The organism is Flavobacterium sp. JLP, assembly GCF_015350755.1.
In the GTDB taxonomy this organism is placed as follows: Bacteria; Bacteroidota; Bacteroidia; order Flavobacteriales; family Flavobacteriaceae; genus Flavobacterium.
Genome location: NZ_JADKPS010000004.1, coordinates 115,343 through 346,028 on the forward strand (window position 1 = coordinate 115,343; position 230,686 = coordinate 346,028).

The window sequence follows — 230,686 nt, forward strand, 5'->3', positions numbered from 1 at the left end:
TATGTTCTTTTGGGTATTCCGGAAGATATTGGCGTGCGCGCTAATTACGGAAGGCCAGGAACAGCATCGGCATGGGAAAGTGCGATAAAAAGTATTGCAAATATTCAGCACAACCGTTTTTGTAAAGGAAGCCAAATTATCGTTTTAGGACAAATTAATGTTTCTGAAGAAATGCGCGATGTCGAAAATCTCGATTTCAACGACGTCGACGACAGATCAAAATTGAGCCAACTGGTTGAAAAAATAGACAAAGAAGTTTCTCACATTATTTTCAATATTATAAAAGCCGGAAAAACGCCTATTATTATTGGCGGTGGTCATAATAATGCTTACGGCAACATAAAAGGTTCAGCTTTAGCGAAAGGAAAACCAATAAACGCTATTAATTTTGATGCCCATTCCGATTTTAGAATTCTTGAAGGCCGTCATAGCGGAAATGGCTTTTCATACGCTTATGAAGAAGGTTTTCTTAAAAAATATTTCATTTTTGGACTTCACGAAAATTATACTTCAAAAAGTGTTCTGGACATTATCAAAAAATTAGAAGACCGAGTGCGTTATAACACCTACGACAGCGTAAATATTCGTAAAGAAAAAGATTTTAATAAAGAAATGTTTGCAGCTTTAGAATTTATAAAAACGGAATCTTTTGGAATCGAAATCGATTTGGATGCAATACCGAATATAGCAAGCAGTGCCATGACTATCAGCGGTTTTTCTGTAGAGGAACTGCGTCAGTTTATATCGTTTTTCGGTCAGCACAGAAATGCTGCTTACTTACATATCTGCGAAGGTGCACCAGATTTAGCTGAATCTCCAAACAATAATTTAATTGGAAAATTAATAGGTTATTTAGTGACTGATTTTATCAAAGCCAATAACGAAAAAATTTAATCAAAATAAAAAGATTAACTCTTGAAAATTAGCCTGTTTGCCAAATAAACGAAGATTCAAATAAAGGATTGGCCGAATAAACCTATCTTTGCACAGAATTTTAGTAATTAAAACTAAATTCTTAATACCTAAGATATGTTATTCGAAGATTTATCACTTTCAAAAAGTATACAAAAAGCCGTATTTGAAGAAGGCTACCTTAATCCCACTCCAATTCAAGAACAATCTATCCCGATCGTTTTGGCCGGAAGAGATTTAATTGGCTGCGCACAAACTGGAACAGGAAAAACAGCAGCATTTGCTATCCCAATCATACATCAATTACACCGAATTGTAGGCTCATCAAAAAAAGCCAAAGTAATTCGTGCCCTTATTGTTACTCCAACACGTGAATTAGCAGTACAAATTGGGCAAAGTTTTGACACTTATGCTAAATACACCAACTTAACGCAACTAACCATTTTTGGAGGCGTTTCGCAAAATCCACAAGTTGATGCCTTAAAAAGCGGTGTCGACATTTTGGTTGCAACTCCAGGAAGATTATTAGATTTACAAAAACAAGGTTTTCTTGATTTAGATCACTTGCACACTTTGGTTTTAGACGAAGCTGATCAGATGCTGGATATGGGTTTTATAAACGATGTAAAAAAGATCGTAAAACTTACTCCTAAAAATCGTCAGACTTTATTATTCTCAGCTACAATGCCAATTGCGATACGTGAATTGGCAGAAATGTTCCTGCAAGATCCAGCAAAAGTAGAAGTTTCTCCTGTTTCATCAACGGCAGAAAATGTAGAACAGCGCGTTTATTTTGTAGAGAAAACAGAAAAAAGAAATTTATTATATCATTTAATAAAAAATGAAGATTTATCTAACGTTTTGGTTTTTTCAAGAACTAAGCATGGCGCAGATAATGTTGTAAAAGCATTGCGTAAAAAAGATATTCCGGCAGAAGCGATTCACGGAGATAAGTCGCAAAATGCGAGACAACGTGTTCTTGATGCTTTCAAAAACAAAGAAGTTGGTGTTCTTGTCGCGACAGATATCGCAGCGAGAGGAATTGATATTGACCAATTGCCATTTGTAATCAATTTTGATTTGCCAAATATTCCTGAAACATATGTTCACCGAATTGGCAGAACGGGCCGTGCAGGAAATGGTGGCATTGCAATTTCATTTTGCAGCAAAGACGAACATCCATATTGGAAAGATATTCAAAAATTGATAAAAGTTGACGTAAAAACGATTACAGATCATCCGTATCAATGGCACGCGGGAAGTCCAGAAGCAACGGCTGAAAAACCTAAAAATTCAAACCGAAGCGGTGGCGCTCACAAATCGAGAAAATCTAATGCTTCTAAGCAAAACAAAAAACGCTGGTATTAACCAGCGTTTTTTGCTTCAAGTATTAAGTAGTTCATAATTTTAAAAAGCTTTATCGGCTCGAACGGCTTAACAATAATATCATTTATTCCTGAAGAAATCGCTTCATCAGTAATTTCATCCTTATCAAATGCAGTTAAAGCTACAATAGGTGTTTTTATCTCCTTTAAGCGAATTCTTTTACTGGTTTCAAACCCATTCATCATAGGCATATTAATATCCATTAAAATTAAGTCAAACTCTTCTTTTTCAAGTATTTCTAGAGCAGTTAAACCATCATCAACTACTTTGCATATGTAATTATTTTTCTCGATAATCTTTTTAGTCACCAATTGATTGATGCGATTGTCTTCTACAATTAAAATTTTATACACATCATTTGATGTTAAGTCTACTTCAATTTCATCAATAATTCTTTTTGTTTTCTGAGGATCGTGCTCAAAAGAAATCATAAACGAAAAAGCAGTTCCTTCGCCTATATCACTTTCTAAACTAATTGTACTTCCAAAAAGTCCTAATAATCGTTTTACAATACTTAATCCTAAACCAGTTCCTTGATAATCTTCATCTTTTCTTCCTACCTGAACGAATTTTTCAAAAATTTTGCCTTGATCAACAGTTGCAATTCCAACTCCATTATCTTTTATGAGAAAATCCAAGAAATATAATTTTCCCTCGATTTTCTGTAGATTAACTTTAATTTCAACTTCACCATTTTTCGTGAATTTTAAAGCATTGCTGACTAAATTCATTAAGATTTGAGCAAGTCTAAGTTTATCTCCTATCAAATACTCCGGAATATCCGGATCAATATAAACCGAGATTACATTGTTATTCTTTTGAGATAAAAAAGAAAGAGAGTTTTTGATCATTGTAATTTCATCTGAAATATTAAATGTCAAATTTTCAAGAACTACTTTGTTTTCCTCAATTTTATTAATCTGTAAAATATCATTAACAAGTGAAAGTAAATATCTTGCAGAAAATTTCAAAGAACTTAAATGCTGGCTTCGAGATAATTCTTTATGCTCTTCCAGAAGCATATTCGTGATTCCGACCACTCCATACAATGGCGTACGCAATTCATGGCTTATAGTCGAAATAAATTGTGTTTTAAGCAACGAGGCTTCTTCTGCAATTTCTTTTGCTTGTAAGAGCTCTAAATTGTGTTTTTTCTTAAATCTGATATTCTTGATCAATGTAATAATCAAGAAAATTAGAATAAAAGAAATAAGAACAAAAAGAATAACAATAATTCTAGACTTTTTAAGACTTTGGTATTGAGATATCTTTTCATTCTCAATTTTATCAATTTGTCTTTTGTATTCGTCTAATTCCAGATTAAATCCAGCTATAGAAGCTTTTTTTAATTTTTCCTGATTGTAAATATCTTCAGTCATCTTATTGAAGATGATAAGATTTTCGTAAGCTTCTTTGTATTTTTTAATCTTGGTTAAAAATTTTGAATATTCTAAATGCGCATAAGACAAGTCTGATTTTTCCTCACTGGTTTTACCTACTTCAATGGCTTTTATAAAAAAAGCATTTGCTTCGTCATTTTTATTTGTGTAGCTGGAATACATTCCGTTAAGCATGTTTACTACAATCTCAGTAGATTCATCGCCGTATTTTTTGATATTATCACCAACAAACCTTAAATAAGGATAACCCTCTTTAAATTTCCCAACATCAAAATAAGCCCATGCAATATTTACGTTAGTAAAATACACTTGGCTGATATCGTTGATTTTTAAACCGTAAGCAATAGATTTTTTATAATATGAAATTCCCTTATCAAACTGTTTTTTTTCAAAACAATATATATTTCCCAGATTATTATGGAGGCTGTATTTTATAGAATCATTGTTTGTTTTATTAGCATAATACAAACTTTTATTGTAGAAGAAAATCGCCTTATCAAACTCTGACAATTCATTATAATTGCCAGCGATAATTTTATAAGATTTTGAAATTAAATAATTGTTTTTTGAAGCCGTTGCGTAGTTCAAAGCCACGCGTGAAGCAATTAAAGATTTTTCGAAATTAGAATCTTTAAAATCCTCCCAAGCCTGCTTAACAAGTTTGTTTATTTTAGCATCTGAAATGGTTTCAGATTGCGCGCTTGCTGAATTGGCAAAACAATTCAGAAACAGTATGAAAAGAAAAAAAATCCGCATTCGGGGCATAAATCGGCTAATTTTCTCAAATATACACTTAAAAATAAAAAAAAGCTGTATTTCACTATAAAATACAACTTTTCATTAATTATTGTTTATCTTTTTTATCATTATTTAAGTAATAAAAACGACTGGAAATTTTCTAATTTTATTCTTCCAAATTTGGCTCTAAGCCTTTATTATCTTCCCATTGTCCAACAACTGAAGTTGCTAATGCATTTCCTAAAACGTTGGTTGCACTTCTAAACATATCACAAAAATGATCGATTGGCAAAATAAGGGCAATTCCTTCAACCGGAATATCAAACATACCGCAGGTCGCTGCTACAACTACCAAACTCGCTCTTGGCACTCCTGCAATACCTTTGCTGGTAAGCATTAAAACCAAAAGCATTGCCATTTGCGTTCCCAAAGACAAGTGAACACCATAGAATTGAGCAATAAAAATACTTGCAAATGTCATATACATCATACTTCCGTCCAGATTAAACGAATATCCCAGCGGCAGCATAAAGGATACAATTTTATCTTTTACACCAAATTGTTCTAGTTCTTCTGTTAATTTAGGAAAAACGGCTTCACTGCTTGTTGTTCCAAAAGCAATTGCTAACGGTCCGATAATACGACGCAATAATTCGGTCATTCTGCCTTTTAAGAAAATATAGCCAATTGCAATTAAAATGACCCACAAAGTGCTTATTCCGATTAAAAAAGATCCGAAAAATTTAAAATATGTAATCACTAATTCTTCGGCATCTCTAATCGCAAATACACCTGCAATCGCACCAAAAACTCCAACTGGAGCAAAGTTCATTACATAATTCACCATTTTTAAAACGATATGCGAAGCTTTATCCAGAGCATTTACAACTGGTTTAACGGTACTTCCTAATGAAGCTGCTGCTAATCCAAAAAAGATAGAAAAAATTACAATCTGCAAAATTTCATTAGTTGCCATTGCTTCAAAAATACTTTTAGGAACAATATGCTCAACAAAATTTTCAAAAGACAATGATGTTGTTTTTGCAGTAACTTCTGAAGCTGCTGCCATATCAACATGTCCTAATTTCAAACCCACTCCAGGTTGTAAAATATTTACATAAAACAGTCCAATTAATAAGGAAATAAATGAAGCTGTAAAAAACCATCCAAGCGCTTTTCCTCCAATTCTTCCCACTGTTTTAATATCTCCAAGTTTGGCAATTCCTACAACTAAGGTGGTAAATACTAAAGGTGAAATAATCATTTGCACTAAACGGATAAAAATGGTGGCAAGCATTTTTATTTTATTGCTGAATGATTGTGCTGCTTCAGGCGAAATCGAATTGTGCAATATAATTCCTAAAGTTGCTCCAAGAACCATCGCTATAATGATTTGCCCTGTTAAGCCTGAAAGAAATGATTTTTTTTTGGTTTCTGTAACTTGTTGCATTAATTTGTTTTTTTATTTATAATTAAAATATTAAGACCCTCACTGCCTTAACTTTTATTAATATGTTTTATTGATCAAATAAAAATCAGCTAAAACAATCGCAGCCATTGCTTCAACAATTGGTACTGCGCGAGGTACTACACACGGATCATGACGTCCTTTTCCTGTCATTGGTGTAATATTTCCTTTATTATCTAGAGAATCCTGAGTTTGCATGATAGTAGCAACGGGCTTAAAAGCCACTCTAAAATAAATATCCATTCCGTTGCTTATTCCACCCTGAATTCCTCCAGAAAGATTTGTTTTTGTAGTTCCGTCAGGATTGTATAAATCGTTGTGTTCGCTTCCTTTCATTTCAGATCCTGAAAAACCGCTTCCGTATTCAAAACCTTTTACTGCGTTTATAGATAGCATTGCTTTTCCTAATTCAGCGTGTAGTTTATCAAAAACTGGCTCGCCTAAACCAACCGGAACATTTTGAATTACACAGGACACAATACCACCAACAGTATCACCTTGCTTGCGGATATCACGAATGTATTCTTCCATAATTGCCGCTGATTTTTCATCAGGACAACGAACTGGATTACTTTCGATTTTAGAAAAATCTAAATCTTGATAAGGCGTATCTAAGTGAATTGGGCCAACAGATGAAACATATGCATTGATTTTAATTTCAGGCAACATTTGTTTTGCAATAGCACCGGCTACTACTCTGCTTGCAGTTTCACGAGCAGAACTTCTTCCTCCACCGCGATAATCACGAAAACCGTATTTTTGATCGTAAACGTAATCTGCGTGGCTAGGTCTGTAATTATCTTTTATATGAGAGTAATCGTCTGATTTTTGATTGGTATTTGGAATAATAAAGCCAATTGGAGTTCCAGTAGTTTTTCCTTCAAAAATACCAGATAAAAACTGAACTGCATCTGGTTCTTTTCTTTGTGTAACGATAGCCGATTGTCCTGGTTTTCTTCGAGACATCTCAACCTCAATCGCCTCTAAATCAAGTTCTATTCCTGATGGACAACCGTCGATAATCCCGCCTAAAGCTTCGCCATGAGATTCTCCAAATGTAGTAACTTTATATAGTGTGCCGTAGCTATTTCCTGCCATTGTAATTTGTTTTGAGCAAATGTAAGTTTTATGAATTAAATTAAAAAATTTAAAATTGGTATTATTAACTAAAGGTTAAGCATATTAAAAATCATAATTTATTAAAATTGGAGCCAAATTGGTAACCTTTTCATAAAGCAAAACTTGTCTAAGTTTCTTTTATTTGCTAAACTTCAAAAATTGAAAAATTGAAAAAAAGAAATGTTGAATTGGTTATTCTTTCTGATGTCCACTTGGGAACTTATGGAAGCCACGCTAAAGAACTAAACAACTATTTATCAAGTATTAAACCAAAAACTTTAGTTTTAAATGGTGATATAATTGATGCTTGGCAATTTCGAAAATCTTACTTCCCAAAGGCGCATTTAAGAGTCATTCAAAAAATAATCGGAATGGCTTCTAAAGGTACTAAAGTGTATTATATTACTGGAAATCACGATGAAATTCTTCGAAAATTCAGCGATATGAATATGGGCAATTTTTCTTTAGTAGATAAATTAGTCTTAGAACTAGACAATAAAAAAGCTTGGATTTTTCATGGAGATGTTTTTGATGCTTCTGTACAGCATTCAAAATGGATTGCTAAACTTGGCGGTTTAGGTTACGATTACTTAATTCTATCTAATCGATTTGCAAATTGGTGCTTGGCAAAACTTGGCCGTGAACCCTACTCCTTTTCTAAGAAAATAAAAGCAAGTGTAAAAAAAGCCGTTAAATTTATCTCGGATTTTGAAACTACTGCTACAGATCTTGCTATCGAAAAAAATTATGATTATGTAATTTGCGGACATATTCATGAACCTAAAATAATTACCAAAGAAAATAAACACGGATCTACATTATACTTAAATTCAGGAGATTGGGTAGAAAATCTAACTGCTCTTGAATACCACAAAAAGCGTTGGAAATTATTCTCTTACGCTGAAAGCAATTTTACTGAAGAAGAAAATTTTTTTGAAATGGAAGACAATTTAACTTCTGAATTGCTGGCTTCGATGATTATTAAAAAGTAAACTCTTCATTTTAAGAAACTTACCGCCGTTATTGACTTTCTTCAATTCAAGTTATATCTTGACCACTATTAAAATGTGAATTATATAACAATTTCTAATAATTTTATACGTTCTGTATTTGACTGTAATTATACATTTGAAAAAAATTAATAACCATTTTTATGAAAAAAATCATTCTATCTGCCATTATGCTAATCGGACTTGCATTTACGGCACAAGCACAAGACATTGCTAAAAATGCATTAGGATTACGTTTAGGCGACAATAACGGTTTTGGAGGAGAAGTATCTTACCAAAGAGGATTAAATCAAAAAAACAGACTTGAATTCGATTTAGGATGGAGAAACAGCAGTGATGTAGATGCAATCAAAGGTGTTGCTCTTTACCAATGGGTTTGGAACATCGATGGAGGATTCAACTGGTACGCTGGTGTAGGTGGCGGTATCGCTGCTTGGGATCATGATTACTATAACAATAATGTAAAATATAACGACAGCGGAACGTATGTTTTTGCTGCTGGAGATATAGGTATTGAATACGGATTTAAGGAAGTGCCTATTTTATTGTCATTAGATGCTAGACCAGAAATTGGTTCTGGATATTATGATGATGATAACTTTGGATTTGACGTTGGTTTAGGAATCAAATTCAAATTCTAAAATAAAAAGTAAAAAATAATTGTAAAGAAAATCCTGTCGCCTCAAAACGACAGGATTTTTTTTTATTCAGAAAAAAGAAATTACTTTAAAAAACATCATTTTCACACTGAGCGAAGTCGAAGTGTTTCTTAATAATTATTTGATAATAATCTCTTTTTTAGAGTGCACCTTTACAACTGTGTAAGGGTAAGTAATCACCTGCATTACCATCGCATCTGTAGCTGGAGCATTTTCCTTAACTGTAATAATAATATTTTTTTCTGTTTCTTCTACCTTCTCAACTCCAATAGAATAACCTCCGGTGTTCTTCTCACCCATGTTCAGAATAACATAGTTAGAATTATTAATATCGGCCTGTTTCATTTTATCAGCTAAAAGCGGATCATTTTGCAGCATTTTGATCTCATTTGGTTCTGTCAAAATTTCAAAAAACTTAATATTCCCTCCTCCATCAGATTGTTCCGTTAAAACCTCATACAATGCTTTTGAATCTGTTGTTTTTTTTGCTCCACAAGAAATTAAAACAAAAACTGTCAAAACCGAAATTACTTTTTTCATTTACGTTTATTTAAAATTAATGTTTCTCATATTTATAATCATCTATTGCTCTTTGATACAAAGCTTCATATTTAGGCAATATATTTATAATGTCAAATTTCTTTGCAACCTCTAAGGCATTTGCTTTAAATTGATTCAAAACAGCATCGTCCTCTAAAATCTTTACTGCATTTGCAGCCATTTCTTCAACATTTCCAACATTGCTTAAATAGCCTGAATAACCATCGAAATTTACTTCAGGCAAACCACCGGAATTACTTGAAATTACAGGAACTCCGCACGCCATTGCTTCTAAAGCTGCCAAACCAAAACTTTCTGTTTCTGAAGGAAGCAGAAACAAATCTGTCAAAAGTAAAATTTTGTCAATTTCATTACTATTTCCAAAGAAAATTACTTTATCGTAAATTCCCAATTCCTGACATAAAATCTCTGCTTTTTCTTTCTCAGGGCCATCACCTACCATCATCAATTTAGCAGGCATAACTTTCTGAATATTGTAAAAAATCTTAATAATATCCGGAATACGTTTTACTTTTCTAAAATTGCTGATATGCGTAATGATGCGCTCGTCTTCCTTCGCCATTACATAACGGTGACAGGGTGCCAAAGGATCTTTTTTTACTTTATCCAATTCAATAAAATTCGGAATTACCCTTATTTTGTTTTTAATTTTGAATAATTTCAAAGTATCATCTTTCAAACTCTGTGAAACCGAAGTTACATAATCTGATTTATTGATGCTAAATGTTACTGCGGGTTTATAAAAAGGATGATTTCCTACCAGCGTAATATCAGTTCCGTGAAGTGTTGTAATCATCGGAAGATTAATACCTTCATTTTTAAGCATTTGCTTTGCCATATAACCCGCATAAGCGTGCGGAATTGCATAATGCACATGAAGAACTTCAATTTGATATAATTTCACCATATCGACCAATTTACTTGACAAAGCCAACTCATAAGGCTGATAATGGAAAAGAGGATATTCAGGAACGTTTACTTCGTGATAATGAACATTTGGATTTAAAAGTGCCAGCCTAACGGGCTGACTGTAGGTAATAAAATGGATTTCGTGTCCGCGTCTGGCTAATTCAAGGCCTAATTCTGTGGCTACAACCCCACTACCACCAAAAGTCGGATAACAAACTATTGCTATTTTCATGTATTAAATTTAATACTACGAAAGTACTCAAAAATCACATTTATTCGGACATTTAAAATGTTAGATTTTTGTAAATCTTAGATCAATCAGATTAGGAGATTATTAGAATTCTAGATTTACGAACTTAAATTCCGTTTATTATCCTAAGCGCATCAAAGTTCTTAAAAGTTTTTTTTACATAACTCATAACTAATAGCTTATTCACGAGCAGAAGATTAGTTTTCAAAAGAACAATTTGTCCCGCTGTACGCTATATCTTTTCCTTGCTAAAGAAGCAAGAAAAAGGATGCCGCTACCATCGGGGCTACATTAGAAGTCCTGGTTTTCAAAAGAAAGTATAGCCTGATAATCATTGTCGAGCTACACGTGCGATCCTTCGAATGCTTTAGAATGACAAACTTAAAACTTGAAACCTTAAACCTGAAACAATTTCAAACCAATAAAATAAAAAAAGGCACAAAATCTAAATTTTATGCCTTTCAAATATTATAAATATCTTTTAGAAAAATCTACTGTGCCAGCTGTCTGCCGCAGGAACTTCCCAAGATTCGTTAAATTCTTCAATATTGTTTACCAAATTATTAAAAACAATCGTATTCTCAGATACCGATTTGTCTTTCACCATTTTCTTGAAATCAAGTAATGGCTTGTGTGCAATATGCTCTCCTAGCTTAAAAGTAACATTCATTTTATCAAGTAAATCGACATTGTATTTTTTCTCTAAACTCTGAATAAATTCCACTGAACTATCGATAGAACAACCTGTCGCTGCCTGCACATCTTGATTTACAGCCAAAATAATGAATCGGTTATATTTCAATAAATAAGAAGCTTCTAAACTAGTTCCATGAGCTGCCCAGCTTTCTACAAAAGACTTTAAATCAGTCTCAATTTCAGAAAATTCTTCCTCAGAAAATTTTCTGTTCGATTGATAAATCCAGATTCTGGATTCACCAGGTAAATTTTCAAAAGGTATATACATTTTTAATTTTAGATTTAATTGTCCTGTAAGTAGTTCTTTGTATTTATTACCGTCGCATAAAAATAGTTTAATGCTGATAAAAATGCAATTTGAACATCATTAGATTTTATTTTTCTGTTATTTATTTCGAGATCTTTCGTTGCACAAGCGTCTTCGATTAATGTACAATTAAATCCGAAATCTTTTGCTGCGCGAGTAGTAGCATCTATACACATATGTGTCATCATACCAAGAATAACCAGCTCTGTAATATTCTCTTCTTGTAAATATTTTAAAAGATCTGTTTCTCTAAAGCTATTTGGAAATCCTTTCTCTATGATTTTCTCTCCAATCTCAGGCTTAACATTTTCATGGATTTCAACACCTTTTGTCCCCTTTATAAAAAAAAGTTGCATCTGGCCTAGTAGCAATATGTTGTACATGAATTACCGGTAATTTATCCGATCTAAACTTTTCAAGTATCATTTTAGCATTTTCACTTGCTTCTTCTGAATTAACAAGTTGCATATTTCCATTTTCAAAATAATCATTTTGAATATCAATAACTAAAAGCGCCTTCTTCATTTAATCAATCGTAGTGTTTTAAACTATAAATCTTGTGCGTTAGCAATTAACTCCGCAATATCCATTACTTTAACCTGACCTTCTTTTTCTTTATTTTTAATACCGTCAGTTAACATTGTATTACAGAACGGACAGCCTGCTGCAATAATATCCGGCTGAACTTCCAAAGCATCTTCTGTACGCAAAACATTTACTTCTTTGTTTCCTGGTTCAGCATCTTTAAACATTTGTGCTCCACCTGCTCCACAACATAAGCCGTTTGCTTTAGAACGTTTCATTTCGACTAATTCAACATCAAGTTTTTGAATCAAATCTCTTGGAGCTTCGTATACCTTATTGGCTCTTCCTAAATAACAAGGATCGTGAAAAGTGATTTTTTTACCTTTAAATTGTCCTCCTTCAACAGTTAGTCTTCCTTCATCAATTAAAGATTTTAAAAACTCTGTATGATGAATTACATCGTATTGACCTCCTAACTCAGGATATTCATTTTTTAAAGTATTAAAACAATGCGGACAAGCCGTAACGATTTTTTTTGCTTCGTATGCATTTAAAACCTCGATATTCATCATGGCCTGCATCTGAAACAAAAATTCATTTCCAGCTCGTTTTGCAGGATCTCCGGTACAACTCTCTTCTGTACCTAGTACTGCAAATGATACATTCGTGCGGTTTAAAATACGTACAAATGCTTTTGTAATTTTTTTTGCTCTATCATCAAAACTTCCCGCGCAACCAACCCAAAATAAAACTTCTGGCTGTGTTCCTTGGGCTAGCATTTCTGCCATTGTAGGCACTACTAAACTTTCTGACATCTTTTTTTGTTGTTAATCGGCTAAATTCTATTTGGTTAATCTCTCTAAATAACCTTTACTAAAAACCGAAATTTTATTTTATTAATGGATTAAAGGGCTAAAAAATAACCAATTAACTATTTTAATTCTCGTTCTTCCAATTCAATCTGTCCTGCTGATTGTATTGCCAAGGCGCTCCATTGTTTTCAATATTAGTCATCATGGCATTCAATGACATAGGAGCAGCACTTTGTTCCATTACTAGATAGCGGCGCATATCCATAATAATAGACAACGGACTGATATTTACCGGACATTCTTCTACACAAGCGTTACAAGAAGTACATGCCCACAATTCTTCTGGTGTAATATAATCGTTTAATAGTGTTTTATTGTCTGGAACAAAAACACCTTTATTAGCATCTATATTTTTTCCAACTTCTTGCAGACGGTCTCTCGTATCCATCATAATTTTACGAGGAGACAATTTTTTACCCGTTTGATTTGCTGGACATGATGATGTACAGCGTCCACATTCCGTACAAGTATAAGCATTTAATAACTGAACCCAGTTTAAATCCTGAACATCACTTGCTCCAAATTTACTTGGGACAGCATTTTCATCAGCTGGAGCCGCTGCAAACGGATCAGCATTTGGATCCATCATCAACTTAACTTCTTTTGTAACCGACTCTAAATTGTCAAATTTTCCTTTAGGCTCTAAATCTGCAAAATAGGTATTTGGGAAAGCTAAAAGAATGTGCAAATGTTTTGAAAAGTACAAATAGTTCATAAAAACTAGAATACCTGCAATATGCAACCACCAGAATACTTCAGTAAGCAACATCACCAATTCATTCGACATTCCGTTAAAAATTGGTGCAATAAATTGACTTACAGGAAAGCTTCCTGCTTTATGAAAATGAGAAAATCCTCCCGGAACATTTTGCAAATGCAGGTCAGAAGCATTCATCAATAAAAATAATGTCATTAAAACCATCTCAAAATACAAGATGTAATTTGCATCACTTTTAGGAAATCCATTTAAATCTGGATTAATAAAACGTTTCAATCTCACAATGTTTCTTCTGATCCAGAAAACGGAAACAGCTACAAGAACCAAAAGTGCTAATATTTCAAAAGATCCAATCAGTACATCATAAGCTGTTCCTAAAAAAGCAAAAACTCTATGTGTACCAAATAACCCATCGATGATGATTTCTAATAATTCGATATTAATGATAATAAAACCAAGGTAAACCACGATATGCAACACTCCAGCTACAGGACGTTTTACCATTTTAGATTGCCCAAGAGCAATCATTGCCATGTTTTTCCAACGTGCTTTAGAATTATCTTTTCGATTTATGTCTACACCTAAGTTAATGTTTCGGATGATCTTTTTTACGCTCGTTGCAAAAAAACCGAAACCAACTATAAGAAGTATAGCGAACAAAATATTATCTAAATAACTCATTCTAATTAATTTTTAGTAGTTGAATTTGCATCTTCTTTCGGTGCTACATAAGGTTTGTTTTTCTTTCCAAAAAGAGAAACATTTACATAACGAGTTGGGTAAAGACGAACATCCTGCAACAGCAATTCAAGCTCTTTCGAAGTTTTAGCCAAATTTTTATATAAAGCATCGTCCGTCAATAATTTTCCTGCAGTACCTTTTCCTGAGTTTAAGTTGCTCATAAGACCGTCAACTTTCGCTAAAGTCTGGTTTAAATTACGAACTGTTTTTCCTAAGTCAGCTTTGTTTAGGGAATCAGATATTTTGTTAAAGTTACTTGACATTTTATTCAAGTTCGAAACAGCGCTGTTAATTTGGCCTTTATTAGTATCCAAAATATTATTAAGGCTTCCAGAAGCTTTATGAAACTGCTGCATAGTCTGGCTCAGTTCAGCAATTGTTTTCTTTAGGTTTTCTTGTGTAGTCTTATCTAAAGTATTGTTTAGCCCACTAACCAAAACATCAATATTAACCAGCATTTTATCTAGTTTTTGCTGGATAGGTTCTAATTTTCCTCCTAAGGAATCAGTTAACCCTAATTCAACATTTCCAACTAACGCCTGTCCTTCAACTGCAGGATCTTTATCTGCAAGATTAGGTACAATTTTAATTTGTTTTCCTCCAATTAAACTTGGCGAATATAACGATGCTGTACTAGTTTTAGAAATTGGAAAATCAGTTTTTAACTGAAGTTCAACTAATAATTTACCAGTTAATTCATTAATTGTAATCTTATTTACTTTACCAACTATAAGTCCGTTTATGGTTACAGGTGCTGATGCTGCCAAATCCTCCACATTATCATATTCAACATATAATGTTTTGTAATTTGTAAAAAGGTCTCTGCCTTTTAAAAAACTATAGCCCCAAATAAATAATAAAATTGACGCGATGACTAAAATAGCCGTTTTAATTTCTCTTGTTAGTTTCAAAATTCTAAGTGTTTGTACAAAATTAATATAAATATTCGAACTTGTGGCTATTATTTAGTCGCGTCTTGAATACTGATTTTTTCTCCATCTTTAGTTGCTGTCAAAAATGACGCTCCATATCCTTTACTTTTAGCTTCTTGCAAATATTTTTTTGCTGCTTCATAATCTGAAGTTTCCTGATAGAAATATTTATAAATATTGTTTTCATACAGCATTGTAACGTTTTTCAATCCTTTAAAGTTTTTAGGATCTAGCGGTGTTTTCTTTATACTTGCGATAAGCTGTACTTTATAAAAAGTTCCTTTTGGAGCATTTTTAGCAGGTACAACAGGATCTGCCTTAGGTTTTTTTGGAGTCGAAGTATCTCTTGCTGGGCGGGCATCTGCTATTTCTGGAACTCCAGAACCAAAATACTCGCTTTTATAACTTAAGATCGCTTCGGCAATAGCTTTGGCAATATCGTTTTGTCCGTCTTCTGAATTTAAAATATTTCCTTCTGTAGGATTTGAAACAAAACCTGTTTCAACTAAAACTCTAGGCATGTAAGCTTTATGAAGCACCATAAATGGAGCTTGTTTTACACCGCCTTGACGAAGTTTTTTTCCTAATCTGTCAAAGTTAGCTTCAATTTTATCAGCTAGTGAAATACTATTATCTAAATATTCTTCCTGCATAAGAGTCATTCCAATCATCGATTCTGGCGAATTCGGGTCATAACCTTCATATTTACGCTTGTAATCTTTCTCCAAGGTAATAACCGAGTTCTCTTTTTTCGCAGCCTCAAGATTCGATGCGACTTTACTCAAACCCATTACATAAGTTTCTGTTCCGTCTGCAGCAGTATTTTTATTTGCATTACAGTGAATAGAGACAAAAATATTAGAATTTGCTCTGTTTGCAATATTGGCTCTTTCGACCAAATCAATAAAAACATCCGTTTTTCGGGTATAAATAACATCAACATTTGGGCTGGCTTCCAAAATTTTTCCAACTTTCAGCACAATGGCCAAAGCAATATTTTTTTCTATCCGACCACTGTAAACAGCTCCAAAGTCATGATCACCATGTCCAGCATCAAGTGTTACCTTAAAAACATTTGCCTGACTGTAAGCACAAAATGAAATTATCGTTAGAAAAAAACTAAAGATTAGCCTAGTTTTGTTAAATATGTTCATAAATCTAAAAGTTAATTTTAATAAAATGCAACTGCTATAATTTTTACAATTGATTATTTTTGACAAAAAATTATATGTAAGTTTGACATGTCAAAAAACAAGCCATACTTTTACAAAAATAGCATTTAAACCTTTGCATACAAACTTATTTAATATCGTTTTATTATCATTTTTCCTAACACTAGGATGTGGTAAATTATATTCGCAAGATATAAAAACTAAAAAAAAGCCGTTACCAACTGTAAAACAAACAGATAAAACAAAAAACACCACAGTTGACACTGTGAAAGTGGACAGCATTAAGCCTACAAAGACTTTTCTTGACGGAAAGGTAAAATATAAAGCTAAAGATTATGCTAAGATTGATCAGAAGAAAAAGCTGATCACACTTTATAACGAAGCTGAATTATATTATAAAGATGTTGAGTTAAAATCGGGCATAATTGTACTTGATTATGAAAAAGATGAAGTCTATGCCGGAAGAATAAAAGATTCAGCAGGAGTTTTAACTCAATATCCAAACTTCAAACAAGGATCGAGTGAAGTACAGCCTGACTCAATCCGATTTAATTTTAAAACAAAAAAAGCTTTAATTTATAATTCAAGAACCGAGCAAGGAGAATTTAAAATAAAAGCTGCAGTTACTAAAAAAGAAAATGATTCTGTTTACTTTTTAAAAGGAGCGCGTTTTACTACTTCAACAGATGTAGACAATCCTGAATATTATTTTCAAACCAACAAGGTAAAATTTATTCCCGGAAAAAAAGTAGTTACAGGTTTAACCAATATGGTTATTGCTGATGTTCCTACTCCTATTGCATTGCCCTTCGCTTATTTTCCAATGAGTGAAGAAAAAAGTATATCTGGAATTATTATCCCTAGCTACAACGACTCAAACACAAGAGGTTTCTCTTTACAAAATGGAGGATATTATTTTGCCTTGAGTGACAATTATGACCTTACCGTTTTAGGTGATTATTACACAAATGGAAGTTACGCCATGCGATTTGAGTCTGCATACGCTACAAGATATAAATACAGAGGAAATATCAATGTACGTTTTGAAAACTTGATCAGCAGCGAGAGAGGTTATCCAGATTATTCAAAACAAAGCATTTACAACATTCAGTGGTCGCACTCAAAAGATACTAAATCGAACCCAAATTCGACATTTTCTGCCTCTGTAAACATGGGTAGCAGTAAATACTTCAAACAATCTATTAATCAGGCCAATGTAGGATCTAATTTGAATAATACTTTAAGTTCATCTATCTCTTACAATAAAACCTTTAATACAATTCCGCAGGCTCGTATATCATTAACAGCAACGCATTCACAAAATACACAAACAGAAGTAATAAACATGACTCTGCCATCACTTCAGGCAAGTATAGACCGTGTGTATCCTTTTGTTGGAAAAGACGGCGTAAAAAAAGGATTTATTAAAAACATCAATTTACAATATAACTTAAGCGGAAAAAATAGCTTTGTAACAACCGATTCTTTATTCTTTAAGCCACAAATGTTTAAAGACGCGCAAATTGGTATGCAACATACTATTCCGATAAGTACCAACTTTAAAATATTCAAATATTTCAGTGCCGGAGCTTCAACTAATTACCAGGAAACTTGGGTAACCAAAACCATTAATAAAAATTACGACGCAAATCAAAGCCAAGTTGTTACTACAACTGTAAATGGTTTTGATGCCTTTAGAACATACAATTTCAGCACAAATTTAGGAACTACAATTTACGGTACTTTTAATTTTGGTGAAGACAAAAAAATTCAATCGATTCGTCATGTCATGCGTCCTTCAATTACATATGCTTACACACCGAGCTTTGAAAAATACTATAACACTTATGCTGTAGATGCTTCTGGCCGAATTACAACGGAGTATACTCGCTTTGAGGGCGGTGTTTTTGGCGCTCCTGGCAAAGCAAATTCTAATATAGTAGGTTTTGCTCTGAGTAATACTTTTGAAGCTAAAGTAAGAGACAGCGACAGCACAAAGACAGAACCCAAAAAAATAATGCTGTTAAACAACCTGAACTTCAGTACGAGTTATAACTTTGATGCTGACGGAAAGCAAACTCTAGCTTGGCAGCCTTTGCTGGTAAGTGGTGGGACACAATTTTTTGACAACAAAATGAATGTCAATTTTGGAGCAGTATTAGATCCTTACGCTATTGACAATTCTGGGGCAAAAATAGATAAATTCAACATCGACAACGGTGGAAGTCTATTTAGAATGACAAGCGCAAACCTTACTCTAAATTATAGCTTTTCGAATAAAGGACAAAAGGAAGAAAACAAGCAAAGCGAACGGAATGGAGGTCGTAAAGATGATTTATTCGGAACTAATACTGATTTAAATGACAGTCGAAATAGTCAGTTTGCAAATGACAAGGAAGACAAAGGAGAAGATGTTATAACCGAATTTTTCAACTCTAAATTGCCTTGGGACATGACATTGGCTTATTCACTAACATACAGCAATGTAAACAGAGAAAATAAAATTAGTAATAACTCTATCATGATTTCAGCCAATATGGACATTACACCGAAATGGAAAGGCGGTGTTTCTACTGGTTATGACTTTGTGCAAAAGGGAGTTACTTTTACACAATTCCGTTTTGAGAGGGATTTATTAAGCTGGAGAATGGCTTTTAACTGGACGCCTCTTGGACCAAATTCAAACTGGAATTTCTTTATCGGAATTAAATCTGGTGTCTTAAGCGACATTAAATGGAATAAACGAAGTACCTCTAATCGATAAATTACTTTCGAATAAAAATAATTCATATGAAAAAAATCATTTTTACTGAAAAAGCTCCTGCTCCAATCGGTCCTTACAATCAAGCCGTATTATCAGGAAATACACTTTATGCTTCTGGACAAATTGCTATAAACCCAGCTTCAGGAGAACTTGTTACTGAAAATATTCTTGACGAAACAAAACAAGTTATGGAAAATATAGCAGCAATTCTAGAAGCTGCAGATATGACGTTTGAAAACGTTGTGAAAGCAACTATTTTTATCATGGATATGAATAATTTTGCTGCAATAAACACGGTTTACGGATCTTATTTTAACGAAAAAACCGCTCCAGCTCGTGAAACGGTTCAAGTGGCATGTTTGCCAAAAAATGTAAATGTTGAAATTTCTATAATTTCAGTGCAATAGCATCTAATAATAATTGTGCCGTTGCTTCATTCGTGGCCAGCGGCACATTGTGCACATCACAAACACGAATCAGCATATTGATATCAGCTTCGTGTGGATGACTCGATAAAGGATCTTTAAAAAAGAAAACCATTTGAGTTATTCCTTCTGCAACTCTTCCTGCAATTTGTGCATCACCTCCTAAAGGTCCAGAAAGCATTCTTTGCGTTTTAAAACCTGCAGCTTCGGCTTTTCCTCCAGTAGTTCCTGTACCAATCAGCTTTATTTTTTCGTGATGCAAAACAGCCTCGTTTTTAATTAAGAAATCAATTAAATCAGCTTTTTTACCATCATGAGCAATAATAGCAATTTCCATAAAACCAGAACTATTGATTAGCAACATGGTATGCAATTAGTCCATCAATCGGTCTTCTTAAAACATTACCTAATTGTAGTTCATATTTATTAAATGTTTCTTGTAATTCATCTTTTAAATAGAAAGCAATAGAACCAACAAAATGAACTGGAACTTCTTTACAATTATCAAATTGGTGAATGTAATTTTTAACGAACGATTTCATTCCTTTGAAGATAATTTTTCTACAAAATTCAGAATCTTTATGTTTGATCAAGAACTTCGCAAAAGTCGCTAAATATGCGTTTGGATTTGGTTCTTTGTATAATTTGTTTTTGATAAAATCAGCATCTAAATTATATTCTTTTTCAAATTCAACTGCTAATTCTTTAGGCATTTTATTGAAATAATATTTTCTGATTAATTCTTTTCCGAAAACATTTCCACTGCAGTCATCCATAACAATATAGCCCAGCGACTGAACTTTTTGATGTAATAGTTTGCCATCAAAATAGCTGCAGTTAGAACCTGTTCCTAAAATACTTACGATTGCTTCTTCTCCTTTTGGAGTTGTTGCATAAACCGCAGCATAAGTATCTTCATGAACTTCAACTATTGCATTATTAAAATATTCTTGAAATATTTGAGAAAGAGAAGTCTGCATTCTCTCCGTGCCGCAACCTGCTCCGTAAAAGAACAAATGGGTAGCATTTTTTTTATTTTGAAGGATATCAAAACGATCGTTTAATCTTGAAACAATTTCAGGACCGTCAAGAATTTCAGGATTTAATCCTAAAGTTTGTGTGGTGAATAATACTTTTCCATTATCATCAATTGCAATCCAATCGGCTTTAGTAGATCCACTATCAACTATTAATTTCATTTTCTTTAGTTTTTGGATTAGTTTTTCTTTAACTAAATTAAAAAGTGTACTTTTTACATTAATTAAAGACGTAACAAAATAAGAAAATCCCGTTATTTTGAAATAACGGGATTTTGTAAAATTATATAATATTATTTTAAACCTGCAATGTGTACAGATAAATCAATCAATTTACTAGAGTATCCGTACTCATTGTCGTACCAAGATACAAATTTGAAGAAAGTTGAATTTAAACCAATTCCTGCAGTAGCATCAACTATTGAAGTTCTTTTGTCAGAAATAAAATCTTGCGATACAACAGCATCTTCAGTATATCCTAAAATACCTTTCATTGTAGTTTCAGATGCAGTTTTTAAAACAGCCAAGATTTCTTCGTATGAAGTTTCTTTAGAAACTTTTACAGTTAAATCAACTACAGAAACGTCAGCAGTAGGAACACGGAAAGACATTCCAGTTAATTTTCCATTCAAAGAAGGAATTACTTTTCCAACCGCTTTTGCAGCTCCAGTTGAAGAAGGAATAATGTTAATTGAAGCAGCACGTCCACCTCTCCAGTCTTTTCTAGAAGGTCCGTCAGCTGTCATTTGAGTTGAAGTTGTAGCATGAACAGTTGTCATTAAAGCTTCTTCAATTCCGAAGTTATCGTGAATAACTTTAGCTAAAGGAGCTAAACAGTTTGTAGTACAAGAAGCGTTAGAAACAACTAAATCAGAAGCTTTTGCAGTTTCGTGGTTAACTCCCATTACAAACATTGGAGCATCTGCAGATGGAGCAGAAATAATTACTTTTTTAGCACCACCTTTAATGTGCTCATTTGCAGTTTCGATAGTTGTGAAGATACCAGTACATTCTGCAACTACATCAACATCAACTTCGTTCCATTTTAAGTCAGCAGGATTTCTTTCTGCAGTAATACGGATATTTCTTCCGTTTACGTAAAGTTTTCCTTCTTTTACTTCTACAGTTCCGTTGAAACGACCGTGAACTGAATCATATTTTAATAAGTAAGCTAAGTGATCTACATCTAATAAATCGTTGATTGCTACTACTTCTACATTATCTCTATTGAAAGATTCTCTAAAAACGATTCTTCCGATACGTCCAAATCCGTTTATTCCTAATTTTACTTTTGACATTTTACTTAATTTTTGCTTTTGTTTTTATTACACTAATTTAAAGTCTAATTTCCTCACAATAAACTTCTTTCCTTTTTTAAACTTTTAACTTTATATCTTTATGTCGACATGATATCAGACACTCTCAATAATTCTCTATCAATTTCAGATTTACCTTTAATTGCCTGCTCAAGTGGTGTTAAAGCCACTTTATCAGCTTGTAAACCAACCATGTAATTAGATTTTCCTTCTATTAAAGATTCTACTGCCTTTACACCTAAACGGCTTGCTAAAACACGGTCAAAACAAGATGGAGAACCTCCACGCTGCATGTGTCCTAAAACAGAAACTCTTACGTCGTACTCAGGCAAATTAGCTTCAACATAATCTTTTAATTCGAAAACGTTTTTACCAATTTTATCGCCTTCAGCAATAACCACTATACTTGATGATTTTCCTGAAGCTTTACTTTTTTGAAGAGAGTCTAGCAATCTGTCTAAACCTAAATCTTCTTCAGGAATAAGGATTTCTTCTGCACCAGCTCCAATACCTGCATTAAGAGCAATATGCCCTGCATCTCTACCCATAACCTCTACAAAAAACAGACGGTTATGTGAACTTGCAGTATCTCTAATTTTATCTATACAATCTACAACAGTATTTAAGGCTGTATCATATCCTAAAGTATGACTTGTACCAAAAATATCATTATCAATTGTACCTGGAATTCCCATTACTGGAAAATCATATTCTGAATTAAAAATCAATCCTCCGGTAAAACTTCCGTCACCTCCAATTACTACTAGAGCATCAACTCCAGCTTTCAAAAGATTTTCGTGCGCTTTTTTTCTACCTTCTGGGGTTCTAAACTCAACAGAACGAGCCGATTTTAAGATCGTTCCACCTTTGTTTACAATATTATTTACGCTTCGAGGGCCCATTTCTTTGAAATCTCCTTCGATCATTCCTTGATACCCTCTATAAATTCCTATGCATTCTATGTTATGATAAGCGCATGTTCGAACAACTGATCGTATTGCAGCATTCATTCCTGGCGAGTCTCCTCCTGAGGTTAGAACACCTACTTTTTTTATTGTTTTTGGCATTATTTAAGTATTAAAGTGTAAAATTAGCAAACATTCACCACTTTCTAGGTTATGTTTATAATAAATTAATAAAATATGTTAAATTCAAACGTTTTCGTTAATAAGTTTTTCGATACTAAAAAATTCATTTAAAATAATAAAAGGTGCTTATTTTAATTAAATCCTTAAAATTAACAATACATAAATGAAGTGTTATAAAAATGTGAGGTTGACTTCATTACGCAAAAATATTTTGGAAATCTAAAATTAGTATAAAAAAACCATTCGTTGTGGCGAATGGTTTTTTTATTACGCTTTTTTAACAAAAGCTTAAAAATCGTCATTATCTGGAATCAATCCTTGATTATTGCTATTTTGGGGTTGAGGCTTTTTTTCGTCATCTTTTTTATCTGACTTTTTATTATTTTTTTCAGCTTCTTTTTTATTATTAAAGTTGATAAAATCAGGATTCAGATAAGAGTCCGGATCATCAGAAGAATTTTTTATTGCTCTTTCAAGTTTATGACTTTTGAATAATTTATTCACCAGTTCGCTGAACGTATCAAAATCTACTTCATACGAAATACCGACTCCTTGTGTATAACCAATTCCTTGTCCTATATAATTGATATCGTTTTCTTTATTAAACAAACGAAGGTTCATTGATCCATCTTCATTCACTCTGTACAATATTTCTATATCTCCAACAATTGCTGATTCATTAACACCTCCTACCGGAACTCCGACTTTTCCATTAATCGATATTTTTTCATTAATCTGAGAGGAAATATTTGCTACGAACTGACCATCTGCTTCTTGTCCAATTCTTTTGTCTGCCGAAATAAAATTTAAATCAATATTAAATTTATCATTATCTGATTTTATGATACCGCCCAGCAAACTTGCTGCTGTTTCTGCAAAAGTTCCAGACAAATCACTTTGATTGAAACCATCCGGACTCATAAACGAACCAGTTGAAAGCAAATACAAAGCTTGGGTCTGACGGACATCTTTATCGTCTAATTTATATTGAATCTCTGATTTTAAAACATTACTCACAGAAGGAAATTGAATATCAAAATTAGGCTCCGGACTTGTTAAATCTCCTCTTAAACCAATAACTACTTCAACTGGCACTTTTTTATTGAAAGAAGAGTTCTCTAGTAATACAGCAGGATTGGCAGAAGTTCGATAAACTGCTTCTAAATTCAACTGTGCTTTCATCGGGTTTCCTTCCCAAATAATAGATCCACCTTTTTTGACTGCGAATTTTTTATCAATTAAACCGCCGTATTTAAAATTATAAGTTCCTTCATATGCCTGGAAATCTCCCCACATATTAAATTTACCGAGTGTATTAATTTTAAACAAAAGCGATCCATATCCTTTTCCTTTCATACCATGTCCAGAGTTTCGGTCTAAAATTACTTCTACTTCGGCATCTGGTGTTATATCAAAATCAAACTCTAGTTCAAGACCGTTATAGTTTCTGGTTTTCTCGACAATACCATTCGCTAGATTGTATTTTTCTTTTGGCGTTACAAAATGAATCCAACTGCTTTCTCCAACACTTTGAACATTATTAATAGGTATCTTAACTTCTGTGCCTTTTTCAGATTTGGCATCCACTTTTATAAATAAACTTTCTGTTGGCCCTTTTATACTGGCTGTTCCATTTATAAATGCTGTACCAAAATAAGCCGCATCATCACTGTCTTTAGTATCCAGCGCCAGCAACCTTTTAGATGTTATGGTTAAATCAAGTTTCCAATCACTAAAATTATGATGCTCTATACTTCCATTCAATAATCCTTTGGTATTGTATTTTGTATCAGTCAATTGATTGTTTCTGAATAAAAACTTTTCATCTGTCAAATCAATTACGGTTCGATCGCTTAATTCATAATCTGTATTTAGGTACGGAATTGTCATTCCTGCCTTTTCTACATACAATCGTCCGTTGATTTCAGGTTTTTTTAGATTTCCAACAACAGCCGCATTTCCAGACACAGATCCTCTGACGTTTGACAAAACATCTCCTCCAACAGTTCCTAAAGTCGCCAGATTAAATCCTTCGAGTTTTAAATTCAGATCTAAAAAAGTCTCTTTATTTTCGACAGCAAAAGTTCCGTTTGCTCTAAACGATTCTGTAAAACCATTCTGTATTGATGAATTTATGGTAAACTTTTTAAAAGTTTCATCACCAGAAATATCAAAATTCAGCGTTCCTAATTCTATTTTATTCAAATTAAGATGATCAATGACAATCGAGGCCGTGGGCTGATAAACATTTTTATTTTGCTTGTAATTGATATTTCCGTTCATATTACCATTAAACACAAACTTCGATGTTAAAGGCGTGATTTTATTAATATCAACATCTTCAAAATTCAGCACAATATCTTTATAATCACTTCCTTTTATAATTCCGTTTAAATCAATTTTCTGATTTTCATGTGATAAAACTATATTATCAATAGTAAAATTTTTAAAGTTTTTATCAAAAACAATCTGATTGTCTTTTTCTGCATTTTCGTTTAAATACCATAAATAGTCTTTAAATTTCATTTCAGATTTTTTAATCCCGACAATATTATTTTTGTTTTTATCGATGGTATGATACAAATCTAGATTAAAATAATCCTGACCTTTTTCTCCGCCTTTAAACTCTGAACGAACAAACAAAGTATCTTTTGATGTTACATTGATCAAACTAAAATCACGCACTTTATAATAAGGTGTTTTGATACTGTCTAACTCGACAAAAGCGTTATAAAGCGGGTTTTTATTATCGATATTGATTCGGACATTATCAAATGTATTTTTTGATGCCGTTATTTTTTGAGAATTAAATCTGAATTTAAATTCTTGCAAATCAGAATCAATTTTACCGCGCACTACAGTCGACGAATCGATATTGATTTCTGGATAAAGCATTTCTACAACTTTATCATAAACATGAAAATTGAAACGCAGGAACTGTCCTTTTTTAACTTTATAAGGTTTATAATTGGTATAAAGACTTCCAACCGAATTCATTACCAATTTATCTAGCTGATCAAAACGGAATTTCCCAACAATTTTACCATTAACAACATCGGTAGAATTAATCGTTATTGTTCGTAGTCTATCGGCATCGAAATTTGAAGTAACCTGCAGTTCATCAAAAGCATAAGTTGACTTTGGGTTCTGATATTCAGCATCTTTTATATAAATATTTCCTTGAAGATTTTCGATAGAATTACCCGTTACCTGAACAACGGCATCTCCTTTAAAATGAGAAATCGAATCGTTTATAAACTTAAGTTTTCGTAAATCTGCATTTTCAACATTAATATGAAAATCGTACCTGCTTTCGCGTTTGCTCAAATCAACTAAACCATCAAAAGTTAAGCTTAGATTGGGATCGTTTACAGAAATCTCTCCTTTATAATAAGGCAATTTAAAATTACCATTTACTGTTATATTATTATAAGTGTACTTATTGTAATCTAATTTTGCAATATCACCTTTAATAATTGTATTCAAATACTTTTCAGTAAACCCGACTCCGTCAACATCTAAATTTAAAGTGGTTTTGCCAATATCTTTTCTCGCTAACAAAGCTCCCACATCAAAATTTTCTAAGATTATATTACCCGAATATGATGCTTTATCAATAAAATCCATATTATTCATATGAATATCTGCCTGACCGTTTCCTAAATCAGTAACCATTTTAAAATCGGCATCAAGATCAGTCGTAGAGACTTTTGCTTTTCCGACAATATTAAATTTCCCGACTCTTTTAAGTTCTTTAGGTAATTTTTTACCTAAAACATTTGGCAACAAAACAACCAAATTATCATAACTTGAAATCAACCTGTCGAATTTTCCTTCCATAGAAAACTTTTGGGTTTTATCTCCTAAAAGATTCTTGAAATTAATGTTTCCAACTATTCGAGAACCGTTTGTATCGCTTAGCCTAAGTCCTCTTAAATTAAGATTATTGAGTGTTCCTCTTAGTTTAGTTTTGATTTTAAAATGCTGGTTTTTTCCTAATCCGTCATAAAAATATCGAATGTCATTTGAGGCAATTGAAGCAGAATCTAATGCAACATTAAATTTTACTTTATCTGTAAAATGAAGAAAATCTTCTACTTTATAATTTAAAACAGCCTCTCCATATATTGAAGATCTTTTTGTTTTAATTGCAAGATTTTCAACTTTTATCTGTTTTTTGGTATACGTTAATTTTCCAGCGAAATTAGAAACATACAAACCACGGTGGTCTAAAAAAGAAAAACGGTGAATTGTTGTTGTAACATTCGGTCCTTCTAGTTTAAAATCACTGATGTAAGCATTTAATTTTTTGAAATCCAGAAATCTAGGAGTCATTTTATTTTCATCAACAACTGAAAAATTACCCTGAGAAATATAAGCGTTTCTAGCTGTAAGCAAAAAGTGCTTGTTTGTTTTAGAAGGCTTATCCGACTCAAATAATCGGATAAATTTATTGATATTGTTTTCATTTTCGTTTTTATAGGTTTTCAGATTAAAAATTAAACCTGTTAAACGAAGATCACCAAATATTAAATCACCATCAAGCAATCTTTTAATACTTAAAATATCGGTAGAAATAATATCAGAATAAATTAAAACCTTTTTGTGATGATCGTAAATCAAAACTTTTTTAAGTTTTACGCCTCCAAAAATATTTACAGCAACTTTATCAACATGAATATCTGTTTTAAAATCTGAATTTAGAGATTCAGTAACATATTGGGCTATTTTTGTCTGAACGTAAGGCAAAGACAATGTGATAGCGACTGCTAGCAAAAGTAAGATTAACCCAATTAGGGTTCTGGATACTATTTTCTTTACTTTTTTGATAGCTGCTTTTATTTTAGTTTTCTTTTAATTTATTTTGAACAGACAAAGATCGACTGTTTTGATAAAAATTCTTTAATTTTGGCTTCTCCTTTACAATCAAAGAAAATTAAAAATTTGATTTGTCAAATATAATTCAAAATTTGTGCCTTTATATGCAAAATTCAGAGGTTTTTATTCTTGCCATCGAAAGTTCCTGCGATGATACTGCTGCCGCGGTTTTACATAACGACAAAGTACTCTCAAATGTTGTAGCCAATCAATTAATTCACAACCAATATGGTGGTGTAGTTCCTGAATTAGCTTCGAGAGCACATCAGCAAAACATTGTTCCGGTAATCGATGCTGCACTTCGCAAAGCAAATGTACAAAAAGAACAGCTATCCGCCATTGCTTTTACTCAAGGGCCAGGTTTAATGGGGTCTTTATTGGTAGGAAGTTCTTTCAGCAAATCATTATCACTAGCATTAAAAATTCCGTTAATTGCTGTAAATCACATGCATGCGCATATTTTAGCACACTTTATTGATGAGGAAGGGTTTGACAAACCTGAGTTTCCTTTTTTAGCACTAACCATAAGTGGCGGGCATACACAGATTGTAAAAGTTAATGGTTTTTTTGATATGGAAATTATTGGTGAAACTACGGATGACGCTGTTGGAGAAGCATTTGACAAGAGCGCAAAAATTTTAGGACTTCCCTATCCTGGCGGTCCATTGATCGACAAATATGCGAAATTGGGAAATCCAAAAGCTTTTGCTTTTACAAAACCAAAAGTTCCCGGATTGGATTTTAGTTTCTCTGGATTAAAAACAGCTATTTTATATTTTATTCAAAAGAACAAACTTCAAAATCCAAATTTCATAGAAGAAAATCTAAATGATATTTGTGCTTCTATTCAATACATAATCATAGAAATTTTGATGGATAAATTAAAACTTGCCGTCAAAGAAACCGGAATTAAGCAAATTGCAATTGGCGGAGGCGTTTCTGCAAATTCAGGAATTAGAACCCGATTGAAAGAAAGCGAAGGCAAATACGGTTGGAAAACTTTTGTCCCTAAATTCGAATACACAACTGATAATGCTGCAATGATTGGAATTGTAGGCTATCAAAAATATTTATCAAGTCGTTTTGAAACTTCTTCAGTTGTTTCTAAAGCGCGAATTCAATTTTAATTATGCAATTATTTTACAATCCAGATATTGACGAAACGACTGAAACTTTTTCTTTTGATAAAGAAGAAAGCCGTCATATTATAAAGGTTTTACGCAAAAAAGATTCAGATATTCTGCACGTTACAAATGGTTTGGGATTGTTGTTTGAAACCGAAATCACGCTAGCATCTGACAATAAATGTATTGTTGAAGTGCTTTCGATAACAAAATCTCCTGAACCAAAATTTCGTTTGCATTTAGCCGTAGCACCAACTAAAATGAACGATCGTTTTGAGTGGTTTTTAGAAAAAGCAACTGAAATTGGAATTCAAGAAATTACGCCAATTTTCTGTGATCGTTCTGAGCGTAAAGTAATTAACTTAGAACGTTTTGAGAAAATTATTTTAGCCGCGATGAAACAGTCCAACGAAACATTTCTTCCTAAATTGAATGAAGCAATTTCGTTTAAAGAATTCGTCAAACAAAAAAATGAAGGACTGCAATTGATCGCGCACTGCGAAGAAACAGATAAAAAATCGCTAAAAGAAGTTTTAAAACCAAACGAAAATGTTACTTTGCTTATTGGTCCTGAGGGAGATTTTTCTGAAAAGGAAATTGCATTGGCTTTAGAAAATAATTTTAAGCCTGTGACTTTAGGAAATACGCGATTACGAACTGAAACTGCGGCAGTTGTAGCTTGTCATAGTGTTGTGTTTTTTAATGAAATACCTAATTAAAATCACAGCTCTATACAATTGCGGCAAGTTTGTCATCTCGAGGAACGAGAGATCACACTAGCAGCTCTACAAAGATTGGCGATATAGCATGAGGAATTTCAATTGTGATTTCTCCTTCGTCGAAATGACAAAACATATAATTATGAAAAAAATATTCTTGTTATTTTTATTGATTTCAATCCCTTCTTTCTCACAAGAAATTGCTTTGCTGAAATACAGTGGCGGTGGTGACTGGTATGCAAATCCTACTTCATTGCCCAATTTAATCCGTTTTTGCAATTCGAATATTAATACGCGCATAAAAGCAAAACCTTCAACGGTTGAACCAAGTAATCCGGACTTGCTTTCCTACCCGTTTGTACATATGACCGGACACGGAAATGTTGTTTTTAGCGATTCTGACATTGCCAATCTAAGAAATTATCTTACTGCGGGAGGTTTTCTTCATATTGATGACAATTACGGAATGGATCAATACATTCGAAAAGAAATTAAAAAGATATTCCCAAATAATGATTTAGTTGAAATTCCTGCTAATCATCCTATTTTTCAAAAACCATTTCCTTTTCCGAATGGATTGCCAAAAATTCACGAACACGATGGAACTCGCCCTCAGGCTTTTGGAATTTTCGTAGAAAACAAATTGGTTCTCTTATATACGTACGAATGCGATTTAGGAGATGGCTGGGAAGATCCGGAAGTACATAATGATCCTGCAGATGTTCGAGACAAAGCCTTGAAAATGGGTGCGAATATCATTAATTATATTTTTACCAACTAATTTTAAAAAAGTGCAGCTTACTCACGAAGAAAATCAATTTGAAAGAAAAACATTTCCGATTACATTAGTTTGTGATCATATTTATTTTCAGCAGAATATCGGGTCTCTTTTTAGAATTAGTGAAGCTTTTGGTGTTGAAAATATTATTTTTTTAGGAAAAGATATTCCGCTGACACCAAGGAAAATAAACAAAACCTCACGCAGTACGCATCTTCATGTACCGCATACTATAATTGAAGAAACTTCAGATCTGATACATTATCTGCTAGAAAATAGATTTGAAATTATCTCTTTAGAAATTGCAAGCAACAGCAAACCGCTAAAACAAGTCTTAATTCCTGATCATCAAAAAATTGCTCTTATCATAGGAAGTGAGATTGATGGAATTTCTGATGAACTTTTGAAAATTTCAAACCAAATTGTACACATAAATATGTTTGGAAAGAACAGTTCGATGAATGTTGTACAAGCTGCAAGTATAGCTTTGTACGAATTTACATCTTAATAAAATTGTGTTAATTTTTGTAGGAATCAAGCTGTACGGGCTGTTGTAAAATTCTCACAAATAATTTGATATAAAAATTTGGCTACAAAGTGTTTTTGTTATAAAATTGCGATCTGGTTAACCAAATCAAATTTTTTATAACAAAAAACCCAAATTATTATGAAAAAAGTTCTTATTTCCGCAGTTGCTGCTTTAGTACTGTTTGCATGTCAAAATGATCAATCTGAAACTAGCGGTTCAGAAGCAAGTGCAATAACTCGTCGTGGATGCGCCTCACAACAAGTTTTAGAAGCACAATTAAAAGCTGATCCTATGTTAGCAATTCGAATGAATGAAATTGAAGCCTTTACAACAAACAAAATTTTAACCAATCGTTTGGTAAATGGCAAAATTGAAATTCCGGTAGTAGTTAATGTTTTGTACAAAACAACTGCTCAAAACATTTCGAATGCACAAATCCAGTCTCAAATTGACGTTTTAAACAAAGATTTTAATGCATTAAACTCTGATTTCAATAGTGTTCCTGCACTTTTTGCTGGTGTAAAAGCCAACGTAGGAATTACATTTGTTTTAGATCAAGTTATCAGAAAATCTACAACAAAAACTTCTTGGGGAACAAATGACGCCATGAAAAAAACGGCTCAAGGTGGTATTGCACCAACTTCTCCTACAACAAAACTTAACTTATGGTCTTGCGCTATTGGCGGCGGTATCTTAGGGTATGCACAATTTCCTGGAGGAGCATCTGCAACTGACGGTGTTGTAATCGATTCTAGATATTTTGGATTATCTGGTGCTGCTAATGCTCCATTTAATTTAGGAAGAACTGCAACTCACGAAGTTGGTCACTGGATGAATTTACGTCATATCTGGGGAGATGCAACTTGCGGAAGCGATCTAGTTGCAGATACACCAACTCATAACGAGGAAAACTATGGTGTACCGGCTTATCCACATTATAGTACTTGTTCTGGAACTCCTGTAGAAATGACAATGAACTACATGGATTATGTTGACGATAATGCTATGTACATGTTCTCAAACGGACAAAAAAGCAGAATGGCAGCAATATTTGTTTCTGGTGGTCCAAGAGCTGGATTCGGAATCTAAAAACAAAAATAAAATCAATTATAAAGCGAGATCTAAATGGTCTCGCTTTTTTTTGTTTATCCCGCTATTTTAAAAGCTTTTTCCTATATTTATAGTCTAAAACCAAAATATGATCACATCAAAAATTATTTCTAACGGAATTTTAAGAGCTTTATCTACCATCTTAGTTGTGGGAGCTATTTTATATTTTTTATACGAAATACAAACTGTAATTGTGTATTTATGTATTTCATTAATACTATGCCTTATTGCCAATCCGTTAGTGCAATTTTTAAAAAATAAATTAAAATTCCGAAATTCTTTGGCTGCCGCCACGACGTTGATCGTTTTTATATTATTGCTAGTTGGATTTATATTTTTGTTTGTTCCGTTAATTATTTCGCAGGCCAATAATTTGTCACTATTAGATACCAATAACCTGCAAAACCAGTTTATGCAAACAGAGCGAAGTATTGAAGCTTATTTTAATATTCAGCATGTCGATTTGAATAAAATGCTAAAAGATTCAAAAATTACATCAGCATTTGGGATTGGTTATTTTACAGGTTTTATCAATTCTTTAATAAACTTTTTAGCCAATATGGGAATGGGTTTAGTTTCTGTATTCTTCATAACTTTTTTCTTTATTAAAGACCAAGATGCTTTTAAAGCAAGTGCCAGAAGAATTCTTCCGGATTCTAATGAGGATAAAATTATAAATTCGATTACTAAAATAAATCATTTGCTGACGCGCTATTTTATTGGATTACTGCTTCAATTAACTGTGGTTTTTATTTTGTATCTGATTGTACTGCTTATTTTTGGGAATCAAAATGCATTTGTAATTGCTTTTTTATGTGCCATTTTGAATATCATTCCATACATCGGACCAATTATCGGAACAATATTAGCCGGAATCTTGACGATGATCAGTATGATTGGAAGTGATTTTCAGTCAGAGATTTTACCTAAAACCATTTATGTACTTATTGGATTTTTACTTGTTCAGGCAATTGATAATAATATCAGCCAGCCTATAATTTCATCAAAAAGTGTAAATTCGCACCCGTTAGAAATATTCTTGATTACATTAATCAGCGGTATTACTTTTGGAATTGTCGGAATGATTATCGCTATTCCAGTTTATACCATGCTCAAAGTAATTTTAAAAGAATTTTTTCCTAACAATAAAATTGTATCTGTATTAACTGAAAGAATTTAGCTTTGAACACTTCTATTCTGCACCAAAATATTCAAGATTTTATATCTCAAAATGTTGGTGCTCCGATTGCAAAATTAGCGTTTCAGAAAAATCCTTTTCCTGAGGTCGACTGGATTTTGATTTTAAATCAGATTGAAGCCAAATCAAAAGCAAAAGAAAAATTACCTACTTGGTTCTCAACGGAAAATATACTTTATCCGAGCAAGATTTCTGTTGAACAAACCTCATCTGAAAAAACAGCTTCTTATAAAGCTTCATTAATTTCTGGTAAAACTTTAATTGATCTGACTGGCGGTTTTGGAGTTGATGATTATTACTTTTCTAAAAAGTTTAAAGTCGTTGCGCATTGCGAAATCAACGAGGATTTATCAGCAATTGTAAAACATAATTTTGAACAGTTAGATGTTAAAAATTGTTTTTGTTATGCCGATGATTCTGCTAATGTCTTAAACGAAGCCGAATCAGGTTTTAAATGGGATTGGATTTACATTGATCCTTCTCGCAGAAATGACGCGAAAGGCAAGGTTTTTATGCTGAAAGATTGTCTGCCGAATGTTCCTGATTCTTTAGATTTTTACTTCGAAAAAGCCGATTCAATTTTAATTAAAACGGCGCCTTTATTGGATATTTCAGCTGGTTTATCTGAATTAAAATTCGTTAAAAACATTCATATTATTGCCCTTCAAAATGAAGTAAAAGAATTGCTTTTTGAGATTCACAATCATTATTTTGGTGAAATAACAATTAAAACAGCTCATATTTTAAAAGACAAAACAGAAACTTTTGAATTTGTTTTAGGAAATGAAACTGTATTTCCCTCTTTTAATCTGCCTCAAAAATATGTTTACGAACCCAATTCAGCAATAATGAAATCTGGTGGTTTTGATGAAGTAAGTACTGTTTTTAAAATAGATAAACTTCACAAACACTCGCACTTATACACCTCAGCAGAATTGATTGATTTTCCGGGGCGACGTTTTGAGATTGAAAAAGTAATTTCGTACAGTAAAAATGAAATGAAAAATGAGCTCGTTAATACGCAAGCCAATATCACAACAAGAAATTTTCCGGACACGGTAGAAAATATTCGAAAAAAGTGGAAAATAAAAAATGGAGGAAATGTTTATTGTTTTTTTACAACAGATAAAAATGATAACAAAATAGTTTTAATTTGCAGAAAAATTACTTAAAAATGAAACAACTAATTACACTAACTTTTTTTCTATTAACCTTTACCGCATTTGCCCAAAAACCATGTGAATACAGTGCCAATGTAACTGACTCAATTGGTACTTATAAAATTACAAATGAATACCTTGTGAGCGAGAAAAACTTTGGAGGAACATCTAATTATGTTTTCTTCGCTCTCGCGCAGACTGATGGTCTTCCAACTTTAAATTTACAGCTTATTCAAAAAAGCAAAGACTTTATAAAAGCAAACTGTTTCGACAAAAACTCAAGAGTATTTTTGCAATTGCAAAACGGAAAAGTAGTGACTTTAATACATATCGATCAAGAAAACTGTGGTACGCTAATTCATGATAAAGATGTTAACAATCGCATCAATACAGGGATTTTTATGTTTATGAAAGATAATTTTGAAGAGTTAAAAAATTCGCCCGTTACCATGATGCGAATTAAATATTTGACTGCTACTGAAGATTATATTATAAAAAGCGAATTAACATCTGAAATGAACAATAAGGTTTATAAACCAGATACTTATTTCATGGATAATATTCGCTGTGTTGAATAATTAATCGCATTTCCATTTTTGATTGGCCACTTTATCTTTTAAACCTGCTTTTAAATTATAATGCCACCATTCAGAATCAAAAGAATTGAAGCCATTTTTTATCATGATTTTCTTCAGAAACTTTCTATTTGATTTTACTTCATTTGAAAGTTTTGTATAATTATGACTCGCTTGAATTCCGAAGAAATCAAAAGGAGTTCCCATATCCACTTCTTTTCCATTTACATCAACTAAAGAAATATCAACGGCTCCTCCTCTATTGTGGATGGAGCCTTTTTTTGGATCTGCCACATATTCTGGATTCGACACGATCTCCCACATTTTCTTCTGGATTGATAACGGTCGGTAACAATCGTATAATTTTATCTTAAAACCTTTTTTCTTAAACTCTTTATTTGCTGCAACTAAAGCTTGAACTGTTTTAAAACGCAAAAAACATTCGGCACAATCATATACTTTGGCTTTTAGAAAATTATCATCTGTAGCATATTTCATATCATAAATAAAATCACTGCTAAAGTCTTTTAAATTAACAAAAGTTGTATCTGCAATTTCTTGTTTTACTGGTCTTGAATACACTTCATTTTGAGCGTTCGAAGCAGTAATAAAAAACATAGAAAGTATAAAAATTAAAGATTTAGTGCAATTCGTCATAAAGCGTTTATTTGAAAAATGAAATTAAGCAAAAAAAAGGCAAACTCCTATTTTAAATTACTTCGTTCCCAATTTCAATCTTTAATAAAGCTGTTTTCCCTTTAAAAAAACAAAAATTAAATTATAAAAACTAGTATTAATTTACTTTCAATTACCCTAATAATCCAATATATTTTAGTTAAATTAGCTCATTAAGACTTTATAAATCAATTATTTAATTCAAAAAATAAACATTATGGAGAAAAAAGCAAAGAATTTATTTATAGTTGCCTTGAGTTGCTTCGCAATGGTTTCATGCAAAAAAGAAACTATTAAAAGTATCCCAACGACAGATTCAACCTCAATAAAAACCGATGCTTTAAAAACAGATTCAGCTGTAATTAATCCGTCAGACACATTAAAAAGCTTGGTTGATAAAAGTGTTATCGGCACGCATTTATTAACCAATAGCAGTATAACACCACGATTAAAAACACTTTTAGGCACAGAGTATGATCAAATGGTAAAATATTGGAACACAGAAACTCCATTTACCAAAGAAGGCGATATTTTGCATGCCGGCGGCTGTAAACAGCACGACTGCACAACGTATTCATACGATCTTTATATCGACGCAAAAAACAATAAAATCAACGTCTATAAATTCAGTCAATCAAAATTAACCGTTTTTGCAGAAGATAATTTCAGAATTATTTTAAAAGATTCGTTATTACAAGATTTAAACACTAAAAAAATTAACGCCAATATTGAGAAGAAGTTTTGAATTATGAGTTATTAGTTTCGACTTGTTAGTAAGCATAATTCATAATTAAATTTCTCCTATCATCATAATATTCTCATGTATACCTTTATTTTTGAGCATTCTGAAATGCGAACGAACGGCATGATAGAAAGGATATGAAGTGTATGGAAGATTATATTCTGCGGCATAACGCCTTATAATCGGTGTTATATAAGGATAGTAAGTATGCCCAACTCCCGGAAAAAGATGATGTGCAACATGATGTGTAAATCCGCCATATAAAAAGTTAGCTAATTTGCTGTTTGTACTGAAATCTTTTGTAACAATCATTTGATGCATTGCCCAAGTAGCAGAAAGATTTCCGTCTTCGTCTGTTACTGGAAAATGTGCATCTTCATCAACATGTGTAGATACAAGTGCCACAACACCAATCATACTGCCAAACAAATGCATGGCAAACCAAGCCACTAAAACAATATACCATGGCTGACTCAATAATAACATTGGCAGCAACAGCAAATAAAAAAGATTGATTGCTTTTGCGATAAATAAAGTATACACTTCACGAGTTGGAATAGTCTCTACTACTTTTTTGACGTAATTATCCTTCTTTCCAAAAAAATCTTTAAAATCTCTGATGTAAATCCAATTCAGGCTATAAAAAGGATAAATAAGCCACATATAAATATGCTGATACTTATGATAATTAAACAAGGGACTATTTGGAAAAATCCTGATTATATCACTTTGCTTAATGTCAACATCCCAATCTGGAACGTTAGGATAAGCATGATGAAGATTGATATGCCGTCGTGTCCAAAGCCAATGATTACCGCCAAAAAGTTCTAAAACATACATAAACCATTCGTTGTGTTTTGATTTTTTAAACAATGCTCCGTGTGCTGCATCATGAAATGCATTTATAAACAACACAATCATGTTGATACCGCACAAAATATAAAATAGAAATAGCAAGGGAGTACTATTTCCGAAAATTAAAATACAGCTATAAAATAGAAAGAAGAGAACTAAAAGTCCCAAAGATTTAATAATATTAAAAAGGTACAAGGATGAGTTTTGTAAAATAGTTTCGTTCACTTCTGTGCGCATCTTTTTAAAAAAATCATCAGTACCAGCTTTGAGATAAACCGGGCGTTTTAATTTTTCCATAACAGGCATTGCTAGAAATTATCACACCAAATTTAATAAAAAAAGTTAAAACTCAATATATCAAAATATTGCATTGTAAAAATCACAAAAAGGTTACGTTTGATTTCCTTTTTCAACTATAGAAAAAGCCCGAACATCTGTTCGGGCTTTTTCCTATCATTATATGGGTTAATTCAATTAGAATTTAAACGTTACGCTTCCCATAATGGTACGTGGAGCCTGAACGTTGATTGTAGTATAACCGTTAAAGTATAATTCGTCTGTAAGGTTATTTACTTTTAATGCTACTCTGTATTTAGGCTGATCGTAGTACAATGCAGCATTTATAACAGAATACGATGGAAGTGCAAAAGTTTCGCCTGGTCCGTTATCGTAAATATTTGTAGCATCTCCGTAGTTTCCTCCAAATCCTAAACCTAATCCTTTAAGTTTAGTTTCTTGCAGGTTATAGCTAAACCAGTAATTAATCAAAGTCTCTGGTCCCGCAGTTACAGGTCTTTTTCCGTTTAAGTCTGAGTCATTTTTAGAGAAACCAACCAGAAGATTTAATCCAGGAATAGGGTTAGCAGTAACTTCTACTTCAAAACCTTTACTGAATTGTGTACCGTTCTGAATACTTGCATTTGGTAAATTTGGGTCAGCTGTTACGATATCTTTTACTTTGATGTCATAGTAACTGATTGTAGCGCTTAATTTGTTTTGGAAAGCATTTAATTTCACTCCTCCTTCAAACTGATTCGCTCTTTCCGGATCAAATTGTACTAATTGAAGTGCACCTCCAACGTTAGCGTTTAAGAATCCTTTGTTGGTAAAACTATTTTGGTAGTTACCAAATACAGATAATTGATCTTTTAAGATTTGAAAAACTGCACCAAATTTTGGTGAGAATGCATTTTGAGAAAAGTTATCAGCTTTAGTATTTGCAGCAGCATCAAATGATCCTTGATTTTCAAAATGATCGAAACGTACCGCAGCTGAAACTAATAATCTTTCTGTAATATTAATTGCATCTGCAACGTACGCACTATATGTAGATATATCGCTGTTTGTAGTATAAGGAGCATTACCATTTCCAGCCATTGCATCTTTTACATTGGTTGGGTTAAAATCATAATAATTTGCTGCCGTTCCATTATAATTTACTACATCGTATGCAGCAAAATTTGGTAAACTTTGGTATCCTAATTTATTTGTACCGTTGTATAAATCAATACCTGCTAAAAAGCGGTTTCTCATTGATCCGATATTGAAATCACCATTGAAGTTTTGTTGAAATTCTATAGCATTATCTCTACCGTTTGCATCCCAAGCATTTCTTGATAATTGTTCGTTTGGCAAAAGGTAAAACCATGTTTGCGGACCTACTGCTTTATTAGAACTGCTGCTGAATACAGATTGAGAAGTCCATTCGTCAGAGATTTTATAATTAGCCTGTGCAAAAACATTGAATGTTTTAGTATTCGTAATAAATTCATTTCCTAAGAATGATCTTTTGAAATTGATGTTAAGATCTTTAGCATTACTTACTCCTAAATCAGCAATCGATACTCCAAAAGGAAGATAGATTAATGACATACCTGAATTATCCTGACTTCCTATTTCAGCATCTATAGATACTGTTAGTTTATCGTTTATTTTATAAGAGAAAGAAGGTGCGAAAAAGTAACTTTTTGATGAACCGTAATCCTGAAAAGTATTAGCACTGCTGTAAGATCCATTTAATCTGAACAATGCAGTATGATCTTCGTTTATAGGAGTATTGATATCAGCTGTTAAACGGCTAAATCCGTAGCTTCCATTTTGATATGAGATTTCTCCACCAAAATTTTCGTAAGGCTTTTTAGTCACACGGTTGATTAGTCCTCCGTAAGATGAAAGTACATTTCCGAATAATGTAGCAGATGGTCCTTTGATAACTTCAATTCGCTCAAGATTTGCAGCATCTGAATTGCTGTTTACTTTTCCTGCAAGACCATTTCTTACTAAACTCTGAGTAGTGAATCCACGTAGTGAATACCAAGAACCTCCATCACCTGCACGATTCGTAGCTCCCCATAATTGGTATAAACCTGGAACGTTTTTCAACGCTTCGTCTTGGTTTGTAACCAATTGGTCTTTCATCAATTCTTTAGTCACAACATTATATACTTGCGAGTTTTCAATGTTTTTAACTGACATTCTAGAAACGTATTCGCTTTCTGATTTAGTGTACTTGTTTGCATTACCTTTTACAAATACTTCTGTAAGTGTTTCAGATGTTGTGATTAATGCAAAGTTTTCTACAATTTCAGCTCCAGATGTAATTGTAATGCTTTTTTCTTTAGCAGAAAATCCTACTACAGAAGCTTTTAATGTGTAATTACCTGGTTTTACATTTTTTATCTCATAGTTTCCCTGAGCATCAGTAACAGTTCCGATGTGGGTTCCTTTAAGAGTTATTGAAACATTATCTGCAATTTCATCATTAGACAACGATACTGTACCTTTTATGGTACCAGTTTGCGCAAACGAACTTACAGCAGTCAGCAACATTAAACAGCTGCTCAAAAGCGGAAGTAATATTTTTACTTTCATGTTATTTAGAATTATTTTGAATAGCGCAAATTTATATGTTGTGTTAAAACAAACCAAATTATTTTTATTTATTCCAGATAATAATGCGAATGCTCTGTTTTACTATTTATTTGTTATTATTTTTAATGTAAAAAAAGAAGATTGCTTTTTTTTATCCGAAATACTTATTTAAGTATAAAAGAAAGAAGCTTTTTAAGACAAGCGAATAGTGCTAATTAGGATTACATAATGAACCTATAAAAACAAAAAAGCCTTCAAAATCATTAATCTTGAAAGGCTTTTTTTATTTAAATATAAGTCCAAAAGGATTCTTTATTTTTAATCTTGTTTTATAAAATAAAGTGATTCCTGATAATTTGCAATTTGTACCAAAGCATTGTAAATATACTTTACGACCAATGCGCCTCCATCAATATTAATTAAATCGATATCATCTTCTGGAGTATGATATTGCGGATGTCCGCCCGTATGAAAACCAACTGCTGATATAGAAGATTTGTAAAAGGAAACATGGTCAGATCCTCCCACATCTCCCGCATGTATAACAGGGTTTAAGCCGCTGTTTTCTTGTAATTTCTTCATCAATTCAATACCGTTTGGAAAGGTTCCGGCTCCTCCCATATAAAGTTGTTTTTCAGTATTCAATCTTCCTACCATATCCATATTAAGCATAACTTTTACAGCGCTTTTTTCGACAGGCAAATGACTCACAAAATATTTAGAGCCTACCAAACCTTCTTCTTCACCGCTGAATGAAATAAAAATAATACTCCTTTTTGGTTTTACTGAGGATTTAGATACTTCTTCTAAAATAGAAAGCAAAGCTGCAACACCAGAAGCGTTGTCATCTGCTCCGTTATGAATTTCTACGGCTTCCTTTTTTTTACTGCTAGAGCCTGCACCTCCCCATCCCCAATGATCGTAATGCGCGCCTATTACGATAAATTCATTTTTAAGTTTATCATCTGATCCTTCTATATAGCCTACAACATTTTGAGTTGTAACGCTGTCTGACTTCACTTTGTTTATTCCTTCTTTTACAAATACTTTAAAAGGCTGATAATAACTTTGGTTGAATTCTTTCAAACCATATTTTTTAAAATATTTTTTGATATAAGATGCTGCATCATTATTTCCTTTTGTGCCAGGAAAACGGCCTTCTAATTTATCCGAAGAAAGGTACTTATCGTGCTTATAGAATGTCTCTGCATTACTATTATTTTGAGCGTTAATGCTGCTATTAAAAAATAATACACTTATGAAAAAGGGTTTAATTTTTGAAATTTGAAAAGATTTCATGACTTATGCTTTGTTTTAAATAACTTGTTTTGTAAAATAAAAAGTATTCAATTTATTTCTTCAATTCGAATACTACATGCTTAATATACTTTCTGTTATATGTATAAAGCACATGAATTTTATCGTCTGAAGTTTGAATAATAGCCGGATAACTGAATTCGCCTTCTTTTTGATTTTCGAGATCAAATAACTTTTTCCAATTTACTCCATCTTTAGAATATTCTACATCTAAAACATTTCGGCCGTTGAACCAATCTTTTCCTTGTTTTAGTGGATTATTGACTAAGAGAAATGATTTTTTAGAAAGCGTCAGCGCATCAATTCCGGAATTCGAATTTACAACATTAATCCTATCTGTATCTTTCCAGTTTTGTCCGTTATCTTTAGACCAGCTTGTAATCAGTGTATTGTGTTTACTGCGAAACAACATCTGAATTATTTTATCAGAATGAACTAAAAATGTTGGCTGAATAATATCAAATTCTTTTTTATCTTGAATAGTAATCTTTTTCCAAATATCAGTGGCTTCCGTATACGTTTCTACATGAGATCTCCATTGATTATTCTGAACACTTTCTGTACTGCTTCCGCATAAAATAATGCCGGGAGTTGCTTCAACAGGTTTGTTTTTAATAGGCCCAAGTATATCTTTCGGAAGATATTTTGGAATGCTCCAAGTGTTTCCGTTATCTTTTGAAATGATCATGGCGCCAAACCACTCTCTCGGATTTTTTCCTACTTTATAAAATAAATACAAATTTTGACTTTTACTTTTAAATAAAACAGGATTCCAGCAAGGCAATGTATCTCCTTCTTTCACCAGAGGCAGAACAAGATTTTTAGGTGCAGACCATTTTTGGTTTTCATAATTCGAATAATAAATCCCTACATCTTTAGCACCTTCATATTTACCTCCAAACCAAGCTGCCATAATTTTATTTGGAGCTAATTCAACTAATGTTGCGGCATGGCTGTTTGTTGTTACTGGCTGATCTGTAATAAAGTTTTGGGTAATATTAGACACTGTTAATTCCTTTTTTACAGAGCTGCAAGAAAGACATACAAAAACTAAAAAAAGTACTGAACAATTTATTTTTAAACTCATCTTTTATCCTTAACGTTATTAAAATTATTTTTTATTTAAACCTAATTTATGGCCATAAAGGGCATAGTATAAAATAAAAATATAACAAGGCAATAATATCCAATATCCTTTTGTTGCAGCATTTGCCGTTGCAGCAACTTCGCTCATTCCATTAGTCAGCATATCTATTTTATTTATGTCTACTAATTTCCCGTAAAGAGGCGGAATAACTGCACCTCCAGAAATAGCCATAATTAACAATGCTGAAGCTGTTTTGGTGAATTTGCCCAAACCATTTAAAGTCAGCGGCCATATTGCCGGCCAAACCAATGCATTTGCAACACCTAAAGCGGCAACAAATAAAATAGAAGTAAATCCGGTAGAAAATACAATGCAAAATGAAAGTACAATTCCTAAAACTGCACTTGCTTTTAATGCCAAAGCCTGACTAATGTATTTTGGAATTAAAAATGCACCTAAAGCATAGGTTACTACCATTGCCAATAACGTAAAAGTCGTAAAAAATTTGGCATCTGCAGCCGGAAAACCTAAAGCAATTCCGTACGCTATAATTGTATCTCCTGCGATAACCTCAACACCTACGTACATAAAAAGTGTAAGTACGCCCAGCCATAAATGCGGAAATTGAAAAATGCTTGTTTTTGTAGTTTCGCCTTCTTTTGCTGTTTCAATTGGTGCTGCTTCAACATCTGGCAAAGGTGCTTTTCTAATTAATATTCCCAAAACAAATAAAACAACAGCCATTGTGATATAAGGCGCAACCACGCTGTCTGCCATTGTATCTAACAATTTAGCCTTTTCGACTGCACTGACTGCACTTAGTTTCTCTTGAATTTCATCTATTCCAGACAATAAAAGAGAACCAAAAATTAGCGACCCTAAAGCACCTGCAATCTTATTGCAAATTCCCATAATCGAAATTCGTTTTGCAGCACTTTCAATTGGACCCAAAATCGTTATATAAGGGTTTGATGCCGTTTGCAATAACGTCATTCCTGCACCTTGAACAAATATACCGGTTAAAAACATCCAGTACGTTCTGGCTTCTGCTGCAGGTATAAAAATTAAAGCTCCAAATCCCATTATAAACAATCCTAACGACATTCCTTTTTTATATCCAATTTTTCCTAAAATGTACGACGCCGGCAGTGCCATAACTACAAATGAAATATACGATGCTGATGCAACTAAAAGCGATTGGGCAGATGTTAATTCGTTGATTGTTTTCATAAACGGAATCAAAGCGCCGTTTATCCAGGTTACAAATCCGAAAACAAAAAATAGGCTGGCTATAATTAGTATTGGAATTAATGTATTGTTATTTTGAGATGTATTTTTGTTAGGCATAGTTATTCTTTTTATTTCGGTTATCAATAGCTTTATTTCAAATCAGATAACCATTTTTTTACAAATAGGCGTATAAAACAAAAGGAGAGTCACCTCTCCTTTTATCTTTAAAGTAACGAATCTCGTCTTCTTTACCTTAATTATTTAGTATCCCACCAAAGTTTAGTTCCTCCAGTGTCAGGACCTTTTAATTTTGTGATTGCGTCAGTAACAGCATCTTTGTTTGAAGAATATTCATTTGTTGTATAAATAATTCTCTTCATTAAACTTTTACCTACTCCAGCATCATTATTATCTGTATTAAGCGGTGCATAAATAACTTTTGCATCACTTCTGCGTAAGTCTGCCCAAGATTCCCAAGATTCAGGAAAAATAGCCAAGTACTTTTGAACAGCAATTTGTGTACGCTGACTAGCTTCAGTTGCAGACCATGCTACAGGCAATTTAACTGGAATATCTTTCAAGTCTAGATTTGGATAAACTGTTAAAACGTTTGGCAAAGTTGGCAAAGTTGATCCTGCGATGTAGCTGTTAATTGCTGTGTTATCAACAATTCCCCATTGCTGCATAGACAATCTGATACCTGTTTCATATAAAGTTTGAGCAGTTCCGCCCATGTTCCATCCATTTAAAGCTCCTTCTGCTCTGCTTAAATAATTTTCAGATGCCATAAAAACTTCAATGTTTTTAGACTCACTAATATTTCCTGCAGCACCATTACCCATAATGTCATTATTGAAGGCAGAGAATTTAGTAGTTCCAAATTGATCTTCTAATCCTCCAACAGGCTGACCTCTATAAACTCCAGTATCAATTGGAGCAAACCATTTTGCTAATCTTGGATCATTATATCCTACAAGAATACTTTCCATAGAAGCTGTCATAGTATAACCCCAGCTGTTTACAATCATATTTAAATTGTTTGGAGTAATATTACTAGCTTTAAAGAATGCACTTTGAGCGTTTGTTTCCATAACTCCTGCTGCTACAGCAGCTTCAGCTTGTGTTTTTGCTTTAGCAGGTTCAACATCAGAAATTCTCAATGCTAAACGCAATCTTAAACTGTTTCCGAATACTCTCCAGTTTGACACGTTACCAGCATACAATCGGTCGTTTGGCTGAAGTGAAGCAACTGTTGTTAGAGAAGAAGAACTTAATGTAGTATTAGCTTCATCTAGCAATTTAAAGAAATCTTCGTAAATACTTTCTACGCTATCGTAAGGCACTTTTTCTTTACCATTTCCTGCTTCAGTATACGGAATTGGTCCGTAAGCATCTACCATTTGATTGTACATGAAAACTTTCCAGATTTTAAGAACTGCCAAAGCTTCAGCATTTCCTTCAGATGCTTTAATAGCATTGTTTAAGGCCGGAACAGCAACTGTGTAAAATCTTGTCCATCCACGTCCTTCATATCCATTTACGAATGCATTTCTCTCAGTACCATATCCACAATTTAGATAGTGAATAAAAGTAGAAGATAAAATACCCGTTGCGATACCCCATGTACCTTGATCATCTACACCTGGCGATGAGTAAGATCCGTTATGAATACCTGCATAAAGCGCTGATGCAAAAGAAGGTCCTGCTAAAGTAGCATCTAACTGATCTTCAGTCAACGAATTAGGATCTTTGTTTATCTCATCAAAGTCGCCTGAACAGCTTGACAAAATAGAAACTGCCATTAAAGCAACTCCCAATGTTTTTATTTTAAAACTATATTTCATGATGTCTCTTTATTTAATTAAAATCCGAATTTAACATTAACTCCATAATCTCTCGTTGAAGGAATGTTGAAAGATTCTATACCTTGCAGGTTTCCTGTTCCTGCTCCTGCTTCTGGATCAAAATATTTAGCTTTGTTCATGAAAAAGAATAAATTTCTTCCTACTAATGAAAAATCAATACTTGTGAAACCTGATTCGCCCAAAATATGTTTTGGTAATGAATAACCCAATACAAGTTCTCTTAATCTGATGTTTGTTGCATCATAAACAAAAGGTTCTGCGATTGGTGTTCTTTGTCCAATTGCTGTCCAGTATTGTTCTGCAGTAATACTTGTTGTGTTTGGTGTATACGTTGTTACACCGCCAGAAGTACTTCCAACAACTCCATTAACTACAATTCCTCCTTCTCTTCCTGCAAGAGTAACATCACTTACTCCTAAACCGGCTTGTCTTGCCTGAGTGTATGAAATAACTTCACCACCAATTCTGAAATCAACTAAGAAACTTAAAGAGAAATCTTTGTATTTAAAGTTGTTTTTAAAACCTGCTGTCCAGTCTGGGTTAAAGTTACCAGCACGCACATCAAAACCATTTGTTGCTAATGGAATACCTGCACTGTTTACAATAATGTTGCCGCTTGGATCTCTTTGGAAACCTTTAATGTATAAATCGCCATATTCACCGCCAACAACAACTTTACTTCTTACTAAACGTCCTTCTCCAAGAACTAATTCTTCTCTTCCATCTGCAATAGATTTAATTTTTGACTTATAAGATGCGTAGTTTGCTGTAATATCCCATGTAAAGTTTTCTGTTTGAATAGGAGTTGCAGTCAGAGTAAGCTCAATACCTTTATTTTCGATATCACCACCATTTACGATAGCTCTAGAATATCCAGAAGCCTCAGGCGTATTGATGTAGAAAATTTGATTATTTGTTAATGTATTAAAGTATGTAAAATCTAAACCTAAACGATTATTAAAAAATCGAACATCTGCACCAAACTCTGTAGAAGAAGAAATCTCAGGTTTTAAGTTTGGATTAGCTTTTGTACTTTGTCCGTATAACATACCGCCGTTTCCACCAATATAAGAGAATCTTTGTTGTGTTTGATAAGGATCTGTATCATTTCCTACTTGTGCATACGAAGCTCTTAATTTTGCAAAACTAATAGTTTCTGGCAATGTAAACATATCAGAAAGAACAGCAGAAAGACCCGCAGAAGGGTAAAAATAATCTGTTGGCAATGTAGAAGACCAGTCATTTCTAGCTGTTAAGTCTAAAAACAAATAGTTTCTGAAACCAATTTGACCGAATCCGTAAACTGAGTTAATTCTTTTTTCTGAAGCTGTTGATGTAGATTGAATTGTTGAAACATTACTTAGGGCAAAATAATTTCTTTTACTTAAAACACCACCAGAATTTAAAGCTGAATTATTCTGTTGTAATGAACTTGCTCCAGCATTAAGTCCAACAGAAAAATCTCCAAATTTTTCGTTGTAAGAAAGCAAAGCATCGACATTCAATTCACTTACTGTTTCATACGATTCGCTGTATGAACCTAAGTTATTGTTAAATGCAACTGTAGCATATCTGTTTCTTACGTTTTTGTTTGTCATTTGGTCTAAACCAGCTCTACCTTGTAAACTTAAAGTTTTTGTAAACTCATATTTAAGAGAGGCTAAACCAATAAATCTGTTTCTTTTATCTGTACGAGCATCATCTCTCAAAGCAGACCAGAATGGGTTTCCTCCTGGAGATCCAGTTTCATCAATGAAATAATTCATTTGTCTTTGCCCTGCTGCATCAATATATTCGAAATTTTTGTAGTCATTATATGCAATACTACGAGGCAATAAATAAGCTGATGTTCCGATAGATTCTTCTCCAGTTCTTAACAAGTTGTCAATATCCTGAATGATGTAGTTGGTTTTTACATCCAACGATAATTTATCAGATATTTTACTAGTCAATCTCAAGTTAAGATTGTGTCTGTCTAATTGGTTTCCGCCAACAATACCTTCAGCTTTTGTATTTGTATAAGAGAAATAACCTTGTGCTTTTTCGTTACCTGCCGTAACAGTTAATGTATTAGCTAAATTATAACCTGTTTTGTAGAAATCAATAACGTTATTTGGCTGTGGAGAATAACTTTGTGTAGCTGGCCCTGCATAATTTGGGTTACGAACTAACTGCCAGTTTGAAACTTGGCTTCCGTCTAATTTTCCTCCCCAGCTTGAAGAAGAGTTTGCAACATAAGCGCCGTTTGTTCCTTGTCCGTACTCATTTTGCAAATTCATCAAATTATAAGCAGAAGAAGCCATGAAATTAGATGATAACGAAACCGAAGTTTTTCCTGCTTTACCAGATTTTGTTGTAATAACGATAACACCATTTGATGCTCTAGAACCATAAAGGGCTGCTGCAGATGGTCCTTTAAGGACTGTCATCGAAGCAATATCTTCTGGGTTAATGTTAGAAATACCATCTGGCTGTGTAGTTCCTCCTGTATCAATATCAGGATTAGTTGATGTTGTACCGTTACTGATTGGCACACCATCCACTACATATAAAGGTTGGTTATTACCGTTAAGTGATCTGTTTCCTCTTAAAGTAATTCTAGATGAACTGCCTACACCATTAGAAGTCGTAGAATAATTAAGACCTGCAACTTTACCTGAAAGTGAGTTGGCAACGTTTAATGATCTTGCTTCTGAAATCTCATCTACTGAAATGTTTTGAGCAGAATAAGTAATTGCCTTTTTCTCTCTTTTAATACCAAGAGCAGTTACCACAACTTCACCTAATTGTTGTGTGGCTGCACCTAAACCTACATTAATAGTAGTTTGTCCCGCAACAGCAACTTCTTTTGTAGCAGATCCTACATAAGAAAAAATTAAAACTGCTGTTTGATTTGGAACAGTAATACTGTATTTACCATCAAAATCTGATGATGCGCTCGTTTTTGTTCCTTTAACGATAACATTTGCTCCCGGAATCGGAATTCCGCTTACAGCATCTGTAATCGTTCCTTTTACTGTTGTTTGTGCCTGCAGATTTTGAAATCCGAAAAGGCACACAACAAACAGTAATTTTAGTACGTTCTTAGCCATGTTTAGTTGTTTTTTTTTAGAGTTAATAACATGTTAAACTTAAGAATACATTCTGTTAACAAAATATTATTTCGACAAATGACAATTTTGAAAAGGTGTTGGGTAAAATTTAACACTTTCCGCGCCAATACTGGCTTCCTTTGTAATCTTAATCCTCTTTATTTTAACAACTAAAACCTAACTAATCTAACTGATTTTGGTTATTATCAGCATTATTCCTTCCTTATTAACCAAAAAGATGAACATTTTTCTTCGTTTTGCGAGATTTACTCTAAAACTTTGAAATTCGTTTTTAACAAATCAGTAGAATTCCCTCCTACCATAACTTTAAAATCACCCGGTTCTACCACTCTTTTCATTTCTCTATTCCAGATAGATAACTCTGCTGGAGTAAGTATAAATTCTACAGTTGCAGTTTCTCCTTTTTTAATATGTAACCTTTTAAATCCTTTTAAGGTTTTTTCGGGAGTTGTAACAGAACTATAAACATCATTAATATATAATTGTACTACTTCATCTCCATCTAAATTTCCAGTATTTTTAACATCTACAGTAACTTTTAATTCTCCATCCGCTTTAATTTCGGCAGAACTGATTTTAAGATTTGAATATTCAAATTTTGTATAACTCAATCCAAAACCGAATGTATATAAAGGATGTTCGCTCTCTGCCACATATCTGTGAATGGCAGATGGTTTTTGGTTATAATATATAGGCAGCTGTCCAACTGATTTTGGAACGGTTATTGGCAATCTTCCACCTGGATTATAATCTCCAAATAAAACATCGGCTACAGCCTTTCCTCCTAATTCTCCAGGAAACCATCCTTCAACAACTGCAGGAATATTTTCATTGATCCAGTTTGTAGAAAGCGGACGGCCGTTTAATAGAACACAAACTACAGGAGTTCCTGTTTTTTGAATCGCTTCGATTAATTCTTGCTGCATGCCGTGCAAATCTAATGAAGCAACATCTCTGTTTTCTTCAACCAATTCATTTGATTCTCCTAAAACTACAATTGCTACATCTGCTTTTTTAGCAATGTCGATTGCCGGCTGAAAGTTTACTTTTTCTAAATTCCAACGCAAGTGAGCTCTGGCTCCCCAGCCTCCTTCCCACATTTCTATGCGGACTTTGTATTTTTTTCCTGCTTCGATATTTTTGGGAGTAGTAACCATGCTCGTTGCCCCTTTTGTCCAGTTGTCGATAACCAATTGATCGTCAATCCACATTCTGATTCCATCATCAGAACTTAAACCTAACCAGCCGTCAAATGCTTTATCTGACTGAATATAACCTGTCCAGCGAATAGAAAAATCGTCATCTGTAACACCATCACCAGGAGACCAAGGCCAGTCAAACTCTAATTGATTGTCAATACGCGTTAATGCCGGAGTTCCTTCTACTTTTCTGTTATTGAAATATTCTCCTTTTAATCCGTTTTGAGATCCATCCGGAGTAAATAAATATTTCGATGGAATAATTTGTCCTTTTACAATTAAAGAAACACCTTCTTCATAAAGTACGTTTGTGTTTTTGCCCGCCACTTGCTGAATACCTTCTAAAACCGTAGTTCCTACTTTATTTTTAACTGCATATCCTCCAAGTCTTGAAGCATTTGCATTTGGTCCGATAACAGCAACTGTTTTAATGTCTTTCTTTAAAGGCAAGATATTGTTTTCATTTTTTAATAAAACAATAGATTTATGTGCTGCTTCTAAAGCTATATCCTGATTTTCTTTTGTGTGAAAACGTTCTTTAATTAAATTTTTATCTGTGTATGGATTTTCAAATAATCCCAATAAAAATTTTAATCTTAAAACTCCTCCTGCAGCACGGTCGATCTGCTCCATTGTCAGTTTCTTTTCATTAACCAATTCTATAATACTTGTCTGCCAAAATTCATTTGTAAAATCATAAAACTGCATGTCAACTCCTGCAGAAACTGCTTCTCTAATACTTTCTTTTGGCGAACTCGCTACATTATGCGTCGTCTGCAAATATTTAATTGCTCCTAAATCAGATACTACAATTCCTTTAAAACCCCATTCGTTTCTCAAAACATCTGTCAGTAACCAATGGTTAGCTGCACAAGGAATTCCGTCTAACTCAGAATACGCACACATTGTTCCCAATGCGCCTCCTTTTATAAATGCTTTTTCAAATGACGGCAAAAAATCCTGACGTACTGAACGTTCACCAACTAATACAGGCGAAGAATTTGCACCGCCTTCTGGGATACCATGAACTGCAAAATGTTTAGGTTCTGCAATAATAGAACGATCTGATTTTAAATCGTTGCCCTGCATTCCTTTAATCATTGCTGTTCCTATTTCACTAATTAAATAAACATCTTCACCAAAAGTCTCGGCAACTCTTCCCCAGCGCGGTTCACGGCCAACGTCAAGATTTGGACCTAAACCAAAATGAACACCATGTGCTCTGGCTTCAGTACCAATTACGCCTCCAACTTTGCCCATTAAATTAGTATCCCAAGTTGCTCCTAAACCAATGTTCATTGGGAAAGCCGTACTTCCGTCATCTAAATAACCGTGAAGCATCTCGCACATAATAAGTGCAGGAATTCCCCATTTATTTTTTTTAATAACCTCGCTTTGAAGGTCATTGATCATTTTCGCTGAACGCGGATAAATATCGTGAATCGCACCAATCCCCAAATTTCCAATCTTTATATCTGATTTTGTTTTAGAGAAATCTTCTTTTTCTTTAAAAAATTCGCCTTTATACATATCCATTTGGCGCACTTTTTCCTCTAAACTCATTCGGCTTAATAAGTCCTTTACCCTATCTTCAACCGGTAATTTTGCATCTTGATACGGATATTTTTTCTGCGAATAACCTTGGTTAAAAATACCTACAGCCATTACAAAAATAATGGCTGTTTTTTTCATTCTTAATTGTAACATAGTTGTGTTGTTTTTAATTTTGAATCACTTTGAGCTTTGTTCCATTCACAAAATCTTCGTGCGAAATAAAAAAGCTGTTAAGTGGTTTTCCGTTTATCTCAATCGAATTGATTTTTCCATCATTATTAATTTGTCTTTCAATTACAATGCTTTCTTTTTTATAATATCTTGGATCTAATTTGATCGTCACTCTATGAAACATTGGCGCTGTAATCGTGTAAATTGGATCTCCGGGAGAAATTGGATAAATTCCCATCATAGAATATACCAGCCATGCCGACATTGTTCCTGTATCATCATTTCCTGGTAATCCTTTTGGTTCATTCTTAAAATATTCTTTCACCAATTTCTTTACCATTTGCTGACTTTTCCACTCTTCTCCTTTTATGTAATTGAATAAATACGGATAGGCAATATCCGGCTCGTTTGCCATATCAAATTGTTTGATATCAAAAACTTTTTGCAATTGATCGGAGAAAGGTTTTTCACCGCCCATTAATTTTATCAATCCTTTGATATCATGTGGTACCATAAAAGCATATTGCCAAGCATTGCCTTCGATAAAACCAACATTTGTTTGAAAATTAGCTCCCGCCACAGGATCAAAAGGTTCATACCATTTTCCGTCAGCTGTCCTTGGGCGAAGTAATTTTAAATCTTTGTCATATAATTTTCTGTAGGATAATGAACGTTTCGTAAAACGCTTATAATCATCTTTTTCACCAAGAGCTTTTGCTAAAAGTGAAATCGCATAATCTGAAGTATTATATTCTAGTGTTGTAGAAACTGGGCCAGGATAATTGGTTGAAACATAACCTTTATCGATATATTCTTTAAGTCCCGGGCGCAACGGATTATTTTCAGCATTATCTGCGCCTTTTAACATCGCATAATAGGCTTTGTTAAAGTCAAAATCCTGAATTCCCTTTAAACAGGCATCGACTATCACAATACTTGCCGGATCTCCTACCATGGTAAATGTTTCTGTTGAATTTAATTCCCATTTTGGCAGCCAGCTGTTTTCATCATACATATCCAACATACTTTTTATCATATCAGATTGTTGCTTAGGATAAACTAAAGAGGTTAGCGGATGCATATTTCTATAGGTGTCCCATAATGAAAATACGGTATAACGGGTGCCATCAGTTTTACCAATCTTTCTTCTTTTGATCTCTGGGTACTCGCCGTTGAAATCATTTAAAATATTTGGATGAATTAAAGTGTGGTACAAAGCTGTGTAAAAAATCGTATTTTCGTCTTTTGAACCGCCTTCAACTAGAATCTTCGAAAGTTCCTCATTCCACTCATTATAGGTTTCTTTATAAACGTTATCAAAAGACTTGCTACCGGTTTCTTTTTCTAAGTTTTCACGGGCATTTTCGATGCTTACATACGAAATTCCAATTTTAACTTCAACCGTTTCTTGTTTTTCGAATTTATAGGTAAAATAACTTCCAATACTGTCACCGACAACAGTTTTAATGGTATTTTCCATCATTCTGGCTTTGCCGTTATAGTCCATCCATTGTGCCTCGGTTCCTTTATATTTTGAAGTTTTTTTCCAAATGCCGAATTTAGCTGCAGGTTTTGAAAATTTCGCCACAAAATAAACCGGATAAGCATCTTCTGGACTGTTGTAACAAAATGAACCAACAGAGCGCATTCCTTCAATTTCTGTAGATGAAACGACTTTTATCATTGCACCTTCTTCATTGGTTAATCCTAAACCAAGATTTATTAAAATATTGGATTGCCCTTTCGGGAAAGTAAATCTGCTAACGCCCACTCGTTTTGAAGCTGTAAATTCACCTTTAACTTTATACTTGTCAATATCAACGCTGTAATACGCTGCTTTTGCTACTTCGTTAGAATACGTTGAACCGTATTTTAAATGATCAATTTCAACATTTCCGGTTGTTGGCATTACTAAAATAACGCCTAATTCCGGACAGCCGACACCGCTTAAATTGACCTGACTAAATCCGGTTAAAAAAGTATTTTCATTAACATAAGGATTCGATAGCCACTGACTGTCTTTTTCCATTGGAGTATTTTTTACTCCGGCAACATTAAACGGACTTATGCTAGCCATACCTCGTGGCGCAATTGAACCCGGAAAAGTCGCTCCATAATTAGAAGTTCCAATAAACGGATTTACAAAATCAGCAGGTTCTTGTGCAAAAATGCTGATGCTAAAAAACAGCATGTAAAAAATAGATGCTGTTTTTGATATTATTTTTTGTATTGAAAACATATTTTTATCTATTAATAGCTTCAATTTTTAAAGTCCAAGCTTCTTTACATGGTAAGTTGTTTCGTAAACTTTCTGGAATTACAACTTTAAATCCGTTTCCTTCTTTTGTCCATTTTAAAGAAGTTTTAGAACCTAACATTATAATTTTTGTTCCTTTTTTAGGGCTGATCGATTTTACTGTAACAGTTGCAGGAATTTTATCTTCTCCATCTTTTGCTAAATAAAATGCAAATACATTTCCAGTTTTATTTTGTGTAAAACAAATATTCTCTTCCTTAAAAGGTTCGATTGGTTTTGTCTCATAAATCGCTGTACTGTTTACTTTCATCCAGTCTCCGTAAGCTGCTAACAAATCATAAGCACCTTTTTGCCATTCTCCTTCTGGACTTGGCGCAATATTCAACAATAAGTTTCCGCCCTTTGCTACAATATCAACCAACATATGAATTCCTTGTCTTCCAGTTAAATAAGTTGCATCTGGAGTATAAGACCAGCCACCGCCAGAAGTAATACAAGATTCCCATGGGTAAGGCAAAGTTTTTGCAGGAACGCGTCCTTCAGGCGTTAAATAGTTTTGGTTTTTACCGTGAACGGCTCTGTCAACCACGATTAATCCTGGTTGTTTCTGACGCGCTTTTATAACCAGTTCATCCATTTTAGGATCTTGATCTACAACTCTGTGTTTGATAAAACCATTTTTCGATTCGTTTTCTGCAAACTTCTCATCGTAGTTTTCTTTTATGTTTTGCTGATCTCTTTTTTTAACCCATCCTCCATCAAGCCATAAAATATCTACTTTGCCATAATTACTAAGGATTTCTAAAATTTGGTTATGCGTAAAATCAACATACTTTTGCCATTTTTCTGGATATAAAGATGGATCATAATTTACGTTTCTGTCGAAAGGAGGAAAATACGGATCCCAGTAATTTTCGTTATGCCAGTCTGGTTTAGAGAAATAGGCTCCAGTTGAAATATTCTCAGCTCTAAAAGCATTGAAAACTTCTTTTAAAATATCTGCTTTCGGATTTTTGCTGAAAGGACAATCTTTGTCAGTTACTTTATAATTAGAATATTTGGTGTCGTACATATTAAATCCGTCATGGTGTTTTGTAGTGAAAACCATGTATTTCATTCCCGCTGCTTTTGCTGCTTTTGCCCATTTTACAGGATCAAACTTCGTTGGATTAAAAGTCTTTTTCAAACCTTCATAATCGGCTACATATTGATTGTAATTTGCTGGATTACTTCCTTTTTTACGTTCACACCATCCATAATCTTCAGGACATATTGACCAAGATTCTACAATTCCCCATTGGCTGTAAGTTCCCCAGTGCATTAACAATCCGAATTTTTTACCCTGCCATTCTTCTAAATTTTTCAACACTGCTGGATCCGTTTCTGGTACATAGCGCTCATCTTCATAAATAGCCTGCGAAAACATTTGAACTGAAAATAATATCGCGATTATGAATATTCCTCTTTTCATCTTTACTCTATTTTATTGTTTTTTGTTTTTGTTTAATTGTAAAATTCCACATTTAAGATATTAAGACAAAATGTCCCTGCTACCTAATTTTGTCAAAGTTTCTCCACATTTTTGTCATTTCGACGAAGGAGAAATCTTCGCAAGAAACTCCTCATAGTAAATCGTCAATCTTTGTCGAGCTACTCGTGAGATTTCTCCTTCGTCGAAATGACAAGATTGGGTGTAATACTATGAACATATGGCTTTGACAAAAATGTGGTTATTAATTCACTAAAATTTCATCAACGAATAACCATGAACTTTCTCCTTTTGGACTTTTCTTCAAGTTAGTTGCGATTACTTTTATAAATCTTGCATTTTGTTTTCCAAAATTGATTTTGAAATCTTTTAGTTCTGAATTTACATTCACAGCATACGGACGCGATATTTTGCCGACTTCTTTATAAGTAATATCATCATTTGAGATCAAAACTTTTATTTGCGTTGGAAAATTAACCCCAGAACCCTGGCTTTCTAAAGTTCCAATAATCACTTGTTCTACACTTTCTTGTTTTTCTAGATCAACAACAAGTTCCATATCATTTACCAGCCACGCCTGCCATTGACCATCGTGAAAGTTTTTAGATCCTCGAATACTATTATTCATTGTATACGGTCCGTCTCCTTTATAATTGTTATTATAAGGCGTTAAATATTTTACTTTGTGCGCAACACCTTTGTGAAAAATAATAGTGTCCGTAAAAATTTTACCTACTAATTTTTCATTTTGAAACAAAGAAGCTTTTACAATTGTAGTTTCTTTTACCTGAATTGGAGTTGTATATTTTACAGCATTTCCTGCCAACGTTTTATCGCCCAATACATAACGAATATCTGGATTTGGGAATTCATTTTTTAAAGTAATATTAATTTGCTTTTGAGCCATATCAGCAGTTGAAGCAGCCGTTACCAAATAAGCACTTTTTGCATAATTGATGCCTAAATAATCGTAACGCACTAATAACGAAGGTAATCTAGAAGTAAAATCATTCCAGTTTCGTTTTTCTTTTGAACTCCATAAAACCTCAGATAAGGCAGCTAATCTTGGGAAAATCATATATTCTGATTCTTTTGTATTTGGAAGATATTCTGCCCATAAATTTGCCTGTCCGCCTAAAACGTGTTTTGCCTGTTCTGGTGTCATTGTTTCAACAACCGGGTCGAATTCGTATACTTTGCTTAAAGGCGTATAACCATCAAAAGCTATAGGTTCTTCGTTTTGAGGTCCTTGATAAAAATTAAAATAACAGTGTGATTCTGGTGTCATAATAACATCATGGCCTTGTTCTGCTGCATCAGTTCCGCCTTTTGTACCTCTCCAGCTCATTACAGTTGCTGCTGGAGCCAAACCGCCTTCTAAAATTTCATCCCAGCCAATTATCTTTTTGCCTTTAGAATTAATGTATTTCTCCATTCTTTTTACAAAATAACTTTGCAGTTCATGTGCATTTTTAAGACCATTGTCCTTCATTCTTTTTTGACAAAGCGGACATTTGTCCCAATTGGTTTTTGTTGCTTCGTCACCTCCAATATGAATGTATTTTGATGGAAAAATAGCAATAACTTCATCAATTACATTTTGCAGAAACTCAAATGTAGTTTCTTTTCCAGCGCAATAAATATCTGTAATTGGCCATAATCCGCCTGACGGAACACCAATTCTCTGATTAAAACAGGCCAATTCCGGATAAGAAGCAATTGCAGAACTAACGTGCGCCGGCATTTCGATTTCTGGAATGATTTCGATATTTTTTGTTGCTGCATATTTTACAATTTCTTTTAATTCTTCCTGAGTTAAAAAACCACCATAAGTTCCTTTTTCATCTGGGTTTGTAGTTAGTCTTGCATTCCAGGCTGCATTTTCCTGATCGACTCTCCAGGCTCCAACTTCAGTTAATTTTGGATATTTTTTAATTTCGATTCTCCAGCCTTGATCATCAACTAAATGCAAATGCAAAACATTCATTTTTAACATTGCCAATCGATCAATCGTTTCGATTACATAGTTTTTATCAAAAAAATGACGCGATAAATCTAACATTAATCCTCTCCATTGAAAACGCGGCTCATCTGTTATAACCACATTTGGGATTTCCCATTTTGCTGCTGTTATGATGTTTTTACTTTCAATAACATTCGGCAATAATTGGCGAACACTTTCTAATCCATAAATAAAACCTGCATTTCCTTTAGCGGTAATCGTAATGCTCTGTGCACTTACCTCTAATTTGTAAGCTTCCTTATTCAGTGTTTGATCTACTTTAAATTGAATAAAATTGCTTTGCGGACTTGTAGCTGAAATTTCAGGACGCCATCCCGCGGCTTTTTCAAACTTATTGATCAACGCCGTCGAAATTTCCTTTTGAAAATCAGTAGTGGCAACAAATTTGGTGCTTTTAGAAAATTCAAATGCTCCCGGCTGGATCAACAATTGATTCGGTTTTGGAATAATCTGAATGTCCTTTTCTGTATATATTTTTTGGCTGTATCCAAAATTTAAAACAGTCAAGAAGAATACGACAAGGAATGGTTTTAAAATCCTCATAATGAATTATTTTATTGATGGTGTTATTTTAAATTGATATTCATAAGTTTTGCCTCTCAACAAATATTTTTCCATTGGCCAAGCCTGCCAGCTGTCGATACCGCCAACGCCCATTTGCTTGTAATCAATTTTTAAGCTTGTTAAATCTCTTTCTTTCAATTCGGCAGCATGTCTTTGGTCTTTTTGCAAACCGTCGTCTAAATCTTCATTTAAGAAATGTAAAGCAGTTACGGCTAATAAATTATCTGATGTTACGGTTAGCTTCAATTTATCACTTGATAATTCTAAGAACCGAACATCTGTTTTATTTCCGGTTTCCTGCGGACGGATATACGGATAATATTGCTCTGAAACAGTTTGTGTGTAAAGACCAACTTTCGAACTGTAATTTCTGTCGATATAGTTTTCGTGCGGACCTCTTCCGTAATAATTCATATTACTGAAATCTTTTGGTACAATTACTTCCATTCCAAATCTTGGCAAAACAGGCTGTTGTTTGGTCTCATCCATATTCAATTGCTGTTTCACGATCAATTCACCATTGCTGTTAATCTCGTAATTTAATTCTAAAATCGAAGAAACTTGAGTTAAATTATATGTCGCTTTAACCAAAATTATATTGTCTTTTGTAACCGAATAATTCCAATTTACCAAAGTTGGATTTTCTGTTGCATCTTTCCAAGCTTTCAAATTGATCTGAAGATTTGCTCCAAAATCATTATCATTTGGTGCTCTCCAAAAGTTTGGACGCAATTGATAACCTTCTTTTATAATTGGCAAATTATTGTATGAATACCCATTTATAAATCCTGTTTTTTTATCGAAAGCAATTTCGGCTTTTTCGCTTTTAAAAATAGTGTTGTTTTCTTTTTTCTCTACAGCAATTTTTCCTGCACCTTCAATTTTAATATCATTTTTCCAAATTCCTTTGTACGCCAGCTGTTCTTTGGCGATTTCGAAACCTTTTGGTAAAAATGGCTCGTCTTGTTTTAACTGATAACTTATATTTATAAAAGCTTCTTGAAACTTTTTCCCTTGTAAATTAACCGGAAGCTGATACGTTTTATATTGATTTGCGTTAATATCTAAATTTTCAATAACACCGCTTTCATCTTCTTTTCCGTCTAATATTAACTTCCAATGCAAAGTCACATTACTTAAATCTCTAAATGAGAATTCATTGTACACTTTTATTGTTGTGGTTTCCTGATTTTCCCAAGAAGTCAAGATATTTTGCAATACATTTCGCATTTCTAAAGCATGCGGATTTGGTTTTCTGTCAACCGTAAATACGCCGTTGTTTACAAAGTTATTATCGCTTTTTACATCTTTTGGGCCGAAATCTCCTCCGTAAGCTAAAATCGTAGTTCCGTCAGCTAATTTTTTATATACCGATTGATCAATCATATCCCAGATAAATCCTCCCTGAAAATTTGGGTATTTACGAATGACATCCCAGTAATCTTTAAAATTTCCCATCGAATTCCCCATCGCATGAGCATATTCACACTGAATATAAGGTCTTGACGGATTTGGGTTTGCTAAAATATATTCCTCCATTTTGTTTGGAGAACTGTACATTGGGTCGATAATATCAGAATCCCATTCAAATTTTAAATCTTTTCCGTCCCAAGCTCCCGCAGTTGCTCTTTCGTATTGAATTGGACGCGATTTATCTCTGTTTTTAATCCACAAATAGCCTCTGTAAAAGTTATAACCATTTCCAGCTTCATTACCCATACTCCAGATAATTACAGAAGTATGATTTTTATCTCTTTCAATCATTCTCTGCATACGCTGAATGTGCGACAATTCCCAGTCTGGTTTATTACCCAAAGTTTTAGTAATATCATAACCCATTCCGTGCGATTCTATGTTGGCTTCATCAACCACATAAATTCCGTATTTATCACATAATTCGTAGAAATATTCATCATTGGGATAATGCGACATTCTCACTGCATTAAGATTAAATTGTTTCATCAATTTAATGTCTTGCTCCATGCGTTCTCTAGAAATCGTTTGTCCGGTTACCGGATCAATTTCATGGCGGTTTACTCCTTTTATGTAAATCGCTTTTCCGTTTACCAAAAGCTGTCCGCCTTTGATTTCTACTTTTCTAAAGCCAACATTCTGATTTATAACTTCAACAATGCTGCCTTTTTTATCTTTTAAAATAAAACTGATTTGATATAAATTCGGAATTTCTGCACTCCATTTCTTTGGATTATTTACAGCAAAATCAAACGTTTGTTTTTCGCTTAAAGCGGTACTATTTTTTGAAGTAATGATCTTGTCGCCATCTTTTAACTGAACGTCTAAAGTATAGTTTTCTTTTTTATCTAAATCTGAAAATTGAGTTGAAATTTTCAGGCTTCCATTTACATAATTAGCATCTAAATCCGGAATGATTTCATAGTCTTTTAAATGTGCTTTATTTCTGGCAACTAAATAAGAATCACGTGTAATACCGCTCATTCTCCACATGTCCTGACATTCTAAATACGAACCGTCATTCCATTTCATAACCTGAAGAACAATAGTGTTTTTTCCAGCTTTTACATATTTATTTAAGTTGAATTCTGACGGAAGTTTTCCATCTTCGCCATAACCTACATAAACGCCGTTTACCCAAACGGTTAAGTTTGATTTTGCTGTACCGATATGAAGAAAAATATCTTTTCCTTGCCAAGATTTATCGATCGTGATTTCTCTTCTGTAAACTCCTGTCGGATTATATTTCGTAGGCACAAAAGGTGGATTTGGCGCCATTAAATAATCAAAATCGTAAGTTGTATTGACATAAACAGGATATCCATAACCGTTTACATCCCAGCTTGCCGGAATTCTAAAATTATCCCAAGCCTTATCATCAAAATTAGTTTTCTCAAAATCTTTTGGAAGTGAAGCTGGATTGTCAACATATTTAAATTTCCAGGCTCCGTTAATGTCCAGATAATTTTTAGATTGTCTCCATTCGTTTTTGGCCGCTAATGCTTCATTTTCAAAAACATAATAAGCAGCGTGCATGGGCTCTCTATTATCTTCATTAATTTTTTCGTTCTGCCAAAACGGTACTTTTTCCTGAGCATTAACAGAAACTATTGAAGTAATTAATAAGGATAATATGGATATTGTTTTTTTCATTTTTTGTTTTTTTATTCTGTAGCTTTTTAGTTCTGTTTGTCATTTCTCCTTACGTCAAAATAACACTAGAAATTCTGCAAAGTATCTCACAATTTGTATCGATTAACTAGTGTGATTTCTCTCCCGAAGCTCCGGATCGAAATGACAAAATTGCGCAATTACTTATCCCAAGACATTTTAAATTTTGCATCTTCCATTCTGTGCCCTTTTTCATCGTCAGAAACAGCAAAGTTAAAACCAGATCTTAAACTGTAGCCTGCATGTTCGCCATTTTTATTTAACGCAATAAAACCAACTTGCAGATATTCCATGTCTTTGTGGTTTTTGTGTTTGTTGTAAATACGTTCTGTAATTTCTTTACAGGCATCGTATGGTGATTTTCCCTGACGCATTAATTCAACCACCATGGCACTTCCTGCAGTTCTAATAACTGCTTCTCCCAATCCTGTGGCTGCAGCGGCGCCAACTTCATTATCCAGAAAAAGACCCGCGCCGATTATTGGGGAGTCACCGACGCGTCCGTGCATTTTCCAAGCGGCGCCACTCGTTGTACAGCCACCAGCAAGATTTCCATCTTGATCTAACATTAGCATGCTTATGGTATCGTGATTTTCTATATTAATAACTGGTTTGTACTTAGAATCTTCCAGCCATTTTTTCCAGTCTTTTTCAGATTCTGGAGTTAATAGATTTTCTTCTTTAAATCCTTCAGATAATGCAAATTGCAATGCGCCTTGTCCGGCTAACATAACGTGCGGTGTATTTTGCAATACTCTTTTTGCCACAGAAATGGGATGCATAATGCCTTGTAAAAAACAAACCGAACCACAATTGCTGTTGTGATCCATAATACAGGCATCTAAAGTTACTTTTCCCTCGCGATCCGGATATCCTCCATATCCAACACTGCGGACATTCGGATCTGCTTCAGGGATTTTCATACCGGCTTCAATGGCGTCTAAGGCAGGTTTCCCGGCTTTTAATTGTTTCCAGCTTTCCTCATTAGCTGGAAGACCATGATTCCACGTCGAAATTATAATCGGCTTTTTTGTTTTTTTTGAAGCAAATTCTAATTCATTTTCAATCTCATTTTCCTGATTTTTCGCAAATCCGCTTAAGCCCAAAACAGAAGTTACGGCAAATGTGCCTAAAGTTGTTTTTTTTATAAAGTCTCTTCTATTTGACATGCTCTTACTTTTATCTTTAAAATATTACTCAAAAGAAACTCCGCAATCTAGCTCGCTAATTTTTGTCGAGTTACGTTTGTAATCCTTCGTTCCTCAGGATGATAAATTGTTCTGTATACTTATTTTAAACTTGCTTTTGTTTCTTTGATGGTCTTTAAATTGCTTTCAGATAATGCATTTCCGTCAAAAAATGAAACACCAACAGCTCCATTTTCTTTTGCCAATAAAATTGCTTCTTTCAATTCTGCATCATTTTTCAATCCTGGAATATAAATTCCTGTATTTATTTTTGTTTTCTTATCTTCTAAATCAGCAACACCTTGTTTGGTTGCATAACCAACCCAGTCAATTTCTTCATCGTAAAAACTGTGGTAAATCATTGGGTAAACCTCATCGATATTCCATTTGTCCCAACGCTGGCGCACCATATGATCTGCCATTTCTGGATAAGGAAAAACTGCTGCAGTCAATTGTTTGTTGTGTTTGTGTGCAATTTTATACGCATCATCAACAACCGCTTTTATGGCATTTAATCTGAAATTTTTCCACTCCATATCAATAGAAGTATTGTGGCTGTTTTTTGGATTTTTATGATGAATTTTTTCAAATGCTTTTACACATTCATCACAATAACAAAAGTCAAATTGAGGCAATTCTACATCTTGAACCAAATTGTATTTTGGCAATAAACTAATTGGCAAAAAGATATCCGGGAAACGAATGTAATCTAAATGAACACTTTCGATTCCGTCTACTTTTGCCAATTCTTCAACTAAATGTAAAACGTGATTTCTAGATTCTTTTCTGGTTGGACACAACCATTGGTAATAATCTACATAAGGGCGATTATCAAAACAAGATTTTCCTTCTTTGCTAACCTGATACCATTCTGGGTGCTTTAATGCGACTGAATCTCCAGGTCTGTTCATAGCCATAATCCAGGCGTGAACTTTTAGGCCTTCTTTTGCTGCTAGAGGCGCTATTCTTTTTAAAAGTTTTGGATCAGTGCCAGTATTGATCAATACTTCATCGATTCCTCCGTCTTTGTATTTTTTAAATTCTTTTGTGTAATCTGCATCTGATTTTTTAGCATCTGCGGTTGTCCAGACACCAAATTTAAAAGTGGTTTGTTCTTCTTTTTTGGCACACGAAAAAATGCTGAATGCCAATAAAAAAAGTAATAGTTTTGGTAGTTTCATAGTGGTTTATTTTGATATTATTTTGCCGTCTTGCTTAATAATAAAGGTTTGATCAGAAAAAGGACTTTTCACAGAAATATTAAATCCGGCTGTATGATTTTCTATAAGTGGTTTCAGAATTTTACCATCAACAATAATGGTTTCCTTAGTAAGATTGACTAAAGATTTTGCCCATGTTTTGTTTTTCTGATAGTATTCTTTTTGAGCTCGGTACAAATTATAAAGTTCCCATTTTACTTTTTCATCCTGCGGAATTGTAAAACTTTGTTTTCCTTCTTTTGAAGAGAAATAAACATAACCCCACTTTTCAGGTTCATGCATATTGATTACGCCCATTGGCGACCAAACCCAATTGTATTCTGGCAAAAATTTTCCGCTGGCATCTTTCTTTCTTTCATAAGTGCCGTCTTTTAAGGTGTGTTGCCAATTTACCCTTGAAAAATTGACTCTCCAAAACTTGTCGACAGGAACATTTTGATCGAAATAAGATGTTTTATAAGACGCCCATGGAATTGCCATTTCTAGCATCCAGCCTTCATCTGTATCGTTTGGGTTATTAAGAGTTCCGTGAATTTTAACCGCCGATTTTAGACCTGGAATATTCCAGTCGTTTAAAACAACATTGTCATTTTCTCGATACGGTTTTGATAAAAATAGATCCCAGGCTGTATTTAATGCATTTAGTTCTAATTCATAATAGTTAAAAGTATCGCCGTCGGGATCTATAAAAACTTCAAAATCATTGTTATAAAAAATAATTGTATCGCGTTGTTTTAAATTTGCCCAAACATGAGGTTCGTCAATTTTTGCTAAAATATAAAAATTGGTTTCATCCCAGAGCATTTTAACTTTTGTTGCATATTTTGGTTTTACATTGTTTTCGATATCTTCAAAAATATCTGTCCACTCTGCCTTGTTCCATGACGCATCGCCTTCTTCTCCATCAATCAAAATGGGGTTTGTCGCTTTTGCTGCAACATAAGTTTTAGGAATAATGGTGCTTTTTTTCAGTTGAGAAAACCCTGCAACCGAAATAAAAAGTAAAACAACTGTTAACCATTTCAATTTTAAACGCATCCTTTTTTTATAAACTGTTATCTTTTGTAAACTGAACTACCTCACTTAATTTACCAAATGCTATTGCCACAACTGTATCTGCTGCACCGTAATATACAGCTAATTTATCTTCTTCTGTATCGTGTAAAGCAGCACATGGGAAAACTACATTTGGCACGTCTCCTACCATTTCATAAATTTCTGCAGGTCCTAATAAATACGGCTGCGTTCTGTATTTTACTTTATCCGGAGAATCAACCTCTAAAAGCGCTGATCCCATTGCATAACGAAAACCGTTGCAGGTATTGATAACGCCGTGGTAAATCATCAGCCAGCCTTCGTTTGTCAAAATCGGAATTGGTCCTGCACCTACCTTTGTACATTGCCATGCGCTTTGTTCAAAAGGACTTGGTTTCATTACTAAACGGTGTTCTCCCCAATATTTCATATCTGGGCTGTAGCTAATCCAGATATCGCCAAAAGGGGTATGTCCGTTATCACTTGGGCGGCTTAACATCGCGTATTTTCCGTTTATTTTTTGCGGAAACAAAACACCATTTCTGTTGAAAGGCAAAAAGGCATTTTCACACTGAAAAAATTCTTTAAAATCAAAAGTATATCCAATACCAATTGTGGGTCCGTTATAACCATTACACCAAGTAATCCAGTAACGATCTTCAATAAAAACAACACGCGGGTCGTATTTATAAGCTGATTCGATCATATCCGTATTTCCTGACTGCATTACGATTGGTTCGTGATTAATGTCCCAATCGATTCCGTTTTTACTGAAACCGGCAAAAATATTCATTTGAACCGCTTTATTATCACATCTGAAAACACCGGCGAAACCATCTCCAAAAGGAACTACAGCACTATTGAAAATACTGTTTGATGATGGTATTGCGTATCTGTCGATAATTGGATTTTCAGAATATCTCCACATTACATCGTTACTGTTTTCGGGTCTGTCTTGCCAAGGAATACTGCTCATTTTTATTTGTTTTTTTGTTTATTTTATTTTTTTTATGCTTTTGTCATTATTTAAACACATAGAAACATAGTTTTTGTAACCGCATAAAAGGCGTTTCACTTGTTTAAATAAACATAGATCTATGTGTCAGAAACTAGTTTATTTTTATTCTCTTTTTTCAACACATTTGAAACCTATATTTCTATGTGTTAAGTATTCTAATTGACTAATTTTCTAATTTGACTAATCTTCTATTCTGCGAACTTTATCCAGCCATGTAAATTTCAAAATGGTTGTCGTTACTAAAAAGACAATTAAGGCCGTAATTGCTTTTGGATAATCTCTGATAATGAAAAATATCGGAAGCAGAATCATACTTGACTGCCACACAATTCCGATAGCACAGTTCAACATATCTTTCCAGAAATCATTATTTTTTTCGAAAGTCTGATCTTCTAATTTTAATGTTTTGTAAACCGGATTCCACCAGCCCCAAGGTCTGACATTAGTGTAGAAAGATTTCAGCACCTCAATATCTGTTGGCTTGCTTAAGAAAGTTCCTAAAAGACAGCCTAAAATAGAGAAACCAAATATTAATGGAAACAGATAAATAGCTTGCACTTGCGCTAAATCGTATAAAAATGATCCTTCGGATAAACTTCCTTTGGCTTGACCTAAAGCAAATTGTAAAGATGCTACAATTAAACCGGCGAACATTCCCCAGAAATAACCCCAGCCATTAAATCTCCACCAAATCCATTTTAAGAAATTGGCAGCTACGTAACCTCCATACAAAGCACTTGTAATCCAAAGCGTTAATGAATTAATTGAGTCAGCGAAGAATCCCATGAAAACGCCTAAACCAACAACTAAGAAAGAAGAAATCTGACTTACTTTTATATAATGTGCATTTGTTGCAACCGGTTTGAAATATTTTTTATAAATATCATTTACAATATAAGCTGGTCCAGCGTTTACGAATGCTGAAAATCCAGACATAAAAGCAGCTAATAAACCTGCAAGAAGAATTCCTTTTATTCCAACCGGAATATATAAATTTACCACTTTCGGCATCAATAATTCTAAGTCCGCTCCGGTTAAAGCTGTGTTGGCATTTAATTCTGGGGCTAAGTTTACCAAAGCAATAACTACAATTCCGGTAATTAATAAATATCGTGGAATGAATAAAATCAAGTTGGTAAAACCGCTCATATACGCTGCTTCTTTTACTGATTTAGTAGACAGCACTCGTTGTAAATCATAACTTGGTGTTGGACCTGCGATACTGGCAAAAAACCCTTTGAATAAAGTCATTCCGATAAAAGCACCAAACATTTTGTAACCTTCAGAATCAATTAAGTTATTGAAGGTTTGAAATTTATCACTCCATTGGGTTTCAAACTGCCATCCAAAAAAAACATTTTTCCACTCCTCGGTAATAACCGAATTTATTTGAAGATCTGTATAATTAATAAAAGCGTAACCGGCAATCAAAACTCCTGCGATAATCATAATTAGATATTGCACAACTTCTGTAGCAACAACCGAAAACATGCCGCCTTTAACCGTGTAAATTGTAGTTAAAAGTATAATGATCAACGCATACGAGCGCTCTGAAGTCAGCAAAATTAAATCACCGTAATGAAGCGTTAAATCCCAAGGAAGAATGATGGTTACAAATTTTCCAATTCCTTCAAAAAAGTAAGCAATAAAACCAATTGTAGAAATGATGGCAAAAATAGCCACAATAATATGAGAAGCTTTTCCGGCTCTGTCGCTTCCAAAACGGGTTAAAATCCACTCAGAACCTGTCATTACTTTTGATCTTCTAATCCAAACGGCCAGAAACATCATTACAAAAATCTGATTCCATATTGGCCAAAGCCACATAAACATGAAACTTTTTACTCCGTATAAAAACAAAACTCCAATCATCCAGGAAGTTCCTGAAACATCAAACATACCTGAACCATTGCTCAGTCCTAAAAAATACCATTTAATTGTTTTTCCGCCTAGGAAATAATCATCTAATCCTTTTGATGCTTTTCTTGAAATCCAAATTCCTATTCCTACTGAGAGCAGTATATAAGCTACGATGATTGATACGTCAATGATATCCATTAATTTATGTTTGTTTATTGGTTAGTTACGTGGTTAAATTATTTTTTTATTCCCCAGTTTTTATTGGGTGTGGCTCCCATTACAAAATGCAAAATTCCTCCTTCTGTTATTTGCTTGTGTGTTATTACTGTTTTATCGAATACAGCTCCGTTTAGCGTCGCCGATTGGATATAAAAGTTTTTATCAGAAACATTTTCTGCTTCAATAACAAATGTTTTACCGCCTTCCAGATTTATTGTTGCTTTTTCAAAAATCGGACTTCCTATTTCATATTCTCCTGAAGCAGGATTCATGGGATATAATCCCATTGAACTGAAGACATACCAAGCCGACATTTGGCCACAGTCTTCATTGCCGCTTAATCCGTTTGGCGTTGTGTTGTATTGTGTATCTAAAATATGACGAACCCAATATTGCGTTCTCCAAGGCTGATTGGCATGATTAAACATATAGGCAATGTGGTGACTTGGCTCGTTTCCGTGCGCATATTGACCTATTAATCCTGAAATATCTGCTGAAACATTGCTTCCTGTAATTTCTGAGCTTTCGGTAAACAATTGTTCTAGACGTTTCGCAAAAAGTTCATTACTTCCGTGAAGCGAAATAAAATCATCAACATTTTGCGGTACAAACCAACTGTGCTGCCAAGCATTTCCCTCAGTATAATCAGTGTGTTCTCTGTGGTTAGAATGCTTTGGATCGAAAGGTTCGTTCCATGATTTCCCGTCTTCAGATTTTCCTCTCATAAATCCTGTTTTCGAATCAAATAAATGCTGATACGCTTTTGAACGATTTAAAAAGAATTGATAATCTTCAGTTTTACCTAAAGCTTTTGCCATTTGCGCAACACACCAATCGTCATAAGCATATTCTAAAGTGATAGTAACTGATTCATCTAATAAGTTATACGGAATATAACCGTATTTTTTGTAGAAGTTCAAACCGCGTTCGTCTTGCATCATTGTTGCTTTCATTGCTGAAAATGCTTTTTCGGCATTAAAACCTTTGATTCCTTTTAAGTATGAGTCAACAATTACCGGAATGGAATGATATCCTGTCATTGTATTCGTTTCATTGGCGTAGAGTGTCCAAACCGGTAATATTTTTTTTGTATCGTAATAAACTAACATCGAGTTCACAATATCCGAAGTTTTGTCTGGAGCTAATAAAGTTAAAAGAGGATTTTCGGCTCTAAAAGTATCCCATAGTGATAAGGTCGAGTAAGCGGTATAACCTTTTGCCAAAGCAATTTGATCATCCTCTTTTCTAAACTGACCGTTTTTATCACTATAGGTTACAGGGGCAACTTGAGTGTGGAACATCGCGGTATAGAAAATTGTTTTTAACGAATCTACTGGTGTTTCTACTTCAATTTTACTTAAAGCAGTATTCCATATTGTAGATGCCTGAGATTTTGCAGTATTGAAATTCGATTTTTCAGCGTCTAAATTATCTTTGGCATTTGCCACACTAACAGATGACAAAGCCACTTTTACGAATAATTCATTAGAATTTTTCGCATCAAAAAATAATTGTGCAGATGAATTTTCTCCTGCTGCAGTATTTCCTGAAATTATTTGTTTATTAGCAAACAAAACCGATTCTGAAATAGGTTTTGAAAATTTTGCCACAAAAAATACTTTTTGATTTTTTGCCCAGCCCGAACTAAAACGGTAACCGCTTATCGTGTATTCGTCTTCAATAGTAAGACCTGTTTTTAACGTTTTATCCCAATTTATGGCAAATCCTAAATCGATAATAACAGATTGTTTGTCGTTTTTTGCGAAGGTATATTTGTGATACGCTGTTCTTTGCGAAGAAGTTAATTCTACATTGATTTTAGGATCTTCAAGAAAAACTTGGTAAGAGCCCGGTGTTGCTTTTTCGTTAGCATGACTGTACTTTGATTTATAAGGTAATTGATCTCTTGAAGTTGTTTTTAATGTTAAATCGACTTTTTTGTTTGTCGGCATAAATAAGATGTCTGCCAAATCTCCAATTCCTGTTCCGCTTAAATGTAAATGACTGAAGCCAGACACTATAGAATCAGAATAATGATATCCTGAACACCAGTCCCAGCTCGAAATTCCGTTGTCTGGACTCAGCTGAACCATTCCAAAAGGAACAGTAGCGCCCGGATAAGTATGCCCGTGCCCGCCAGTTCCGATAAAAGGATCGACATGCTCTGCAAAAAAGGTTTTTTGATGCTTATTTTTGTTTACATTAATTTTGCAACTTGCAGCCAAAATGACAAACAAAACAAGCAGTGTAAAATTCTTCATATAAAACAATCTTAATTTAACTTTAAATTTATGTAAATTGAACTTTTATTAAAATTAATTTAGACGGACGACACATTAACTTAGATAAACATCAAAAAAAGTCACAAAACATACTATTATTATGAATTTCAATTCTGGCAAATTATATCGCATACCATTGCATTATCACATCATCTTTTGGCTTACTTATTTTCTATTCAATACTTTTCGCTGGGGAAGTTATTTTAATGATTATTTGTATTCTTTAAAGACAAATTTGCTGGGTTTTCCAATTCACATGACACTATGTTATCTAAACCTTTTAATCTTTATGCCGTATCTGGTTTATCGAAAAAAATACGTGCTTTATGTGCTTTCTGTTTTGTCGGCAATATTTTTAATGGTCATCCTAAAATTCAACCTTACTTATTTGCTGATCACCCATGATGTCTGGCCTGAAGGACCACAGACAATCGACAAACTAACTCTTAATTATACCATCGACATGATGATGGGTGAGCTTTATGTCATAACATTTGTTACTGCAATTAAAATAACATTAGACTTTTTGAAAGAACAAAAAAGGGTAACCGATCTTGAAAAATCCCAGCTCGAAACCGAATTGCTTTTCTTAAAATCTCAAATTTCTCCTCATTTTTTCTTTAATACGCTTAATAATATTTATTCTTTATCTGTAGAAAAATCAAACAAAACACCTAAAATTGTTCTCAAGCTTTCTGAATTAATGCGCTATATGCTTTACGATACAAAAAGCAAAAGACAATCTTTAGAGAATGAAATCCTTTGTATTCAAAATTATTTGGACTTAGAAAGAATCAGAAATGATGAGCGGCTAGAAGTAAATATGTCTGTTTCTGGAGATATTCATGACAAAGAAATTGCTCCTATTATATTATTGACTTTTATTGAAAATGCATTTAAACATGGTGTAAACAAAAACACCGGAAAAGTGATTATTGATATTAATTTTAAAGTTAAGGGCGATTTTCTTCACTTTACTATTTCGAACCCAACGCCAGAAATTACGCACCACAAAGACAATTTTAACAAGTCAAGTGGTATAGGCATTGAGAACGTTAAGAAAAGATTAGAATTAGGTTATAATAAAAGTGACTATAAGCTTTCTTTTAAAGATAAAAAGAATATTTTTGTCGTAAAGCTTGTGATAAAAGTAACCTAAACAACCTAAAGCTACTTTTACTCGTATATATATTATCTGCTAAATTGTGTCGCTCAAATTACTAAGACTATAGAAATGAAAATAAATTGTTTGATTATTGACGATGAGCCTTTGGCGATCAATGTTATTAAAAATTATTTAGAGCCGATTGAAAATTTTGAGGTAATAAATACTTTCAGTAACCCAATCGAAGGCTTAAATTTTTTGAAAAACAACAAAGTTGATGTAATTTTTCTTGATATTAACATGCCAGTCCTTGACGGTATTAATTTTATAAAAAGTCTAGAAAATCCGCCAATACTTATTATTACGAGCGCTTATAGTCAATTTGCGATAGAAACTTACGAATTAGATGTTTTAGATTATTTAGTAAAACCTATTGAATTTCCGAGGTTAATGAAAACGCTGAACAAAATCAGCAAAAGATTAAACACCAACAGCACCCTTCCGCAGGAAAACAATCCTGAAAGCCCTTTTATTTTTGTGAAGATTGACAAAAAGAGAATGAAAAAGATTTTCTTCAATGAAATTTTAGTGATCGAAAGCTTAAAGGATTATTTAAAAATAAACACCTTAACCGGAAAATACATTATTCACAGCACTTTATCTGATTTTACTGATTTACTGCCTGAAAGAAATTTTTTAAGAATACACAGATCTTACACGATTGCTATTGATAAAATCGACGCAGTTGAAGGAAACAGCATCGAAATTGAAGGTCTAAGATATGTAATTGGAAGATCATATATTGATCATGTGAAGCAAAGAATTTTGAATTCTTCTATATAGTATTTAACCACAAAGTGCGCTACGATTCACGCAAGGTTCGCTAAGTTTATTTATAAAGCTTTGCGAACTTTTTTTATACTCCTTTTCTAAGACTAAGCAAAAAACCTTAGCCCTCTTTGCGGTAAAACCACGCCGCGTATAAAAACAAAAAATCATCCTGAGCGAAGTAGAAGGATATCACCAGAAGCTCTACATAGATTGCCGATTTACGTTGCGGTCCTTCGACTTCGCTCAGGATGACATAAAGACGTAAAAATTCTCTGCGTTTCTTTGCGAAACCTTAGCGCTCTTTGCGGTTAAATTTCTTTACATTACATCTCAATACAAAACAAAAAAAAATGCAGCCACCACAGCTGCATTTTCAAGTTGGTAACTAACCAAATAAACCACATGAAATAGCCTATTTTATCGTAAAGATTACATTAGAAAAAATATCTCTTAAATGCTTCGATAGCCGAATAATCTGCTAAACCTAAAGCGTGATATTTTTCTGCAGTCAATCTGTTTCTGTCTTCTACTCTAACCCAGAATTCTCTACTGTCATCGCCTTGAAACATCACTCCATCTTTTTGAGACTGGTGATAGAAAATAGCATGACGTTTTTTAAGAACTTGATCTGGGCTCATGGGTACCGCCATTTCAATTTGGTACGATTCCCATTCATGCCAAGCACCTCTGTAAAGCCAAACCCAGCAGTCATCCATATAACTGTTGTGTTTTAATCTTTTTAGTGCTTCGAATAAACTGTCCAGACATACTTTATGTGTTCCGTGCGGATCTGCTAAATCTCCGGCAGCATAAATCTGGTGCGGTTTTATTCTTTCGATAATATCACACATGATTTGTATATCAGCTTCTCCCAGATTATTTTTCTTAACCGTACCTGTTTCATAAAAAGGCAGATCTAAAAAATTAACATTAGAATCTGGCAAACCTAAATATCGTGTTGCTGCAAGCGATTCGCTTCTTCTTATCAATCCTTTTAATTTTCTAACTTCTAGTGAATCGATATCATTTCCTTTCTTACTTTTCAAAAAATTTATGATATTTTCTGATTCAGCAGAATTTGCATTTAATGCCTTAGATATTTCAGCAAATTTTAAAGCTTCTTCGTTTGAAACCGCAATATTTCCTGAGGTTTGATATGCAATATGAACATCATGACCTTGCTCTACAAGTCGGTCAAAAGTTCCTCCCATCGAAATCACATCATCATCCGGATGCGGACTAAAAATGATAATTCTTTTTCTTTCTGGATTCGCGCGTTCCGGTCTGTAGGTATCGTCTGCATTAGGTTTTCCTCCTGGCCAGCCTGTAATGGTTTGCTGCATTTTGTTGAACATTTTAATATTCAAATCGTATGCAGTTCCTTCTTCAGTTAAAACGCTCGACATTCCGTTGTCGTTATAATCTTTGTCTGTCAGTTTAAGGAAAGGTTTTTTTGTCAATTCACTTAACCAAGCTACGGCTTTCAGTTTTAGCTCGTCTGTCCAAACTACTGATTTTACCAACCAAGGCGTTTTTACTCGAGTTAATTCTGATGACGCTTCGGTATCTAAAACAAAAGTTGTGTTGTTGTGCTGTTGTAAATACGTAGCCGGAACTCGAGATGAAATTTCGCCTTCGATTGTTTTCTTTATAATTTCTGCTTTGCTGATTCCCCATCCAAGAAGTACAATTCTTTTGGCATTTTTTACAGTACCAATTCCCATTGTAATAGCTTTTCGAGGTACATTATCAATACCTAAAAATGATGATGCTGCATCAGTTCGCGTTAAATGATCAAGTGTAATGCTTCTTGTTCCTGAATTAACGTGAGATCCAGGCTCATTAAACCCAATGTGTCCTGTTCTTCCAATTCCTAAAAGCTGAAAATCCAATCCGCCATAGGCTTTAATTTTCATTTCATAATCAATGCAATATTGCTGTAAATCTTCATTACTTATATTTCCGTCTGGAATATTAATATTTTCCGGATGAATGTTAACATGATTAAAAAGATGCTCATGCATAAAATGATAATAACTCTGAATATTTTCCTTATCCATTGGGTAATATTCATCTAAATTGAAGGTTACAACATTTGCAAAACTCAATCCTTCTTCTTTATGCAATCTAACCAGTTCTTCGTAAACTTTTATTGGTGACGACCCTGTTGCTAATCCTAAAACGCAAGGTTCGCTTAACTCTTCTTTTCTTTGAATAATATTGGCTATTTCTTGAGCTACTAATATCGAAGCTTCCTGAGACGAATCGAAAATTACATTATGAATCTTCTCAAAACGGGTTTCTTCGAATTTTCCAGCTTCTTTGAAATTTATACTTTCTTTAATCATTTGCCTGTTGTTGTAATTATTTAGTATAAAATTAAATATTACATAGAGTAAATAATCAAAAATTCGACTAATAACATATAAACTTCGTTAGAAGACATAATTAGAAACTTTAAGCAAAAATATTTTAATCCAACTGTCGTTTATTGTGTTTCAATTACATTTATTTCTGCTATAGAAACTGTTGATCCCTTTCCTACTGCCGACTTGGCGACGAAACGAATATACCTTGCTTTATCTTTTTTAAACGTCTTTATCTGTTCGATTGGATTGTGTTTAATATTCGAAAATTCACCTTCTGACTGCAATTTCCAAGTCACACTATCAATACTGGTGTAGAATTCGTAATTTGAAATTAAATTAAGATTATTACCCACTTGCTGCGGTATATACGTAAAACCATTTATGTTCAATGTATTTCCCAAATCGATTATAATTTCCTGTGGCAGTTTATTAGACTCACCGCCAAAACTCCATTCGGAATTTGGATTTCCATCAATAATTCGGTTTGCCGACTTCAAATCACCGCTTGACGCCGAAACTATTTTCCAGTTTTCTTTTGAAACACCGTATTTTGCCATTTTTACAGCACTGCTAGTATTTTCTACCGTGTTTATTGCAATCGCTTTTATTGTAACTGCTTTATTGTATCGAAACACTCCTTTATATAAAATACTTTTTTTCGTTGGATTTTTTCCGTCAAGCGAATAATAAACAGGATTTCCATCTTCCGATTTAATCGTAACATCGCCATTTTTATCACGCTGAATTTCCGGCATTCGTACAAAGGTCGGCGCATTGTAAGCCTGAATATTCGAAATCACAATATTGGCTTTAGAATCTGTAATATTTATCTTCAATGCCGATGCTGTAACTCTTTCGATTCTTAAAATTCTTTTGTAGCCAATCGTGGTTTCGTTTGCAACGGTTTTCCAGTTTCCATCTACTTTAACCTCAACATTAAAAGCTTTTACACGCTGTCCGAGTGCGATATATTCTTGAAGCAAAATTCGATTAATTGCCGTTGGTTTATCAAATTCAAAAACAATCGAAGCTGTTTTTACATTGTCATCTGTCGCCCAATACGTATTTTTGTTCCCATCAGACGTATTTTTTGCTGCAAATGCTGTGCTGTTTCCTCTAACGTTATCAGCAGAAATTTTGGTTTTTGAAAGCAATTCGGTTTTAAAATCGGCTTTAATTGTTGAAACTAATTCCTTTAATCTTGCCTCATCATTTTCATGAACCAAACCTCTTTTATCAACCGGAAGATTTAATAATAAAGTAGCATTTCGACCAATTGATTCATAGTAAATATCGACCATTTCATCTAGCGGACGGACTTTGTCATCTTCAACAGCATGATAAAACCAGCCCGGTCTGATCGAAACATCGGCTTCGCCCGGAACCCATTTTTCTCCATCTTCATGACCCGACATGAATTCAGTATAATGCACTTTTCCAGCCAATTCATCTTTTTGGCGTAAAAGAGCCCAATTTGTTTTTCCGGCACGGCCTTCCTCATTTCCAATCCATCGAGCTTCTGAAGGACCGACTCCCCAAACCAAAGTTTTAGGAGCAGTTTTATAAATCAATTCATAGGTTTCATCCCAATTGTAATATTCCAGTGTATTGATTTTTCGAGTTTCATTTGCACCGCCATAGTAACCGTCTCCGCCGTTTGCACCATCAAACCACATTTCAAAAACATCTCCGTAATTTGTAAGCAGCTCTTTTAGCTGATTTCTGAAATACGTAACATATTCGGGTTTTCCATAATCAGCGCGATTTCTATCCCATGGCGAAAGATATAATCCCAATTTTAAGTTGTATTCTTTACAAGCGGCGGCTAATTCTTTCACTAAATCACCTTTTCCATTTTTCCAAGGAGAATTTTTTACCGAACGTTCTGTATAAGCAGACGGCCACAAACAAAATCCATCGTGGTGCTTTGCAACCAAAATAATTCCTTTCATACCTGCTTCTTTCACAACGCGGGCCCATTGACGAACATCTAAATTTGTGGGATTAAAAAGCGCTGGAGATTCATCTCCATAACCCCACTCTTTATTCGTAAATGTATTTAATGAAAAATGCACAAAAGCATAAAATTCCATTTCCTGCCAGTCAATTTGTTTTTGTGTTGGCAACGGACCAAAAGGCTTTGGAACATTTGCCAATTCCTGAGAATATATTGGTGCTGTTATACAAAGAAAACTTAGTAATAGAAAAATATTTTTCATTAAGGGTCAATTAATATTTTGTTAGCAAGTGAATTAAAATATAAATTTAAAGTAAATCAACATTGTATTTCATACTATTTCGACCAATAACATTTTTGAGCGCATATTGGGAAAATTATAAAAGCATTTTTTTTTTCGAAAAGCTATAAAAACAAAAAACCACTTCATTAGAGTGGTTTTGGTAAAATATATTTTTATGATTTAGAAATTTAAAAAATACCCATATTTTCAGGTTTTATTGTAAATCCTAAACGCAGCATACTTTTATGTTCTTGGTAATCTATTAAACTTTCTGTATACCCAACAAACCATTGAAGTGTTAGATAGTAATTCTCATTTTTGTACGGCCTCCAATTTACCTGTGTCTGCAAGGATCCGTAATTAATAAGACCGCTTCCTTTTCTAAAAAGAATATCTGCGCTCCATCGTCCCGGCTGTATCTTATATGTTGCACTTGCTTCGCCATAACCTACATATTTGGTAAGCTCCGGATTGTCTTCTTTATCAACAATCGGAATCCATCCTCTGATTCCCACAATCCATCTTGGAGAAATTTGTGATTTTAATGAAAAGGCCAGCATATTCCAAGTTCTGGAATAAATTGAATCTCTCCCATTTGACTCATGTTCTAGTGAAATTGTTCCATAAGTCAGTCTTCCGCCTTTTAAATAAAATGGGCGAACGATGGCAACACCCGGATTAAAATTAAGTTCTGAAAATGGTTTTGAGCTGGCATAAATATCCCAAAAGGCTTTTTGTGTATACATCAAATACGGAAAGAAACCGCCCCACAAAGGTTTTGACTTCAATCTTAATTTAAAACTTACTTGATATTTTACATCAGCATTATCGCGAGTAATGTCGGTATTTATGGGTACGCCTGTTAAAAAATAATTGTCCTTGTGGACAGAAAAACTTGGTTCCTTTAACAGCGAATCTGCAGCACGGAAGTTTTTTTTAGGCTCTAAAATTTGTGCATTTATATTGATTGAAAACAAAATCAAACAAAGCAATAGGTATTTAAAATACATTCTTATAGTTTAAGTTGAGGCTTATATTTAAGCTTTTAAAATAAAAGTAATGTATTTTAATCTCTGGCATTAACTCAAAAAAAAAGAGAGTTAACCCAATAAATATAAGCCCTTTAATCAATAAAAACTAATCGAATATTACTAGTTTATAAAGACTTCATAATCATGAATTTAGAAGTAAATTACATTAGATAGATTTACCAAAATTAAATATTTCTTCAAGCTGAATTATAGAGGTTCCTTTAGGCAATATTTTTGGCGCCTTTGCTAATTTTTCTGCCAAAATCGATGTTGGCAACGGTTTAAATTTTCTAAATAAACCTATTGCGTTGATCATATTTAATAGCTTCGCAATTATCTTTTCACCAAGACGGTCTGTATCTTTTCTTAAAAGCAGTCCCGGTTTAAAAATAATATACTGCTCAAAATCAAGTGCAGCAATTTTATCTTCAAGTTCTCCTTTTATTTGAGAATAAAAAACCTTGCTTTGCGAAGAAGCACCATAAGCAGACAATAAAACGAACGAAGATAGACCGTTTTCTTTGGCTAATTTGGCAAAAGCTGCGGGAATTTCATAATCTATTTTCCTTTGATTCTCTTTTGAACCGGCGGCTTTTAGAGTTGTTCCCAAACACGAAAAAATGACATTGCCAACAATCAAATCTTTATATGCCTCTATATTAGAAAAGTCAATAATATGTTCTACAAGCTTCGGATTTTGTTTTCCTGTTGACCTTCGAACAAAAATTGTAATAGTTGTATAATCTTTGTCTGCCAAGAGTTCATCAACTAGAAATTCTCCTGTCGAACCTGTTGCGCCAATAATTAATGCTTTCATAGTATTAAATTTCTAAATAATAATTTCTAATATATATAGGTAATTTAAACCCAATATACCGCCAGCACTCATCGCTCTAAAAATAAGATTATGCTTTTTATAAAAAGACGACTTCGGCAATTTCGTATAGCTGACTATTAATGCGTTTTGAAATCCTTTTGTTGTTTTACTGATAATAAAAATCTATATAAAAATAAACAAAATTTGAATATAAACTGAAACAGCAATACTTGACTGCTTTTGTATTCAAAGTATTTCCCTGAATTTATTTTAAAGAATTCAGGGAAATATTAACTTTTTAAGATTAAATAGTTGGTGCAACTTTTAGATCAGAATCCTTATTACTTTTTAATTAACCAACTTTCAACAGCTTTTGAAAAATCTGCCACATCAATCGGATGTCTGCTGGTTATGATATTTCCGTCAGTTACTACTGTTTCTTCTAATACCGTACCTCCGGCATTTTTTAAATCCACTTGAATGTTCCAATATCCTGTTAGTTTTCTTCCTTTCAAAATATCGGCAGATGCTAAAACTACTGGAGCATGACAGATAGCAGCAATCAATTTTCCGGATTTATTGAAATCCTGAATGAATTTAATCACATCTTTATCGTTTCGAAGATTATCAGGATTCCAAGCGCCACCCGGAATAAATACGGCATCATAATCGCTTACTTTTATCTGATCAGCAGTTCGATCAAATTTAATCCAGCCAACGGGCTGTAAGTATTGAATTGCCATTACATGTGTTTTTGACATCTCTGGATATACAAGTCCGTATCTTTCTGGAGCGGGATTATATTTCGGAGCCACTATTTCTACTTCTGCTCCTAATTCTTTAAAATACCATACAGGACCGGTTAATTCAATTTCCTCGAAACCATCAGCCACGATAACGGCAATTTTTTTTCCTTTTAGAGCTGATTTGTTTTTTACAGGCGTAAAAAAGAAAGACTTTAAAGCCTCATTTCCTGGAGCATCCAATAATTTTGATACGGGCATATTAACGACTGCCGACTGAGTTGATAATTTATTTACAATTTCTAACTCATTACTATAATTTGTTTTCATTTCTTTTGTTTTTACTGTTACTTGAGCTTCTACATTTGATACCGCAAGTATACTTATGATACCTGCAACGATGATTTGATTCATTTTTTTCATTTTTCTTAGATTTAATTGTTGATCATAATTTATATAAAGTTTTATTTCTTCTTATTCACGTGTAAGCGGTGCAAATTCGATTAGAGTATGAATTCCATCCTGAAAGGGCTGCTTTTTTATATTTGTATTTAAGTAATTAATAACAGGTTGAATGGGTGGAAAATTAAGGTGATACTGGAACGCATCTTTACTTCTGAATTTTTCAAAAGTTACAAACTGAGTATTATCTTCCTTCAATTCTGATAGTTGATAGGTTACTACGCCAGACTCGTTTCGAAATTGAGGCATAGCTGTGTGGTATACATCTTTAAAATTTTCTTCTGTACCTTTCTTAGCGTCTACAAAAAGTATGATTGTAAGCTGGTCATCTTCTGTTTTGCTTGCTCTGCGCCATTGCTGTTTAGAAATGGGTTCTAAATCTTTTACATAAATTATTTTTTCAGGCTTAACTAGTGCCGCTTTTTCTAATGTTATTAATGCTTTTGAGATTGAATTGTTTTTGAATTTATCCAACTTGCTTTGATTGGTCCAACGCTCAAATAACCAAACTACAGACTTATCATCTTGTTCAAAGTAAGCTTCTGACATAATATTATCATCATTTGACAAAGATTGCAATACATAATCACCTAAGGTTTTTTGAAATTCCTGCTGATATTCCTTTTTTACTTCATAGCGCGTAATTTTTGCAACCATTTCTTCCTCACTTTTATTTGAATTTTGTGCTATTGCAAATTTGCCAATCGAGAGAAAAAGAGTCGTAAAAATCATTACTGTTTTTGTCTTCATAATTTTGCTTTTTATTTATTTCTTTTGAAAACAAAAACGCCTAGATAATGAAAAACCAATCCAATTGCCCACGCTGCTGTTTGCCAAATGGGCCATAAATAAGTTCTGTCTGTAATAAACCATATTAACCAAATCGCCGGAATCGTCAATACAAATACTAATAAGTGAATTCTAAACCCTTTGTTTGGATTGATTTGAGCAATTGTATGCTCGTTTGCTAAATTTTTCATGATATTTGATTTTTATAATTATATTTATTTAAGTTTTTTTCCTAATTGTTCTACCTTTTTCAACCATTTACTTCGTTGATTTTCTGTTGATTTTCTCATAAAACCAAAAGTTGAAAATTTAATAGGATCAAATCCTACATAGCCGAAAACAATATTTTTGAGGATTTGATATTGAGATGCACGATAGATCAAATAGAACCACCATTTTGGTGTATCCATCGTAACTAAAAGTCTTAGGCTTTTTCCTTTTAAGAGTTTTTCTGGAAATATTTTCCCTGAATGATGTTTAAATGCAAAGTCAGGCAAAAGAATTCTGTCTATAAACCCTTTGGTAATGGCAGGCATAAAACCCCACCAGTTTGGATAAGACAAAACAACATGGTCTGCCCACTTGATAAGTTCCTGAGCATTTATCAGATCTTTTTCTAGTGGTAAAGTTTCATTCGCTTTATAACCTTCAGAAAGATTTACATTGAAATCTAATTTAGATATATAAAGGGTTTTACAGTTTGCTCCTGTACTTTCTACTCCTTTTCTGTAAGCATCTAGCAATGCATTACAAAAAGAATTTTCAGAAGGATGGCCAAGTATTAGTAAGATATTCGTTTTCATTGCAGTTCATTTAATTTGACACTGCAAAGATTTTAAATAAAGAAGAGGGGCTGCTGACACAAAAGTGTCAAAAAACTATTTATGCGCTAATTTTTGTCGAATTCTAGTAAGAGATTGTCTTTCGATACCAAGAAAGCTGCAAAGATGAGAAACAGATATTCTGTTAAATAGACCGGAATGATGTTTAATAAAATCAAGATAACGCTCTTCCGCAGTTTGAAATATGAAGCTTTCAATACGAGCCTGTTGGCGCTTTAAAATTTCTTCAGCAACTAACCGCCCATATTTTTCAAAAACCGGTAAGTTTTCATAGATCCATTGCAGGTTTTCATATGAAAGGCAAACCATGGTCGTTGGTTCTAAGCATTGAATTGAATATTGGCTTGGCTGCTGTGTTATAAAAGCAGGATAATGTGTAGCATAATCGCCTTCACTATAAAAACCTACGGTAATTTCATTTCCGTCATTGTCTACAAAAGAGGAACGCACTAATCCGCTTGCAATAAAACCAATTTCTTTTTGCACTTTGCCAAATTGAAGAAAAAAATCCTTTTTATTTAATTCTTCTAATGTAAATTTTGAAGCAAACAGAGAAAGCTCATCATCCGTTACAGCAGGGCAAATTTTCCTGACCGATTTTAAAAGTATCTCGACTCCTGGTTCCATCATACTCAATTTTAAAAAATGCCGCTAACAAAATTAAAGAATTAGATTCTAAAATTAATCTGATTTTACAACCCAAATAAAAAAGATTGATTCTAAATTCAAAATACTGTTAACAAGATACTTATCAATAAAGAATTAAAGACACTTTTTTTCATAAATTTGGTTTAGACAAGCTATTTTTCTTTGACTACAAATAGTTTTAATGAGGTACTATTTAAATTTTTAATTGTTCTTTCAAATTTAGGTTATGGAGCAGCATTCAAAAAAGCAAATTTAATAACGCATGTACTAATTGAAGAAGGAAAATTGTAAAAACAACCTCTCAGTTAAACTCTGCAACTAAAAAGTTTTGAAAGATTAGCACGATCCAAATGCTCAAAAATCTTTAAAAAATCATGAATGAATTTAATTAATATAAACCCAAATATGGAGCCTGAAAATCATTACATTAATAGAAGCGGTTGGCTGAGAGCAGCCGTGCTGGGAGCAAATGACGGAATTTTATCGACTACAAGCCTAGCAATTGGAGTAGCAGCGGCAAGTATTACAAGAGAGCCTATTTTACTTGCAGCAGTTGCAGGTTTAGTCGCAGGCGCACTGTCAATGGCTGCGGGCGAATATGTTTCGGTTAGTTCTCAGGCTGACGTAGAAACAGCCGATCTAAAGCGAGAGAAAGAAGAACTTGAAAACATGCCTGAATCGGAACTTGAAGAGTTAACACATATTTATGTGCAGCGAGGACTAAATAAAGAATTGGCAAAACAAGTTGCGATCGAATTAACAGCTCATAATGCACTCGAAGCACATGCGAGAGATGAACTTGGAATCAATGAAATTACACAGGCTAATCCTTTAATGGCGGCTTTCGCATCAGCTGTTTCATTTATTATCGGAGGATTACTGCCACTTTTGGTCGCTATTTTTGCTCCAATAAAACAAATGGTGTTTTATCAATATGGATTTTCGATACTCTTTTTAGCATTATCCGGAATACTAGCAGCCCAAGCTGGCGGATCACATACACTAAAAGCTGTATTGCGTATTTGTATTTGGGGCACATTTGCTATGGCAATGTCGGCACTAGTTGGCTATGTTTTTGGCGTTCAGACCACTTAAAAATAGTTTCTTTATTTTAGATTTAAAAAATTAATACAATCTTAAGGGATTAAAAAAAATAAGATACACAACAATTCGTTATTTCGTTATATCTAAAAACAAACTGCAAAATGAAGCTAATTACATTATTCCTATTAGTAACGGTGCTTCCTATAAATTGGGAACCTGACTTTAATAATGCAAAAAAAACGGCAAAGGAAAAGCACGAATTAATTCTTTTAAACTTCTCTGGTTCAGACTGGTGCGGACCCTGTATTGTAACGCGCAAAGAATATCTTGAAAGTCAGGTATTCACAGATATGGCAAATGAAAATTTAGTATTGGTTAATGCTGATTTTCCAAGGAAAAAGAAAAACATCGGAACGCCTGAGCAAGTTAAGCGAAATGAAGGATTAGCGGAAATATACAACAAAGAAGGAAGTTTCCCTTTAACACTTCTTCTAGATGCTGATGGCAAAGTAATCAAAACTTGGCACGGAAAACCTGAAACCTCACCTGAACAATGGACTGCCGAAATAAAAGCGATCTGTGACAGCCGAAAATAACATATCAAAAAATCAAAAATATTCACAATCCCTAAAACTCATGGGAAACAACTTCACAATTACAGTTGTAGATGAAAATGAGAAAAAAGGGAATGAGAATATTAATCTCGCTATTGAAGAAATAAGGCGAATTGAAAAACTTTTGACTACTTATAAAGAAGACAGTCAGACGAACCTGATTAATGAAAATGCAGGGGTTAAACCTGTAAAAGTAGATCTGGAAGTTTTTAATCTTATTGAAAGATCTGTCGGGATTTCGAAAATTACACAAGGTGCATTTGATATCTCTTACGGAAGTATCGACAAAAGTCTTTGGAATTTTGACAAAACAATGACCAAGCTTCCAGATGCTGCAACGGCTTTAAGAATGGTGCATCTTATTGATTACAGAAATATCAATTTAGACAAAGAAAAAACTACAGTATTTCTAAAAGAAAAAGGCATGCGAATTGGGTTTGGAGGTATCGGAAAAGGATATGCCGCAGAAATGGCTAAACAAATCCTAGTTAAAAATAATGTTCAAAGCGGCATTATTAATGCAAGCGGAGATCTTTGTGCGTGGGGACTACAGCCAAATGGTAAAAAATGGACTATTGGCGTGGCAAATCCAGATGCTCCAACTGGTGCATTTTCGTATATGGAAATATCCAATAAAGCAGTAGCAACCTCTGGCAATTATGAAAAGTTCGTAACCATTAATGGCAAAAAATATTCGCATACCATTGACCCAAAAACAGGGTTGCCAATAACCGGAATTAAAAGTGTTACCATTATCGCTTCTAATGCAGAATTTGCAGATGCAATGGCAACTCCAATAGCGGTTATGGGAATTAAGGCAGGCTTATTTTTAATAGATCAGATCCCTGATTTATATTGTATTATTATCGATGACAGCAATAAAATTTACACATCAAAAAACATTAACCTGAAATGAAAAAGCCAAAGCAAAAAAATCTAGTACTGTTCTGCAGTATTGCTTTTACAGCCATTCTCTTCACCTCTTGTACTTCGGTAAAAGAATACCAGAAAGGAAAAATCAACGATTCTGAAATGGTCCTTTCTAATCGAAAAATCGAAAAGACAGAACTCAGTTTTCAATCCTACCGTGAAGGAGCTTCCGGAGCAAATTCAGGAAAAAGCGGTGGTGGCTGCGGGTGCAACTAATTTTCATACGGTAAAAAAATGAAAAGAATATTCATAACAGGGTTTGCTTTATTGGCACTATTTCAGGTAAGAGCACAAAATGTTCCTACTGATTCTACCAGTTACAAAAGCAAAAAATTAAAATTGGAAGAAGTTAATCTAGTTTCGAGTTATTATAAACAGGACGGAAACAATTCTGCCGTTACTGGCGGCATTGGTTCTGAACATCTTACTGATATTGCAAATACTATTGATGTTAAATTAGTAAAATACGGAGAAACCGGAATTAAGCATACTTTTGACATCGAAGCTGGTATAGATCATTATACCTCAGCATCATCAGATATGATTGATTTGAGCGCAAATTCATCTGCGTCTTCTTCAGACAATCGATTCTATCCTTCTTTGACTTATTTGAGAGAGAATGAAGAAAAAGGAAGAACATTAGGGATTGGAGTTTCATCATCAACGGAGTTTGACTACCAGTCTTTTGGAGGAAATATTAGTTTCTCACAAAAAACAAAAGACAGAAACGGAGAATTTACAGCTAAATTTCAGACCTTTCTTGATCAGCTAAAACTAATAGAACCCGTTGAGCTTCGCGCGCCAGGAAGTGAAGGTTACGGCAGTGCCAACAGAAATACTTTTGCAGGAACTTTAAGTTACTCACAGGTTGTAAACAAAAACCTTCAGGTAATGGTTGTAGGAGATGTAATCAGCCAAAACGGGTATCTAAGCCTTCCATTTCATAGAGTGTATTTCGCAGATGGCTCGGTGCATCAAGAAAAAATGCCGGATACCAGATTAAAAATTCCATTGGGAATCAGGGCAAGTTATTTTTTAGGTGACAATGTAATTATTCGTGCTTATTACAGATATTATACTGACGATTGGAGCTTAAAAGCGCATACTGCCGATCTTGAAATTCCTGTGAAATTAACCCAGGCATTTTCAGTAAGTCCGTTTTATAGATATTATACGCAGACGGGAACTAAGTATTTTAAACCTTACGGAGAACATACTGCAGCTGATGAATATTACACCAGTAATTATGATTTATCTAAGTTTGACAGCAGTTTTTTTGGAATGGGCATGAAATTCACGCCTCTAAACGGAATCTTTGGACTTAAACATTGGAATACATTAGAACTCCGTTATGGGCATTATACCAGAACTACTAATATGACTTCGGATATTATTAGCATTAACATAAAATACAAATAACAGATAATCAATTACTTATAATCTATAATAATTTTAGGCACGTTTCTTGTTTATTCTAAATATAATAATGATTTAAAAAATTAAAATTATGAAAACTTTAAAATATTTATTGATTGGAGTATTATTCCTTTCTTTTAGCTACTCTCAAGCACAGGTATCTGTTAATGTCAATATAGGCACACCACCAGCATGGGGACCTGCAGGCTACACAGATGTTCGCTATTATTATCTGCCAGATCTTGAAACTTATTATGATGTAAGCACATCAAATTATGTTTATTTAAATAACGGAAAATGGGTCAGAACCAGATCACTTCCTTCTGCTTACAGAAATTATGATCTATATAATGAATATAAAGTTGTATTGACAGATTATAGAGGAGATCGTCCTTATGATAATTTCAAAACTCATAAAGTAAAATACGGAAAAGGCTATAAAGGGCAACCTCAAAAAACAATCGGTCAAAAGCCTGGCAAAGGAAATGATAAACAAGGAAAAGATAATGGTCATCACGATAATGGCAACCACAATGGAAATGGAAAAGGAAAAGGAAACGGGAAACATTAAATTAAAAGAGGCTCAATAGAGCCTCTTTTTTTATGTTAAACTAAATATCCATTAATATATCATATCTTAATTACAATTTGCAATTCTCGGATTATTTAATGCACCACATTGAAAAGAATATTTACTCTGTGGATATAAGGGAGAAGGATTATCGGTTACTTCTAGTGGCGATAGTGCCTGCCCATTATAACTTGGCATTGTTACCTGCTCTTTAGATCCATTTCCGAGTGCTACATTTTTGGCTGCTGCATTTCCATTAAAACTATAATCAATCATTGCGTCCAGTAATCTGTATATTCCATAATAATCATATGCGTCATACGAACTTTGCGTATTAGGAAGATTATGTTCTGCTGTGTAGGTAAATGTAGGTAAAACTGATTTTTTTATTAAGATAAAATCTTTTTCAGCGTTTGGAATATTTATATTTTTAAAAATATCAATTGCCAATCTATGATCATTCGTTACATCATCATTATATACTTGGGTGATCAGTTTTGTATTTTCTGGGAAACCTTGTAATTCTGCCTGTGTAATTTCATACGAATACCATTGTGCCATTGCGAAAATAAAACGTCCGTTTTGTCCCCAGCCTTCATCAATGAAGCCTCTGTGTGCTAAAGCAAAAGAAGCTCCTCCGCCAAATGAATGTCCCATGAAACCTACTTTTTTTGTATCAATTATAGCAGGATAATCGGTCACAGCTTTTTTAAAACTTTGCCATAGAGTATCGTATCTTTCTTCTACTGTCACACCTGTAGTTGGATAGGGAGCAAATACTACAACATATCCTTTCTTTGCAATAAACTCATACAATCCTATATTATATGCACTTTCTTCACCTCCGTAAGGATGCGAATAAAAAATAACAGGTTTGGGTGAAGTTATTCCTTTTGGATAAAAAATTTCAACATTTTTCCCACTATATAATGGGCTTGGAAAACTAATTTTTGCTACTTCGTAACTGCCATCAGAACCATATCCGGTTTTTGGCCTCGAAATAGGTCCTGCCAAATCATCATCTACATAAGCAGAATCTTGATTTGACTCATCTGCATCATTTTTTGAGCAGGATAGTAATAGAAACAAAGAAATAATGAGTAAAATTGGGGCTTTCATTTTCACATATTTTAAGATTATTTTAATAAGACACTTTTTCTTTAAAATGGTTTAATTTATTTTTCCAATGTAGTATAAAATAATCTATTTAGAAAATATAAAATATTGGTCTTAAAAAATGAAATTCCATTTACAAAATTTAAACTTTCAAGAATTATAATAAAACAAAAAGCCACTTCAATTGAATGGCTTTAGTGAATGCATGCGTATTCTCAAAAATCTAAATATTATCAGTTAAAAGATTGCCTAAACTCTAAGGGAGAGGTTTTTGTTTTAGTCTTAAAAAATTTACTAAACGATTGCGGATGTTCAAAACCAAGCTGAAAAGCTACTTGCGCCACAGATAAACTAGTCGTAGACAACAGCTCTTTAGCTTTTTCAACCACTTTAATGTATGTGCTGTTGTGCATTATGTCCTATCAAAGAACGCAGCATATCACTTAAATAACTTGGTGAAATATTTAAACGATCTGAAAGGAATTGAACTGTTGGCAGCCCCTGATTTAAGGTCATTTGATTATTAAAATAATCTTCTAAGAGTTCTTCAAGATTTTGCAGCAGATTATTGTTCACTGCTTTTCGGGTAATGAATTGGCGTTTGTAAAAACGATTTGCATAATTAAGCAATAATTCAATTTGAGAAATAATAACATCCTGACTAAAATCATCTATTCTACTAACCAATTCTTCTTTAATTATTTTAAAAATTGAAAAAATAGTTTCTTTCTCATGCTCTGATAAATGTAATGTTTCATTAGCCGAATAAGAGAAAAAACCATATTGCTTGATTTTTTTTGCCAAAGGATAATTCCATAAAAAATCAGGATGTATCAGCAAAGTATATTCAGAACACATTTCTCCTTCATTATTACCATGATTGCCAATAATTTGATTTGATGCAGCAAATAACAATCCTCCTTCATCAAAATCATAATGTCCCTGGCCATATTTCAATTTACCGCTTAGACGTGGCTTATAAGAGATTTTATAGAAATTAAGTACATGAGAAGTAGGCAAATTATTTACGATTAGCTTATTTGTTGCTGCATCTATCAAACTGATCAACGGATGATCCGGCGCAGGCAAATCAAAAGCGCGATGCACATCTGATAACGACTCCATTTTTTGATGGATTTTCTCTTCCTTTTTCATTTTTTAAAATTATGAAATTATAACCGGCAATACTTCATCACCGGTTATATTTATTATTGATAATTACTTTGCAATTCCCTGTGCTGCTGAGGAAACCGCATCCCACTCTTCCCAGCTTGCCAGTCTTTCAGCATAAGCATTACGAACCCATGGCAGATTTTGGCTGCCCAAATGAATTCGAAGAGGTGGGTTTTCGGCATCAACAACTTTGAAAAGTGCATCAGGTGTTGCTTTAGGATCTCCTTTTTCTAGTTCTCCCAAACTATTAAAAAACTGTGTTTTAAAATCTTGGTAAACATCAAGTCCTGCGGCAAATTTTAAAGAATCCTGACTGCCAAATTCGGTTGCATATGCACCTGGTTCTATAATTGTTACTTTAATTCCAAAAGCTTTAACTTCTGCTGCTAAACTTTCATGAATTGCCTCAAATGCCCATTTAGATGAGCAATAATAACCAATTACTGGTAATACTACATGGCCAAGATTACTGGATGTTCCCAAAATATGGCCAAATCCTTGCTTGCGTAAAAAAGGCAAAGCGGCCTGAATTACAGTAAGCGGTCCAAAGATATTTGTTTCATACATCGCCTTTACATCATCTGTACTGGCTTCTTCAATTGTGCCCACTAGCGAATATCCGGCATTATTAAATACAATATCTAATCTCCCAAAATGGGCATGTGCTTTTTCTACCGCAGTCTTTACTTGATCAGGCTTAGTTACATCAAGCGCTAAGATTAATACATTTTTACCATATTTTTCTTTTAGATCAGCAATACTGTCCAAATTACGCGCAGTAGCCGCAACAAGATCGCCACGCTTAAGTGCTGCATCGGCCCAAACTCTCCCAAAACCTCTTGAAGTTCCTGTAATAAACCATACTTTTTTGTTGCTTGAAATATCATTTTGATGTGCCATAACTTTGTGATTAAATTTATAATACGACAAAGGTCTGCAGATACTATTGTTCACTTGTAGCTTAACTCAGGAACTTTGTAGCCAAAATGAGAATCGTTGAATTTATAAGGTTAATCAACTTTTTCACTTTAAATCCAAATTGATTTTTCAGAAGTATAAACAATATAATATTGAATTAAGGAACCGCTTATAAAATTTAGAAGTAATTATCAATTTTAAATTTGATGCAAACAAAAAAGCCACTCGATTGAGTGGCTTTTCGTGAACGCAGAAGGATTCGAACCTTCGACCGCCTGCTTAGAAGGCAGGTGCTCTATCCAGCTGAGCTATGCGTCCATTTATTTTAAAACTTATGGCAAAGTTTTTGTCGGGGTGGCAGGATTCGAACCTGCGGCCTCCTGCTCCCAAAGCAGGCGCGATAACCGGGCTACGCTACACCCCGAAGGCAAATTTTTAAGCGGAGAGACAGGGACTCGAACCCTGGCGACGGTTACCCGTCGACAGATTAGCAATCTGCTCCATTACCGCTCTGGCACCTCTCCAAGCTCAAGGAAACATGTCCTATTTTGCGGTTGCAAATGTAACACAACATTATATTACTCACAACTATTTCTCCGCTTTTTTTTATCTTTTTTCAATCTTTTTTTTAAAACAGTTCACAATCAAACGAATAGAATTAACAAAAAATTCATACTAAATTAAAAATTCAATCGAATAGATGCAAAATTTGAATTTATTCAAATAAAGAGTAAATTTGCTTGATTAACTAATATTAACAGAAAATGAACAAAAGAGTTGTTATCGTTTCTGCCGTTAGAACACCTATCGGAAGTTTCATGGGAGGGTTATCTACCGTACCCGCACCAAAATTAGGTGCTGCCGCTATAAAAGGCGCACTTCAAAAAATTAACCTAGACCCAAAATTAGTTGATGAAGTTTTTATGGGCAATGTAGTTCAGGCCGGAGTTGGTCAGGCACCTGCACGTCAAGCGGCACTTTTTGCTGGTTTGTCTGAAGAAGTTGCTGCTACAACCGTAAACAAAGTTTGTGCTTCTGGAATGAAAGCTGTTATGTTTGGCGCTCAGGCAATCGCTTGTGGCGATGCCGAAATTGTAGTAGCCGGAGGAATGGAAAACATGAGCTTGATTCCACATTACGTACAAATGCGTAACGGAACTAAATTTGGTCCAGCAACTATGCTTGACGGAATGCAAAAAGATGGTTTGACAGATGCTTACGATAACAACGCAATGGGAGTTTGCGCTGATTTATGTGCAACTGAATACAACATCAGCCGTGAAGAACAAGATAATTTTGCAATTCAATCTTACGAAAGAAGTGCAAAAGCTTGGGATGCCGGGAAATTCGACAACGAAATTGTTCCTGTTGAAGTACCGCAAAGACGCGGTGAACCAGTCATCGTTTCTAAAGATGAAGAATACACTAACGTAAAACTAGATAAAATTCCTTCTCTAAGTGCCGTTTTCACTAAAGACGGAACAGTTACTGCTGCAAATGCTTCTACCATTAATGATGGAGCTGCAGCTATAGTTTTAATGTCTGAAGAAAAAGCAATTGCATTGGGATTAAAGCCCCTAGCCTACATAAAAGGTTATGCTGATGCTGCTCAAGAGCCAAAATGGTTTACAACAAGTCCTGCAAAAGCATTGCCAAAAGCACTAAATAAGGCTGGAATTGCAATTGATGATGTGGATTATTTCGAATTTAATGAAGCTTTTGCTGTTGTTGGATTAGCCAATTCAAAAATCCTTGGTCTTAATAATGATAAAGTAAATGTAAACGGCGGAGCAGTTTCATTAGGACATCCTCTTGGATGTTCTGGAGCTAGAATTATCGTAACTTTACTAAATGTTCTAGAACAAAATAATGCTAAAACTGGTGCTGCTGCAATTTGTAATGGCGGTGGCGGTGCTTCGGCAATTGTTATTGAAAGAGCCTAAATAATAATACATTAGATTAGGAGTTATGATAAAGTAACTCCTAATTTTAAACCTATAAATTACCCTAAATGTTCGGAATTTGCAATCTAGCCATAGTACCCGTTCGATCTGAACCAAGCGACAGAAGTGAAATCGTTACACAGCTTTTGTTTGGCGAGCACATCCAAATCTTAGAACGCCAAAATCAATGGGCAAAAATAAAAATTCAGTTTGATGATTATGAAGGCTGGGTAGATTCTAAGCAATATCAGGTAATTTCTGAAGCAAATTACAATCAGTTAAGCAATGAAGCAATTATTTTAAACGCTGATTTGATTGATTATATCACCGCGCCAGAAAACTTATTACTTCCAATTCCGCTTGGAGCTTCTTTATCATTCTTAAACAATACTGAAATCAACACTTCAAACTTTGATTTTGAAGGAACAAAAACCAGTGGCGTAAAACCAAAAAGCGCACTTATAAATACTGCTTTTATGTATTTGAACGCACCTTATCTTTGGGGCGGAAAAACACCATTCGGAATCGATTGTTCTGGTTTTACACAAATGGTTTACAAATTAAACGGCTATAAAATTCACCGTGACGCCTCACAGCAAGCGCTTGACGGCGAACCTTTAAGTTTTATTGAAGAAAGTGAAGCCGGAGATTTAGCCTTTTTTGATAATGACGAAGGAAACATCATTCACGTCGGTATTATTATGGAGAATAATTACATCATTCACGCAAGTGGAAAAGTCCGCATTGACCGTCTTGACCATTTAGGAATTTATAATCCGGAACTAAACAAACACACCCATAAATTACGCGTAATTAAAAAGATCATTTAATTTTTCAGCCCAGATTTCAAGATTCAAATAATTAAAATTTATCCAACATCGGCAAAAAAATAAAATCCGTGTAAACCAGTCTAAATCCGTGTCATCCGTGTGCCAATATATCACGCACTAATTCGAATCGTCTTTCTAAATTCCGAAGGACTATTCCCTCTTTGCTTCTTAAAGAACTTATTAAAATGGCTTTCATCCGTAAAACCAAATTCATAAGCGATTTCATTAATACGCTTATCACTGAATTGCAAACGATGTTCAATCAGTTTCGTTTTATAATTACTAATATATTGTTGCATCGTTTCATCGGCATGTTTCTTAAAATAACGCCCTAAATACGTATTTGAAATTCCGAAATACTCACTTATAGATTCGGCCTTGATTCTTTCAGGATAATAAATATTAGTCTGAATATATTGCAGGATATCCATCGCTTTTGCTTCTGTGCCAACATTTACCTGTTCCGGTAAATACTTCGCAATATTTCTCGCCACAATAATAATTAAAGTATTCACCAATTGCTGAATCAATTCTTTATTGTACACATCTTTATCCTGATGTTCACGACAAATTGCTTCAATCATCACTTTTACCAAACATTTATCGGCATCATTTTTCAAAATACAGCCTGGCTGATGATTGGCATTTTGTAGAATATACTCTAAACGCTGAATATTCTCATTCTGCAGACTCGAATTCTTCAAATAAATATCATTAAACCTCAAAAAGAAAAACTTCGTTTCCGTTTCAATTGTAAAATTATGACAATCCTCAGGCGTCAATAAAAACATATGTCCGGCATCATATTCAAAAATATTTTTATTGATACACTGCCTTCCTGTTCCGCTTAAAATGTAAACCAATTCAAAAAAATTATGACGATCACCCACATCCGGATATTCGTCTAAAGTCTCGAAAGAAACTGTAAAAGGCTCATATAAGTTCTCTTTTTTCATATCAATAATAATTTTGAAGTTGCAAATTTACATAAAAAACACAAATATATACCATTTAACACTCTTAAAAATGGTATAATTTTGCCAAGTGAAATTTAAGATTTAAAATACAACATTATGGAATATAGAAAATTAGGCAACTCAGAACTTGAATTATCAACCATAACTTACGGTGCATTTGCTATTGGCGGCAACATGTGGGGCGGAAACGAAAAAAAAGATTCAATCGATTCCATCCACGCCTCAATCGATCACGGCGTAACCACAATCGACACCGCCCCTTTTTACGGATTCGGATTAAGTGAAGAAATGATTGGCGAAGCGATCAAAAGCCAGGACCGTTCTAAAATTCAGTTACTTACAAAATTCGGTTTGGTTTGGGACGGAAGTAATAACGGAAAAGGAGATTTCTTTTTTGATGCCGACGACAACGGAAAAAAAATTCCCGTTTACAAATATTCTTCAAAAAGCAATGTTATAAAAGAAATCGAAGACAGCTTAAAACGACTTCAAACCGATTATATCGACCTGTTACAAATTCACTGGCCAGATTCTACAACACCAATTTCTGAAACAATGGAAGCCGCGGAAACCTTGATAAAGCAAGGAAAAATCAGAGCGTTTGGAGTAAGCAATTATAATATTTCTCAAATTCAGGAAGCACAAAAAACAGTTCAAATAGCGTCAAATCAAGTAGCTTACAGTATGCTGAACCGTAAAATCGAAACCGATTTAATTCCGTTTACAGTCGCAGAAAATATCGGAATCATTGCCTACAGCCCAATGGAAAGAGGTTTACTAACAGGGAAATATTTCACCGACAGTAAATTAAAAGAAAACGATCACAGAAACGGTTATTTCGGTCAGTTCGATCTTCAAAAAGTAAAAACGTTGGTCGAAGAATTAAGTTCACTGGCAAACTCAAAACACATTTCAATTTCGCAATTGGTTTTACGCTGGACAACTTTACAAAAAGGAATCGCAATTGTTTTAGCCGGAGCAAGAAACGCAGAACAAGCCATTTCAAACGCAAAAGCAATGGATTTCGATTTATCCCTTTCAGAACTGGATTTCATCAATCAGGCCATTTCGAAATTACAATAAATAATTAAAAACAATCTCAAAATTTAAATAATTAAAATTTGGGTGTGCCCCTCTGGGTCGGGCTTTCGGCTATATCTTTTGTTCCGTTCCACTTCACAAAAGGATACCGCCTCTATCCCTCACACTCAAGATTTCATAAGAAAACAACAAAATGAAGAAAATATTTATCATCAACGGCAGTCAAAATTTCGCACATTCAGGCGGAAAATTCAATGAAACCGTTACCGATTGGACAATCGAATACCTAAAAAGTAAAAACTACGAAATAAAAACAACCGACATTAAGCAAGAAATCAACCTTGACGAAGAAGTCGAAAAATTCGTTTGGGCAGAAGTTATCGTATATCATACACCAGTTTGGTGGTTTCAATTACCAAACCTTTTCAAAAAATACATCGACGACGTTTTCACTGCCGGACACAACAAAGGAATCTACAAAAGCGACGGAAGGACCAGAACCAATCCCGACATTAATTACGGAACCGGCGGACTTTTACACGGACGCAAATACATGTTAACCACCAGCTGGAACGCACCTGCAACTGCTTTTACACTTCCGGGCGAATTCTTCGAAGAAACATCTGTTGATGATGGAGCAATGTTTGGTTTCCATAAAATGAATAAATTTACAGGTATGGAAAAACTAAACGGTTTCCATTTCCACGACGTTGAAAAAGGTGCAACCGCAGAAAACATCAGCATCTTTAAAGAAAATTATACCAAACATTTAGAACAAATTTTTAAAAATTTATAATCATGATTTCAATTACAGCAATTTTTAAAAGCAAAACCGAAAGTACAGAACAACTACAAAGCATGTTAAATCATTTGGTTACCGAAACCAGAAAAGAAGCTGCCTGCGTACGTTACGATCTTCACGCATCTGAAAATGTGTTTATTATTTGGGAAGAATGGAAAGATCAGCCAGGACTTGACATTCACAATAACCAACCTTATTTACAAGATTTTATCTCAAAATGCGAAAGTTTGGTTTCGTCACCTATTCAGGTTTATAAAACGCTGCAAATTTTATAAAACACAATAAGTCTCCTGCAAGGTTTCCAAATCCTTGCAGGTGTCTTATATGCATAAAAGAAGACCCACAAGGTTCTGAAAACCTTGCAGGACAAAAATGCACAAGAATTACTTAATACCGCCAAAAGCACCAAAACACATATTCTTATGTAAAATTTCAACGCTTTTAAAACCAACTTTCTTCATTAAATCCAATTGGTAATTCATTGATCTTGGCGTATCTTCTTTTTCAACGTAATCCAATACTTTCTGACGATATTCAGCACCTCCAATACCTTCTAAATAATCACCATAGCGTTGCCAGGTATATTCATTTAATAACGCTGTGTCTTGCGTAATCAAGTCTGAAATCATAAAACAACCGCCGGGTTTCAATAACTTAAATATTTTAGTAAAAGTCGTTTCCCAATCTTGATCATCTCTTAAATGATGCAAAACCGCTCCGGCTAAAATAATATCAAACTGATTTTCCGGTAAATGTACTTCACGAATATCGCCCTGCTTTACTTCTACTTTACCTTTCGTTGCTGCCGAAACTCTTTCAAACGCACGATCCAGCATTGGCAAACTCAAATCGACCAAAGTGCAATTCAAATTTGGTACCTTAGATAACATTTTCAAAGTGTAATTTCCGGCACCACAGCCAATATCTAATACATTTTTAGCATTCGGAACAATTCTTTTTGAAGCTTCTGTAATTAATTCTAAAGAAATTGTCGCGTCGATTGTGGCTACTTGCCCCGTTTCTAAATTTGAAAATCGTTCGACATCATTGTCAAACCTTTCTCTAATCTCTTCAATAGTTGATTTTTTCATGTTTTTTGTTTTAGATTTCTCTCGCAGATTTTGCAGATACAGCAGATTATTATTTTATAAATAATTTAATCATAAGATCTCTATTCCTAAAAGAAAAAAAGATCTGCAGAATCTGCGAGAGAAATATTTTATTTTCCAAAACTATCACTTTGATATATACTTCAAAAATACTTATTTTGTCAATTATCAATACTTAATAGGTATTTATGGAATTACGTCATCTTAAATATTTTTTGGCTGTAGCCGAAGAACTGAACTTCACCAAAGCTTCAGAAAAGCTATTTATTTCTCAGCCACCGTTAAGCCGGCAAATTATGGAGCTGGAAGACGAACTTCAGTCAAAACTATTTATCCGAAATAATAAAAAGGTTGAATTGACCGAAGCTGGAAAATATTTTGAAAAAGAAGTAAAAGCTCTTTTTAAGAATTTGGAAGGCATTTCCATTCAAACAAAAAAGATCGCCGAGAATGTTTCAGGCGAATTTAGAATTGCATATATCAGTTCAATTTATTCAGCCGTCATTTCTGAATTGATCCAACATTTAAAAATACAATTTCCATACGTGAATTTCAAGCTTTTTGAAGTTTCTACAACCAAACAAATTGATGCTTTAGAACAAGGAAAAATTGAGCTGGGAATTATTCGCTCACCCATAAAATCTCCAAAAATAAAAGCACATTTATGGTTTAAGGATGGATTTTCCCTGGTTTATCATAAAAACAGTATCCAAATAAAATCAGATACAGAAATTTTAAATCTAAAAGATGAAACCTTTGTGTTTTTCAACAAAGGTTATGCACCGCATTATCACGAAGTTTTATTAGAACTTTGCGCTTTTTATGGCTTTACGCCGAAGATTATTCACGAAGCCAATAATATCAATTCGATTGTGCAATTGGTAAAAAACGGATTAGGAATTTCGATTGTTCCATCCAATATTGCCAAAAACAATCAGGATTCTGAAATAGGTTTTATCGAATTGAAAAAAGTAAATCTTTTTACTGATGTTTCTCTGATTACTTCAAAAGAAGATGATTCTGAAATTACTCAAGCTGCGGTTGATTTTTTGTTGAAGAAAAGTGGATCAAATTAAGTGTGTTTTGAAATTAATCGCGCAGAGTCACAAGGCGCAGATTTTTTTCATAGCTATTTGTCATCCTGACGAAGGAAGGATCACACAAGAAATGCCGTAAACAGAATCTTCAATCTTTATCGAGTTTCGTGCGTGATCCTTCCTTCGTCAGGATGACATAAAATGAGCAAAAATTATTTTTAAATTAAGGAAATCCGTAAAAAGTAAACTTTAAAAGCATTTAAATTGCACACTGTAAAAAAGAATCAGTGCAAATTAGTGCCATTCGTGGAAAACAAAAATCGTTACAATTTATCACACAAATCGCAATAAGAAAAAGAGAACTTTTAAATACCTTAGCAAATTATAATTCTACTCAAAAAATCAATAAAATGGCAGAGCAATCTTCAATTCAGTGCCCAAATTGCGGAACAACTATCGATGTAAATGATATTTTAAAACATCAGTTAGAAGATAGCATACGCAAAGAATTTCAGCAAAAAGCAACTATTCAAAATAAAGAATTAGAACTTAAGAACGAGCAATTCGAGAAAGCCAAAGCCGAATTTGAAGCTAAAAAGAAACAAGAAAACGAACTTTTTGCCGAGCGACTGGAAAGAGAAAGAAAAATAGCCGAAAAAGAAATTTCTGAAAGGCTTAAAATTAAACTCGACGAAGAAAATAAAGACCGTTTACTTTTAATGGAAAAAGAACTTTCTGAAAAATCAGATAAAATCAGGGAGTTAAATAAAATGCAGGGTGAAATTGCCAAGTTACAGCGTGAAAAACTGGAAATGAAAGATGCAATCGAAGCCGAAGCACAAAAACAGCTAAATGCTACTTTGGTTTTGGAACGTGATAAAATCCGTAAACAGGAAGAAGAAAAAAACGAACTAAAAATTAAAGAATACCAAAAACAGTCTGACGATCAGAAAAAGCTAATTGAAGAAATGAAACGCAAGCAGGAACAAGGTTCTATGCAATTGCAAGGCGAAGTAATGGAATTGGCGATTGAAGAATGGCTGGCGAATAATTTTCCGCTAGATAGTATCGACGAAGTAAAAAAAGGCGCAAATGGTGCGGATTGTCTTCAAATTGTGAACACTCGCGAACTGCAAAATTGCGGTTCTATTTATTACGAAAGCAAAAGAACAAAAGCTTTTCAGCCCACATGGATTGAAAAATTCAAAAATGATATCAGAACGAAAAGAGCTAATATTGGAGTTTTAGTTACCGAAGTTATGCCTTCAGGAATGGACCGAATGGGAATGCGCGACGGAATCTGGATTTGTACTTATGAAGAATTTAAAGGTTTGAGCGCTGTTTTGCGTCAATCCTTGATTCAGGTGAGTCAGGCAGTTCAGGCGCAGGAAAATAAAGGCGATAAAATGTCGATGTTGTATGATTTCTTAACCAGCAATGAATTCCGCTTGCAAATTGAGGGAATTGTTGAAGGTTTTACGCAAATGCAGAATGATTTAGATTCTGAAAAAAGAGCGATGCAGAGAATCTGGAAACAGCGAGAGAAACAAATCGAAAAAGTAGTTCACAATACCTTAGGGATGTACGGTTCGATTCGTGGAATTGCCGGAAATGCTGTGCAGACTGTTCGAGCTTTAGAATTGGATTTTATTGAAGATGATAATGAAGATCCTAAGGAATTATTGGAATAACAATATATGGGACACGGATTAAACGGATTCGCTAACGCGAAAACACGGATGGGCACGGATTTTTTTTAAAGTTACCAAAGAACAATTTATTTTGTGGCAACGAATTTCAATTCGTTAAAAGTTGAAAATCAAACACAATATTGTCATTTCGAGGAACGAGAAATCGCACTAGTAATTCCGCAAAGAAATTCGCCAATATTTGTCGAATTTCGAGTGCGATTTCTCTCCCGAGGCGTCGGGAGAGAAATGACAAAAGAAAAAAGGCTTCGATTAATTTCGAAGCCTTTTTTCTTTTTCAGTTTTCTTTTTGAATTAACCTTTTTTGAAAGACATTGTCAAACCAAACTGATTAGATAAGTAAAGCTTGTTATTTTCAACAGAATAACCTGAATTGGTTCTTAACAACTGTACAAATTCACCTTCTTTCTTCGCATCACATTTTTTGGTTTCTAAGGAAAGACTCGTAAACTGAACTTGTCCCTCACCTTTCGAAAGTAAATTCCCTTTTATCGCATTACATCCTGTAAATCCCGAAAAAGTTGAAGCATTCATCGTAATTTTTGGAAGCGTTGAAAAATCTTTTTCAGTAACAATTTTACCGTTTAGATTCTCTAAAACCCAAGTTTGCTGTAATTTCTTTTCAATTGACTTTTCAGTAGTTGAAGCTGTTGAATTCACTTCTTTAGAAGATTTACAGCTGTAAGTCAACGATACAGCTATAAATAGCATTAAAATCCTTTTCATGTAAAATAAATATAAGTTTTATTTTACAAAAGTATTATACCACTACACTAACCTATAGCTGCTATAAGTTATTTTTAGACTATTCTAAGACATTTATAATCATAAGATTAATCTACTTTTCTAAAAACCAAAAGCTTACCTGAAGGATTTGAAAGTGTTAATCTGTTATCTCCAATAGTATAGGTTGTCGTACTTTGAAGCGCTTTCGTAAATTGACTTTCCTTATTTCCCTGCGGGCAGGCCATCAAAGTCGAAATTCCATTTGTAAATCTCAACAGATCTTTTTCATAAAATATAGTTCCCGTGATAGCATTACATCCGCCGTAACCCATAAATTTATTTTCAGTTGAATTAATTTCAATTCTTGGCAGTTCTCTTTGAAAATCAGTCACAAAAACTTTAAATCCATTTAATTCTTCCAAAACCCAGATATCATGAAGTCGATAATCGGTATTGTATTTCCCGCATCCTTCAAGCTTTTTTGATTCCATCTCTATATTATTTTTAATATCGACTGTAACTTTGTACGGAGAAATAGCACCAGACATCGAATTTTGACATTCTAACTGTTGTATTGAAATAGTTGCCGTGGCTGTTTCATTGCTTAATTTATACATCTTTACATTGGCATCCATTGATTTTATAGCTTCAACAGCAGGAAAAATAAGCTTTTCCTTTCCTGTAATCAGCGAAGTAAAAATTATATTATCATTTCCCATTTTTAGTCCCCAAAAAGGTTCATTTCCAGTAGCTGTAAAAAAATATTTCATTTCATCTTCTTGAGTTCCGTATTCAGAAGAAGTAGTTTGTTTTATACCCGAAGTTTTGCCGGCTGTAGATTTACAGCTTATTAGTAAAGAAAGTAAAAGCACTAGCGAAAGTATATTTTTCATAACTTTTTTATTTAAAATGTCTTTTTGTTTTTAATAAAACACGAGTAAAATTCTTATGAATTTACGACATTTTTTTGAATTTATTATTTAGAATGCTTTCAAATTTAGAATAATTTTCAAGATAGCAAATCTCTCTCAAATCCGGATTACGTAGAACTTTACGCTAAAATACGTAATTATGAAAAATGCTAAATAATTAAAAATTGAAAATAATACGTATTTAAATAAGTATAAATACGTATATTTGCATAATAATACTTAATTAAAGAAATCATGATTAAAGTAATAGTAGTTGGAAACGGGATGGTTGGTTATAAATTTTGCGAAAAATTCATTTCAAAATCAGGACAAGAAAAGTATCAGATTACGGTTTTTGGTGAAGAACCAAGACGTGCTTACGATCGTGTTCACTTAAGTGAATACTTTGGAGGTAAGACCGCTGACGATTTATGTTTATCAACTAGCGAATGGTACGAAGAAAACAATATTACTTTAAACACTTCTGAATTAATTACAGACATTAACCGAAAAGAAAAAACGATACATACACATCTTGAAAAAACGCATACGTACGATTACTTAGTTTTAGCAACAGGTTCATCTGCATTTGTTCCTCCAATTGACGGAGTAGAAAAAGAAGGTGTTTTTGTTTACAGAACAATCGAAGATCTGGATGCAATTATGGCTTACGCCAAAAAAATAAAACAAAAAGGCGCAACAGAAGCTGCCGTTTTAGGAGGCGGTTTATTAGGTCTTGAAGCAGCAAAAGCCGTTAGGGATTTAGGACTGAATCCGCATGTGGTGGAATTTGCTCCAAGATTAATGCCGAGACAATTAGACAAAGGAGCAAGCGATATGCTGCAATCTAAAATTGAGGAATTAAATATAGGAATTCATCTTAACAAAGCCACACAATATATTGACGGAGCAACATGCATAACAGGAATGATGTTTGCCGAGGACGAATTGTTAAAAGTTGATATGCTGGTTATATCTGCCGGAATCAAGCCTCGCGACGAACTTGCAAGAGTTTCAGGACTTGAAGTGGGTTTACGAGGCGGCGTTGTAGTAAACAATCAGATGCAGACATCAGATCCTTCCATTTATGCTATTGGCGAAGTAGCGCTTTACAATCAAAATATTTACGGACTTGTTGCTCCGGGTTACGAAATGGCCGATGTTGCTGCCGAGCAAATCTTAAAGGGTTCTAAAACCATGCGAGAAACCATTGATATGTCGACTCAATTAAAATTAATTGGTGTTGAAGTAGCGAGTTTTGGTGATCCTTTTGTCGAAAACGAAAATGTAACGGCAATTATTTATGAAAACAAATTAAGCGGCATTTACAAAAGAATCAACGTTACTAAAGATTCTAAAACCTTACTAGGCGGAATTTTAGTGGGAGATGCCAGTGATTATAATTCGCTTTTTCAGATTTACAGCAATGCTATGGCCCTACCTAAAAATCCTGAAGATTTGATTTTAGGTTCTCGCGATAGTGCTGAAGGTTCAAGTTTAGGAAGTGTAATGGACTTACCAGATACAGCTGTAATTTGTTCTTGCGAAAATGTTACTAAAGGCACTATTTGCTGTAAAATTTTAGACGAAAGCTGTTCTAGTTTCTCTGATGTTGTAAAACATACAAAAGCAACTTCTGGCTGTGGAGGCTGTAAGCCAATGGTTTCAGATTTGGTAAAAGCAACACAAAAATCTTTAGGAAAAGAAGTAAAAGAAGTAATCTGTGAGCATTTCAATTATAATCGCCAAGAACTATTCGATTTGGTGAAAATCAACAAATATGAAAATTTTTATGAGGTTTTGGATCATCACGGAAAAGGCGATGGCTGTGAAGTCTGCAAACCTGTTCTTGCTTCTATTTTCTCCAGTATATATAACGATACGGCAAACAAACACGTTACCACTCAGGATACAAACGACAGATTTTTAGCGAATATTCAACGAAACGGAACTTACTCAGTTGTTCCAAGAGTTGCAGGAGGAGAAATTACGGCCGAGAAATTAATCGTAATTGGCCAAGTGGCTAAACAGTTTGATTTATACACCAAAATTACAGGAGCACAAAGAGTTGATTTATTCGGAGCACATTTGAGTGATCTTCCAAAAATATGGAAAATCTTAATTGATAATGGTTTCGAAAGCGGTCATGCCTACGGAAAATCGCTTCGTGCCGTAAAAAGCTGTGTCGGGAATGCATGGTGTCGCTACGGAATGGACGACAGCGCCGGATTTGCCATCGAACTGGAAAACAGATACAAAGGAATTCGTTCTCCGCACAAATTAAAAGGCGGTGTTTCGGCCTGCATACGCGAATGTGCCGAAGCCCGCGGAAAAGATTTCGGATTAATTGCCGTTGAAGGCGGTTGGAATTTGTACATCGCCGGTAATGGCGGAGCCAACCCAAAACATGCTGTTTTATTAGCAGAAAAAATTGATAAAGAAACTGTTATCAAATATATGGACAGATTTTTAATGTATTATATAAGAACTGCCGGTCCACTGATTCGAACATCAACCTGGCTAGAAAAACTAGACGGTGGCTTAGAATATCTTAAAGAAGTTATTATCGAAGACCGTTTAGGAATCTGTGAAACCTTAGAAGCCGAAATGCAGACTTTGGTAAACACTTTTGAATGCGAATGGAAACAAGTTCTGGAAAAACCAAGATTACTGAAACGTTTCAATCATTTCATAAACTCAGACGAAAAAGACGATAATGCTGTTTTTGTTCCGTTAAGAGATCAAAAAGCACCAAAAGCTTGGTCATAAAAAGCTAATTGGAATTGATCCCAAAGACGCTAAGTCGCAAAGTTTTATTGTAAGAAATTTTAAAAAAAAACTTTGCGTCTTAGCGAATTTTCGAAATTAAAAAGACAAAGAAGAGAAAGAAAAACTTTGCACCTTAGCGCCTTAGTGGCAAATAAAAAATTATTAAAAATGGAAGAAATCTTAAATCAATACGAAACAGTACATCCCAATGATGCCACAATTTGGTTCAAAGCAGGTAAAGTTGAAGATTTTCCAACCAATCGCGGTGGCTGTATCAAATACAAAAACAAACAAATTGCTATTTTTAACTTCACACGACGCAATGAATGGTATGCTTGCCAAAACGCCTGCCCGCATAAAATGGAAATGGTATTATCAAGAGGAATGACTGGATCTGCAGATGATATTCCGAAAATTGCCTGTCCTATGCATAAAAAAACATTTTCACTTATTGATGGATCTAACCTAAACGGAGATGATTTTAAAATTGCAACCTATCCGATTAAGGTTGTGGAGAATGAAGTATTTGTTGGATTTGTTGATTAGACTTTTAAGAGCAAAGAAGCAAGATTTGAAGAACTTTTATCATCTTGCTTCTTGCTTCTTTCCATCTCACTTTTAACTACTCACTTTTCACATTTCACATATTTACTAATTCCCTATCTTTGAAATCTATTATCAAACCAAAAAATGACTACACCTTTTCAAAAAGCAAGCGAATGGATTGATGCTGAAAATGCACAAGATCCAAATATCGAAATCGATCAAAATAATGAATTCCCTAAAGAATTATTATATTCAAACCGGATGTATGAGAGGTTGATGCAATTTGATCCAGAAGCTTCAGAAGAAATACAGATTGCTTCAAAAGCACAGCACATCTGCAGATGGAAAGTCGCTCGTGAATCGTATCCGATGGATCGCGTTGGTTATTTGAGATGGAGAGAAGAATTAAAAAAATTTCACGCTAAAACGACTGCCGAAATCCTAGAAAAAGCAGGTTACGATCAGACTTTTATTGATCGCGTTTCTTTTTTAATTGAGAAAAAATTACTTAAAAAAGATCACGAAACTCAATTGCTAGAAGATGTGATCTGTCTTGTTTTTCTTGAGTACTATTTAGATCCTTTTGTACACAAACACGACGAGGAAAAACTAAAAAACATCATCAAAAAAACTTGGGACAAAATGTCTGAGAAAGGACATCAGGAAGCCTTAAAAATCAATTATTCTGCAGAAAATTTAAGCCTAATTAAAGCTTCTCTAGGATTGTAATTGAATTATATGAAAAACAGCAATCAGGAAGAAGATAAAATTACTTTCAAAAATTTACGTCGTCTGTATTTTTTTGCACTTTTGACTATTGCTGTAACTATCATTTTAAGTCAGGTTTTAGTGCAATACAATCTGAATCAGCAATTAAGCGATTCTAAAATCATTAATTTTTCTGGAAAACAAAGGATGCTGAGCCAGAAAATCGTGAAAGAAGTCCTGATTCTGCATTATGTTTCTGATTCGGCTACAGCCAAAAAAAAATCGCATTTAAAAAAGGTTTTATCCAATTGGAAAGACAACCATGATGCACTTGAGAATGGAAGTGACAGTTTGGGTTTTCCACATCAAAAAAGTGAAATTCTAAATCAATTATATCTTGAAATAGAACCAAGTTTTAGTAGAATTTATACTGCTTCAAATATTTTAATTTCAAATTTAAACGACAAAAACAAGCAAGTTGAAAATCAAAAACTGGTACAGATTATTTTAAAAAACGAAGGCATTTTCCTTTCGAAAATGAATCAGATTGTAACGCAGTATGATCTCGAGGCGCACGAAAAGGTAACACAACAACGCAAAATAGAATATTGGATTTTTGGTTTTACTTTATTTGTTTTGCTTTTAGAATTTTTCTTCATTTTCAAGCCTACAAATAAAAAAATAGAAAAATTAATTACAAGGCTTTTATCTTCAGAAAAGAAAGCGTTAAAATTGGCTTATGACACTGAAATTATCAGTGAAATCAAAGAAAATTCAGTTAAAGAATTAAAATCTCTGAATTATGCAATGGAGAATACTTTACTCTATTGCCGAATTGCGCCGGATGGATCTATTATTCATATTGGAGAAAAATTCGCCAAACTTTTAAACTACACCAAGTTTTCATCGAACAAAAAATTCTCTGAAGTTTTAACAACCGATGAAAAAGAACAATTAAATATTGACCGAATCATTTTTGAAAAGCACAGAAGTGGCTGGCAAGGCGAAATTAAAATAATAAACAAAGAAAACCAGACGATTTGGCTCGACTTATCAATGGTTCCAGTAACAATTAAAAAAGAAGAATCTGAGCTTTTAATTATCTGTTTCAACATTACGGAACGCAAAAAAGCACAACGAGAAGTCGAACGCTTAAATATTGAAAACAGTACCGAAAAGATAAATCAGCAAAAAATTATTTCAAGTAAAATTGTTGAAAATCAAGAAAATGAACAAAACAGAATTGCTAAAGAAATTCATGACGGAATTGGGCAAATGTTGACCGGTTTAAAATTTAGTTTAGAAAGCATCAATCTGGATGACAAAGAAAAATCATCCCAAAAAATTGAATATTTAAAGAAGCTGTCACTTGATATTATTAAAGGCGTTCGTACCGCAACTTTTAACTTAATGCCTCCAGAATTAAGCGATCACGGAATCGTTTCTTCCTTAGCAAAATTAACACAAGAACTTTCAAAACTAACTGGAAAAGAAATTCTGTTTTACAACAAAACCGATTTTAAGCAACGTTTAGATTCATTAATCGAAATCAATATTTATCGTCTCACTCAGGAAGCAATCAACAATGCTATAAAATATGCCGAATCCTCTCATATTATTGTACAGCTTTCGCACAGTGAAACTTTATTAAGCATCATCGTAGACGACAACGGAAAAGGTTTCGACATAAATGAAGTGGACAAAAAACGCAACAGCGAATCCGGAATGGGATTATTGTTTATGAAAGAAAGAATTCAATACATAAACGGACGCGTTTTCTTCAAATCGATTCCCGGCGAAGGCACGAGGATTACTTTTAATATTCCTATATAAAGTTCCAATTTTTAAATTCCAAATTCCAAACTTTTTCAAAATGCAAATCAGATAATTGCAATTTGTAATCTTAAACTTTATAATTTTTTAATTTACTTTTAATGTTCAGCTAATCTTTAGAATTTGGAATTTTTAAAAATTGGAATCTAATTTTTAAAAATTACGTATCTTAGCCCAATATTTATAGATGAATATACGTAAAAATTTAGAATCAAAATTAAGTAAGTCATGAGTAATACTATTCGAGTTGTTCTAGCAGATGATCATGTATTTGTGAGAGATGGCATAAAATCTTTACTTGAAAACGAAGCAAACATTGAGGTAGCAGGCGAAGCAATTGATGGCTCTGATGCTCTTGAAGTAGTTGCCACAACCAAACCTGATTTACTTATAGTAGATATTCGTATGCCAAACTTAACCGGTATTGAGGTAGTAGAAAAACTTAGAAGCGAAAATAATAACATAAAAATTATTATGCTTTCAATGCACGAATCTGAAGAATATGTATTAAAATCAATCAAAGCTGGAGCCGATGGTTATTTACTAAAAGGTTCAAGCAAAGAAGAATTTTTAAAAGCTTTGCATACTGTTGCTGCAGGCGGAAAATATTTCAGTGGCGACATCTCTTCTATTCTAATCAGCCAATTGACAAATTCATCTTCATCTTTAGAACCGAAACAAAATTTAGGAGATGAAATGATGATTACGAAAAGAGAAAAAGAAATTCTTCAGCTTTTATTGTCTGGAAAAGGAAACAAAGAAATCGCCGAAGCTCTTGAAATCAGCAAGAGAACTGCAGAAGTACATCGCTTTAATTTAATGAAAAAGCTAAAAGTAAAAAATCTGATGGAGCTTTCTAATAAAGCAACTGAATATTCACTTTTATAAAATTACGTATAAATACTTAATTATTTTTAAAAAACTGCGTTTTAGCAGTTTTTAACTACGTTATAGTACTTATTTTTACTCAAAAATATAAGTACTATGAAAAATACAAACGCACTCTCGCAGTCACACAAAATTTTATTTTTAAATACTTTGGCATTCACGGTGTGTTTTGCCTGTTGGACTTTAAATGGTGTATTAGTTACCTTTTTAGTCGATAACGGTATTTTCCATTGGAGCGTTGTTCAAGTTGGCTGGTTACTCGGTATCCCAATTTTGACTGGTTCTATTATGCGTTTGCCAATAGGTATGTTGACAGATAAATTTGGAGGCAAATATGTCTTTTCTCTTTTGCTTCTCCTCTCTTCCGTTCCATTATTCTTGCTTCCATTTGCTGACAGCTTTTTTATGTTTGCTTTATTGAGTTTCTTTTTTGGAATGGTAGGAACGAGTTTTGCTGTCGGAATTGGTTATACTTCAATTTGGTATCCAAAAGAATGGCAAGGGCGCGCGCTTGGAATTTTCGGAATGGGAAATGCCGGCGCTGCAATAACCACTTTTTTAGCGCCATCATTATTAAATCATTTTTCTACTAATGATCCGCAGAATGGCTGGAAAATCCTTCCCATAATATATGCTGTGGCTTTAGTCGTAATCGGAATTGCCTTTTTAATTTTTGCAACAAACAAAAAAATAGAAAACCATACAAAGTCTGTTTCTGAAATGCTTCAGTCTTTAAAATCAGCCAGAGTTTGGCGATTTGGGGCGTATTACTTTTTAGTTTTTGGATGTTTTGTCGCGTATTCACAATGGCTTCTGCCAAATTTCATGAATGTATATCAGACGAGTTTGGTTATGGGCGGTTTGTTTGCAACGCTTTTCAGTTTGCCATCTGGTGTAATCAGGGCTTTTGGAGGTTACTTATCAGATAAATTCGGAGCACGAAAAGTTATGTATTGGGTTTTGAGTTCATCTGTCATTTTAAGTGCCCTGTTAATGGTTCCGAAAATGGAAATCACAACAACCGGACCTGGCGTTTTGGCCACTAAAAAAGGAACTGTAACTTCTGTTGCGAAAGATAATATTAAAATTGGGGAAACAGCCTTTGCAATCGCTCAGAAAAAAGAAAATGAATCTGAAAATGCTATTTTTCCAACCAGCACTTCATGGCAGCAAGTGGTCGTGCAGCAAAACCAAACCGTAAAGAAAAAAGAACTTTTGGCTAAAGGAATCACCGTAATTAAATTTGACGCCAATATGTGGGTTTTCTTAGTCTTAGTAATTTTAATTGGTATTTCGTGGGGAATTGGGAAAGCAGCAGTTTACAAACATATTCCAGAATATTTCCCGACAGAAGTTGGCGTTGTTGGCGGCATGGTCGGAATGATTGGCGGTTTGGGCGGTTTCTTCGGACCAATTATTTTTGGGTATTTATTAACTGCAACCGGAATTTGGTCCAGCTCATGGATTTTTATTTTAGTTTTCTCTGTCATTTGTTTGATTTGGATGCATTACACAATCACAAAAATAATGAATGAAAAACAGCCTATATTATCAAAAGTTATTGACAGACAATAGTTTGAATAACATGTTGCTAAAATTTTAAAATAATAACTTCCATATTTAGTAAAGGCTTATTTTTCTTATAAATTTACGCCATCAAAAAATTACCAGTTTTATGAAAAAAATAAAAATAATTCTCCTGCTAGTTCTCGGAATCAATGCTTCAATTGAAGCTCAGGAATTAGATGTAAATTTACAGATAAGGCCTCGTTTTGAATACCGAAATGGTTATAAAACATTGTTGCCGGAAGAACAAGAAGGCACTTCGCAAATCTCACAGCGCTCTCGTTTAAATTTCAATTACAAACAAGACGAGTTAACTGTAAAATTAACTTTTCAAAATACGAGAACTTGGGGCGATGTTGCTCCAAATACTGTTGCCGATAAAAATGGAGTTGCCGTTTTTGAAGCTTGGGCACAATATAATTTTACCGAAAAATGGAGTGCAAAAATTGGCCGTCAAGTCCTTTCATACGATAATCAGCGTATTTTAGGTGAACAGGATTGGGGACAACAAGCGCAAAGCCATGATGCGTTAACGGTTTCTTTCCGTCAAGAAAAACAGCAGTTAGATTTTGGAGGAGCTTATAATTCGACTGCTGAAAATGTTTTGCAAACGCCATATACAGTTGCCAATTACAAAGCTTTGCAATATGCTTGGTACCACACTCAATTTAGTGATTTAGGGTTGAGTTTTTTAGCGCTTAACACAGGTTATGAATACGCAAATGCTGATGCTAAATTATTGGTCGATTACAAACAAACTTTTGGCCCATATCTCGCTTATAAAACCAGTAAAATCGACAGTAATTTTTGGGCATACGGACAAACAGGAAAAAGTACAAATTTGCAAGTAAGCGCGTGGAACGCCGGTGCCAATTTTGGCTATCAAATAACAGCATCATTTAAAGCTGGTTTAGGATATGAATTCCTTTCCGGAAAAAATACAAACGACGGAAGTTCTGTAATTAAATCGTTCAACCCAATTTTTGGCACCAATCACGGTTTTAATGGTTATATGGATTATTTTTATGTTGGAAATCACCTGAACAATGTTGGTTTGCAAGATGCATTTATCAAATTAAATTACAATGCCAATAAATGGCAGTTTGCTTTAATTCCGCATGCATTCTTAGCTGCTGCAGATGTAGTTACGCCACTAAATGAAAAATTAGATTCGTATTTAGGAACAGAGATAGACGCAACTTTTGCTTATAATTTCAAAAAAGACATTACTGTTTCAGGCGGTTATTCTCAAATGTTTGGTTCTCACACTTTAGAATTCATCAAAAATGGAGACGCCGGTCATACAAACAATTGGGCTTGGTTAATGATTTCTGTAAATCCCAAAATTTTTAGCTGGAAAAAATAGTTTTTATTCAAAATTAACATATCAATTTTACCCTTTTCCTATTTCTTGAAAAGGGTATTTTTTTTTCTTTATGAAAAGTTGGTTATATGTTTTAATTAGTTATATTTGAAATGATTACGAACCCCCAATTCTATCCTATGAAACAATTTTTAAAATTATCGATGCTTACTTTTATTGCAACTCACAGTGGTATTTCTGAAAAATACAATGATGCTTTAATTTCAAAAAATTCAGAAATAAATTTTGCAAAAACACAAAAAAGAGGAATTAAAAAAAACAACATTATTTATTATGTTGAAAACGATTTACAAACAATATCAGCCTACAAAAGAAGCAAATTAAAATGGCAGACCAATGTTATTTCTGTTTGCGGAGAACCAAAACGTGGAGAACCTCAAATAAGATATGTAGGTTATAATTCAGACAAACTGCTTATCGTTATGGGAAAACATAATTTTGCAGAAATTGACATAAATAGTGGTATTACAACACTTGTTGGTTAATATTTTTAAAATAGATCTTTAAAAATCTAAATATATAAACTGCCCTTTTCAAATAAGAAAAGGGCAGTTTCATTTCTAATTATTTTGTAAATATATTTTAGGTATATTTGATTGAAAATCCTCTAGAGATAACTTGTTATATGAAAAATAGAAACATCATAATTTTGATTATTTTCATAATTTCATTCTTTCTGATTGGATTATTTTATGATATAGAATATCGAACTTTGACTCGAACACTTATATTTAAAATGGCTAATTATGATTTAAAATTTTACGGAGGAAAAGAAATTAGATTTTTCATTCCTGATTTAGGCTTCATATTAACTCTAATTCCTATTGGTTTTTACACCATTACTAAGTTTAAAAAATCAAAAAATATCGGCTTTCTTTCAATTCTTATTTATATAGTTCTTTTGCTTTTATTTTATCTTACATTTTCTTTTTTTGAATCACAAATTATAAAATATACAACTGTAATTGACAGCAAAAACATATACCATTATCATCATAGAAATGTCAATTATAGATTAATAGCCATCTTTAGTATTGTTTTTTCATTAAGCTTGAACTTTCTTGTTTTAAATCTTTTGAAACAAAAAAAACCAATTTTAGAAAAATGAAACTCATTGCTTGGAATTGCAACATGGCATTCAGAAAAAAAGCAGCATTTATTCTTGCTTATAATCCTGATATTGTCGTAATTTCTGAGTGTGAAAGTCCTGAAAAATTGAAATTTTCAAGCCAAGTACAATTGCCAAACGATATTCTTTGGTATGGCACAAATCCGCATAAAGGGCTTGGCGTTTTTTCTTATAGCGACTATAAATTTAAATTGCTGAATTGCCATAATCCCGATTTTAAAAACATTTTGCCCATTGCCGTAACTGGCGGAAAAGTCGATTTTACATTGTTTGCCGTTTGGGCAAATAACCCAGCTGATAAAGATGGAGCTTACGTAACTCAGGTTTGGAAAGCGATTCATTATTATGAAGATTTGATCCAAGAAAATAAAACGATTTTAATTGGAGATTTCAACAGCAATACTATTTGGGACAAACCACGGCGAGAAGGAAACCACACTGCCGTTGTAACAAAATTAGAAGCCAAGAAAATCTTTAGCACCTATCACAAATATTACAATCAAACGCAGGGAAAAGAAGAACATCCTACTTTATATTTGTATCGCCACGAAAACAAACCGTATCATCTTGATTATTGTTTTGCTTCGAATGATTTTATCGAAATCTTAGAAAGCGTAGAAATAGGAAATTATCAAGATTGGACAATTCACAGCGATCATAAACCATTAATAATCAACTTCAATTTATAAAAATGACCAACGCCTGGACAGAAAGATGGAACGACCGCTACAGCAACGAAGAATTTGCATACGGCACAGAACCTAACAATTACCTAAAAGAACAAATAGAAAAACTAAATCCAGGAACTATTCTTTTTCCGGCAGAAGGCGAAGGAAGAAATGCTGTTTTTGCTGCAAAATTAGGCTGGAAAGTTGCTGCTTTTGATATAAGCGAAGAAGGAAAAAACAAAGCAATTAAACTTGCCGAAATTAATAATGTTGTAATAGATTATCAGGTTGGGGAATTAGAAACTCTAAATTATCAACCAGAACAATTCGATGCAATTGCTCTAATTTACGCACACTTTCCTGGAGAAATTAAATCGGCTATTCACAAAACCCTTGAAACTTATTTGCGTAAAAACGGTGTTATTATTTTTGAAGCCTTCAGCAAAAAACATTTAGAATATCTTGCTTTAAATGATAAAGTGGGCGGTCCAAAAGATATTGAATCTTTATTTTCAGTAGAAGAAATCAAAGCTGATTTTCCGAACTATGAAATCATCGAATTAGAAGAAAAAGAAATTGAACTTAATGAAGGTTTATTTCATAACGGAAAAGGTGCTGTGATTCGATTTGTTGGGAGAAAGAAATAAATTATACTCAGCGGTTGAGAATCACTTCTGAAGTCTTTACAAAAAAACTCTTCTTTATGGTCAAAAAATATTTAAAGCTATTTATCAGTTTAGTTATCATTTTAGCAATTACAATTGCGTATCTACTAAGTGATTTTAATGTAATGTATAAAAATGAAGAATTTGTAGATTTAACTCATAAAACAAAAGAAGCACAGAAAGAAAATCTTAAGGCATTTACTAAAATTTATGAAAAGATAAATACCAAAATGAAAGAACAAAAATGTCCCTGCGATCGAGCTACAGATTATATAGGTCCCTACCGACACGGATATTCTTTAACCAAATTATTTTATAAACTTAAAATACAGAGAGAATTTACACAAACAGATTGCTTTAAATATCTTCTCCTAAATACTGATTTTAAAAACTTTTATGGTGACTCTACCTATAAAACTTTCGGTGTAAAAGAAGCTTCAGAATTCTATTTCAATAAAAAAATTAACAAACTAAATGAAAAGGAAGTTTTAACTCTTATTGCAATGTTACAAAACCCCAGTCTTTATGATCCAATTCGGAATAAAAAAGTAGTACAAAGTAGAGTTCTGCTTTTGGAACATATGTTACATACACAAGACAAAAATTAAAACATAAATAAGTACTTTTACTTTATATTTTAGAAAGTAAAATATTTATGCTCCATAACCTCAGATCGCAATGCTGAAATATTCAAAATCCCAATTCGCTTTCCAACAGTTTTAATCAGCAATTCCTTTTTAAGATTTGAAAGTACACGAATAGCTTGTTCTTCGGTAGTTCCTGCAAAATCAGCAATTTCTTTTCTAGAAAGATCAATATCAATAAAGCCATTGGTCTGTCCAAATTTGCGGTGAATATAAAGCAATAAATCGATTACGCGCTCACGTACATTCATGTGAGCAATTTTCCTGATATTATTTTCGCTTTTGTTCAGTTCATCAGCATAAAACAGCATTAAGGCATAGGTGAATTCAGGAACATTTTTCAGAATTTCGAGCATCGTTTCGTTACTAAAATTACACAATATTGTATCTTCAAGTGCATAAGCACCAATCAAATAACGTTTACTTGTTCCGAATCCGCGAAACCCAATTGTATCTCCATTTTTTGTCAAGCGAACAATTTGTTCACGGCCGTTTATTCCGGTCTTTACCGTTTTTACTTTCCCGCTGCAAATAAAATACAGCCCATTTAATGGCGAACCCTCGGTAATAAACTGATTTGTTTTTTTACAGATAAAACTCTTTTTTTTAGCAACATAGTGCGTCATCTTTTCCAAATGCAAATGTTTCTTTATAAAACAATTTTCATTGGTACAGGTATAACAAATCGCTTGCTCTTCTTTCATGAGTTCCTAAATTTTACTGGATTGAAAACTAATTTGTTGTTCCTCATTTATTTCCATCAAAAATATAAAATAAATTCTAAAAATAAGTATTTATACGTAAAAATACTTATTTTTGTATAGAAACAAATAAGTGATTCATTTAGAATTCTAGCATTTTCATTAATAGTATCTAAAAAGAGCAGTAATGCAAAACACCAAAATCAAAACTACTTGCTCGTATTGTGGCGTTGGCTGCGGTATAATCGTAACCAACGATGCAAAAAACGGTGTAATGGTAACGGGCGACAAAGACCATCCGGTGAACAAAGGAATGCTGTGTTCTAAAGGAATGAATTTGCATTATGTAGTAAATGATACATCAGACCGAATTTTATATCCTGAAATGCGAGGCAGTAAATTGTATCCGCTGGAGCGTGTAAGCTGGGACACTGCTCTTGAAAGAGCTGCTGCGGTTTTTACATCAATTATAAAAAAACACGGATCCGACAGCGTTGGTTTTTATATTTCAGGCCAATGTTTGACCGAGGAATATTATCTGGTAAACAAACTTGTAAAAGGCTTTTTAAAAACCAATAATATAGATACGAACTCGAGACTTTGCATGAGTTCTGCCGTTGTCGGTTATAAAAAAACTTTTGGAGAAGATTCTGTACCCATTGCGTATGACGATATTGAATTGGCTGATACTTTCTTGATTACAGGAGCAAATCCAGCGTGGTGCCACCCTATATTATTTAGAAGAATTGAAAAACACAAAGAGAAAAATCCAAAAATAAAAATCATTGTCATCGATCCGCGACGAACTGATACCGCTGCTTTTGCCGATATGCACTTGCAAATTATCCCAGGATCTGATATTATATTATATCATGCCATTGCCAAACATATTATCGAAAAAGGGGATACAGATCACGATTTTGTTAAGAATCATGCGGAAAATTTCAAACAATATAAAGACTTAGTTTTAAGCACTTCGCTAGAAAAAGCATCTAAACTGTGTGGTATTTCTGTAAGCGATATTAAGCTCGCTGCAGCTATTATCGGGAAAGCAAAAGGGTTTATTTCGCTTTGGGCAATGGGACTCAATCAAAGTGCCGTTGGCGTAGATAAAAATACAGCTTTGTTGAATTTATCTTTATTAACCGGACAAATAGGAAAGCCAGGTTCTGGTCCTTTTTCGTTAACTGGACAGCCAAATGCCATGGGCGGACGCGAAGTTGGCGGTATGGCAACACTTTTAGCGGCACATAAAGACATTGCAAATCCAGAACATCGCAAAGAAGTTGCTGATTTTTGGGGCGTAGACGAAATCTCTGACAAACCGGGCTTAACGGCAACAGAAATGTTTGAAGCTTTAGAATCTGGAAAGATGAAAGCCATTTGGATCATTTGTACAAATCCACTAGTTAGTTTGCCTGATTCGCGTCGTATTGAAAAAGCGCTGCAAAAAGCCAAATTTGTAGTGGTTCAGGACATTTCGCATAATGCAGACACTTCAAAATATGCCGATCTATTATTGCCCGCTGCAGGCTGGTTAGAAAAAGAAGGCACAATGACCAATTCTGAACGCCGAATTTCTTATTTGCCAAAAGGAATAAATGCGCCGGGAGAAGCACTTCCGGATATCGAAATTTTAATTCGCTTTGCTAAAAAAATGAATTTCAGTGGCTTTGATTTTAATAGTGCCGAAGAAATTTATAAAGAACACTGTGCGCTTACTAAAAATACTAATATCGATATTTCATTTTTAAATTATCATCGTTTAAGAACCGAAGGCACTTTTCAATGGCCTGTTCCTGATTATGGACATCCGGGAACTCCTCGCCTTTTTACCGATAAAAAGTTTTATACGCCTTCACAAAAAGCCATTTTCAATTTACCAGCGCATATTGAAAATACGTCTGAACAGCCGAGTCCGCAATTTCCATTTATTTTAACCACGGGAAGAGTTCGAGATCAATGGCATACTATGACAAAGACTGGAAAAGTGTCAAGATTAATGACGCATACACCAAGTCCGGTTCTCGAAATTAATCCGATTGATGCCTACAAATCCGACATAAAAAATGGCGATATTGTTATTGTTTCCAGTAAAAACGGAGAAGTTCGTGTAAAAGCAAAAGTTACCGATACGATCAAAGAAAAAATAGTTTTCTTGCCGATGCATTGGGGAAAACAACTTGAAAATGATTTAAATCGAACGAATAATTTAACCAATACAGTTGTTGACCCAGTTTCAAAAGAACCTGACTTTAAATACACAACCGTCAATATTACAAAATACATAAAACCTTTCCAGAAAATTGCAATTGTGGGTGCGGGCGCAGCTTCTTTTCGATTTATTCAAAATTACCGTGAATTCAATTCAACTGACGAAATTATTGTTTTCTCTAATGAAATAAATCCGTTTTACAATCGCGTTTTGCTCCCAGAATACATGACTGGCGAATTTTCCTGGGAACAATTATTAAAAGTGAAAGATGGAGAAACTTTAAACAAACTCAAAATTACCATGAAAGCGGGTGTCGCTATTGATAAAATCAATACAAACGAAAAAACAATCACAGACAGCTTAGGAGATACCCATACTTATGATTCATTGATTTTAGCAACCGGAAGCAGGCCTTTTGTTCCTGAAAATGCACAGCTTCATTTGCCAGGCCGATTTACAGTTCGCAGAAAAGAAGATGCAGACCGATTAAAAAAACATTTAGACAGTACCAATTTACCGCCAGAAGAACAGCATGTTGTAATCATTGGCGGTGGTTTATTAGGATTAGAATTAGCGGCAGCATTAAAACATAAAAAAGTAAAAACTACTATAATTCAAAGAGCGTCTCGATTGATGGAACGCCAATTAGACCGAATTTCCAGCAAATTATTAGCCGAAGAAGTACAGCTTCGTGATATACAGATTTATTTTGACAATGAAGTAAGTACTGTTTTTGAAACCAATAATCCGAATGAGATTGAAATCGCATTAAAAAGCGGGAGAATTCTTACTGCAAATGCTATTGTTTATACGATTGGAACGATTCCGAATATTGAAATTGCACGCGAAACTGGACTTGCCTGCGGTCGCGGTGTAAAAGTAAATCAGTATTTACAATCTTCGAATCCGGATATTTTTGCAATTGGAGAAATAGCAGAATTCAATAATAAATTGTTCGGAATCACTTCTGCAGCTGAAGAACAAGCAGATATTTTAGCCAACTTTTTGGCAGGCGATATCAGCAGTTTTTACAAAGGTTCTATTTTAATGAATATTTTAAAATTAGAAGATATTAATTTATGCAGTATTGGTGATATTGAAGTTCCAGAAAACGACGATTCATACGAAGAGATTGTTTTTGCCGATTTGAAAAAGCGTTATTACAAAAAATGCATCGTCAAAGATGATTTGCTAGTTGGAGCGATTTTAATGGGCGATAAAAATGAGTTTGCCGAATTTAAAACCATGATCGAAAGCAAAATCGAATTATCAGACAAACGAAATTCTCTGCTAAGAGGAAGCTCAAACGCAAAACCTGTTTTAGGAAAATTAATATGTTCTTGCAGTCAAGTCGGAGTTGGAAATATAGAAGAAGCAATTAAAAGTGGTACCCATAATTTTACTGATTTATGCAAAAACACCGGTGCTGGATTAGGCTGCGGAAGCTGTAAAACTGAGGTTAAAGAGATACTGGCGAAATGCAGATAAGTTTTTTGTTTCAGATTTCAAGTTTCAAGTTTCAAGTTTCAAGTTGTTGGAACGTGCACCTGAAACCTGAAACCTGAAACTTGAAACTTGAAATCTGAAACAAAAAAAACAAAATGGAACTAACAAGATTAATAGTAAAAGGAGGTGTTATTTCGCCAGGAGAACTAAGAGAAGTAGTTAATATGGCGTTGGATCAAGGTTTAGATTCAATTTCGTTTGGTTCTAGACAAGATATTATTTTCCCCAAAGGATTAAAATCTGTTGACAAAGAGAAACTTGGGAAATATCATTTTGTTTTTCCGAATGAGAAAAGCGGGAATAATATCGTTTGTTCGTATGTTTCAACAGATATTTTCAGAAATACGGGTTGGTTAACTGGAAATCGGTATTTGTACATTTTAGAACAGTTTAAAGAACAGCCAAAACTAAAAGTAAACATTACAGATCCAAAACAGCAATTGGTTCCTTTGTTTACTGGGCATCTTAACTTCATAGCTTCAGAACATGAAGATTATTGGTATTTATACATTCGTTTGCCAAAATGGGAACGTATGGAAGTATACCCGGTCTTAATTTACAGCTGGGATATTGCCAAATTTTACTATGAAATCGAAAAAATTATAGAGGAAGAATCTTGTGGCATCGATATGCTTTTTAGTTTAGTAAGCGAAATTTTAGACACTAATAATAGAACGATCGATAAACCTTTAAATATTCCTTTTTATCCTTTTCCATATTACGAAGGCATGAACCGAATGGGAATTGATCAATATTGGCTGGGTTTGTATTGGAGAAATAATTTGTACGATTTAGCTTTTCTCAAAGAAATGTGCGATTTGTGTTTTGACTGCAAAATTGGAAAAATATGCATAACGCCTTGGAAATCATTTATTGTAAAAGGAATTCCGAAAGATCGAAAACTAGAATGGGAAAAATTTTTAGGTAAAAAAGGAATCAATGTTCGTCATTCATTATTAGAGTTAAATTGGCATTTGCCAGTTGCAATAGAATGGGCTTTGAATCTTAAAACTTTCTTAGTTCGAACACTAGATCAATTCGACATCAGCACTTATGGATTGACTTTCGGTTTATCTGAATACAATCGAGATGGACATTATTTTACTTCGATTGTTGTCGAAAAAAACGAATTGCCAGCGGTTTTAGAATCTATTAAAATAAGAGACACTTATAATATTTTATTTGCAAAGAATTTCGATCCGAACACGCGCGAATATATTGTGCATTCACAAGACATAGACAAACTCGAATTGCCAACAATCTTAATTGAATTAAGCAGGAAATATTTCGATGAGCTTGGAAATTATGTTTCAGAAACAACAGAAAATCAACAGAAAAAAGAAAAAGCGCAACTCGATATTTATCAATGTCAAGAATGCTTAACTCTTTATAAATCAGAATATGGAGATGAAAGCCAAGGTATTCCGAAAGGTATTTTATTTACTGATTTGCCAGAAACCTATTGCTGTTCGCTGTGTGAAGCACCAAAAAGTAATTTCAAAATTTTAGAAATTGCAGAAAATTAAATAAAACTTATCCTGACTTTTATTAGGAATTAATTTTACCGAGGCATTGGGATCAACACAAAAAATGTTCGTCTCATTTGGCTGTGGCATTTGTTTTCAAAAAAAAAAGCAACAAATACCATGCTTTTATCTATAAAGTATTCACTTCGTTTTTTCGTGTAGAATTGTTAAGAGATTTTACTTTTTAATTTCACACAAATACTTAAGTAATTAAATTTCAAATAGTTAAATTTAATTATTAGAGAAAAACTTAACATTGGAAGACTTGTTTTATAATTATCTTTACTTAACTATAAGTTAACAATTTAGTTACATTAAACGATATCCTCATTTAAAAGCACCTTAATATGGAAAACAATAACGAAGAAATTACCCCTGAGAAAATCGATTCAACAACATCTGACAATAGTCAGCCTGTTGCAGAAAATAAAAATAATCCGGCAATAAAAACAACAGTTCGTAAAGCTCCTGTAAAACCGACAACTGCAAAAGCTCCAGTAGCTTCTGTTACTAAAACCACGGCAACTACTACACCAAAACCACCTGTGGCACGAAGAACGACAGCAAAAAAGGTTTCAGCTCCCGCAGCAAAACTAGATCCAAATAGTCCAAACAGTGAAACACCAAAAAATGAATCACACCCGGAAAGTATAAATGAAGTAGTAGCTGCATTAGAAACTGCTAAAAATAAATCTGATAAAAAGAAGAAAAAAGTGAAAGACAAAGAGAAAGAAAAAGCAAAAAAGAAATTAGCAAAGAAAAAAGACGAAGCTAAAAAGGACAAAAAGAAAGAAAAAGCTAAAAAAGCAAAATTAAAAGCTGCCGCTAAGAAAAAAGAAAAAGCTAAAAAAGCGAAAGATAAAGCGAAAGCTAAAAAAATAGCAAAAAAGAAAGCAAAGTCTAAGAAAAAGGCAAAAGCTAAAAAGAAAAAATAATATTTGTAGAAAGGTTTGACTTGAAAAAGTTGAACCTTTTTTATTACTTAAAACCATCAATCGTGTAGTTTGTCATTCCTAGGAATGACAAAAACTATGCGCATTATCCGCCAATCGCAATCATACTGCGGTTATCAAAATGTAATGCTGGATCATCCATTTCAGAAACGGTAACCATTCCGGCTCTTACTTTCTTTTTATTTTTAATTGAATCTGAAATTAAATTCGTGATCGACTCGCCATTTCTAAAAGGCGTAAGCAAATCGGTTTCTGCATTCGAGAAAAGGCAATTTTTAATTTTGCCGTTTGCCGTCAAGCGGATTCTGTTGCAGCCGTCACAAAACGGGTTTGTGATTGAACTTATGATTCCGAAATTACCTTGAAAACCTTTTATTTTATAAGTTCTTGCTGTAAAGTTTTCTTCGTCTTCTAGTTTTTGTATTTTATCAGATGAAAAAGTATTTTCGACTTGAAACAATATTTCGTTTTGAGAAACCATTTTGCTTCTGTCCCACTCGTTTCCGGCAAAAGGCATAAACTCGATAAAACGAATTGAAATGGGCAAAAACTGCGTTAACTTGACAAAATCTAAAATTTCATTTTCATTAAAGCCTTTAATCAAAACCACATTTACTTTTACCTCAAAATCATTATTTAAAAGCAAATGAAGATTGTCGATAACCTTTTGAAACTGATCTCTAAGTGTTACAGTATGGAATTTAGACGAAACGAGAGTATCTAGACTCAAATTGATTTTTTTGATTTTAAATTGCTTTAAAACAGCAATATGACGATCAATTAAAATTCCGTTTGTAGTAATGGAAACCGAAACTTCAAGAGAAGCTAATTTCGAAATAATTTCCGGAAAATCTTTTCGGAGTAAAGGTTCTCCGCCAGTCAATCTGATTTTATCTACTCCATTTTCTACGAAAGTCCGGGCGATACTAAAAATTTCCTCAGCAGTCATTAAACTGGCTTTAGGAGACAATGCGATTCCGTCAGCAGGCATGCAATACGTACAACGCAGATTGCATTTTTCTAACAGCGAAATACGCAAATAATTGTGTTTTCGCCCAAGATCATCCGTCAAAATGGTTTTAGAGGCTGTCATGATTTTTTCCTTTTAAAATATGAAAAACGTGCATCACATGCGGAAAAACGGCATCCATAGATTCTCTGGCTCCGTTTGTTGATCCTGGCAAAGCCAAAACCAAACTTTTTCCTAATGTTCCTGCAATGCTTCTTGATAACATAGCGTACGGCATTCTCTGCTGTCCATAATTTCGAATTGCTTCTTCAATTCCTGGAATTCTGCTTTCTAATAATGGCGACAAAGCTTCGGGCGTAACGTCTCTTGGTGATAATCCAGTTCCTCCGGTAAATATCACCAGCTGGTGCTCTTTGGCGAAAGCCTTAGCTCTTTCCTGAATACTATTAATTTCATCAGGAATAATTTCGTAATGCGCCGTTTCAACCCCGTACGAATTTAATTTTTCAACGATAATTTTTCCTGAACGATCTTCTTTTTCTCCAGCAAAAATTGAATCAGAACAAACAAAAACTGCTGCTTTTATTGTAGTTGGAAATTTATTTTTAAAAGACGATTTCCCTCCTTCTTTAGTAATTAATTTAATCGTTGCAATTTCGATTTCTTTATCAATAGGTTTCAGCATATCATACATTGTCAATGCAACAATAGATGCGCCGTGCATCGCTTCAACCTCAACTCCGGTTTTATAAACCGTTTTTACATTGAAAATAATATGAATTTCTAAACCTTCAATTTTATATTCTACCGATGTAAATTCAATTGGAATCGGATGACAATCCGGAATTGACAAATGTGTGTTTTTTACCGCAAATAATCCGGCTGTTTTTGCCATTTCGAACACGTTTCCTTTCGGAACTAAATTATTTACAACAGCATCAATCGTTTCTTGTTTGCTGACTTTGACGATTGCGGTTGCAGTTGCAGTTCTTAATGTGCTTATTTTATGCGTAATATCTACCATTTTATTTTGTTAGGTATTTTGTTTCCAAGTGAATGTATCGTTTTCAAACATTTCTTTTCCAAAAATCGGCACATCAGTTTTAATCCAGTTTACTATGGCTTCTGTTGCTTCATAAACTTGTTTTCTGCGTGTTGCCGAAACAAATACGAACAAACAAATTTCGCCCGCTTTCACAACACCTAAACTGTGATAAATGTGCATGCAGGTTAAGTCGAATTTAGCAAAAGCTTTTTCTCGAATCGCGTGCAAAGCTTCATTTGCCATATCCGTATAAGCAGAATAATCAATCGCGACAACGGTATTATCGTGAATCACATCTGCGCGAACTTGTCCTAAAAAAATATTATGCGTACCAATTGTGTGTTTCGATTGATGTTTAGCAATCGATTCGGCTATAAATTCAGGAGCAATTGCTCCTTCTACAAATACATTTTTACTCATTTTTTATTTTATTCGAAAAAATTATGAATTATTGCTCTTTTGCAGATTTTGCAAAAGTTAATCTCTGAATTCTTTACATTATCAATCTGATCGATCTGCGAGAGAAATAAAAATCTTTTATTTTTTAAATCTACTGTTCGATTTTTATTTCTTCCTTTAAAAATTGCTTCAGTTTTAAAACCCCGCCAGCAATACTTTTTACATTTTTAAATTGATGTTTCTGAAGCAATTCTACTGCGGTTTTACTTCTAATTCCAGATTGGCAAAAAACGTAAATTGTTTGGTTTGTATTCAGTTTTTCAATTTCGTTTTCTAGATTCATCAACGGAATCTGAATACCATTTTTGAAATTTACTTTTGGAAATTCATCTTCGTTTCTAACATCTAAAAAGAGAACTTCATCAGCATCAATTTCATTTAAAACAGCTTCTGAAGAAATTTCTTGAACATGATTTTTATCACTATTATATTTCTTCTGAAATTCAATTTCATTCATTTCAAAAGCCTGATTCTTATCAAAGTCATACTTTTGCTGCTCATTATTTAAAATATTATAAACCAGTATTTTACCATTCAACACCTCTCCTATTTCTAGAATCATTTTTATAACTTCATTTGCCTGAAGCATTCCTATAATTCCAACCGAAATTCCGATTACTCCTGCATCTTCACAGTTTAATACCTTGTTATTTTCTTCTGGATACAAACATCTATAGGTAGGTCCGTCTTGATAATTAAAAACTGAAACTTGACCTTGAAATCTAAAAATAGATCCGTAGACCATTGGCTTTTTTGCAATTAAACAAGCATCATTTATTAAATATTTTATGGAAAGATTATCTGTCGCATCAACAATAATATCATAGTTTTCAAATAACGAAATGGCATTTTTTCCTGATAGTTTTTCTGCAATTGCATTAACTTTAATTCCTGGATTGAATTCCGAAATCATTGCTTTGGCTTCTTCAACCTTATATTTTCCAACAGCCGAAGTTTTATAAATTACTTGTCGCTGCAAGTTTGAAAGTTCGATAACATCATGATCAACAATCCCTATTTCGCCAACTCCAGCAGCAGCTAAATAAGGTAAAACAGCAGCACCTAAACCGCCTGCACCAATTATCAAAACTTTGGCTTTAGCTAATTTACGCTGGCCATCCTCTCCTATTTCAGGAAGTATAATTTGTCTGTTATATCGAGTTGATGCATTCATATAATTGATTTTATCCTCCAGCAAACGGAGGCAACAACGCAACAACATCGCTATTTTGCAAAGTGTAATTCGTTGCTTTTGGCACTATTTTTTGGTTTACTGCAACGCTGAAAGCAAGCGAATCAAATTGGTATTTTTTATCTAAATCCTGCAATAATTCGTGCAATGAAACTTCAGAAAAAGAAATCTTTTCGAAAGCACATTTTGTCTTTTCAGCGACAGCTCCAAAATATTTAACTTCAATCATTATTCTAAATTTAAATTCTGGAAAATAAATTCATCATCAAAATGTTCTTGAAAATAAGAAGTAAGTTTTGAAGTATTTTTTACTACTTCGCCAATCACAATAATAGCTGGCGACGAGACTTTATTTTTGATTACTAAATTACCAATTGAATTGATAGTTCCAACTACTTTTTTCTCGTTATTTTTTGTTCCGTTTTGAATAATTGCAATTGGCAGATCATCTGTTCGGTTTTCTTTATAAATAGAAATTATTTCCTCTAATTTATGCATTCCCATCAAAATAACAACCGTTGCTGCCGATTTTGAAGCCAAATGTACATCTTTTGACAATTCGTGATTTGAGGTTGTTCCGGTTATTACCCAAAAACTCTCAGCAATCTGGCGCTGTGTCAAACTTATTCCAACTGCTGCCGGAACACCTAATGCTGATGAAATTCCGGGAACAATGGCAGTTTCTAGACCAAATTTTTCAACATATTCTATTTCTTCGCTTCCTCTGCCAAAAATAAAAGGATCGCCTCCTTTTAAGCGTACAACGTGTCCGTAACAATGTGCCATCGAAACAATCAATTCGTTAATCTGGCCTTGTGTATAGGCATGACAACCTAAACGTTTGCCTACAAAAACTATTTCAGCATTGGCAGCATATTGCAATAATTCTTCATTTACTAGCGCATCATACAAAACTACATCGGCACTTTCTAAAGCTTTTATCGCTTTTAAAGTTATCAATTCAGCGTCGCCAGGACCTGCGCCTACAATGGTTAATTTTGGTGTTTTTGAATCTCGCATAGCTTTTAACTTAAATTGATATTAAGGTCATTTAACTCGTCGGCCGAATTAATATTTGTTAAATGAAAGTTTTCACTTTCATCAATATTGATGATTTGATGCGGCATATTTGCTATTAAATTCATCATTTTTAAATCGTCTTTATCAATGGCGCTTTTGATAACAGGCAATATTTTTTTAGAATAAATTCCAATTAAGGGATGCAATCTGCTTTCTGAAGCAAAAACGGTAATGAGTGCTTCTTCATTATGTTTTGAAATTAATTCGGCTAATAATTCGGTTGAAATCAACGGAATATCACAGCTCAAAATCAAATTAAAATCGGTTTCAGAGTGTAACAAAGCAGTGTAAATTCCGCCAAGCGGCCCTTTATCTGCAATACTATCTGGTATCTTTTGATACGGCAGATAATCGTATTCTTTCGTTGCCGTAATGAGTTTTATTTGATCTGTAATAGGCAAAATCGCCTGAATAATATGTTCAATAAAAGGCTTTTCCTGAAACAGCACTAATCCTTTTTCTGACTGCATTCTGGAACTTTTTCCTCCACATAGAATAAATACTGTTAGTGTTTCCATGATTTTTTTGTTTCAGGTTTCAGGTTTCAGGTTTCATGTTTTTGCCAATCTTGTCTTTTAACACATGTGTTTAATATTTTTAAGGAAAAATCAATTTGATACTTGCCATTAAAATCACGGCTCCCAAAACCATTTTTAAAGTTTTATTGGAGAAATAACCGCTTCCGTAAAATCCTCCTAAAACGCCGCCGATTACTGCAATCGGAACTAAATAAAAGCTTTCAATCGGAATTGTTTTTCCTCCCAAAAAGAAACCCAGCATTCCTGCAGTTGAATTCACAAAAATGAATAAACTCGAAACCGCCGCCGATTCTTTTACAGTAGCCCATCCTAAAAACAATAAAATTGGACTTAAAATAATACCTCCGCCAATGCCTAACATTCCAGATAATAAACCAATTGCAAAACCAATCGCCAAAGCAAAAGGCAAATTAATTTTTACTGCTTCTTTTTCTTTAAAATTGAATATTCCGAACAATCTCAGTGCTGCAAAAACCAATACGAGCCCTAAAATGATTTTATAAATTGTATTATCTAATGTCACAAATCCGCCAATAAAAGCCGCCGGAACCGAAGCAATTGCAAACGGATAAAACAGCTTTGGCTTAAAATAATTCATTCTGTAATAAAAGAAAAACGAAATACTCGAAACAAATAAATTCAACAGCAACGCCGATGGTTTCATAATTGCAACCGGAAAAGCAAAAATGGTCATCAAAGCCAAATAACCAGATGCTCCTCCATGCCCGACACTTGAATATAAAAACGCAATTATAATTAATGCGAAGCTGAATAATATTATATTTTCTGAACTGAGTAACTGCATTTTTTTGGTATTGTTTTTTTTTGTTTTAAGTTTTAAGTTTCAAGTTTTAAGTTTCAGGTTTCAAGTTTCAGGTTTCAAGTTTCAGGTTTCAAGTTTCATGTTTCAAGTTTAAAGTTTCAGGTTTCAAGTTTCAGGTTTCAAGTTTGTGCTGTGTGTTTAACATACGATATGTTTACTTTTTACTTTTTACTTTTTACTTTTTACTTTTTACTTTTTACTCTTTACTTTTTACTCTTTACTCTTTACTCTTTACTCTTTACTCTTTACTCTTTACTCTTTACTCTTTACTCTTTAATCTTTAATCTTTACTCTTTAATCTTTACTCTTAAAATCTCTTATCCAATCGGCATCAAAGTCACTAATTCTCCTTCTTTTAAAGATTCAATATCATCAGGAACAATTAACAAGCTGTTGGCTATTGCAAAGGTATTCAGCATTGATGAAGCTTGGCCTTCTAAAACAGTGACATTTGTTTCATCGTATAATGCTTTTAAAAATAATGTTTTTCCGGTTGTGTTGCTGATGTCTGCATTTAATTTTCTGACCAATTTTGGCAGATGTATTGCTGCAAAACCCATTCGGTTTTTAATCGCGGGATATACATAAATATAAAAATTAGTCAGCGATGATGCCGGATTTCCCGGTAAAGCAAAGACTAAAGTTTCATTTTTAGATCCGAAAAACATTGGTTTTCCGGGTTTTTGATTGATTTTATAAAATAGCTCTTCGACACCATTATCCAGCAAAGCGTCTTTTACAAAATCATAATCTCCAACAGAAATACCGCCAGAAATTAAAACAATATCGTATTTATCTAAAATATTTTTTAAAGCCTTTTTAGTGGCTTTAAGATTGTCTTTTACTTTATAAACCTTTGTTTTCTTTATTCCAATTGTTTGAAGTGCAGCTTGAAGCATTACTGAATTGCTTTCGTAAATTTTGCCTTTCGGTAATTTTTTTCCAGGTTTTACCAATTCGTTTCCTGTTACTAAAATAGCCACTTTTGGCTTTTTATATACTTCTATCTCTGTAATTCCTAAGCAGGCTAAAAAGCCAATTGCTGCAGGAGTAATTAAAGTATTAGCTTCAAAAACTACATCATCTTTTGCAATTTGTTCTCCTTTAACGCGAACATTCGTAAACTGCGCTGGCATATTGGTAATCAAAATCGATTTTTCGTTTGCCATTACATGTTCCTGCATCACAACTGTATCGGCATTTTTAGGAACAAAAGCTCCTGTAAAAATGCGTACCGCTTCATTTTCTTTGAGTTTTATATCTGAATGATCACCAGCCTGAGAAATACTTACGACGTCATACTGATGTTTTTCACTGTGGATAAAAGCATAACCATCCATAGCAGATTGACGGAAAGGAGGCATATCGATTGGAGAATATAAGGTTTCGGCCAGAACATATCCAATTGCTTTATGCAACGGAATTTTTTGCACTGGCATATTAGAACTGCTGGATGCTACAATCGCTAAAGCTTCGCTAACTTTTATCATTTTAAAGAATATAAAACTAAGTATTAATACTTATTACAAATATAAGTATTAATCCATAGGATGAATAAAAAATTTAAATTTATTTTAATATCTATAAAATTACTCTAATTTATTCAAAATCAACTTCAAAAACAGATCTACTTTCATCTAAAAAACTGCTCTACAATATCAAACTAACTTTTTTCTGACGTTTTCAATTCTATTTTTTTGATTTATAGGAAGTTAAAAATCTAAAAAATAAGTATAAAATACTACATTTCTCACTATTCAATATTAAAAAAATTAACATTTGTTCGGGTTTAAAAAATACTTCAAAACATTGATAATAAATTACTTAGAAACATAAATTACTTTACTTTTTAATCTTATTTTCTTTTTCTTTAAAAAAAAATAAAGTTTTTTTTGGTTTTTATTATATTAAAATTAACTTTGTCTATAGGATTAGTAGAGTTTAAAATAATATTTAAAATCATAAAGAATTATATTTTGAAAACAACCGAAAGCATATCGTATTTAAATCTTCAAAAAAAATATACTTATAACAACTTATGTTATATGTGCTTCTGTTGCTAAACCCTACAGCAATTTTTTTCGTTTAGAATCGGTTTTCTCTTTTACATAAATCGAAATCAACAAACGAACATCTAAAAAATTCATTACCAATTATACTTTATCGAAATTTCCAAAAGTCTATTTAATGCATGCATTTGCCTTGAAGAGATCTTTGAAACAATAGCTATAAATTCCAAAAAAAAATAATTAACAACTAAACAAAACTAAAATGAAAAATATGCAAAGCTGTTGCTGTAAATAAAAAAAGCCATTTCTGCGGCAACAGAAATGGCGAGGCTTAAAGAAAATTTATCACTAAATCAAGGAAACAATTAGAGAGTTGAAAAATCAACTTTCAAGGCGCCTTGTCAATTATTTAAACCAGTACAAAGAAATGAAAAAAAATTTTAAAATATACTCATTACTATTTCTCCTGCTCCTGACGGCAGGAATTAATGCCCAAAATACAACGCCACTTATTCAATCTAAACTTGACGGAACAGTTGTCGATGACGTTACAAATCAACCCATTATAGGCGCTTCAGTTGTAATTAAAGGAACAACTCACGGCGTACAGACTGATGCAGAAGGAAAATTTTATTTTCAAACCGGACAGAAATTTCCTTATACTTTGATTGTAAGTTACATTGGATATAAAAAAGCCGAAGTAATTGTAGAAAAAAATCCAATTACAATTAGTCTAAAAGAGGAACGCCAAGAATTAGATGAATTGGTAGTTGTGGGTTACGGTTCTCAAAAGAGAAAAGACATTACAGGTTCTGTAGCTTCGGTTCCAAAAGCAAATCTCTCTCAAGTAACCTCATCGGCAGATAACCTTTTAAGAGGTGCTATTCCGGGTGTGGTAGTTACACAAAGTTCAGGCCGTCCTGGCGCATCTTCAAGCGTACGTATTAGAGGAGGAAACTCAATTACAGCAGGTAATGAACCGCTTTATGTAGTTGACGGAATCTTAATTTACAACGACAATAACAATAGTACAGCCGGTGTTTCTTTCTCTGGTGCTACTGTCAATGTATTGTCGACTATAAATCCTGGCGACATCGAATCTATTGAAGTTTTAAAAGATGCTTCTGCAACTGCAATTTACGGATCTCGTGGCGCAAATGGTGTTGTTATTATTACAACTAAAAAAGGAACAAAAGGCCAGGATAATATTTCGTATCAAGGTTATTTTGGTTTTCAAAATGTTTCTAAAAAATTACATTTGATGAATGCAAGCCAATGGGCAAGTTTGCGCAATGATGTTCAGGCGAGTATTGGTCAGGCTCCCTCTTTTTCAGCAGCACAAATTGAAGCTTTCAAAACATCAGGAAGTTACGACTGGCAATCTGCTGCGTTTAGAACGGCAGCTCCGGTTCAAAACCACCAATTGTCATTTTCTGGAGGCGACGAAAGATCTCGATATGCAGTTTCTGCAGGATATTTTGATCAGGAAGGAATTGTTTTGGGATCTGACTTTAAAAGAATATCGCTTCGTATTAATTATGAAAAAAATTATTCTCAGAATTTCAAATTTGGTGTAAACGCTAATTACAGCAATTCAATCTCAAATGGTGTAGGAACTAACGGAAGCGGAGGAAGAACCCCAAATCCTTTAGTAAGTGCTGTATTGACTGCACCGGTTGTTCCGATTAAAAATGCTGACGGAAGCTATAATGTAACGAATAATATCTACGCAACTTCTGTTAACGGTTATGTTCCAAATCCGATTAATGATTTAGAAAATACCACCAACGAAACCAAGATCAACAGAATCTTAACCAGTTTATTTGGTGAATATAAAATCACTAAAAAACTTACTGCGAAAGTGGCGGTAAGCGGTGACGTAATCAATACAAAACAAAACTATTATGCGCCTGCAAACACAACAAATGGTGCGGGTACAAAAGGTCTTGCTTCTGTTGGAGATCGATTGGTAAGTTCTGTACTGAATGAAAACACATTGAATTACAATACTAACTTTGGCGAAAACCATAAATTCTCTGCCTTAGGCGGTTATACTCTTCAATACACGCAAGGCGAAGTGGTGAATGCCGGTTCAAACACTTTTGTTAATGATGCCAATACGTACAATGCTTTACAGGATGGTGTTGCAGTAAAACCCTATAGTGATGCTTTTGAAAGTGTCTTAAAATCATGGCTGGCAAGAGTTAACTACTCTTATAAAGGAAAATACAACTTTACACTTTCTGCACGTGCAGATGGTTCTTCAAGATTTGGATCTGAATCACTTTGGGGGTATTTCCCTTCGGCAGGTTTTTCTTGGAATATTACGGATGAAGAATTTGCTGATAACATCAAAGGCGTAACCGAAGCTAAACTTAGAATTACCGCTGGAACAACAGGAAATCAGGAAATTGGAAATTATCTTTCATTAGCCTCAATGGGATCTGTAAATTATGCTTTTGGAGGAACCTTATACACAGGACTAGCTCCCACCCGCCTTGCAAACCCAGATTTGAAATGGGAAAAAACCGATCAATATAATGTTGGTTTAGACTTATCATTATTAGACAGAAAAATCAATTTTGTCTTTGATGTGTATTACAAAAAAACAAACGATTTGCTAATCAGCGTTCCAGTGCCGCTTACTTCAGGATATGCGACTGTATTGCAGAATATTGGAGGTGTTGAAAATAAAGGTATTGAAGTTGGTTTAACTACTGAAAACGTAAAAACAGAAACTTTTTCTTGGAACTCAAACATTGTATTTTCTGCCAACAGAAATAAAGTAGTTTCTATTGGAAATGGGGTTGATCAGTTTTTTCCTGTAGTGCCAAACGGTTCTTTATTACAGCAACAGCCTGTTACAGTAAAAGTAGGATTGCCTTTAGGAACTTTCTGGGGATACAGAACAAACGGAATTTTCCAGACTCAGGAAGAAGTAAATACACAGCCAAAAATAAACAGTCTTGCAAATACAAAAGTGGGAGACAGAAAATATGTTGACACAAATGGAGACGGTATTATTTCAGCCCTTGACAAAGGAAATCTTGGAAGCTCTCAACCAAAATTTGTTGGAAGTTTCAGCAACACAATTTCATATCAGGATTTTGATTTGAATTTTTCTTTCCAAGGATCTTACGGAGGAAAAATATTCAACGCTTTAAATCAGCAATTAGAAATTTCTACACTTGGAACCAATGCTAATGTTACATTAGAAGATCGCTGGACGCCAACAAATCCAAGCAATGAGGTTCCCAGAGCTACAAGTTCTCCATTAGGAATTGTTTCTGAGCGTTATGTAGAAGATGCTTCTTTCCTAAGATTAAAATTAATCACGCTTGGTTACACTTTACCAAAAAGTGTTTCTAAAAAATTGGGAACAAAAAGCGTGAAATTTTATGTTTCTGCAGAAAATCTAATCACATGGACAAAATACACTGGTTATGATCCAGAGGTAAGTTCATACGAACAAAACAACTTGTATCCCGGGATTGATTTTGGTTCTTATCCAAACTCAAAAACATTCATCTCTGGCTTGAACGTAACTTTCTAAGTAAAAAAATATAAAATGAAAAAGATTATCATAATATTCCTTTTAAGTGCCGGACTCTTTGTATCGTGCACCGACCTTGAGGTAACACCAACCTCTTTTGTAACCGAAGAAAACTTCTTTAAAACACAAGATGATGCTATTGCAAGTGTAACTGCAGTTTATAACTCCTTAAGCCTTGATCCGGGAGAGCAAAGTTTATTTGGCAGAAATCTTTATTTCCTGACAGACATGGGATCTGATTATGCTGCTGCTGGAGTTTCTGCAACAAATCCTCAGGTACGAGCAATGAGCGCATTAACACATGATGCTACTAATGATCGCGTTCAGGTTGCCTGGAGACAAATTTACGCTGGAATCAACAGAGCCAATGTTGCTATAGACAATATTCCAAAAGCAGCAGGAACTGATGCTGTAAAAAGCAGATTGATTCTTGAAGCAAAATTCATCAGAGCATTGCTTTATTTTCAGGCCGTTCGACTTTGGGGCGGTGTGCCAATTGTTTTGCACGAACCAACTTCTATTCAATTAGAAAATTTAAAATCAAAAAGAGCAACTGTAGATGAAGTTTATACTCAAATTATTAGTGATTTAAATGATGCCGAAGCTTTGCCTGCAACTTACACTGCAGCCGATGCTGGCCGTGCTACTTCTGGAGCAGCAAAAGCTATTTTAGCAAAAGTATATTTGACCAGAAAGGATTACCCAAATGCTATTTTAAAAGCAAGACAAGTAATTAACGGAGGTTACGGATATGCTTTATTCGAAAGTTTTCAGGACATTTTTACAAAAACTAAGAAGAACGGAAAAGAGCACATTTTCTCTGTTCAGTTTGAGCCTAATCAAGCCGGAAACGGATCAAGCGGTAGTACTTTTCAATCTACTTCTTTTACAGGATTTACGGCTACAGAGCCAGCAGATATTATCTCAGACGTGGCCTTGTTTTATGACATTTATGCTCCCGGAGATACAAGAAGAGATGTGAGTTATGCCAAACAACTGCTTAATCCAACAACTGGAACGTTATATACCTTTCCGAAACCAATTTTCAAAAAGTATCTGGATTTAACCAATCTGGCAACTCCAGGAAACGTAGCAATCAACTTTCCAATTATTCGCTATGCAGACATTTTATTGTCTTTGGCGGAAGCCATAAACGAACAAGGTGCACCAACTCCTGAAGCTTATGAAGTGATTAATCAAGTAAGAAGAAGAGCTTTTGGCAAAGCCATTACAACTCCAGATCCAACTGTAGACTTAGCGGGTTTAACGCAAGCTGGTTTTAGAGCTGCAATTCAGGAAGAACGCAAAAAAGAATTTGTTCAAGAAGGACAAAGGTGGTTCGATTTAGTGCGTTGGGGAACTTTGGTTACAGAAGTGAAAAAAGTCACGGCTAAAAATTCTGTTTCAGAAAGAAATAATTTATATCCGATTCCACAAAGTGAAAGAAATATTGATCCAGTAGGTTTACCACAAAACCCTGGATATTAACAACAACCACACCCAAAAAACTATTGAATTATGAAAAATTTTAAAAATAACAGTACCATCAAAAGTCCGCAAAAAGGGCTTTTGATTACTGCGCTGTTAATTGCGCAGTTCGGCTTTAGCCAAAATAAACCTGAAGAATTTAAAGGTGTTGTCGGTAAAACTTTAGCCGATTCTAAAGAATATTGGCCAGAACCGGTAAAAGCGCCTAAAGGTGCACCCAATGTAATTTGGATTTTATTAGATGATGTCGGATTTGGAGCTTCAAGTGCTTTTGGGGGTTTAATTCAAACTCCAACTTTTGATCAATTGGCTAATAATGGTTTACGTTACACCAACTTTCATACAACTGCAATTTGTGCTCCTACGCGCGCTGCTTTATTGACCGGAAGAAATTCAGGAAGAGTTCATGTAAGCGGGTTTTCACACACCATTTTATCAGCAGGTTTTCCAGGCTGGGACGGCAGAATTCCATCGGATAAAGGAACTATCGCAGAGATTTTACGTGAAAACGGATACAACACTTTTGCTGTTGGTAAATATGGAGTTACACCAGACGAAGATGCTACAGATGCGGGTCCGTTTGACAGATGGCCAACCGGAAAAGGTTTTGATCATTTCTACGGATTCTTAGGTTCTCAAACGGATCAATATAATCCTGATTTAGTTGAAGATCAAGTTCACGTAAAACCTGACGGACGCCACTTAAATGAATTAATTACAGACAAAGCAATAAGCTATATTCAGAAACAGCAAAAAGCCGCGCCAGGAAAACCATTCTTTTTGTACTACGCGCCGGGAGCAGCACACGCACCACATCAAGTAGCCACAAAATGGAGTGATCCGTATAAAGGAAAATTTGACAAAGGATGGGATGCTTATCGTGAAGAAGTTATTGCGAACCAAAAGAAATTGGGCGTAATTCCTGCGAATGCGGTTTTGCCAGAACGCAACCCGCTGATTACAGATTGGAAAAAACTGACTCCAGATCAAAAGAAGGTCTATGCTCGATTTATGGAAGTTTACGCAGGATTTTTGACTTATACCGATTACGAAATTGGAAGAGTGGTTACTTATTTAAAAGAAACAAATCAATTAGACAATACTGTTATTTTTCTAGCAATTGGTGACAATGGAGCCAGCAAAGAAGGAACTACAGAGGGAACTATCAATCAAAGTTTGTTTTCTCAAGGAACATCTGACGACGAAAATTTGAAGAAAAACCTAGCTAACATTGATGAAATTGGAACGCCAAAAGGCTTAAATACAAATTATCCTTTAGGCTGGGCGCAGGCAACAAATGTCCCTTTTAAAAACTGGAAACAAGATGCACAATCTGAAGGAGGAACACACAATCCGCTGATCGTTTTTTACCCAAACGGAATTAAAGAAAAAGGGGGTATCAGAAATCAATACAGCCATGTAACGGACTTACTTCCAACAACTTTGGATATTGTAGGAGTTAAAGCTCCAGAATATATTAAAAATGTAAAACAGGATATTATTCAAGGCTCATCTTTATATAGTTCTCTGGCTGATGCAAAAGCCGAATCACTGCATAAAGTTCAATATTACTACATTTTTGGCAACAGAGCAATTTATAAAGATGGATGGAAAGCCGGAGCAGCGCATTTACCAGATTCATTTGCTGTAAAAAAAGCTTTTGGGAAAAACGAAAAACCTGCAGAAAGCAATTTTGATGCAGATATTTGGGAATTGTACAACCTCAACGAAGATTTTAACGAGCGTAACAATTTGGCCGCAAAATATCCAGAAAAATTAGCAGAGCTTAAAAAACTGTTTGATGAACAAGCTAAAGAAAACAACGTTTATCCGTTAATCGACTGGCAAGATGTCTATAACAGAAGAATACACAATACAGGAGCTGATAAAGGAAAAACGCTGCAAGATTTGGCTAAGCAAGTTACTAAACCAGCAAGCACCAATTAAAAATAAAGAATCCTAACAAATTAATTAAAAAAATAAAAATAAAATTCTACTAAATCTATAGAATTAGAAGTTAATTATTTATTTTTACAATAACATATTTAAAATCAAAAAGATATGAAACGAGTAGACTATGAAATTATAGGAAAAAAAATAATCGTTGGTGCGATCGTTTTTTTAGTTCCGTTAGTCATATTAGCGGGAGGTTTAGCATTAATTAATCAATTTTTAAAATAAGAAATCATGGCAATAGTTCAAAAAGAAAAACTGACAAGAGATTTACTAATTAGTCTTTTTATATATTCTTTGCCGGTGGTGGCAATTTTCCTTTACTTTAAATTAAGCAATAATTTGGTAAGCGAATCACATATTTCATTACCAGCGTTTTTAGAATTTGCAAAACCCGCTTTTGAGCACATAAGAACTTGGGGATTAACCGTTTTTATGCTGGTTTTAGGCGTGATCGAATTTACAGCAGGTTTATACGATGACGAATGGACAGGCGAAGAACGCAAGATAGACATCATTTGTTTCTTGGCTCCAAAATTGCTTTTACCGCCAGTAATCGCTTTTTTCAGCTTAACTGCTTTGCCTTATTTAGTTCCTAATTTGGCTAATGCACTTTCTTGGGTTCCGTTTTGGGGAGGCTTTTTCCTAATCGCAATTGCCGACGATTTAACGCAATATTGGTATCATAGGCTTCACCATCAAGTTCCGTTTTTGTGGCGTTTTCACAGAACGCATCACTCGGCTCCATATATGGGAATGGCGATGGCTTCTAGACAAAACTTTATTTATACAGTTTTCTTTTCTCAAATTTATTTGACTGCCACTTTAACTTATTTAGGTTTAGGATTGCCGGCTTTATTTGTTTTGGTTATCAAAAGTTTCATCACTTTAGGAGCGCATTCAAGTATCGCGTGGGATAAACCATTTTACAAATACAGAGTGCTGCACCCAATTGCATGGGTTTTAGAGCGTTTAATTTCTACTCCAGCTACGCATCACGCGCATCATGCAGATACGAGCGGCGACGGTGTTGGGCATTTCAAAGGAAACTTCGGAAACATGTTTTTCATTTGGGACGTAATCTTCGGAACAGGTTTAATTACCAGAAAATTTCCAGAATCTTACGGAACAAAATCATACAAACAAGAAGAATGGTATGCACAATTTTTGTGGCCAATATTCAAATCTAAAAAAGAAGGAAGTGCATTGGCCGAAGGTGTATTGTCGCTTCCGCTAAAAGCAAAAGCTGAAATTATCGAATCGAGTCCTGTTTATTATGAACAGGCTCAATCTTAAAATAAAAATAAAATAAAGACAGGCAGTGTATTCTAATTAAAGTGAATACACTGCCACTTTTATTCAAATTATACCATTATGAAAAATAAAATACTCAAAAAAAGCATCACAGCCTTGATTTTGCTTTTCACTTTTATAAGTTTTTCTCAAGAAAAAAGTTCTAGCGTAGTTTTGTTAGATGCCTTTTATGCAAAAATTAAAGCTCAAAAAAATCCACAGATAATTGATGCAAGAGGTCCTGAAGAATTTGCATTAAACCATATTGAAGGTGCTTTAAATTTTAATACCAAATCAGATAATTTCGAAAAAGCTGTAGCGTCTTTAAATCCATCAGAACCGGTATTTATTTATTCTATTGCCGCTTACAGAAGTGGTCTTTTATCAACTGAATTATCTAAAAAAGGTTTTTCTGAAGTCTATATTTTAGACGGAGGTATCGCAAGCTGGATTGGCGGCGGAAAACCATTTTATACCAATTTAAAAAGTAAATTATCAATTGCAGAATACAAAAAAATAATTGCTGAGAATAATTACGTTTTGGTAGACATTGGTTCAAAATACTGCGCTACCTGCAAAACGGTAAAACCAATTTTAGAAGATATCAGAGCTCAATATGGAGAGAAATTAAAAATCATTCAAATTGAGTTAGAAGAAAGTCCGCAAGTCATAGCCGACTTAAAAACGGTGAAGGTCTTCCCTACTTTGATATTTTATCAAAATGGCAAAATTATCTTCAAAAAAGATGGCTTAGGCGATTTAAAAAACGATGTTGATGTGGCTTTAGCACATAATTAATTTTAAAACATAAAAAAAAGATTAAACAGCCACTTTTTAAAATCTATGGTTCTATGTGTTTAAAAATTAGACACAAACTAAGACTATTCATTACCTCAATAAAAACAAAATCTATGGCTTTATCCAAAACAAAAAAGATTGTTTTTTCAATAGTTATTGTTCTTTTTATAATAGCTGTTTTTCTTTTCTGGCCAATCAATACAGATGGAACATTGATTAAACCAAATCAAAAATTAGCCGAAGGAAAAGCAACATTTCTAGCGCAAAAGGATACTTCAAAAACCAAAAAAAAGCCAAATATTATCATTCTGCTAGCTGATGATTTAGGAAAATATGACATTTCGTTATACGGTGGAAAATCGACTCCCACTCCTCAAATTGATTCTTTGGCTGATTCTGGAGTAACTTTTACAGATGGTTATGTTTCAGCTTCCATTTGTTCGCCATCACGCGCGGGTTTGCTTACTGGCCGTTATCAGGAACGTTTTGGGCATGAGTTTCAGCCAGGCGATCGTTACCCAAAAAACAATTTAGAATATTATGCTTTTAAATATTTAATTAATACCAATAATTGGCGATTAAATGACAAAATCGAATATCCAAATGAAGCGTCTATAGCCACACAAGGTTTGCCTCAATCGGAAATTACTTTTGCTGACTTGGCTAAAAAACAAGGTTACAGCACGGCAATTATAGGAAAATGGCATTTGGGTCACAATAAAGGATTTTTTCCTTTAGATCGCGGTTTCGATTATCATTACGGATTTTATCAAGCCTTTTCGCTTTACACGCCAGAAGATGATAATCCCGATATTATCAATCACCATCATAAAGATTTTACAGATAAAATGATTTGGGGAAATGGCCGTGTGGGAATTGGTCAAATTCGCCGCGATACCACCATCGTACATAATAAAGCCTATCTAACCGAAACATTTGCTGACGAAGCAGAAGCTTTTATTGATAAAAATAAAGACAAACCTTTTTTATTGTATGTTCCTTTTAATGCGCCACACACGCCTTTTCAAGTTCGTAAAAAATATTACGATCGTTTTCCGAATGTAAAAGATGAAAACAAACGCGTTTATTTTGCCATGATCAGTGCGCTTGATGATGCAATTGGAAGAATCAGAGCAAAAGTTAAAAGAGAAGGTTTAGAAGAAAATACCTTAATTGTTTTTGCCAGCGACAATGGTGGCGCCGATTATACTTTTGCAACAACAAACGCACCGTTAAAAGGTGGTAAATTTTCTCATTTTGAAGGCGGTGTAAATGTTCCGTTTGCACTTTCGTGGAAGGGAAAAATCAAGCCACATACTGTTTACAAATGGCCAGTAAGTACTTTAGATATTTTTAGCACCATTGCAGCAGTTACCCATTCTGGTTTACCAAAAGACCGCGTTTATGACGGCGTAGATTTGATCAGCACTGTAAACAATAATACAGAAGCACACAAAACTTTATACTGGCGTTCAGGCGATGCAAAAGCCATTAGAAGCGGTGATTGGAAATTGATTATCAGTGGAAAAACGCATCAAGAATGGCTTTACAATCTGGCAGAAGATAAATCGGAATCTACAGATTTAGCCCTAAAAAATCCAGAGAAAGTAAAAGAATTGCATGTTGCCCTGCAAAACTGGGAAAAAGGTCTTATAAAACCTTTATGGCCTAATTTAACGCATTATGAATTTGATTTTGGCAAACAAAAATACTTTGTCGATTTGTAAATAGATGTTCTGCAAGGTTTTGAAAACCTTATAGGACTAATTATTAAAGTGCTTTATTTAATAAAACTAACACCTGCAAGGTTTTGAAAACCTTGCAGGAAATAAACATACAATGTCAACTCAACCAAAACAATTTAATATTCACGAAGACTGGACGGTGGTAATTCTCGGGTTTTTAATCATCGGAATTTCGCTATTTGTATTTCTACCTGACGTTCCCGTTTTCAGCTGGTCGAATAGTACTGATTTAAAAACGAAAGTCTTTGCTTATCAAAACCTTAAAATCCTTTTAATTCAATTTTTATATCTGATTTCGATTGGAACTATAGGCGCTTTTTTAATTGGAAAATCGGTTAAATATTTTCTTTTTACTTTTCCAATAGTGTATTTTTTAATGCTGATTGCACTTATTCTGGCTGGAAATTTAGCTGTAAAATCTATTAATTTAGAAGCCGTTATTTTTAGTTTGATAATTGGTTTAGCGATTGGCAATTTCTTCAAACTTCCGGAATGGTTTCGCGCCGCACTTTCTACAGAAGTATTTGTAAAAATCGGATTGGTTTTATTGGGAACAAGTGTGATTTTTTCTGATATTCTAAAAGCAGGTTCTTTAGGATTAATTCAGGCTTTAATTGTTGTTCTATCCGTTTGGTATTTTGCTTTTTGGCTTTGCCGAAAATTAAAGGTCGACGACGAATTAACGATGATGATTTCTAGTGCTGTTTCTATTTGCGGTGTTTCTGCTGCGATTGCCACTTCTGGCGCAATAAAAGGCGATTCGAAAAAATTATCTTATGTAATTTCGATTGTTTTGGTAACGGCAATCCCAATGATGATTTTCATGCCGATGATTGCCAAGTACTTTAATTTTCCTGAAGAAGTAACTGGCGCTTGGCTCGGAGGAAGTATCGACACCTCTGGCGCCGTTGTGGCTTCTGGAACTTTGGTTGGAGAAACAGCTTTGAAAATTAGTACCATTGTTAAATTTTCTCAAAATGTTTTGTTAGGAATTGCCGCTTTTGCCATCTCCGTTTATTGGACATATACGCACAACAAATCAGCTGAAGCAGTGGAATCAAAACCAACTTTAAGCGTTATTTGGGAACGTTTTCCAAAATTCGTTATCGGATTTATTGGTGCTTCCTTAATTTTCTCCTTTTTAATTACTCCAGAAGTTCGAGATTCTGTAAAAGACAGTTTAAAGAATTTGCAGGGTATATGGTTTGCACTTGCCTTCACTAGCATTGGTTTAGAAACTAACTTTAAAGATTTACTTCAAAACAACAGCAGAAAACCATTATTTGCTTTTTTAATTGCACAGCTGTTTAATGTTATTGTGACTTTGATTATTGCTTTTTTACTTTTTGGATAAAACATTTTGCCACGAATTTTAACTATTTTAAAAATATCAAAATCAATATGAAATATCAAAACATTTTAGAAACTATAGGAAACACGCCTCACATCAGATTAAACAAACTTTTTAAATCGCATGAGGTTTGGATTAAATTAGAAAAATCAAATCCAGGATCCAGCATCAAAGATCGAATTGCTTTGGCCATGATTGAAGATGCAGAGAAAAAAGGACTTATAAATGAAGAAACCACTATTATAGAGCCAACTTCGGGAAATACAGGAATTGGGCTCTCACTAGTCGCCGCAGTTAAAGGTTATAAAGTTATTGTGGTAATGCCAGAATCGATGAGCATTGAACGAAGAAGAATTTTGAATGCTTATGGTGCTGAGTTTGTTTTGACGCCAAGAGAAAAAGGAACTTCTGGAGCAGTAGAAAGAGCCAAAGAATTGACAGCAACTATTAAAAATTCGTTTTTGCCATCGCAATTTACAAATCAGGCAAATGTTGAAATTCATGAAAAAACTACTGCTTTAGAAATTTTAGCAGATTTTCCAGATGGCATTGATTACTTGATAACTGGCGTCGGAACTGGCGGGCATATTACTGGAGTTTCAAAAATTTTAAAACAGCATTTTCCGAATCTTAAAACATTTGCTGTAGAACCTGCTCTGTCTCCTGTTTTAAGTGGTGGTTTGCCGGCGCCTCATCCTTTTCAGGGAATTGGTGCAGGATTTATTCCAGAAGTTTTTAATCGTGAATATGTAGATCAAATTATAACGGTTGATAAAAATGAATCGTACAATTTTACAAAAAGAATAGCCAAGGAAGAAGGCATTTTTGCTGGAATTTCGACCGGAGCAGCTCTTTCTGCCATTGCAAAAAAATTAAAGGATATTCCAGAAAATTCGGTAATTCTTACTTTTAATTACGATACAGGAGAAAGATATTTATCCGTAGATGAATTATTTGACTAGATGTAATAAAATAATTTTACAAAAAAATAACCTGAAAGAAAATGAAGATCAAAAACAATAACAGTATTTATGAAATGTATTGCAGTAATTAAATTATGAATAATAATTACTTTTTTGATATTTTAAGTAATTACAGCCAAAAGCGATTGTTTTCCCGAACAATCGTTTTCTGGTTTTTTAATAAATACATATTCCGGAAAATTTAATTTAAAATCACAAAACATCGTAATTATATAACTAAAATTGTTAAATCAGCACAATTAATAAGAACAATCAAGTTTATAATTAAATAATACACAATAAAAACACTTAATTATTATAAATAATCCCATTATTCAATATCAATGTTGCAAATAATACAAAAGTGCTCAATTGTGTTATATTTATTGTTAACAAACACTTAAAACTTAACAATAATTTAAGATATTTGGAAAACACTAACCAAAACGTGATAACACATGAAAATTAATTCTAAGAGTTTTTTGGTAATGTTATTTGTATTATTTATTCAATTAACAATTGCGCAAGAAATTAAAGTAACTGGAATAGTTGCAGACAAAAGAGGGCTTCCGATACCTGGAGCAAATATTATTGTAAAAGAAACAAAACAAAGTACACAAACTGGTTTTGATGGTGAATTTTCAATTGATGCAAAAAGTGGCCAGCTGTTAGTAATTTCATACTTAGGAATGAAAACAATAGAAATTCCAGCAAGAGCTTCAATGACGATTACTCTTGAAGAGTCATCAAACGAACTAGAAGCTGTTTTAGTTGTTGGATATGGAACACAAACTAAAAGAAAATCAACAGATAATATTGCCCGAGTAACTGCAAAAGATATTCAGCAAGTTCCCGTTGCCAACGTACAAAATGCTTTAGTTGGTAAATTAGCCGGGGTTCAAATTACACAAACAAATGGTAAAGTTGATGGAGGAATGAACATTAGAGTTAGAGGAGCTGCAAGTATTAGTGCAGGAACTCAGCCTTTATATGTTTTAGATGGAATTCCGTTAGTTACTTCAAACGAATCTACTAATGGTGCGCCAACAAACCCTTTAATTACACTAAGTCCTAATGAGATTGAATCGATAGATGTCTTAAAAGATGCTTCTTCAGCTGCTATTTATGGAGCGAGAGGTGCAAACGGAGTTGTAATTATCACTACGAAAAAAGGTAAAGACGGAAAAGGAACTTTCTCTCTTAACATGTCTCAAGGTGTCAGCGAAGCTACTCATAAAAAGAAATGGCTTAACGCAGATCAATATATTGACTTATTTACAGAAGCTTCTATCAACGGAACTGGTGATGCTGCAGAGGCAGAAAGCACTTTCGATTTTCTTGCTCAGGGAACTGACTGGAGAAATAGAGCTGTAAATACAGATTGGCAAGATCAAGCTTTTCAAACTGGTCTAGCAACAGATGTAGATTTTTCTGCTTCTGGAGGCGATGCAAAAACAAAATATTTCTTTTCTGGTGCTTATAATAATACTACTGGTATTATTGACAGCAATGAATTGGAAAGAATTACAGCAAGAACAAATGTATCGCACAAAGTTTCTGATAAATTCAATATCGGAATGAATTTAAGCTTTTCAAGATCGGTAATCGATCGTGTTCAAGATGACAACTCTTTTACTACACCACTTCAGGCTGTTGCACAATCGCCATTATCTCCTGCTCGTTTAGAGGACGGAACTGCTAATCCAAATACACTATATGCCAACTATTTGTTAGCGGCTGATAATTCTTTTTGGAAAACGGTTATGAGAAGAGTTACAGGTAAAGTTTTTGCAGAATACCAAATTATACCTTCTTTAAAAATCAATTCAGACTTTTCATACGACCTTTTATCTCAAACAGAAGATTACTGGCAAGGTAAAAATGCTCCATTTATGGCAACAGATGGTGAAGTATATGCAACTTCTGTAAACAATGAAACCTATATCTGGAGTAACTACCTTACATACGACAAAGTGTTTGCTGAAAAACACAGCGTTAATGCCGTTGCGGGTATGGAATTCAACAAATATGGCCGTAGATTCCAATCTGTTACAAGTATTTATTTCCCAGATGATTCTTTCCAGACAATTGATGGCGGAGCAGAAGTTAATGCCGGTGCTGGAAATGAAACAAACTACACTTTTGTGTCTCAATTTGGCAGATTAAATTATTCTTACGACAATAAATATTTGTTTAAAGCAAGTATTCGTCGTGACGGTTCTTCTCGTTTTGGAAAAAATGAGCGTTTCGGAATTTTCCCAGCGTTTTCTGCTGGTTGGATTCTTTCAGAAGAAAGTTTCCTAAAAGACAACAAAACTTTATCTTTCTTAAAATTAAAAGGAAGCTGGGGTAAGTTAGGAAATGCTGAAATTGGTAACTTTGCATCACGTCAGTTATACGGCGCTGATCCTTACAATCTAAAATCAGGGCTTACTTTTGATCAGGCTGGAAATGACAATTTAACTTGGGAAAAATCAACTCAAGTAGACTTTGGTGTAGAATTCGGTTTGTTTGACCGTATCAGCATCGAAGCAGATTATTATGACAAAACTACTGATGGTTTATTGTTTGCTGTTCCTTTAGCAATTAGCTCTGGAGCTACAACAATTAATCAAAATATCGGTAAAGTAAAAAGCAGCGGTTTTGAGTTTACAGTAAATACTAGAAACGTTGACAATGAAAACTTTAAATGGAATACTAGTTTTAATATAACAACTAACAAATCTGAAGTTTTATCAATGCCAAATGGCCAAGATATTGTTTCTACTTTCACTATTAATAGAGTTGGAGAAAATATTTCATCTTTCTATTTAATTGAATATGCTGGAGTTGATCCTGCTAACGGAGATGCTTTATATTATAAAAACACAGTAAATGCTGATGGAACATTAGACAAATCAACAACTAATGATTACAGCGAAGCTAAAAGAACTATTGTTGGAAATCCGTTCCCTGAGTTAATGGCTGGCTTGACAAATACAATAAATTATAAAGGAATTGATTTTTCATTTACCTTTCAAGGAGAATGGGGAGCAAGTATTTATAACTCTGCTGGAAAATACCAATCAGCAGCAGCAGATTATTTTGATAACCAAACTACTGATCAGTTAAACCGCTGGCAAAATCCTGGTGATATCACAAATGTACCGCAAGCGAGATTATACGGAAGCAACGGAACAGGTGAATCTACAAGATACCTTGACAAAGCTGATTTTATTCGTTTAAGAAACCTTACAGTAGGATATACACTGCCGAAAACTACATTAAAAAATGCTGGAATTAGCAGTGTTCGTTTTTATGCAACTGGTGTCAACCTTTTAACCTTTACAAATTACAACGGTTATGATCCTGAAGCCAGAAGAGATGATACGGGAATCGGAGAAGAATTCTACTCTGCTCCTCCTGCTAGAACAGTTGCTTTAGGTGTAAATATTAATTTTTAAAAATGACACAAATGAAATCATATAAATTTATCTTATTTATACTTTTCACAGCTTTTATATCAAGTTGTGAAAATGAATTAGAAATAGAACCAAGACAAAATCAGGATTCACAAATTACTTTGAGTACTGAAACTGGTATTATAAACATTTTAAACGGAGCGTATGCAATTGCCGCAGATGCTGATGTTTTTGGAGGAAGAAGTTTGGTATCTGGTGATTTGATGGCACAAACCGGCGTAACCAGTACAACCGACCTTAGATGGAGAGGAACTTACGCAGAATTTAGACAAATGTATACCAAATCTGTATTGGTAGACAATGCTTTTGTGAGACAAATTTATGCTCGTAACTACGAAATCATTAATGCAGCAAATACAGTTATCGAAAATGTAGATAAAGTATCTAGTGAAGAGAAAAGAACAACAATGGTAGCCGAGGCTAACTTTTTGAAATCATTAGCTTATTTTGATTTAGTTCGCTTTTTTGCGCTGCCATATGAGGCAGGAAAACAAAATACACAATTAGGTGTTATTATCAGACCAAAAGCTATTTATGATTTTAATACTGACCTGTCTGCAGAAAGAAGCAGTGTTGAAGAAGTTTATGCTTTAATTATCAAACAATTAAACGATGCTTATGCCGGACTTCCTGCAGAAAACAGTTTTTATCCTGATAAATATGCCGCAAAGGCTCTATTGGCGAGAGTATACCTGCAACAGCAAAATTATGCTGCTGCAAGAGATGCTGCAAGTGAAGTAATTGAGGACAGCGGAAGAGCATTGTCTACGAATTATGCAAATGCATTTAATCATGATGAAAATCAAAGCGAAGATATTTTTGCAATTCAAATTACCAAACAAACAGGAGAAAATGAAATTGTAGTAATGTACGCGTCTGAAGGAAACGGAGGCCGTGGGGGTGATATTGAACTTAGAGGTACTTACCTTAACAAATTTGATGATCCTGATAATGACGTTAGAGCTAATTTTAATTACGTAAACGAAGACAACGGAAGATTATTGACTTCAAAATATACAAATCAATACGGAGATGTAGGTATTATTCGTTTGGCTGAAATGTATTTGATAAGAGCTGAAACTAACTTTAGATTAGGAACTGCTGTTGGAGATACTGCTTTAAATGATATCAATTTAATTAGAGACCGTGCTCATGCTGTAAATTTTGCAGTATTAACATTGCCAACTATATTAAGAGAACGCGAATTAGAGCTAGGTATGGAAGGTTTTGCTATTCACGATTTAAAGAGAACAAAAGGATCTATTGATGTAAACGGAAATGGGTCATTACTAATTCCTTACAACGATCCTACTTTAGTTTTCCCAATTCCTTTAAGAGAAATGGATACGAACAAAAAGATTACACAAAACCCAGGTTACGGAAGTTAATCCAAAACTTATATAAACTAAAAACCATTCATGTATGAATGGTTTTTTTTTGCTCATTTTATAAAAAAGTAAAGTTGAATATTAATAGGCAACGGAGATAGTTCTGAATTAATGCAGTTTTCTCAATTCCTTTAAGAGACATGGATACGAACAAAAAAATTACGGAAAATCAAGATCACTGAAGTTAATCCGGAACTTATATAAACTAAAAAAACCATTCACCCCCATGAATGGTTTTTTTTGCTGATTTTATAAAAAAAAGTAAAGTTGAAAATTAATATAAAATCTATAATTTTTATTTTTTAAAAAGCTTAATTAAATTATGAAGCCATAGCAATTTCTACAGTTGATGCTGTAAGCGCTAATGTTATTGGATCTGCATAACCTGAATAAAATGTATCTAATATTTCCTGAAATATCGGATGAGCATTTTCTGTTTGAGAAAAAAGAGTCATTGAAGAACGTAATTTTCGTGCATCCAATTCTCCTAAAATAGTCTCAATAGATTTTTTAGTCTTAAAATTTAAAAGTAATTGTGAAATTTCAATTAAATGCTTTGCTAAAATAGGATGATTTAGAAAAGCTTCTGCTTCCTTAACATCTGCGATAGCATAATAATTAGCAATAGTACTTTTTCCTAAACCTTTTATTTGAGGAAAAATAAACCACATCCAGTGCGTTTGTTTTTTCCCTTTTTTAAGTTCTGAGAAAGCAGTTAGATAAAGTTTGTTTTGTGCATCTAAAAAACGTGTTATATCATTATTTGCGTACGACATGGTTAAATTACATTAAGTTTATAATTCAGGTTTTTGGTATCTGTCCCGCGCAGTTTCAACATAAATTTGATGTTTATAATTCAATTTTATTTTCACTTATAAGGACATTCAAAACTACTTCTGATCTTCAATTTAATTTTATATAATTTATGTCGTTTGTTACATAATTTATACCTGCATTATTGAAATTATATAAAAACAGCTGCAAGAGAAATAATCTTGCAGCTGTTTGTTTAAATGTTTAATTTTATTTTATAATCTGAAATCGTTTAATGACTTTTCAATAATTTCAAGACACTCGTGAATTTGAGCTTCTGTCATTACTAATGGCGGTGCCAATCTAATTTTATTTCCATGAGTTGGTTTAGCCAATAATCCGTTGTCTCTAAATTTTAAGCAGATTTCCCAAGCTAGATCTGAGTTTTCTCCACAATTAATTACAATTGCATTTAATAAACCTTTTCCGCGAACAAGTGTAATTAAGTTGTTCCTTTCTGCAATTTCATTTAATCCTTTTCTTAAAATAATTCCTAAACGTTCTGCATTTTCAGCAAGATTTTCATCTTTTATAACTTCCAAAGCTGCAATCGCAACAGCCGCCGCAACAGGATTTCCTCCAAAAGTAGAGCCGTGCTGTCCTGGTTTAATGACATTCATAATTTCGTCATTACATAAAACTGCTGAAACCGGATAAACACCTCCAGAAATGGCTTTTCCTAAAATTAAAATATCCGGCTGTACATTTTCGTGATGAACGGCTAATAATTTTCCGGTGCGCGCAATTCCGGTCTGAACTTCATCTGCAATAAACAAAACATTATGTTTTTCACACAACGCTTTTGCTTTCGCTAAATATCCTTCTGACGGAACATAAACTCCAGCTTCTCCCTGAATTGGTTCAACCAAAAATCCAGCAATATTTTTAGACGATTCTAAAACTTTTTCAAGAGCTTCAAGATTGTCGTATTCTATTTTTATAAATCCATCCGTAAACGGGCCAAAATTTTTACGGGCAGTTTCATCGTTAGAAAATGAAATGATTGTTGTTGTTCTTCCATGAAAATTATTTTCACAAACAATAACCTGCGCCTGATTTTCTGGAATCCCTTTTACTTCATAAGCCCATTTTCTGCAGACTTTCAATGCTGTTTCAACAGCTTCTGCGCCGGTATTCATCGGAAGTACTTTGTCAAAACCAAAATACTTGGTTACAAATTCTTCATAATTTCCTAATTTATCATTGTAAAAAGCACGAGAGGTCAGCGTTAGTTTTTGTGCCTGATCTACCATCGCTTTCACAATTTTTGGGTGACAGTGACCTTGATTTACCGCAGAATAAGCTGATAAGAAGTCATAATATTTTTTCCCGTCTACATCCCAGACATAAACACCTTCTCCTCTTTCTAATACAACCGGAAGCGGATGATAATTATGAGCTCCATATTTATTTTCTTTTTCGATCAAAATTTCTGATTTTGATGAAAGTCCTTTTTCTGTTTGAATCATGATCTGTATTTTTTAAAGTACAAAAGTATCAAAAAATATTAATTTAAAGCATAAAAAACAATATTTTGACTTTTTAATTAACTAAATAAGTCAAATTAAACTTTTAATACTTTAAAAAAATCAATTCTAAAAATTGGATAAATACGGCTTAATCGCCTTTTATTAAAAAAAATAATTACTTTTATGAATCTTAAAAACAGAAATTATAATTCAATATAAAGGAATGGAAATATTAGACGAATTTGATATTAATATAATTAAGGAATTGGAAAAAGACGGAAGAATGGCTTTTTCTGCAATTGCTGCCAATTTGAAAATATCAAATACGATGGTACACCAGCGTATTAATAGAATGATCGAACAAGGCGTAATCGCAGGTATTAAACCCATTATTCAGGAAAAAAATATTGGGTACGACTGGGCTTCTTTTACCGGTATTACATTGAATAAAGATTCTGATTCTGATCGTATTATCGAAGCTTTAAAAGATATTCCTGAAATTACCGAATGTTATTATGTAACAGGTTCTTTCACTTTGTACATCAAAATTATTGCAAAAAATCACGAACATATGCGAAGAATTCTTTACGAGAAAATCGACAGCATCCCCGGAATTGCCAAAACTGATTCTATCATTGAATTGGGCTGTGCTTTTAAAAGAAACATCACATTATAATTAGAAATCAGTTTTAATTACGTCAAACTTCACCCATGAAAAACCTTTTTTCACCATTTTCTTTGCAAAAAATTATGATAGCCTCACTCCTAGTTGTGAGCAGCTTACTTCAGGCACAAAATCCAAAAGGAAAATTATTTATCATTGGCGGCGGAAATCGTTCTGATGATTTAATGAAACAAGTTTTGGCTACAGCCGAATTAAACAAAAAAGATTATATCGTGGTTTTGCCCATGTCGAGTGAGGAACCAGACAGTGCGTTTATCTTTTTTAAAACTCAAATGGTAAAACTCACATCAAACCCAATTGTGATGCTGAATTTCACTGCCGCAACAGCTCAAAATAAAGTTCTAACAGATTCGGTTCAAAAAGCAAAACTTATTTTTATAAGCGGTGGCGATCAAACCAGATTTATGGCGGTTATAAACAATACTCCAGTTAAAACAGCGATACAAAAAGCGTATGAAAACGGAAGTACGATTTCTGGAACGAGTGCGGGCGCAGCTGTAATGTCTGAAAAAATGATTACCGGAAATCAAAAACTTCAAAAAGAATATTCAGGTACTTTTGACAATATTAGATACGATAATTTAGAAACTTCTGAAGGTTTAGGATTACTGAAAACCGCCGTTATTGATCAGCATTTTTTAAAGAGAAACCGTTACAATCGCTTACTTTCGGCATTGGTTGAATTTCCTGATTTAGCTGGAATTGGTATTGATGAGAGTACCGCAATTATTGTTCGAAATAATCAGATTGAAGTGGCTGGCGAAAGCGAAGTTATTGTGGTTCGAAATCCAAAAGGAGTTTCAAAATCCAAGAAAAACAATTTGATTTCAATTGAAAAACTGGAAATGAGCATTTACACGGCTGGTCAAAAATTTAATATCAAATAATTATGTTTACTTATTCTAAAATAGTAAAGCTAACTTTTTTGTTTTGCTGTATCAGTTTTCAGATTTCAGCCCAAAAAATCAACATTAAAGAAGTCAATCGCTTAGAAAAACTAGCACAGCAAGTTACTATAATTCGAGACAATTGGGGCATTCCGCATATTTACGGAAAAACCGATGCTGATGCTGTTTTTGGATTGCTTTACGCGCAATGCGAAGACGATTTTAAGCGAATTGAAATGAATTATATTGAAAAGCTAGGACGTCTTTCAGAAATAAAAGGAAAGTCTGTTTTATATAATGATTTAGAAATTAAACTTTTAATCGACGCTGATGAAGCAAAAGCCGATTATAAAAAAGCGCCGTCATGGCTCAAAAAACTTTTAAACAGTTATGCTGATGCAATCAACTTTTATCTATACAAACATCCTGAAGTTAAACCAGCACTTTTAACGCATTTTGAACCGTGGTTTCCGCTGCTTTGGACAGACGGAAGTATTGGTGCAATAAGTACTGCTGATCTTTCTACTGCAGAACTGAAGGCTTTTTATTCTGGCAACACTGATAAAGTTGCTTATGTTGAAAGAGAAAAATATGTGCAGACCGGCTCAAACGGATTTGCCTTTGCCCCATCAAAAACAGCTGACGGAAATGCAATTTTATATATTAATCCGCACACGACTTTTTACTTTAGACCTGAAGTTCAGATTACAAGCAACGAAGGCCTCAATGTTTATGGCGCTGTAACTTGGGGACAATTTTTTATTTACCAAGGTTTTAATGATGATTGTGGGTGGATGCATACTTCATCAAATGTTGATGTTGCTGATATGTACGCAGAAAAAATCACCAATAAAAACGATAAATTGTTTTACGAATTTGATGGTAAACTTTTGCCGGTAATCGAAAAAGAAATCACAATCAATTATACAGAAAACGGAAAATTAATTCCAAAAAAATTCAAAACTTACGCTACAAATAACGGTCCGATCATGGCCAAACGCGACGGAAAATGGATTAGCCTGAAATCAAATAACCGCTCGATGGCAAGTTTGATTCAAAGCTGGGTGCGAACAAAGTCCACCAATTTTGAAGAGTACAAAAAAGCAATGGATTTAAAAGCCAACACCTCTAACAATACCGTTTATGCTGACAGTAAAGGAAATATCGCGTATTGGCATGGCAATTTTATTCCGATCCGGGACAAAAACCTTAATTGGTCAAAAGTGGTTGACGGTTCTATTTCTTCGACTCAATGGAAAGGTTTGCACGAAGTTGATGAAACGGTTCATTTGTACAATCCGGCAAACGGCTGGCTACAAAACTGCAATTCAACTCCATATAGTGTTGCAGGAGAAAACAGTCCGAAAGAAGAAAATTATGTACCTTATATGGCGCCAGACGGAGAAAATTTTAGAGGAATAAATGCCGTTCGAATCTTCAGCAAAGACAACAAATATACTTTAGACAAAGTTATTGCAGACGGTTATGATTCGAAATTATCAATTTTTGAAATTTTGATTCCGAGTTTAATTAATGTTTTTGAAAAAAATATAAAACCAGATTCAGCCGAATATTTAGAACTACAAGAACCAATTTCAATTCTAAAAAATTGGGATTATTACGCTAAAGAAAATTCAGTTGCAACCACATTAGCTATTGAATGGGCATATAAATTAGATCCGATTATCTTAAAAGCCTATATAGATGAAGGAGAATTAGATCAGGTTGAAAACACTAAAAATTTTGCTAAAAATGCTACAGTAAGTCAGCTTATTCCGCAATTGCAGGCAGTTATAAAAGACTTAAAATCGAAATGGGGAACTTGGCAAGTTGCCTGGGGCGAAATCAACCGTTTTCAGCGTTCAAGCGGTGATATTGATTTAAAATATGACGATGCTAGGCCAAGCTTGCCAATTGGTTTTGGTCCAGGATCTTGGGGAAGTCTGCCCTCTTTTAAAAGCAGTTACCAAAATGGTTCAAAAAAACGTTACGGCTATAACGGAAACAGTTTTATCTGCGCCGTTGAATTTGGCCCTAAAATAAAAGCAAAATCATTATTGGCTGGCGGGAACAGCGGCGATATAAACTCAAAACATTTTACAGATCAAGCAGAAATGTACCAAAAAGGTCAATTTAAAGACGTTTTATTCTATAAGGAAGATGTAGAAAAACATGCCGAAAAAACATATCATCCCGGCGAATAATTTTAGCCAGAAAAATCACTTTAAATAAACCTCGGAAGAATTGTCTTTCGAGGTTTTTTTGTAACATAATATTTCTGATATTTGTTTAAAATTGTACCACTATGAAAAATTCGACCCTTCTTATTTTTGCTACTATACTGTTTTCTAACATTATAAATGCACAACTAAAACCCGTAAAATATGCCGACGGAAGTCAGGTATTGAACGGTTTGTCTATAAAAGCTGCTAAAAAAAGCAGTCAAAACCCTGGTATTTTACTTTTGCCTGCGTGGCTCGGAATTGACAACGCCTCTAAAGGAATTGCAGAGAATTTATCGAAATTAGGCTATCATGTCTTTATAGCTGATATTTATGGAGAAGGAAATTATCCAAAAAACACTGCTGAAGCAGGAAAACAGGCTGGTTTCTATAAAACTAATTTTGAAGCGTATCAAAAAAGAATCGACGCTGCATTACAGGAATTAATCAAATCTGGAGCAAATGCAGATAATATTGTTGTTATTGGTTATTGCTTTGGAGGAACGGGAGTTCTTGAAGCGGCACGCGGACATTTGAACGTAAAGGGAGTTGCATCATTTCACGGCGGTTTAGGCAAAGATGCTTCACGACCAGCAACGCCAATTACTGCTAAAGTTTTAATTTGCCACGGAGCTGATGATCCTTATGTTTCTAAAGAAGAAGTTGCTGCTTTTCAACAAGAAATGCGCGATTCTAAAGCCGATTGGCAAATGATCTATTATGCAGATTCTGTTCACTCTTTTACAAATCCAGAAGCAGGAAGCGATAATTCCAAAGGCGCAGCTTATAATCCAGTAGCTGCGAAAAGATCATTCGAACATTTACAGCTTTTCTTGAATGAAGTTTTGAAAAAATAATTTTGCTGATAGAAGACTTATTAATCGGATTTAAACTGGTTTGCACAGATTTTACTCATAATCAACAAAAAAATCTGCAGTGATAAGATACCAGCGTAAATCCGATTAAATCCGTTTCAACTGCGGGCATAAAAAAAAACCATACTAAACCAAATCAAAATCAACGAATTAACCAATGTCACATAGTCCCATTAGAAAAGACAAAACCTGTTTGAATTGCAGGCATGTTGTCGAACAAAAATTCTGCCCCAACTGCGGACAGGAAAATACTGATAGCAGAAAAACATTTCATCATTTGTTCATTCATTTTTTTGAAGATTTGACACATTATGAAAATGCCTTTTGGAAAACCATTAAAAACTTACTTTTTAAACCTTCGACATTAACCAAAGAATATCTCTCTGGAAAAAGACTGTCTTATTTGGCTCCAGTGCGACTTTATATTTTTATCAGTTTTATTACTTTTCTTTTAATTGCTATGTTTCCAAGCCATGTAACTGAGAACCTGGCAAAAAGTGAAAAGGAAATTACGTCTAATTTCGAGAAAGCAAACACAAAAGAACATAAAAAATGGAATGAAAAGTCATATTTACAGTCAAAAACAATTGACAAGTCCTATTTTAAACTAGATTCAATGAAAGAAATTGATTCGATTCAGAAATACGGAAAACCAAAAGAAAAATTTACCGATTTTGAATATTGGATCTACGAAAAGGCTGTACACGTGACGGAGAACAACACCAAAGCCGAAATCATTGAAAAATTTATTGAATCCTTTATACATAATATTCCAAAAATACTCTTCATTATAATGCCGTTTTTCGCCTTCTTTTTATGGATTTTCCACAATAAAAAGAAGTGGTATTATTTTGATCACGGTATCTTTACACTGCATTATTTTTCATTTTTGCTCTTAATATTTCTTATATTATTTATTGTAAACAAAACAATTGGAGCAATCAGCCCAATTGCATTTGTAGCTGATATCATAAATTTTGTTGGAATAATCTGGATGTGTTACTACTTTTATCCGGCACATCACCGTTTTTATGGAGAAAGCAGATTTGTTTCATTTGTTAAAAGCGTGATCTTATTCTTTATAAACTCCTTTTTTATTCTACTTTTACTTATTTTCTATGTATTATACATATTCCTTAATTTACACTAAACAACAAATGAAAAAAATTGTAATTCTACTATTAATTGCCACCGCATTTTCATGTAAAAATGCACAGTCGGTTGTCTCTAAAGACAATTCAGACCCAACTAAATACATGAACGCTATTACATCTAATGACTTAAAAACAATGTTATACGTTGTTGCTTCTGATGAAATGGAAGGCCGTGATACAGGTTCGAAAGGACAAAAAAAAGCGGGTCTTTACATGATTGAGCAATACAAAAAAAATAAAATTTCTTTCCCTAAAGGAGCAACAGATTACTACCAGCATATTCCTGCAGCTTTTTTGAATGCAAGACGCAATGAAAATTTACCAGATTCTGAAAACATCTGGGCATTTATTGAAGGGTCTGAGAAACCAGATGAAGTTTTAGTAATTTCAGCACATTATGATCACGTTGGAATTAAAAACGGAGAAGTGTATAATGGAGCAGATGACGATGGTTCTGGAACTGTAGCTGTTATGGAAATTGCAAAAGCATTCGCAAAAGCCAAAAAAGAAGGACACGGACCAAAACGTTCCATTTTATTCCTTCACGTAACTGGAGAAGAGCATGGTTTGCACGGATCAAGATACTATTCTGAAAATCCGTTATTCCCTATCGCTAACACGATTACTGACATCAATATTGATATGATTGGCCGTCGCGACGTAGAACATGCTAATACTAATAATTATGTTTATGTAATTGGAGCTGACCGTTTATCAACTGAATTACACAATATTACAGTAGCCAAAAACGAAAAATACACCAAATTAGATTTAGATTTTAAATTTAATGATCCTAAAGATCCAAACCACTTTTATGAGCGTTCTGATCATTATAACTTCGCAAAACACGGAATTCCTGCTGTTTTCCTTTTTAATGGAGTTCACGAAGATTACCACGGAAAAGGTGATGAACCTCAAAAAATTGAATACGATGCTTTAACAAAAAGAGCGCAGTTAGCTTTTGTTATTGCTTGGGAATTAGCAAATAGAGATGCTAGACCAGTAGTTGATAAACCGATTAAATAGAGGACCAAGGCTCAAAGTTGCAGAGGTTAGAGGTTTAAAAAAAAACATAAAGTTCTCATAAATAAGTCTCTGAGATAAAAAGCAAAAAGGGATGAGTTTTAAAACTCATCCCTTTTTTTATATATTGATAGATTCCTAAAAGAAAACCTCTTCAACTTTGAGCCTTTGTACCTTTGTACCTTGCTTTTAGTCATTCATAGAAATCAAAAACTCTTCATTATTTCTTGTTTTCTTGAAACGTTCGTTTACAAAATCCATAGATTCTACTGGGTTCATATCTGATAAATATTTACGCATAATCCACATCCTTTGTAACGTTTTTTCGTCTAATAGTAAGTCATCACGACGCGTGCTTGAAGAAGTAAGATCGATTGCAGGGAAAATACGCTTATTAGCGATTTTACGATCCAATTGAAGTTCCATATTACCGGTTCCTTTAAATTCTTCAAAAATAACCTCATCCATTTTAGAACCTGTTTCAGTCAATGCAGTTGCTATGATACTTAAAGATCCTCCGTTTTCTACATTTCTTGCTGCTCCAAAAAAGCGTTTTGGTTTTTGCAATGCATTCGCATCAACACCTCCACTTAATACTTTTCCAGAAGCTGGCTGAACTGTATTGTAAGCTCTTGCCAAACGTGTAATTGAATCTAAAAGAATTACTACATCGTGCCCGCATTCTACCAAACGTTTTGCTTTTTCTAAAACAATGTTGGCAATTTTTACGTGTTCTTGCGGTTCTCTATCAAATGTAGAAGCAATAACTTCTCCTCTTACACTTCTTTGCATATCTGTAACCTCCTCAGGACGCTCGTCAATCAAAAGAACAATAAGATAAACTTCAGGGTGATTTGCTGCAATCGCATTTGCAATGTCTTTTAACAACATTGTTTTACCTGTTTTAGGCTGTGCGACAATCATACCACGCTGTCCTTTTCCTATTGGAGAAAATAAATCGATAATACGAGTTGAAACTGAACTGCCTTTTTCGGCTAATTTAAATTTTTCTGAAGGGAAAACTGGTGTCAAGTGTTCAAAAGAAACCCTATCGCGAACTACTTGAGGATCGTGACCATTAATTTTAAGTACACGAACTAACGGAAAAAATTTCTCGCCTTCTTTTGGAGGACGAACCACTCCTTTTACAGTATCTCCGGTTTTAAGACCAAATAATCTTATTTGTGAAGTTGATAAATAAATATCATCTGGAGAGGCTAAATAATTATAATCTGATGAACGTAAAAATCCGTAACCGTCGGGCATCATTTCAAGAACGCCTTCACTTTCGATAATTCCGTCAAATTCAAAATCTGAATCTCTGAAATTATTCTTTTTATTTTTATGATTTGGGTTTTGATTGCCATTGCTTCCATTTCCGTTTCCGTTTACATTCCCATTTTGATTTGGATTCTGATTCGGATTTTGGTTTGGATTCTTATTCTGATTTGGATTAGGCTTTTTAACCGGGGCAGGCTGTTCTATTTTTTCAGCTGTTGGAGCTGGCGGTGCCGTTTCTGCCTCTTCTGCAGCTTCTTCAGTACTAACCTCTTTTACTGCTTCTTTTTCTTTTTGAAGAGCTACTTTTTTCTCGTAAGCCGATTTATTGAACTTTACGATTTTCGGACCTTTTTTCTCAATTGGTGCAGTTTCTGCCGTTTCTTGAACTTTTGGAGCCGCTTGAATTTTTGAATTTGGTTTTGAAACTACTGGTACTTCTTTTTCTTCTTGAGCTTGTTCCTCTACTTTATCAAATTCTAAAACCGGAGCATTTTTTGAAATAGCTGCTTTTTTTACAGGAGCTATTCTGGCTCTTTTTGGTTTATCGTCAGCTATTTCCGTATTAGCCACAGCAGTAACCGGCGGTTCTACAGTCGCTTCTTGATGCGATAAAATCTGACTGATTAGAGCCTCTTTTTTAACGCCATTAAACTTTATAGTTTTAGCTAACTTAGCTATTTCTTGAAGCTCAGAAAGCTTCATTTCTTTTAATGCAGAAATATCAAACATGAATGTTCTATGAATTTAATTATTTTAAAGGAAATACTGTAAAAAGAATAGGTAGATAAATGATTTCAATTGACCGCAGTATGAAGTGCTTACGGTATTATGATGCAATAATACGAATAAAATTTAATCATACAATAGTATTTATAAAAAAGAAAATATATTTTTGTAAAACAATTTTAGACCATGATACAACGAATTCAAACCGTATATTTAATTCTTACCTTTGTAGTGACAGGGGTGCTAATGTTTTTTATTCCGCTTTGGACATTAAATACTGGAAAGCCTTTCTACTTTATGCAGGAACAACTTTATACTATTTTGTTAGGTTTAAGTACAATGCTTTCTATCGTCAGCATTATTTCATACAAGAAAAGACAAAATCAGTTTGTGATGAACAGACTGAACATAATATTAAATTTAATTTTATTAGGATTATTTGTATATCGATCACTAAATCTATCTGGAGAAACAGTAAACGCTGTTTCAGAGAAAGGTATTGGGATGTTTCTTCCTATTGTTGCTATCGTATTATTAGTGTTAGCTAATAAGGCCATCAAAAAAGATGAAGATCTCGTAAAATCTGTAGATCGTTTGAGATAAACCTATAAACTTAATTTTTTTGTGCGAAGAGAACCCGAATTTTATATTCGGGTTTTTTTGTGCCCTAAAAAGATATAAAACAACCTTATTAGGGCAATCTTTCCAGATAATTCCTTTATAAATTTGCGGTTTCATTCCATAAACAATGATATTACCCAAAATAAGAATCCATCTTGCAGATGACCATCAAGTGCTTATTGATGGTCTTACGAATTTATTACAGACTGTCTCAAATTTTGAAGTTGTGGGTAATTCATTAGATGGAACTGCAATCTATACGGACGTCACTCAAAATAAGGCTGACATTTTAGTACTAGATATCAGCATGCCTGAAAAAGACGGAATTAGTGTTCTCAAAGAGTTTAGCGAAAAACAATTTCCCTGCAAAGTCATTATTTTATCAAGTTATGATGACTTGAAAATCATTAAGGAAGTAATGAAATTAGGCGCAAAGGGATATCTGACTAAAAAATGCGCTGGAGAAAATATCATTGAAGCCATTCATGCTGTTTATCAAGATCAAGAATATTTTTCTGATGCTGTAAGAGAAAAAATTTTTGCGAATTTCACCCAAAATAACCCGAAATTAAGCAAAAGCGCAAACGTAGAAAATCCCATTTTAAGTAATCGAGAAATCGAAATCATTAAACTAATTTCATTAGAATACAGCGGCAAAGAAATTAGCGAACAGCTTTTTATCAGCATCCATACGGTTGAAACACACCGAAAAAATATTATGAAAAAACTTCAAACCAAAAACACAATTGGTCTTGTCAAGTATGCCCTAAAAAATCATTTAATCAATCCTTAGATTTTTAAATATATCATGCTTTAAATTGTTGGTTTTATGCTTTCTCGATTTTTCACAGCCTTTTTTTTCTTTGTTTTTATAAATGGAAATCCTATTTTTAATAAGCAAAAAACATTTGTTACAACAGCTTCTTTCTCTTCTGAAACATCTAAAAAAGCCACTATTTTAGAATCGCATAAATTAGAGCAATTGAGAAACAAGAAGATAGTCAGTTTATCAATTGTACTTGTTATAATTCTGTTTTTCTTATTCTATTTCTTTTATCAGAATAATAAATTAAAACAAAAAATTAAACGAAAAGATATCAAGCAAAAAATACTGCTCAATATTATTAATGCAGGAATTGACAGTCAAGAAGTTCAACAAAAAAAAATAGCTTCATTTTTACATGACAACATCAACTCTTTATTATCTTCTGTAGGTTTGCATTTAAATACTTTTACAGCTCAAAACAACATTAAATCAGATGAAATTCAGAAAGCCAAAGCCATTTTAGCAGAGGCTCACGATCTTTTGCGCGATATATCTCATGATCTTGTCCCGAGTCTTTTAGTTCGTTTTGGATTAATTTATGCTTTGGAAGATTTGTGCGAGAGAAACTCAAACGCTACTATTCATCTTGATTTTTCAAGCACTGTTCCGACCGATAAAAGATATTCGGAAAAATTTGAAATGAATATTTACTTTATTGTATCAGAACTATTCAACAACATTATTAGACACAGCGAAGCAAACAATGCCAAAATTGTTTTAAGCGAAAGCCAAAAACATTTTACCATTAAAATTCGAGATAACGGAAAAGGTTTTAAAGCAAAAAAAATAAATGAAGCTGAAGGTTTTGGACTTAACCGAATCAGAGCTAGAATTAAAAAATTTAAAGGAAGTTTTGATATTTCTTCTAAAGTTAATGAAGGAACTAAGATTAAAATAAAAATACCAATTTCTCATTAATCTGAAATTACTTTTTACCAATTTCGACAATCTCTAAATCCTTAATTTTATCATCATCAATTACAAATCGAAGCATCGTTCGAACTTGATGGAATCCACTTTTTCCGGCGGCGCCAGGATTCATATGCAATAGATTATTCTTTTTATCAAAAATTACTTTTAAGATATGCGAATGTCCGCAGATGAATAATTTTGGTGGATTCAAAGCCATTTCTTCCCTTATAGCTGGATTATATTTACCGGGATAACCCCCAATATGTGTAATCCAAACAGAAACATTTTCACATAAAAATCGGTTATGTAATGGAAATTCTAATCTTGCTTGTGCGTCATCAATATTCCCGTAAACACAACGCAGCGGTTTCAGTTTTTTTATGGTATCTGTTACATTTAAATCTCCTATATCTCCAGCATGCCAAACTTCATCAGCTTGAGCGACATATTTCAAAATAGTATCATCAATATGACTGTGAGTATCGGAGAGCAAGAGGATTTTTTTCATTCTAAGGTGCTAAGATTCTAAGTTGCTATCCCGAAGCCTCGGGACTGAGATTTTTTCTGCAGTTTCAAAGGTACAAAGGTTTTTCTGTAGAGGCGCACTGCAGTGCGTCTTTCGAACGGTCTTTTTTTATTTTTGAACATAAAAAATCCGATCTGCAGATACAGATCGGATTTTTATCCTAAAAGGTTTTTAAAACCTGTTAGGTATTATTATTCATTCCAACAGGAAATCTAAATATGTTAACGATTACTGTTTCTTAGGATTTTTTAAATCTTTAGAATCTTTAGTATCCATCATTTCCATTAGTTTTAATCCTAATAAACCACTGATCGAACCGTCAGAACCTCCATTACCGGAAATTAAAACATCTGGAATCACTTTGATATTTCCTTTACCAATTTCTTCGGTTACTTTATATCTCGTAAAGTTATCACCGCCCATGGCACTAACTTGCAATTGATAAGATTCTGCAGTCGATTTACCAATTGCCATAATTTTCTCTGCTTCGGCTAAACCAGTTTTTGAGATTCTTTCTGCTTCTGCGCTTGCATTTAATTTAGTTGCTTCTGCCTGTGCTCCTGCTCTCGCTTTTGTTGCTTCGGCTTCTGCATTGGCACGCATTTTTGTAGCTTCTGCTTCGGCATTTACATTCAGTTTTAAACTTGTAGCATCTCCTTCTGCTTTCTTAACGGTTGCATCGGCAGTACGTTGTGCAATTTCAACACTTTGTGAGGCGCGTACAATTTCTTTCTGCATATCAGCAATTGCGGTTTCTTTCTCCATTCCCTGACGCTGTTCCTGCGCCATTCTTTGCGTTTGATAGGTTTTTTGCTCTTCTTCAGCTAATTTTCTATCAGTTAAAGTTTTCATTAATGAATCTGGTGGGACGATATCTCCAATCAAAGTATCAACTGCATTTACATTATATTCGTCAAGAACTAACTTAATGTGATTTTTGGCTGATTCCTGGCGCTCTTTTCTAGTTGATAAGAAAGAGATCACATCACTGTCTTGAGCCGAGTTTCTAAAATAGTTACCAATTGTTGGCTCTAAAACTTGAGAAACCAAGTTGTTCATACTTCCAAAACGGGCAATAACTTTTGGCGCCTCATTTGCCGGAACGTGAATAATTTGCGCCACGTCAAGATTAAATGGAAACCCGTCTTTTGAACGAACGGTAATTGTAGATAAATTTTTATCTAAATCATGCGATTCGCTTCGAGCGTTTGCCCAGTTTAAAACCAAGTTAGTTGTTGGAACTGCTTCAAGTTTTGTTGTATATTTATTCAAGGCATATTTTCCAGGTCCAAGCGGTTCCATCCAAACACCTCGTTGTCCTTTAGAAACAATATTTCCGTGTTTAAAAGTATCGCCGGTCACATCTTGTCCATCTTCTCCTATATAAGAAATCACAACTCCAACGTAACCAATTGGCACATCTGTCATTGGGTTTTGTTCAATCTGAACTCCCCATGTATTAATATAGTATGATCCTGCCAACATAACTTGAGGCTGTAAACCACGATTTCCTCCACTTCCTAAAAACTTGTCGAAATCTTGAAAGTTATTATGGCCTTCAACAAATTTACCAGCAATTTGTCCTTGCGGAATTGGTTCTCCGTCAAGCGCTGTAACGATACCAATCATGTTTTCGTAAATCTTGATTTGATCTGCAATTACGATTTCAAACAAGAAGGTGTTGATACGATACGAACCTGTTGTAATAAAAGCCGTCTGACGTCCTTTTTGTCCTCCGTTGTTCAAGAAAAAAGTAGCATCTTGAAAATTATCACTGTCTACTTTTCGTGCTAAGATTCGTCCGGTTGGAATTTCCTGTCCGTCTTTACTTAAAACCAAACCGATTTTTCCTTCCGGGATAACCGTAAATCCAGTCATATCTATTGAATATTGCCAGATCCACATTCCCCAATATAAACCTGGAGCAAGGGTTTTTGCCTGATAACCTGCCTCACCTTTTGTTGCGATGATACGGCCGTCCGGCAATGATTTGTCTGCGCCAAACAAAACGAATTTTTTAGTAACCAAACCAATTTTATCTTCAGGAACCATTACCATTCCGAAGAAAACGCGCAAAATAAATTTGTAAAAAATGATGGAAAACAATATTAAAATGACCCACCAATAAGAAGTAATTTCATTCATAGTTTTTGATATTTAGATTACAAACATAGGAGAAATATTTCCTATTAAAATGAAATATTTGCAAAATTAACTTTTGACAATTTTTTCTAAAAAATGTTAAAAAAAGGCTCGAATTAAATCGTTGGAATTGTCAATTTCTGACACGATTTTTCACTGGACAAACTATGATTGGTATTTTTGGGTTTAACAGTTTTTGGCAAGGTACAGAGGTACAGAGAGGCAAAGGGAGAGAGGTTTGTTTATCTAGTTTTAAAAAATACAGTGGCACAGAAAATAAATATTTTTCTTTGAAGATTTTTGTGGTTTTACGTAAAAATGGTTACATATCATATAGATAAAAACGTTATCCCGTTATGTTAGACGCACTGCAGTGCGTCTCTACGAATAACATCGCAAAAAAACCTTTGAACCTGTGAACCTTTGTTTCTGTGAACCTAAAAAAGAAAACCTTAGTCCCGAGGCTTCGTGATAGCAACTCAGAATCTTAGCAACTTCAAAAAAACCTTTGTACCTTTGCCTCTCAAAACCTTTGAATCTTTACCTTGAGATATTTTATTCAATTTGCTTATAACGGAACACATTATCACGGCTGGCAGTTTCAGCCGAATGCATCATCTGTTCAGGAAACTTTAAACAAAGCGCTTTCTGTTTTATTAAATAGTACTATAAATGTTATGGGCGCCGGAAGAACTGATACAGGTGTTCATGCACAGGAAATGTACGGCCATTTTGATTTTGAAACGAAAATTGATGTGCCGAATTTAATACATAAATTAAATTCTTATTTACCAAAAGACATTGCGATTTTTAATCTCATTTTAGTAAAAGATGACGCACATTGCCGATTTGACGCTACAAAAAGAACATACGAATACCATATCAATACTGTTAAAAATCCATTTTTAGAGGAATTGAGCTGGTATTTTAATCAAAAATTAGATGTAGCTTTGATGAATGAAGCAGCAAAGATTTTATTGAATCATACCAATTTTCAATGTTTTTCGAAAGTAAATACAGACGTAAATACATTTGATTGCACGATTTTTGAGGCGTATTGGAAACAAGAAAATAATAAGCTGATTTTTACTATTTCAGCGAACCGTTTTTTAAGAAATATGGTACGCTCTATTGTAGGAACCCTAGTCAATATTGGTTTGCATAAAATTTCTTTAGAAGATTTTGAAAATATTATCGCCAGTAAAAGCAGAGAAAAAGCTGGATTTTCTGTTCCGGCGCATGGTTTATATTTAACCAAAATTGATTATGATTATTTATAGCAATAAGCAATAAGCAGCAAGCATTAAGCCAGTTGCTTAAGCATAAAAAAAACAAATGAAAGCAAAAGCATTCGATACCGGATTATTCAAACGAATTTTAACTTATACCAAACCTTATAAATGGCGCTATTACGGCGTTATTCTTTTTGCGGTATCGCTGTCGATTTTTGCAGCACTTCGCCCTTATTTATTAAAAGAAACGGTTGACGGCTATATAAAGACACACGATAAACAAGGTTTATTAATGTATATTGTTTTGATGGGCGGTGTTTTGCTTATGGAAGTTTTCTCCCAATTTTATTTTGTATACTGGGCCAACTGGCTTGGTCAAGATATTGTAAAAGACATTCGAACAAAACTTTTCAAGCATATTTTGAGTTTTAGAATGAAATATTTTGATTTGGTTCCGGTTGGACAATTGGTAACCAGATCAGTTTCTGATATTGAATCGATTGCAAGGATCTTCAGTCAAGGATTGTTCATGATCATAAGTGATTTGATGAAAATGCTGGTGGTTTTAATTTTTATGTTTTACATGAACTGGAAACTGACTTGGATTGTTGTGGTTGCGATGCCGATCTTGGTTTTTATTACCCGAATTTTTCAGCGTAAAATGCAGGTTGCATTTGAAGAAGTTCGTACTCAGATCGCGAATATGAATTCTTTTGTTCAGGAACGCGTTACAGGAATGAAAATCGTTCAGCTTTTTAACCGTGAAAAAATTGAAGCTGAAAACTTTAAAAACATCAATGACAAACATAGAGTTGCTTGGATAAAGACAATTTTATACAACTCGATATTTTTTCCCATTGCTGATATTATTTCGTCTATTACGTTAGGTTTAGTGGTCGTTTACGGTGGATTTAAAATTTTGAACGGCGATCATTTTACCACTTTTGGAGATTTATTTTCATATACAATGTTCATCGGAATGCTTTTTAACCCATTGCGCCAGATTGCAGATAAGTTTAATGAGATGCAATTGGGAATGATTGCAGCCAATCGTGTTTTTGATATTATTGACACACAAGATCATATTCAAGATACTGGAACTCTAGAAGCGCCTATTTTCGATGGAAGCATTGAATTTAAAGCTGTTCGTTTTAGTTATATTCCGGAAGAAGAAGTTATAAAAGGTATTGATTTATCTGTGAATGCCGGACAGACGATTGCGATTGTAGGCTCGACTGGAGCAGGAAAATCGACTATAATTAATTTATTGAATCGTTTTTACGAAATCAACAGCGGTACTATTTTTATTGACGGACATAATATTGAAAATTATACTTTGGCTTCATTAAGAAAACAAATTGCTGTGGTTTTGCAGGATGTATTTCTGTTTGCTGATACGATTTATAATAACATTACTTTGCACAATCCTGAGATTACACGCGAACAAGTGCTAAATGCGGCTAAAAAAATTGGTGTGCATGATTTTATTATGAGCTTGCCTGATAATTATGATTTTGATGTGAAAGAACGCGGTGTAATGTTATCTTCAGGACAACGCCAATTAATCGCATTTTTACGATCATATGTAAGCAATCCCAGTATTTTGATTTTAGATGAAGCAACCTCATCGATAGATACCTATTCAGAAGAATTGATTCAGCGTGCAACAGAAACTATTACAAAAGGAAGAACTTCTATTATTATTGCCCATAGATTGGCGACAATTGTAAATGCAGATAAGATTGTGGTAATGGACAAAGGACTAATTGTTGAACAAGGAACACATCAGGAATTACTCAATAAAACTGATGGCTATTACAAAAACCTATACGATTCGCAATTTTCAGTAGCTAATTAACGCTGCGAAATTTCCTATATCATTTATTTTCAAATTCTTACAAATAATTTAGACATTAAAACTATGATACTTCATTGTATTTTATTTAAAGTAAGCTAACTATAACTTAATACTATTAGTTGCATTCTTACAAATAAATAACTAAGTTTGAAAAATAAATAATCATTTAAAAAAACCATGAAAAAAAAATTACTAATTATCGTTTTATTTTTAGCCTGTTCGGTTAATGCGTTCTCAATGCAAATTTTTGTAAAAACATTGACTGGAAAAACTATAACTCTTGAGGTTGAATGTTCAGATACTATTGATAATATTAAGGCTAAGATACAAGATAAAGAAGGAATTCCCCCTCAATGCCAAAGGTTAATATTTGCAGGAAAACAACTTGAAGACGGAAGAACATTATGTGATTATAATATTTTAAAAGAGAGCACAATACATATGGTTCTTAGCAATCCTTGTCCATAATTCTAATTAATTGTTTCTTAAAGAAAAAGAAAATGACATGGGTTTGAATACCTTTAATAGATTTTAAAACAGTTATTACTTAGGTTTCAAATACAATATAGAATCAAATGACATTCCTAAAAAGTGTGTACATTAAAAACAATAGGGTTCAACTTGAATTAAAGTTGAACCCTATTGTTTTTAAATATAGTTAAAGAAACAGCATTAAAGAGTATAAAACATCACCATCAAAAAGTCGAACTTATTTTAACTGTTCATCTTTAGAAAATGAGCCTATTTTCAGCAGTAAAAAAGAAATTAATAATTTTAAAAATTGGTTAGGTCAATAATTTAATGATCATTTATCTTAAATTTCACTCTTTTTTCAAAAATAAAAAACTACATAATTCACAATTTGTGATTAAAAACCCGATTAAAAACTATCGAAATCGCTTTAAAACGTTAAATTAGCGTTATAGAAATCATAAAATTGATCTTTCATAATCAACAACATAGCGGTAATTTTTTGTTTATTATTTATCTTTGAGAATATAGAAATCAAATGTAAAAGAAAATGCCACAAAATAGATTTTATCCAAACGAACAGTTCAAAGAAATAGAAATAAATGCTTCATTACAATTACGTTATGCCATTTCAAACAGAGGACGCTTAATTAGTTTTACTGATGAAATTGAAAACGGACGTCTCTTAAAAGGCGGTTTAAGTGATGGATATCCAACTTTTAGATTTAAAGTCAAAAAAGACGATAAAATCGTTAACAAATACCTCTTTTTGTACAAATTAGTTGCGCAATATTTTATTCCGAAAGAGTCAGAAGAACAAACTTATGTCCTGCATCTTGACTATAACAGAAGCAACGATGATGTAAGCAATTTACGTTGGGCAACAAAAGCAGAAATGATGGCGCACAGCCGTAAAAGCCCGCGTGTGATTCAGGCAAAAAAAAACCTAATCGAACACAACTTAAAAGCAGACGGAAGAAAATTAACTACTACAAAGGTTATGCTGATCAAGAAAATCTTGTCTCGACCTGAACAAAAAACACGTCTTAAAATGATCGCAAAACAATTTGGCGTTAGCGAAATGCAAATTCGAAGAATTGCAAGCGGAGAAAACTGGGGACACGTTAAGGTTTAATTGTATTTTTTGTAAAATGTAAATAGTAAAATGTGAAATGTGAATCCAAATTGGGTTTCATCTCACATTTTACTTTTTTTATTTCACTTTATAAAGTTGCATTTCACATTTTACAATGAACATTTTACATATCTAAAGTGTATTTTAAAATAAATCCTTAAATTCGCAATCACAAATAACAAAAGAAAAATCGGAAAATGAGTTTCGGAATTAAACTTCATTTTCGGTAATAAATACTAAAAACCAAAAAAATGAAATACGACGTTATTGTTTTAGGAAGTGGCCCTGGCGGATATGTAACAGCTATTAGAGCTTCACAATTAGGCTTTAAAGTAGCTGTAGTTGAAAAAGAAAGCCTTGGTGGTGTATGTTTAAACTGGGGATGTATCCCAACAAAAGCATTATTAAAATCAGCTCAGGTTTTTGATTACTTAAAACACGCTTCTGATTACGGATTGAAAGTTTCTGAATTCGATAAAGATTTCCCAGCAGTGGTTCAAAGAAGCCGCAGTGTTGCTGACGGAATGAGCAAAGGGGTTCAATTCTTAATGAAAAAAAACAAAATTGACGTTATTGAAGGTTTTGGAAAACTAAAACCAGGAAAAAAACTTGACGTTACAGATAAAGACAATAAAGTTACTGAATATAGCGCTGATCACATTATCATCGCAACTGGAGCTCGTTCTCGCGAGTTGCCAAACTTACCTCAGGATGGTGTAAAAGTAATTGGTTACCGTCAGGCAATGACATTGCCAACACAGCCAAAATCTATGATTATTGTAGGTTCTGGAGCAATTGGAGTTGAGTTCGCTCATTTCTACAATTCTATGGGAACTGAAGTTACTATCGTAGAATTCATGCCAAACATTGTTCCTGTTGAGGACGAAGACATTTCAAAACAAATGGAGCGTTCTATGAAAAAAGCAGGAGTTAAAATTATGACTAAAGCTTCTGTTGAAAAAGTTGATACTACTGGAACTGGCATTAAAGCAACGGTAAAAACAGCAAAAGGAGAAGAAATTCTCGAAGCTGACATTGTACTTTCTGCAGTTGGAATTAAAACAAACATCGAAAATATTGGTTTAGAAGAAGTTGGAATTGCTGTTGACAGAGATAAAATCTTAGTAAACACATACAACGCAACTAACATTCCAGGATATTACGCAATTGGAGACGTTACTCCAGGTCAAGCCTTGGCTCACGTGGCTTCTGCCGAAGGAATTAACTGTGTAGAAAAAATTGCTGGTTTACACGTAGACCCAATCGATTACGGAAACGTTCCGGGTTGTACTTATGCAACTCCAGAAATTGCTTCTGTAGGTTTAACTGAAAAACAAGCTAAAGAAAAAGGATACGAATTAAAAATTGGTAAATTCCCATTCTCAGCTTCTGGAAAAGCAAAAGCGGCCGGTGCAGCTGACGGATTCGTAAAAGTAATCTTTGACGCAAAATACGGAGAATGGTTAGGATGCCACATGATTGGTGCTGGTGTTACAGATATGATTGCTGAAGCAGTTGTAGCCCGTAAACTAGAAACTACAGGTCACGAAATCCTTAAATCTATCCATCCTCACCCAACAATGAGCGAGGCTGTTATGGAAGCTGTGGCTGATGCCTACGGCGAAGTAATTCACTTGTAAAAAACATTGTGTTGATGCCTTGCATTGATGCGGTTACATATTATTTTCAATTTAAAAAATCCGATTTGTGAAAGCAAGTCGGATTTTTTTATTTCAACCTAAATCTTATTTCCATAACTTTATCACTAAATAAAAAAGTCATGAAAGAATTACGCATAGTCGAATTTCCATCCAATTTAGGCTTAAAAGAACCACAGCCCGGAAAAGAACCTGGCGTAAAAAAATTACCAGACTGGTTTTGGAAACACAATCTGCACAAAGCTCTTAATACTGAAAACATTATACGGCTTGATGCTCCAAAATATACCAATAGTAAGGATCCAGAAACGAATATTCTCAACGCAAATTCATTAGTACATTATGCCAGAGAACAGGCATATTTAATAAATAATCTGCTTACACAAAATAAATTTCCTTTTGTACTTGGCGGTGATTGCAGTATTCTTCTAGGACCAGCAATTGCTTTAAAACAAAAAGGCAATTACGGCTTGTTTTATCTCGACGGCCACACTGATTTTATGAATGTTTCGCTATCTGAAACTGGAGGAGTTGGCGGCATGGCAGCAACAATAGTAACCGGAAATGGGCATCAAAAATTGACTAATATTCTAAACTTAGCGCCCTATATAAAAGAAGACAATCTTTGGTGCGTAGGCAATCGCGAATACGACGATGAATACGAAAACGAAATCAGAAATTCTTCTGCCACTTATATCAGTCTTTACGAATTAAGAAAACAAGGCATTTTAAATTGTATTGAATCTTTTCTTACTCAAGTTAAAAACAAGAATCTAGACGGCTTCTGGCTACATATCGATGTCGATGTTTTAAACGATTCTATAATGCCATGCGTCGACAGCAGATCGCCCGACGGTCTTACTTACAACGAATTCAATGAGCTTACCTCCTATTTATTTCAAAGCGAAAAACTAAGCGGACTTGATATTACCATTTTAGATCCAGATCTTGACCAAACCGGACAATACACAAAAGATTTTGTAGATAATATAACAGACACTTTCAATACGCATATCTATTTTTAAGTTTAAAATTAGTCTATTAATTTGGGCGTTACCTTCGGCCGGGCTATCCGCTATATCTTTTTGTTTTTAAAGAAAAAACAAAAAGGATACCGCTCCTATCCCTAACGCAAAATCGTTTTCAAAATAAATTCTGTTTTTCAATTTATATTTTGCAATAAAAAACACTAATTTAGTTCATAATTGTATTACCATCAATAAATTAAAGTTTTCTATTATGAACGCATCCGTACAAGATTATAATAATTTACAAACCAGTGCAGACAAAGAAATCTGTGATCAATTAGCTTTTATAATCAATAAAAACTTGCCTGATGCCGAAAATAAAATCTGGCACGCACATCCGGTTTGGTTTTTAGAAGGAAATCCGATTGTGGGTTACAGCAAATTAAAAGGTTCTGTTCGTTTACTATTCTGGAGCGGTCAATCTTTTGATGAAGAAAAACTTTCGAATGAAGGTTCTTTCAAAGCTGCAGAATTTCGTTATACAGATTCTGCGCAAATTGTTAAAGAAGATATAGAACGCTGGATCACAAAAGCAATAGAAATACAATGGGATTATAAAAACATTGTGAAGCGAAAAGGAGTTTTAGAGCGATTAAAATAAAAATATATGATCGGAATATTAGTTGAACTTATCTTTTCTTGGTTATTGCTATACTGGTTTGATAAATCCAACTTCTCTGTTTTAGGATTTAAATTAACCAAAAGCAGGACTTTCAACTTTCTATTCGGATTTTTTACTGCTTCTCTTTTTTGTCTTTTCTACTATTTCTCGACTTCGAGTTTAGCAGATACGCATTACAGTATAAATCAAAATTTTACAACTTTAGATTTTTTAAAAAGTTCGTGGTGGGTTTTAAGTTCAGTATTATTTGAAGAACTTATTTTTAGAGGCGCTTTGCTTTATATTTCTATTAAAAAATTCGGTGTTAAGCGCGCCTGCATTTTTTCTGCAATTGCTTTCGGAATTTATCATTGGTTCACATTTGGCGCATTCGGAAATCCCATTCAAATGGCAATTGTTTTTGCAATGACTGCAATTTGGGGACTTATGTTTGCATTCGCATACGCAAAAACAAAAGCGCTTTACCTCCCAATCGGATTGCATTTAGGATGGAATTTAATAAATACTGTCATCTTCTCTAAAGGCCCGCTCGGTCATCAATACTTAATTATTGACAGCGACCAAAAGTTAGATGGACTTATTTCGCTGTTTTTCTTTGTTTTACAAATAATTGGATTACCAATTTTGACTTATTCATATCTAAAAAAATCCAATAATAGAAATAGGATCAGCAATTAATTCTTCTTTTTAAAAAATCAGTTTTTTTCTGAACTTTAGATTTCAGATAGTAAATAAACATTTTAAATATTAATTGTACTTTAGTTCAACCAAAATCACAATCTAAATCTAAAATCATGATGAGAAAAATTTTACTCATTGCCATTTTCCTTGTCGGAATTACTGCTTTTGCCCAGGAAAATAATTTTAAAATTCCTGATTATAAAGCAATTGAAAAAGCAATTCAAGATAAAAATTCTTCTTATTACTATCCTAAATTAATGGAAAGATTAGTCAAAAATGACACTCTATTAACGCATGATGATTATCGCCATTTGTATTTCGGATATGTTTTTCAGCCCAAATACAATGCTTTTTGGCGATCGCCAGACGAGAAAAAGCTTCACGAATTTTACAACAAAGAGCAATTAGAAACCAAAGATTATGATGAAGTTATAAATTTAATTAATCATTCTTTAAGCGATTTTCCGTTTGATTTAAAACAACTCAATTTTCTAGGTTATGTCTATCACTTAAAAGGCGATGATGATTTGGCACAAAAAACTTCTGTAAAATTTCATAGTATTATAAATGCTATTTTATCTTCTGGAGACGGGCAAAAATGCGAAAGTGGTTTTCATGTGATATTGGTTGATCACGAATATGTACTTTTGAATGTCTTCGAACTCGAAAGCAAATCGCAATCTTTAGTTGGCAATTGTGATTTTTTAAGTTTCGAAAAAGGAAAATATAAAGTAGACGGCATTTTTTTCAATATTGAAAAAATGCTGGAAAATGAAATGAAAGGATTGAAATAAAAGCGCATTAGTTTTAATACAATGAAAATAGTTGAAATCAGAAAAAGTGATTACGAACCATTAAGAACCTTATTCTTAAAAGAAAGGATTAATACTTTTTCTTGGCTTGATCCTTCAGAATTTCAATTAAAAGACTTTGATAGAGACACTAAAAGAGAATTTATTTTAGTTGCTCTTCTTAATAATGTTCCGGTTGGATTTATTTCGATTTGGATGAAAGGCAATTTTATTCACCATTTATACATTGACCAGCAATATCAAGGTCAAGGAATTGGAACTGAATTATTAAAAGCTACAATCGCAAAAACAGGTTTTCCTCTTTCTTTAAAATGTTTAGAAAATAATACCAAAGCTGTTCAGTTTTATTTTAGCAAAGGTTTTGTCGCTAAAGAAAGAGGACAATCTGAGCATGGAGGTTATATTTTGTTTGAGTTAGAAAACAAACTCTCTGTGTAGGATATACTTTTGCAACTATTTGTTATGACAAAAGAATGATTTTGTAAGGAATAAAGATACTTTTAATTAAAAATTAAATCCCATTGAAAAGAAAAGTTTTTCGATCCTTTGAAAAATAGACGTTATCTCTAGCCCCGATAGAAGCGATATCCTTTTTTCTGCTTCTTTAGCAGAAAAAAGATTTAGCGGATAGCGGGACGGGACATTGAATTGAAAACGATACCATTTGCTCCTAAAAAAAACGCTCTTCAAATTTTATCTGAAGAGCGTTTTTTTTTAATTAACTAAGAAAAGTGAATTGCTGAATAAAAGAATTCCGTTTTCCCAAAAACCTCTAAAAAGCGGATTATCCATCATATAAATTACACTTCCGTCGCCTCTTCTATCGACTGCAAAACTTACCGTTTCGTTTAGTTTTTTCTTGATGTTATTGCCCACAAAACCATAACTTACATAATCTTTTGGAATATAAGCCACGTTAATAGCACTCTTTAAAAGAGAAAAAGATCGCTCGTTGCTTTTAAGACTGAAATAACTATTTCCTAAGCCAAAAGCCATCGGATACGTTTTATCTAATTTATTTTCGATAATCGCACCCGGAATCGACCCTGAAATTTCTCTTCTCTCTGAACCTTCAAAATCTAAAAAGCGTTTTTTAAGTTCAATTTCCTTTTCTTCTTTCTCCGATTTTTCTTTGTCTTCTTTGCTTGCAAATAAACTCAAAGCGTAGCCTTCGCGATCCTGAAATAAAGAAATAGCACTGCTCATAGCAATTACTTTTCCGCCGTTTTTAATCCATTCGTCAATTTGCTTTTTTTGATCGTCTGAAAAATCATAAGAACCGTCAGAAAGAATTAATGTATTGTAATTATACAATTTAACTCGGCTAAAATTAGCCGTTTCAACAATACTTACCGGATAGCTTATTGTTTCGTCTAAATAATACCAAGTTGCGCCAAATTCGGTCGAAACCACACCTTTTCCGGATAACATTAAGATTTTTGGAGCTTTCAGCAAAACGAAATTCTCACCTCCTATATCTTTAGAATTGGTTGAAAATCCTGTGGTTATAAAACTATAATCAGTTTTTATTTTGATGATTTCGCTTACTGTTTTTTCAAAATCGGCTATTTTGGGATTATCGGCTCGGCTGATAATTAAACCGCCTGGTTCTATTGTAATGGTTCCAAAAACCGCTTTTTTCATAGCCGAACGTACTTTTACTCCCGCCTGATGCAATAATGAAACCACTTGCGCCGAAGTTCTATTGTTCCAAGGCACATAAAATGCGTAAACACTTGCCGGAACTGTTTTCTCAGCAGTTTCAATTTTGGCTTTTGTTTTTATCTGAACACTGTTTTTAACTGCATATGCTTCTACTCCATACGCCAACGGCAAAGCCCAAGCCGTAATATCATAGGACAAACTATCATTTAATTTTTGATTTGGTTCAAATAAAACCTGCGCCAGTACAGATCTTGGCTGATCTGCTCTTATGATCAAATCATTCGGTTCGATTTTAAAACTTTCTGTTTTTTTATTTTGATAATGAAATCCAGATGCAGTTCCTGACGCATCAGCATAACTGTATTCGATGTCGTTTTTCTTTAGCAATTCTGCCATTTGTTCCAATTTAGGATTGCTTTTTAAAACGTAAGTATTGTAAATCCCTTTTGCTTTTTTTCGCGCATTGGAATGAAAATCTCTAAAACCTTTCAATAAAACATCTTTCTGAGAAGCAGCACTTTCTACAACCGTTAAGACTGCTGTGGCGTGATGTGTTAATCTGTCTTTTATAGTCACATTTGCCCCGTTTTCCATGGTAACTTCTCGGCCAGCGCCTATTCCGCCCTGCTCTAATGTTAATCCGACAGCACCATTATACGTTGGATAAGTGTCGCCATAACTCGGATAAAACAAATCAAATCGTTCTCTAGTATTGTACATCCAATTTTGTTTGTCGAATTTCTGAGAGATATTTTTTCCTAAGACGTTATGAAAATCCTTTTGATATTGCTCGATAAATTCATGCAGCGGTTCTGCTGCGGGCGGAAAAAAGTAAGGCGAATTATAGCTCATTTCGTGCACATCTGTATGAACCTGAGGCATCCATTGATTATATAATTTAATACGCTGCTGTGATTCAACTTGCGTTTGCCAAGCCCAATCTCTATTCAAATCAAAAAGGTAGTGATTGTATCTTCCTCCTGGCCAAACTTCCATATGCTCTCTGTCGTATAAGCCGGGGTGATTTTTTTTGCCTGTTATTTCTCTAAGCCAATTTCCGTAACGCGAATAGCCGTCAGGATTTATACACGGATCAAGAATTACAACAGTATTTTTCAGCCATTGTTTCGTTGCTTCGTTCGACGGATTCAAAAGTTCGTACGCAACAGTCAAGGCACTTTCGGTTCCGGCAAATTCATTTCCGTGAACATTAAAACTCAGCCAAACGATAATTTTATCATCTGCAGAAGCGGTTTTGCTGTCCGACAATCCTATCGAAGCTAAATTGTTGTTTCTGATTTGTTCCAGATTTGCTAAATTTTCTGGAGTCGAAATATAGTAAACATTCAAGTCACGCTGTTCGTTTGTTGCCCCGTATTTTTGTTTTTTGATGTATTGAGACTGTTCTGTCAGATACTTAAAATAATCTTCGACCTGATGATAGTAACTAATTTGTTTTCCGTAATTCGGAATAAATTCTGATGGTGTTTTTAATTGTGCAAAAACAGAAAAAGAGGCGGTCAACAATAGTACTGCGGCGCAAAATGTTTTCTTCATAATTTGGATTAAATTTCTTGATGGCTAAAAATAAGGATTTACTTTATACTAATCTAAAAATCGAAATAAATATTACCATTTTAAACAAAAGATTGCATTATTGTTTTATAAGTCAACTATTACCAAAACAATCTTTAATATGGTTTTAATTTGTATTTTCGTTTAACAAAACAAAAGCACTATGGACAATTCTTTAAAGGAAATAGTTTGGCGCCAATTTGCAGGAAGTATTGATATGCTCAAAAATGCTGTTGACCTTTGTCCAGAATCACTTTGGGACACTGAAATACTATTTGGCTACAACGCTTTTCATACATTATTCTTTTTAGATTATTATTTAACTCTTGAACCCGAGGGTTTTGAACCGCCTGCACCATTTTCGCTTTCAGAATTTGAAGACAGAATGCCTGAAAGGATTTACACTAAAGAAGAGGTTTTGATTTATTTAGAATTCGGACGCGAGAAATTACGCCGCCTTCTTGCAGAAATGACTGATGAAATTTATAATAGCAATTGGGAAAACGAATCGAAAACCATGCGTTATAATGTTATCGAAATATTGCTTTATAATATGCGTCACGTACAGCATCATACCGCTCAGCTGAATTTATTGCTGCGTCAAAATATTGATAACGCTCCAGAATGGGTTTATGAGGCTGAAGATGGTCTTTATTAAATTATTATTGTCATGAATATTTTAATTGTTTATAACAATGTGAAAGAGATTAAACTAATTTTACTTAGATCGAGTACGGATTTTTACAGACTTAAAGATTTGTACAGAATGTTTTTAATTAAAAATTATACACTCCATTTATTATATGAATATTAAAAAAATTAAAGTCTATCACATCTTCTGGATCGTTGCTGTTATAATGTTGATAATCGGGCTATTTAATCCTGATAGTACAGTAGATATTAATGTTCATGATACTTATTTTGTTATAGCTAATTATCATTTAGCTATCGTTTTATTTTTATTCTACACTTTAAACGGTCTTGGGTATTGGCTGGTTCAGTACGTTTTCAAAAAACACTTGATAAAACTGTTAACTATAATTCATTCCGTTATTTTACTCGGAAGTTTTCTTTTATATTGGATTGTTTTCTTTTATAATCCTCGAACCTACACGAATACTAATTTTCCTCTATTAGATGATTATCAAAGTATAAATGTAGTTTTAGTGAGTGAGATTTTATTAATTCTTTTTATTGCAACCCCAATTTATATTATTAATGTATTGATTGGGATTTTTAGGAGAGACAAGTTAAATAAATTTTAACCGGAAAGACGCAAAGGTATTCGCGAAATTCATGATGAAAAAAAACAATCCGCGCAAACCTTTTTAAATCCGTACAACCGGCATACCTTCAAAATCTGTCTGAAACAACCCTCAAAATTGTCCTTTATCAACCCTAAAATATTGATTTTCAAATAGTAAATTTGTCACTCTAATTTATAAATCAAACAAAATGAGTGCAAAAGATTTCACCACAACTATATTAGTAGATCAGACTCCACAAGAAGTTTTTAATGCCGTTGCCAATGTTCGTGGCTGGTGGTCAGAAGAAATTGAAGGGAATTCGGCTAAACTGAATGACGAATTTGAGTATCATTATGAAGATGTTCACCGCTGTAAAATAAAATTAACTGAGGTAATTCCGAATCAGAAAATTGTTTGGCTGGTTGAAAAAAACTATTTCAAATTTACAGAAGACAAAACTGAGTGGACTGGAACAAAACCTACTTTTGAAATTTCCGAAAAAGACGGAAAAACAGCACTTCGTTTCACTCATTTTGGATTAGTTCCAGATTACGAATGCTTTGAAATCTGCCGAGATGCCTGGACAAATTATATTCAGAATAGTCTTCAAAAACTGATAACAACCGGAAAAGGAGAACCAAATGCCACGGGAAAACCTCAAACAGAAAATGAAAAGAAATTATCTGAAAACTAAAATTACCCACAGATTAATAATTAAAATGATAAAAAAATAAGAACTCATATTCTCCTATTTGGCAAAAAATTAGAATCTTAGCAACTGATTTTAGACTAAGACAATAGTAGATTTGGCTAAATCTATTCGTTTGTTGTTGCGCAACTTTGTAACATCAAAAAATAGAACGATGAAAATTATACTTACAGGTTCTTTAGGGAACATCAGCCAACCTTTAGCCCATATATTGGTACAAAAAGGACACAACATTTCGATCATCAGCAGTAAAGCTGAAAATCAAGACGAAATTGAAAAATTAGGCGCAAAAGCAGTAATTGGATCTGTAGAAGATGCAATATTCTTAACGAATGCTTTTACCGGAGCCGATGCAGTTTATTGTATGATTCCGCGTGCGAATTATTTCGATCCGAATCTTGATTTAGACGCTTTTACTAGAAATATCGGGAATAATTATGCCGAAGCCATTTCAAAATCGGGTGTGAAACGTGTGGTTTTCTTGAGCAGTATTGGTGCACATTTAAAACAAAACTCAGGTATTATTCAGCGCTATAATGAAATCGAAGGTGTTTTAAACCAACTTTCAGATGTTGCGATTACCTATATGCGCCCAACTTCTTTTTATTATAATTTACTGGCTTATATTCCAGCGATAAAAAATCAAGGTTTTATCAGCGCAAATTATGGTGGCGAAGAGTTGATTCCGTGGGTTTCTCCAAATGATATCGCAAGCGCCATTGCAGAAGAATTGACAACACCGCTTGATGGGAAAAAAGTTCGTTACGTTGCAAGCGAAGAAGTTAACGGAAATGAAACAGCACGTATTTTAGGCGAAGCGATTGGAAAACCAGATTTAAAATGGAAGTTAATAAGCGATGAAGAAGTCCTTAACGGATTGATTTTTGTGGGTATGCAGCCTAAAATTGCGGCAGGTTTAGTCGAAATGTACGCCGGACTTTACAACGGCTTATTAGGAGAAGATTATTACCGCAACAGACCAGCCGAAATGGGAAAAGTAAAACTGGCAGATTATGCAAAAGAATTTGCTTCAATTTATAATCAGAAATAAGTACCTTAGGCCATGGCAAATCAGCAACCGCATCGAATAAAAAGTATAAGCGAATTTCATGAATTTAGAGATTTGCCTAAACCGCAGCATCCGTTAATCAGTGTTTATAATTTTGATGATATTAAATACCTGAATGCGGAAGAACCTAAAAGTTTGATGCTGGATTTTTATTCTATTGCAATTAAAAGAAATGCCAATGCAAAAATGCGTTACGGCCAGCAGGAATATGATTTTAAAGAAGGTGTTTTGCTATTTATTGCGCCCGGTCAGGTTTTTTCTATTGAAGGAAATGCAGCACTAAAACATACAGGATGGTCATTATTGATCCATCCTGATTTTTTGTGGAATACTCCGCTTGCACAAAAAATAAAACAATACGAATATTTTGAATATTCTGTTCACGAGGCATTGCATCTTTCTGATAAAGAAGAGAATATGCTTATTAATATCGTCAAAAACATTCAGCAGGAATATCAGTCTAATATAGATAAATTCAGCCAAGACGTTATTATTGCCCAAATCGAATTGTTTCTTACTTACGCTGAACGTTTTTATAACCGTCAATTCATTACTCGAAAAATAAGCAATCATCAAATTCTGGCACGCTTAGAAAAACTGCTTGGTGATTATTTCGGCAGCGATTCTCTGGCTAAAAAAGGTTTGCCTACAGTTCATTATATTGCTGAAAGTTTAAATGTTTCTCCTAATTATTTAAGCAGTTTATTAAAGCTGCACACCGGACAAAGTACACAACAGCACATACACGATAAATTGATCGAAAAAGCAAAAGAAAAACTTTCGACAACAAATTTGTCAATAAGTGAAATTGCTTTTGAATTGGGTTTTGAGCATCAGCAGTCTTTCAGCAAATTATTCAAAACCAAAACAAATTTTTCTCCTTTAGAATTCAGACAATCTTTTAATTAAGAATAATGGAAAAATTCAACAACAAAAAACCAGCCAAAATGTGCTACGAACATATTGGCGGCAAATTGGGACAGCTTCTTATGAAAAATTTTGCAGATAAAGCATGGATTGCCAAAAACAAACCAACAGACAAGCACTTTTATATAACTGATTTAGGTCAAAAAGAATTGGAAAAACTGGGAATTGACGTTTCTAAAATTAAATCAGAGGAATTCTAAAACTTTTCAGCTTCCCTCATTTTTCCTTGAAAACATACTTCTAAATTTCATAACTTAGTTATCTTTTTATCCTTAAAATTATGACTAAGAAATATATAGCCCAAGACTTTTTAAAACTCGCTGCAAAAGGACATTCTCACGAAGCGTTCCGACTTTACATTGGCGAGAATTTCAAGCATCATAATGCTTATTTTAAAGGAGATGCTCAGACGCTGATGCTGGCAATGGAAGAATCATCACGAAAAAATCCGAATAAAACTTTTGAAATTCATCATGCTTTAAGAGATGGAGATTTGGTTGCAGTTCATTCGCATGTAAAACAAAATTCAAATGACTTGGGCGCTGCCGTCGTTCATATTTTTAGGTTTGAAGCAGATAAAATAGTAGAACTTTGGGATTTAGGACAACCAATTCCTGCTGAAAAAATTAACGAAAACGGAATGTTTTGATTTTTAACCGCAAAGTACGCTAAGATTTTTTTTACATCGCTTTATAACTAGAACACAAAGTTCGCAAAGCTTTGTGTTGATCAAGCTTTGCGAGCTTTGTGTCGTTGTTAAACATACTGCTACATAAAAATCTTAGCGTGCTTTGCGGTAAATTTATCTCCTTTTAACCTGAACCTTAAACAAAAAACAACTTTACAAAATGAACGCTACTTTTAGAATTTGCTCTTTATTATTTTTCCTTTTCCTGTTTTCAAACTGCAATTCATTCGCTCAGAAAAAAGACGACTATTCAGCTAAAATCGACAGCTTGATTCAAAACACAAAAAATCCAGTATTTAATGGCGTGGTTTTGATTTCGAAAAACGGAAAAACATTATATTCTAAAGCGTATGGTTTTGCTAATTTTGAAACTAAAAAACCTCTAAAATTAGACAGTCAATTTGAGATTATGTCGAACAGCAAACAAATTGCTGCGGTTTTGATTTTGCTGGAAGCAGAAAAAGGTAAAATCGATTTGAATGCGCCAATAAAAAAATACCTGCCAGAACTCAAACAAAGCTGGGCAGATTCTGTAACTGTTCATCAGCTTTTAAATCATACACACGGAATTGTCGATTTGCAGAAGCCGCTTGCTTTTAAACCCGGAACCGATTTTAAATACGGAAATTTAAGTTTTAATCTTCTGGGCAAAATAGTAGAATTCAGCACCAAAAAAAGGTATGCTGAAGCAGCTGAAGCTCTTTTTAAGAAATTAAAAATGAACCATACTTTTTGCTATTCAAAAGACAAAGCACAAAATATAGCGACCGGATATATTAATACAAAAAATATTTTAGATCCAAAAAATTCATCACAGATTACACCAGAAAGTTTTGGTGCAGATGGCATTATTTCTACTGTTTCAGATTTAGCCATTTGGAATAATAATCTTCATAAAGGGAAAATTCTGAAACCGGCATTCTACAATCAAATGGTTAAAAATACAGTTTTGTCGCAACACAATTTCTTTGGAAAAGAAAAAGACGGTTATGGTTATGGCATAAGAACTATTGAAAAAGAAACTGTAAAATATGTTGGGCACACCGGTTTGGGCGACGGATTTTCTTCTGTAAATTTGTATTTTCCTAATAGCGATATCAGTTTGATTGTTTTAGAAAATGAGATGAATGAAAGTTCTGATTTGTTTTATATTTCTGAATTCAAAATCAAAACCATTTTATTGAAAAGCGATCTACTTAATTCAAAATAAAATACGATGGCAAAAAATAAAACCACAGAAACAGAAAGCAGTGTTGTTGATTTTATAAATACTGTTGAGGATGAAATTAAAAGAAATGATGCTTTCGAACTGATTAAAATAATGCAAAATACAACCGGGTTTGAAGCTAAAATGTGGGGACCGAGTATTATTGGTTTTGGCAGTTATCATTACAAATATGAAAGCGGACATGAGGGTGATGCGCCGCTTGCTGGATTTTCTCCTAGAAAAGCGGCTATTTCGCTTTACGTATATCTTACTCCTGAAAATAGAGAAGAATTACTTTCTAAATTAGGCAAACACAAATCGGCAAAAGGCTGTATTTACATCAAAAAACTAATTGACATTGATGCTGAAATTCTCAAAAAAATGGTTTTGCTTTCTGTACAAAATTTAAATAAATTGTATCCTTCAAATTAAATTGTGACCGTCACAAAAAAATAAAATACCACACAAAAAAATCATGATCTTAATAATATCTATTCTTCTATTATCTGTTATTTTTTACTTTTTATTACATCCAAGATTTGGAAAAAAACCTTCTGGAGAAAGATTGGCTTTAATACAAAAATCGCCTCAGTATAAAAACGGAAAATTCGAAAACGAAAACTTTACGCCTGAACTTGCAGAAGGTTATGGTTATTTTGATATTTTAAAACAATTTTTCTTTAAGAAAGTAGATCGCAAAATTCCGACTGATATTATTCCGTCTGTAAAAACCAATTTATTAGAAATTCCGTTAGAGCAGGATATTCTGGTTTGGTTTGGGCATTCTTCTTATTACATTCAGCTTGAAGGCAAACGTTTTCTAATAGATCCTGTTTTTAGCGGCAACGCCTCTCCTATTTACGGAACAACAAAAGCATTTAAGGGAACTGATATTTACACAGCCGATGATTTTCCAGAAATTGATTATTTATTGATGACGCACGACCATTATGATCATCTAGATTATAAAACGATTATGCAGTTGAAACCAAAAATAAAAAAGGTAATCACAGCACTTGGTGTTGGTTCACATTTTGAATTTTGGGGTTTTCCTGTCGAAAATATTATCGAAAAAGACTGGCACGAAAAAATAGAATTAGATCAAAATTTAACGCTTTATACTACTCCATCTAGGCATTTTTCTGGAAGAAGCATTAAGCGATGCAACACGCTTTGGACTTCGTTTGTTTTAGAAACCAAAGATTTTAAAATGTATTTGGGAGGCGACAGCGGTTATGATTCTCACTATGCAGCAATCGGCGAAAAGTTTGGACCTTTTGACATTGCACTAATCGACAATGGTCAATATAATCCGGCATGGAAATACATTCATAATCTGCCAGAAGATGTCATAAAAGCAATGAAAGATTTGAAAGCAAAAAGAGTATTTCCGGTTCATTCGTCTAAGTTTGCATTGGCTCTTCATGCTTGGGATGAACCGCTTATAAAAGTAACCGAATTGAATTCCAATTCAGAAAACCCAATTCCGTTAATTACTCCTAGAATTGGAGAATTGGTAGAACTTAAAAATGAGAATCAGGAATTTCAGCAATGGTGGAAAGGGATTAGATAAATTTTAGATTGAAACCCAAACTAAAAAACACTTGGTTTTGTCATTTCGACCAAAGGGAGAAATCACACACTTAACTCAACAAAGACTGGCGATTTTCTGTGCAAAATATCTTGTGTGATTTCTCCCTTTGGTCGAAATGACATACTTTGCGTAAAATGAATCAAAACATGAAACATGAAACAAAAAATAAACTTCTTAGCAATTGCTTTTTTATTAACATGCAGCGTATTTTCTCAAAATACATATGTGTTTTTGGGATCGTATAATAAAGATGTTACAGCAGAATCAATTCAGGTTTATCAATTGGATACGTTAAGCGGAAAATTGACAAAAATAACAGCGGCAAAAAATGTCATTAATCCATCTTATTTGACCTTGTCTCCCAACGGAAAATTTCTTTACGCCTGTACAGAAACCAAAACGCCGAACGCAGGAAGTGTGAGCAGTTTTGAATTTAATCCTGAAAATAAATCGCTGACTTTTTTAAATAAACAAAGCAGTGGTGGAGAAAATCCGGTTTATGTTTCGGTTCACAAAAACGGAAAATGGCTCGTAAATGCAAATTATACAGAAGGAAGTGTTTCCGTTCATCCGCTTTTAGAAAATGGAAAAATCGATTCGCTTGCGCAGAATTTTCAATACAGCGACGGAAGCGTTCATAAAGAGCGCCAAACTCGTTCGCATGTGCATTCTGCAGTTTTTTCGCCTCAAAATGATTATATCTTTTTACCTGATTTAGGCGCAGATAAAATTCGGTGTTATGGTTTTGACGAAACACAAAAACAGCCTTTAATCGAAACAAAAAATCCGTTTTTAAAAACCGACTTAGAAGCCGGGCCAAGACATTTTACTTTTCATCCCAATCAAAAATTCGGGTATTGTATTGAAGAAATGGCAGGCGCGATAAGTGTTTACGAATATGTAAACGGAACTTTAAAAAAGATACAGCGAATCAATGCACATCCTGATAAAATAAAAGAAGGTTTTGAGAGTTCTGATATACATATTTCGCCTGACGGAAAATTTCTATACGCCACAAACCGAGGTAAAGAAAACAATATTGCCATTTTCTCTATTGACGAAAATGGCCTTTTGAAAAATATTGGTTATCAATCGACTTTAGGAAAACATCCTCGAATTTTTGCCATTGATGAAAGCGGCAAGTTTTTGGTTGCGTCGAATGTTCTCACTGGGAATGTGATTGTTTTTAAAAGAGATCCCAAAACGGGATTACTAAAGAAAGTTGGTAAAGAAATTAAAATGGAAAATGTTTCGTGTGTGCAGATTAAACGGATTTAAAATTGTTTTGCCATCCCGAGGAACAAGGGATCACACTAGTTTATCGACAAAAATTGGCGAATTACAGACTGGAATTCTTGTGTGATTCTTCGTTCCTCAGAATGACATACTCTACGAGTAATCTCAATTAAAAAACTAACTATAAAAACATAAAAATGACACCACTATATTTCAACTTACAACCCGATTTTTTAGAAGATGAAATCGTAAAATTAATTCCTTTAGAAGAAAGTCATTTTGAAGAGCTGTTCAAAGTTGCTTCAGATCCTTTAATTTGGGAACAGCATCCTGCAAAAGACAGAAGTAACAGAGAAGGTTTTAAAACTTTCTTTGAAGCAGGAATAAATTCTAAAGGCGCTTTTTTAATTTTACATAAACAAACCAATGAAATTATAGGAACTACCCGTTATTACGATTATAAACCAGAAAACTCGAGTATTGCGATTGGATATACTTTCTTAGCAAGAAAATTTTGGGGCGGACCTTATAATAAATCCTGTAAAAAATTATTGATTGATTATGCTTTTCAACATGTAAACTCTATAATATTTCATGTTGGAGCAGAAAATTTCCGTTCTCAGAAAGCCGTTTTAAAATTGGGAGCACAAAAAACGAATACAATGGTAGTTGTTAATAATGGGATAAATTTACCCCACTTTGAATATGAACTGAAGAAGCGTAATGAATTATAAGTTATGAGTTAGAAGTTAGAAGTTAGAAGTTAGAAGTTAGAAGTTAGAAGTTAGAAATCAAACTAGAGTCATCCGTTAATTATTGTGGCGTTTAAGCCAAACTCACAGCTTATAACCCACTACTCATAATTCAAAACCTCATAACCCATAACTCTTAACCCTTAACCCACAACCCACAACCCATAACTCCAAAAAAAATGAAAAGAATTACAGTTTTCTGTGCCTCAAGTTTTGGTACTGATAAAATTTACGAAGAACAAGCAATTGCGCTGGGTAAAACTTTAGCCCAGCAAAACATAGAATTAGTATATGGAGGCGCAAATGTTGGTCTTATGGGCGCTGTTGCAGATGGAACTTTAAACGCAGGCGGAAAAGTTATTGGCGTTCTTCCTAACTTCTTAAGATCGAAAGAAATTGCGCATCTTGGTTTAACCGAATTGGTTTTGGTCGAAAGCATGCACGAAAGAAAAACTAAAATGAGTGATTTGTGCGATGGTGTTATTGCGCTTCCCGGCGGTTTTGGAACTCTTGAAGAGCTTTTCGAAATGCTGACTTGGGCACAATTAGGCTTGCACAAAAAACCAATTGCTATTTTAAACATTAATGGTTTTTACGACTCTTTGATTGAATTGACAGAAGTTATGGTGGAGAAAGGCTTGCTGAAAGATGCCAATCAAAAAATGCTTTTGGTAAGCGACAATATTGATGATTTGCTGGAACAAATGAAAAATTATGTTCCGCCAACTGTTGGAAAATGGATTGACAGTAAGAAGTTATGAATTGTAAATTTTGAATTGTGAGTGTTAAATTGAAATTTAAATCATGATTTCAGAATTAAACAATTAGAGTTATATTTACATTTCACTTCTAACTTTTAAATCTTACTAAAATGAAAGTAGAAAACAACCACTTTGCAAAAGCTGAAATGCTGATTAGAAAACCCGTTTCAGAAGTTTTTCAGGCTTTTATTAATCCGGAAATTACTAGTAAATTTTGGTTTACAAAAGGCTCCGGAAAATTAGAACAAGACACTACAACCGAATGGACTTGGGAAATGTATGGTTTTTCATTAACCGTAACCACTCATGTTCTGCAGGAAAATAAAAAAATTGTAATCGAATGGGGAAATCCTGATGAAACTACAATCGTCGAATGGGTATTTCATCCGTTAAACGAAAATGAAACTTTTGTGAGTATTACAAATTCAGGCTTAAAAGGAGATTCAGATAAAATAATTGATCAAGTTCGAAATTCGACTGAAGGTTTTACATTGGTTTTAGCGGGTGCAAAAGCGTATTTAGAACATAAAATTCAGCTGAATTTGGTTTTAGATCGATTCCCGAAAGGACTTGCTTAAAAAAGTTTCAGGTTTCAAGTTTTTTTAGTTTCAAGTTCTGTACGCAACATGAAACTTGAAACCTGAAACTTGAAACAAAAAAACCAAACCTCATGGAAATAAAAAAACCTGAAAACATAGACGAATACATTGGCGGATTTCCCAATGAAGTTCAGGAAATTTTGGAGAAAGTTCGAATGACGATTCAAAAAGCTGCGCCAGAAGCCAAAGAAAAAATCAGTTATTCGATGCCGGCTTTTGAACAGAATGGGATTGTAGTTTATTTTGCTGCTTTTAAAAATCATGTTGGCTTGTATGCTTTGCCGAGTGGTCACGAAGCTTTTCAGGAGGAGCTTTCACAATATAAATCCGGAAAAGGTTCTGTACAATTTCCTTTAAATAAACCAATGCCTTTTGACTTGATTACTAAAATTGTAAAATTTAGAGTAAAAGAAAATCTAGAAAAAGCAAAAAAGAAATAACTCTAAATGAATTTAAAAGACCATTATACTCAACTTTATAAAAAGTCTTCCGAAGCTATTTTAGAGGGAGATTACAAATTAGACACGCATATTACCGACACTTCTGATTCGCGATTCGGACTTACTTTATTGATTCGGCCTTCGAAAGAAATAAAAGATAATATTCAAACCTTTTTAGCCGAATTAAATGCAATTGATGCAAGACAATATTATTATCCTGATGCTGATTTTCATATTACAGTAATGTCTATTATTTCGTGTTATGCAGGTTTTACTTTAGATAAAATAAATATTGAAGAGTATATCGAAATTATTCAAAAAAGTTTGGTTGAAGTAGATGAAATCAAAATCAAATTTTGGGGCGTAACAGCTTCAAATGATGCCATAATGATTCAAGGTTTTCCTGCTGACGAAACGTTGAATATTTTGCGAAACACACTTCGGGAGAACTTCAAAAAATCGAATTTAGAACAAAGTATCGACAGCCGATATGCAATTGCAACAGCACATTCTACAATAATGCGTTTTCAGGAAAAACTTCAAAATCCTGAAAAATTACTAGATGTTGTTGAAAAATTCCGTGATTATGATTTCGGAGAATTTACCGTTGAGAAATTAGAATTAGTTTATAACGATTGGTATCAGCGAAAAGAAAACACAGTTAATTTATGTGATTTTTATTTAAAATAAAATTATTTAAACTTTCCGAAATGCCACAAAATACCCGACGGATCATGCAGAAAACATTCGCTTCCCCAATCTAAATATTGAATCGGAACTAATTTTGCAGTTGGATATTTTTCAGTTAAATTCAAATCTAAAAGTCTTGCATAATAACTTTCTACATCTTCAACTTCCAAAAAAACCATGGTGTTGTCAATCCATTCTTTCGCATAATAATCTTGAAGATAAAAAGCGATTTCTTCTCTTTTAAAAACCGAAAAATTAGGCCCTAAAATTATTTCTTCAAACCCCAAATCTTTATAAAAATTTCTTGAGATTTCGAAATCTTTAGATCCTATAAATGGCCGTATTGATTTTATCTTGTTGCTCATATTAATATCGTTATTTAATTTTACTTACGAAAACCATTCAAGTCCTTTATCAAGTTTAATAAGGAAATCTGTAAATGAAGTTCCTATTTCAACATGATATTTCGAATTTAAATCGATAAAAGGTGAAAGTATAATTTTTACATTATTCTTATTTGAATCAATTTCAATTCCAATAAATTCACCGCTTCCATTTGTACCAATTCCAATAGTTGCAGTTAATTCTTCAACAATTTTATAACTTTTATTAGCTTCAATAATTTCTTCTAAACTCCAAAGTTTTATAAACTCAACACCAATAAACTGGTCAATGCCAAAATAATTTTCAAGATAAAATACATAATCTTCGGGAAGTTTTAAATTAGAATAATATTCAACATCTGAAACTTCAACCAAAGCATTTATATCTCTTTTAGGAAAACTATATTTTTTAAATATCTCTTGTAGATTTTCCTTCATAATTAATATTTTCTCTATCCCTTATTAAAAATATTCCCCAAACCTCTACCAAGCTGCTCGATCGCTTCAAGACCTTTTTTCAATGGCGTTGCGGTAAAATCTTCATACGCATCCATAGAAGTTACTTTATTATCGTCTTGCGGATAAACTAAAATCAAATTATTGTCATTGAACGATTTTTCAAATTTTGACGGCAATCTGTCAAATATAGACTGATATGAAACAGAACCTTTTCGAGACAAGTTAAAAACAATTAAATCTGTTGGTTTTATTTCATCAGAAATAGATTCAAAATCATCCCAATCCATTATGCTTTTAAAACCTAATTTAGCATTCAATTTCAAATTATTGGCAATTTGCAAAATCGTTTGATGCGTTTTATACTCGGCATAAATGACAATCGGAACACTTAATTCTTGAGACAATCGACAAATTTTTTGCAGTAAAAGCTGAAACCCTTTTCCTCTCTCAGAAAAAGGCGGACAAATGAAAACCAATCTTTTTTCTTCTATAAATGTTTTTTGAAAACGGCAGATAAATAAACTTTTATCTACATTATTAATTATTGAATCTACATTTTCTCCAAAGATTTTATCTAAAAAACCAGTTTTTCTCGGCCAGCCTACAATTACAATATCCGACATTATTTCTTTAGAAGTTCGCGCAATTCCGCTCGCAGGATTATGGTCAATTCTGGCGATTGTATTAATCTTAACTTCTGAAGCAGAACCTTGAATTACGAATTTGTCAACCGCTTTTCGGTATTTCAAAATATTTTTCTCCGCCTGATCGTTATTCGGAACAATTGTTAAAAGTGTTACGGGATTCGATGATTTTTTGTCTTTAATTAAAAGTGCAAAATCTAAAAGACTTGACGTTGCAGATGTTTTTGCCAGCGGAATCAAAATATGTTCGTCTAAAATCTGGTCTTTATGAGCATCTTCATTTAAAATTTCTTCCTCGCAGATTGCAATTTTTTTCGCCGCCTTTTCAGTCGCAAAAGAGGCTACAATACAAGTAATTAAAATTAGAATAATAGTTCCGTTTAAGATATTTTCGTCTAAAATCTTCGCTTTAAATCCAACTAAAATAACGGCTAAAGTTGCGGCGGCGTGCGCACTGCTCAATCCAAAAATAAGCTGTCTCTCTGTTTTTGTATATTTAAAAACAATTTGGGTAAAAAAGGCCGCAATCCATTTTCCGAAAATAGCTACAACACTCAATGTTCCGGCCACAATAAGTGCTGTTGGTCCGCTTAAAATTACGCTGATATCAACGAGCATTCCAACAGAAATCAAGAAAAACGGAATAAACAATGAATTCCCGATAAACTCAATTCTGTTCATCAAAGCAGACGATTGCGGAATTAAAGGATTTAGCGCTAAACCGGCAACGAACGCACCAATAATAGGTTCAACTCCTGCCACTTCGGCCAAAAATGCCGCGAAAAAAACTACTGAAAGTACAAAAATATAATGCGCATGTTTTTCACTTTCCAATTTCTTAAAAAACCATTTGGCAATTCTCGGAATAACCAAAAACATGATGGCTGAAAAAATAGCCAATGAAACACCTAATTTGATCCAAAAAGCCTGATTTAGATTCCCTTGACTGCTTCCCATAATCACCGCTAAAATAATCAGAACCGCGGTATCAGTTAAAATAGTTCCGCCAACGGTAATGGCAACTGCCTGATTTTTTGCAATTCCGAGTTTGCTTACTATCGGATACGCTACTAAAGTGTGCGTAGCAAACATGCTTGCGGTTAAAAAACTCGCATTAAAATCATAATTTAATAAATAAAAACAAACGGGAAAACCAATCGAAAGCGGAAAGATAAAGGTAAAAAATCCGAATAATAAACTCTTATTTCGATTTGCCTTAAACTCATTCATATCGAGTTCAAGACCTGCAATAAACATAATATAAAGTAATCCAATGGTCGAAAACAAATCTACTGCAGAGCTTTTGGCCAACATATTTAATCCGTGAGGACCAATGACTACACCTGAAATAATAAGGCCGATAATTCCGGGAATATTAATTTTTTTAAGTAAAATTGGGCATAATAAAATTATAAGAAGTATCAGGGAAAAAATAGGTACTGGTTTTACAAGTGGAAATTCTAACTCGTCAATTAAATGCTGGAAAAATTCTATCATAATGTAATTTTAATCTTCATTGTGCTATTTTAACTGTATTGTAAAGACATTTAAACAATTAAAATAAAGACGTGAAGTTATCGTTTTTCGATTTTTTTTGAATTAAAAAACCGAGTGTTTTTTGTGTGATTGCTTCTATACAAAAATACCTAAAAAAACCACGAACTCTTTACGAAAGCCCTATATTAAGCAATTAAATTTATTTCGTTATCGAATTATTAAAATTTAATATTTTTTTTAACAAAACCGCAACATTAACAATCCAAAATAAAACTTCATTGCATTATTCAATTATCTTTGTCTTAATAAAAATTATATAATGGAAGAATGTATTTCTGTTTTTGATATGCTTAAAATTGGCGTTGGTCCCTCTAGTTCGCACACTTTAGGACCTTGGAGAGCCGCAGAACGTTTTTTAGAAGAGTTAAAAAGCGAATCTATTTTAAATCAAATTAAGCGTGTAAAAGTCGATTTGTACGGATCGCTTTCCTTGACAGGAAAAGGTCATGCAACAGATTTATCGGTTATGCTCGGCTTAAGCGGTCAAGATCCAGAATATATTCCTGTCGAAAATATTGCCGGAATCATTAAAACCATCGAAGATAAAAATGAAATTGTATTGGCAAATCAATATACTATTCCGTTTTATTTTCTTCAAGATATTGTTTTCAACAAAGAATTTCTTCCCTTTCATGCCAACGGATTAAAATTCACTGCTTATAAGGCAGATGATTCTGAATATGAATCTACTTTTTATTCTATTGGAGGCGGTTTTGTTGTAAAAGAAGAGCGTACAAATGCTAGAATAAAAGAAGTCATTAAATGTGCCTTCCCCTTCCCGATTCAAAATGCTGTTGCGCTTTTAAATTATACTGTTTCTGAGAACAAATCTGTTTCAGAAATTGTTTATGAAAATGAAAAATCGATGCGCACGGAAGAAGAAATTCATACGGAATTAATGCGCATCTGGAATACGATGTTAGAATGTATGTACATTGGATGTCATACCGGAGGCATTCTTCCTGGCGGTTTACACGTTCGCAGAAGGGCTTTTGATATGCATCAAGGTTTAATTGGATTATCTAATTATCATGATCCGCAGTCTTGGCTCGAAGAAATTAGAAAAACAGAAGTAAAATTTCGCCAGATTTTAAAGTGGGTAAGCTGTTTTGCACTTGCCGTGAATGAAGTAAATGCCTCTTTAGGACGCGTTGTTACTGCACCAACAAACGGAAGTGCGGGCGTTATTCCTGCCGTTTTAATGTATTATTTAGTGATTGAAAACCACAACGCAGGCGAAAAAGAAATTAAACAATTTTTGATGGTGGCTGGAGAAATTGGAAGTATCTTTAAAAAAGGATCTACTATTTCTGCTGCGATGGGCGGTTGTCAGGCCGAAATTGGCGTCTCGTCATCAATGGCAGCTGCTGCACTTTGCGAACTAATGGGCGGTTCTCCTGCTCAGGTTTTAATGGCTGCTGAAATTGCAATGGAACATCATCTTGGTTTAACCTGCGACCCAATTGGCGGTTTAGTTCAAATTCCGTGTATCGAAAGAAATACAATGGGTGCGATTAAAGCGATAAATGCTGCCGAATTAGCACTGGAAACCGACTCAAAAAATGCAAAAGTACCTTTAGATAAAGTAATCAATACGATGTGGGAAACGGCAAAAGATATGAACTCTAAATACAAAGAAACTTCAGAAGGCGGTTTGGCAATTGCCGTAAACATGGCCGATTGCTAAGATTTATAAAGTTAGCCACAGATTAAAGGATTAGCACAGATGAAAAAAACTTTAAAATCCTTTAATCTGCAGCAAAAAACGTCTCAAACATACTTCATGAAAAAATTCTACTTTGTAATTGCCTTATTTGGCTCAGTTTTACTGCATTCACAAGAACGTTATTTCCTTAATTCAGATACCCGACTTTATACCTCTGCTAGCTCCTCAGCTGAATTTTTAGGTTATTTTAAATATGGTGCCGAAATTCGTTTGTTATCAGAAAATAAGAATGGCTGGTATAAAATTCAAGCCGATAATTTTAACGAAGGATATGTTCAGGAGAAATTTGTCTCCACAAGATTAAATGCTAAAGACATTAAAATCAAAGATCCTGAAAATCCTATTTTAGAAGGCGGAGATGCATATTATGGCGGAAATCATCTTTTTGTTTTGGCTGCAGGTTTAAAAGCAAGAGCTTTGCCGGATAAAAACTCAAAAATAAAAGAAGTTCTATTTACTGGAGATCCGGTTGCAGTTAGCTATCTACCTTTAAATCAAGATGACTGGGTAAACATAAATGGAAATTTTGATCAAGAATACGCAAAATATACTTTGCGAAAATTTATAGGGCAGAGACCAAATTTTGACACCTTGATAAAAGATTTCGATAAACTTGATGGCAATGCTGTTTCAGAAAGAAAAACAGTCAGCGAAAGACTTGTTGAATTAGCATGGAATAGTGATTATTCAAAACTGGCACCTGCCTATCAAAGATATTCTGAAGTTGTCAAGCAATTAAATGATCCAAAACTTATTGCTGAAACAGACTTAAATACAGCTATAGCCAAAGGATTAGCAAAACATAAACTTCCTGAAGAAATTGCAGCATTCTTTCAAAAAGCAGAATTTATTTTAAAAACCACTAAAACAAAATCGCTTTTTTTATCTCAGAAAGATTTAGTAAAAACATTGGGACAGCCTGATAAAAAAGCTAGTGTTCCTGATGAATGCGGCCTATATTTAAGCGAGCTGTTTTATTATTTTCCTGATCTAGAAGCTTCTGTCGATGAAAAGAAAAATCAAGCAGAAATCGTTAAGGTTTTTATCAATGAAAACAACAAATTTGCCATAAACGCAAATTCTACTTTAGACAATTCAATGTCCGAAAAAGCTTTCATTGAAAAATACGGAACTTATATTGAAGCTTCAATAAAGTCTCCTCATAATTATTCTATTGTTATGGAAGAGAGTCAATTTAGGATTGAATTTAAAGACGGAAAGCTTTTCAGCATCGAAATATTCTTCTATTGCTGATTCTCAAGTTACAATTATTCAATACTTTTACATTATCAAAAAAAAATAAACAAAAAACAAAATGTCAGTAGCTAAAAAAGATTATAAAAGAATAACTACAAAATCGTTAATCGAAATGAAAAGCAACGGAGAAAAAATCTCTATGCTTACCGCTTATGATTATACGATGGCAAAAATTGTTGACACTGCAGGAATCGATGTGATTTTAGTAGGAGATTCGGCATCAAATGTTATGGCGGGTCACGAAACAACTTTGCCGATCACTTTAGATCAAATGATTTACCATGCTTCATCTGTAGTTCGCGCTATCGAAAGAGCTTTGGTTGTAGTTGATTTGCCTTTCGGAAGTTACCAATCTGATCCAAAAGAAGCATTGCGTTCTGCTATCAGAATCATGAAAGAAAGTGGCGGTCACGCCGTGAAATTAGAAGGTGGAAAAGAAATAAAAGAATCAATCAAAAAAATATTAAACGCTGGAATTCCAGTTATGGGTCACTTGGGTTTAACTCCACAATCTATATATAAATTTGGAACTTACAGCGTTCGTGCTAAAGAAGATCAAGAAGCAGAAAAATTAATCGAAGACGCAAAATTACTAGAGAAAATTGGCTGTTTTGGTATTGTTTTAGAAAAAATTCCAGCTGAGTTAGCCGAAAAAGTTGCTAAAAGCATTTCTATTCCAGTTATCGGAATTGGTGCCGGTGGCGGTGTTGACGGTCAAGTTTTAGTTATTCATGATATGCTTGGAATGAACAATGAATTTAGTCCGCGTTTTTTACGTCGCTACTTGAATCTTTATCAGGAAATGACTTCTGCAATTGGTCAATATGTCGCTGATGTTAAGTCGAGTGATTTTCCTAATTCTGGAGAACAGTATTAAAATTAGACTTCTTAGATTTTTAGACTGACTTAGACTTCTAGATTTTTATAAATGATTTTAGGAATCTAATTCATTCTAAAGAGCTAAAAAAATTTAAAAATCTAAGAAAAATGCATCAGTTTAAAGAGCTTTTAATTTGGAAAAAAAGCAGAATGTTTTGTTCTAAAATTTATTCGATAACATCAACATTTCCTAGTGAAGAAAAATTTGGAATCACAAACCAATTAAGAAGAGCATCTGTTTCTATTCCTTCAAATATTGCAGAAGGTTCTTCACGAAATTCAAATAAAGACTTTGCAAGATTTTTAGAAATTGCTATTGGATCTGCATACGAAGTTGAAACACAACTCTTAATTTCATCTGATTTAGGTTTTATAAATGACGAAATTACAAGCGAATTAATTCATATGTTAGAAGAAATTACTAAAATGACATCCAGATTTAGAGCAACTTTATTGTAAACAAAAAAAAAGTCTAAATCTAAGAAGTCTAAGTCAGTCTAAAATCTAAGCAAGTCCTAAAATGAAAATCATATCTAATAAAAACAACCTACAAATCCTCCACGAAGACAATCACATTATTGTGATAAACAAGCGTGTAGGCGATATTGTACAAGGCGATAAAACGGGCGATAAACCATTATCTGATGTTGTAAAAGAATATATAAAAGATAAATACAATAAACCTGGTGATGTTTTTCTTGGTGTGATTCATCGTTTAGATCGACCTACAACCGGAATTGTTGTTTTTGCCAGAACAAGTAAAGCATTAACACGAATGAACGAAATGTTCAGCAATCGTGAAACGCAAAAAACGTATTGGGCAGTTGTTAAGAACAAACCTATGGAAACAAAAGCCAAATTGGTTCATTTTTTAAAAAGAAACGAAAAAAATAATACTTCAAAAGCACATTTAAAAGAAGTTCCAGACAGTAAAATTGCCAGTTTAGATTATACTGTGTTTAAAGAACTTCAGAATTATGTGGCATTAGAAATTAATCTTCATACAGGCCGTCACCATCAGATTCGCGCACAACTGTCTGCAATTGGATCTCCGATAAAAGGCGATTTAAAATACGGTTTTGACCGAAGTAATCCAGACGGTGGAATTCATCTTCATGCCAGAAAATTAATTTTTGTTCATCCGGTTTCTAAAGAAAACATTACAATTACAGCACCAACACCAGACGAAACCATCTGGAATGCTTTGTGATTTTATGATATAATTGTTAATTTTTTAAATTTTATCGATTAACTTGCATAGAGAAAAAAACAAGCTGATCATAAAATGGACTACAAAAACGACATCGGATACAGAAGAGAAACGCTAAAGAAATTATTGCATACTATTCAGCAAAGCGAAGATTTAATTGTAAAAGCGTTGTATGATGATTTTAAAAAACCCGAATTTGAAGCTGTTTTAACAGAAACTAATTATGTCATTTCAGACCTGAAAGACACAATTAAAAACATTCATAAATGGGCGAAAAGAAAACGCGTTTTTCCGTCGTTGCTTAATTTTCCTTCTACTGATTTTATTTACAAAGAACCATACGGAAATGTTTTGGTAATCGCTCCATGGAATTACCCTTTTCAGCTGGCTTTATGTCCGTTAATTGCCGCGGTCGCTGCAGGTAATAGAGTTGTTGTAAAACCGTCAGAACTCACACCTCATACTTCTGCCATTATTGCCAAAATCATTTCAAAATCATTTCACGTCAATCATGTTGAAGTTTTTGAAGGCGGAGTCGAAGTTTCAGATAAATTATTGGCACAGCGCTGGGATTATATTTTCTTTACCGGAAGTGTTTCTGTCGGTAAGATTGTTGCCAAAGCTGCAGCAGAAAATTTAACACCAGTTACATTAGAACTAGGCGGAAAAAACCCTTGCATTATTGATGAAACTGCCAATTTAAAATTAGCCGCCAAACGAATTGTGTGGGGAAAATTCATCAATGCAGGCCAAACTTGTATTGCGCCAGATTATATTCTTGTGCAAAAAAATATGAAGGTAAATTTTGTTTCTTTTTTAATGGAAGAAATTATAAAAGCCTATGGTAAAAAAATGGAAAAATCTCCTGATTTCGCCAGAATCATCAATACCAAAAACTGGGTACGATTAGACAGTATGATCGACCGCGAAAAAGTAATTTTTGGAGGCGAAACCGACTCTAGCAAATTATACATTTCGCCCACCTTAATCGAAGAACCAGCACTTGACAGTCCGGTTATGAAAGAAGAAATTTTTGGTCCACTATTGCCTATTCTGATTTACGAAACCGAAGCCGATATTCAGAACGTTGTAAGCCGTTATGAAAAACCTTTGTCTTTTTATGTTTTTAGCGAAAATAAATCATTTGCGAAAAAATTAATTACTGCCTATTCTTTTGGTGGCGGATGCATCAACGATACTGTAGTTCATTTCTCCAATAAAAAACTGCCTTTTGGAGGCGTTGGCCATAGCGGAATTGGTGCTTATCATGGTCAATTAAGCTTCGATATTTTTTCTCATCATAAAGCTGTAGTCAAAAAAGGAAACTGGCTTGACCTTCCAATGCGATATGCTCCTTACAAAGATAAATTAACATCCCTTAAACGCCTGCTAGACTGGTTGTAAGAAAATAAAAACGAACTCTCGTATATTTTGTAGATTTTCATACATAATTGATTAAAAATACTATATTTACGTTTCAATATTTAACTTAAACGCTAAAAGTATAAACAATTCTACAAAAAAATGAAATCTACTCTTGACCAAATCGAAGACATTAAAAATCACGGATATACAATTGATTTTTCAGCTGTCTTTAATCACGCTATCGAAAATTTTAAAAAAATATCGCTGTATTCAGCATTAATAATTGTAGTTTTTTCATTTGTATTTGGATTAGCTATTTTGGGTATTATCGCTGGTGTTTATGGCGCAGAAAGCCTTACCCGAGAGTTTTTTGAAAATCTTGAAACTCAAAAATTATCTTATTCAGAAATATTAATATCAACAATTGGTGTTTCTTTTATAACTGCTTTGCTGGCACCTTTTAGTGCCGGATTTCTTAAAATGGCAGATTCTGCAGATAAAGATGAAGAATTTAATGTTTCAACTATTTTTACTTATTACAAAGCACCTTATTTTGGTCAGCTATTTTTAGCAACTTTAGTTATCGCTCTTATTGGTACAGCAATTTCAAATGTTATTGAGAGTGCGGGACTAAGATTTGTAGGCGGTATGCTTTCTGGAATCATTTCTTTCTTTACGTTCCTGACTATCCCATTAATCATTTTTGGAAAATTAAAAGCTTTAGAAGCTATTAAATCAAGTATTATTGTTGTGAGCAAAAATCCATTATTAATGTTTGCCTTATTTATTATTGGTTTTTTAGGATCGATGGTAGGTTTTGTTGCATGTTGTGTGGGAGTTGTGTTTACACTTGTTTTTAATACGTCAATGACATATGCTACTTACTATGCTATTTTTAATGAAGAAGAACAAGAAGATTCAATTGACTCAATTGGGCAATCGGATTTTGAATAAAATAAAAATTTCTAAAGTAAAAAAGAGCCTAACCTACTCTGTTTAGAAATTCAAAAAATGCTACTTATTAAACCAAACACCCAAACTCTATGGTAGAAAACTATAGTTTGTATGATTTATTGATTTCAGGTATTGCTGCTATCGGCAATACCGTGAAATCAATTATAACAAACTGGTACGTTTTCAATTCTGACATCATTTTCTATAACAATCCAAAACTTATTGTCTTAGGATTATCTCTCTGCGGATTTCTTAGCATATTGATTTATCAATTCTTTAGAATCAAAGCTAAGATTGGCAATTTCATCGAGAAAAAAAGAGATACTGAAACTGCAAATAAAGAGTATCTTCTTTATGTTTTATTTTTTGGCATTGCGATTATTTTAATCGAAATCATCAATGAAATTTTCAAAATTAGACCAACAAGTCTTTTAGTTCTAAATATTTCTATTGGTTTTTCAGTTTTATTTATTTACCTCATTACAGATAAGGTCAAATTTTTACGAGATAGAATTCAGGAAAATTTCATCATTGCCTTCTTTGTCTATATGGTCTATATTGGCCGTAATATTATTTTTCTTCCAAATGATGTTGTCCCAATTATCACTTTTTTAATTGCATTTTTCTTCTCATACAATGTTATTAAGCCTATAAAAATATATTGGACATTTGTTGCAGTTACTTTTATCTACTTGACTGCAACAGTTGTTTTCAAATTAATTCCCTTAAAAACATCTGTTCTCTTAATCAATTTCAGTATTCTGATTTTTATCATTAATCAGGTAAAATATGCTGTTTTACTTAATAACCGCGACAATTTCAGGTTTACAAACGAGATTGTTCATAAAGGAAATTCGCTTACGATTGCTACAAATGAAAACGGAAAAATTTTGTTTTGCAGCGAGACTATAACTTCAATTTTAGGATATCAGCCAGAAGAAGTTCTCGATATGGAATTTTGGCGTCTTACCGAAGATTCTGAATTCAACCAGGATAATTACTTTAACAACTATATCGACAACAAATTATATATTCGGAAACTAAAAAATAAAAGTGGCGAATATAAATACATTCAATGGAAAGATAAAAAATTCTCAGAGCATTTAATTATCAGCATTGGTCAGGATGTTACCGAGCAGATTATTGTTCAGGATCAGTATAAAAATCTGATTCAGACTGCAACTGATATTATTTTTGAAATCAGTGTTGACGGGTATTTTACTTTTATAAATGAATTTGGCTACTCGATTTTAGGTTATACTGAAAATGAGGTTCTTTGGCAGCATTATTCTAATTTCATTCACGACGACTATATTCGGAATGCAGTAGATTTTTATGAGAATCTGGAGCAAAATGAAATTAATTACCCAACAATTGAAATTCCGATTTTAAAGAAAAATGGAGAAGAAATATGGATTTCTCAAAAAGTGATCATCCGTAAAAATGATTCGGGCCAAACCATTGGTTTTGCTGGAATTGCAAGAGATATAACAGAAATCAAAAACATAGAAAACGAGAAAAAAAGACGTTTAGAAAAAATTGAAGCATACAACAATTCAACTAAAAAACTATCGACTACTGATTTCCGTGATTATGATAATCTTCAGACTGTAATTGATTACATTATCAGAGAAGCAGCTACAGTTTCACAAGCAAACAGAGTCAGTTTCTGGAAATTTTCAAATGATGTTATTGCCTGCAAAAATTTATTTAGCCGAGACAATCAAACGTTGAGCGATAAAAATATTCTGGACAAAGAATCCTATCCTATTTATTTTGAAACTTTAAAAAGCAAAGCCATTATTAATGCTCCAGATGTTTTTGACAAATTAGAAACTTCTGAATTTCAAGAAATTTATTTTACTACAAATAAAATAAAATCGATGCTGGATGTTCCTATTTTTTTAAACGGACAGTTAGCAGGAGTTGCCTGTTTTGAAAGTACAGGTGAAAAACGGGAATGGGACAATGAAGACATCAACTATGCCAAAACGATTTCGGATGTAATTTCGTTGGCTATTTCTTCTCAAATGCGATTAAAAGCAGAGAAAAAACTAGAACTGAAAAGTGAATTGCTTTCGGCATTGGCACTTTGTACTGAGAAGTTTTTGCTTAGTAAAAGTCCGCAAAAGATGTTTGAAGAAACTTATGCTATTATTGGAAAAGCTTCAAAAGTAGATCATATATTTTATTATGAAAAGGATTTTGAAACCAATACCATAAGCCAGCAATATAAATGGTCAAGAGAAGGAATACCTCATCAAATAACAGAATTACAAGATTTTACAGAAGAAAATTTAAAAGAAATAATCTACCATTCTGAAACAAAAAAAGTTTTGAGTACACTGACTCAAAATCTTGAAGACACTTTTTTTAAAAGATTATTAATTGCCAATGAAATTAAATCGATATTGATACTTCCTTTGTTTTCGAATAATATATTCTCTGGTTTTATTGGATTTGATGATTGTACCAAAGAAAGAAAATGGAGCGATGATGAGATTTATATTTTTCAAACTTTAGCCAATAATATTTCATCGGCTTTAGACCGAAATCGAAATCAGGCAAAAATCAAAGAAAGTGAAGATGCTATTAAAGCCAAAGAACTGGCAGAGGCTGCAAATAAATCGAAGTCTGATTTCTTGGCCAATATGTCGCACGAAATCCGAACTCCATTAAACGGTATTATCGGATTTACACATTTACTGATGAAAACAAATCTTGAAGAAATTCAGGAAAAGTACATGACAACAATTAATCAATCTGCACATTCATTGCTTGAAATCATCAATGATATACTTGATTTTTCTAAAATTGAAGCTGGAAAACTGGAACTTTTTATAGATTTATACGATCTTCAAAAAATACTCGGACAAATATTTGATTTGATTGTTTATGAATCCAATCAAAAAAACCTTCAGTTGGAGCTCAACGTAGATCCTAATGTCCCAAAATACATATGGACAGATATTGTACGTTTAAAACAAATCTTGATTAATCTTCTCTCAAATGCTATTAAATTTACCAATGAAGGTTCGATAAAATTAAATGTTACCGTTTTGGACAAAAAATTTGATGATAATTATATCATCCGTTTTTCAGTTACCGATACTGGAATTGGAATTTTAGAGAAAAATCAAAACAAAATATTCAAGGCATTTTCGCAAGAAGACAGTTCAACAACTCGAAAATTTGGCGGAACAGGATTAGGCCTAACTATTTCGAATCAATTGCTGGCCTTGATGGAAAGCCGTTTACAGCTTAAGAGCAAAATTGATCAAGGAAGCACTTTTTATTTTGATTTAAATCTTAAAATCAGTCACGAATCTATAAATGAGAAATTTAAAGAAATCTCAAATAGGCACAATCCAGAATATGCTTTAAGTTATAATTCTAACCAGAAAAAAGTAATTATTTTAATTGTTGAAGACAATAAAGTAAATATGCTTCTCTTAAAAACTATTGTAAAAAACTTAAATATAAACTCTATTATTTTTGAATGCGAAAACGGATATGAAGCGGTTAAGCAAATAGAAAATATAAATCCAGATCTTGTCTTTATGGACATACAAATGCCAATTATGAACGGTTATGAAGCTACAAAAGCCATAAGGGTTACTAAAATTGGAAAAATCATTCCGATAATTGCCGTGACCGCAGGGGCAGAAAAGGAAGAAAGAAACAAATGTTTATCTGCTGGAATGAACGACTATATTTCAAAACCAATTATTCGCGGCACAGTAGAAGAGGCATTGCGAAAATGGTTGAAATAATGTAAAAAAGTTATCGCTTTCATTAATATATATTCCTAAAAAATATATAAATTCGTATTAAATAAAATACAATAAGTTTAAATACAATATACTATGAAATGGATTGGCAGAAGACAAAGTGATAACGTAGAAGACCGTAGATCGATTTCTGGCGGAAAAGTTGCCGTTGGCGGAGGTGTTATAGGTATAATCATTTTGTTGCTAAATGTTTTTGGCGGTGAAAACGGACAAACTGTAGGGAATATTTTAGAACAAATGCAGGGAGGACAAACACAAACCGAGGCTGCAACTCCATTAAGTAAAGAAGATGAAGAAATGGGGAATTTTGTTAGAGTTATTCTAGCAGATAATGAAGACATCTGGACTAAAATTTTTGAAGAGCATGGCCAGACTTATAAAAAACCAACATTAGTACTTTTTAGAGGTGCTGTAAATACAGCTTGTGGCGGCGCATCTTCAGCATCTGGTCCTTTTTATTGTCCAGGCGATCAAAAAGTATATATGGATTTAGGCTTCTTTGAAGAACTAAAAACTAAATTTGGCGCCAAAGGTGGTGACTTTGCCATTGCATACGTTATATCACATGAAATTGGCCATCATGTACAAACCTTACTGGGAACGTCAGCAAAAATGCGTCAGGAACAAGAAGGCAAAAGCGAAGCCGAAGCCAATAAACTTTCGGTAGCGCTTGAACTTCAAGCTGATTTTTATGCCGGAGTATGGGCACATTATAATCAAGAAAATTTAGATGCAGGAGATATTGATGAAGCTTTAAGTGCAGCAAATGCAGTTGGAGATGATGCCATTCAGAGTAAAATGAGCGGTCAAGTTGTGCCTGATTCTTTTACCCACGGTACATCAGAACAAAGAATGTACTGGTTTAAAAAAGGTTTTAAAACCGGCGACATCAAACAGGGAACTACGTTTGAGGAAATTCAATAAAATACATTAAACCAAATATAATAACCGCTAAAGCATGATCTAAACGTCATGCTTTTTTTTTGAAAAATTCTAAAAAAAAATTCCAAATTCCAAGACTTACTGAATTGGAATTTGGAATTTTTTTAATTTTTAGATTTTGTTTCTGCGAAGAAACAAAAAAAGCCTTGAATTTCTTCAAGGCTTTAAATTTCTGGGTGGCTGACCGGGTTCGAACCGGCGACCCGCGGCACCACAAACCGCTACTCTAACCAGCTGAGCTACAACCACCATTTTGCTTAGCGGTTGCAAATATATAACAAAGGTTTACTTCTACAAAGAAAAAATTGAAAAAATTACATCAAATTTTCTAAGCTATTGACTGCCAAACATCTTTCGACAGTAAAACCTTCCGCAAAATCTTTACCAACTAGTCTTCCTAAGTCCTGTGCTCGATAATTTAAGCTTTCAAAGAAATTTTTGCTTGTTATTGGTGTTGCAGGTTCTTTTGAATTCGGATCATAAAACTGTGTTTTATAAGCTGAAATTGCTTCTACTTTTTTCTTTTCAAAACCTGTAATGTCAACTACAAAATCTGGCGTAATATTTTTCCATTGAATATAATGATACACTACTTTTGGTCTCCACGCTTCTTGATTTTCTCCGTCAATAGAAGTTTCAATTTTCATCAATCCAGATAAAAAACAGGCATCAGAAACCAGTTTGCTTCCTTTTCCGTGGTCGATATGACGGTCATCAATTGCATTGCATAATACAATTTCAGGTTTGTATTTGCGAATCATCTTAATAACTTCTAACTGATGCTTTTCGTCATTAACAAAAAAACCATCGCGCAAACCTAAATTTTCACGTACCAAAACACCTAATATTTCTGCGGCATCTTTTGCTTCTTGATCTCTTGTTTCAGCAGTACCGCGCGTTCCTAATTCGCCACGGGTTAAATCTACAATACCTACTTTTTTACCAAGAGATACTTCTTTTAAAATGGTTCCTGCACAACCTAATTCTACATCGTCAGGATGTGCGCCAAAGGCTAGTATGTCTAATTTCATTTTGTTCTTTTGTTTTTTGTTTCAGGTTTCAGGTTTCAAGTTGTGCACTGAGACTGCAAACTGTATACTATTTATATCTTTTGTTTCAAGTTTCAGGTTTCACTTTTCAGGTTTCACGTTCTTTGCGCGACTTGAAACTTGAAACCTGAAACGTGAAACTTTAAACTATTTTTTTAAAACTCTTTTCATCGTCATCGATTTATTGACGCTTTCCTCCCACTCTTTTTCAGGAACACTTTCTTTGGTAATACCGCATCCCATGTATAAAATGGCAGTTTTATCTTTAATCTGCATGCTTCGTAAATTTACGAATAAATCAGAACTGTTGGCGCTATGCGCAAAACTGCTGTTTAATTCGCCCAAAAAACCTGTATAAAAAGTTCTGTCGTAATTTTCGTTTTCTATAATAAATGCTTTTGCCTTTTTCTTTGGCAAACCGCAGACGGCTGGCGTCGGATGAAGTGTATCAATAACTTCCTGCAAAGTTGAATTCTCATTCAAAATTCCAGAAATATCTGTTTTAATATGCCAGATTGATCCCGCTTTTATGCTGTAAGGCTGTGTTATAACTACAGAAGAAGCAACTTCGCGTAATCGCTTTACAATAAAATCAGTTACATACTGCTGTTCGTCTTTTTCTTTTTGTTGCCAAGAAATTTCAGTTTCTAAATTGGCTTTCTGCGTTCCTGCCAACGCTGTAGTTTCAAAAACGCTTCCATTAGCTTTTAGTAACTGTTCTGGTGTTGCACCCATCCAAAGCCCAATTTCAGGATGAAAAAAACAATATGAAAAAGTGGTAGGATATAAATGAATCAAACGCTGAAAAGTAACAATAAAATCAAAATCGATTAAATCTACTTTCTCGCTTCGGGACAAAACTACTTTTTTAAATTCGTCGTTTTTAATCGCTTCGATTCCTTTTTCAACCAAATTTTCATATTGCGTTTTCGCATCAGAATCAAATGGCAAATCCTCAATTTCAATCGGATTAAAATCTACATGAGTTTGTTCTGCGCTTATGATTTTAGATTCTTTTTCTGGAATTAAAATCAATTGTTTTTCATCAAAAGATGCAAAAACAAACCCTTTTTCACTGTAATCTGACACTTTATACAACGTGTCATCTTGCTGTAAAAGCGCAAAAATGCTCGACGAATTTGGTTTAGAATAAATTACAAAAGGTAAATTTTGTGCTTGGTGTTTTCTTATAGTAGAAAAAAAGTCATTCATAGGTTCTATTCGGTTTTCTTTTTATCTAAAACCATATTTGTCAATTTGCAAAGCGAGATTAAATTTCCTTCTTCATCGGTAATTTTTATTTCCCATAAATGAATACTTCTTCCTTTATGAATAATGCGCGCTGTGCCAAAAACCCAGCCTTCGCGAATACTTTTTAAATGATTTGCAGCGATTTCAATACCTCGAACTTCTTGTTCTTTTGTATTGATAAAAAAAAATGATGCTGCACTGCCTACGCTTTCTGCCAAAGCAACCGAAGCACCGCCATGCAATAATCCCATTGGCTGATGAACGCTTGGATTTACAGGCATTTTAGCTGTTAAAAAATCTTCACCTGCATCTATATATTCAATTTTAAGCGTTTCCATCAACGTGTTTTTAGAAAACTCATTGCAACGCGCTAAGATTTGCTCTTTTGTATAATTCATTAAATTAAGCTTTAAAATCGTAAAATTAAAGAAAAGATGAGATACAAATTGGAAAATCGAATTCTAAATTAAAAATCAACTTAAAAACATGTAAGTTTTTTGTTATTTTTACAAAAACAATCAATCTCTATCTTTGGTGAAACTAATTTTTTCTAGCCAGAGATTTCACAGATTTTTACAGATTTAAGATTATTCCGTCACGAGAATTTTTTTTTAATTCTTTAATCTGTGGCAAAAAAACTTATTCAAATGCGTCATTATTTTGTACTCTTCATTCTCGGTTTACTTTTAGCTTTCAGTTCTTGCCGAACTGATTTTGATACTGTCGCCAGTTCCGGAGATTTAAAGTTTTCAAAAGATACCGTTTATTTGGATACTGTTTTTAAAAACATCGGTTCAAGTACTTATCAGCTTAAAGTGTACAACAAAAGCAAAAATGACATTTCGATTCCGATTGTACAATTAAAAAAAGGACTGAATTCTAAATACCGAATGACGGTAGACGGAATAAGCGGCAACAATGGAAAAATCTTTAAAGATGTTACGCTTTTGGCAAAAGACAGTTTGTATATTTTTATAGAAACGACCGCCGATATTACAGACGCCAATCCTGCAGATTTTTTATACACAGACGAAATTCAGTTTGACAGCGGAGCTAATTTACAGCAAGTCGCTTTAGTAACTTTAATTCAGGATGCGGTTTTTTTATATCCAAAGCAAAATGCTGACGGAACTAAAGAAAAAATCAAAATTGACGGCAAAGATGTTGACGGATTTTATTTGGATGAAAATGACGCCGTAAACGGAAACGAATTACTTTTTACCAAACAAAAACCTTATGTAATTTACGGATACGCAGGAGTTCCTCAAAATAAAACAGTCTCTTTTGAAGCAGGATCACGAGTATTTTTTCATGCCAATTCAGGACTTTTTGTAGATAATAAAGCCTCACTTCAAATTAATGGAACAGTTTCTACTACTAAAGAATTAGAAAATGAAGTAATTTTTGAAGGTGACAGATTAGAATCTCTTTATGATGCTATTCCTGGGCAGTGGAATTCGGTTATTTTAGCTGACGGAAGTACAAATAACACAATCAATCATTTAACGCTCAAAAATGCTGTAACTGGATTAAATATAAAAAATCAGGATGCAACGACTTTGACAATCAAAAATACGCAGATTTACAATTGTGCAGAATATGGAATCTTAGCTCAAAATGCCCGTATTTCTGGTGAAAATATAGTTATCAATTATTCTGGCTTGGCAAGTTTGTCCTGTGTTTATGGAGGCAATTATAGTTTTACGCATTGTACTTTCAACAACAATTGGCAAAACAGTTCACATTTTGCAGTCAATTTAAGCAATAGTTTGGCCGGCGCAGCACCAGAAACAAATCCGCTTACTCAAGCCACTTTTAATAATTGTATTATTTACGGTTCGAATACCAACGAATTCAATTTAAGCAAAAATGCAAATACCGCATTTGTATATCAATTAAACAATTGTTTGCTGAAATTTAGCGGTTCAACAACAAATGCTGATTATCAATTTAAAACAGATACACAACATTACAATCAGATTATTCTAAACGAAAATCCGAAGTTTTATAATGTTGCTAAAAATCAATTCAATATTGATAAAACTTCTGCCGCTTTCGCGAAAGGGAATCAGGCCTATATAATGCCGCTGGATATTTTAGGCATTACGAGAACTTCTCCTCCGGATTTGGGCGCTTATCAGAGTCAAGATTTTCCGAAATAAAAATTTTGCCACAAAGTCTCTAAGGCGCAAAGTTTCTTACTCACAATCTTGTCATTTCGAGGAACGAGAAATCACACTAGTGATTCCATTCCTAGAATCGCCAATCTTTGTAGAGTTTCGAGTGTGATTTCTCGTTCCTCGAAATGACAAATAGCCCGTAATTATTGTTAAAATAAAACTTTGCTTCTTAGCGCCTTTGTGGCAACAAAAAACATCCGTAAGAAAATATATCTAAAATTAAACATCACTTAACGTATCGTATACATAAAAGTAGTAGATTTGTTACAATACTAATTTTAAACTTCTAAAAATCAGATTATTAAAATTATATTTCTAACCAAATCTTAAACTATTGACTATGAAAAAAAACTACTTTTTACTTTTATTGGTATTTGTTACAGCTGGTTTTGCTCAAATTCCTTCTGGTTATTACACCACTGCAACCGGAACGGGTTACACTTTAAAAACGCAATTGTACAACATTATAAAAGGGCATACTGATAATGGTTATGCCGGCTTGTATACAACCTACCAAACGTCTGATGTTGATAATTTCTATGAAAATGACGGAACAGTTTTAGACATGTATTCTGAAAATCCGTCAGGAACAGATCCTTACAATTACAGTACAGGAACTACACAGCGATGCGGAAATTATTCTGTAGAAGGCGATTGCTACAACAGAGAACACATTATTCCGCAATCGGTTTTTAATGAGCAGTCACCAATGGTTGCCGATGCACATTTTATAACACCAACAGACGGAAAAGTAAACGGAATGCGTTCTAATTACCCACATGGAACCGTGAGTACTGCAACGTATACTTCTCAAAACGGAAGCAAATTGGGATCAAGTTCAGTATCCGGATATTCAGGAACTGTTTTTGAACCGGTAAATGCTTTTAAAGGCGACATTGCGAGAATGTATTTCTATTTTGCAACGCGCTACGAAAATACGGTTTCCGGCTATTCATATGCCATGTTTGATGGTTCAAGCAATAAAGTTTTTACAACTGCTTTCTTAAATGTTCTGTTAGCATGGAACGCACAAGATCCTGTTAGCGCTAGAGAAATAGCGAGAAACAATGCTATTTATGCACGTCAAGGCAATAGAAATCCGTATATCGATCATCCAGAATATGTAACTCAAATTTGGGGCGGAACATCTTCTGGAGATACTCAACCGCCGAGTGCTCCTGCGAGTTTGGCTTCAACAACAAAAACAGCAACTTCTATTACACTTTCGTGGAGTGCCTCTACAGATAACGTTGCCGTTACAGGTTATGATGTGTACGCTAACAGTGTATTAAAAACAACCGTTTCTGGTTTAACAGCAACAATTACAGGTTTAACCGCCTCAACAAGTTATTCTATTTATGTAAAAGCAAAAGACGCTGCCGGAAATGCTTCTGCATCAAGCAATATCATTGCCGTTACAACCAACAGCAGTGGCACCGGAACAGCAACCGATTTGCTTTTCTCTGAATATATTGAAGGTTCTGGAAACAACAAAGCATTGGAAATCGCCAACAATACCGGAAGTTCAGTTAGTTTAGCTGCTTATACGATCAAAAAACAAACTAATGGTGCAGGTTCTTGGAGCACAGGTTTGGCTTTAACAGGAACATTAACAACAGGAAGTAAGTTTGTAATTGTAAACAGTTCTATTTCATCAACCTGTTTTTCTACAAGTGCTGCCAACATCTCAACAACGGCAACCGAATTGACTTTTAATGGAAATGACGCTGTAGGTTTATTTAAAAATGGAGTTCTAATTGACATCATCGGAACTTTTAGCGGTGGAACAGCAAATTTTGCTGCTGATGTCACTTTAAGAAGAAAATCAACTGTAACCGCTCCAACCACAACTTTCAATTTGAGTTCACAATGGGATTCGTATACCACAGATACTTGTAATAATCTGGCAAGCAAAATGGCGCAGCCTATTGAAGAAGAGGTGGTAGAACTTTCAGATGAAATTGTACTTTATCCAAATCCTTCTGACGGAAATTTTAATGTCGGTTTAGGTAATTCGGCTTCTCCATATTCAATCGAAATTCTTTCTTTTGCAGGTCAAACTGTTTTCAAAAAACAAAATACTACAGATACAACAGTATCGGTAAGTTATCTTGCAAAAGGAATTTATGTGGTTATAATATCGACTGATTCAAAAACAGTAGCTAAAAAGATAATTATCAATTAAATTACATCTTACTTTATTTAAAAGCGACAAATTTTGTCGCTTTTTTTGTTTTATTTAGTTTTAGAATTTAATTTTTCTCGCAGATTTTGCAGATAAGGCATATACAAAACTAACTAAAGATTTACGCCGATTTAATAATCTAAAATAAATCTGCTTGATCTGCCAAATCTGCGAGAAACAAAAAAACTTTGCGCCTTCTCGCCTTTGTGGCAAAAAGTTCAAAAGAGTTTGTTTTCAAATTTGCGCTTGCTATTTATTTACACTAAATTTGCACCTTCAATACAACAAACTACACATCACAATGATCCATTTCTTTGAAAACCAAAGCAAAACTGTTTTTGCCGTACAAACGCAAAACGAAATTTCGGCTCAAGACATTTCAAAACTAAACTGGCTTTTTGCCAACTCTAATAAGATCGAAAAATCCGCGCTGTCGGATTTTTTTGTTGGTCCTCGCGCCACTATGATCACACCTTGGAGTACAAATGCTGTAGAAATTACTCAAAATATGGGTATTCCGGGCATTATCAGAATTGAAGAATTTCATCCGGCAACGGAAGATTTTACTGATTTTGATCCGATGCTTTTTCAAAAATTCAATCAATTAGATCAGGAGATTTTTACAATTAATGTTCAGCCAGAACCTATTTTGGAAATCGATGATATTGCAACATATAATAAAGTAGAAGGTTTGGCTTTAAGCCAGGAAGAAGTTGATTACTTAGACAATCTTGCTGTAAAACTAGGAAGAAAACTAACTGATTCTGAAATTTTTGCTTTCTCTCAAGCTAATTCAGAACATTGTCGCCACAAAATTTTCAACGGAACTTTTGTTATTGACGGTGAAGAAAAAGAGACTTCTCTTTTCAAATTAATCAAAAAAACATCCCAAGAAAATCCTAACGATATCGTGTCTGCTTACAAAGACAACGTTGCTTTTGTAAAAGGACCAAAAGTGCAGCAGTTTGCACCAAAATCGGCAGATAAACCTGATTATTATGAGATAAAAGAATTTGATTCGGTTTTATCTTTAAAAGCAGAAACACATAATTTTCCAACAACAGTTGAGCCTTTCAACGGAGCTGCAACAGGATCAGGAGGAGAAATTCGTGACCGTTTAGCAGGTGGCCAAGGTTCTTTGCCATTGGCAGGAACTGCAGTTTACATGACTTCATATTCTCGTTTGAAAGACGACAGAAAATGGGAAAACGCTGTTGAAGAAAGAAAATGGCTGTACCAAACGCCAATGGACATTTTAATCAAAGCTTCAAACGGAGCTTCTGATTTCGGGAATAAATTCGGACAGCCGCTTATTACAGGTTCAGTTTTAACCTTCGAACATTCAGAAAACGACCGTAAAATTGGTTATGATAAAGTAATCATGCAAGCGGGTGGAATTGGTTACGGAAAATTAGATCAGGCAATTAAAAAGAAACCGCAAGAAGGCGATAAAATCGTAATTCTTGGTGGAGAAAATTATAGAATCGGAATGGGCGGAGCTGCAGTTTCTTCTGCAGATACAGGAGCTTTCGGTTCAGGAATCGAATTGAATGCCATTCAGCGTTCAAATCCTGAAATGCAAAAACGTGCTGCTAATGCCATTCGTGGTTTGGTAGAAAGCGACAATAATCCAATTGTTTCGATTCACGATCACGGTGCAGGTGGACACTTAAATTGTCTTTCAGAGCTAGTTGAAGAAACTGGAGGTTTGATCGATTTAGATAAATTACCAGTTGGAGATCCAACACTTTCTGCAAAAGAAATTATTGGTAACGAATCTCAGGAAAGAATGGGATTGGTTATCGGTCAAAAAGATATTGATACTTTACAAAGAATTGCCGACAGAGAGCGTTCACCAATGTATCAGGTTGGAGATGTAACGGGAGATCACCGTTTTACTTTTCAATCACAATCAAATGGTTCAAAACCGATGGATTATGCTTTAGAAGATTTCTTCGGAAGTTCTCCAAAAACGGTTATGACAGATAAAACTATCGATAGAAAATATGCTGATGTTGCTTACAACGCAGGGGATTTCGAAAGTTATTTAAAAGACGTTTTACGTTTAGAAGCTGTTGCCTCAAAAGACTGGTTGACAAACAAAGTTGACCGTTGTGTAGGCGGAAAAGTGGCAAAACAACAAAATGCAGGTCCGTTACAATTGCCTTTAAATAATGTCGGCGTTATGGCCTTGGATTATTTAGGTAAAGAAGGAATTGCAACTTCTATTGGCCACGCTCCTATTGCAGCTTTGATTGATCCGGTTGCGGGTTCTAGAAATGCAATTGCAGAATCGTTATCAAACATTATCTGGGCACCAATTAAAGATGGTTTAAAAGGAATTTCACTTTCTGCAAACTGGATGTGGGCTTGTAAAAACGAAGGTGAAGACGCTCGTTTATATGCTGCTGTTGAAGGTTGTTCTGAATTTGCAATCGAATTGGGAATCAATATTCCGACAGGAAAAGATTCACTTTCGATGAAACAAAAATATCCAAACGACGAAGTAATCGCGCCGGGAACGGTTATTATTTCTGCTGGAGGAAACTGTACAGACATTAGAAAAGTAGTTGAACCTGTTTTACAAAAAGACGGAGATTCTATTTATTATATCAATTTGTCTCAAGATGATTTCAAATTAGGAGGTTCTTCTTTTGCGCAAATTAGAAATACAATTGGAAACGAAACTTCTACTATTAAAGACGCTTCTTTCTTTAAAAATGCTTTTAATACAATCCAGGAATTAATCGGCGAAAACCAGATTTTAGCAGGTCACGATATCGGAAGCGGTGGTTTGATTACTACACTTTTAGAATTGTGTTTTGCTGATGTGAATTTGGGAGCTAAAATTGATTTCAGTCCCGAAGCTTCGGGATTCGCGGAAAAAGACTTATTAAAAATCCTTTTCGCTGAAAACATCGGAATTGTTTTCCAAGCAAAAGAAGATGCAGCTGTTGAAGCTAAATTAAACGCGAATAATATCGAATTCTTCAAAATTGGTTCAGTTCAAGAAACTGCCACTTTAGAATTTGCAGATTACAAATTGGATATTCCAACTTACAGAGATGTTTGGTTCGAGACTTCTTATTTATTAGATCAAAAACAATCTAAAAACGGAAGAGCTCAAGCACGTTTTGAAAACTATAAAAATCAGGTTTTAAATTATAATTTCCCTGCTCACTTTACAGGAAAAAAACCAGAAATCGACAATTCTAAACCAAGACCAAAAGCAGCAATTATCCGCGAGAAAGGAAGTAATTCTGAGCGTGAAATGGCAAATGCTATGTACTTAGCAGGTTTTGATGTAAAAGACGTTCACATGACCGATTTAATTTCTGGACGTGAAACTTTAGAAGACATTCAGTTTATTGGTGCAGTTGGAGGATTCTCTAATTCAGACGTTTTAGGTTCTGCTAAAGGTTGGGCCGGAGCTTTCTTATACAACGAAAAAGCAAAAACAGCTTTAGATAATTTCTTCAAAAGAGAAGACACTTTATCTGTCGGAATCTGTAACGGATGCCAGTTGTTTATGGAATTAGAAGTAATTAATCCTGAGCATGAAGTTCACGGAAAAATGCTTCATAATGAAAGCCAGAAACACGAAAGTATCTTTACTTCTGTAAAAGTTCAGGAAAACAATTCGGTTATGTTATCGACATTGGCCGGAAGTACTTTAGGAGTTTGGGTTTCTCACGGAGAAGGAAAATTCAATTTGCCTCTTGCGGAAGAAAACTACAACATTGTTTCTAAATATGCTTACGAAGGTTATCCTGCAAATCCTAACGGTTCTGATTACAACACCGCAATGATGTGTGACAAAACTGGAAGACATTTGGTTATGATGCCTCATATTGAGCGTTCAACTTTCCAATGGAACTGGGCGTATTATCCAAAAGACAGAAACGACGAGGTTTCGCCTTGGCATGAAGCGTTTGTTAATGCCAGAAAATGGATTGAGAAAAACTAAATTTTAGTTTCATTATATAAAAAAATGCCTCGACACTATACTTAAGTCGAGGCATTTTTTTTTAGTTTTTAAACGCTGAGGCAATACCTGTTGCAATATTAGCAGCACCAAAGGCAAATAAACCTGAAGCAATAGCATTTTGACCAGCAAAAAATCGGCTGTCAAGTATTGCATTATTAAATAATGTGCCGCCGGCAACTCCCGCAATTAGTCCAATACCAATTAATGCAACAGTCCACCAAGGTTCCGGATCTGGCGGTGGCGGTGGGTTTTTCCAAAAGCGTCTCCACCAGCCTGGGTATTTGGTACCACACCATCCCATTGCTAAGAAAAAAGCAGTTTCCATATTCTTTAGATTTTAAATAATGCCTACTCGTTTGCTTTTCGGCTTTCGCATTTTAATAAGATAAAATTAATAGTACTGCTTGTCAAAACGCCAATGGTTTTTCCTGTTTTTTATAGGGGAAAAAGACCTTTTTTTTATTTGATATCTTATCTGTTAATAGAAATTTAATCTTAGCTAAGGCTAACTTAATACTATCTTAAGGAAGTTTAAGAAGCTCTATTTATTCGGATAAATATCTTTGTCTTATGAAAAAACGGACGCATCAATTCTTATTTCTGATTCTCTTATTCACTATCAGCCCATTTTCTTTTGGACAAAAAACAGCTTTTATAAAAGGAAATGTTACCGACGGAAAACTAGCCGTAGAATTTGTCGATGTCCTTTTAAAAAACAGCATCGATTCGACTAGAATTGCCCAATATGCCGTAACGGATGCTTCAGGGAATTTTGTTTTAGAAAATATAGCTTCTGGTGATTATCAATTACAATTCAAATTAATCGGATTTAAAACAGTTAGAAAAAAAGTAAAAATTGAAAGCGCTCCAATTTCCATCGGAACAATTACTTTGCAAAACGATACCAATTTGTTGCATGATGTTGTAGTGCATTCTCAAAAAAAACAAATTCAGAAAACAGATGAGGGTTTTATTTTTAATGCCGTTTCAAATATCTCGCAATCAGGCGGAACGGCTACCGATATGCTAAAAAGTATTCCGACCGTTGCTGTAGATGCTGAAGGCGGTATTACAATGAGAGGAAAATCGCCTTTGATTTTGATTAACGGAAAAAATTCTGCGATTTCAAATATGGATCAGATTGCAGCAAGCAGTATCGAAAGTATTGAAATAATAAGCAATCCAACGGCAAAATATGATGCTAATGCTGAAAGTGGCGTCATTAATATAAAATTAAAGAAAAACAACCAAAATGGACTAAATGGCGCAGTGGTTTTAGGAGGCGGTTTTGGTGCCAAAGGAAGGATAAACAGTTCTGTTTTACTAAATCAAAAAACAGAAAAATGGAATTTTGGTTTAGGTTATGACAATCGTTTTGCTGGACGAACCAAAAAAATAAATTCAGACAGAACTAATTATTTTATTGATGACGAGCATTTTATTCATCAAAACAGAAACGATGAACGAAAGGAAGGACTTCAGAATTTGAAATTGAATATTGATTTTTCTCCAAACGAAAAAAACACTTTTTCATTTGAAGCTTTAGGAAATATGGAAAGTCAAGATAATGATGAAACTTTATATACGCAGGTTACTACTAGTGCAAATGATTTTTTCTCTAGTAACAAAAGACATTCATTAGAGCTGGAACGCTCAAAAGTTGGTGAACTGGCTTTTAATTATGACAAAAAATTTGATGATGATCGAAAAAATCTAAATGCGAGTATTACTTCTTCATTCAATAAAGACAGAGAAAACACCAATATTGACACTTATAATTACGACGAATATCAACAGCAGATTGACGAAGTTGTCTTTCAGCGAACACATAATTATGAACATGAAAATATTTCAAATGCTATTCTAAACTATACTTTTCCGGTTTCTGAAAAATCAATTATAGAAACAGGTTATAAAGGAACGTTCCGCTTTTTTAATTCGGATTTTGAAAGCGCTGATCTGGTTAATGGCGAATATGTTATAAATCCGTTAGCAAGCAATATTTTTAAATACAACGAGCAAATAAATGCTGCTTACGCTATGTTGAATTCATTTATAGGCGATAAAGAAAATCCGAAATGGAAATACAATTTAGGCCTGCGTGCAGAAAATGTTTCGAACAATGGAGCCACACAAAATAATAGCGATCGTTTTAACAACGATTATTTTAAACTTTTTTCATCAGCATCATTGCAATTGAATTTAAAACAAGATGAATTTGTAAAAATCGGCTACAGCAAACGCATCAATCGTCCGGATTTAGATGATCTGAATCCGTTTATGGATATTACAGATGCATTGAATCCACATAGCGGGAATCCGTATTTAAAACCAGAAATTATTCACATTGGCGAAATAAGCTATACTAAAGATTGGTCTAACTATTCGTTTTCTACAAATATTTTTTATCGAAATGCTTCAAATACCATCAAGCAATATGCGACACTTCAAGATAATGGAGTTGTTTTGCTGATGCCAAAAAACATTGGAAGCACTGTAACTTACGGATTAGAAACTATTTTCAGTCTAAAGCCAATTGGTTTTTATGATGCAAATATCAGCTTAACTGCTTTTCAGCAAAACATCGATGCCTCTAATCTTGCACAAGATGTTGTTCGCAATGCTTTTAGCTGGTACGGAAAAATCATAAACAATTTTGCTCCCTGGAAAGGCGGTAAACTCCAGCTTATCGGAAACTACAACTCGGCTTTTGCAACACCACAGGGAAAAAGAATTCCGATTTACAACGTAGATATGGGTTTTCAGCAAAAACTTGGAAGTGGAAATGCACGTTTAGGATTAGTTGTGACAGATCTGTTTAATACGCTCGAAAGCGGTTACAAAAACAATACTTTACTGTTTAGTAATAATCGAACTAATAAATCAGATACGCGTGCGCTGATGATTACGTTTGCTTATACTTTCAAGTCAGATTTTAAAGAAAAATTATTAGAAAATCAATTTTCAACAGAGTAATCTTTTAAAAAATAAAAAATTTCATTCTTGTAATTGGGATTCATTTTTCTAATGAAATTTGAACTATATTCGCAAAAAAATCTTGCCACTGTTTTTTTTTAAAACCCCAAAAACACTTAAACCTACATAGAATGAAATCAATACATTACCTATTTATTGCATTATTTTTTATTGGTGCAAAATCACATTCGCAAGTTCAGGTAGATCAAATCTCTTATAACGGACGTGATCATTATATTACTACAACCATTGGTTATCCTATTCCGGGAACTTATATCCCTGCAGGCGTAAAAGAACCTTTTACTTTATTGAATCCTGATGGAACCGGAGTTATTCAATCAGCTGATTTAAGCAAAAAGAAAATCAACTGGGGAATAGAATGTACTGATGAAGGAGTGCCAATCTTTAAAGAAGGTTTCAATAGTGCATCTTATACATTTTGGTACAGACCAAATGACAGCGATGCATGGATTTATTCTCAATTTTCTATTCACTTCACTAAGAAAAAAATGTTCTTGATGGGAGAAAGAGTAAAAGAATATGTGGATTACAACGTGCAATAGCCTATTTAAAAAATAAGAACTAATTAAATTTTTATCGGTTTTTTGGAAAATTTACTACAAAAAAGAAAACGTTTTCGTTGATTTTCAATAGTACCTATAATTTTTCCTATAAAATTCCATAAAATTAAAAATTATACCTATTTTTTATTTAATTTGCGATAAAATTCAATATATTAAACATGGTTTCAATCACACGCCTTTTTGATTTTCCCTATTATCAACAAGAAACTTATAACCTTCCGGTTGCTTTAGCGACCAAAAAAAATGGAGTCTGGGAAAAAACATCTAGCCAGGAATATATTGCAAAAGCAAATGCTGTTTCTAGAGCATTATTACGCATGGGCATTCAGAAAGATGATAAAATTGCAGTAATTACTTCAAACAATCGTACTGAATGGAACATCATGGATATTGGTATCCTGCAGACAGGTGCTCAAAACGTGCCTATTTACCCAACAATTTCTGAAGAAGATTACGAATATATATTAAATCACAGCGGCAGTATTTACTGCTTTGTGTCTGATGAAGAAGTACTTCAAAAAGTAAGACTGATTCAAGCTAACGTACCGACTTTAAAAGAAGTTTATTCTTTTAATGAAATTGCAGGCTGCAAACATTGGACAGATTTATTGACACTTGGTGAAGATGAAAGCAATCAAAACGAAGTTGAAGCTAGAAAAAACAGCATTCAGACGGATGATCTAGCAACTATTATTTATACTTCTGGAACAACAGGAAAGCCAAAAGGCGTTATGCTTTCGCACAAAAATATTGTATCGAATGTTTTAGACAGTGCACCTAGAATTCCGTTTGATGCGGGAAAAAGCACTGCTTTGAGCTTCTTGCCTATCTGCCATATTTTTGAAAGAATGATTTTGTATATCTATCAATATTATGGTGTTTCGGTTTATTTTGGAGAATCAATTGATAAAATTAGTGATAACTTAAAAGAAGTTCGACCAACTGTGATTACGGCAGTTCCGAGGCTTTTAGAGAAAGTTTACGATAAAATTTACGCAAAAGGATCTGAATTAACTGGTATCAAGAAAAAACTATTTTTCTGGGCTATTGATTTAGGTTTAAAATACGAACCGTACGGAGCCAATGGTTTCTGGTATGAATTTCAATTAAAAATCGCCCGTAAACTTATTTTCAGCAAATGGAAAGAAGGTTTGGGAGGAAATTTAGATTTAATGGTTTCTGGAAGTGCTGCTTTACAGCCACGTTTAACAAGAGTTTTTGCTGCTGCAGAAATTCCGGTTATGGAAGGTTACGGTTTGTCTGAAACTTCACCGGTAATTGCCGTAAACGATGAAAGAAACAAAGGTTTTAAAATTGGAACTGTTGGTAAAGTAATTCGCAACGTAGAAGTAAAAATTGCCCAAGACGGTGAAATTTTATGCAAAGGACCAAACGTTATGTTAGGTTACTTTAAAGATCCTGAAAAAACAGCCGAAGCTTTGCAAGACGGATATTTCCACACTGGAGATATTGGAGAAATTGACAGTGAAGGTTTCTTGAAAATTACGGACCGCAAGAAAGAAATGTTCAAGACTTCTGGAGGTAAATACATTGCACCTCAGCTAATTGAAAATGCCATGAAGCAATCTCGTTTTATCGAGCAGATTATGGTTATTGGCGAAGGCGAAAAAATGCCGGCCGCTTTTATCCAGCCCAATTTTGAATTTGTAAAAGAATGGGCAAAACTTCATAAAATTACTTTAGGAAACACTGACAAGGAAATCAGCGAAAATCCAGATGTAATTAAGCGCATCGATGAAGAAGTTGAAAGCATTAATGAGAAATTTGGTCACTGGGAAAAAATCAAACGTTTTGAGCTGACTCCAGATGTTTGGTCTATCGACGGCGGACAGCTTACTCCTACGCTAAAATTAAAACGTAAGATCATCAAAGAAATTTACAAAGATCTTTACGCTAAAATCTATAATCAGAATTAAGAATCAAAATAATTTAACCAAGAAAAGGCTGTCTTTATGAGACAGCCTTTTTATTTTATGAAGATTTCCTTCAATTAGACAACGCCCTCGCTGTCTTACATCGTAATGTATTCTGATCTATTTTTAGAAAAAATAGCTGTAAAATTTAGATAGGTATTTTCTCCGCTTAGAATGATGCGTGATCGCGTTCTTTTTTCCAGTACTTTCAATCTCTTTTGTACCTTCTATCTTATAGGTATCATAAAACTTTTTAAAAGGACGCGGCTCAAAATCTACCATAATTGCTGCCATATTTATTGCATCAATATTTGTTGGATCTGTTTCGCCTTTAAAGAACGTTTCAATAGGTCTGAACTTATCTTTTTGTTCCTTAAACTTATTCTTTTTGCTATGATCAAAATCCAAAGAAAATAAATTTCTAAAAACATTTAAGTCATCCTGAGCTGGATTATTCTCGAAAATAAGCCAGCACAAATCACGCAGTTTTGCACGAGAAGGACTGTACAAATAATCGAAGTATTTGCCTTGTTTTTCTATTTCATATTTAATTTTAATCGCTTTTTTGTATTCTTTTAATATATTGCTCATGGTAGTATATTTTTTTAAGAATTCTTGGAAATTTCAGCAAAACGCCATAATTCTGATAATTAGGTATTCGCTGTTTGGTTCCGTGTAATTCGTATGTTTTATTAATTTTATTTTTTAAAGCTGCTTCCTGACACGAACGCTCATTCGCCGGAATTGTATCTTCGTTTTTGGCGCAAAATCTTTTGTATAATTCTCCATCGCTAATGGCTGAAGATTGAACATCAAATTTTCTGCTGGCTATTATTTCTCCGCTTATTAGCGATACGTTTTCTGCATTTAGTTTATTTATGGCTCTAGCTAAAATAGTTGCTGCTTTAGCAAACAATGTGCTTATCTTTTTCATCTGTAATTCTTTAATTATTCAAACCTTATCTCTGAGGCTTTGCACCTAAACAAAAAAAGCACCCGATTAAAGGTGCTTCATAACAAATACGATATCATTATCCTATTGCTTATATTGATGCACCGACATAGTAATCCATCCACGGTCCGAAGTCGCGGCTGCTAATCCTAAGTTGTTTATGTATGATTTAAAACTCATTTTATTTTTATTTCTTTAATTGTTGTTGTTGTTGTTTTCTGAAACTCATTGTTTCGATTTTGTTTGGCAAAGATAGGATAGAAAAAATCACATTTCCAAATCATTTTTAAGATTATTTTTCTGATTATCAAATAGTTACATTTAAAATTAAGGCAAAGAAATGCCTGTCCGCATACTAGTGCAGATCTGTGTTTTGTACCAAAAGACTGGCTTTCATCGAATTACTTTCCAAGACTATATTTTCCTATTTTGATTAATCATTAAACATTTGGTCAAATTATTTTTTAATTATTTTTAGTTATGGTTTGTTTTTCTATCATTTTGTTGCCCTTTTTCTTGTCACACTGAGCGTCCCGAGACTTCGAGAGAAGTGCTTTAAACAAAAAAAGCGTCCCAAATAAGGACGCTTTATATATTTTATGTTGAGTTTAAACTCTAAAATTTACATTTCATTTTCATAAAAATACATATAACGTCCTGCCATTTCAGCTGAAATATCTCCGGCTAAATGTTCAAAACTTTGTTTTACTGAAAGTATCATATGTATATTTCTGTTTTTTAATTACAGATACAAATGTAGTATATTTTGTTATAATTTAACAAATTATACTGAAAAGTATAATTTGTTAAATTATAACAAATCAAGGTATGTAAAATTGCTCTGTCAGATAGAAAACCGTATCAATGAAAAATAAATTATTCTCAAAAGTCAGAACATTTTCATCATGTAGATCTTCAAGAATAATACCTAATTCAGCATTAAAATAATCATTATTTCTAGTATTAACAAAACCGTTTGAGTTTAAAAAATATTTCACATTCTCTAATTCTGTTGCAATATCAGATTGAACAAATTTTTGTTCCACTACAGCGTAAAGTACTTCTGTTTGTTCATAAAATCCAATTAATTGATATGCAGTATCTGGAAAGAAATAATTATTCAGCAACAAATTGTTGAAATAATCTTCCCAAGATTCATAATATATACTATCATTAAGCTTAATTACTTTATGCTTGTTCTGAAGATAGACTTTTTGCTCTGCACCTGAAGATATAAAAGCATGAATGTTTATGTATGTAATCCAAAAACTATTTCGATCACAGAATTGTTTTATTAACGCTGTTTCTTCACTTTTGATTTGCTTGCTTGACTTAAGCGCTCTGCCTGCGCTCTCGCTTTTTCTAAGGTAACGGGAGATTGTTTGGATAGAATTTCCATGCCTAACTTGGCTCTTTCCTGAAATGATATTTTGTAATTCATTTTTCATGAAGTTTATAGTGCAAATATAAAAATTTAAAGTTACTATTTATTGACTATTGAACTAAAGTAAGAAAAAGAGTATATTAAAAAACATTTATATTTTTTATTTCATTCAATCCTCTTGATAAAGTTGTGGAACTTTACGAACGTTTGGTTCAGTCTGAAAAAGAAAAGGTTGGGTATTTAGAGAAATTGATGAAATTGAAATAATATTTTTTTTATTATATATAAAATGCGCAATGGGAATTGCGCATTTTATTTTTGTTGGCTTTAAATTACTGATGTGAGGTTGGGAAACTTCACAGGGTTAGTTCTAATAAAAATATGTTATTATATAAAAAATTTAGAATCAAGAACTTCTATTTTCAAAATACCTCCATCTAACCTAAAATGTCTTTCTTCACCATCTCTGAGTAAACAATCGGCTATTATTACTTTATCTTTGATAAACTCTTTAACTAATATTATCCTTCTAGTAATTTTCTCTTGTAAATCTTTGTAAGTTATTCGATAATAGTTACCAACAATAAAATCAAACTCTTTGACACTACTAAATTCCTCCAATTGTTTTTTATACTCAGGAATTTTTTCAGTTATAAAATCACTTAACTCGACAGTTTCTTCATCTAAATCTATTTTTGATAAATCAATTTCGTTGAATCTATTTTTGAAGAAATCATAGTACTTAAGTTTATAATAATAATGATTAAAGATTATTTCAATTGGCTGGAAATAACTATGATCAATCACTACACCAGATTCCAAAACTATTTGATTTTCGAGATTTTGCCTTAAAAATAATTTATCTAATATGAATTGTGATATTAATTCTAAAGATTTTACTTCTTGCACAAGTAAAACTGTTTCAATGGGAATAAAATCTTCTGAAAAACCTCCTGATGATGGATTATACCATTTACATTTAAGCAAAAAATAAGAGATTATCTTTTTTTGATTTCCTGATTTAGTATTAAAGGAAATTTTTTCATCATTTAGCTTGACATCTATAACTGTTAAAACTGGAGGCAAAAAATCTAGATGTGAATTAAGTTTTTGTGATGATTTATTATCAACTTTAGAAAATGTACTTTTAATTTTTCCTAATTCATGATCACATGATTTTAGAATAACTTGTCTATTTAAAAAATCCTTTTTTAATTCACTTAATATATTGGATTTTGGATATTCAATTCCAACATCAGATAAACTAGAATCTAAAGCTGTATTAAATTCACCTTTTTTACTAACAACGACGTTTTTTTCTTCGTCTTCATCATCATCTTCAAATTTCGAAATAATTTTAAGCTGTTTAACATTAAACCAATAATTTTCAAATTTATGGGACTTGTGGGAATAAAAGATACATTTTACTTGCTTAGGTTTTTCCTCCCCTGTATCTCCATCAAATTCTGTTATTGAATTCATTATTTCAGAAACTACCAGAATTGGGGGCGTCATGCCAGCAAATGCAGAAATTTTAACATTATCGGCATCTATACCAAATGGATGATTTTTAAGTGAAACTAAATCTCCTATCCTAATTTTTGTCATAAAATTTTTATTTTCTGTTCAGTGTAAACATAAACATTTAAGTCTTACATTTGTATACCTTGTGCAGAAAAGTTGATTTTTTACATCTAGCGAGGACTATAGGGCTTTTTGCTTTACTGAATATTTGAGATATTCAGGTTTAGAATTTATCAAGAACAGTTCACCCGCAAGGGATAACGCTGTTGCAAAGATAGTCATTAATTTGATATAAGTCAAGGTCATAGTCATTGATGTTGCATTTAAGTTATAATTTACGAAATAAACGATGACTCAGTAATTGGGTGCTAGTCCGCCCCTTTTGGGTGTATGTAAAATGAATATTATTATTGCTAGAACTTAATGCACAAGGTTATTTATGAGTAAATTACAGAATATCCCGGATTGGATGAAAACAAAGGGTTACTTACACCTTTCTCCTAGCCTACAAATTGATGTAAATTGGCGTAAATATAAACTTCAAATTGAAAACAAAGAATTTATTTCGAAATATGCTTTTTATCCTTTAATACATGCGTTTATTAAAGAAAGAAAGTATAAAAAATCAGACCCTAATAAACATACAATACATAGACGCTCTCATAAGCATGTAAATTCTAAAACAAATATCACAGAAAAATCTTCAAAATTAAGACCTCTTCATTATGCAAGCCATTATGATGCTTTAATTTATGGATATTATGCTTATTTATTAAATAAAAAATATGAAGAAAAGTTAATACTATCACCTAAATTATTTGATAGTGTAACGGCTTATCGTAAATTAAAAATTGACAAATTATGTGACAAGGGAAAAAGTACAATTCATTTTGCAAAAGAAGTCTTCGACGAAGTAAAGCAACGTGCGTCTATTAATAAAAAAACTGCTGTACTAACTTTCGATATTAAAGGTTTTTTTTCTTCATTAGATCATGACATTTTGAAGCAAAAATGGTCTTTTATGATAAACGAAACAAAACTTCCAAATGATCACTATAATGTTTTTAAATCTTGTACAAATTTTAGTTATGTACTGAAAGATGATTTAAGAAAAAGAAAAAACAAATCAGGCAAAAAAAGTGGTTTCGAAGAAGATAAACTTGCCCGAATTAGAAGAGAAAAAGGATTCAAATGTTTTTTTGAATCGAATGAAGATTTCAGAAATCATATAAAAAATGGTAAATTAAGAATATATAAAAACCCATTTAGGAAAGAAGATTCTAAAGAAAAAAAACAAATAATTGGCATTCCTCAAGGATTGCCGATTAGCGCAGTTTTAGCAAATATATATTTATACGATTTCGATAAAGCAATAATTCAAAATCTTGTAGAAGAAAAAAATGGTTACTACAGAAGATATTCAGATGATATCGTAATAATTTGTAATATTGATGACATCCAAACTACTAAAACTTACATTGAAGATTTAATTAAAGAGAGTAATTTAGAAATTAGTTCTGCTAAAACTGAAGTTTTTATTTTTGAAAATCGAATATTTAACAAATTAAACCAAGAACGTTTAACATCAATTAAAATAAATAGTGACGGAACTCAATCCATTAATTCTCCCTTAATTTATCTTGGTTTTGAATTCAGAGGTTACAATGTGGTAATAAAATCTACTAATCTAGCAAAATTTTATAGAAGATTAATTAGTATTATAAAACGTAGAGCAAAACGAGCAATAAAAGGTATAGATAAAAATCCTTATCAAAAGAAAGCTATTTATCTAAATCAGATAAAAAAATTGTATAACAGACCACTACGCGAACTTGATGCAGAAAATAGTGATCTAAAGCAAAAAGAACGAAATAAAACATCTTTAGTTTTAAATGAAAGAAGTGAGTATTCTATAATTTCTAAAAAAGTAACTTCTAAAAAAAAGAACTCTAATTACATGGGATATATTAAAAGATGTTCAGAAATTTTTAAAGAAAAGCATTTTATAAATCAAGTCAGAAAGCGTAAACATATAGTTTATTGTGCAATTAAAAAACACCTAGAATAATCTTTTAATTATACCTAACAGATTTTAAAAACCTGTTAAGAAACCTTAAATCCCAAAAAACTCTTTAGCATTCTTCGTAGTTTCTTGCGCAACAACAATCCCCGAAACTCCTTTAAACTGTGCAATTGTTCCGGCAACAAAAGCAGAAAAGCAGGTTCGCATCGGCGTACATGGTATTTCTTCAAAAGAGTGTTCGGGACATTTTTAGGAAGCATAAACGGCGCATCGGTTTCAATCATCATTCGTTCGAACAATACGTACTGAATGATTTCTTTTAAATGATGAAACGTTTGGTATCAGAAATCGCTCCCGTAAAACAAAGATAAAACCCATTATCAAAATAGATTTAGAGATTGTATAGAAATACTATAACCGAAAACTTTCATAACTAAATAAAAAATATTCTACAAAAACTCCTTTTCAAAACATCAAACCAAAAAATAATCCTCCATTAAATCAATGGTTTTTTGAATTATACAGAATTAAATCTCCTTTTAAATCCATAAAAGAATTTTTACCACATTAATTTTGTTAAAATCTCAAAAAAGAATAGTATATTTCAATTCAAATTTAAACCTAAACCGCTCTAAATCAGAGATATTTTTTTACTAACCAAAAATTTATTAAAAAATTATATGCACGCATAGTATTTTTTGATTATATTTGAAATCGATATAGTTACCTATGAAAGACAAAACAATAGATTATATTTTGAGAGCTACATGGCAGGCTGTTTCAAGAATGTATAACGAAGAAGCTGCTAAATACGATGCCACAATGGCAACCGGATTTGCTCTTTTAAGTATAGATAAAGAAGAAGGAACTCCATCGACAGCTTTAGGGCCAAGAATGGGAATGGAAGCTACAAGCCTGACAAGAACATTAAAATCGATGGAAGACAAAGGTTTGATTGTTCGCAAAAAAAACCCAACTGACGGACGAGGTGTTTTGATTTACCTGACCGAATTTGGAAAAGAAAAAAGAGATTTATCTAAAAATACTGTTTTGAAATTTAATGAAACCGTTAGAAAACATGTTTCAGACGAAAAACTAAAACATTTTATTGAGGTTTCTGAAATCATAAACGAATTAATTCAAGACAAAAATATATTTACCCAAACAGAAAATACGGAAAATGAATAGTCTTTAAAAAACAATTCAAATTCTCATACAAAAAAACAAATAGTAACAAATTATGAAATCGTCCACAGTAAATTTTTTACCAAATAATAAAAAGGCGATAACATATTTGACCAATAGAAAATAAAATTAACAAATATGAAACGCACAATTAAAAAAGTTGCTGTAATTGGATCCGGAATTATGGGTTCAGGAATAGCTTGTCATTTTGCCAACATTGGTGTTGAAGTTTTATTACTTGACATCGTGCCACGCGAGTTGACAGAAGCTGAAACTAAAAAAGGATTAACGCTTGAAAGTAAAGTTGTTCGCAACCGTGTGGTAAACGAGCACTTGGCGAATTCATTAAAATCAAAACCCTCTCCTATTTACAGTCAAAAATTCGCTAGCCGAATCACAACTGGAAATACGACTGATGATATGGCAAAAATTGCCAATGTAGACTGGATTATTGAGGTTGTAGTAGAACGTTTGGACATTAAGAAATTAGTTTTTGAACAAATCGAGAAATTCCGTAAACCGGGAACTTTGGTTACTTCTAACACTTCTGGTATTCCAATTCACTTTATGAGCGAAGGAAGAAGCGAAGATTTTCAACAACACTTCTGCGGAACCCACTTTTTTAACCCTGCGCGTTACTTAAAATTATTTGAAATTATTCCTGGTCCAAAAACTTCTACAGAAGTATTGGATTTCTTAAACGAATACGGATCTAAATTCTTAGGAAAAACTTCGGTTGTTGCTAAAGATACTCCGGCGTTTATTGGAAACAGAATTGGTATTTACGGAATCCAGAGTTTATTCCATTTAGTAAAAGAAATGGGATTAACGATTGAAGAAGTTGATAAATTGACTGGTCCGGTAATTGGTCGTCCAAAATCAGCTACTTTCCGTACTGTTGACGTTGTTGGATTGGATACTTTGGTACACGTTGCCAACGGTATTTACGAAAATTGCCCGACAGACGAACAGCACGAATTGTTCAAACTTCCAGAATTTGTTACCAAAATGATGGAAAACAATTGGTTAGGAAGCAAAACGGGTCAAGGTTTTTATAAAAAAGTAGATAAAGACATTCTTTCTTTAGACTTAGATACATTAGAATACCGTGCTGCTAAAAAAGCAAATTTTGCTACACTTGAACTTACAAAAACTATTGATAAACCAATCAATCGTTTTAAAGTTTTAGTAAAAGGAAAAGACAAGGCGGGAGAATTCTACCGTAAGAGTTTCGCCGGAATGTTTGCTTATGTGTCAAACAGAATTCCTGAAATCTCAGACGAATTATACAAAATTGATGATGCCATGAAAGCTGGTTTTGGATGGGAAAATGGTCCATTCGAAATTTGGGATGCAATTGGTGTTGCAAACGGAATCGAAATCATGAAAGCAGAAGGTTTAGCCCCTGCTGCATGGGTTACTGAAATGCTGGCTTCTGGAAGCGAAAGTTTTTACTCTGTAAAAGAAGGAGCAACTTATTTCTATAATATTCCAACAAAATTACAAACTAAGGTTCCTGGGCAAGATTCATTTATTATCTTGAACAACATCCGCGAAAGCAAAAAAGTTTGGAGCAACAGCGGTGCAATCATTCAGGATTTAGGAGATGGAATTTTGAACTTAGAATTCCAGTCTAAAATGAATACAATTGGCGGTGATGTACTTCAAGCTATCAATAAAGCAATCGACTTATCTGAAAAAGAATATCAAGGTTTAGTTATTGGAAACCAGGCAGCGAATTTCTCTGTAGGTGCTAACATCGGAATGATTTTCATGATGGCAGTTGAACAGGAATACGATGAATTGAATATGGCAATCAAAATGTTCCAAGATACTATGATGCGTGTTCGCTACTCTGGAATTCCAGTTGTAGTAGCACCTCACGGAATGACTTTTGGCGGTGGATGCGAAATGAGCTTACACGCTGATAAAGTTGTGGCTGCTGCTGAAACTTATATGGGATTGGTTGAATTTGGTGTTGGTGTACTTCCTGGCGGAGGTGGATCTAAAGAAATGGCTTTGAGAGCTTCAGATTTATTCCGCAAAAACGATGTGGAATTGAATGTTCTTCAAGAGTATTTCTTAACAATCGCTATGGCAAAAGTATCTACTTCTGGTTACGAAGCTTTTGACACAGGACTTTTACAGCACGGAAAAGACGTTATTGTAGTAAACAAAGATCGTCAGATTGCTGAAGCTAAAAAACATGCATTGTTATTAGCAGAAGCAGGTTATACGCAGCCAATCAGAAGAACTGATGTTAAGGTTTTAGGAAAACAAGCACTTGGAATGTTCTTAGTTGGAACGGATCAAATGGAAGCTGGAAAATACATTTCTGAGCACGACAAAAAAATCGCTAACAAACTGGCTTATGTAATGGCCGGAGGTGATTTATCTGAAGCAACTTTAGTTTCTGAACAATATTTATTAGATATCGAACGTGAAGCTTTCTTATCTCTTTGTACTGAGCGTAAGACTTTAGAGAGAATTCAATATATGTTAACTAAAGGAAAACCGCTTCGTAATTAGATAATAAGATGCAAGAAACAAGAAGCAAGACTTTAGAGAATCTTGCCTCTTGCTTGCCTCTTTCTTCTAATAAATCTTTAAAAAAACAAAACAAATGAAAACAGCATATATAGTAAAAGCATATAGAACAGCAGTTGGAAAAGCTCCAAAAGGTGTTTTTAGATTTAAAAGACCTGATGAATTAGCAGCAGAAACCATTCAGTTTATGATGGATGAACTGCCTGATTTTGACAAAAAACGTATTGATGACGTTATGGTAGGAAATGCCATGCCGGAAGCAGAACAAGGTTTGAACGTTGGACGTTTGATCTCTTTAATGGGATTAAAAGTTGAAGACGTTCCCGGAGTTACTGTAAACCGTTATTGCGCATCTGGACTAGAAACTATCGGAATGGCGACTGCTAAAATCCAGTCAGGAATGGCAGATTGTATCATTGCTGGTGGTGCAGAAAGTATGAGTTTTATTCCGATGGGAGGTTACAAGCCAACTCCGGATTATAAAGTTGCTGCTGCAGGTCACGAAGATTACTATTGGGGAATGGGTTTAACGGCTGAAGCGGTTGCCAACCAATATAAAATTTCAAGAGAAGATCAAGATGAGTTTGCGTACAACTCTCACATGAAAGCTTTGAAAGCGCAAGCAGAAGGAAAATTCGACAAACAAATCGTTCCAATTACGGTTGATCAGACTTTCATCAATGAAAATGGAAAAAAAGAAACTAAATCATACGTTGTAAAACAAGACGAAGGACCAAGAGCCGGAACATCTGTTGCTGCATTGGCGGGTTTAAAACCAGTTTTTGCTGCTGACGGAAGTGTAACTGCAGGTAACTCTTCTCAAATGAGCGACGGTGCTGCTTTTGTTTTAATCATGAGCGAAGAAATGGTAAAAGAATTAAACCTTGAGCCAATTGCACGACTTGTAAACTTTGCTTCTTCTGGTGTCGAACCAAGAATTATGGGTATTGGTCCAGTAAAAGCAATTCCGAAAGCATTGAAACAAGCTGGTTTAGAATTGAAAAACATTGACTTAGTTGAATTAAACGAGGCTTTTGCTTCTCAGTCTTTGGCTGTAATTCGCGAGCTAGGTTTAAATCCGGATATCGTAAACGTAAACGGTGGAGCTATAGCATTAGGTCATCCTCTAGGCTGTACTGGAGCTAAACTTTCTGTTCAGTTATTTGACGAGATGAAACGCAGAGGAAATAAATACGGAATTGTTTCTATGTGTGTGGGGACTGGACAAGGTTCTGCAGGGATTTACGAAGTATTGTAGTTTTTAAGAGGAAAGAAGCAAGATGCAAGACTTGATTTTTGGAATGAAAATATTCTGAAGATAAAGGCTTATAAAAGTAGTAAAAAACTTACTTTAATTATTCTTTCTTATCTTGCCTCAAAAAAAACATGAGACACAATTTTAAGAATTTGAAAATTTGGATTTTAGCTATGGAAATTACTAATGACATCTATAGATTAACGGCCACTTTTCCAAAATCAGAAATTTATAGTTTAGTCAATCAAATGAATCGATGTTCTGTTTCAATGCCTTCAAATATTGCTGAGGGATCAAACAGAGGAAATAAACATTTTCAACATTATTTGAATATCAGTTTAGGTTCGTCATTTGAATTGCAGACACAATTGTTAATAGCTTGTCAAAATGACTATGTAACAAAAGAAAAAACAGAAAAATTAGAAAACAAAATAATTGAATTTCAAAAGATGACCACGGGGTTCATAAGCAAGTTAAATTAAAATCTTGCTTCTTGCTTCTTTCATCTTTTACCTAAAAACATAAGCAATGGCAGATACAATCGAAAAAAACGTGACTCGTGGTGGTCAGTTTTTAGTTAAAGAAACAAAATGCGAGGACATCTTCACACCAGAAGATTTCTCTGAAGAACAGTTAATGATGCGTGACTCTGTAAAAGAGTTCGTAGACAAAGAATTATGGGCGCATAAAGATCGTTTTGAGAAAAAAGATTATGCATATACAGAAGCTTCTATGCGTAAAGCTGGTGAACTTGGACTTCTTGGAGTCGCAGTTCCTGAAGAGTACGGCGGATTAGGAATGGGATTTGTATCTACGATGTTAGTTTGCGATTACATTTCTGGTGCTACAGGTTCGTTCTCAACTGCTTTTGGTGCTCATACAGGAATTGGTACAATGCCAATTACACTTTATGGATCAGAAGAGCAAAAGAAAAAATATGTTCCTAAATTGGCTTCTGGAGAATGGTTTGGAGCTTATTGCTTAACAGAACCAGGCGCAGGATCTGATGCAAACTCAGGAAAAACAAAAGCTGTTTTATCTGAAGACGGAACGCATTATAAAATTACAGGACAAAAA

189 protein-coding genes, 4 tRNA genes and 2 pseudogenes (2 of these 195 cut by a window edge) are annotated in these 230,686 nt (G+C 33.7%); 110 read left to right on the forward strand and 85 right to left on the reverse strand.

The annotated features are described in order from the left end of the window. On the forward strand, positions 1-894 hold the 3' portion of the coding sequence (locus IRZ83_RS11955; RefSeq protein WP_194569017.1) for a formimidoylglutamase. The gene continues 144 nt to the left of window position 1, outside the view; the window shows 894 of its 1,038 coding nt (coding positions 145-1,038); its start codon lies off the left edge, out of view; the stop codon is at positions 892-894. 135 nt (positions 895-1,029) lie between these two features. Further along, positions 1,030-2,280 (forward strand): DEAD/DEAH box helicase, encoded by a 1,251-nt coding sequence (locus IRZ83_RS11960; protein WP_194569019.1) that lies wholly within the window; start codon positions 1,030-1,032, stop codon positions 2,278-2,280. Here the strand turns inward: IRZ83_RS11960 and IRZ83_RS11965 are convergent. From IRZ83_RS11965 to aroC, 3 genes are all read right to left on the reverse strand, one after another. Beyond that, on the reverse strand, positions 2,277-4,454 hold the full coding sequence (locus IRZ83_RS11965) for a response regulator (RefSeq protein WP_228520687.1): 2,178 nt from the start codon (positions 4,452-4,454) through the stop codon (positions 2,277-2,279). The genes IRZ83_RS11960 and IRZ83_RS11965 overlap by 4 nt on opposite strands. A 148-nt stretch (positions 4,455-4,602) precedes the next feature. Further along, positions 4,603-5,886, reverse strand: a complete 1,284-nt coding sequence (locus IRZ83_RS11970) for a dicarboxylate/amino acid:cation symporter (RefSeq protein WP_194569023.1) — start codon at positions 5,884-5,886, stop codon at positions 4,603-4,605. Between the two features lie 57 nt (positions 5,887-5,943). Next, a complete protein-coding gene (gene aroC, locus IRZ83_RS11975; protein WP_056249796.1) occupies positions 5,944-7,002 on the reverse strand; it encodes a chorismate synthase in 1,059 nt (352 codons plus the stop codon). A 188-nt stretch (positions 7,003-7,190) separates the two neighbouring features. Between aroC and IRZ83_RS11980 the strand changes: the two genes are divergently transcribed. Together IRZ83_RS11980 and IRZ83_RS11985 are read left to right on the forward strand one after the other, a co-directional pair. Then, positions 7,191-8,015 (forward strand): UDP-2,3-diacylglucosamine diphosphatase, encoded by an 825-nt coding sequence (locus tag IRZ83_RS11980; RefSeq protein ID WP_194569025.1) that lies wholly within the window; start codon positions 7,191-7,193, stop codon positions 8,013-8,015. 161 nt (positions 8,016-8,176) lie between these two features. Next, positions 8,177-8,674 (forward strand): hypothetical protein, encoded by a 498-nt coding sequence (locus IRZ83_RS11985; RefSeq protein ID WP_029273119.1) that lies wholly within the window; start codon positions 8,177-8,179, stop codon positions 8,672-8,674. Between the two features lie 135 nt (positions 8,675-8,809). Here the strand turns inward: IRZ83_RS11985 and IRZ83_RS11990 are convergent, their stop codons facing one another. From IRZ83_RS11990 to IRZ83_RS12025, 9 genes are all read right to left on the reverse strand, one after another. After that, on the reverse strand, positions 8,810-9,232 hold the full coding sequence (locus IRZ83_RS11990; protein WP_029273118.1) for a protease complex subunit PrcB family protein: 423 nt from the start codon (positions 9,230-9,232) through the stop codon (positions 8,810-8,812). A gap of 16 nt (positions 9,233-9,248) precedes the next feature. Beyond that, positions 9,249-10,394: an N-acetyl-alpha-D-glucosaminyl L-malate synthase BshA gene (bshA, locus tag IRZ83_RS11995; protein ID WP_194569027.1), complete on the reverse strand. Its 1,146-nt coding sequence runs from the start codon at positions 10,392-10,394 to the stop codon at positions 9,249-9,251. Positions 10,395-10,893: 499 nt separating this feature from the next. After that, positions 10,894-11,376 (reverse strand): ABC transporter ATPase, encoded by a 483-nt coding sequence (locus IRZ83_RS12000; protein WP_194569029.1) that lies wholly within the window; start codon positions 11,374-11,376, stop codon positions 10,894-10,896. Between the two features lie 14 nt (positions 11,377-11,390). Then, positions 11,391-11,798 carry an isochorismatase family protein gene (locus IRZ83_RS12005; RefSeq protein ID WP_255526411.1) on the reverse strand — a complete coding sequence of 136 codons (408 nt, stop codon included), beginning with the start codon at positions 11,796-11,798 and terminating at the stop codon, positions 11,391-11,393. Next, positions 11,734-11,940: an isochorismatase family protein gene (locus IRZ83_RS19610; protein ID WP_317174564.1), complete on the reverse strand. Its 207-nt coding sequence runs from the start codon at positions 11,938-11,940 to the stop codon at positions 11,734-11,736. Before IRZ83_RS19610 ends, IRZ83_RS12005 begins: the two co-directional genes overlap by 65 nt. Before the next feature lie 23 nt (positions 11,941-11,963). After that, positions 11,964-12,755, reverse strand: coding sequence for a (Fe-S)-binding protein (locus IRZ83_RS12010; RefSeq protein WP_194569031.1), 792 nt, complete (start codon positions 12,753-12,755; stop codon positions 11,964-11,966). A gap of 121 nt (positions 12,756-12,876) precedes the next feature. Next, positions 12,877-14,211, reverse strand: a complete 1,335-nt coding sequence (locus IRZ83_RS12015; protein ID WP_194569033.1) for a (Fe-S)-binding protein — start codon at positions 14,209-14,211, stop codon at positions 12,877-12,879. A 5-nt stretch (positions 14,212-14,216) separates the two neighbouring features. Then, positions 14,217-15,182: an MlaD family protein gene (locus IRZ83_RS12020; protein ID WP_194569035.1), complete on the reverse strand. Its 966-nt coding sequence runs from the start codon at positions 15,180-15,182 to the stop codon at positions 14,217-14,219. Between the two features lie 50 nt (positions 15,183-15,232). Then, a complete protein-coding gene (locus IRZ83_RS12025) occupies positions 15,233-16,357 on the reverse strand; it encodes an N-acetylmuramoyl-L-alanine amidase (RefSeq protein ID WP_194569037.1) in 1,125 nt (374 codons plus the stop codon). 82 nt (positions 16,358-16,439) lie between these two features. On the opposite strand from IRZ83_RS12025, the gene IRZ83_RS12030 reads away from it, so the two are divergent. Further along, on the forward strand, positions 16,440-19,139 hold the full coding sequence (locus IRZ83_RS12030; protein WP_194569039.1) for a putative LPS assembly protein LptD: 2,700 nt from the start codon (positions 16,440-16,442) through the stop codon (positions 19,137-19,139). Between the two features lie 26 nt (positions 19,140-19,165). Then, positions 19,166-19,546: a Rid family detoxifying hydrolase gene (locus tag IRZ83_RS12035; protein ID WP_194569041.1), complete on the forward strand. Its 381-nt coding sequence runs from the start codon at positions 19,166-19,168 to the stop codon at positions 19,544-19,546. Here IRZ83_RS12035 and IRZ83_RS12040 read toward each other — a convergent pair. The 5 genes from IRZ83_RS12040 to IRZ83_RS12060 form a co-directional block, all read right to left on the reverse strand. After that, complete coding sequence (locus IRZ83_RS12040) at positions 19,527-19,901, reverse strand: methylglyoxal synthase (protein WP_194569342.1); 375 nt, start codon at positions 19,899-19,901, stop codon at positions 19,527-19,529. The genes IRZ83_RS12035 and IRZ83_RS12040 overlap by 20 nt on opposite strands. Positions 19,902-19,911: 10 nt before the next feature. Next, a complete protein-coding gene (locus tag IRZ83_RS12045; RefSeq protein ID WP_194569043.1) occupies positions 19,912-20,763 on the reverse strand; it encodes an N-acetylglucosamine kinase in 852 nt (283 codons plus the stop codon). 131 nt (positions 20,764-20,894) lie between these two features. Then, the gene (gene gap, locus IRZ83_RS12050) at positions 20,895-21,899 is read right to left on the reverse strand and encodes a type I glyceraldehyde-3-phosphate dehydrogenase (protein WP_029273106.1); all 1,005 of its coding nucleotides are present in this window, start codon (positions 21,897-21,899) and stop codon (positions 20,895-20,897) included. Positions 21,900-21,997: 98 nt separating this feature from the next. Beyond that, the gene (gene pfkA, locus IRZ83_RS12055; protein ID WP_029273105.1) at positions 21,998-22,984 is read right to left on the reverse strand and encodes a 6-phosphofructokinase; all 987 of its coding nucleotides are present in this window, start codon (positions 22,982-22,984) and stop codon (positions 21,998-22,000) included. Positions 22,985-23,293: 309 nt separating this feature from the next. Next, positions 23,294-27,781, reverse strand: a complete 4,488-nt coding sequence (locus tag IRZ83_RS12060; RefSeq protein WP_228520688.1) for a translocation/assembly module TamB domain-containing protein — start codon at positions 27,779-27,781, stop codon at positions 23,294-23,296. A 206-nt stretch (positions 27,782-27,987) separates the two neighbouring features. Here IRZ83_RS12060 and tsaD point away from each other — a divergent pair, with 206 nt between their 5' ends. From tsaD to IRZ83_RS12100, 8 genes are all read left to right on the forward strand, one after another. Next, a complete protein-coding gene (gene tsaD, locus IRZ83_RS12065) occupies positions 27,988-29,010 on the forward strand; it encodes a tRNA (adenosine(37)-N6)-threonylcarbamoyltransferase complex transferase subunit TsaD (protein ID WP_194569045.1) in 1,023 nt (340 codons plus the stop codon). A 2-nt stretch (positions 29,011-29,012) separates the two neighbouring features. Beyond that, positions 29,013-29,726 (forward strand): 16S rRNA (uracil(1498)-N(3))-methyltransferase, encoded by a 714-nt coding sequence (locus IRZ83_RS12070; protein WP_194569047.1) that lies wholly within the window; start codon positions 29,013-29,015, stop codon positions 29,724-29,726. Between the two features lie 142 nt (positions 29,727-29,868). Continuing rightward, positions 29,869-30,507: a DUF4159 domain-containing protein gene (locus IRZ83_RS12075; RefSeq protein WP_194569049.1), complete on the forward strand. Its 639-nt coding sequence runs from the start codon at positions 29,869-29,871 to the stop codon at positions 30,505-30,507. Positions 30,508-30,517: 10 nt separating this feature from the next. After that, entirely contained in the window at positions 30,518-31,012 is a 495-nt protein-coding gene (locus IRZ83_RS12080; protein WP_029273100.1) for a TrmH family RNA methyltransferase, read from the forward strand. Between the two features lie 159 nt (positions 31,013-31,171). Continuing rightward, positions 31,172-32,122 carry a zinc metalloprotease gene (locus IRZ83_RS12085; RefSeq protein WP_029273099.1) on the forward strand — a complete coding sequence of 317 codons (951 nt, stop codon included), beginning with the start codon at positions 31,172-31,174 and terminating at the stop codon, positions 32,120-32,122. Positions 32,123-32,231: 109 nt separating this feature from the next. After that, positions 32,232-33,323, forward strand: coding sequence for an AI-2E family transporter (locus IRZ83_RS12090; protein WP_194569051.1), 1,092 nt, complete (start codon positions 32,232-32,234; stop codon positions 33,321-33,323). Between the two features lie 2 nt (positions 33,324-33,325). Next, a complete protein-coding gene (locus IRZ83_RS12095; RefSeq protein ID WP_194569053.1) occupies positions 33,326-34,513 on the forward strand; it encodes a THUMP-like domain-containing protein in 1,188 nt (395 codons plus the stop codon). Between the two features lie 2 nt (positions 34,514-34,515). Then, a complete protein-coding gene (locus IRZ83_RS12100) occupies positions 34,516-35,079 on the forward strand; it encodes a hypothetical protein (RefSeq protein WP_029273096.1) in 564 nt (187 codons plus the stop codon). On the opposite strand, the gene IRZ83_RS12105 is transcribed toward IRZ83_RS12100, so the two are convergent. Beyond that, complete coding sequence (locus IRZ83_RS12105) at positions 35,080-35,733, reverse strand: M15 family metallopeptidase (RefSeq protein ID WP_194569055.1); 654 nt, start codon at positions 35,731-35,733, stop codon at positions 35,080-35,082. Positions 35,734-35,968: 235 nt separating this feature from the next. Between IRZ83_RS12105 and IRZ83_RS12110 the strand changes: the two genes are divergently transcribed. Further along, positions 35,969-36,496, forward strand: coding sequence for a hypothetical protein (locus IRZ83_RS12110; RefSeq protein ID WP_194569057.1), 528 nt, complete (start codon positions 35,969-35,971; stop codon positions 36,494-36,496). 45 nt (positions 36,497-36,541) lie between these two features. Here IRZ83_RS12110 and IRZ83_RS12115 read toward each other — a convergent pair whose 3' ends face one another. From IRZ83_RS12115 to IRZ83_RS12200, 18 genes are all read right to left on the reverse strand, one after another. After that, positions 36,542-37,645 (reverse strand): fatty acid desaturase family protein, encoded by a 1,104-nt coding sequence (locus IRZ83_RS12115; RefSeq protein WP_194569059.1) that lies wholly within the window; start codon positions 37,643-37,645, stop codon positions 36,542-36,544. Between the two features lie 177 nt (positions 37,646-37,822). After that, positions 37,823-40,219 carry a TonB-dependent receptor gene (locus tag IRZ83_RS12120; protein WP_194569061.1) on the reverse strand — a complete coding sequence of 799 codons (2,397 nt, stop codon included), beginning with the start codon at positions 40,217-40,219 and terminating at the stop codon, positions 37,823-37,825. Positions 40,220-40,537: 318 nt separating this feature from the next. After that, the gene (locus IRZ83_RS12125) at positions 40,538-41,518 is read right to left on the reverse strand and encodes a M20/M25/M40 family metallo-hydrolase (protein ID WP_194569063.1); all 981 of its coding nucleotides are present in this window, start codon (positions 41,516-41,518) and stop codon (positions 40,538-40,540) included. Between the two features lie 52 nt (positions 41,519-41,570). Further along, positions 41,571-42,542, reverse strand: coding sequence for a sialidase family protein (locus IRZ83_RS12130; protein ID WP_317174565.1), 972 nt, complete (start codon positions 42,540-42,542; stop codon positions 41,571-41,573). Between the two features lie 105 nt (positions 42,543-42,647). Next, positions 42,648-43,970 carry a sugar MFS transporter gene (locus IRZ83_RS12135; RefSeq protein WP_194569067.1) on the reverse strand — a complete coding sequence of 441 codons (1,323 nt, stop codon included), beginning with the start codon at positions 43,968-43,970 and terminating at the stop codon, positions 42,648-42,650. Between the two features lie 140 nt (positions 43,971-44,110). Then, positions 44,111-45,697 carry a SusD/RagB family nutrient-binding outer membrane lipoprotein gene (locus IRZ83_RS12140; RefSeq protein WP_194569068.1) on the reverse strand — a complete coding sequence of 529 codons (1,587 nt, stop codon included), beginning with the start codon at positions 45,695-45,697 and terminating at the stop codon, positions 44,111-44,113. Positions 45,698-45,714: 17 nt separating this feature from the next. After that, on the reverse strand, positions 45,715-48,810 hold the full coding sequence (locus IRZ83_RS12145; RefSeq protein WP_194569072.1) for a SusC/RagA family TonB-linked outer membrane protein: 3,096 nt from the start codon (positions 48,808-48,810) through the stop codon (positions 45,715-45,717). A gap of 266 nt (positions 48,811-49,076) precedes the next feature. Further along, positions 49,077-51,737 carry a glycoside hydrolase family 3 protein gene (locus tag IRZ83_RS12150; protein WP_194569076.1) on the reverse strand — a complete coding sequence of 887 codons (2,661 nt, stop codon included), beginning with the start codon at positions 51,735-51,737 and terminating at the stop codon, positions 49,077-49,079. 13 nt (positions 51,738-51,750) lie between these two features. After that, positions 51,751-53,994 (reverse strand): GH92 family glycosyl hydrolase, encoded by a 2,244-nt coding sequence (locus tag IRZ83_RS12155; protein WP_194569078.1) that lies wholly within the window; start codon positions 53,992-53,994, stop codon positions 51,751-51,753. Between the two features lie 4 nt (positions 53,995-53,998). After that, a complete protein-coding gene (locus tag IRZ83_RS12160) occupies positions 53,999-55,483 on the reverse strand; it encodes an alpha-L-fucosidase (protein ID WP_194569080.1) in 1,485 nt (494 codons plus the stop codon). A 262-nt stretch (positions 55,484-55,745) separates the two neighbouring features. After that, the gene (locus IRZ83_RS12165) at positions 55,746-58,067 is read right to left on the reverse strand and encodes a beta-N-acetylhexosaminidase (RefSeq protein WP_194569083.1); all 2,322 of its coding nucleotides are present in this window, start codon (positions 58,065-58,067) and stop codon (positions 55,746-55,748) included. 6 nt (positions 58,068-58,073) lie between these two features. Continuing rightward, positions 58,074-61,214, reverse strand: coding sequence for a glycoside hydrolase family 2 TIM barrel-domain containing protein (locus tag IRZ83_RS12170; RefSeq protein WP_194569084.1), 3,141 nt, complete (start codon positions 61,212-61,214; stop codon positions 58,074-58,076). A gap of 158 nt (positions 61,215-61,372) precedes the next feature. Then, entirely contained in the window at positions 61,373-62,401 is a 1,029-nt protein-coding gene (locus tag IRZ83_RS12175; protein WP_194569087.1) for an isoaspartyl peptidase/L-asparaginase family protein, read from the reverse strand. A gap of 119 nt (positions 62,402-62,520) precedes the next feature. Beyond that, a complete protein-coding gene (locus IRZ83_RS12180; RefSeq protein ID WP_029273080.1) occupies positions 62,521-63,600 on the reverse strand; it encodes a putative glycoside hydrolase in 1,080 nt (359 codons plus the stop codon). A gap of 6 nt (positions 63,601-63,606) precedes the next feature. Then, positions 63,607-64,677 carry a carbohydrate-binding family 9-like protein gene (locus IRZ83_RS12185; RefSeq protein WP_194569089.1) on the reverse strand — a complete coding sequence of 357 codons (1,071 nt, stop codon included), beginning with the start codon at positions 64,675-64,677 and terminating at the stop codon, positions 63,607-63,609. A gap of 7 nt (positions 64,678-64,684) precedes the next feature. After that, positions 64,685-65,650 (reverse strand): glycoside hydrolase family 130 protein, encoded by a 966-nt coding sequence (locus tag IRZ83_RS12190; RefSeq protein WP_194569091.1) that lies wholly within the window; start codon positions 65,648-65,650, stop codon positions 64,685-64,687. A 222-nt stretch (positions 65,651-65,872) separates the two neighbouring features. Continuing rightward, positions 65,873-67,750 carry a sodium:solute symporter family protein gene (locus IRZ83_RS12195; RefSeq protein ID WP_194569093.1) on the reverse strand — a complete coding sequence of 626 codons (1,878 nt, stop codon included), beginning with the start codon at positions 67,748-67,750 and terminating at the stop codon, positions 65,873-65,875. A 38-nt stretch (positions 67,751-67,788) separates the two neighbouring features. Continuing rightward, the gene (locus IRZ83_RS12200; RefSeq protein ID WP_194569095.1) at positions 67,789-70,032 is read right to left on the reverse strand and encodes a GH92 family glycosyl hydrolase; all 2,244 of its coding nucleotides are present in this window, start codon (positions 70,030-70,032) and stop codon (positions 67,789-67,791) included. A 121-nt stretch (positions 70,033-70,153) separates the two neighbouring features. On the opposite strand from IRZ83_RS12200, the gene IRZ83_RS12205 reads away from it, so the two are divergent. Both IRZ83_RS12205 and IRZ83_RS12210 read left to right on the forward strand, forming a co-directional pair. Further along, complete coding sequence (locus IRZ83_RS12205) at positions 70,154-71,212, forward strand: sensor histidine kinase (protein WP_029273075.1); 1,059 nt, start codon at positions 70,154-70,156, stop codon at positions 71,210-71,212. A 75-nt stretch (positions 71,213-71,287) separates the two neighbouring features. Then, positions 71,288-72,001: a LytR/AlgR family response regulator transcription factor gene (locus IRZ83_RS12210; protein WP_029273074.1), complete on the forward strand. Its 714-nt coding sequence runs from the start codon at positions 71,288-71,290 to the stop codon at positions 71,999-72,001. A gap of 422 nt (positions 72,002-72,423) precedes the next feature. Here IRZ83_RS12210 and nagB read toward each other — a convergent pair whose 3' ends face one another. The 9 genes from nagB to IRZ83_RS12255 form a co-directional block, all read right to left on the reverse strand. Continuing rightward, positions 72,424-74,337 carry a glucosamine-6-phosphate deaminase gene (gene nagB, locus IRZ83_RS12215; RefSeq protein ID WP_194569097.1) on the reverse strand — a complete coding sequence of 638 codons (1,914 nt, stop codon included), beginning with the start codon at positions 74,335-74,337 and terminating at the stop codon, positions 72,424-72,426. A 140-nt stretch (positions 74,338-74,477) separates the two neighbouring features. Then, complete coding sequence (locus IRZ83_RS12220; RefSeq protein WP_194569099.1) at positions 74,478-76,577, reverse strand: alpha-L-fucosidase; 2,100 nt, start codon at positions 76,575-76,577, stop codon at positions 74,478-74,480. Positions 76,578-76,786: 209 nt separating this feature from the next. Continuing rightward, positions 76,787-77,608, reverse strand: coding sequence for a phospholipase A (locus tag IRZ83_RS12225; protein ID WP_194569101.1), 822 nt, complete (start codon positions 77,606-77,608; stop codon positions 76,787-76,789). Positions 77,609-77,795: 187 nt separating this feature from the next. Beyond that, entirely contained in the window at positions 77,796-78,446 is a 651-nt protein-coding gene (locus tag IRZ83_RS12230; protein ID WP_194569106.1) for an NAD(P)H-binding protein, read from the reverse strand. A gap of 341 nt (positions 78,447-78,787) precedes the next feature. Then, the gene (locus tag IRZ83_RS12235) at positions 78,788-79,612 is read right to left on the reverse strand and encodes a DJ-1/PfpI/YhbO family deglycase/protease (RefSeq protein WP_194569108.1); all 825 of its coding nucleotides are present in this window, start codon (positions 79,610-79,612) and stop codon (positions 78,788-78,790) included. A gap of 51 nt (positions 79,613-79,663) precedes the next feature. Continuing rightward, a complete protein-coding gene (locus tag IRZ83_RS12240) occupies positions 79,664-80,401 on the reverse strand; it encodes a putative quinol monooxygenase (protein ID WP_194569110.1) in 738 nt (245 codons plus the stop codon). Between the two features lie 11 nt (positions 80,402-80,412). Then, positions 80,413-80,631 (reverse strand): 2TM domain-containing protein, encoded by a 219-nt coding sequence (locus IRZ83_RS12245; protein ID WP_194569112.1) that lies wholly within the window; start codon positions 80,629-80,631, stop codon positions 80,413-80,415. A 24-nt stretch (positions 80,632-80,655) separates the two neighbouring features. Further along, on the reverse strand, positions 80,656-81,243 hold the full coding sequence (locus tag IRZ83_RS12250) for an NAD(P)H-dependent oxidoreductase (RefSeq protein ID WP_194569118.1): 588 nt from the start codon (positions 81,241-81,243) through the stop codon (positions 80,656-80,658). Positions 81,244-81,318: 75 nt separating this feature from the next. Then, positions 81,319-81,912: a Crp/Fnr family transcriptional regulator gene (locus tag IRZ83_RS12255; protein ID WP_228520689.1), complete on the reverse strand. Its 594-nt coding sequence runs from the start codon at positions 81,910-81,912 to the stop codon at positions 81,319-81,321. A 423-nt stretch (positions 81,913-82,335) separates the two neighbouring features. On the opposite strand from IRZ83_RS12255, the gene IRZ83_RS12260 reads away from it, so the two are divergent. The 6 genes from IRZ83_RS12260 (at position 82,336) to IRZ83_RS12285 (ending at position 86,505) form a co-directional block, all read left to right on the forward strand. Continuing rightward, positions 82,336-83,025, forward strand: a complete 690-nt coding sequence (locus IRZ83_RS12260) for a VIT family protein (protein WP_194569120.1) — start codon at positions 82,336-82,338, stop codon at positions 83,023-83,025. A 110-nt stretch (positions 83,026-83,135) separates the two neighbouring features. Next, entirely contained in the window at positions 83,136-83,570 is a 435-nt protein-coding gene (locus tag IRZ83_RS12265; RefSeq protein WP_194569122.1) for a thioredoxin family protein, read from the forward strand. 40 nt (positions 83,571-83,610) lie between these two features. Beyond that, the gene (locus IRZ83_RS12270; protein WP_194569124.1) at positions 83,611-84,504 is read left to right on the forward strand and encodes an FAD:protein FMN transferase; all 894 of its coding nucleotides are present in this window, start codon (positions 83,611-83,613) and stop codon (positions 84,502-84,504) included. Then, complete coding sequence (locus IRZ83_RS12275; protein WP_051662788.1) at positions 84,501-84,734, forward strand: DUF4266 domain-containing protein; 234 nt, start codon at positions 84,501-84,503, stop codon at positions 84,732-84,734. The genes IRZ83_RS12270 and IRZ83_RS12275 overlap by 4 nt, the downstream gene beginning before the upstream one ends. Positions 84,735-84,752: 18 nt before the next feature. Next, positions 84,753-85,937 carry a DUF3570 domain-containing protein gene (locus IRZ83_RS12280; protein WP_194569126.1) on the forward strand — a complete coding sequence of 395 codons (1,185 nt, stop codon included), beginning with the start codon at positions 84,753-84,755 and terminating at the stop codon, positions 85,935-85,937. Between the two features lie 88 nt (positions 85,938-86,025). Further along, a complete protein-coding gene (locus IRZ83_RS12285; protein WP_029273059.1) occupies positions 86,026-86,505 on the forward strand; it encodes a hypothetical protein in 480 nt (159 codons plus the stop codon). 66 nt (positions 86,506-86,571) lie between these two features. Here the strand turns inward: IRZ83_RS12285 and IRZ83_RS12290 are convergent, their stop codons facing one another. The 7 genes from IRZ83_RS12290 to IRZ83_RS12315 all read right to left on the reverse strand — a co-directional run bounded on the left by IRZ83_RS12290 (position 86,572) and on the right by IRZ83_RS12315 (position 90,236). Continuing rightward, positions 86,572-87,624, reverse strand: coding sequence for an alpha/beta hydrolase (locus IRZ83_RS12290; RefSeq protein ID WP_194569128.1), 1,053 nt, complete (start codon positions 87,622-87,624; stop codon positions 86,572-86,574). Between the two features lie 230 nt (positions 87,625-87,854). After that, the gene (locus IRZ83_RS19635) at positions 87,855-88,034 is read right to left on the reverse strand and encodes a helix-turn-helix domain-containing protein (RefSeq protein ID WP_317174566.1); all 180 of its coding nucleotides are present in this window, start codon (positions 88,032-88,034) and stop codon (positions 87,855-87,857) included. Continuing rightward, the gene (locus tag IRZ83_RS12295; protein ID WP_317174567.1) at positions 88,012-88,776 is read right to left on the reverse strand and encodes an AraC family transcriptional regulator; all 765 of its coding nucleotides are present in this window, start codon (positions 88,774-88,776) and stop codon (positions 88,012-88,014) included. Before IRZ83_RS12295 ends, IRZ83_RS19635 begins: the two co-directional genes overlap by 23 nt. Positions 88,777-88,839: 63 nt before the next feature. Further along, positions 88,840-89,694, reverse strand: a complete 855-nt coding sequence (locus tag IRZ83_RS12300) for an SDR family NAD(P)-dependent oxidoreductase (RefSeq protein WP_194569130.1) — start codon at positions 89,692-89,694, stop codon at positions 88,840-88,842. 262 nt (positions 89,695-89,956) lie between these two features. Continuing rightward, positions 89,957-90,030 (reverse strand) — tRNA-Arg (locus IRZ83_RS12305). Positions 90,031-90,061: 31 nt separating this feature from the next. Further along, a tRNA-Pro gene (locus IRZ83_RS12310) sits at positions 90,062-90,136 on the reverse strand. A 16-nt stretch (positions 90,137-90,152) separates the two neighbouring features. After that, a tRNA-Ser gene (locus tag IRZ83_RS12315) sits at positions 90,153-90,236 on the reverse strand. A gap of 240 nt (positions 90,237-90,476) precedes the next feature. On the opposite strand from IRZ83_RS12315, the gene IRZ83_RS12320 reads away from it, so the two are divergent. Then, entirely contained in the window at positions 90,477-91,655 is a 1,179-nt protein-coding gene (locus IRZ83_RS12320) for an acetyl-CoA C-acyltransferase (protein WP_194569132.1), read from the forward strand. Positions 91,656-91,723: 68 nt separating this feature from the next. Next, a complete protein-coding gene (locus IRZ83_RS12325; RefSeq protein WP_194569134.1) occupies positions 91,724-92,485 on the forward strand; it encodes a C40 family peptidase in 762 nt (253 codons plus the stop codon). 110 nt (positions 92,486-92,595) lie between these two features. Here the strand turns inward: IRZ83_RS12325 and IRZ83_RS12330 are convergent, their stop codons facing one another. Continuing rightward, entirely contained in the window at positions 92,596-93,441 is an 846-nt protein-coding gene (locus IRZ83_RS12330; RefSeq protein ID WP_029273053.1) for an AraC family transcriptional regulator, read from the reverse strand. Between the two features lie 117 nt (positions 93,442-93,558). Between IRZ83_RS12330 and IRZ83_RS12335 the strand changes: the two genes are divergently transcribed. The 3 genes from IRZ83_RS12335 to IRZ83_RS12345 all read left to right on the forward strand — a co-directional run bounded on the left by IRZ83_RS12335 (position 93,559) and on the right by IRZ83_RS12345 (position 95,580). Beyond that, complete coding sequence (locus tag IRZ83_RS12335; RefSeq protein WP_194569136.1) at positions 93,559-94,545, forward strand: aldo/keto reductase; 987 nt, start codon at positions 93,559-93,561, stop codon at positions 94,543-94,545. A gap of 151 nt (positions 94,546-94,696) precedes the next feature. Further along, on the forward strand, positions 94,697-95,299 hold the full coding sequence (locus IRZ83_RS12340) for an NAD(P)H-dependent oxidoreductase (RefSeq protein ID WP_194569138.1): 603 nt from the start codon (positions 94,697-94,699) through the stop codon (positions 95,297-95,299). A gap of 2 nt (positions 95,300-95,301) precedes the next feature. Next, the gene (locus IRZ83_RS12345; protein ID WP_194569140.1) at positions 95,302-95,580 is read left to right on the forward strand and encodes a putative quinol monooxygenase; all 279 of its coding nucleotides are present in this window, start codon (positions 95,302-95,304) and stop codon (positions 95,578-95,580) included. A gap of 108 nt (positions 95,581-95,688) precedes the next feature. On the opposite strand, the gene IRZ83_RS12350 is transcribed toward IRZ83_RS12345, so the two are convergent. Continuing rightward, positions 95,689-96,396 carry a class I SAM-dependent methyltransferase gene (locus IRZ83_RS12350; RefSeq protein ID WP_194569142.1) on the reverse strand — a complete coding sequence of 236 codons (708 nt, stop codon included), beginning with the start codon at positions 96,394-96,396 and terminating at the stop codon, positions 95,689-95,691. A 206-nt stretch (positions 96,397-96,602) separates the two neighbouring features. Between IRZ83_RS12350 and IRZ83_RS12355 the strand changes: the two genes are divergently transcribed. Both IRZ83_RS12355 and IRZ83_RS12360 read left to right on the forward strand, forming a co-directional pair. Then, positions 96,603-97,490 carry a LysR family transcriptional regulator gene (locus tag IRZ83_RS12355; protein ID WP_194569144.1) on the forward strand — a complete coding sequence of 296 codons (888 nt, stop codon included), beginning with the start codon at positions 96,603-96,605 and terminating at the stop codon, positions 97,488-97,490. 371 nt (positions 97,491-97,861) lie between these two features. Continuing rightward, positions 97,862-99,142, forward strand: a complete 1,281-nt coding sequence (locus IRZ83_RS12360; RefSeq protein WP_029273047.1) for a DUF2130 domain-containing protein — start codon at positions 97,862-97,864, stop codon at positions 99,140-99,142. A gap of 312 nt (positions 99,143-99,454) precedes the next feature. Here the strand turns inward: IRZ83_RS12360 and IRZ83_RS12365 are convergent, their stop codons facing one another. Next, positions 99,455-99,886: an META domain-containing protein gene (locus tag IRZ83_RS12365; RefSeq protein ID WP_194569146.1), complete on the reverse strand. Its 432-nt coding sequence runs from the start codon at positions 99,884-99,886 to the stop codon at positions 99,455-99,457. A gap of 107 nt (positions 99,887-99,993) precedes the next feature. Next, on the reverse strand, positions 99,994-100,779 hold the full coding sequence (locus IRZ83_RS12370) for an META domain-containing protein (protein WP_194569148.1): 786 nt from the start codon (positions 100,777-100,779) through the stop codon (positions 99,994-99,996). Positions 100,780-101,052: 273 nt separating this feature from the next. Between IRZ83_RS12370 and nirB the strand changes: the two genes are divergently transcribed. The 11 genes from nirB (at position 101,053) to IRZ83_RS12425 (ending at position 113,561) form a co-directional block, all read left to right on the forward strand. Beyond that, positions 101,053-103,566 (forward strand): nitrite reductase large subunit NirB, encoded by a 2,514-nt coding sequence (nirB, locus tag IRZ83_RS12375; RefSeq protein ID WP_194569150.1) that lies wholly within the window; start codon positions 101,053-101,055, stop codon positions 103,564-103,566. Positions 103,567-103,734: 168 nt separating this feature from the next. After that, entirely contained in the window at positions 103,735-104,112 is a 378-nt protein-coding gene (nirD, locus tag IRZ83_RS12380; protein WP_194569152.1) for a nitrite reductase small subunit NirD, read from the forward strand. 144 nt (positions 104,113-104,256) lie between these two features. Beyond that, positions 104,257-104,841 carry a DUF4202 domain-containing protein gene (locus IRZ83_RS12385; RefSeq protein WP_194569154.1) on the forward strand — a complete coding sequence of 195 codons (585 nt, stop codon included), beginning with the start codon at positions 104,257-104,259 and terminating at the stop codon, positions 104,839-104,841. A 9-nt stretch (positions 104,842-104,850) separates the two neighbouring features. Then, positions 104,851-106,653, forward strand: coding sequence for an ATP-binding protein (locus IRZ83_RS12390; RefSeq protein WP_194569156.1), 1,803 nt, complete (start codon positions 104,851-104,853; stop codon positions 106,651-106,653). 228 nt (positions 106,654-106,881) lie between these two features. Continuing rightward, positions 106,882-107,541, forward strand: a complete 660-nt coding sequence (locus IRZ83_RS12395) for a response regulator transcription factor (RefSeq protein ID WP_194569158.1) — start codon at positions 106,882-106,884, stop codon at positions 107,539-107,541. Positions 107,542-107,637: 96 nt separating this feature from the next. Further along, positions 107,638-109,116, forward strand: coding sequence for an MFS transporter (locus IRZ83_RS12400; protein WP_029273038.1), 1,479 nt, complete (start codon positions 107,638-107,640; stop codon positions 109,114-109,116). A gap of 100 nt (positions 109,117-109,216) precedes the next feature. Next, a complete protein-coding gene (locus tag IRZ83_RS12405) occupies positions 109,217-110,473 on the forward strand; it encodes an alginate export family protein (protein WP_194569160.1) in 1,257 nt (418 codons plus the stop codon). Between the two features lie 137 nt (positions 110,474-110,610). Then, positions 110,611-110,976 (forward strand): hypothetical protein, encoded by a 366-nt coding sequence (locus tag IRZ83_RS12410; protein ID WP_029273036.1) that lies wholly within the window; start codon positions 110,611-110,613, stop codon positions 110,974-110,976. 619 nt (positions 110,977-111,595) lie between these two features. After that, positions 111,596-112,309, forward strand: a complete 714-nt coding sequence (locus tag IRZ83_RS12415; protein WP_194569162.1) for an endonuclease/exonuclease/phosphatase family protein — start codon at positions 111,596-111,598, stop codon at positions 112,307-112,309. Between the two features lie 2 nt (positions 112,310-112,311). Continuing rightward, on the forward strand, positions 112,312-112,935 hold the full coding sequence (locus tag IRZ83_RS12420) for a class I SAM-dependent methyltransferase (protein ID WP_194569164.1): 624 nt from the start codon (positions 112,312-112,314) through the stop codon (positions 112,933-112,935). 56 nt (positions 112,936-112,991) lie between these two features. After that, positions 112,992-113,561 (forward strand): transglycosylase domain-containing protein, encoded by a 570-nt coding sequence (locus tag IRZ83_RS12425; protein WP_194569166.1) that lies wholly within the window; start codon positions 112,992-112,994, stop codon positions 113,559-113,561. Positions 113,562-113,590: 29 nt separating this feature from the next. On the opposite strand, the gene IRZ83_RS12430 is transcribed toward IRZ83_RS12425, so the two are convergent. Beyond that, entirely contained in the window at positions 113,591-114,301 is a 711-nt protein-coding gene (locus IRZ83_RS12430) for a Crp/Fnr family transcriptional regulator (protein WP_194569168.1), read from the reverse strand. A 184-nt stretch (positions 114,302-114,485) separates the two neighbouring features. On the opposite strand from IRZ83_RS12430, the gene IRZ83_RS12435 reads away from it, so the two are divergent. The 3 genes from IRZ83_RS12435 (at position 114,486) to IRZ83_RS12445 (ending at position 120,480) form a co-directional block, all read left to right on the forward strand. Beyond that, complete coding sequence (locus IRZ83_RS12435) at positions 114,486-118,001, forward strand: nitrate reductase (RefSeq protein WP_194569170.1); 3,516 nt, start codon at positions 114,486-114,488, stop codon at positions 117,999-118,001. A gap of 113 nt (positions 118,002-118,114) precedes the next feature. Then, entirely contained in the window at positions 118,115-119,545 is a 1,431-nt protein-coding gene (locus IRZ83_RS12440) for a rubredoxin (RefSeq protein WP_194569172.1), read from the forward strand. 347 nt (positions 119,546-119,892) lie between these two features. Next, on the forward strand, positions 119,893-120,480 hold the full coding sequence (locus tag IRZ83_RS12445; RefSeq protein WP_194569174.1) for a hypothetical protein: 588 nt from the start codon (positions 119,893-119,895) through the stop codon (positions 120,478-120,480). A 103-nt stretch (positions 120,481-120,583) separates the two neighbouring features. Here the strand turns inward: IRZ83_RS12445 and moaA are convergent, their stop codons facing one another. The 9 genes from moaA to glp all read right to left on the reverse strand — a co-directional run bounded on the left by moaA (position 120,584) and on the right by glp (position 128,096). Next, positions 120,584-121,591, reverse strand: coding sequence for a GTP 3',8-cyclase MoaA (gene moaA / locus IRZ83_RS12450; protein ID WP_194569176.1), 1,008 nt, complete (start codon positions 121,589-121,591; stop codon positions 120,584-120,586). After that, entirely contained in the window at positions 121,578-122,492 is a 915-nt protein-coding gene (gene moaCB, locus IRZ83_RS12455) for a bifunctional molybdenum cofactor biosynthesis protein MoaC/MoaB (protein WP_194569178.1), read from the reverse strand. The genes moaA and moaCB overlap by 14 nt, the downstream gene beginning before the upstream one ends. Positions 122,493-122,501: 9 nt before the next feature. Beyond that, the gene (locus IRZ83_RS12460) at positions 122,502-122,933 is read right to left on the reverse strand and encodes a molybdenum cofactor biosynthesis protein MoaE (protein WP_194569180.1); all 432 of its coding nucleotides are present in this window, start codon (positions 122,931-122,933) and stop codon (positions 122,502-122,504) included. A gap of 130 nt (positions 122,934-123,063) precedes the next feature. Further along, positions 123,064-124,146: a HesA/MoeB/ThiF family protein gene (moeB, locus tag IRZ83_RS12465; RefSeq protein ID WP_194569182.1), complete on the reverse strand. Its 1,083-nt coding sequence runs from the start codon at positions 124,144-124,146 to the stop codon at positions 123,064-123,066. 10 nt (positions 124,147-124,156) lie between these two features. Further along, positions 124,157-124,393 (reverse strand): MoaD/ThiS family protein, encoded by a 237-nt coding sequence (locus tag IRZ83_RS12470; RefSeq protein ID WP_029273024.1) that lies wholly within the window; start codon positions 124,391-124,393, stop codon positions 124,157-124,159. Next, the gene (gene cobA, locus IRZ83_RS12475) at positions 124,393-125,184 is read right to left on the reverse strand and encodes a uroporphyrinogen-III C-methyltransferase (RefSeq protein WP_194569184.1); all 792 of its coding nucleotides are present in this window, start codon (positions 125,182-125,184) and stop codon (positions 124,393-124,395) included. The genes IRZ83_RS12470 and cobA overlap by 1 nt, the downstream gene beginning before the upstream one ends. Positions 125,185-125,189: 5 nt before the next feature. After that, entirely contained in the window at positions 125,190-125,762 is a 573-nt protein-coding gene (locus IRZ83_RS12480; RefSeq protein ID WP_194569186.1) for a molybdenum cofactor guanylyltransferase, read from the reverse strand. Positions 125,763-125,841: 79 nt separating this feature from the next. After that, positions 125,842-126,588 carry a sulfite exporter TauE/SafE family protein gene (locus IRZ83_RS12485; protein ID WP_194569188.1) on the reverse strand — a complete coding sequence of 249 codons (747 nt, stop codon included), beginning with the start codon at positions 126,586-126,588 and terminating at the stop codon, positions 125,842-125,844. Positions 126,589-126,923: 335 nt separating this feature from the next. Beyond that, positions 126,924-128,096: a gephyrin-like molybdotransferase Glp gene (gene glp / locus IRZ83_RS12490; RefSeq protein ID WP_194569190.1), complete on the reverse strand. Its 1,173-nt coding sequence runs from the start codon at positions 128,094-128,096 to the stop codon at positions 126,924-126,926. A 946-nt stretch (positions 128,097-129,042) separates the two neighbouring features. On the opposite strand from glp, the gene IRZ83_RS12495 reads away from it, so the two are divergent. From IRZ83_RS12495 to IRZ83_RS12540, 10 genes are all read left to right on the forward strand, one after another. Continuing rightward, positions 129,043-132,168 carry a SusC/RagA family TonB-linked outer membrane protein gene (locus IRZ83_RS12495; protein WP_194569192.1) on the forward strand — a complete coding sequence of 1,042 codons (3,126 nt, stop codon included), beginning with the start codon at positions 129,043-129,045 and terminating at the stop codon, positions 132,166-132,168. A gap of 15 nt (positions 132,169-132,183) precedes the next feature. Continuing rightward, complete coding sequence (locus IRZ83_RS12500) at positions 132,184-133,656, forward strand: RagB/SusD family nutrient uptake outer membrane protein (RefSeq protein ID WP_194569194.1); 1,473 nt, start codon at positions 132,184-132,186, stop codon at positions 133,654-133,656. A gap of 30 nt (positions 133,657-133,686) precedes the next feature. Beyond that, positions 133,687-135,603: an arylsulfatase gene (locus tag IRZ83_RS12505; RefSeq protein ID WP_194569196.1), complete on the forward strand. Its 1,917-nt coding sequence runs from the start codon at positions 133,687-133,689 to the stop codon at positions 135,601-135,603. A 240-nt stretch (positions 135,604-135,843) separates the two neighbouring features. Further along, positions 135,844-136,905, forward strand: a complete 1,062-nt coding sequence (locus IRZ83_RS12510; RefSeq protein ID WP_194569198.1) for a sterol desaturase family protein — start codon at positions 135,844-135,846, stop codon at positions 136,903-136,905. A gap of 78 nt (positions 136,906-136,983) precedes the next feature. Further along, positions 136,984-137,700 (forward strand): rhodanese-like domain-containing protein, encoded by a 717-nt coding sequence (locus tag IRZ83_RS12515; protein ID WP_194569200.1) that lies wholly within the window; start codon positions 136,984-136,986, stop codon positions 137,698-137,700. A gap of 113 nt (positions 137,701-137,813) precedes the next feature. After that, complete coding sequence (locus tag IRZ83_RS12520) at positions 137,814-139,427, forward strand: sulfatase-like hydrolase/transferase (protein WP_194569202.1); 1,614 nt, start codon at positions 137,814-137,816, stop codon at positions 139,425-139,427. Between the two features lie 112 nt (positions 139,428-139,539). Further along, on the forward strand, positions 139,540-140,799 hold the full coding sequence (locus IRZ83_RS12525; RefSeq protein WP_194569204.1) for a YeiH family protein: 1,260 nt from the start codon (positions 139,540-139,542) through the stop codon (positions 140,797-140,799). A 47-nt stretch (positions 140,800-140,846) separates the two neighbouring features. Further along, positions 140,847-141,758, forward strand: a complete 912-nt coding sequence (gene cysK, locus IRZ83_RS12530) for a cysteine synthase A (RefSeq protein WP_029273012.1) — start codon at positions 140,847-140,849, stop codon at positions 141,756-141,758. Between the two features lie 458 nt (positions 141,759-142,216). After that, entirely contained in the window at positions 142,217-145,201 is a 2,985-nt protein-coding gene (locus IRZ83_RS12535) for a SusC/RagA family TonB-linked outer membrane protein (RefSeq protein WP_029273011.1), read from the forward strand. An 11-nt stretch (positions 145,202-145,212) separates the two neighbouring features. After that, the gene (locus IRZ83_RS12540) at positions 145,213-146,607 is read left to right on the forward strand and encodes a RagB/SusD family nutrient uptake outer membrane protein (RefSeq protein ID WP_194569205.1); all 1,395 of its coding nucleotides are present in this window, start codon (positions 145,213-145,215) and stop codon (positions 146,605-146,607) included. Between the two features lie 320 nt (positions 146,608-146,927). On the opposite strand, the gene IRZ83_RS12545 is transcribed toward IRZ83_RS12540, so the two are convergent. Together IRZ83_RS12545 and rocD are read right to left on the reverse strand one after the other, a co-directional pair. Beyond that, positions 146,928-147,383 (reverse strand): DUF1810 domain-containing protein, encoded by a 456-nt coding sequence (locus IRZ83_RS12545; RefSeq protein ID WP_029273009.1) that lies wholly within the window; start codon positions 147,381-147,383, stop codon positions 146,928-146,930. 252 nt (positions 147,384-147,635) lie between these two features. Further along, positions 147,636-148,889 carry an ornithine--oxo-acid transaminase gene (gene rocD, locus IRZ83_RS12550; RefSeq protein ID WP_029273008.1) on the reverse strand — a complete coding sequence of 418 codons (1,254 nt, stop codon included), beginning with the start codon at positions 148,887-148,889 and terminating at the stop codon, positions 147,636-147,638. Between the two features lie 223 nt (positions 148,890-149,112). Between rocD and IRZ83_RS12555 the strand changes: the two genes are divergently transcribed. The 6 genes from IRZ83_RS12555 to IRZ83_RS12580 all read left to right on the forward strand — a co-directional run bounded on the left by IRZ83_RS12555 (position 149,113) and on the right by IRZ83_RS12580 (position 155,738). Beyond that, complete coding sequence (locus tag IRZ83_RS12555) at positions 149,113-149,565, forward strand: Lrp/AsnC family transcriptional regulator (protein WP_029273007.1); 453 nt, start codon at positions 149,113-149,115, stop codon at positions 149,563-149,565. Positions 149,566-149,639: 74 nt separating this feature from the next. Next, positions 149,640-150,461 carry a cyanophycinase gene (locus IRZ83_RS12560; RefSeq protein WP_228520690.1) on the forward strand — a complete coding sequence of 274 codons (822 nt, stop codon included), beginning with the start codon at positions 149,640-149,642 and terminating at the stop codon, positions 150,459-150,461. 2 nt (positions 150,462-150,463) lie between these two features. After that, positions 150,464-152,665: a penicillin acylase family protein gene (locus IRZ83_RS12565; RefSeq protein ID WP_194569209.1), complete on the forward strand. Its 2,202-nt coding sequence runs from the start codon at positions 150,464-150,466 to the stop codon at positions 152,663-152,665. A gap of 101 nt (positions 152,666-152,766) precedes the next feature. Next, the gene (locus tag IRZ83_RS12570) at positions 152,767-153,540 is read left to right on the forward strand and encodes a dienelactone hydrolase family protein (RefSeq protein ID WP_194569211.1); all 774 of its coding nucleotides are present in this window, start codon (positions 152,767-152,769) and stop codon (positions 153,538-153,540) included. A gap of 175 nt (positions 153,541-153,715) precedes the next feature. Then, positions 153,716-154,708, forward strand: a complete 993-nt coding sequence (locus tag IRZ83_RS12575) for a DUF3667 domain-containing protein (RefSeq protein ID WP_194569213.1) — start codon at positions 153,716-153,718, stop codon at positions 154,706-154,708. A 7-nt stretch (positions 154,709-154,715) separates the two neighbouring features. Next, positions 154,716-155,738, forward strand: coding sequence for a M28 family peptidase (locus IRZ83_RS12580; RefSeq protein WP_194569216.1), 1,023 nt, complete (start codon positions 154,716-154,718; stop codon positions 155,736-155,738). Positions 155,739-155,924: 186 nt separating this feature from the next. Here IRZ83_RS12580 and rho read toward each other — a convergent pair whose 3' ends face one another. Further along, complete coding sequence (gene rho, locus IRZ83_RS12585; RefSeq protein ID WP_194569218.1) at positions 155,925-157,745, reverse strand: transcription termination factor Rho; 1,821 nt, start codon at positions 157,743-157,745, stop codon at positions 155,925-155,927. A 183-nt stretch (positions 157,746-157,928) separates the two neighbouring features. Between rho and IRZ83_RS12590 the strand changes: the two genes are divergently transcribed. The 3 genes from IRZ83_RS12590 to IRZ83_RS12600 all read left to right on the forward strand — a co-directional run bounded on the left by IRZ83_RS12590 (position 157,929) and on the right by IRZ83_RS12600 (position 160,107). After that, positions 157,929-158,345, forward strand: coding sequence for a DUF4293 domain-containing protein (locus tag IRZ83_RS12590; protein ID WP_029273000.1), 417 nt, complete (start codon positions 157,929-157,931; stop codon positions 158,343-158,345). Positions 158,346-158,493: 148 nt separating this feature from the next. Continuing rightward, on the forward strand, positions 158,494-159,156 hold the full coding sequence (locus IRZ83_RS12595) for a response regulator (protein WP_194569347.1): 663 nt from the start codon (positions 158,494-158,496) through the stop codon (positions 159,154-159,156). Positions 159,157-159,192: 36 nt separating this feature from the next. Further along, the gene (locus IRZ83_RS12600) at positions 159,193-160,107 is read left to right on the forward strand and encodes a sensor histidine kinase (protein ID WP_194569221.1); all 915 of its coding nucleotides are present in this window, start codon (positions 159,193-159,195) and stop codon (positions 160,105-160,107) included. Positions 160,108-160,114: 7 nt separating this feature from the next. Here IRZ83_RS12600 and IRZ83_RS12605 read toward each other — a convergent pair whose 3' ends face one another. Together IRZ83_RS12605 and IRZ83_RS12610 are read right to left on the reverse strand one after the other, a co-directional pair. Then, positions 160,115-160,609, reverse strand: coding sequence for a metallophosphoesterase family protein (locus IRZ83_RS12605; protein ID WP_029272997.1), 495 nt, complete (start codon positions 160,607-160,609; stop codon positions 160,115-160,117). A 246-nt stretch (positions 160,610-160,855) separates the two neighbouring features. Further along, positions 160,856-162,772 (reverse strand): SPFH domain-containing protein, encoded by a 1,917-nt coding sequence (locus IRZ83_RS12610; protein WP_035667318.1) that lies wholly within the window; start codon positions 162,770-162,772, stop codon positions 160,856-160,858. A gap of 542 nt (positions 162,773-163,314) precedes the next feature. Between IRZ83_RS12610 and truA the strand changes: the two genes are divergently transcribed. The 10 genes from truA to IRZ83_RS12660 all read left to right on the forward strand — a co-directional run bounded on the left by truA (position 163,315) and on the right by IRZ83_RS12660 (position 172,704). Continuing rightward, positions 163,315-164,049: a tRNA pseudouridine(38-40) synthase TruA gene (gene truA / locus IRZ83_RS12615; protein ID WP_194569223.1), complete on the forward strand. Its 735-nt coding sequence runs from the start codon at positions 163,315-163,317 to the stop codon at positions 164,047-164,049. 55 nt (positions 164,050-164,104) lie between these two features. Beyond that, positions 164,105-165,859 (forward strand): ABC transporter ATP-binding protein, encoded by a 1,755-nt coding sequence (locus IRZ83_RS12620; RefSeq protein ID WP_029272994.1) that lies wholly within the window; start codon positions 164,105-164,107, stop codon positions 165,857-165,859. Between the two features lie 177 nt (positions 165,860-166,036). Further along, complete coding sequence (locus tag IRZ83_RS12625) at positions 166,037-166,327, forward strand: ubiquitin-like protein (RefSeq protein ID WP_228515148.1); 291 nt, start codon at positions 166,037-166,039, stop codon at positions 166,325-166,327. A gap of 553 nt (positions 166,328-166,880) precedes the next feature. Further along, a complete protein-coding gene (locus tag IRZ83_RS12630) occupies positions 166,881-167,465 on the forward strand; it encodes an NUMOD4 domain-containing protein (protein WP_029272992.1) in 585 nt (194 codons plus the stop codon). A gap of 251 nt (positions 167,466-167,716) precedes the next feature. Next, a complete protein-coding gene (lpdA, locus tag IRZ83_RS12635; RefSeq protein ID WP_194569225.1) occupies positions 167,717-169,105 on the forward strand; it encodes a dihydrolipoyl dehydrogenase in 1,389 nt (462 codons plus the stop codon). Positions 169,106-169,245: 140 nt separating this feature from the next. Beyond that, positions 169,246-170,148: an arginase family protein gene (locus IRZ83_RS12640; RefSeq protein ID WP_194569227.1), complete on the forward strand. Its 903-nt coding sequence runs from the start codon at positions 169,246-169,248 to the stop codon at positions 170,146-170,148. Between the two features lie 214 nt (positions 170,149-170,362). Beyond that, positions 170,363-170,752, forward strand: a complete 390-nt coding sequence (locus IRZ83_RS12645; RefSeq protein WP_194569230.1) for a DUF1801 domain-containing protein — start codon at positions 170,363-170,365, stop codon at positions 170,750-170,752. Between the two features lie 6 nt (positions 170,753-170,758). Then, positions 170,759-171,451 (forward strand): CPBP family intramembrane glutamic endopeptidase, encoded by a 693-nt coding sequence (locus IRZ83_RS12650; RefSeq protein WP_194569232.1) that lies wholly within the window; start codon positions 170,759-170,761, stop codon positions 171,449-171,451. A 116-nt stretch (positions 171,452-171,567) separates the two neighbouring features. Beyond that, a complete protein-coding gene (locus tag IRZ83_RS12655) occupies positions 171,568-172,248 on the forward strand; it encodes a DUF4919 domain-containing protein (RefSeq protein WP_228520692.1) in 681 nt (226 codons plus the stop codon). 21 nt (positions 172,249-172,269) lie between these two features. Continuing rightward, positions 172,270-172,704 (forward strand): GNAT family N-acetyltransferase, encoded by a 435-nt coding sequence (locus IRZ83_RS12660; protein ID WP_029272986.1) that lies wholly within the window; start codon positions 172,270-172,272, stop codon positions 172,702-172,704. Positions 172,705-172,980: 276 nt separating this feature from the next. On the opposite strand, the gene IRZ83_RS12665 is transcribed toward IRZ83_RS12660, so the two are convergent. Then, positions 172,981-175,488 (reverse strand): M14 family zinc carboxypeptidase, encoded by a 2,508-nt coding sequence (locus IRZ83_RS12665; protein ID WP_194569234.1) that lies wholly within the window; start codon positions 175,486-175,488, stop codon positions 172,981-172,983. Positions 175,489-175,669: 181 nt separating this feature from the next. On the opposite strand from IRZ83_RS12665, the gene IRZ83_RS12670 reads away from it, so the two are divergent. The 15 genes from IRZ83_RS12670 (at position 175,670) to IRZ83_RS12740 (ending at position 187,425) form a co-directional block, all read left to right on the forward strand. After that, positions 175,670-176,164 (forward strand): DinB family protein, encoded by a 495-nt coding sequence (locus IRZ83_RS12670; RefSeq protein ID WP_194569236.1) that lies wholly within the window; start codon positions 175,670-175,672, stop codon positions 176,162-176,164. Between the two features lie 797 nt (positions 176,165-176,961). Beyond that, entirely contained in the window at positions 176,962-177,447 is a 486-nt protein-coding gene (locus IRZ83_RS12675; protein ID WP_194569238.1) for an SRPBCC family protein, read from the forward strand. A 169-nt stretch (positions 177,448-177,616) separates the two neighbouring features. Then, a complete protein-coding gene (locus IRZ83_RS12680; protein WP_194569240.1) occupies positions 177,617-178,513 on the forward strand; it encodes an NmrA family NAD(P)-binding protein in 897 nt (298 codons plus the stop codon). Positions 178,514-178,525: 12 nt separating this feature from the next. Beyond that, entirely contained in the window at positions 178,526-179,440 is a 915-nt protein-coding gene (locus IRZ83_RS12685; RefSeq protein ID WP_194569242.1) for a helix-turn-helix domain-containing protein, read from the forward strand. Positions 179,441-179,445: 5 nt separating this feature from the next. Beyond that, the gene (locus IRZ83_RS12690) at positions 179,446-179,658 is read left to right on the forward strand and encodes an ArsR family transcriptional regulator (RefSeq protein WP_194569244.1); all 213 of its coding nucleotides are present in this window, start codon (positions 179,446-179,448) and stop codon (positions 179,656-179,658) included. Positions 179,659-179,738: 80 nt separating this feature from the next. Next, positions 179,739-180,107, forward strand: coding sequence for a nuclear transport factor 2 family protein (locus IRZ83_RS12695; protein ID WP_029272978.1), 369 nt, complete (start codon positions 179,739-179,741; stop codon positions 180,105-180,107). Between the two features lie 199 nt (positions 180,108-180,306). Then, positions 180,307-181,356 carry a serine hydrolase domain-containing protein gene (locus IRZ83_RS12700; protein ID WP_194569246.1) on the forward strand — a complete coding sequence of 350 codons (1,050 nt, stop codon included), beginning with the start codon at positions 180,307-180,309 and terminating at the stop codon, positions 181,354-181,356. Between the two features lie 6 nt (positions 181,357-181,362). Continuing rightward, positions 181,363-181,785 carry a DUF1801 domain-containing protein gene (locus IRZ83_RS12705; RefSeq protein WP_194569248.1) on the forward strand — a complete coding sequence of 141 codons (423 nt, stop codon included), beginning with the start codon at positions 181,363-181,365 and terminating at the stop codon, positions 181,783-181,785. Positions 181,786-181,828: 43 nt separating this feature from the next. Beyond that, on the forward strand, positions 181,829-182,926 hold the full coding sequence (locus tag IRZ83_RS12710; protein WP_194569250.1) for an MBL fold metallo-hydrolase: 1,098 nt from the start codon (positions 181,829-181,831) through the stop codon (positions 182,924-182,926). A 174-nt stretch (positions 182,927-183,100) separates the two neighbouring features. Continuing rightward, entirely contained in the window at positions 183,101-184,225 is a 1,125-nt protein-coding gene (locus IRZ83_RS12715; protein WP_194569252.1) for a lactonase family protein, read from the forward strand. 155 nt (positions 184,226-184,380) lie between these two features. Then, complete coding sequence (locus IRZ83_RS12720) at positions 184,381-184,917, forward strand: GNAT family N-acetyltransferase (RefSeq protein ID WP_194569254.1); 537 nt, start codon at positions 184,381-184,383, stop codon at positions 184,915-184,917. A gap of 197 nt (positions 184,918-185,114) precedes the next feature. Next, a complete protein-coding gene (locus IRZ83_RS12725) occupies positions 185,115-185,696 on the forward strand; it encodes a TIGR00730 family Rossman fold protein (RefSeq protein WP_194569256.1) in 582 nt (193 codons plus the stop codon). Between the two features lie 110 nt (positions 185,697-185,806). Continuing rightward, on the forward strand, positions 185,807-186,274 hold the full coding sequence (locus IRZ83_RS12730) for an SRPBCC family protein (protein ID WP_029272971.1): 468 nt from the start codon (positions 185,807-185,809) through the stop codon (positions 186,272-186,274). A 92-nt stretch (positions 186,275-186,366) separates the two neighbouring features. Beyond that, on the forward strand, positions 186,367-186,735 hold the full coding sequence (locus tag IRZ83_RS12735; RefSeq protein WP_194569259.1) for an iron chaperone: 369 nt from the start codon (positions 186,367-186,369) through the stop codon (positions 186,733-186,735). A gap of 6 nt (positions 186,736-186,741) precedes the next feature. Continuing rightward, positions 186,742-187,425 carry a 2'-5' RNA ligase family protein gene (locus tag IRZ83_RS12740; RefSeq protein WP_194569261.1) on the forward strand — a complete coding sequence of 228 codons (684 nt, stop codon included), beginning with the start codon at positions 186,742-186,744 and terminating at the stop codon, positions 187,423-187,425. A gap of 2 nt (positions 187,426-187,427) precedes the next feature. On the opposite strand, the gene IRZ83_RS12745 is transcribed toward IRZ83_RS12740, so the two are convergent. Genes IRZ83_RS12745 through IRZ83_RS12755 form a run of 3 tightly spaced genes read right to left on the reverse strand, consistent with a single transcriptional unit; the run spans position 187,428 to position 190,408 of the window. Next, complete coding sequence (locus tag IRZ83_RS12745; RefSeq protein WP_194569263.1) at positions 187,428-187,790, reverse strand: glyoxalase; 363 nt, start codon at positions 187,788-187,790, stop codon at positions 187,428-187,430. A 24-nt stretch (positions 187,791-187,814) separates the two neighbouring features. Continuing rightward, entirely contained in the window at positions 187,815-188,246 is a 432-nt protein-coding gene (locus IRZ83_RS12750) for an SMI1/KNR4 family protein (protein WP_194569265.1), read from the reverse strand. A 14-nt stretch (positions 188,247-188,260) separates the two neighbouring features. Next, on the reverse strand, positions 188,261-190,408 hold the full coding sequence (locus IRZ83_RS12755; protein WP_029272966.1) for a cation:proton antiporter: 2,148 nt from the start codon (positions 190,406-190,408) through the stop codon (positions 188,261-188,263). A 319-nt stretch (positions 190,409-190,727) separates the two neighbouring features. Here IRZ83_RS12755 and IRZ83_RS12760 point away from each other — a divergent pair, with 319 nt between their 5' ends. The 9 genes from IRZ83_RS12760 to IRZ83_RS12800 all read left to right on the forward strand — a co-directional run bounded on the left by IRZ83_RS12760 (position 190,728) and on the right by IRZ83_RS12800 (position 202,574). Next, complete coding sequence (locus IRZ83_RS12760; protein WP_194569267.1) at positions 190,728-192,155, forward strand: L-serine ammonia-lyase; 1,428 nt, start codon at positions 190,728-190,730, stop codon at positions 192,153-192,155. Between the two features lie 96 nt (positions 192,156-192,251). After that, a complete protein-coding gene (locus IRZ83_RS12765; protein WP_194569269.1) occupies positions 192,252-193,448 on the forward strand; it encodes an SH3 domain-containing protein in 1,197 nt (398 codons plus the stop codon). Between the two features lie 61 nt (positions 193,449-193,509). Continuing rightward, a complete protein-coding gene (gene panB, locus IRZ83_RS12770; RefSeq protein ID WP_029272963.1) occupies positions 193,510-194,328 on the forward strand; it encodes a 3-methyl-2-oxobutanoate hydroxymethyltransferase in 819 nt (272 codons plus the stop codon). A 110-nt stretch (positions 194,329-194,438) separates the two neighbouring features. Then, the gene (locus tag IRZ83_RS12775; protein WP_029272962.1) at positions 194,439-194,789 is read left to right on the forward strand and encodes a four helix bundle protein; all 351 of its coding nucleotides are present in this window, start codon (positions 194,439-194,441) and stop codon (positions 194,787-194,789) included. A gap of 61 nt (positions 194,790-194,850) precedes the next feature. After that, positions 194,851-195,540, forward strand: coding sequence for an RluA family pseudouridine synthase (locus IRZ83_RS12780; protein WP_194569271.1), 690 nt, complete (start codon positions 194,851-194,853; stop codon positions 195,538-195,540). Positions 195,541-195,615: 75 nt separating this feature from the next. Further along, positions 195,616-196,944 carry an aldehyde dehydrogenase gene (locus IRZ83_RS12785; RefSeq protein ID WP_194569273.1) on the forward strand — a complete coding sequence of 443 codons (1,329 nt, stop codon included), beginning with the start codon at positions 195,616-195,618 and terminating at the stop codon, positions 196,942-196,944. 120 nt (positions 196,945-197,064) lie between these two features. Then, positions 197,065-197,859: a hypothetical protein gene (locus IRZ83_RS12790; protein WP_194569275.1), complete on the forward strand. Its 795-nt coding sequence runs from the start codon at positions 197,065-197,067 to the stop codon at positions 197,857-197,859. An 89-nt stretch (positions 197,860-197,948) separates the two neighbouring features. After that, positions 197,949-201,632 carry a PAS domain S-box protein gene (locus IRZ83_RS12795; RefSeq protein WP_194569277.1) on the forward strand — a complete coding sequence of 1,228 codons (3,684 nt, stop codon included), beginning with the start codon at positions 197,949-197,951 and terminating at the stop codon, positions 201,630-201,632. A gap of 93 nt (positions 201,633-201,725) precedes the next feature. Next, a complete protein-coding gene (locus IRZ83_RS12800; protein WP_194569279.1) occupies positions 201,726-202,574 on the forward strand; it encodes a neutral zinc metallopeptidase in 849 nt (282 codons plus the stop codon). A 193-nt stretch (positions 202,575-202,767) separates the two neighbouring features. Here the strand turns inward: IRZ83_RS12800 and IRZ83_RS12805 are convergent. The 4 genes from IRZ83_RS12805 to IRZ83_RS12820 all read right to left on the reverse strand — a co-directional run bounded on the left by IRZ83_RS12805 (position 202,768) and on the right by IRZ83_RS12820 (position 205,290). After that, positions 202,768-202,841, reverse strand: a tRNA-His gene (locus tag IRZ83_RS12805). 65 nt (positions 202,842-202,906) lie between these two features. Then, positions 202,907-203,623, reverse strand: coding sequence for a bacillithiol biosynthesis deacetylase BshB1 (bshB1, locus tag IRZ83_RS12810; RefSeq protein WP_029272956.1), 717 nt, complete (start codon positions 203,621-203,623; stop codon positions 202,907-202,909). Positions 203,624-203,788: 165 nt separating this feature from the next. Beyond that, the gene (locus tag IRZ83_RS12815; RefSeq protein WP_194569281.1) at positions 203,789-204,853 is read right to left on the reverse strand and encodes a chorismate-binding protein; all 1,065 of its coding nucleotides are present in this window, start codon (positions 204,851-204,853) and stop codon (positions 203,789-203,791) included. A gap of 5 nt (positions 204,854-204,858) precedes the next feature. Further along, on the reverse strand, positions 204,859-205,290 hold the full coding sequence (locus IRZ83_RS12820) for a PaaI family thioesterase (protein ID WP_029272954.1): 432 nt from the start codon (positions 205,288-205,290) through the stop codon (positions 204,859-204,861). A gap of 249 nt (positions 205,291-205,539) precedes the next feature. Between IRZ83_RS12820 and IRZ83_RS12825 the strand changes: the two genes are divergently transcribed. The 3 genes from IRZ83_RS12825 (at position 205,540) to purL (ending at position 213,224) form a co-directional block, all read left to right on the forward strand. Continuing rightward, positions 205,540-207,054: a hypothetical protein gene (locus tag IRZ83_RS12825; protein WP_194569351.1), complete on the forward strand. Its 1,515-nt coding sequence runs from the start codon at positions 205,540-205,542 to the stop codon at positions 207,052-207,054. Between the two features lie 358 nt (positions 207,055-207,412). Continuing rightward, positions 207,413-209,257 carry an endonuclease gene (locus tag IRZ83_RS12830; RefSeq protein ID WP_194569283.1) on the forward strand — a complete coding sequence of 615 codons (1,845 nt, stop codon included), beginning with the start codon at positions 207,413-207,415 and terminating at the stop codon, positions 209,255-209,257. Positions 209,258-209,558: 301 nt separating this feature from the next. Beyond that, on the forward strand, positions 209,559-213,224 hold the full coding sequence (purL, locus tag IRZ83_RS12835; protein WP_194569285.1) for a phosphoribosylformylglycinamidine synthase: 3,666 nt from the start codon (positions 209,559-209,561) through the stop codon (positions 213,222-213,224). Positions 213,225-213,285: 61 nt separating this feature from the next. Here the strand turns inward: purL and IRZ83_RS12840 are convergent, their stop codons facing one another. Further along, the gene (locus tag IRZ83_RS12840) at positions 213,286-213,570 is read right to left on the reverse strand and encodes a hypothetical protein (protein WP_194569287.1); all 285 of its coding nucleotides are present in this window, start codon (positions 213,568-213,570) and stop codon (positions 213,286-213,288) included. A 245-nt stretch (positions 213,571-213,815) separates the two neighbouring features. On the opposite strand from IRZ83_RS12840, the gene IRZ83_RS12845 reads away from it, so the two are divergent. The 3 genes from IRZ83_RS12845 (at position 213,816) to IRZ83_RS12855 (ending at position 218,742) form a co-directional block, all read left to right on the forward strand. After that, the gene (locus IRZ83_RS12845) at positions 213,816-216,221 is read left to right on the forward strand and encodes a TonB-dependent receptor domain-containing protein (RefSeq protein ID WP_194569289.1); all 2,406 of its coding nucleotides are present in this window, start codon (positions 213,816-213,818) and stop codon (positions 216,219-216,221) included. A gap of 131 nt (positions 216,222-216,352) precedes the next feature. Next, the gene (locus IRZ83_RS12850) at positions 216,353-216,784 is read left to right on the forward strand and encodes a hypothetical protein (protein WP_029272948.1); all 432 of its coding nucleotides are present in this window, start codon (positions 216,353-216,355) and stop codon (positions 216,782-216,784) included. 179 nt (positions 216,785-216,963) lie between these two features. Beyond that, positions 216,964-218,742 carry an AMP-dependent synthetase/ligase gene (locus IRZ83_RS12855; RefSeq protein ID WP_194569291.1) on the forward strand — a complete coding sequence of 593 codons (1,779 nt, stop codon included), beginning with the start codon at positions 216,964-216,966 and terminating at the stop codon, positions 218,740-218,742. Between the two features lie 123 nt (positions 218,743-218,865). Here the strand turns inward: IRZ83_RS12855 and IRZ83_RS12860 are convergent, their stop codons facing one another. The 3 genes from IRZ83_RS12860 to IRZ83_RS12870 all read right to left on the reverse strand — a co-directional run bounded on the left by IRZ83_RS12860 (position 218,866) and on the right by IRZ83_RS12870 (position 221,139). Then, positions 218,866-219,330 (reverse strand): hypothetical protein, encoded by a 465-nt coding sequence (locus tag IRZ83_RS12860; protein ID WP_228520693.1) that lies wholly within the window; start codon positions 219,328-219,330, stop codon positions 218,866-218,868. After that, positions 219,293-219,673 carry a hypothetical protein gene (locus tag IRZ83_RS12865; protein ID WP_194569293.1) on the reverse strand — a complete coding sequence of 127 codons (381 nt, stop codon included), beginning with the start codon at positions 219,671-219,673 and terminating at the stop codon, positions 219,293-219,295. The genes IRZ83_RS12860 and IRZ83_RS12865 overlap by 38 nt, the downstream gene beginning before the upstream one ends. Positions 219,674-220,512: 839 nt before the next feature. Next, entirely contained in the window at positions 220,513-221,139 is a 627-nt protein-coding gene (locus IRZ83_RS12870; RefSeq protein WP_194569295.1) for a hypothetical protein, read from the reverse strand. 101 nt (positions 221,140-221,240) lie between these two features. Here IRZ83_RS12870 and IRZ83_RS19510 point away from each other — a divergent pair. After that, positions 221,241-221,342 (forward strand): annotated as a pseudogene (locus tag IRZ83_RS19510) (transcriptional regulator); the annotation flags it as partial. A gap of 120 nt (positions 221,343-221,462) precedes the next feature. On the opposite strand, the gene IRZ83_RS12875 reads toward IRZ83_RS19510, so the two are convergent. Beyond that, positions 221,463-222,683, reverse strand: a complete 1,221-nt coding sequence (locus tag IRZ83_RS12875; protein WP_194569297.1) for a hypothetical protein — start codon at positions 222,681-222,683, stop codon at positions 221,463-221,465. A gap of 355 nt (positions 222,684-223,038) precedes the next feature. Between IRZ83_RS12875 and IRZ83_RS12880 the strand changes: the two genes are divergently transcribed. Then, positions 223,039-224,667 carry a reverse transcriptase/maturase family protein gene (locus IRZ83_RS12880; RefSeq protein ID WP_194569299.1) on the forward strand — a complete coding sequence of 543 codons (1,629 nt, stop codon included), beginning with the start codon at positions 223,039-223,041 and terminating at the stop codon, positions 224,665-224,667. 164 nt (positions 224,668-224,831) lie between these two features. Here the strand turns inward: IRZ83_RS12880 and IRZ83_RS19640 are convergent. Next, positions 224,832-224,909: pseudogene (locus tag IRZ83_RS19640) on the reverse strand (hypothetical protein); the annotation flags it as partial. 442 nt (positions 224,910-225,351) lie between these two features. Between IRZ83_RS19640 and IRZ83_RS12890 the strand changes: the two are divergent. The 5 genes from IRZ83_RS12890 to IRZ83_RS12910 all read left to right on the forward strand — a co-directional run. Next, the gene (locus IRZ83_RS12890; RefSeq protein WP_029272942.1) at positions 225,352-225,810 is read left to right on the forward strand and encodes a MarR family winged helix-turn-helix transcriptional regulator; all 459 of its coding nucleotides are present in this window, start codon (positions 225,352-225,354) and stop codon (positions 225,808-225,810) included. Between the two features lie 135 nt (positions 225,811-225,945). Then, complete coding sequence (locus IRZ83_RS12895; RefSeq protein ID WP_194569302.1) at positions 225,946-228,336, forward strand: 3-hydroxyacyl-CoA dehydrogenase/enoyl-CoA hydratase family protein; 2,391 nt, start codon at positions 225,946-225,948, stop codon at positions 228,334-228,336. A gap of 94 nt (positions 228,337-228,430) precedes the next feature. Continuing rightward, complete coding sequence (locus IRZ83_RS12900; protein WP_194569304.1) at positions 228,431-229,612, forward strand: acetyl-CoA C-acyltransferase; 1,182 nt, start codon at positions 228,431-228,433, stop codon at positions 229,610-229,612. A gap of 128 nt (positions 229,613-229,740) precedes the next feature. Next, complete coding sequence (locus IRZ83_RS12905; RefSeq protein WP_134139938.1) at positions 229,741-230,091, forward strand: four helix bundle protein; 351 nt, start codon at positions 229,741-229,743, stop codon at positions 230,089-230,091. A gap of 46 nt (positions 230,092-230,137) precedes the next feature. Further along, on the forward strand, positions 230,138-230,686 hold the start of the coding sequence (locus IRZ83_RS12910; RefSeq protein WP_194569306.1) for an acyl-CoA dehydrogenase family protein. It continues 1,257 nt past the right edge of the window; only the first 549 of its 1,806 coding nucleotides appear in the window; it begins with the start codon at positions 230,138-230,140; its stop codon lies beyond the right edge, outside the window.

Bases quoted from the DNA above. Each gene is read 5' to 3' on its own strand.
- IRZ83_RS12255 (WP_228520689.1), bottom strand. From the start codon at position 81,912: ATGATGGAACCAGGAGTCGAGATACTTTTAAAATCGGTCAGGAAAATT.
- IRZ83_RS12120 (WP_194569061.1), bottom strand. From the start codon at position 40,219: ATGAAAGTAAAAATATTACTTCCGCTTTTGAGCAGCTGTTTAATGTTG.
- IRZ83_RS12180 (WP_029273080.1), bottom strand. From the start codon at position 63,600: ATGAAACTACCAAAACTATTACTTTTTTTATTGGCATTCAGCATTTTT.
- IRZ83_RS12170 (WP_194569084.1), bottom strand. From the start codon at position 61,214: ATGAAAAAAACAATATCCATATTATCCTTATTAATTACTTCAATAGTT.
- IRZ83_RS12340 (WP_194569138.1), top strand. From the start codon at position 94,697: ATGAAGAAAATATTTATCATCAACGGCAGTCAAAATTTCGCACATTCA.
- moeB (WP_194569182.1), bottom strand. From the start codon at position 124,146: ATGAATGCATCAACTCGATATAACAGACAAATTATACTTCCTGAAATA.
- gap (WP_029273106.1), bottom strand. From the start codon at position 21,899: ATGTCAAAAGTAAAATTAGGAATAAACGGATTTGGACGTATCGGAAGA.
- IRZ83_RS12425 (WP_194569166.1), top strand. From the start codon at position 112,992: ATGGTCAAAAAATATTTAAAGCTATTTATCAGTTTAGTTATCATTTTA.
- IRZ83_RS12870 (WP_194569295.1), bottom strand. From the start codon at position 221,139: ATGAAAAATGAATTACAAAATATCATTTCAGGAAAGAGCCAAGTTAGG.
- nirD (WP_194569152.1), top strand. From the start codon at position 103,735: ATGGAAGAAATCTTAAATCAATACGAAACAGTACATCCCAATGATGCC.
- IRZ83_RS12260 (WP_194569120.1), top strand. From the start codon at position 82,336: ATGGAGCCTGAAAATCATTACATTAATAGAAGCGGTTGGCTGAGAGCA.
- IRZ83_RS12515 (WP_194569200.1), top strand. From the start codon at position 136,984: ATGAAAAATAAAATACTCAAAAAAAGCATCACAGCCTTGATTTTGCTT.
- IRZ83_RS12520 (WP_194569202.1), top strand. From the start codon at position 137,814: ATGGCTTTATCCAAAACAAAAAAGATTGTTTTTTCAATAGTTATTGTT.
- IRZ83_RS12295 (WP_317174567.1), bottom strand. From the start codon at position 88,776: ATGAAAAAGGAAGAGAAAATCCATCAAAAAATGGAGTCGTTATCAGAT.
- IRZ83_RS12540 (WP_194569205.1), top strand. From the start codon at position 145,213: ATGAAATCATATAAATTTATCTTATTTATACTTTTCACAGCTTTTATA.
- IRZ83_RS12410 (WP_029273036.1), top strand. From the start codon at position 110,611: ATGAAACAATTTTTAAAATTATCGATGCTTACTTTTATTGCAACTCAC.
- IRZ83_RS12485 (WP_194569188.1), bottom strand. From the start codon at position 126,588: ATGCAGTTACTCAGTTCAGAAAATATAATATTATTCAGCTTCGCATTA.
- IRZ83_RS12845 (WP_194569289.1), top strand. From the start codon at position 213,816: ATGAAAAAACGGACGCATCAATTCTTATTTCTGATTCTCTTATTCACT.
- IRZ83_RS12350 (WP_194569142.1), bottom strand. From the start codon at position 96,396: ATGAAAAAATCAACTATTGAAGAGATTAGAGAAAGGTTTGACAATGAT.
- IRZ83_RS12100 (WP_029273096.1), top strand. From the start codon at position 34,516: ATGAAACAACTAATTACACTAACTTTTTTTCTATTAACCTTTACCGCA.
- IRZ83_RS12600 (WP_194569221.1), top strand. From the start codon at position 159,193: ATGCTTTCTCGATTTTTCACAGCCTTTTTTTTCTTTGTTTTTATAAAT.
- IRZ83_RS12160 (WP_194569080.1), bottom strand. From the start codon at position 55,483: ATGAAAAGAGGAATATTCATAATCGCGATATTATTTTCAGTTCAAATG.
- IRZ83_RS12860 (WP_228520693.1), bottom strand. From the start codon at position 219,330: ATGAGCAATATATTAAAAGAATACAAAAAAGCGATTAAAATTAAATAT.
- IRZ83_RS12245 (WP_194569112.1), bottom strand. From the start codon at position 80,631: ATGAAAAATTTAGCAAACGAGCATACAATTGCTCAAATCAATCCAAAC.
- IRZ83_RS12730 (WP_029272971.1), top strand. From the start codon at position 185,807: ATGAAAGTAGAAAACAACCACTTTGCAAAAGCTGAAATGCTGATTAGA.
- IRZ83_RS12140 (WP_194569068.1), bottom strand. From the start codon at position 45,697: ATGAAATATAGTTTTAAAATAAAAACATTGGGAGTTGCTTTAATGGCA.
- IRZ83_RS12710 (WP_194569250.1), top strand. From the start codon at position 181,829: ATGATCTTAATAATATCTATTCTTCTATTATCTGTTATTTTTTACTTT.
- nagB (WP_194569097.1), bottom strand. From the start codon at position 74,337: ATGATTAAAGAAAGTATAAATTTCAAAGAAGCTGGAAAATTCGAAGAA.
- bshB1 (WP_029272956.1), bottom strand. From the start codon at position 203,623: ATGAAATTAGACATACTAGCCTTTGGCGCACATCCTGACGATGTAGAA.
- IRZ83_RS12535 (WP_029273011.1), top strand. From the start codon at position 142,217: ATGAAAATTAATTCTAAGAGTTTTTTGGTAATGTTATTTGTATTATTT.
- panB (WP_029272963.1), top strand. From the start codon at position 193,510: ATGTCAGTAGCTAAAAAAGATTATAAAAGAATAACTACAAAATCGTTA.
- IRZ83_RS12335 (WP_194569136.1), top strand. From the start codon at position 93,559: ATGGAATATAGAAAATTAGGCAACTCAGAACTTGAATTATCAACCATA.
- IRZ83_RS12105 (WP_194569055.1), bottom strand. From the start codon at position 35,733: ATGACGAATTGCACTAAATCTTTAATTTTTATACTTTCTATGTTTTTT.
- IRZ83_RS12680 (WP_194569240.1), top strand. From the start codon at position 177,617: ATGAAAATTATACTTACAGGTTCTTTAGGGAACATCAGCCAACCTTTA.
- IRZ83_RS12650 (WP_194569232.1), top strand. From the start codon at position 170,759: ATGATCGGAATATTAGTTGAACTTATCTTTTCTTGGTTATTGCTATAC.
- IRZ83_RS12320 (WP_194569132.1), top strand. From the start codon at position 90,477: ATGAACAAAAGAGTTGTTATCGTTTCTGCCGTTAGAACACCTATCGGA.
- IRZ83_RS12760 (WP_194569267.1), top strand. From the start codon at position 190,728: ATGGAAGAATGTATTTCTGTTTTTGATATGCTTAAAATTGGCGTTGGT.
- IRZ83_RS12075 (WP_194569049.1), top strand. From the start codon at position 29,869: ATGAAAAAAATATTCTTGTTATTTTTATTGATTTCAATCCCTTCTTTC.
- IRZ83_RS12250 (WP_194569118.1), bottom strand. From the start codon at position 81,243: ATGAAAACGAATATCTTACTAATACTTGGCCATCCTTCTGAAAATTCT.
- moaA (WP_194569176.1), bottom strand. From the start codon at position 121,591: ATGACAGCCTCTAAAACCATTTTGACGGATGATCTTGGGCGAAAACAC.
- IRZ83_RS12620 (WP_029272994.1), top strand. From the start codon at position 164,105: ATGAAAGCAAAAGCATTCGATACCGGATTATTCAAACGAATTTTAACT.
- IRZ83_RS12735 (WP_194569259.1), top strand. From the start codon at position 186,367: ATGGAAATAAAAAAACCTGAAAACATAGACGAATACATTGGCGGATTT.
- IRZ83_RS12440 (WP_194569172.1), top strand. From the start codon at position 118,115: ATGGAACTAACAAGATTAATAGTAAAAGGAGGTGTTATTTCGCCAGGA.
- IRZ83_RS12405 (WP_194569160.1), top strand. From the start codon at position 109,217: ATGAAAAAAATAAAAATAATTCTCCTGCTAGTTCTCGGAATCAATGCT.
- IRZ83_RS12825 (WP_194569351.1), top strand. From the start codon at position 205,540: ATGCGTCATTATTTTGTACTCTTCATTCTCGGTTTACTTTTAGCTTTC.
- IRZ83_RS11960 (WP_194569019.1), top strand. From the start codon at position 1,030: ATGTTATTCGAAGATTTATCACTTTCAAAAAGTATACAAAAAGCCGTA.
- IRZ83_RS12010 (WP_194569031.1), bottom strand. From the start codon at position 12,755: ATGTCAGAAAGTTTAGTAGTGCCTACAATGGCAGAAATGCTAGCCCAA.
- IRZ83_RS12630 (WP_029272992.1), top strand. From the start codon at position 166,881: ATGCCACAAAATAGATTTTATCCAAACGAACAGTTCAAAGAAATAGAA.
- IRZ83_RS12070 (WP_194569047.1), top strand. From the start codon at position 29,013: ATGCAATTATTTTACAATCCAGATATTGACGAAACGACTGAAACTTTT.
- IRZ83_RS12210 (WP_029273074.1), top strand. From the start codon at position 71,288: ATGAAAATAAATTGTTTGATTATTGACGATGAGCCTTTGGCGATCAAT.
- IRZ83_RS12275 (WP_051662788.1), top strand. From the start codon at position 84,501: ATGAAAAAGCCAAAGCAAAAAAATCTAGTACTGTTCTGCAGTATTGCT.
- IRZ83_RS12365 (WP_194569146.1), bottom strand. From the start codon at position 99,886: ATGAAAAGGATTTTAATGCTATTTATAGCTGTATCGTTGACTTACAGC.
- IRZ83_RS12555 (WP_029273007.1), top strand. From the start codon at position 149,113: ATGGAAATATTAGACGAATTTGATATTAATATAATTAAGGAATTGGAA.
- IRZ83_RS12045 (WP_194569043.1), bottom strand. From the start codon at position 20,763: ATGAAATTAATAGTTGATAGTGGATCTACTAAAGCCGATTGGATTGCA.
- IRZ83_RS12605 (WP_029272997.1), bottom strand. From the start codon at position 160,609: ATGAAAAAAATCCTCTTGCTCTCCGATACTCACAGTCATATTGATGAT.
- IRZ83_RS12560 (WP_228520690.1), top strand. From the start codon at position 149,640: ATGATAGCCTCACTCCTAGTTGTGAGCAGCTTACTTCAGGCACAAAAT.
- nirB (WP_194569150.1), top strand. From the start codon at position 101,053: ATGATTAAAGTAATAGTAGTTGGAAACGGGATGGTTGGTTATAAATTT.
- IRZ83_RS12470 (WP_029273024.1), bottom strand. From the start codon at position 124,393: ATGATTGAAGTTAAATATTTTGGAGCTGTCGCTGAAAAGACAAAATGT.
- aroC (WP_056249796.1), bottom strand. From the start codon at position 7,002: ATGGCAGGAAATAGCTACGGCACACTATATAAAGTTACTACATTTGGA.
- IRZ83_RS12150 (WP_194569076.1), bottom strand. From the start codon at position 51,737: ATGTTACAATTAAGAATGAAAAAAACAGCCATTATTTTTGTAATGGCT.
- IRZ83_RS12270 (WP_194569124.1), top strand. From the start codon at position 83,611: ATGGGAAACAACTTCACAATTACAGTTGTAGATGAAAATGAGAAAAAA.
- IRZ83_RS12285 (WP_029273059.1), top strand. From the start codon at position 86,026: ATGAAAACTTTAAAATATTTATTGATTGGAGTATTATTCCTTTCTTTT.
- IRZ83_RS12185 (WP_194569089.1), bottom strand. From the start codon at position 64,677: ATGCGTTTAAAATTGAAATGGTTAACAGTTGTTTTACTTTTTATTTCG.
- IRZ83_RS11990 (WP_029273118.1), bottom strand. From the start codon at position 9,232: ATGAAAAAAGTAATTTCGGTTTTGACAGTTTTTGTTTTAATTTCTTGT.
- IRZ83_RS12685 (WP_194569242.1), top strand. From the start codon at position 178,526: ATGGCAAATCAGCAACCGCATCGAATAAAAAGTATAAGCGAATTTCAT.
- IRZ83_RS12175 (WP_194569087.1), bottom strand. From the start codon at position 62,401: ATGTCAAATAGAAGAGACTTTATAAAAAAAACAACTTTAGGCACATTT.
- IRZ83_RS12890 (WP_029272942.1), top strand. From the start codon at position 225,352: ATGAAAGACAAAACAATAGATTATATTTTGAGAGCTACATGGCAGGCT.
- IRZ83_RS12545 (WP_029273009.1), bottom strand. From the start codon at position 147,383: ATGTCGTACGCAAATAATGATATAACACGTTTTTTAGATGCACAAAAC.
- IRZ83_RS12905 (WP_134139938.1), top strand. From the start codon at position 229,741: ATGAGACACAATTTTAAGAATTTGAAAATTTGGATTTTAGCTATGGAA.
- IRZ83_RS12570 (WP_194569211.1), top strand. From the start codon at position 152,767: ATGAAAAATTCGACCCTTCTTATTTTTGCTACTATACTGTTTTCTAAC.
- IRZ83_RS12395 (WP_194569158.1), top strand. From the start codon at position 106,882: ATGAGTAATACTATTCGAGTTGTTCTAGCAGATGATCATGTATTTGTG.
- IRZ83_RS12765 (WP_194569269.1), top strand. From the start codon at position 192,252: ATGAAAAAATTCTACTTTGTAATTGCCTTATTTGGCTCAGTTTTACTG.
- IRZ83_RS12895 (WP_194569302.1), top strand. From the start codon at position 225,946: ATGAAACGCACAATTAAAAAAGTTGCTGTAATTGGATCCGGAATTATG.
- IRZ83_RS12725 (WP_194569256.1), top strand. From the start codon at position 185,115: ATGAAAAGAATTACAGTTTTCTGTGCCTCAAGTTTTGGTACTGATAAA.
- IRZ83_RS12220 (WP_194569099.1), bottom strand. From the start codon at position 76,577: ATGAAAAATATTTTTCTATTACTAAGTTTTCTTTGTATAACAGCACCA.
- cysK (WP_029273012.1), top strand. From the start codon at position 140,847: ATGAAATATCAAAACATTTTAGAAACTATAGGAAACACGCCTCACATC.
- IRZ83_RS12655 (WP_228520692.1), top strand. From the start codon at position 171,568: ATGATGAGAAAAATTTTACTCATTGCCATTTTCCTTGTCGGAATTACT.
- IRZ83_RS12135 (WP_194569067.1), bottom strand. From the start codon at position 43,970: ATGCCTAACAAAAATACATCTCAAAATAACAATACATTAATTCCAATA.
- tsaD (WP_194569045.1), top strand. From the start codon at position 27,988: ATGCAAAATTCAGAGGTTTTTATTCTTGCCATCGAAAGTTCCTGCGAT.
- IRZ83_RS12415 (WP_194569162.1), top strand. From the start codon at position 111,596: ATGAAACTCATTGCTTGGAATTGCAACATGGCATTCAGAAAAAAAGCA.
- IRZ83_RS11965 (WP_228520687.1), bottom strand. From the start codon at position 4,454: ATGCGGATTTTTTTTCTTTTCATACTGTTTCTGAATTGTTTTGCCAAT.
- IRZ83_RS12755 (WP_029272966.1), bottom strand. From the start codon at position 190,408: ATGATAGAATTTTTCCAGCATTTAATTGACGAGTTAGAATTTCCACTT.
- IRZ83_RS12435 (WP_194569170.1), top strand. From the start codon at position 114,486: ATGCAAAACACCAAAATCAAAACTACTTGCTCGTATTGTGGCGTTGGC.
- IRZ83_RS11970 (WP_194569023.1), bottom strand. From the start codon at position 5,886: ATGCAACAAGTTACAGAAACCAAAAAAAAATCATTTCTTTCAGGCTTA.
- IRZ83_RS12640 (WP_194569227.1), top strand. From the start codon at position 169,246: ATGAAAGAATTACGCATAGTCGAATTTCCATCCAATTTAGGCTTAAAA.
- IRZ83_RS12445 (WP_194569174.1), top strand. From the start codon at position 119,893: ATGGAAAACAATAACGAAGAAATTACCCCTGAGAAAATCGATTCAACA.
- IRZ83_RS12700 (WP_194569246.1), top strand. From the start codon at position 180,307: ATGAACGCTACTTTTAGAATTTGCTCTTTATTATTTTTCCTTTTCCTG.
- IRZ83_RS12280 (WP_194569126.1), top strand. From the start codon at position 84,753: ATGAAAAGAATATTCATAACAGGGTTTGCTTTATTGGCACTATTTCAG.
- IRZ83_RS12855 (WP_194569291.1), top strand. From the start codon at position 216,964: ATGGTTTCAATCACACGCCTTTTTGATTTTCCCTATTATCAACAAGAA.
- IRZ83_RS12205 (WP_029273075.1), top strand. From the start codon at position 70,154: ATGAATTTCAATTCTGGCAAATTATATCGCATACCATTGCATTATCAC.
- IRZ83_RS12355 (WP_194569144.1), top strand. From the start codon at position 96,603: ATGGAATTACGTCATCTTAAATATTTTTTGGCTGTAGCCGAAGAACTG.
- IRZ83_RS12385 (WP_194569154.1), top strand. From the start codon at position 104,257: ATGACTACACCTTTTCAAAAAGCAAGCGAATGGATTGATGCTGAAAAT.
- IRZ83_RS12720 (WP_194569254.1), top strand. From the start codon at position 184,381: ATGACACCACTATATTTCAACTTACAACCCGATTTTTTAGAAGATGAA.
- IRZ83_RS12795 (WP_194569277.1), top strand. From the start codon at position 197,949: ATGGTAGAAAACTATAGTTTGTATGATTTATTGATTTCAGGTATTGCT.
- IRZ83_RS12125 (WP_194569063.1), bottom strand. From the start codon at position 41,518: ATGAAATCTTTTCAAATTTCAAAAATTAAACCCTTTTTCATAAGTGTA.
- IRZ83_RS12480 (WP_194569186.1), bottom strand. From the start codon at position 125,762: ATGGAAACACTAACAGTATTTATTCTATGTGGAGGAAAAAGTTCCAGA.
- rocD (WP_029273008.1), bottom strand. From the start codon at position 148,889: ATGATTCAAACAGAAAAAGGACTTTCATCAAAATCAGAAATTTTGATC.
- IRZ83_RS12900 (WP_194569304.1), top strand. From the start codon at position 228,431: ATGAAAACAGCATATATAGTAAAAGCATATAGAACAGCAGTTGGAAAA.
- IRZ83_RS12590 (WP_029273000.1), top strand. From the start codon at position 157,929: ATGATACAACGAATTCAAACCGTATATTTAATTCTTACCTTTGTAGTG.
- IRZ83_RS12505 (WP_194569196.1), top strand. From the start codon at position 133,687: ATGAAAAATTTTAAAAATAACAGTACCATCAAAAGTCCGCAAAAAGGG.
- IRZ83_RS12665 (WP_194569234.1), bottom strand. From the start codon at position 175,488: ATGAAGAAAACATTTTGCGCCGCAGTACTATTGTTGACCGCCTCTTTT.
- IRZ83_RS12715 (WP_194569252.1), top strand. From the start codon at position 183,101: ATGAAACAAAAAATAAACTTCTTAGCAATTGCTTTTTTATTAACATGC.
- IRZ83_RS12460 (WP_194569180.1), bottom strand. From the start codon at position 122,933: ATGAGTAAAAATGTATTTGTAGAAGGAGCAATTGCTCCTGAATTTATA.
- IRZ83_RS12000 (WP_194569029.1), bottom strand. From the start codon at position 11,376: ATGTATATACCTTTTGAAAATTTACCTGGTGAATCCAGAATCTGGATT.
- IRZ83_RS12610 (WP_035667318.1), bottom strand. From the start codon at position 162,772: ATGAATGAAATTACTTCTTATTGGTGGGTCATTTTAATATTGTTTTCC.
- IRZ83_RS12235 (WP_194569108.1), bottom strand. From the start codon at position 79,612: ATGAAAAAAATGAATCAAATCATCGTTGCAGGTATCATAAGTATACTT.
- IRZ83_RS12390 (WP_194569156.1), top strand. From the start codon at position 104,851: ATGAAAAACAGCAATCAGGAAGAAGATAAAATTACTTTCAAAAATTTA.
- IRZ83_RS12085 (WP_029273099.1), top strand. From the start codon at position 31,172: ATGAAAAAAGTTCTTATTTCCGCAGTTGCTGCTTTAGTACTGTTTGCA.
- IRZ83_RS12740 (WP_194569261.1), top strand. From the start codon at position 186,742: ATGAATTTAAAAGACCATTATACTCAACTTTATAAAAAGTCTTCCGAA.
- IRZ83_RS12230 (WP_194569106.1), bottom strand. From the start codon at position 78,446: ATGAAAGCATTAATTATTGGCGCAACAGGTTCGACAGGAGAATTTCTA.
- IRZ83_RS12865 (WP_194569293.1), bottom strand. From the start codon at position 219,673: ATGAAAAAGATAAGCACATTGTTTGCTAAAGCAGCAACTATTTTAGCT.
- IRZ83_RS12815 (WP_194569281.1), bottom strand. From the start codon at position 204,853: ATGAATGACTTTTTTTCTACTATAAGAAAACACCAAGCACAAAATTTA.
- IRZ83_RS12695 (WP_029272978.1), top strand. From the start codon at position 179,739: ATGACTAAGAAATATATAGCCCAAGACTTTTTAAAACTCGCTGCAAAA.
- IRZ83_RS12015 (WP_194569033.1), bottom strand. From the start codon at position 14,211: ATGAGTTATTTAGATAATATTTTGTTCGCTATACTTCTTATAGTTGGT.
- IRZ83_RS12670 (WP_194569236.1), top strand. From the start codon at position 175,670: ATGGACAATTCTTTAAAGGAAATAGTTTGGCGCCAATTTGCAGGAAGT.
- IRZ83_RS12745 (WP_194569263.1), bottom strand. From the start codon at position 187,790: ATGAGCAACAAGATAAAATCAATACGGCCATTTATAGGATCTAAAGAT.
- IRZ83_RS12775 (WP_029272962.1), top strand. From the start codon at position 194,439: ATGCATCAGTTTAAAGAGCTTTTAATTTGGAAAAAAAGCAGAATGTTT.
- IRZ83_RS12690 (WP_194569244.1), top strand. From the start codon at position 179,446: ATGGAAAAATTCAACAACAAAAAACCAGCCAAAATGTGCTACGAACAT.
- IRZ83_RS12290 (WP_194569128.1), bottom strand. From the start codon at position 87,624: ATGAAAGCCCCAATTTTACTCATTATTTCTTTGTTTCTATTACTATCC.
- IRZ83_RS12880 (WP_194569299.1), top strand. From the start codon at position 223,039: ATGAGTAAATTACAGAATATCCCGGATTGGATGAAAACAAAGGGTTAC.
- IRZ83_RS12225 (WP_194569101.1), bottom strand. From the start codon at position 77,608: ATGTATTTTAAATACCTATTGCTTTGTTTGATTTTGTTTTCAATCAAT.
- IRZ83_RS12850 (WP_029272948.1), top strand. From the start codon at position 216,353: ATGAAATCAATACATTACCTATTTATTGCATTATTTTTTATTGGTGCA.
- IRZ83_RS12500 (WP_194569194.1), top strand. From the start codon at position 132,184: ATGAAAAAGATTATCATAATATTCCTTTTAAGTGCCGGACTCTTTGTA.
- IRZ83_RS12420 (WP_194569164.1), top strand. From the start codon at position 112,312: ATGACCAACGCCTGGACAGAAAGATGGAACGACCGCTACAGCAACGAA.
- IRZ83_RS12780 (WP_194569271.1), top strand. From the start codon at position 194,851: ATGAAAATCATATCTAATAAAAACAACCTACAAATCCTCCACGAAGAC.
- IRZ83_RS12025 (WP_194569037.1), bottom strand. From the start codon at position 16,357: ATGAACATATTTAACAAAACTAGGCTAATCTTTAGTTTTTTTCTAACG.
- pfkA (WP_029273105.1), bottom strand. From the start codon at position 22,984: ATGCCAAAAACAATAAAAAAAGTAGGTGTTCTAACCTCAGGAGGAGAC.
- IRZ83_RS12575 (WP_194569213.1), top strand. From the start codon at position 153,716: ATGTCACATAGTCCCATTAGAAAAGACAAAACCTGTTTGAATTGCAGG.
- purL (WP_194569285.1), top strand. From the start codon at position 209,559: ATGATCCATTTCTTTGAAAACCAAAGCAAAACTGTTTTTGCCGTACAA.
- IRZ83_RS12785 (WP_194569273.1), top strand. From the start codon at position 195,616: ATGGACTACAAAAACGACATCGGATACAGAAGAGAAACGCTAAAGAAA.
- IRZ83_RS12005 (WP_255526411.1), bottom strand. From the start codon at position 11,798: ATGTACAACATATTGCTACTAGGCCAGATGCAACTTTTTTTTATAAAG.
- IRZ83_RS11985 (WP_029273119.1), top strand. From the start codon at position 8,177: ATGAAAAAAATCATTCTATCTGCCATTATGCTAATCGGACTTGCATTT.
- IRZ83_RS12195 (WP_194569093.1), bottom strand. From the start codon at position 67,750: ATGGATATCATTGACGTATCAATCATCGTAGCTTATATACTGCTCTCA.
- IRZ83_RS12675 (WP_194569238.1), top strand. From the start codon at position 176,962: ATGAGTGCAAAAGATTTCACCACAACTATATTAGTAGATCAGACTCCA.
- glp (WP_194569190.1), bottom strand. From the start codon at position 128,096: ATGATAAAAGTTAGCGAAGCTTTAGCGATTGTAGCATCCAGCAGTTCT.
- IRZ83_RS12875 (WP_194569297.1), bottom strand. From the start codon at position 222,683: ATGACAAAAATTAGGATAGGAGATTTAGTTTCACTTAAAAATCATCCA.
- IRZ83_RS12265 (WP_194569122.1), top strand. From the start codon at position 83,136: ATGAAGCTAATTACATTATTCCTATTAGTAACGGTGCTTCCTATAAAT.
- IRZ83_RS12200 (WP_194569095.1), bottom strand. From the start codon at position 70,032: ATGAAGAATTTTACACTGCTTGTTTTGTTTGTCATTTTGGCTGCAAGT.
- IRZ83_RS12565 (WP_194569209.1), top strand. From the start codon at position 150,464: ATGTTTACTTATTCTAAAATAGTAAAGCTAACTTTTTTGTTTTGCTGT.
- IRZ83_RS12325 (WP_194569134.1), top strand. From the start codon at position 91,724: ATGTTCGGAATTTGCAATCTAGCCATAGTACCCGTTCGATCTGAACCA.
- IRZ83_RS12190 (WP_194569091.1), bottom strand. From the start codon at position 65,650: ATGAGCAGTATTCCTTGGCAAGACAGACCCGAAAACAGTAACGATGTA.
- IRZ83_RS12800 (WP_194569279.1), top strand. From the start codon at position 201,726: ATGAAATGGATTGGCAGAAGACAAAGTGATAACGTAGAAGACCGTAGA.
- IRZ83_RS12110 (WP_194569057.1), top strand. From the start codon at position 35,969: ATGGAGAAAAAAGCAAAGAATTTATTTATAGTTGCCTTGAGTTGCTTC.
- IRZ83_RS12750 (WP_194569265.1), bottom strand. From the start codon at position 188,246: ATGAAGGAAAATCTACAAGAGATATTTAAAAAATATAGTTTTCCTAAA.
- IRZ83_RS12300 (WP_194569130.1), bottom strand. From the start codon at position 89,694: ATGGCACATCAAAATGATATTTCAAGCAACAAAAAAGTATGGTTTATT.
- IRZ83_RS12790 (WP_194569275.1), top strand. From the start codon at position 197,065: ATGAAATCTACTCTTGACCAAATCGAAGACATTAAAAATCACGGATAT.
- moaCB (WP_194569178.1), bottom strand. From the start codon at position 122,492: ATGGTAGATATTACGCATAAAATAAGCACATTAAGAACTGCAACTGCA.
- cobA (WP_194569184.1), bottom strand. From the start codon at position 125,184: ATGCGAGATTCAAAAACACCAAAATTAACCATTGTAGGCGCAGGTCCT.
- lpdA (WP_194569225.1), top strand. From the start codon at position 167,717: ATGAAATACGACGTTATTGTTTTAGGAAGTGGCCCTGGCGGATATGTA.
- IRZ83_RS12510 (WP_194569198.1), top strand. From the start codon at position 135,844: ATGGCAATAGTTCAAAAAGAAAAACTGACAAGAGATTTACTAATTAGT.
- IRZ83_RS12090 (WP_194569051.1), top strand. From the start codon at position 32,232: ATGATCACATCAAAAATTATTTCTAACGGAATTTTAAGAGCTTTATCT.
- IRZ83_RS12040 (WP_194569342.1), bottom strand. From the start codon at position 19,901: ATGGAAATTGCTATTATTGCTCATGATGGTAAAAAAGCTGATTTAATT.
- IRZ83_RS12430 (WP_194569168.1), bottom strand. From the start codon at position 114,301: ATGAAAGAAGAGCAAGCGATTTGTTATACCTGTACCAATGAAAATTGT.
- IRZ83_RS12580 (WP_194569216.1), top strand. From the start codon at position 154,716: ATGAAAAAAATTGTAATTCTACTATTAATTGCCACCGCATTTTCATGT.
- IRZ83_RS12035 (WP_194569041.1), top strand. From the start codon at position 19,166: ATGAAAAAAATCATTTTTACTGAAAAAGCTCCTGCTCCAATCGGTCCT.
- IRZ83_RS12820 (WP_029272954.1), bottom strand. From the start codon at position 205,290: ATGAATTATACAAAAGAGCAAATCTTAGCGCGTTGCAATGAGTTTTCT.
- IRZ83_RS12360 (WP_029273047.1), top strand. From the start codon at position 97,862: ATGGCAGAGCAATCTTCAATTCAGTGCCCAAATTGCGGAACAACTATC.
- IRZ83_RS12330 (WP_029273053.1), bottom strand. From the start codon at position 93,441: ATGAAAAAAGAGAACTTATATGAGCCTTTTACAGTTTCTTTCGAGACT.
- rho (WP_194569218.1), bottom strand. From the start codon at position 157,745: ATGTTTGATATTTCTGCATTAAAAGAAATGAAGCTTTCTGAGCTTCAA.
- IRZ83_RS12645 (WP_194569230.1), top strand. From the start codon at position 170,363: ATGAACGCATCCGTACAAGATTATAATAATTTACAAACCAGTGCAGAC.
- IRZ83_RS12495 (WP_194569192.1), top strand. From the start codon at position 129,043: ATGAAAAAAAATTTTAAAATATACTCATTACTATTTCTCCTGCTCCTG.
- IRZ83_RS12705 (WP_194569248.1), top strand. From the start codon at position 181,363: ATGGCAAAAAATAAAACCACAGAAACAGAAAGCAGTGTTGTTGATTTT.
- IRZ83_RS12115 (WP_194569059.1), bottom strand. From the start codon at position 37,645: ATGGAAAAATTAAAACGCCCGGTTTATCTCAAAGCTGGTACTGATGAT.
- IRZ83_RS12525 (WP_194569204.1), top strand. From the start codon at position 139,540: ATGTCAACTCAACCAAAACAATTTAATATTCACGAAGACTGGACGGTG.
- IRZ83_RS12155 (WP_194569078.1), bottom strand. From the start codon at position 53,994: ATGTTTTCAATACAAAAAATAATATCAAAAACAGCATCTATTTTTTAC.
- IRZ83_RS12165 (WP_194569083.1), bottom strand. From the start codon at position 58,067: ATGAGGATTTTAAAACCATTCCTTGTCGTATTCTTCTTGACTGTTTTA.
- IRZ83_RS12660 (WP_029272986.1), top strand. From the start codon at position 172,270: ATGAAAATAGTTGAAATCAGAAAAAGTGATTACGAACCATTAAGAACC.
- IRZ83_RS12625 (WP_228515148.1), top strand. From the start codon at position 166,037: ATGAAAAAAAAATTACTAATTATCGTTTTATTTTTAGCCTGTTCGGTT.
- IRZ83_RS12345 (WP_194569140.1), top strand. From the start codon at position 95,302: ATGATTTCAATTACAGCAATTTTTAAAAGCAAAACCGAAAGTACAGAA.
- IRZ83_RS12830 (WP_194569283.1), top strand. From the start codon at position 207,413: ATGAAAAAAAACTACTTTTTACTTTTATTGGTATTTGTTACAGCTGGT.
- IRZ83_RS19635 (WP_317174566.1), bottom strand. From the start codon at position 88,034: ATGCACAACAGCACATACATTAAAGTGGTTGAAAAAGCTAAAGAGCTG.
- bshA (WP_194569027.1), bottom strand. From the start codon at position 10,394: ATGAAAATAGCAATAGTTTGTTATCCGACTTTTGGTGGTAGTGGGGTT.
- IRZ83_RS19610 (WP_317174564.1), bottom strand. From the start codon at position 11,940: ATGAAGAAGGCGCTTTTAGTTATTGATATTCAAAATGATTATTTTGAA.
- IRZ83_RS12400 (WP_029273038.1), top strand. From the start codon at position 107,638: ATGAAAAATACAAACGCACTCTCGCAGTCACACAAAATTTTATTTTTA.
- IRZ83_RS12370 (WP_194569148.1), bottom strand. From the start codon at position 100,779: ATGAAAAATATACTTTCGCTAGTGCTTTTACTTTCTTTACTAATAAGC.
- IRZ83_RS12840 (WP_194569287.1), bottom strand. From the start codon at position 213,570: ATGGAAACTGCTTTTTTCTTAGCAATGGGATGGTGTGGTACCAAATAC.
- IRZ83_RS12145 (WP_194569072.1), bottom strand. From the start codon at position 48,810: ATGGCTAAGAACGTACTAAAATTACTGTTTGTTGTGTGCCTTTTCGGA.
- IRZ83_RS12240 (WP_194569110.1), bottom strand. From the start codon at position 80,401: ATGAAGACAAAAACAGTAATGATTTTTACGACTCTTTTTCTCTCGATT.